Origin of the sequence: Pseudonocardia sp. Ae150A_Ps1, from assembly GCF_001932315.1 — a bacterium.
GTDB lineage: Bacteria > Actinomycetota > Actinomycetes > Mycobacteriales > Pseudonocardiaceae > Pseudonocardia.
In genome coordinates this window covers 808598-1035970 of the sequence record NZ_MCIJ01000001.1, presented here as the reverse complement: position 1 = coordinate 1035970, position 227373 = coordinate 808598, and the positions used below count along the sequence as shown (strand labels likewise).

206 protein-coding genes and 11 pseudogenes (2 of these 217 only partly in view) are annotated in these 227373 nt (G+C 74.1%); 116 read left to right on the top strand and 101 right to left on the bottom strand.

Annotated elements, in window-relative coordinates:
* Both efp and nusB read left to right on the top strand, forming a co-directional pair.
* Positions 1-355: the 3' portion of an elongation factor P gene (gene efp, locus Ae150APs1_RS04470; RefSeq protein WP_060576593.1), read on the top strand. Its footprint begins 206 nt before the window's first position; 355 of the gene's 561 nt are visible here — the last part of the coding sequence; its start codon lies off the left edge, out of view; it ends in the stop codon at positions 353-355.
* Between the two features lies 1 nt (position 356).
* Complete coding sequence (nusB, locus tag Ae150APs1_RS04465; RefSeq protein WP_075295978.1) at positions 357-776, top strand: transcription antitermination factor NusB; 420 nt, start codon at positions 357-359, stop codon at positions 774-776.
* Positions 777-942: 166 nt separating this feature from the next.
* Here the strand turns inward: nusB and Ae150APs1_RS04460 are convergent, their stop codons facing one another.
* Positions 943-1434: a transcriptional regulator gene (locus Ae150APs1_RS04460; RefSeq protein WP_010227097.1), complete on the bottom strand. Its 492-nt coding sequence runs from the start codon at positions 1432-1434 to the stop codon at positions 943-945.
* A gap of 555 nt (positions 1435-1989) precedes the next feature.
* Here Ae150APs1_RS04460 and pyrR point away from each other — a divergent pair.
* From pyrR to coaBC, 10 genes and pseudogenes are all read left to right on the top strand, one after another.
* A complete protein-coding gene (pyrR, locus tag Ae150APs1_RS04455; protein WP_075295976.1) occupies positions 1990-2580 on the top strand; it encodes a bifunctional pyr operon transcriptional regulator/uracil phosphoribosyltransferase PyrR in 591 nt (196 codons plus the stop codon).
* Positions 2577-3521, top strand: a complete 945-nt coding sequence (locus tag Ae150APs1_RS04450; protein ID WP_075295974.1) for an aspartate carbamoyltransferase catalytic subunit — start codon at positions 2577-2579, stop codon at positions 3519-3521. The genes pyrR and Ae150APs1_RS04450 overlap by 4 nt, the downstream gene beginning before the upstream one ends.
* Positions 3518-4810, top strand: a complete 1293-nt coding sequence (locus tag Ae150APs1_RS04445) for a dihydroorotase (protein ID WP_075295972.1) — start codon at positions 3518-3520, stop codon at positions 4808-4810. The genes Ae150APs1_RS04450 and Ae150APs1_RS04445 overlap by 4 nt, the downstream gene beginning before the upstream one ends.
* Positions 4807-5907: pseudogene (gene carA, locus Ae150APs1_RS33290) on the top strand (glutamine-hydrolyzing carbamoyl-phosphate synthase small subunit); the annotation flags it as partial. The gene Ae150APs1_RS04445 and the pseudogene carA, both read left to right, overlap by 4 nt.
* A 626-nt stretch (positions 5908-6533) precedes the next feature.
* Entirely contained in the window at positions 6534-9830 is a 3297-nt protein-coding gene (carB, locus tag Ae150APs1_RS04435; protein ID WP_075295970.1) for a carbamoyl-phosphate synthase large subunit, read from the top strand.
* Positions 9827-10669, top strand: coding sequence for an orotidine-5'-phosphate decarboxylase (pyrF, locus tag Ae150APs1_RS04430; protein WP_075295968.1), 843 nt, complete (start codon positions 9827-9829; stop codon positions 10667-10669). The genes carB and pyrF overlap by 4 nt, the downstream gene beginning before the upstream one ends.
* 569 nt (positions 10670-11238) lie before the next feature.
* On the top strand, positions 11239-11553 hold the full coding sequence (gene mihF / locus Ae150APs1_RS04425) for an integration host factor, actinobacterial type (protein WP_075295966.1): 315 nt from the start codon (positions 11239-11241) through the stop codon (positions 11551-11553).
* A gap of 34 nt (positions 11554-11587) precedes the next feature.
* On the top strand, positions 11588-12190 hold the full coding sequence (gmk, locus tag Ae150APs1_RS04420) for a guanylate kinase (RefSeq protein ID WP_010234606.1): 603 nt from the start codon (positions 11588-11590) through the stop codon (positions 12188-12190).
* 49 nt (positions 12191-12239) lie between these two features.
* Positions 12240-12509 (top strand): DNA-directed RNA polymerase subunit omega, encoded by a 270-nt coding sequence (gene rpoZ / locus Ae150APs1_RS04415; protein ID WP_010234608.1) that lies wholly within the window; start codon positions 12240-12242, stop codon positions 12507-12509.
* 9 nt (positions 12510-12518) lie between these two features.
* The gene (gene coaBC / locus Ae150APs1_RS04410) at positions 12519-13742 is read left to right on the top strand and encodes a bifunctional phosphopantothenoylcysteine decarboxylase/phosphopantothenate--cysteine ligase CoaBC (protein WP_075295964.1); all 1224 of its coding nucleotides are present in this window, start codon (positions 12519-12521) and stop codon (positions 13740-13742) included.
* A gap of 88 nt (positions 13743-13830) precedes the next feature.
* Here coaBC and Ae150APs1_RS04405 read toward each other — a convergent pair whose 3' ends face one another.
* Positions 13831-14361 (bottom strand): SH3 domain-containing protein, encoded by a 531-nt coding sequence (locus Ae150APs1_RS04405; protein WP_075295962.1) that lies wholly within the window; start codon positions 14359-14361, stop codon positions 13831-13833.
* A 349-nt stretch (positions 14362-14710) separates the two neighbouring features.
* Here Ae150APs1_RS04405 and metK point away from each other — a divergent pair, with 349 nt between their 5' ends.
* From metK to Ae150APs1_RS04350, 11 genes and pseudogenes are all read left to right on the top strand, one after another.
* Positions 14711-15913: a methionine adenosyltransferase gene (metK, locus tag Ae150APs1_RS04400; RefSeq protein WP_010234615.1), complete on the top strand. Its 1203-nt coding sequence runs from the start codon at positions 14711-14713 to the stop codon at positions 15911-15913.
* A gap of 190 nt (positions 15914-16103) precedes the next feature.
* On the top strand, positions 16104-18125 hold the full coding sequence (locus Ae150APs1_RS04395; protein WP_170918040.1) for a primosomal protein N': 2022 nt from the start codon (positions 16104-16106) through the stop codon (positions 18123-18125).
* 264 nt (positions 18126-18389) lie between these two features.
* Positions 18390-18938 (top strand): peptide deformylase, encoded by a 549-nt coding sequence (def, locus tag Ae150APs1_RS04390; protein WP_075295958.1) that lies wholly within the window; start codon positions 18390-18392, stop codon positions 18936-18938.
* Complete coding sequence (locus Ae150APs1_RS04385) at positions 18935-19867, top strand: methionyl-tRNA formyltransferase (RefSeq protein WP_075295956.1); 933 nt, start codon at positions 18935-18937, stop codon at positions 19865-19867. The genes def and Ae150APs1_RS04385 overlap by 4 nt, the downstream gene beginning before the upstream one ends.
* Positions 19868-20534: 667 nt before the next feature.
* Positions 20535-21935 (top strand): annotated as a pseudogene (locus Ae150APs1_RS04380) (RsmB/NOP family class I SAM-dependent RNA methyltransferase); the annotation flags it as partial.
* Positions 21936-22027: 92 nt separating this feature from the next.
* Positions 22028-22726: a ribulose-phosphate 3-epimerase gene (rpe, locus tag Ae150APs1_RS04375; protein WP_075301673.1), complete on the top strand. Its 699-nt coding sequence runs from the start codon at positions 22028-22030 to the stop codon at positions 22724-22726.
* Between the two features lie 106 nt (positions 22727-22832).
* Positions 22833-23860, top strand: a pseudogene (ribD, locus tag Ae150APs1_RS04370) (bifunctional diaminohydroxyphosphoribosylaminopyrimidine deaminase/5-amino-6-(5-phosphoribosylamino)uracil reductase RibD).
* A gap of 15 nt (positions 23861-23875) precedes the next feature.
* Positions 23876-24511, top strand: coding sequence for a riboflavin synthase (locus Ae150APs1_RS04365; RefSeq protein WP_075295954.1), 636 nt, complete (start codon positions 23876-23878; stop codon positions 24509-24511).
* Between the two features lie 77 nt (positions 24512-24588).
* The gene (locus tag Ae150APs1_RS04360) at positions 24589-25857 is read left to right on the top strand and encodes a bifunctional 3,4-dihydroxy-2-butanone-4-phosphate synthase/GTP cyclohydrolase II (protein ID WP_033199365.1); all 1269 of its coding nucleotides are present in this window, start codon (positions 24589-24591) and stop codon (positions 25855-25857) included.
* Between the two features lie 82 nt (positions 25858-25939).
* Entirely contained in the window at positions 25940-26431 is a 492-nt protein-coding gene (ribH, locus tag Ae150APs1_RS04355; protein WP_029239460.1) for a 6,7-dimethyl-8-ribityllumazine synthase, read from the top strand.
* Positions 26432-26532: 101 nt separating this feature from the next.
* On the top strand, positions 26533-26961 hold the full coding sequence (locus tag Ae150APs1_RS04350; RefSeq protein ID WP_075301671.1) for a PH domain-containing protein: 429 nt from the start codon (positions 26533-26535) through the stop codon (positions 26959-26961).
* 31 nt (positions 26962-26992) lie between these two features.
* On the opposite strand, the gene Ae150APs1_RS04345 is transcribed toward Ae150APs1_RS04350, so the two are convergent.
* A complete protein-coding gene (locus tag Ae150APs1_RS04345; protein WP_060575720.1) occupies positions 26993-27790 on the bottom strand; it encodes a DUF2786 domain-containing protein in 798 nt (265 codons plus the stop codon).
* Positions 27791-28005: 215 nt separating this feature from the next.
* Here Ae150APs1_RS04345 and uvrC point away from each other — a divergent pair, with 215 nt between their 5' ends.
* The 12 genes from uvrC (at position 28006) to Ae150APs1_RS04285 (ending at position 39975) form a co-directional block, all read left to right on the top strand.
* Positions 28006-30003: an excinuclease ABC subunit UvrC gene (gene uvrC / locus Ae150APs1_RS04340; RefSeq protein ID WP_075295952.1), complete on the top strand. Its 1998-nt coding sequence runs from the start codon at positions 28006-28008 to the stop codon at positions 30001-30003.
* Positions 30000-30902 (top strand): RNase adapter RapZ, encoded by a 903-nt coding sequence (rapZ, locus tag Ae150APs1_RS04335; protein ID WP_075295950.1) that lies wholly within the window; start codon positions 30000-30002, stop codon positions 30900-30902. The genes uvrC and rapZ overlap by 4 nt, the downstream gene beginning before the upstream one ends.
* A gap of 14 nt (positions 30903-30916) precedes the next feature.
* Positions 30917-31942, top strand: a complete 1026-nt coding sequence (gene yvcK, locus Ae150APs1_RS04330) for a uridine diphosphate-N-acetylglucosamine-binding protein YvcK (RefSeq protein WP_083680386.1) — start codon at positions 30917-30919, stop codon at positions 31940-31942.
* A complete protein-coding gene (gene whiA / locus Ae150APs1_RS04325) occupies positions 31933-32922 on the top strand; it encodes a DNA-binding protein WhiA (RefSeq protein WP_075295946.1) in 990 nt (329 codons plus the stop codon). Before yvcK ends, whiA begins: the two co-directional genes overlap by 10 nt.
* 91 nt (positions 32923-33013) lie before the next feature.
* Positions 33014-33832, top strand: a complete 819-nt coding sequence (locus Ae150APs1_RS04320) for a hypothetical protein (protein ID WP_139316800.1) — start codon at positions 33014-33016, stop codon at positions 33830-33832.
* Positions 33833-34079: 247 nt separating this feature from the next.
* Positions 34080-35093 carry a type I glyceraldehyde-3-phosphate dehydrogenase gene (gap, locus tag Ae150APs1_RS04315; RefSeq protein ID WP_075295942.1) on the top strand — a complete coding sequence of 338 codons (1014 nt, stop codon included), beginning with the start codon at positions 34080-34082 and terminating at the stop codon, positions 35091-35093.
* Entirely contained in the window at positions 35090-36271 is a 1182-nt protein-coding gene (locus Ae150APs1_RS04310; RefSeq protein ID WP_010232089.1) for a phosphoglycerate kinase, read from the top strand. Before gap ends, Ae150APs1_RS04310 begins: the two co-directional genes overlap by 4 nt.
* Positions 36271-37059 (top strand): triose-phosphate isomerase, encoded by a 789-nt coding sequence (gene tpiA, locus Ae150APs1_RS04305; protein WP_075295940.1) that lies wholly within the window; start codon positions 36271-36273, stop codon positions 37057-37059. The genes Ae150APs1_RS04310 and tpiA overlap by 1 nt, the downstream gene beginning before the upstream one ends.
* Before the next feature lie 160 nt (positions 37060-37219).
* A complete protein-coding gene (gene secG / locus Ae150APs1_RS04300) occupies positions 37220-37456 on the top strand; it encodes a preprotein translocase subunit SecG (RefSeq protein ID WP_075301669.1) in 237 nt (78 codons plus the stop codon).
* A 39-nt stretch (positions 37457-37495) separates the two neighbouring features.
* Positions 37496-37837 (top strand): RNA polymerase-binding protein RbpA, encoded by a 342-nt coding sequence (locus Ae150APs1_RS04295; protein ID WP_010232080.1) that lies wholly within the window; start codon positions 37496-37498, stop codon positions 37835-37837.
* A gap of 120 nt (positions 37838-37957) precedes the next feature.
* Positions 37958-38683 (top strand): class I SAM-dependent methyltransferase, encoded by a 726-nt coding sequence (locus Ae150APs1_RS04290; RefSeq protein WP_083679927.1) that lies wholly within the window; start codon positions 37958-37960, stop codon positions 38681-38683.
* Between the two features lie 32 nt (positions 38684-38715).
* Positions 38716-39975, top strand: a complete 1260-nt coding sequence (locus Ae150APs1_RS04285) for a TrpB-like pyridoxal phosphate-dependent enzyme (RefSeq protein WP_075301667.1) — start codon at positions 38716-38718, stop codon at positions 39973-39975.
* A 50-nt stretch (positions 39976-40025) separates the two neighbouring features.
* On the opposite strand, the gene Ae150APs1_RS04280 is transcribed toward Ae150APs1_RS04285, so the two are convergent.
* The gene (locus Ae150APs1_RS04280) at positions 40026-40439 is read right to left on the bottom strand and encodes a DoxX family protein (protein WP_075295936.1); all 414 of its coding nucleotides are present in this window, start codon (positions 40437-40439) and stop codon (positions 40026-40028) included.
* A 230-nt stretch (positions 40440-40669) separates the two neighbouring features.
* Between Ae150APs1_RS04280 and Ae150APs1_RS32610 the strand changes: the two are divergent.
* Positions 40670-40756, top strand: a pseudogene (locus Ae150APs1_RS32610) (P-II family nitrogen regulator); the annotation flags it as partial.
* Positions 40757-40793: 37 nt separating this feature from the next.
* Here the strand turns inward: Ae150APs1_RS32610 and Ae150APs1_RS04270 are convergent.
* The 8 genes from Ae150APs1_RS04270 to tkt form a co-directional block, all read right to left on the bottom strand.
* Entirely contained in the window at positions 40794-42005 is a 1212-nt protein-coding gene (locus Ae150APs1_RS04270; RefSeq protein WP_075295934.1) for a patatin-like phospholipase family protein, read from the bottom strand.
* A gap of 90 nt (positions 42006-42095) precedes the next feature.
* Positions 42096-43277, bottom strand: a complete 1182-nt coding sequence (gene purT, locus Ae150APs1_RS04265; protein ID WP_075295932.1) for a formate-dependent phosphoribosylglycinamide formyltransferase — start codon at positions 43275-43277, stop codon at positions 42096-42098.
* Positions 43278-43351: 74 nt separating this feature from the next.
* Positions 43352-44137 carry a 6-phosphogluconolactonase gene (gene pgl, locus Ae150APs1_RS04260; RefSeq protein WP_075295930.1) on the bottom strand — a complete coding sequence of 262 codons (786 nt, stop codon included), beginning with the start codon at positions 44135-44137 and terminating at the stop codon, positions 43352-43354.
* Positions 44138-44139: 2 nt separating this feature from the next.
* Positions 44140-45084 (bottom strand): glucose-6-phosphate dehydrogenase assembly protein OpcA, encoded by a 945-nt coding sequence (opcA, locus tag Ae150APs1_RS04255; RefSeq protein WP_010224759.1) that lies wholly within the window; start codon positions 45082-45084, stop codon positions 44140-44142.
* A 20-nt stretch (positions 45085-45104) separates the two neighbouring features.
* Positions 45105-46649 carry a glucose-6-phosphate dehydrogenase gene (gene zwf / locus Ae150APs1_RS04250; protein WP_010224760.1) on the bottom strand — a complete coding sequence of 515 codons (1545 nt, stop codon included), beginning with the start codon at positions 46647-46649 and terminating at the stop codon, positions 45105-45107.
* 32 nt (positions 46650-46681) lie between these two features.
* Positions 46682-48394, bottom strand: a complete 1713-nt coding sequence (locus tag Ae150APs1_RS04245; protein WP_075295928.1) for a hypothetical protein — start codon at positions 48392-48394, stop codon at positions 46682-46684.
* A complete protein-coding gene (gene tal / locus Ae150APs1_RS04240; RefSeq protein WP_075295926.1) occupies positions 48395-49504 on the bottom strand; it encodes a transaldolase in 1110 nt (369 codons plus the stop codon). It abuts the gene before it with no gap.
* 35 nt (positions 49505-49539) lie between these two features.
* Positions 49540-51666: a transketolase gene (tkt, locus tag Ae150APs1_RS04235; RefSeq protein WP_075295924.1), complete on the bottom strand. Its 2127-nt coding sequence runs from the start codon at positions 51664-51666 to the stop codon at positions 49540-49542.
* A 546-nt stretch (positions 51667-52212) separates the two neighbouring features.
* Between tkt and Ae150APs1_RS04230 the strand changes: the two genes are divergently transcribed.
* Positions 52213-53094 carry a heme o synthase gene (locus tag Ae150APs1_RS04230; protein ID WP_050802551.1) on the top strand — a complete coding sequence of 294 codons (882 nt, stop codon included), beginning with the start codon at positions 52213-52215 and terminating at the stop codon, positions 53092-53094.
* 30 nt (positions 53095-53124) lie between these two features.
* Here Ae150APs1_RS04230 and Ae150APs1_RS04225 read toward each other — a convergent pair whose 3' ends face one another.
* From Ae150APs1_RS04225 to mptB, 12 genes are all read right to left on the bottom strand, one after another.
* On the bottom strand, positions 53125-54096 hold the full coding sequence (locus Ae150APs1_RS04225) for an amidase family protein (protein ID WP_075295922.1): 972 nt from the start codon (positions 54094-54096) through the stop codon (positions 53125-53127).
* Between the two features lie 195 nt (positions 54097-54291).
* Entirely contained in the window at positions 54292-56319 is a 2028-nt protein-coding gene (locus Ae150APs1_RS04220; protein ID WP_249266211.1) for a prolyl oligopeptidase family serine peptidase, read from the bottom strand.
* Between the two features lie 23 nt (positions 56320-56342).
* Positions 56343-57317: a quinone oxidoreductase gene (locus Ae150APs1_RS04215; protein WP_075295918.1), complete on the bottom strand. Its 975-nt coding sequence runs from the start codon at positions 57315-57317 to the stop codon at positions 56343-56345.
* 43 nt (positions 57318-57360) lie between these two features.
* Positions 57361-58215, bottom strand: a complete 855-nt coding sequence (locus Ae150APs1_RS04210; RefSeq protein WP_075295916.1) for an ABC transporter permease subunit — start codon at positions 58213-58215, stop codon at positions 57361-57363.
* Entirely contained in the window at positions 58212-59168 is a 957-nt protein-coding gene (locus Ae150APs1_RS04205) for an ABC transporter ATP-binding protein (RefSeq protein WP_075295914.1), read from the bottom strand. The genes Ae150APs1_RS04210 and Ae150APs1_RS04205 overlap by 4 nt, the downstream gene beginning before the upstream one ends.
* A complete protein-coding gene (locus Ae150APs1_RS04200; RefSeq protein WP_075295912.1) occupies positions 59165-60199 on the bottom strand; it encodes a hypothetical protein in 1035 nt (344 codons plus the stop codon). Before Ae150APs1_RS04200 ends, Ae150APs1_RS04205 begins: the two co-directional genes overlap by 4 nt.
* Positions 60200-60256: 57 nt before the next feature.
* Positions 60257-61246, bottom strand: coding sequence for a COX15/CtaA family protein (locus Ae150APs1_RS04195; RefSeq protein WP_249266210.1), 990 nt, complete (start codon positions 61244-61246; stop codon positions 60257-60259).
* Positions 61247-61345: 99 nt separating this feature from the next.
* A complete protein-coding gene (locus tag Ae150APs1_RS32605; RefSeq protein WP_212567154.1) occupies positions 61346-61951 on the bottom strand; it encodes a DUF418 domain-containing protein in 606 nt (201 codons plus the stop codon).
* Positions 61952-62503: a hypothetical protein gene (locus Ae150APs1_RS32600; protein WP_212567153.1), complete on the bottom strand. Its 552-nt coding sequence runs from the start codon at positions 62501-62503 to the stop codon at positions 61952-61954. It lies immediately after the preceding gene.
* Between the two features lie 177 nt (positions 62504-62680).
* Complete coding sequence (locus tag Ae150APs1_RS04185; RefSeq protein ID WP_075295910.1) at positions 62681-63460, bottom strand: ABC transporter permease; 780 nt, start codon at positions 63458-63460, stop codon at positions 62681-62683.
* Positions 63457-64368: an ABC transporter ATP-binding protein gene (locus Ae150APs1_RS32595; protein ID WP_029240031.1), complete on the bottom strand. Its 912-nt coding sequence runs from the start codon at positions 64366-64368 to the stop codon at positions 63457-63459. The genes Ae150APs1_RS04185 and Ae150APs1_RS32595 overlap by 4 nt, the downstream gene beginning before the upstream one ends.
* The gene (mptB, locus tag Ae150APs1_RS32590; RefSeq protein WP_075295908.1) at positions 64365-65981 is read right to left on the bottom strand and encodes a polyprenol phosphomannose-dependent alpha 1,6 mannosyltransferase MptB; all 1617 of its coding nucleotides are present in this window, start codon (positions 65979-65981) and stop codon (positions 64365-64367) included. Before mptB ends, Ae150APs1_RS32595 begins: the two co-directional genes overlap by 4 nt.
* Before the next feature lie 253 nt (positions 65982-66234).
* On the opposite strand from mptB, the pseudogene Ae150APs1_RS04170 reads away from it, so the two are divergent.
* The 7 genes and pseudogenes from Ae150APs1_RS04170 to Ae150APs1_RS04140 form a co-directional block, all read left to right on the top strand.
* Positions 66235-66822, top strand: a pseudogene (locus tag Ae150APs1_RS04170) (metalloregulator ArsR/SmtB family transcription factor); the annotation flags it as partial.
* 370 nt (positions 66823-67192) lie between these two features.
* A complete protein-coding gene (sufB, locus tag Ae150APs1_RS04165; RefSeq protein ID WP_029240032.1) occupies positions 67193-68629 on the top strand; it encodes a Fe-S cluster assembly protein SufB in 1437 nt (478 codons plus the stop codon).
* Complete coding sequence (gene sufD, locus Ae150APs1_RS04160) at positions 68626-69813, top strand: Fe-S cluster assembly protein SufD (protein ID WP_075295906.1); 1188 nt, start codon at positions 68626-68628, stop codon at positions 69811-69813. Before sufB ends, sufD begins: the two co-directional genes overlap by 4 nt.
* Before the next feature lie 52 nt (positions 69814-69865).
* Positions 69866-70630 carry a Fe-S cluster assembly ATPase SufC gene (gene sufC, locus Ae150APs1_RS04155; RefSeq protein ID WP_075295904.1) on the top strand — a complete coding sequence of 255 codons (765 nt, stop codon included), beginning with the start codon at positions 69866-69868 and terminating at the stop codon, positions 70628-70630.
* A 1-nt stretch (position 70631) separates the two neighbouring features.
* A complete protein-coding gene (locus Ae150APs1_RS04150; RefSeq protein WP_075295902.1) occupies positions 70632-71936 on the top strand; it encodes a cysteine desulfurase in 1305 nt (434 codons plus the stop codon).
* Between the two features lie 2 nt (positions 71937-71938).
* Positions 71939-72415 (top strand): Fe-S cluster assembly sulfur transfer protein SufU, encoded by a 477-nt coding sequence (sufU, locus tag Ae150APs1_RS04145; protein ID WP_050802560.1) that lies wholly within the window; start codon positions 71939-71941, stop codon positions 72413-72415.
* The gene (locus Ae150APs1_RS04140; protein WP_010242198.1) at positions 72412-72822 is read left to right on the top strand and encodes a metal-sulfur cluster assembly factor; all 411 of its coding nucleotides are present in this window, start codon (positions 72412-72414) and stop codon (positions 72820-72822) included. The genes sufU and Ae150APs1_RS04140 overlap by 4 nt, the downstream gene beginning before the upstream one ends.
* A 78-nt stretch (positions 72823-72900) precedes the next feature.
* Here Ae150APs1_RS04140 and Ae150APs1_RS04135 read toward each other — a convergent pair whose 3' ends face one another.
* The 5 genes from Ae150APs1_RS04135 to Ae150APs1_RS04115 all read right to left on the bottom strand — a co-directional run bounded on the left by Ae150APs1_RS04135 (position 72901) and on the right by Ae150APs1_RS04115 (position 77436).
* Positions 72901-73731: an arylamine N-acetyltransferase gene (locus Ae150APs1_RS04135; protein WP_075295900.1), complete on the bottom strand. Its 831-nt coding sequence runs from the start codon at positions 73729-73731 to the stop codon at positions 72901-72903.
* Between the two features lie 41 nt (positions 73732-73772).
* Positions 73773-74825, bottom strand: a complete 1053-nt coding sequence (locus Ae150APs1_RS04130) for an adenylate/guanylate cyclase domain-containing protein (protein ID WP_083679926.1) — start codon at positions 74823-74825, stop codon at positions 73773-73775.
* A gap of 3 nt (positions 74826-74828) precedes the next feature.
* Entirely contained in the window at positions 74829-75278 is a 450-nt protein-coding gene (locus tag Ae150APs1_RS04125; protein ID WP_075295898.1) for a universal stress protein, read from the bottom strand.
* Positions 75279-75394: 116 nt separating this feature from the next.
* Positions 75395-76660 (bottom strand): lycopene cyclase family protein, encoded by a 1266-nt coding sequence (locus Ae150APs1_RS04120; RefSeq protein ID WP_075295896.1) that lies wholly within the window; start codon positions 76658-76660, stop codon positions 75395-75397.
* On the bottom strand, positions 76657-77436 hold the full coding sequence (locus tag Ae150APs1_RS04115) for an SDR family oxidoreductase (protein ID WP_075295894.1): 780 nt from the start codon (positions 77434-77436) through the stop codon (positions 76657-76659). Before Ae150APs1_RS04115 ends, Ae150APs1_RS04120 begins: the two co-directional genes overlap by 4 nt.
* 149 nt (positions 77437-77585) lie before the next feature.
* On the opposite strand from Ae150APs1_RS04115, the gene Ae150APs1_RS04110 reads away from it, so the two are divergent.
* The 3 genes from Ae150APs1_RS04110 (at position 77586) to Ae150APs1_RS04100 (ending at position 81821) form a co-directional block, all read left to right on the top strand.
* A complete protein-coding gene (locus Ae150APs1_RS04110; protein WP_010240449.1) occupies positions 77586-79208 on the top strand; it encodes an ABC-F family ATP-binding cassette domain-containing protein in 1623 nt (540 codons plus the stop codon).
* Positions 79209-79533: 325 nt separating this feature from the next.
* Positions 79534-79743, top strand: coding sequence for a helix-turn-helix domain-containing protein (locus tag Ae150APs1_RS04105; RefSeq protein WP_010240451.1), 210 nt, complete (start codon positions 79534-79536; stop codon positions 79741-79743).
* Positions 79744-79952: 209 nt separating this feature from the next.
* Positions 79953-81821 (top strand): ABC transporter ATP-binding protein, encoded by a 1869-nt coding sequence (locus Ae150APs1_RS04100; protein ID WP_249266209.1) that lies wholly within the window; start codon positions 79953-79955, stop codon positions 81819-81821.
* Between the two features lie 3 nt (positions 81822-81824).
* Here the strand turns inward: Ae150APs1_RS04100 and Ae150APs1_RS04095 are convergent, their stop codons facing one another.
* The 3 genes from Ae150APs1_RS04095 to Ae150APs1_RS04085 are packed head-to-tail and all read right to left on the bottom strand — an operon-like array spanning position 81825 to position 84087.
* Positions 81825-82451, bottom strand: a complete 627-nt coding sequence (locus Ae150APs1_RS04095; RefSeq protein ID WP_075295890.1) for a DAK2 domain-containing protein — start codon at positions 82449-82451, stop codon at positions 81825-81827.
* The gene (locus tag Ae150APs1_RS04090; protein ID WP_075295888.1) at positions 82448-83476 is read right to left on the bottom strand and encodes a dihydroxyacetone kinase subunit DhaK; all 1029 of its coding nucleotides are present in this window, start codon (positions 83474-83476) and stop codon (positions 82448-82450) included. The genes Ae150APs1_RS04095 and Ae150APs1_RS04090 overlap by 4 nt, the downstream gene beginning before the upstream one ends.
* A gap of 35 nt (positions 83477-83511) precedes the next feature.
* Positions 83512-84087 (bottom strand): TetR/AcrR family transcriptional regulator, encoded by a 576-nt coding sequence (locus Ae150APs1_RS04085; RefSeq protein WP_010240459.1) that lies wholly within the window; start codon positions 84085-84087, stop codon positions 83512-83514.
* 122 nt (positions 84088-84209) lie between these two features.
* Between Ae150APs1_RS04085 and egtA the strand changes: the two genes are divergently transcribed.
* Genes egtA through Ae150APs1_RS04060 form a run of 5 tightly spaced genes read left to right on the top strand, consistent with a single transcriptional unit; the run spans position 84210 to position 90248 of the window.
* Positions 84210-85604, top strand: a complete 1395-nt coding sequence (egtA, locus tag Ae150APs1_RS04080) for an ergothioneine biosynthesis glutamate--cysteine ligase EgtA (RefSeq protein ID WP_249266208.1) — start codon at positions 84210-84212, stop codon at positions 85602-85604.
* Complete coding sequence (gene egtB / locus Ae150APs1_RS04075; protein ID WP_075295884.1) at positions 85601-86962, top strand: ergothioneine biosynthesis protein EgtB; 1362 nt, start codon at positions 85601-85603, stop codon at positions 86960-86962. The genes egtA and egtB overlap by 4 nt, the downstream gene beginning before the upstream one ends.
* Before the next feature lie 2 nt (positions 86963-86964).
* On the top strand, positions 86965-87717 hold the full coding sequence (egtC, locus tag Ae150APs1_RS04070) for an ergothioneine biosynthesis protein EgtC (RefSeq protein WP_075295883.1): 753 nt from the start codon (positions 86965-86967) through the stop codon (positions 87715-87717).
* Between the two features lie 13 nt (positions 87718-87730).
* Positions 87731-88720, top strand: a complete 990-nt coding sequence (egtD, locus tag Ae150APs1_RS04065) for an L-histidine N(alpha)-methyltransferase (protein WP_075295882.1) — start codon at positions 87731-87733, stop codon at positions 88718-88720.
* A 37-nt stretch (positions 88721-88757) separates the two neighbouring features.
* The gene (locus Ae150APs1_RS04060; RefSeq protein ID WP_075295881.1) at positions 88758-90248 is read left to right on the top strand and encodes a serine hydrolase domain-containing protein; all 1491 of its coding nucleotides are present in this window, start codon (positions 88758-88760) and stop codon (positions 90246-90248) included.
* Positions 90249-90263: 15 nt separating this feature from the next.
* Here Ae150APs1_RS04060 and Ae150APs1_RS04055 read toward each other — a convergent pair whose 3' ends face one another.
* On the bottom strand, positions 90264-91052 hold the full coding sequence (locus Ae150APs1_RS04055; RefSeq protein ID WP_075295880.1) for a helix-turn-helix transcriptional regulator: 789 nt from the start codon (positions 91050-91052) through the stop codon (positions 90264-90266).
* A gap of 55 nt (positions 91053-91107) precedes the next feature.
* Here Ae150APs1_RS04055 and Ae150APs1_RS04050 point away from each other — a divergent pair, with 55 nt between their 5' ends.
* Together Ae150APs1_RS04050 and Ae150APs1_RS33285 are read left to right on the top strand one after the other, a co-directional pair.
* Entirely contained in the window at positions 91108-91683 is a 576-nt protein-coding gene (locus Ae150APs1_RS04050) for a class I SAM-dependent methyltransferase (RefSeq protein ID WP_010226950.1), read from the top strand.
* A 227-nt stretch (positions 91684-91910) separates the two neighbouring features.
* Positions 91911-92168, top strand: a complete 258-nt coding sequence (locus Ae150APs1_RS33285) for a hypothetical protein (RefSeq protein WP_249266207.1) — start codon at positions 91911-91913, stop codon at positions 92166-92168.
* 95 nt (positions 92169-92263) lie between these two features.
* Here the strand turns inward: Ae150APs1_RS33285 and Ae150APs1_RS04040 are convergent, their stop codons facing one another.
* From Ae150APs1_RS04040 to Ae150APs1_RS04030, 3 genes are all read right to left on the bottom strand, one after another.
* On the bottom strand, positions 92264-92977 hold the full coding sequence (locus Ae150APs1_RS04040; protein WP_083679925.1) for a CoA pyrophosphatase: 714 nt from the start codon (positions 92975-92977) through the stop codon (positions 92264-92266).
* A gap of 33 nt (positions 92978-93010) precedes the next feature.
* On the bottom strand, positions 93011-93397 hold the full coding sequence (locus Ae150APs1_RS34525) for a VOC family protein (RefSeq protein WP_060575746.1): 387 nt from the start codon (positions 93395-93397) through the stop codon (positions 93011-93013).
* 185 nt (positions 93398-93582) lie between these two features.
* On the bottom strand, positions 93583-94149 hold the full coding sequence (locus tag Ae150APs1_RS04030; protein WP_075295878.1) for a TetR/AcrR family transcriptional regulator: 567 nt from the start codon (positions 94147-94149) through the stop codon (positions 93583-93585).
* Positions 94150-94232: 83 nt separating this feature from the next.
* On the opposite strand from Ae150APs1_RS04030, the gene Ae150APs1_RS04025 reads away from it, so the two are divergent.
* Complete coding sequence (locus tag Ae150APs1_RS04025; RefSeq protein ID WP_139316798.1) at positions 94233-95060, top strand: oxygenase MpaB family protein; 828 nt, start codon at positions 94233-94235, stop codon at positions 95058-95060.
* A gap of 23 nt (positions 95061-95083) precedes the next feature.
* The gene (locus Ae150APs1_RS04020; protein ID WP_075295876.1) at positions 95084-96250 is read left to right on the top strand and encodes an acyl-CoA dehydrogenase family protein; all 1167 of its coding nucleotides are present in this window, start codon (positions 95084-95086) and stop codon (positions 96248-96250) included.
* On the opposite strand, the gene Ae150APs1_RS04015 is transcribed toward Ae150APs1_RS04020, so the two are convergent.
* Both Ae150APs1_RS04015 and Ae150APs1_RS04010 read right to left on the bottom strand, forming a co-directional pair.
* The gene (locus Ae150APs1_RS04015; RefSeq protein WP_075295874.1) at positions 96244-97626 is read right to left on the bottom strand and encodes an acyl-CoA synthetase; all 1383 of its coding nucleotides are present in this window, start codon (positions 97624-97626) and stop codon (positions 96244-96246) included. The genes Ae150APs1_RS04020 and Ae150APs1_RS04015 overlap by 7 nt on opposite strands.
* A 22-nt stretch (positions 97627-97648) precedes the next feature.
* The gene (locus Ae150APs1_RS04010) at positions 97649-98938 is read right to left on the bottom strand and encodes an SLC13 family permease (RefSeq protein WP_075295872.1); all 1290 of its coding nucleotides are present in this window, start codon (positions 98936-98938) and stop codon (positions 97649-97651) included.
* A 114-nt stretch (positions 98939-99052) separates the two neighbouring features.
* Between Ae150APs1_RS04010 and Ae150APs1_RS04005 the strand changes: the two genes are divergently transcribed.
* Positions 99053-99802, top strand: coding sequence for an IclR family transcriptional regulator (locus Ae150APs1_RS04005; protein WP_083679924.1), 750 nt, complete (start codon positions 99053-99055; stop codon positions 99800-99802).
* A 69-nt stretch (positions 99803-99871) separates the two neighbouring features.
* On the opposite strand, the gene Ae150APs1_RS04000 is transcribed toward Ae150APs1_RS04005, so the two are convergent.
* Positions 99872-102679, bottom strand: coding sequence for an aconitate hydratase (locus tag Ae150APs1_RS04000; protein ID WP_075295868.1), 2808 nt, complete (start codon positions 102677-102679; stop codon positions 99872-99874).
* 333 nt (positions 102680-103012) lie between these two features.
* On the opposite strand from Ae150APs1_RS04000, the gene Ae150APs1_RS31885 reads away from it, so the two are divergent.
* The 3 genes from Ae150APs1_RS31885 to Ae150APs1_RS03985 all read left to right on the top strand — a co-directional run bounded on the left by Ae150APs1_RS31885 (position 103013) and on the right by Ae150APs1_RS03985 (position 105807).
* Complete coding sequence (locus Ae150APs1_RS31885) at positions 103013-104389, top strand: NlpC/P60 family protein (protein WP_060575752.1); 1377 nt, start codon at positions 103013-103015, stop codon at positions 104387-104389.
* Between the two features lie 77 nt (positions 104390-104466).
* On the top strand, positions 104467-104979 hold the full coding sequence (gene msrA / locus Ae150APs1_RS03990; protein ID WP_075295866.1) for a peptide-methionine (S)-S-oxide reductase MsrA: 513 nt from the start codon (positions 104467-104469) through the stop codon (positions 104977-104979).
* Positions 104980-105174: 195 nt separating this feature from the next.
* The gene (locus Ae150APs1_RS03985; protein WP_249266206.1) at positions 105175-105807 is read left to right on the top strand and encodes a DUF4234 domain-containing protein; all 633 of its coding nucleotides are present in this window, start codon (positions 105175-105177) and stop codon (positions 105805-105807) included.
* A 19-nt stretch (positions 105808-105826) separates the two neighbouring features.
* Here Ae150APs1_RS03985 and Ae150APs1_RS03980 read toward each other — a convergent pair whose 3' ends face one another.
* Entirely contained in the window at positions 105827-106396 is a 570-nt protein-coding gene (locus Ae150APs1_RS03980; RefSeq protein WP_060576602.1) for a L,D-transpeptidase, read from the bottom strand.
* A gap of 334 nt (positions 106397-106730) precedes the next feature.
* On the opposite strand from Ae150APs1_RS03980, the gene Ae150APs1_RS03975 reads away from it, so the two are divergent.
* The gene (locus Ae150APs1_RS03975) at positions 106731-107324 is read left to right on the top strand and encodes a hypothetical protein (RefSeq protein ID WP_075295864.1); all 594 of its coding nucleotides are present in this window, start codon (positions 106731-106733) and stop codon (positions 107322-107324) included.
* Positions 107325-107338: 14 nt separating this feature from the next.
* On the opposite strand, the gene Ae150APs1_RS03970 is transcribed toward Ae150APs1_RS03975, so the two are convergent.
* The 5 genes from Ae150APs1_RS03970 to Ae150APs1_RS03945 form a co-directional block, all read right to left on the bottom strand.
* A complete protein-coding gene (locus Ae150APs1_RS03970) occupies positions 107339-108169 on the bottom strand; it encodes an alpha/beta fold hydrolase (RefSeq protein ID WP_139316797.1) in 831 nt (276 codons plus the stop codon).
* Between the two features lie 31 nt (positions 108170-108200).
* The gene (locus Ae150APs1_RS03965; protein ID WP_075295862.1) at positions 108201-108830 is read right to left on the bottom strand and encodes a TetR family transcriptional regulator; all 630 of its coding nucleotides are present in this window, start codon (positions 108828-108830) and stop codon (positions 108201-108203) included.
* The gene (locus Ae150APs1_RS03960; RefSeq protein WP_249266205.1) at positions 108823-110751 is read right to left on the bottom strand and encodes an MFS transporter; all 1929 of its coding nucleotides are present in this window, start codon (positions 110749-110751) and stop codon (positions 108823-108825) included. The genes Ae150APs1_RS03965 and Ae150APs1_RS03960 overlap by 8 nt, the downstream gene beginning before the upstream one ends.
* Before the next feature lie 101 nt (positions 110752-110852).
* A complete protein-coding gene (locus tag Ae150APs1_RS03955; RefSeq protein WP_083679922.1) occupies positions 110853-112121 on the bottom strand; it encodes an ATP-binding protein in 1269 nt (422 codons plus the stop codon).
* Positions 112118-112735 carry a response regulator transcription factor gene (locus Ae150APs1_RS03945; protein ID WP_075295856.1) on the bottom strand — a complete coding sequence of 206 codons (618 nt, stop codon included), beginning with the start codon at positions 112733-112735 and terminating at the stop codon, positions 112118-112120. Before Ae150APs1_RS03945 ends, Ae150APs1_RS03955 begins: the two co-directional genes overlap by 4 nt.
* A 129-nt stretch (positions 112736-112864) precedes the next feature.
* Here Ae150APs1_RS03945 and Ae150APs1_RS03940 point away from each other — a divergent pair, with 129 nt between their 5' ends.
* From Ae150APs1_RS03940 to Ae150APs1_RS03915, 5 genes are all read left to right on the top strand, one after another.
* Positions 112865-113056: a hypothetical protein gene (locus tag Ae150APs1_RS03940; protein WP_075295854.1), complete on the top strand. Its 192-nt coding sequence runs from the start codon at positions 112865-112867 to the stop codon at positions 113054-113056.
* Between the two features lie 43 nt (positions 113057-113099).
* Entirely contained in the window at positions 113100-114278 is a 1179-nt protein-coding gene (locus Ae150APs1_RS03930; protein WP_083679920.1) for an IS3 family transposase, read from the top strand.
* Positions 114269-115186, top strand: a complete 918-nt coding sequence (locus tag Ae150APs1_RS03925; protein WP_075295852.1) for an iron ABC transporter substrate-binding protein — start codon at positions 114269-114271, stop codon at positions 115184-115186. The genes Ae150APs1_RS03930 and Ae150APs1_RS03925 overlap by 10 nt, the downstream gene beginning before the upstream one ends.
* Positions 115187-115332: 146 nt before the next feature.
* Positions 115333-116772, top strand: coding sequence for an ABC transporter permease subunit (locus tag Ae150APs1_RS03920; protein WP_249266204.1), 1440 nt, complete (start codon positions 115333-115335; stop codon positions 116770-116772).
* A complete protein-coding gene (locus Ae150APs1_RS03915; protein ID WP_075295850.1) occupies positions 116769-117869 on the top strand; it encodes an ABC transporter ATP-binding protein in 1101 nt (366 codons plus the stop codon). The genes Ae150APs1_RS03920 and Ae150APs1_RS03915 overlap by 4 nt, the downstream gene beginning before the upstream one ends.
* Before the next feature lie 22 nt (positions 117870-117891).
* Here the strand turns inward: Ae150APs1_RS03915 and Ae150APs1_RS03910 are convergent, their stop codons facing one another.
* Positions 117892-118773 carry a fatty acid desaturase gene (locus Ae150APs1_RS03910; RefSeq protein WP_238592030.1) on the bottom strand — a complete coding sequence of 294 codons (882 nt, stop codon included), beginning with the start codon at positions 118771-118773 and terminating at the stop codon, positions 117892-117894.
* A gap of 221 nt (positions 118774-118994) precedes the next feature.
* On the opposite strand from Ae150APs1_RS03910, the gene Ae150APs1_RS03905 reads away from it, so the two are divergent.
* From Ae150APs1_RS03905 to Ae150APs1_RS03900, 3 genes are all read left to right on the top strand, one after another.
* Positions 118995-119903, top strand: coding sequence for an oxaloacetate decarboxylase (locus tag Ae150APs1_RS03905; protein WP_075295848.1), 909 nt, complete (start codon positions 118995-118997; stop codon positions 119901-119903).
* 257 nt (positions 119904-120160) lie between these two features.
* Positions 120161-120310: a hypothetical protein gene (locus tag Ae150APs1_RS32585; RefSeq protein WP_170918900.1), complete on the top strand. Its 150-nt coding sequence runs from the start codon at positions 120161-120163 to the stop codon at positions 120308-120310.
* Between the two features lie 813 nt (positions 120311-121123).
* Complete coding sequence (locus tag Ae150APs1_RS03900) at positions 121124-121612, top strand: hypothetical protein (RefSeq protein ID WP_139316796.1); 489 nt, start codon at positions 121124-121126, stop codon at positions 121610-121612.
* Between the two features lie 13 nt (positions 121613-121625).
* Here the strand turns inward: Ae150APs1_RS03900 and Ae150APs1_RS03895 are convergent, their stop codons facing one another.
* The 5 genes and pseudogenes from Ae150APs1_RS03895 to Ae150APs1_RS03870 all read right to left on the bottom strand — a co-directional run bounded on the left by Ae150APs1_RS03895 (position 121626) and on the right by Ae150APs1_RS03870 (position 126663).
* On the bottom strand, positions 121626-122750 hold the full coding sequence (locus Ae150APs1_RS03895) for a glycerate kinase (RefSeq protein WP_075295844.1): 1125 nt from the start codon (positions 122748-122750) through the stop codon (positions 121626-121628).
* The gene (gene gcl / locus Ae150APs1_RS03890; protein WP_075301647.1) at positions 122747-124561 is read right to left on the bottom strand and encodes a glyoxylate carboligase; all 1815 of its coding nucleotides are present in this window, start codon (positions 124559-124561) and stop codon (positions 122747-122749) included. The genes Ae150APs1_RS03895 and gcl overlap by 4 nt, the downstream gene beginning before the upstream one ends.
* Positions 124562-124570: 9 nt before the next feature.
* Positions 124571-125437 (bottom strand): annotated as a pseudogene (locus Ae150APs1_RS31880) (2-hydroxy-3-oxopropionate reductase); the annotation flags it as partial.
* On the bottom strand, positions 125434-126249 hold the full coding sequence (locus Ae150APs1_RS03875) for a TIM barrel protein (RefSeq protein WP_083679918.1): 816 nt from the start codon (positions 126247-126249) through the stop codon (positions 125434-125436). The pseudogene Ae150APs1_RS31880 and the gene Ae150APs1_RS03875, both read right to left, overlap by 4 nt.
* A gap of 21 nt (positions 126250-126270) precedes the next feature.
* Positions 126271-126663: a gamma-glutamylcyclotransferase gene (locus Ae150APs1_RS03870; RefSeq protein WP_010228201.1), complete on the bottom strand. Its 393-nt coding sequence runs from the start codon at positions 126661-126663 to the stop codon at positions 126271-126273.
* A gap of 196 nt (positions 126664-126859) precedes the next feature.
* Between Ae150APs1_RS03870 and Ae150APs1_RS03865 the strand changes: the two genes are divergently transcribed.
* The 5 genes from Ae150APs1_RS03865 (at position 126860) to Ae150APs1_RS03845 (ending at position 132331) form a co-directional block, all read left to right on the top strand.
* On the top strand, positions 126860-128359 hold the full coding sequence (locus Ae150APs1_RS03865) for an NCS1 family nucleobase:cation symporter-1 (protein WP_075295842.1): 1500 nt from the start codon (positions 126860-126862) through the stop codon (positions 128357-128359).
* Positions 128360-128407: 48 nt separating this feature from the next.
* Entirely contained in the window at positions 128408-129133 is a 726-nt protein-coding gene (locus Ae150APs1_RS03860; protein WP_010228205.1) for an aspartate/glutamate racemase family protein, read from the top strand.
* Positions 129130-130530 carry an allantoinase AllB gene (allB, locus tag Ae150APs1_RS03855; protein ID WP_083679917.1) on the top strand — a complete coding sequence of 467 codons (1401 nt, stop codon included), beginning with the start codon at positions 129130-129132 and terminating at the stop codon, positions 130528-130530. The genes Ae150APs1_RS03860 and allB overlap by 4 nt, the downstream gene beginning before the upstream one ends.
* Positions 130531-130539: 9 nt before the next feature.
* Positions 130540-131355, top strand: a complete 816-nt coding sequence (locus tag Ae150APs1_RS03850; protein ID WP_010228210.1) for an IclR family transcriptional regulator — start codon at positions 130540-130542, stop codon at positions 131353-131355.
* 76 nt (positions 131356-131431) lie between these two features.
* Positions 131432-132331: a DedA family protein gene (locus Ae150APs1_RS03845; protein ID WP_249266203.1), complete on the top strand. Its 900-nt coding sequence runs from the start codon at positions 131432-131434 to the stop codon at positions 132329-132331.
* 28 nt (positions 132332-132359) lie between these two features.
* Here Ae150APs1_RS03845 and Ae150APs1_RS03840 read toward each other — a convergent pair whose 3' ends face one another.
* Genes Ae150APs1_RS03840 through Ae150APs1_RS03815 form a run of 6 tightly spaced genes read right to left on the bottom strand, consistent with a single transcriptional unit; the run spans position 132360 to position 138226 of the window.
* Complete coding sequence (locus tag Ae150APs1_RS03840; protein WP_249266202.1) at positions 132360-132977, bottom strand: bifunctional 4-hydroxy-2-oxoglutarate aldolase/2-dehydro-3-deoxy-phosphogluconate aldolase; 618 nt, start codon at positions 132975-132977, stop codon at positions 132360-132362.
* A complete protein-coding gene (locus Ae150APs1_RS03835; RefSeq protein WP_249266201.1) occupies positions 132974-133978 on the bottom strand; it encodes a sugar kinase in 1005 nt (334 codons plus the stop codon). The genes Ae150APs1_RS03840 and Ae150APs1_RS03835 overlap by 4 nt, the downstream gene beginning before the upstream one ends.
* Positions 133968-135122 (bottom strand): ABC transporter ATP-binding protein, encoded by a 1155-nt coding sequence (locus Ae150APs1_RS03830; RefSeq protein ID WP_075295836.1) that lies wholly within the window; start codon positions 135120-135122, stop codon positions 133968-133970. The genes Ae150APs1_RS03835 and Ae150APs1_RS03830 overlap by 11 nt, the downstream gene beginning before the upstream one ends.
* A gap of 4 nt (positions 135123-135126) precedes the next feature.
* Positions 135127-135963, bottom strand: coding sequence for a carbohydrate ABC transporter permease (locus Ae150APs1_RS03825; RefSeq protein ID WP_075295834.1), 837 nt, complete (start codon positions 135961-135963; stop codon positions 135127-135129).
* On the bottom strand, positions 135960-136922 hold the full coding sequence (locus Ae150APs1_RS03820; RefSeq protein WP_083679916.1) for a sugar ABC transporter permease: 963 nt from the start codon (positions 136920-136922) through the stop codon (positions 135960-135962). Before Ae150APs1_RS03820 ends, Ae150APs1_RS03825 begins: the two co-directional genes overlap by 4 nt.
* A 32-nt stretch (positions 136923-136954) precedes the next feature.
* Complete coding sequence (locus tag Ae150APs1_RS03815) at positions 136955-138226, bottom strand: extracellular solute-binding protein (RefSeq protein WP_212567152.1); 1272 nt, start codon at positions 138224-138226, stop codon at positions 136955-136957.
* Positions 138227-138377: 151 nt separating this feature from the next.
* Between Ae150APs1_RS03815 and dgoD the strand changes: the two genes are divergently transcribed.
* Positions 138378-139523: a galactonate dehydratase gene (dgoD, locus tag Ae150APs1_RS03810; protein ID WP_075295830.1), complete on the top strand. Its 1146-nt coding sequence runs from the start codon at positions 138378-138380 to the stop codon at positions 139521-139523.
* A 53-nt stretch (positions 139524-139576) separates the two neighbouring features.
* On the opposite strand, the gene Ae150APs1_RS03805 is transcribed toward dgoD, so the two are convergent.
* A complete protein-coding gene (locus tag Ae150APs1_RS03805; protein WP_075295828.1) occupies positions 139577-141007 on the bottom strand; it encodes a sulfatase-like hydrolase/transferase in 1431 nt (476 codons plus the stop codon).
* A 106-nt stretch (positions 141008-141113) separates the two neighbouring features.
* On the opposite strand from Ae150APs1_RS03805, the gene Ae150APs1_RS03800 reads away from it, so the two are divergent.
* Positions 141114-141845: an IclR family transcriptional regulator gene (locus Ae150APs1_RS03800; RefSeq protein WP_075295826.1), complete on the top strand. Its 732-nt coding sequence runs from the start codon at positions 141114-141116 to the stop codon at positions 141843-141845.
* Between the two features lie 96 nt (positions 141846-141941).
* Here the strand turns inward: Ae150APs1_RS03800 and Ae150APs1_RS03795 are convergent, their stop codons facing one another.
* Genes Ae150APs1_RS03795 through Ae150APs1_RS03785 form a run of 3 tightly spaced genes read right to left on the bottom strand, consistent with a single transcriptional unit; the run spans position 141942 to position 145520 of the window.
* Positions 141942-144122: a xanthine dehydrogenase family protein molybdopterin-binding subunit gene (locus Ae150APs1_RS03795; RefSeq protein WP_075295824.1), complete on the bottom strand. Its 2181-nt coding sequence runs from the start codon at positions 144120-144122 to the stop codon at positions 141942-141944.
* Positions 144119-145081, bottom strand: coding sequence for a xanthine dehydrogenase family protein subunit M (locus Ae150APs1_RS03790; RefSeq protein WP_075295822.1), 963 nt, complete (start codon positions 145079-145081; stop codon positions 144119-144121). The genes Ae150APs1_RS03795 and Ae150APs1_RS03790 overlap by 4 nt, the downstream gene beginning before the upstream one ends.
* A complete protein-coding gene (locus Ae150APs1_RS03785) occupies positions 145068-145520 on the bottom strand; it encodes a (2Fe-2S)-binding protein (RefSeq protein WP_075295820.1) in 453 nt (150 codons plus the stop codon). Before Ae150APs1_RS03785 ends, Ae150APs1_RS03790 begins: the two co-directional genes overlap by 14 nt.
* 192 nt (positions 145521-145712) lie before the next feature.
* Here Ae150APs1_RS03785 and Ae150APs1_RS03780 point away from each other — a divergent pair, with 192 nt between their 5' ends.
* Positions 145713-146285 (top strand): TetR/AcrR family transcriptional regulator, encoded by a 573-nt coding sequence (locus Ae150APs1_RS03780; protein ID WP_075295818.1) that lies wholly within the window; start codon positions 145713-145715, stop codon positions 146283-146285.
* A gap of 7 nt (positions 146286-146292) precedes the next feature.
* Here the strand turns inward: Ae150APs1_RS03780 and Ae150APs1_RS03775 are convergent, their stop codons facing one another.
* Positions 146293-146739, bottom strand: a complete 447-nt coding sequence (locus Ae150APs1_RS03775) for an Rrf2 family transcriptional regulator (RefSeq protein WP_075295816.1) — start codon at positions 146737-146739, stop codon at positions 146293-146295.
* Positions 146740-146927: 188 nt separating this feature from the next.
* Between Ae150APs1_RS03775 and Ae150APs1_RS03770 the strand changes: the two genes are divergently transcribed.
* Both Ae150APs1_RS03770 and Ae150APs1_RS03765 read left to right on the top strand, forming a co-directional pair.
* A complete protein-coding gene (locus tag Ae150APs1_RS03770) occupies positions 146928-148052 on the top strand; it encodes an NADH:flavin oxidoreductase (protein ID WP_075295814.1) in 1125 nt (374 codons plus the stop codon).
* A 41-nt stretch (positions 148053-148093) separates the two neighbouring features.
* Positions 148094-148930, top strand: a complete 837-nt coding sequence (locus tag Ae150APs1_RS03765) for an SAM-dependent methyltransferase (protein ID WP_249266200.1) — start codon at positions 148094-148096, stop codon at positions 148928-148930.
* Positions 148931-148943: 13 nt separating this feature from the next.
* Here the strand turns inward: Ae150APs1_RS03765 and Ae150APs1_RS03760 are convergent, their stop codons facing one another.
* A complete protein-coding gene (locus Ae150APs1_RS03760) occupies positions 148944-149651 on the bottom strand; it encodes a CPBP family glutamic-type intramembrane protease (RefSeq protein ID WP_060575772.1) in 708 nt (235 codons plus the stop codon).
* Between the two features lie 129 nt (positions 149652-149780).
* On the opposite strand from Ae150APs1_RS03760, the gene Ae150APs1_RS03755 reads away from it, so the two are divergent.
* Together Ae150APs1_RS03755 and Ae150APs1_RS03750 are read left to right on the top strand one after the other, a co-directional pair.
* Positions 149781-150953 (top strand): histidine kinase, encoded by a 1173-nt coding sequence (locus Ae150APs1_RS03755; RefSeq protein WP_010226143.1) that lies wholly within the window; start codon positions 149781-149783, stop codon positions 150951-150953.
* Entirely contained in the window at positions 150941-151630 is a 690-nt protein-coding gene (locus Ae150APs1_RS03750) for a response regulator transcription factor (protein WP_075295812.1), read from the top strand. Before Ae150APs1_RS03755 ends, Ae150APs1_RS03750 begins: the two co-directional genes overlap by 13 nt.
* Positions 151631-151639: 9 nt before the next feature.
* Here Ae150APs1_RS03750 and Ae150APs1_RS03745 read toward each other — a convergent pair whose 3' ends face one another.
* Both Ae150APs1_RS03745 and Ae150APs1_RS03740 read right to left on the bottom strand, forming a co-directional pair.
* Positions 151640-153706, bottom strand: a complete 2067-nt coding sequence (locus Ae150APs1_RS03745) for a DEAD/DEAH box helicase (protein WP_139316795.1) — start codon at positions 153704-153706, stop codon at positions 151640-151642.
* A gap of 367 nt (positions 153707-154073) precedes the next feature.
* Complete coding sequence (locus Ae150APs1_RS03740) at positions 154074-155996, bottom strand: S9 family peptidase (protein WP_170918038.1); 1923 nt, start codon at positions 155994-155996, stop codon at positions 154074-154076.
* A 170-nt stretch (positions 155997-156166) separates the two neighbouring features.
* Here Ae150APs1_RS03740 and Ae150APs1_RS03735 point away from each other — a divergent pair, with 170 nt between their 5' ends.
* Complete coding sequence (locus tag Ae150APs1_RS03735; protein ID WP_060575775.1) at positions 156167-156880, top strand: GntR family transcriptional regulator; 714 nt, start codon at positions 156167-156169, stop codon at positions 156878-156880.
* 15 nt (positions 156881-156895) lie between these two features.
* Here the strand turns inward: Ae150APs1_RS03735 and Ae150APs1_RS03730 are convergent.
* From Ae150APs1_RS03730 to Ae150APs1_RS03700, 7 genes and pseudogenes are all read right to left on the bottom strand, one after another.
* Positions 156896-157842 (bottom strand): annotated as a pseudogene (locus Ae150APs1_RS03730) (PDR/VanB family oxidoreductase).
* Entirely contained in the window at positions 157839-158876 is a 1038-nt protein-coding gene (locus Ae150APs1_RS03725; RefSeq protein WP_075295810.1) for a phosphotriesterase, read from the bottom strand. Before Ae150APs1_RS03725 ends, Ae150APs1_RS03730 begins: the two are co-directional and overlap by 4 nt.
* Positions 158873-159658, bottom strand: a complete 786-nt coding sequence (locus Ae150APs1_RS03720; RefSeq protein WP_075295808.1) for an aldolase/citrate lyase family protein — start codon at positions 159656-159658, stop codon at positions 158873-158875. Before Ae150APs1_RS03720 ends, Ae150APs1_RS03725 begins: the two co-directional genes overlap by 4 nt.
* Positions 159655-160758, bottom strand: coding sequence for an amidohydrolase family protein (locus tag Ae150APs1_RS03715; protein ID WP_075295806.1), 1104 nt, complete (start codon positions 160756-160758; stop codon positions 159655-159657). The genes Ae150APs1_RS03720 and Ae150APs1_RS03715 overlap by 4 nt, the downstream gene beginning before the upstream one ends.
* Positions 160755-161255 carry a Rieske (2Fe-2S) protein gene (locus tag Ae150APs1_RS03710; RefSeq protein WP_075295804.1) on the bottom strand — a complete coding sequence of 167 codons (501 nt, stop codon included), beginning with the start codon at positions 161253-161255 and terminating at the stop codon, positions 160755-160757. The genes Ae150APs1_RS03715 and Ae150APs1_RS03710 overlap by 4 nt, the downstream gene beginning before the upstream one ends.
* On the bottom strand, positions 161252-161422 hold the full coding sequence (locus Ae150APs1_RS32580; RefSeq protein ID WP_283160265.1) for an alpha-hydroxy-acid oxidizing protein: 171 nt from the start codon (positions 161420-161422) through the stop codon (positions 161252-161254). The genes Ae150APs1_RS03710 and Ae150APs1_RS32580 overlap by 4 nt, the downstream gene beginning before the upstream one ends.
* A gap of 1207 nt (positions 161423-162629) precedes the next feature.
* Positions 162630-163709: an amidohydrolase family protein gene (locus Ae150APs1_RS03700; RefSeq protein ID WP_075295800.1), complete on the bottom strand. Its 1080-nt coding sequence runs from the start codon at positions 163707-163709 to the stop codon at positions 162630-162632.
* A gap of 13 nt (positions 163710-163722) precedes the next feature.
* Between Ae150APs1_RS03700 and Ae150APs1_RS31875 the strand changes: the two genes are divergently transcribed.
* Both Ae150APs1_RS31875 and Ae150APs1_RS31870 read left to right on the top strand, forming a co-directional pair.
* Complete coding sequence (locus Ae150APs1_RS31875) at positions 163723-163959, top strand: hypothetical protein (protein WP_170918017.1); 237 nt, start codon at positions 163723-163725, stop codon at positions 163957-163959.
* Positions 163960-164037: 78 nt separating this feature from the next.
* Positions 164038-165066: a hypothetical protein gene (locus Ae150APs1_RS31870; RefSeq protein WP_170918016.1), complete on the top strand. Its 1029-nt coding sequence runs from the start codon at positions 164038-164040 to the stop codon at positions 165064-165066.
* Between the two features lie 398 nt (positions 165067-165464).
* Here Ae150APs1_RS31870 and Ae150APs1_RS03690 read toward each other — a convergent pair whose 3' ends face one another.
* Positions 165465-165851, bottom strand: coding sequence for a nuclear transport factor 2 family protein (locus tag Ae150APs1_RS03690; protein ID WP_075295798.1), 387 nt, complete (start codon positions 165849-165851; stop codon positions 165465-165467).
* Positions 165852-165883: 32 nt separating this feature from the next.
* On the bottom strand, positions 165884-166507 hold the full coding sequence (locus Ae150APs1_RS03685; RefSeq protein WP_075295796.1) for a TetR/AcrR family transcriptional regulator: 624 nt from the start codon (positions 166505-166507) through the stop codon (positions 165884-165886).
* A gap of 158 nt (positions 166508-166665) precedes the next feature.
* Here Ae150APs1_RS03685 and Ae150APs1_RS03680 point away from each other — a divergent pair, with 158 nt between their 5' ends.
* From Ae150APs1_RS03680 to Ae150APs1_RS03660, 5 genes and pseudogenes are all read left to right on the top strand, one after another.
* Positions 166666-167460 carry an SDR family oxidoreductase gene (locus tag Ae150APs1_RS03680; RefSeq protein WP_075295794.1) on the top strand — a complete coding sequence of 265 codons (795 nt, stop codon included), beginning with the start codon at positions 166666-166668 and terminating at the stop codon, positions 167458-167460.
* On the top strand, positions 167460-169010 hold the full coding sequence (locus tag Ae150APs1_RS03675) for a long-chain fatty acid--CoA ligase (RefSeq protein ID WP_075295792.1): 1551 nt from the start codon (positions 167460-167462) through the stop codon (positions 169008-169010). The genes Ae150APs1_RS03680 and Ae150APs1_RS03675 overlap by 1 nt, the downstream gene beginning before the upstream one ends.
* Positions 169011-169060: 50 nt before the next feature.
* The gene (locus Ae150APs1_RS03670; protein ID WP_075295790.1) at positions 169061-170053 is read left to right on the top strand and encodes an LLM class flavin-dependent oxidoreductase; all 993 of its coding nucleotides are present in this window, start codon (positions 169061-169063) and stop codon (positions 170051-170053) included.
* 16 nt (positions 170054-170069) lie between these two features.
* Positions 170070-170921 (top strand): class I SAM-dependent methyltransferase, encoded by an 852-nt coding sequence (locus Ae150APs1_RS03665; RefSeq protein ID WP_212567151.1) that lies wholly within the window; start codon positions 170070-170072, stop codon positions 170919-170921.
* A gap of 102 nt (positions 170922-171023) precedes the next feature.
* Positions 171024-171686, top strand: a pseudogene (locus Ae150APs1_RS03660) (DUF4389 domain-containing protein); the annotation flags it as partial.
* A 366-nt stretch (positions 171687-172052) separates the two neighbouring features.
* On the opposite strand, the gene Ae150APs1_RS03655 reads toward Ae150APs1_RS03660, so the two are convergent.
* Positions 172053-172562, bottom strand: coding sequence for a hypothetical protein (locus tag Ae150APs1_RS03655; RefSeq protein ID WP_060575787.1), 510 nt, complete (start codon positions 172560-172562; stop codon positions 172053-172055).
* A 189-nt stretch (positions 172563-172751) separates the two neighbouring features.
* On the opposite strand from Ae150APs1_RS03655, the gene Ae150APs1_RS03650 reads away from it, so the two are divergent.
* Positions 172752-173255, top strand: coding sequence for a universal stress protein (locus tag Ae150APs1_RS03650; protein ID WP_010231373.1), 504 nt, complete (start codon positions 172752-172754; stop codon positions 173253-173255).
* 12 nt (positions 173256-173267) lie between these two features.
* Here the strand turns inward: Ae150APs1_RS03650 and Ae150APs1_RS03645 are convergent, their stop codons facing one another.
* Both Ae150APs1_RS03645 and Ae150APs1_RS31865 read right to left on the bottom strand, forming a co-directional pair.
* A complete protein-coding gene (locus Ae150APs1_RS03645) occupies positions 173268-174278 on the bottom strand; it encodes a nitroreductase (RefSeq protein WP_139316793.1) in 1011 nt (336 codons plus the stop codon).
* A 16-nt stretch (positions 174279-174294) separates the two neighbouring features.
* Positions 174295-175053 (bottom strand): STAS/SEC14 domain-containing protein, encoded by a 759-nt coding sequence (locus Ae150APs1_RS31865; RefSeq protein WP_075295786.1) that lies wholly within the window; start codon positions 175051-175053, stop codon positions 174295-174297.
* 247 nt (positions 175054-175300) lie between these two features.
* On the opposite strand from Ae150APs1_RS31865, the gene Ae150APs1_RS31860 reads away from it, so the two are divergent.
* The 3 genes from Ae150APs1_RS31860 to Ae150APs1_RS34515 all read left to right on the top strand — a co-directional run bounded on the left by Ae150APs1_RS31860 (position 175301) and on the right by Ae150APs1_RS34515 (position 177399).
* A complete protein-coding gene (locus tag Ae150APs1_RS31860) occupies positions 175301-175873 on the top strand; it encodes a hypothetical protein (RefSeq protein WP_075295784.1) in 573 nt (190 codons plus the stop codon).
* Positions 175874-176068: 195 nt separating this feature from the next.
* Complete coding sequence (locus Ae150APs1_RS34520; RefSeq protein WP_349289871.1) at positions 176069-176902, top strand: FAD-dependent oxidoreductase; 834 nt, start codon at positions 176069-176071, stop codon at positions 176900-176902.
* A gap of 5 nt (positions 176903-176907) precedes the next feature.
* Positions 176908-177399 carry a BBE domain-containing protein gene (locus tag Ae150APs1_RS34515; protein ID WP_349289870.1) on the top strand — a complete coding sequence of 164 codons (492 nt, stop codon included), beginning with the start codon at positions 176908-176910 and terminating at the stop codon, positions 177397-177399.
* Between the two features lie 6 nt (positions 177400-177405).
* Here Ae150APs1_RS34515 and Ae150APs1_RS03625 read toward each other — a convergent pair whose 3' ends face one another.
* Positions 177406-177948, bottom strand: a complete 543-nt coding sequence (locus Ae150APs1_RS03625; protein ID WP_010231381.1) for an ester cyclase — start codon at positions 177946-177948, stop codon at positions 177406-177408.
* Positions 177949-178073: 125 nt separating this feature from the next.
* The gene (locus tag Ae150APs1_RS03620) at positions 178074-178403 is read right to left on the bottom strand and encodes a DUF1330 domain-containing protein (RefSeq protein WP_075295782.1); all 330 of its coding nucleotides are present in this window, start codon (positions 178401-178403) and stop codon (positions 178074-178076) included.
* A gap of 179 nt (positions 178404-178582) precedes the next feature.
* Here Ae150APs1_RS03620 and Ae150APs1_RS03615 point away from each other — a divergent pair, with 179 nt between their 5' ends.
* Positions 178583-179206, top strand: a complete 624-nt coding sequence (locus tag Ae150APs1_RS03615) for a TetR/AcrR family transcriptional regulator (RefSeq protein WP_249266199.1) — start codon at positions 178583-178585, stop codon at positions 179204-179206.
* A 207-nt stretch (positions 179207-179413) separates the two neighbouring features.
* Positions 179414-180913, top strand: coding sequence for an AMP-binding protein (locus tag Ae150APs1_RS03610; protein ID WP_075295777.1), 1500 nt, complete (start codon positions 179414-179416; stop codon positions 180911-180913).
* Positions 180914-181738: 825 nt separating this feature from the next.
* Here Ae150APs1_RS03610 and Ae150APs1_RS03605 read toward each other — a convergent pair.
* The 5 genes from Ae150APs1_RS03605 to Ae150APs1_RS34165 are packed head-to-tail and all read right to left on the bottom strand — an operon-like array spanning position 181739 to position 186438.
* Positions 181739-182761, bottom strand: a complete 1023-nt coding sequence (locus Ae150APs1_RS03605) for an LLM class F420-dependent oxidoreductase (protein WP_060576612.1) — start codon at positions 182759-182761, stop codon at positions 181739-181741.
* Between the two features lie 23 nt (positions 182762-182784).
* Positions 182785-183948, bottom strand: a complete 1164-nt coding sequence (locus Ae150APs1_RS03600) for an acyl-CoA dehydrogenase family protein (RefSeq protein ID WP_075295775.1) — start codon at positions 183946-183948, stop codon at positions 182785-182787.
* A gap of 44 nt (positions 183949-183992) precedes the next feature.
* Entirely contained in the window at positions 183993-184757 is a 765-nt protein-coding gene (locus Ae150APs1_RS03595; protein ID WP_075295773.1) for an enoyl-CoA hydratase/isomerase family protein, read from the bottom strand.
* Positions 184688-185857 carry an AMP-binding protein gene (locus tag Ae150APs1_RS34170; RefSeq protein ID WP_254849442.1) on the bottom strand — a complete coding sequence of 390 codons (1170 nt, stop codon included), beginning with the start codon at positions 185855-185857 and terminating at the stop codon, positions 184688-184690. The genes Ae150APs1_RS03595 and Ae150APs1_RS34170 overlap by 70 nt, the downstream gene beginning before the upstream one ends.
* A complete protein-coding gene (locus Ae150APs1_RS34165) occupies positions 185815-186438 on the bottom strand; it encodes an AMP-binding protein (protein ID WP_254849420.1) in 624 nt (207 codons plus the stop codon). The genes Ae150APs1_RS34170 and Ae150APs1_RS34165 overlap by 43 nt, the downstream gene beginning before the upstream one ends.
* A 273-nt stretch (positions 186439-186711) precedes the next feature.
* Between Ae150APs1_RS34165 and Ae150APs1_RS03585 the strand changes: the two genes are divergently transcribed.
* From Ae150APs1_RS03585 to Ae150APs1_RS03560, 6 genes are read left to right on the top strand one after another with little or no spacing between them, the layout of a single operon-like run.
* Positions 186712-187866, top strand: a complete 1155-nt coding sequence (locus Ae150APs1_RS03585) for an acyl-CoA dehydrogenase family protein (protein WP_075295771.1) — start codon at positions 186712-186714, stop codon at positions 187864-187866.
* A gap of 31 nt (positions 187867-187897) precedes the next feature.
* Positions 187898-189499, top strand: a complete 1602-nt coding sequence (locus Ae150APs1_RS03580; protein ID WP_075295769.1) for a carboxyl transferase domain-containing protein — start codon at positions 187898-187900, stop codon at positions 189497-189499.
* Positions 189500-189507: 8 nt separating this feature from the next.
* Positions 189508-191502 (top strand): biotin carboxylase N-terminal domain-containing protein, encoded by a 1995-nt coding sequence (locus Ae150APs1_RS03575; protein ID WP_075295767.1) that lies wholly within the window; start codon positions 189508-189510, stop codon positions 191500-191502.
* The gene (locus Ae150APs1_RS03570) at positions 191502-192263 is read left to right on the top strand and encodes an enoyl-CoA hydratase-related protein (protein ID WP_010243012.1); all 762 of its coding nucleotides are present in this window, start codon (positions 191502-191504) and stop codon (positions 192261-192263) included. The genes Ae150APs1_RS03575 and Ae150APs1_RS03570 overlap by 1 nt, the downstream gene beginning before the upstream one ends.
* 2 nt (positions 192264-192265) lie before the next feature.
* Positions 192266-193087, top strand: coding sequence for a TIGR03084 family metal-binding protein (locus Ae150APs1_RS03565; RefSeq protein WP_075295765.1), 822 nt, complete (start codon positions 192266-192268; stop codon positions 193085-193087).
* On the top strand, positions 193084-194865 hold the full coding sequence (locus Ae150APs1_RS03560) for an acyclic terpene utilization AtuA family protein (protein WP_075295763.1): 1782 nt from the start codon (positions 193084-193086) through the stop codon (positions 194863-194865). Before Ae150APs1_RS03565 ends, Ae150APs1_RS03560 begins: the two co-directional genes overlap by 4 nt.
* Here Ae150APs1_RS03560 and Ae150APs1_RS03555 read toward each other — a convergent pair.
* The 3 genes from Ae150APs1_RS03555 to Ae150APs1_RS03545 all read right to left on the bottom strand — a co-directional run bounded on the left by Ae150APs1_RS03555 (position 194862) and on the right by Ae150APs1_RS03545 (position 197706).
* The gene (locus Ae150APs1_RS03555) at positions 194862-195548 is read right to left on the bottom strand and encodes a GPP34 family phosphoprotein (RefSeq protein WP_075301626.1); all 687 of its coding nucleotides are present in this window, start codon (positions 195546-195548) and stop codon (positions 194862-194864) included. The genes Ae150APs1_RS03560 and Ae150APs1_RS03555 overlap by 4 nt on opposite strands.
* 105 nt (positions 195549-195653) lie before the next feature.
* Positions 195654-196040: a cupin domain-containing protein gene (locus Ae150APs1_RS03550; RefSeq protein ID WP_010242145.1), complete on the bottom strand. Its 387-nt coding sequence runs from the start codon at positions 196038-196040 to the stop codon at positions 195654-195656.
* 49 nt (positions 196041-196089) lie between these two features.
* The gene (locus Ae150APs1_RS03545; RefSeq protein WP_075295761.1) at positions 196090-197706 is read right to left on the bottom strand and encodes a BCCT family transporter; all 1617 of its coding nucleotides are present in this window, start codon (positions 197704-197706) and stop codon (positions 196090-196092) included.
* A 236-nt stretch (positions 197707-197942) separates the two neighbouring features.
* On the opposite strand from Ae150APs1_RS03545, the gene Ae150APs1_RS03540 reads away from it, so the two are divergent.
* From Ae150APs1_RS03540 to Ae150APs1_RS03490, 12 genes and pseudogenes are all read left to right on the top strand, one after another.
* Entirely contained in the window at positions 197943-198641 is a 699-nt protein-coding gene (locus Ae150APs1_RS03540; protein ID WP_075295759.1) for a GntR family transcriptional regulator, read from the top strand.
* 1 nt (position 198642) lies between these two features.
* Entirely contained in the window at positions 198643-199767 is a 1125-nt protein-coding gene (locus tag Ae150APs1_RS03535) for an LLM class flavin-dependent oxidoreductase (RefSeq protein WP_075295757.1), read from the top strand.
* On the top strand, positions 199764-200399 hold the full coding sequence (locus tag Ae150APs1_RS03530; protein WP_060575800.1) for an amino acid synthesis family protein: 636 nt from the start codon (positions 199764-199766) through the stop codon (positions 200397-200399). Before Ae150APs1_RS03535 ends, Ae150APs1_RS03530 begins: the two co-directional genes overlap by 4 nt.
* Positions 200396-200953 (top strand): amino acid synthesis family protein, encoded by a 558-nt coding sequence (locus Ae150APs1_RS03525; RefSeq protein WP_010242156.1) that lies wholly within the window; start codon positions 200396-200398, stop codon positions 200951-200953. Before Ae150APs1_RS03530 ends, Ae150APs1_RS03525 begins: the two co-directional genes overlap by 4 nt.
* A complete protein-coding gene (locus Ae150APs1_RS03520) occupies positions 200950-201711 on the top strand; it encodes an alpha/beta hydrolase (protein ID WP_075295755.1) in 762 nt (253 codons plus the stop codon). Before Ae150APs1_RS03525 ends, Ae150APs1_RS03520 begins: the two co-directional genes overlap by 4 nt.
* A 14-nt stretch (positions 201712-201725) precedes the next feature.
* Positions 201726-202784: pseudogene (locus Ae150APs1_RS03515) on the top strand (aldehyde dehydrogenase family protein); the annotation flags it as partial.
* A 127-nt stretch (positions 202785-202911) separates the two neighbouring features.
* Positions 202912-203256, top strand: a pseudogene (locus Ae150APs1_RS34510) (aldehyde dehydrogenase family protein).
* 13 nt (positions 203257-203269) lie between these two features.
* The gene (locus tag Ae150APs1_RS03510; protein WP_010242162.1) at positions 203270-203794 is read left to right on the top strand and encodes a flavin reductase family protein; all 525 of its coding nucleotides are present in this window, start codon (positions 203270-203272) and stop codon (positions 203792-203794) included.
* The gene (gene ribB, locus Ae150APs1_RS03505; protein ID WP_075295753.1) at positions 203791-204924 is read left to right on the top strand and encodes a 3,4-dihydroxy-2-butanone-4-phosphate synthase; all 1134 of its coding nucleotides are present in this window, start codon (positions 203791-203793) and stop codon (positions 204922-204924) included. Before Ae150APs1_RS03510 ends, ribB begins: the two co-directional genes overlap by 4 nt.
* Positions 204921-206360 (top strand): aldehyde dehydrogenase family protein, encoded by a 1440-nt coding sequence (locus Ae150APs1_RS03500; protein ID WP_083679910.1) that lies wholly within the window; start codon positions 204921-204923, stop codon positions 206358-206360. Before ribB ends, Ae150APs1_RS03500 begins: the two co-directional genes overlap by 4 nt.
* 33 nt (positions 206361-206393) lie before the next feature.
* The gene (locus Ae150APs1_RS03495; protein WP_075295751.1) at positions 206394-207107 is read left to right on the top strand and encodes a GntR family transcriptional regulator; all 714 of its coding nucleotides are present in this window, start codon (positions 206394-206396) and stop codon (positions 207105-207107) included.
* Positions 207108-207195: 88 nt separating this feature from the next.
* Complete coding sequence (locus Ae150APs1_RS03490; RefSeq protein WP_010228175.1) at positions 207196-207492, top strand: YciI family protein; 297 nt, start codon at positions 207196-207198, stop codon at positions 207490-207492.
* A 55-nt stretch (positions 207493-207547) separates the two neighbouring features.
* Here Ae150APs1_RS03490 and Ae150APs1_RS03485 read toward each other — a convergent pair whose 3' ends face one another.
* The 6 genes from Ae150APs1_RS03485 to otnK all read right to left on the bottom strand — a co-directional run bounded on the left by Ae150APs1_RS03485 (position 207548) and on the right by otnK (position 212369).
* Positions 207548-208723 (bottom strand): CoA transferase, encoded by a 1176-nt coding sequence (locus Ae150APs1_RS03485; protein WP_249266198.1) that lies wholly within the window; start codon positions 208721-208723, stop codon positions 207548-207550.
* Between the two features lie 147 nt (positions 208724-208870).
* Complete coding sequence (locus Ae150APs1_RS03480) at positions 208871-209215, bottom strand: DUF202 domain-containing protein (RefSeq protein ID WP_010228170.1); 345 nt, start codon at positions 209213-209215, stop codon at positions 208871-208873.
* Complete coding sequence (locus tag Ae150APs1_RS03475; RefSeq protein WP_075301622.1) at positions 209212-209622, bottom strand: DUF202 domain-containing protein; 411 nt, start codon at positions 209620-209622, stop codon at positions 209212-209214. The genes Ae150APs1_RS03480 and Ae150APs1_RS03475 overlap by 4 nt, the downstream gene beginning before the upstream one ends.
* A gap of 55 nt (positions 209623-209677) precedes the next feature.
* On the bottom strand, positions 209678-210469 hold the full coding sequence (locus Ae150APs1_RS03470) for a DeoR/GlpR family DNA-binding transcription regulator (RefSeq protein ID WP_010228166.1): 792 nt from the start codon (positions 210467-210469) through the stop codon (positions 209678-209680).
* Between the two features lie 5 nt (positions 210470-210474).
* Positions 210475-211137: a class II aldolase/adducin family protein gene (locus Ae150APs1_RS03465; protein ID WP_075295747.1), complete on the bottom strand. Its 663-nt coding sequence runs from the start codon at positions 211135-211137 to the stop codon at positions 210475-210477.
* Positions 211134-212369, bottom strand: coding sequence for a 3-oxo-tetronate kinase (gene otnK / locus Ae150APs1_RS03460; protein ID WP_075295745.1), 1236 nt, complete (start codon positions 212367-212369; stop codon positions 211134-211136). Before otnK ends, Ae150APs1_RS03465 begins: the two co-directional genes overlap by 4 nt.
* Positions 212370-212488: 119 nt before the next feature.
* Between otnK and Ae150APs1_RS03455 the strand changes: the two genes are divergently transcribed.
* Both Ae150APs1_RS03455 and Ae150APs1_RS03450 read left to right on the top strand, forming a co-directional pair.
* The gene (locus Ae150APs1_RS03455) at positions 212489-213811 is read left to right on the top strand and encodes a homoserine dehydrogenase (RefSeq protein ID WP_075295743.1); all 1323 of its coding nucleotides are present in this window, start codon (positions 212489-212491) and stop codon (positions 213809-213811) included.
* Entirely contained in the window at positions 213808-215160 is a 1353-nt protein-coding gene (locus Ae150APs1_RS03450) for an SLC13 family permease (protein ID WP_075295741.1), read from the top strand. The genes Ae150APs1_RS03455 and Ae150APs1_RS03450 overlap by 4 nt, the downstream gene beginning before the upstream one ends.
* A gap of 335 nt (positions 215161-215495) precedes the next feature.
* Here Ae150APs1_RS03450 and Ae150APs1_RS03445 read toward each other — a convergent pair.
* Positions 215496-216412, bottom strand: a pseudogene (locus Ae150APs1_RS03445) (LysR substrate-binding domain-containing protein).
* 83 nt (positions 216413-216495) lie between these two features.
* Between Ae150APs1_RS03445 and Ae150APs1_RS03440 the strand changes: the two are divergent.
* Complete coding sequence (locus Ae150APs1_RS03440; RefSeq protein ID WP_075295739.1) at positions 216496-217827, top strand: aspartate aminotransferase family protein; 1332 nt, start codon at positions 216496-216498, stop codon at positions 217825-217827.
* A 70-nt stretch (positions 217828-217897) separates the two neighbouring features.
* Here the strand turns inward: Ae150APs1_RS03440 and Ae150APs1_RS03435 are convergent, their stop codons facing one another.
* From Ae150APs1_RS03435 to Ae150APs1_RS03405, 7 genes are all read right to left on the bottom strand, one after another.
* On the bottom strand, positions 217898-219433 hold the full coding sequence (locus tag Ae150APs1_RS03435) for an APC family permease (RefSeq protein WP_075295737.1): 1536 nt from the start codon (positions 219431-219433) through the stop codon (positions 217898-217900).
* 137 nt (positions 219434-219570) lie between these two features.
* A complete protein-coding gene (locus Ae150APs1_RS03430) occupies positions 219571-221352 on the bottom strand; it encodes a CocE/NonD family hydrolase (RefSeq protein ID WP_075295735.1) in 1782 nt (593 codons plus the stop codon).
* A 60-nt stretch (positions 221353-221412) separates the two neighbouring features.
* The gene (locus tag Ae150APs1_RS03425) at positions 221413-222942 is read right to left on the bottom strand and encodes an MFS transporter (protein ID WP_075295733.1); all 1530 of its coding nucleotides are present in this window, start codon (positions 222940-222942) and stop codon (positions 221413-221415) included.
* Positions 222935-224206: a 2-hydroxyacyl-CoA dehydratase family protein gene (locus Ae150APs1_RS03420; protein ID WP_010228231.1), complete on the bottom strand. Its 1272-nt coding sequence runs from the start codon at positions 224204-224206 to the stop codon at positions 222935-222937. The genes Ae150APs1_RS03425 and Ae150APs1_RS03420 overlap by 8 nt, the downstream gene beginning before the upstream one ends.
* Complete coding sequence (locus tag Ae150APs1_RS03415) at positions 224203-225312, bottom strand: 2-hydroxyacyl-CoA dehydratase family protein (RefSeq protein WP_075295731.1); 1110 nt, start codon at positions 225310-225312, stop codon at positions 224203-224205. The genes Ae150APs1_RS03420 and Ae150APs1_RS03415 overlap by 4 nt, the downstream gene beginning before the upstream one ends.
* 35 nt (positions 225313-225347) lie before the next feature.
* Entirely contained in the window at positions 225348-226586 is a 1239-nt protein-coding gene (locus tag Ae150APs1_RS03410; protein ID WP_075295729.1) for a CoA transferase, read from the bottom strand.
* Positions 226583-227373 carry the 3' portion of a CapA family protein gene (locus tag Ae150APs1_RS03405; protein WP_249266197.1) on the bottom strand. The gene runs 211 nt beyond the window's last position, so 791 of the gene's 1002 nt are visible here — the last part of the coding sequence; the start codon falls outside the window, past its right edge; the stop codon is at positions 226583-226585. Before Ae150APs1_RS03405 ends, Ae150APs1_RS03410 begins: the two co-directional genes overlap by 4 nt.

Sequence of the window (227373 nt, the reverse complement as noted above, 5' to 3'; positions counted from 1 at the left end):
CATGACCTACCTGTACCGCGACGGCTCCGACTTCGTCTTCATGGACGGCGACACCTTCGACCAGATCCCGATCTCGGCGAAGGCCGTCGGTGACGCCGCGAAGTACCTGCTGGAGAACGCGTCGGCCCAGGTGTCGCTGCACGAGGGCGAGCCGCTGTTCGTCGAGCTGCCGACCTCGGTCGAGCTGATCATCGAGCACACCGACCCGGGCCTGCAGGGCGACCGCTCCACCGGCGGCACCAAGCCGGCCACCCTGGAGACCGGCGCCGAGATCCAGGTCCCGCTGTTCCTCGAGACCGGCACCAAGGTGAAGGTCGACACCCGGGACGGCCGGTACCTCGGCCGCACGAGCTGAGATGCGGGCACGGACCAAGGCCCGTAAGCGGGCCCTGGACATCCTCTTCGAGGCCGAGGCGCGCGGTGAGGCACCCTTGGAGGTGCTCACCGCCCGCCGCGAGACCGACGACGCCCCGCCGGTCCAGGAGTACGCCGCCCGGCTCGTCGAGGGCGTCGCGACGCACCGCGAGCGGATCGACCAGCTGCTCGCCGAGCACGCCGAGGGCTGGACCGTCGACCGGATGCCGGCGGTCGACCGCGGCCTGCTGCGGATCGGCGTCTACGAGCTCCTGTGGGTGGACAACGTCGACGACCCGGTCGCCATCACCGAGGCGGTCGAGCTGGCGCGGACGCTGTCGACCGACGACTCACCGCGCTACGTCAACGGCGTCCTCGGGCAGATCTCCGACATCGCCGAGCACCTGCGCGCCACGCTGTAGCGACACCCCGACGACGAGAGCCCGCACCCCGGACCGGGATGCGGGCTCTCGCGTCGTACGGGCCGGTCGGCGGCGGCCGGGAGACTGTGCAGATCACCGGCCGCCACCGCCGGTGGAGGCGCCGGGCGCGTCACCCTTCCCCTGGGACGCGCCGGGCGCAGACCCATCATCCCACCGGGTTCCCGGGGCGTGCCTCGGGAGGCAGGACACCCCAGTCGATGAGCTGGTCGGTCAGCTCACCCGGGGACATGTCGTAGATGATCGCGAGCGAGCGCAGGTCCTCGGCACGGATGGAGAGCACCTTGCCGTTGTAGTCGCCGCGCTGGCTCTGGATGGCCGCGGCGTAGCGGGCCAGCGGGCCCACCTTGTCCGCGGGGAGCTGTTGCAGCCGCTCCAGGTTGATCACGATCTTGGTGGCGGGCTCGCTCCCGGACGGGATCCGGCCCTCCGGCAGCAGCTCGGCCACCGGCACGCCGTAGAAGTCGGCGAGCTCGGCGAGCTTCTGCACGGTCACGGCACGGTCGCCGCGCTCGTAGGAGCCCACGACCACGGCCTTCCAGCGGCCGCCCGACTTCTGCTCGACGCCGTGCAGCGACAGCCCCTGCTGCTGCCTGATCGCCCGGAGCTTTCCCCCGAGCGCCTTGGCGTAGTCGCCCATCGATCCCCTCGTTCCTACGGTCCGTGCGGCCCCACCGGTCGTCACCGCCGGTGCACCGGCAGGTGGCCCTGCCGTCGCCCCTGTGGGTGGTTCCCGGTCGGGGCGGCTGCTCGCGCGTCCGGTTCCCCGTCCGTCGCGCTCGCCGCGGCGCCGTGCACGATGCCCGCTGCACGTTCCCTGATTGATACGGAGAGTAATCTTCCGGGTCCGGTCCGGCGCGGTCAAGTTCGACCCCCTGCTCGGGGGGTTGACGAGCGGTTTCCCACACGAACGGGGCAGTCCGCATCCCTCGTCAGCGGTAGCGCTGGGTGTGGGCGGGCGTGTGCACCACCCGCCCCTGTGGGTGCGCAAGGGCAGAACCGGGTATCGCAGTGACAGGAGCGACAGCGGGTGTGACCGATGCGGATCGTCACCGGACCGTGACCTCCGACGGGTGACGGACACCGCTGTGACGCCGATCGGCCGGAGCCGCGTCACACCGGTGCGGTTGCTAGGTTGGCCGTGCAACACCGTCCTTTAAGACCCGTCCGGTGAGGCGGGGAAGGAGAAGCTCTCGTGGCGCAGAACCGCCGCGGGGACATCGGCGCGCAGGACCCGGGCAGGGAACTGCTCTCGGCCGCCGACGTCACCCGCACCGTCGCGGGCATCGCGCACCAGATCATCGAGAAGACCGCGTTCGGCACCGACCGGCCGGACGACCTCGTCCTGCTCGGCGTCCCGACCCGCGGGGTCCATCTCGCCCACCGGCTGGCCGCCGCCATCACCGACTTCGCCGGCGTCGCCCCGGCCGTCGGCTCGGTCGACGCCACCCTCTACCGCGACGACCTGCGGCGCGGCCCGGCCCGCGCACTGGAGTCCACCGCGATGCCCGAGGGCGGTGTGGACGACAAGCTGGTCGTGCTCGTCGACGACGTCCTGATGTCCGGGCGCACCACCCGCGCCGGGCTGGACGCCCTGCGCGACGAGGGCCGTCCGCGGATCGTCCAGCTGGCCGTGCTCGTCGACCGCGGGCACCGCGAGCTGCCGATCCGCGCCGACTACGTCGGCAAGAACGTCCCGACCTCGCGCTCGGAGCAGATCCTGCTGTCGCTCACCGAGATCGACGGCAGCGACGGTGTGTGGATCGGTCAGGGGGAGTCCGCGTGAGGCACCTGCTCTCGGCCGCCGACCTCGACGCGAGCGAGGCCACGGCGTTGCTTGACACCGCGGACCGGCTGCGGCAGGCCCTGCTGGGCCGCGAGGTCCGCAAGCTGCCGACGCTGCGCGGCCGCACGGTCATCACGATGTTCTACGAGAACTCCACCCGCACCCGGGTGTCGTTCGAGATCGCCGGCAAGTGGATGAGCGCGGACACCGTGAACGTGTCGGCGTCCGGCTCGTCGGTCTCGAAGGGCGAGTCGTTGCGCGACACCGCCCTCACGCTGTCGTCGATGGGCGCCGACTGCGTGGTGGCCCGGCACCCGGCGTCGGGCGCGGCGCACCGTCTCGCGCACTGGATCGACGCCGACCGCGAGGTCACCGGGACGCCCACCGCGATCGTCAACGCCGGCGACGGCACCCACGAGCACCCCACCCAGGCGCTGCTCGACGCCGCGACGCTGCGGGACCGGCTGGGCGGCATCGCCGGGCGCCGGGTCGCGATCGTCGGCGACGTCCTGCACTCCCGGGTCGCGCGGTCCAACGTGCTGCTGCTCGCCACCCTCGGCGCCGAGGTCGTGCTGGTGGCGCCGCCGACGCTGCTGCCGGCCGGCGTCGAGTCCTGGCCGTGCCGGGTCTCGCACGAGCTGGACGCGGAGCTGCCCGCGCTGGACGCGGTGATGATGCTGCGCGTGCAGGCCGAGCGGATGCACGGCGGGTTCTTCCCGTCCTCGCGGGAGTACGCGGTGCGCTACGGGCTCTCCGAGGACCGCGCGAGGCTCCTGCGCGACGACGCCGTGGTCCTGCACCCCGGCCCGATGATCCGCGGCATGGAGATCGCCCCCGCGGTCGCCGACGCCCCGTCCTCCGCGGTGCTGCACCAGGTGCGCAACGGCGTGCACGTGCGGATGGCCGTCCTCTACCACCTTCTCGCCGGAGCTCCCGAATGACCGACCTGCTGATCACCAACGCCCGGCCCTACGGCGAGGACCCGGTCGACGTGCTCGTCGCCGACGGTGTCGTCTCGGCCGTCGGGACCGGCCTGACCGCCCCCGACGGCGTCGAGGTGCTCGACGCGAAGGGCGCCGTCCTGCTGCCGGGGCTCGTCGACCTGCACGTCCACCTGCGCGAGCCCGGTGGCGAGGAGTCCGAGACGATCGAGACCGGCAGCCGCGCCGCGGCACTGGGCGGGTTCACCGCGCTGTTCGCGATGCCGAACACCGACCCGGTCGCCGACTCCGACGTCGTCGTCGAGCACGTGTGGCGGCGCGGCGCCGAGATCGGGCTGGTCGACGTCCACCCGGTCGGCGCCGTCACCGTCGGGCTGGGCGGCGAGAAGCTCGCCGAGCTGGGCACGATGACCGACTCGCGGGCCGGCGTCCGGATGTTCTCCGACGACGGCCGCTGCGTGAACGACCCGCTGATCATGCGCCGGGCACTGGAGTACGCCTCCGCGCTCGACGTCGTGATCGCCCAGCACGCCGAGGACCACCGGCTCACCGGCGGCGCGCAGGCGCACGAGGGTGCGGCCGCGGCCCGGCTCGGCCTGACTGGCTGGCCCGCCACCGCCGAGGAGACGATCGTCGCCCGGGACTGCGCGCTGGCCCGCGAGGCCGGCGCCCGGCTGCACGTCTGCCACATCTCGACCGCCCGCACCATCGAGGTGCTGCGCGCGGCGAAGGCGCAGGGGGTGCAGGTGTCCGCCGAGGTCACCCCGCACCACCTGCTGCTCACCGACAGCCGGCTGTCGAGCTACGACCCGGTCAACAAGGTGAACCCGCCGCTGCGCACCGCGGACGACACCCGTGCGATGCGGGAGGCGCTGGCCGAGGGCGTGGTCGACGTCGTCGCCACCGACCACGCCCCGCACGCGCAGCAGTACAAGGACACCGAGTGGCAGGCCGCGAAGCCGGGCATGCTGGGCCTGCAGACGGCGCTGTCGGTGCTGATCGAGACCATGGTCGAGCCGGGTCTGCTGGACTGGCACGGCGTGGCGCGGGTGCTCTCCGAGCGCCCCGCGGAGATCGGGAGACTGCCCGACCAGGGCCGTCCGATCGCGGAGGGGGAGCCGGCGTCGTTCGCGCTCGTCGACCCGGACGCGGTGTGGACGGTCCGGGGGGCGAACCTGGCGAGCAAGGCGGCGAACACGCCGTACGAGGGAATGCGGCTGCCCGGAGCGGTGGTCGCGACGGTTCTGCGTGGCCGGATCACGGCGCAGGACGGGAAGGTTCGGGAATGACCGCGCTACTGGTGCTCGAGGACGGGCGGATCTTCCGCGGGGAGGCGTACGGCGCCACCGGGGAGACGCTCGGCGAGGCCGTCTTCACCACCGGGATGACCGGCTACCAGGAGACCCTGACCGATCCGTCGTACCACCGTCAGATCGTGCTGCAGACCGCACCGCAGATCGGCAACACCGGCTGGAACGACGACGACGACGAGTCGTCCGGCATCCAGGTCGCCGGCTACGTCGTGCGCGACCCCGCCCGGCGGGCGTCGAACTGGCGGTCCACCGGCTCGCTGGAGGACGCGCTGCGCGGGCAGGGGATCGTCGGGGTCGCGGGGATCGACACCCGCGCCGCGGTCCGGCACCTGCGCGAGCGGGGCGCGATGCGCGCCGGGATCTTCTCCGGTGACGCCCTGGCGCCCGACGACGAGCTCGTCGAGCGGGTGAAGGGGAGCCCGCAGATGGAGGGCGCCGACCTCTACGGCGCCGTCACCACCGCCGAGACCTGCGTGGTCCCCGCGGTCGGGGAGAAGCGGTTCGTCGTGGCCGCGCTCGACGTCGGGATCAAGTTCAACACCCCGCGGATGATGGCGGCGCGCGGCATCGAGGTGCACGTGCTGCCCGCCTCCAGCACCATCGAGACCGTCGAGTCGCTGCGCCCGGACGGATTCTTCCTGGCCAACGGCCCGGGTGACCCCGCCACCGCCGACGGCCCGGTCGAGCTGGCGAAGCAGGTGCTGGAGCGCCGGATCCCGCTGTTCGGGATCTGCTTCGGCAACCAGATCCTCGGCCGCGCGCTGGGCCGCTCCACCTACAAGCTGCGCTACGGCCACCGCGGCATCAACATCCCGGTCGTCGAGCACGCCACCGGGCGGGTCGCGATCACCTCGCAGAACCACGGCTTCGCCGTCGCCGGCGAGGCGGGCGAGGAGTTCGACACCCCGTACGGCCGCGCGCAGATCACCCACACCTGCCCGAACGACGGCTGCGTCGAGGGCATGGCCGGGCTGGACTTCCCGGCGTTCTCGGTGCAGTACCACCCGGAGGCCGCAGCCGGCCCGCACGACGCCGCGGACCTGTTCGACCGGTTCGTGCAGCTGATGGCGGAGTACCCGGTCGGCTACGCCGGCGTCGCCGGGCAGCGGCCCGAGGGCGTCGAGCCCGCGCCGTACCCGGAGGTCGAGGTGCTGCCCGAGGACAAGGCCGAGGCGGACGCCCGGGCCGGCGCCGGAGGCGCAGCGGCCCCCGCACCCGGGCAGACCGCGCAGCCCTCGCCTGCCGCGCCGCCGTCGGCGACGGCGGGCCCGTCGGTGGAGCTGAACCCGGACCGTCCGGCCGCCACCGCGGTGCCGGCCGCGCCGATCGAGCCCGGCAGCCCCGAGGGCCCGCACACCGGGACCGCGGACGGGTCCGACCACACCACCCGGCTCCCGGTCACCCCGCCCGCCGGTGCGCGGGCCGTGCCGGACCGGGCCGGGGATCCCGAGCCGGAGACCGGCCGGATGCCCGCCGTGGGGCGGCCCGGCACCCCGGACCCCCTCACCGCACCGTTCTCCGACGTCGAGAACGCCCTGCGCCACGACGCCGACCCGCCCGCCGGCGGGTCGTCCGAGGACGCCGACCCGGTGACCGGCCGGTCCGGCCCCGTCGACGACCGACCCTGGCCACCACCCCCGGCCGACCCGACCACCTCGTCCGACCAGGACGACCAGCAGGCCCGGCAGGAGGACCGCTGATGCCCCGCCGCGACGACATCCAGCACGTGATGGTGATCGGCTCCGGTCCGATCGTCATCGGCCAGGCCTGCGAGTTCGACTACTCCGGCACCCAGGCGTGCCGGGTCCTGCAGGCCGAGGGGATCCGCGTCTCGCTGGTCAACTCCAACCCGGCGACGATCATGACCGACCCGGAGTTCGCCGACGCCACCTACGTCGAGCCGATCACCCCCGAGTTCGTCGAGAAGGTCATCGCCACCGAGCGCCCGGACGCGATCCTCGCGACCCTGGGCGGGCAGACCGCGCTGAACACCGCGATCGCCCTGCACGAGAACGGTGTCCTGGAGCGCTACGGCGTCGAGCTGATCGGCGCCGACGTCGAGGCCATCGAGCGCGGCGAGGACCGGCTGAAGTTCAAGGACATCGTCACCCAGGTCGGCGGCGACGTGCCGCGGTCCCGGGTCTGCCACTCGATGGACGAGGTCCGGGCCGCCGCGGGCGAGCTCGGGCTGCCGGTGGTCATCCGGCCGTCGTTCACCATGGGCGGGCTCGGCTCGGGCATGGCGCACTCGTCGGACGAGCTGGACCGCCTGGCCGGTGCCGGGCTCGACGCCTCCCCGGTCACCGAGGTCCTCATCGAGGAGTCGGTGCTCGGCTGGAAGGAGTACGAGCTCGAGCTCATGCGCGACCACCACGACAACGTGGTCGTCGTCTGCTCGATCGAGAACCTCGACCCGATGGGCGTGCACACCGGTGACTCGATCACCGTCGCGCCCGCGATGACGCTGACCGACCGCGAGTACCAGCACATGCGCGACGTCGGCATCGCCGTGCTGCGCGCGGTCGGGGTCGACACCGGCGGCTGCAACATCCAGTTCGCGATCCACCCGGAGACCGGGCGCCTGGTCGTGATCGAGATGAACCCGCGGGTGTCCCGGTCGTCGGCGCTGGCGTCGAAGGCCACCGGGTTCCCGATCGCGAAGATCGCCGCCCGGCTGGCCGTCGGCTACACGCTCGACGAGATCCGCAACGACATCACCGGTGAGACCCTCGCGGCGTTCGAGCCCGCGCTGGACTACGTCGCGGTGAAGATCCCGCGGTTCGCGTTCGAGAAGTTTCCCGGCGCCGACCCCGAGCTGACCACGACCATGAAGTCGGTCGGCGAGGCCATGTCGCTCGGCCGCTCGTTCCCCGAGGCGCTGGGCAAGGCGCTGCGCTCGATGGAGCGGGACCGCGCCGGGTTCTGGACGACGCCCGACCCGGAGGGGGAGCCCTCCTACACGACCCCGGTCGACGGCCGCATCTACGAGGTCGAGCGGGCGCTGCGCTCGGGCCAGTCGGTCGACGACGTCGCCAAGGCGTCCGGGATCGACCCGTGGTTCGTCGACCAGATCGCGCTGCTCGGCGAGATCCGCGCCGAGCTGGAGGCGGCCCCGGTGCTCGACGCCGGGCTGCTGCGCCGGGCGAAGCGGTACGGCCTGTCCGACCGGCAGCTCGCCGCCGCCCGGCCCGAGTTCGCCGGCGAGGACGGCGTGCGGAGCCTGCGGCACCGGCTCGGGATCCGGCCGGTCTACAAGACCGTGGACACCTGCGCCGCCGAGTTCGCCGCGAAGACCCCGTACCACTACTCGGCCTACGAGACCGATCCCGCGGCCGAGTCGGAGATCGCCCCGCAGACCGAGCGGCCGAAGGTGCTCATCCTCGGTTCCGGGCCGAACCGGATCGGGCAGGGCATCGAGTTCGACTACTCGTGCGTGCACGCGGTGATGGCGCTGCGCGAGGCCGGGTTCGAGACCGTGATGGTCAACTGCAACCCGGAGACGGTGTCGACCGACTACGACACCGCCGACCGTCTCTACTTCGAGCCGCTGACCTTCGAGGACGTCCTCGAGGTCGTGCACGCCGAGCAGGAGTCCGGCACGGTCGCGGGTGTGATCGTCCAGCTCGGCGGCCAGACGCCGCTCGGGCTGGCGCAGCGGCTCACCGAGGCCGGGGTGCCGGTCGTCGGGACGTCGGCCGCGGCGATCGACCTGGCCGAGGACCGCGGCGAGTTCGGCGAGGCGCTCCGGAAGGCGGGCCTGCCCGCGCCGGAGTTCGGGATGGCCACCAGCTTCGACGGTGCCCGGGAGATCGCGTCCCGGATCGGTTATCCGGTGCTGGTGCGGCCGTCCTACGTCCTCGGCGGGCGCGGCATGGAGATCGTCTACGACGAGTCGTCGCTGGCCGGCTACATCGCCCGCGCCACCACGATCTCGTCGAACCGCCCGGTGCTGGTCGACAAGTTCCTCGACGACGCCATCGAGATCGACGTCGACGCCCTGTGCGACGGCGAGGACGTCTACCTCGGCGGCGTCATGGAGCACATCGAGGAGGCCGGGGTGCACTCCGGCGACTCGTCGTGCACGCTCCCGCCGATCACCCTGGGCTCCTCGGTGATGGTGAAGGTGCGGGAGGCGACCGCGGCGATCGCGCACGGCGTCGGCGTCCGGGGCCTGCTCAACGTGCAGTACGCGCTGCACGGTGACGTGCTCTACGTGCTGGAGGCCAACCCGCGGGCGTCGCGGACCGTGCCGTTCGTGTCCAAGGCGACCTCGGTGCCGCTGGCCAAGGCCGCGGCCCGGATCATGCTCGGCGCGACGATCGCCGAGCTGCGCACGGAGGGGCTGCTCCCGGCGGACGGCGACGGCGGGGCCCTCCCGGCCGACTCGCCGGTGGCGGTCAAGGAGGCGGTGCTGCCCTTCAACCGGTTCCGCAACACCGCGGGCCAGGGTGTCGACCCGCTGCTCGGCCCGGAGATGAAGTCCACCGGTGAGGTCATGGGCTTCGACTCGGCGTTCGGCCGGGCGTTCGCGAAGTCGCAGGCCGCCGCCTACGGCTCGCTGCCCACCTCGGGCAAGGTGTTCGTCTCGATCGCCGACCGCGACAAGCGGGCCATGGTGTTCCCGGTGCGTCGCCTCGCCGACATCGGCTTCGAGGTGCTCGCCACCGAGGGTACGGCGGAGATGCTGCGCCGCAACGGGATCGAGGTCACCGTGGTGCGCAAGCACTCGGAGGGGTCGAGCAAGGAGAACCCGACGATCGTCGACACGATCCTCGCGGGCGACGTCGACCTGATCGTCAACACCCCGGTCGGGAACCCGGGCCCGCGCGTCGACGGCTACGAGATCCGGGCCGCCGCGGTGTCCCGCGGTGTCCCGTGCGTCACCACCGTGCAGGGGGCCGCTGCGGCGGTGCAGGGCATCGAGGCGCTCGCCTCCGGCGGGCTCGGCGTGCGGTCGCTGCAGCAGGCGCACGCCGCCCTGCGGACCGGCGAGTGACCGGGTTCGGGCAGCGGCTCGTCGACGCCGTCGCGTCGCACGGGCCGCTGTGCGCGGGGATCGACCCGCACCCGGCGCTGCTCGCGCAGTGGGGCCTGACCGACGACGCCGACGGGCTGGCGTCCTTCGCCGACGCCTGCCTGGCCGGGTTCGCCGGGACGGTCGCGGTCGTGAAGCCGCAGGCGGCGTTCTTCGAGCGGCACGGCGCGGCGGGTGTCGCGGTCCTGGAACGGCTGCTGGCGGGGTTCGCCGGGACACCGACACTCACCCTGCTCGACGCCAAGCGCGGTGACATCGGGTCCACGATGGACGGCTACGCGGACGCCTACCTGCGGGTCGGCGCCCCGCTCGGCGCGGACGCGCTCACCCTGTCGCCCTACCTCGGGTTCGACTCGCTGGAGCCGGCGTTCGTCGCGGCGGCGGAGGCCGGGCGCGGCGTGTTCGTGCTGGCGCGCACCTCCAACCCGGAGGGGGCGCCGGTGCAGCTGGCGACCGCTCCCGGGGGCGGCACGGTCGCCCAGGCCGTCGTCGACGCGGCCGGTGTCCGCAACTCCAGGGCCGGGGCCGGGGCGTGCGGGGACGTCGGCGTCGTCGTCGGCGGGACCCGGGAGCACGGCCTGGACCTGTCCGGGGTGAACGGGCCGGTGCTGGTGCCCGGGCTCGGCGCGCAGGGCGCGAGCCCCGCCGACGTCGTCGCCCGGTTCGCCGGGACCGCCGGTCCGGTCCTGCCGGTCGCCGCACGGTCGGTCCTGCGGGCCGGTCCGGATCCGGTGGCGCTGCAGGACGCGGCACGGACGCTGGGGGAGGAGCTGGCCTCGGCGCGCGCCGGATCGCACTGAGCGGGCCGGGGGCGCGCCGGATCGCGCTGAGCCGCCGGAGGCGCGCCGAATCGCGCTGAGCGGCCCACCGGCGCTCCCGGCACCGTGCAGGGCGTCCGGGGCCCGAGCACAGGCCGTCGCGGGCCCCACGGCCCGTACCGGGCCCGGGACCCGGGCGCTCCCGAGCCGGACGACACCTCCGCGTCGGTGGGCGACCCGGCGCGGTGCCGACCGGCCGGGCGCCGTGGGTGTCCCGCGCCCGGCCGGCGTCCTGGGCGCACCCGGCGGGCGTTCGGGCGCAGCCCCGCGGGCCGGGTTCGGCCGGCCGGGGGAGTGCGTTGCGCCGACCCGTCGTCCGGGGGAGCCGGACGGCACCGCGAGAAGCGTCACAGAGCGTGCCGATGATCACCCCGGGGACGGCGAAACCGGTGGTGGGACCCCCATTGACGGTGCTGTGGAGGGCGTGGGTACGTTCGATTCGGATCCGGGGGTGTCCCCCGGACGGGTCGGTGTCCCACCGCCCGGTCGCCGCCCCGCGGCGGCGACGAGAACACAGCACGACACGGAAAACGTACGTACGGAGGAACACCGTGGCCTTTCCCCAGCTGACCGAGGAACAGCGCGCCGCAGCGCTGGAGAAGGCCGCGGCCGCCCGCCGGGCCCGGGCCGAGCTGAAGGACCGCCTGAAGCGCGGGGGCACCACCCTGGAGGAGGTGCTCAAGAAGGCCGAGACCGACGAGGTCCTCGGCAAGATGAAGGTCTCCGCGCTCCTCGAGGCCCTGCCGAACGTGGGCAAGGTCCGCGCGCAGCAGATCATGGAGGAGCTGGAGATCGCGAGCAGCCGTCGCCTGCGTGGCCTCGGCGACCGCCAGCGCAAGGCGCTCCTCGAGCGCTACCCGAGCTGATCCGGCGCATCCCGTGACCGGACCTTCCTCCGACGTGCCGACCGCGCCCCCCGGTGAGGACGACCGGCCGGCCCGTGGCCGCCTGCTCGTGCTGGCCGGGCCGTCCGGCGTGGGGAAGAGCAGCGTGGTCGCGGGCCTGCGCGAGGCGCTGCCGGAGCTGCTGTTCAGCGTGTCCGCGACGACCCGCCCGGCCCGGCCGGGTGAGGTCGACGGCCGTGACTACCACTTCGTCACCCGCGAGACGTTCGACGCGCTGATCGAGCGCGGTGACCTGCTCGAGTGGGCCGAGGTGCACGGCGGGCTGCAGCGCTCCGGCACGCCACGGGTGCCGGTCGAGCAGGCACTCGGCGGCGGGCGCCCGGTGCTGGTCGAGGTCGACCTGCAGGGCGCCCGCTCGGTGAAGCGGGTGCTGCCCGAGTGCGTCACCGTGTTCGTCGCGCCGCCGTCGATGGAGGAGCTGGCCCGCCGGCTCACCGACCGCGGCACCGACACCACCGAGCAACGGGAACGCCGGCTGCGGACCGCCATCGAGGAGATGGACGCGCAGGACGAGTTCGACGAGGTCGTCGTGAACGACGACCTGCAGGCCGTGATCCGCCGGTTGGTAGCATTGGCGGTCGACCGAGACGCGGCGTGAGCACGTCCCACGGCGTCACCGGACCACTCTCTTCTCCAGGAGCTTCTCTGTGAGCACGCCGACCGCCGGCATCACCGCCCCCGAGGGCATCACCAACCCGCCGATCGACGACCTGCTGGGCCAGGTCAGCTCGAAGTACGCGCTGGTCATCTACGCGGCCAAGCGCGCCCGGCAGATCAACGAGTATTACTCCCAGCTCGGCGAGGGCCTGCTGGAGTACGTCGGCCCGCTCGTCGAGCCGGGTGCCCGCGAGAAGCCGCTGTCCATCGCCATGCGCGAGATCCAGGCCGGCATGCTCGAGCACACCGAGGGCGAGTAAGAGCCACCCATGCCCGAGACGGCACCGGAGGTCCTGCTCGGCGTCTCGGGCGGCATCGCCGCCTACAAGAGCGCGGAGCTGCTGCGCCGGCTGACCGAGTCCGGTCACGCCGTGCGCGTGGTCCCCACCGAGTCGGCGCTGGAGTTCGTCGGCGCGGCCACGTTCGAGGCGCTGTCCGGGCGCCCGGTCGCGACCGGTGTGTTCACCGACGTGCACGAGGTCCCGCACGTCGCGCTGGGGCAGCGGGCCGATCTCGTCGTCGTCGCGCCTGCCACCGCGGACCTGATGGCCCGCCTCGCGCACGGCCGGTCCGACGACCTGCTCACCGCGTCACTGCTCACCGCACGATGTCCGGTGCTGCTCGCCCCGGCCATGCACACGGAGATGTGGGAGCACCCCGCCACCCGGGACAACGTGGCCCTGCTGCGGTCCCGGGGCACCGTCGTCCTGGAGCCCGAGTCCGGCAGGCTGACCGGTGCCGACACCGGCAAGGGGCGGCTCCCCGACCCGGCGGAGATCTTCGATCTCGCCCGGCTGCTGCTCGAGCGCCCCGACGCGCTGCCCCGTGATCTCGCGGGTAGGCACGTCGTCGTGAGCGCCGGTGGCACCCGCGAGAACCTCGATCCGGTCCGCTACCTGGGCAACCGGTCGTCCGGGCGGCAGGGCTGGGCCCTGGCCCGGGTGGCGGCCCAGCGTGGCGCGCGGGTCACCCTCGTCGCCGGGCACACCGCCGATCTCGTCGCGCCGGCCGGCGTCGAGGTCGTGCCCGCCGGGTCCGCCGGGGCCATGGAGGCCGCCGTGCGGTCGGCCGCAGCCGACGCCGACGCGGTCGTGATGGCGGCCGCCGTCGCCGACTTCCGGCCGGTCGACACCGCCGCCGACAAGATCAAGCGCGGGAGCGCCGAGCCGCCGCCGCTGCGTCTGGTGCAGAACCCCGACATCCTCGCTGGCCTGGTGCACGACACCCCGCGGCCCGGCCAGGTGATCGTCGGGTTCGCCGCCGAGACCGGCGACGCCGACGGCGACGTCCTGCACCACGGCCGCGCGAAGCTCGCCCGCAAGGGCTGCGACCTGCTGGTGGTCAACGCGGTCGGTGAGGGCAAGGCCTTCGAGACCCCGGACAACGCGGGCTGGCTGCTCGCCCGCGACGGCGGCGAGGAGGAGCTCCCGATGGGCTCCAAGGCGTTGCTGGCCTCCCGCATCTGGGACGCGGTCACCCCGCGCCTGCTCTGAGCCACCGCCCCGCACCGCACCGCTCCGACGACGACGGCCCCGCACCCGGATCGCTCCGGGGCGGGGCCGTCGTCGCTGGTGGGTCGACTCAGTCGTCGTCGTCCGAGAAGAACGACTCGGCCGGCGTCGCGCTGCGCTCCGAGGACGGCGACGCCGACCGCTCGGAGGTGCGCGAGGACCCGGTGGAGTCCGAGGACTCCGACGGCGAGCCGCTCCGGTCGGCCGACCCCTCGTCGTCGGAGGACGACGAGCGCGGGCTGCTGCTGGTCGTCGGCGAGGCCGACCGCTCCGAGCTGCTCGGCGTGAGCGAGTCCTCGGAGGTGCCGGTCCGCGGGGACGACGAGCCCGAGGTCGAGACGTAGTCCGCGACGGCCCACCCGCCGAACTCGGGGAGCTCGACGAAGCCGTCCTCCGTCTCACCGATCGAGGTGCTCTTGCCGCGCTCGCAGACACCGACGATCGGTGCGGTCTCCGAGGGCTCCGAGCGCACGTTGACGCTCGACGTGCAGGTGCCGGTGCCGGCCGCGGTCGCGGTGCCGGCGATCACACCGACCGCGGTGACGCCGGTCACCGCAAGGGCGCCGACGACGGCGGCGATCCGTCGCGAGTTCGGCTTCATCGTGGTTCAACCTCCGTGCCGACGGCGGACGGCGGACCCGCCGTTCCGTCTGGTCCCGTGCCGCTCCCGCCGGTGTGCGGGTGCCTCGACACGACCAACGAGCCGACGCCCGATCGATTCGTGACGGCGACGGTCAATCACCCCATCCGGCGACAGCGGGTAGTTGGCGACCCGCTGTCGAACACGCTCCGTATGTGAGGTCCCCCTCCGCTACCCCGTGGGGAGCCGAAATCTGGACTAGGGTTACCGGTCGGAGGGCGTTCCGATCATGGACGCGTCCCTGGCGTGCGCGGCGTCTTCGCCGCGCCGGAGTGAACGCAGTACCCCCAACGGGATGGAGATACAGCGCGTGTCGAACACGAGCCGCCGTCTGTTCACGAGTGAGTCGGTCACCGAGGGCCACCCCGACAAGATCTGTGACGCGATCAGCGACACAGTTCTCGACGCGATGCTCGCGCAGGACCCGAGCAGCCGCGTGGCCGTCGAGACCATGGTCACGACCGGACAGGTGCACGTCGCCGGTGAGGTCACGACCAACGCCTACGTCGAGATCCCGCAGCTGGTGCGGGACCGGATCCTCGAGATCGGCTACGACTCGTCGGCGAAGGGCTTCGACGGCGCGTCCTGTGGCGTGAACATCGCCATCGGTGCGCAGTCCCCGGACATCGCGCAGGGCGTGGACACCGCCTACGAGAAGCGCGTCGAGTCCGCCGAGGACGAGATCGCCAAGCAGGGCGCTGGCGACCAGGGCCTGATGTTCGGGTACGCCTGCGAGGACACCCCCGAGCTGATGCCGCTGCCGATCGCGCTGGCGCACCGGCTGTCCCGCCGACTGACCGAGGTCCGCAAGAACGGCACGCTGCCCTACCTGCGTGCCGACGGGAAGACCCAGGTCACCATCGACTACGAGGGTGACAAGCCGGCCCGCCTCGACACGGTCGTGCTGTCCTCGCAGCACGCCGCGGACGTCGACCTCGACGGCATGCTGGCCCCCGACATCCGCAAGCACGTCGTGAACCCCGAGGTCGAGGCCCTGGGCTGGGACCCGGCCGAGCCGAAGCTGCTCGTCAACCCGACCGGCCGGTTCGTCCTGGGCGGCCCGATGGGTGACGCGGGCCTCACCGGCCGGAAGATCATCGTCGACACCTACGGCGGCATGGCCCGCCACGGTGGTGGCGCCTTCTCCGGCAAGGACCCGTCGAAGGTCGACCGCTCCGCCGCGTACGCGATGCGCTGGGTGGCGAAGAACGCCGTCGCCGCCGGTCTCGCCGGCCGCATCGAGGTGCAGGTCGCCTACGCGATCGGCAAGGCCGCCCCGGTCGGGCTGTTCGTCGAGACGTTCGGCACCGAGAACGTCGACCCGGCGAAGATCCAGAAGGCGATCGAGGAGGTCTTCGACCTCCGTCCGGCCGCGATCATCCGCGACCTCAAGCTGCTGCGGCCGATCTACACGCCGACCGCCGCGTACGGCCACTTCGGCCGGACCGACGTCGAGCTGCCGTGGGAGGACACCTCCCGCGCCGACGCGCTCAAGTCGGCCGTCGGGGCCTGAGCACCCCGCACCACCCCGTGGCCGGGTCCGCATCGCGCGGGCCCGGCCACGGGCGTGTCCGGGGCCGGTCGGTGCCGCGTGGTAGACCCACCGCGTGAGTTCTCCCGCGACGCCCCGCACCGCCCGCACGGGTGGGTCGCCGGCCCGGCGCCCCGCGAGGAACCGCGGCGAGTGGACAGCGGCTGCCGCGATGCCGGTCGCGCGGGTCGCCGTCGACGTCCCGCTGCCGCACCTGGACCGCCCCTTCGACTACCGGGTCCCGTCACACCTCGACGACGCCGCGGTACCCGGCGTGCGGGTGCGTGTGCGTTTCGCGGGCCGGATGCTCGACGGGTACCTGCTGGAACGGGTCGAGGACTCCGCGCACGGCGGGAAGCTCGCCTGGGTGGACAAGGTGGTGTCCGCCGAGCCGGTGCTGACACCGGAGGTGGCCGGCCTGGCCCGCGCCGTCGCCGACCGCTACGCGGGGGTGTTCGCCGACGTCCTGCGGCTCGCGATCCCCGCCCGGCACGCGCGCGTGGAGTCGGAGACGCCGCGGGAGCGGACCGTGCCCGAGCCCGCCGCGCCCGGCCGGGCCGGCTGGGAGACCTACCCCCGCGGCGGGGCCCTGCTCGACGCGCTGGCCGGCGGCCGGGCCGCGCACGCCGTCTGGCAGGCGCTGCCCGGCGAGGACTGGGCCGCCCGGCTCGCCGAGGCCGCCGCGGCGTGCCGCACGGCCGGCCGCTCGGCGCTGCTGGTGGTGCCCGACCAGCGCGACGTCGACCGGCTGCACGCCGCCTGCGCGGCGCAGCTCGGTGACGACGCCGTCGTCGCGCTCTCGGCGGACCTCGGCCCTGCCGAGCGCTACCGCCGGTGGCTGGCGGTGCGCCGGGGGAGCGTCCGGGTGGTCGTCGGGACGCGGTCGGCGGCGTTCGCGCCGCTCGGTGAGCTCGGCCTGCTGGCGGTCTGGGACGACGGCGACGACTCCCACTCCGAGCCCCGCGCGCCGTACCCGCAGGTCCGGGACGTTCTCGTGCTGCGCGCCCACCGGGAGGGCGCGGCGGTGCTGGTCGCCGGGTTCGCCCGCACCGCGGAGGCCCAGCTGCTCGTCGAGTCCGGGTGGGCACAGGCCGTCGTCGCCGACCGGGCCACCGTCCGTGCCCGGGCGCCGCGGGTCACCGCGATCGGCGAGTCCGACACCCAGCTCGTGCGCGACCCGGCGGCCCGGGCGGCGCGGGTCCCGGGGGTGGCGTTCGAGGCCGCCCGGACCGCGCTGGCCGCCGGGCGCCCGGTGCTGGTCCAGGTGCCGCGCTCGGGCTACCTGCCGTTCCTGGCCTGCGCGTCCTGCCGGGAGGCGGCACGGTGCCGGCACTGCGCGGGGCCGCTGGGACTCCCGCGGCCCGGCCCGGGCGGCGCCCGTGGCGACGACGGCTCGTCCGGGCTGCCGTCCTGCCGCTGGTGTGGGCGGGTCGAGACCTCCTTCCGGTGCGGCAACTGCGCGTCCCGGCGGCTGCGGGCCGGGGTGATCGGCGCGGGCCGGACCGCCGAGGAGCTGGGCCGTGCTTTCCCGGGTGTGCCCGTGCGGACGTCCGGTGGTGGCGTGGCGGTGCTCGACGACGTCGAGGCCGGCCCCGCGCTCGTCGTCGCCACGCCCGGCGCGGAGCCGGTCGCCGAGGGCGGCTACGGCGCCGCGCTGCTGCTGGACGGGTGGGCGATGCTCGCCCGCCCGGACCTGCGGGTCGCGGAGGAGACCCTGCGCCGCTGGTTCGCCGCGGCCGCCGGGGTCGTCCCGCACGGCGACGGCGGCCGGGTCGTGGTCGTCGCCGACTCGTCGATCCCGACCGTGCAGGCACTCGTCCGGTGGGACCCGGCCTGGCACGCCGAGGGCGAGCTGGCCGAGCGTGCCGAGGTCGGGTTCCCGCCCGCGGTGCGGATGGCGGCGGTCGAGGGACCGGCCGCCGCGGTCGCGGAGATCTGCGACGCCGTCCTCGACCCGGACCGGGACCCGCCGGAGGGGGTGGAGCTGCTCGGGCCGGTGGAGATCGACCCGGTCGAGCGGCCCGGTGGAACCGGCCCGGACCGCGACGACGTCCGGGAACGGGGGCTGCTTCGGGTTCCGCGGCGGTCGGGGCGCCGGCTCGCCGCCGCCCTGCACGACGCCCAGGCGTTGCGGACCGCGCGGAAGGCACCGGAGACCGTGCGGGTCCGCCTGGACCCGGACGAGATCGACTGAGCCCGGCCCGGCCCGGCACGGCACGGCCCGGCACGGCACGGCCCGGCACGGCCGGCCCGGCCCGGCACGCCCGGCCCGGGTCCTGCCGGTGCGCCGGTCCACCGGACGCCGCCGGCAGGCGCCATCGGGGTCCGCCGCGCCGCGGCCGCGGGGCCCGGCCCGGCGCGGACGTGCAGTGGCACAATGGAGCGCCGACCACTCCCGGCCGCCGCCCGCCGCCGCGGCCCGCCCGCACGTCCGTCCGCACCGTCCGCGAGGAGAACCGTGTCCATCCAGCCCGTCCGGCTGTTCGGCGACCCCGTGCTCCGCACCCGCGCCACCGAGGTCACCGACTTCGACGCGGAGCTGCGCAAGCTGGTCGCCGACCTCACCGACACGATGCACGCCGAGGGCGGGGCCGGCCTCGCCGCGCCGCAGATCGGCGTGAGCAGACGGGTGTTCGTCTACGAGTGCGACGGGTTCGCCGGTCACCTGATCAACCCCACGTGGGAGGCGGTCGGCGAGGAGGAGCAGGTCGGCCCGGAGGGCTGTCTCTCCATCCCCGGTCTGGGCTTCGACTGCCGGCGGAAGCTGACCGTCGTCGGCCGCGGCTGGGACATGCACGGCGAGCCGCAGGTCGTCGAGGGGTCGGAGCTCCTGGCGCGCTGCATCCAGCACGAGACCGACCACCTCGACGGTGTCCTCTTCGTCGACCGCCTCGACGCCGAGACCCGGAAGCGGGCGATGCGCGAGATCCGGGAGGCATCGTGGTTCGGTGAGCCCGAGCCCGTCGTGCGGATCAGCCCGCACCCGATGTTCGGCAGGGCGCGATGAGGCTGCTGTTCGCCGGCACCCCCGAGCCGGCCGTCCCCGCGTTGCGGGCGTTGCTCGACTCCCCGCGGCACGACGTCGTCGCCGTCCTCACCCGGCCGGACGCGCCGTCCGGGCGCGGACGCCGGCTGACCCGCTCGCCCGTGGGCGCGCTCGCCGACGAGGCCGGGATCCCGGTGCTCACGCCTGCGAAGCCCGCCGGACCGGAGTTCGTGGAGGTGCTGCGCGAGCTCGCGCCGGACTGCGCACCGGTCGTCGCCTACGGGGCGCTGCTGCCCCGCGCGGTGCTGGACGTGCCGGCGCACGGCTGGGTCAACCTGCACTTCTCGCTCCTGCCCGCCTGGCGCGGCGCGGCGCCGGTACAGGCCGCGCTCCGGCACGGCGACGACGTGACCGGCGCGACGACCTTCCGGCTGGAGGAGGGCATGGACACCGGCCCGACCTTCGGCGTCGTGACCGAGACGGTCGGCGGCGGCGACACCGCGGGAGCGCTGCTCGGCCGGCTCGCCGAGTCCGGTGCGAAGCTGCTCACCGCGACGCTGGACGGCATCGAGGACGGCACCGTCGAGGCGGTGCCGCAGCCGGCCGAAGGGGTGTCCCTCGCCCCGAAGGTCACCCCTGCCGATGCGCGCGTGGACCTCGCGTCGCCGGCCACCGCGATCGACCGCCTGGTCCGTTCGGTGACCCCCGAGCCCGGGGCGTGGTGCGAGTTCCGTGACGACCGGCTGGGTCTCGGCCCGGTGCGGCCGCTGCGGACCGGTGAGGTCGAGCTCGCGCCGGGGGAGCTGCGCGTGGAGCGACGCCGGGTGCTGGCCGGGACGTCGACCGTCCCGGTGGAGCTCGGTGAGGTGAAGCCGAAGGGCAAACGCCTGATGCCCGCCCCGGACTGGGCCCGCGGGGCCCGGATCGAACCGGGCGAGTACCTGAGGTGATCCCGCGGGGCCGGGGAGACCGGGCCCGCGGAGGGACAGCGAGACGAGCGAGGACGGCCGGGAAACGCTCCCGGCCGCGGCGGACGACCGCCGAGGAGACGACGTGAGCGAGCAGGACCCCGGACCGCGTGGCGACGATCGCCGCCGCGACGACCGCGGCGCACCCCGTGGCGACCGGCGTGGGCCGGGTGGTGACCGGGGCGGGCGCCCCCGTGACGCCCGCGACCGGGACCGGCGCGACGACCGTCCCCGGGGTGGTGACCGGGACCGCCGCGACGACCGCCCGCGGCGCGACGACCGGGACCGGGACCGGGGCGGCCGTACCGGCTCCGGCTGGGGCGGGGACCGGGGCCGCGACGAGCAGCGTGGCGACCGTGGCGACCGCCGCCCCCGTGATGACCGTGCCCGCGGCGACCGCCCCGACCGCGGTGGCCGGGACGACCGTCGCCCCAGCCACTCCCGGTCCGGCGGCGACGTCGCCCGGCGGCGCGACACCGGAGCCCCGCGCGACGGTGGCTTCCGCGGGCGGGACCAGCGGGACGGCGGGGACGGCCGTCCACGCCGGGACCGCGACACCGGCCGGTCGCCCCGCCGCGACGACGACCGGCGCGACGGTGGACGGCGCGAGCGCACCGCGGGCCCGCGGAACGCGGGGCCGCCCCGTGGCCGCGTCGGGCCCGGCCGCCCACCGGCCGTCGACCCGGCCCGGCAGGCCGCGTACGACCTGCTGACCGCCGTCCGGGAGCGGGAGGCCTACGCCAACCTCGCGCTGCCCGGGATCCTGCGCCGGTACCGGCTCCGGGACCGCGACGCCGCGCTCGCCACCGAGCTCGGCTACGGCACCCTGCGTGCCCAGGGACTGCTCGACACCGTCATCGACGCCTGCACCGACCGGCCGCTGTCGAAGATTGAGCACCCGTTGCTGGACGCGCTGCGGCTGGGCGCCTACCAGCTGCTCCGGACCCGGGTTCCCGCGCACGCCGCGGTCTCGACCTGCGTCGAGCTCGTCCGGGGCGACCACGGCTCGCAGTCGGCCGGGTTCGTCAACGCCGTGCTGCGCCGGATCGGGGAGCACGACGAGGCGGAGTGGCTCGACCGGCTCGCCCCGGACCCGGCGGAGGACCCGGTCGGCAACGCCGCGCTCCGGCACGCCCACCCGCGCTGGATCGCCCAGGCGTTCGCGGACTCCCTCGGCGACACCGGTGAGGAACTGACCGCCGCGCTGGCGGCCGACGACGCCCGGCCCCGCGTCCACCTGCTCGCCCGCCCCGGGGAGATCTCCGCCGAGGAGCTCGCCCTGGCGACCGGCGGGGAAGAGGCGCCCTGGTCGCCCTACGGGGTGCACCTCGAGCCGGGTAGCGGGGACATCGGCGAACTCGATGCCGTCGCCGAGGGGCTCGCGCTCGTCCAGGACGAGGGCAGCCAGCTCGTCGCCGCCGCGCTCGCCCGCGCCGAGCTGCTCGGCGAGGACACCGGTCGCTGGCTCGACCTCTGCGCCGGCCCCGGTGGCAAGGCGTCGCTGCTCGGCGGTCTGGTCGCGGCTCACGGCGGGACGCTCGACGCCGTCGAGAGCAGCGAGCGGCGCGCCGGGCTCGTCCGCGAGGCCACCGCCGACCTCCCCGTCACCGTGCACGTCGCCGACGGCCGTGAGGCGCCGCTGCCCGAGGGCGGCTTCGACCGCGTGCTCGTCGACGCCCCCTGCACCGGCCTCGGTGCGCTGCGCCGGCGGCCGGAGGCACGCTGGCGCCGCCGCCCCGAGGACACCGCCGCGCTCACCCGGTTGCAGCGCGAGCTGCTCGTCGCCGCGCTCGGGCACGTGCGGCCCGGCGGCGTCGTCGCGTACGTGACCTGCTCGCCGCACGTGTCGGAGACCGCCGGAGTGGTCGGGCGGATCGTCGGTCGCGAGGACCGTCCCGGCCCGGCGGGCCCGGTCGAGCAGCTCGACGCCCGCGCCTGCCTCCCCGCGGACCTGCCCGGTCTCGGCGACGGGCCTGCGGTGCAGCTCTGGCCGCACCGGCACGGCACCGACGCCATGTTCCTCGCCCTGATCCGCAAGCCGCTCGGCTGAGCCCCGTCACCCTCGTGCGCGGTGTGATTCCTCCCTCGCACGGGGGTGCCGGAGGCCGTGGGTGGCAGGGATAGCCTGCCGTCGTGCACCCGATGATCGCGCCCAGCATCCTCTCGGCGGACTTCGCCCGGCTCGCGGACGAGGCCGCCGCCGTGGGGGCGTCGGCCGGCGACACCGGGGTCGACCCCGGTGCGGACTGGCTGCACGTCGACGTGATGGACGCCCACTTCGTGCCGAACCTGACCCTCGGGCTCCCGGTCGTGCAGAGCCTGCGCGCGGCCACCGACATCCCGCTCGACTGCCACCTCATGATCGAGGACCCGGACCGCTGGGCCCCCGGCTACGCCGAGGCCGGCGCGAAGAACGTTACCGTGCACGTCGAGGCCGCCCGCGACCCGCTGATGCTCGCCCGCGACCTGCGGGCCGCCGGCGCCCTCGCCGGCCTGTCGATCAAGCCGGGGACCCCGCTCGACCCGTACGTCGAGGTGCTCAAGCACTACGACACCCTTCTGGTGATGAGCGTCGAGCCCGGTTTCGGCGGCCAGAGCTTCATGCCCGAGGTGCTGGAGAAGGTCCGCGCGGCGCGCCGGCTCGTCGACACCGGGCACCTGAAGCTGATCGTCGAGATCGACGGCGGTATCAACGCCGAGACCATCGAGCAGGCCGCCGAGGCCGGCGTCGACTGCTTCGTCGCCGGGTCCGCCGTCTACAACGCCGAGGACCCCGGGCGCGCCGTCGCCGCCCTGCGCGACAGCGTGCGCCGCAGCAACCCGCACCGCTGGGCCGGCTGACCGGACCGGGCGGGTGACCCCACGCGACGACGCGGCGCCGGACTCCGCGCACACCGCACGGCGGGACGCTGCGCGGACGACCGCGCGGGACGCCGTGCCGGCCGCGATGCGCCGCGCCCTCGCCGCGTCCGATCTCGTGCACGGCACGACCAGCCCGAACCCCGCCGTCGGCTGTGTCGTCCTCGACCGGGCCGGCGCCGTCGTCGGGACCGGGGCCACCACGCCGCCCGGCGGGCCGCACACGGAGCGGGTCGCGCTGGCCGAGGCGGGGGACCGCGCCGCCGGCGGGACCGCCGTGGTGACCCTGGAGCCCTGCAACCACAGCGGGCGGACCCCGCCGTGCGTCGACGGTCTCCTCGAGGCCGGGATCGCCCGGGTGTACGCCGCGCTCGCCGACCCGAACCCGGTCGCCGCGGGCGGCCTGGACCGGCTCCGCGCGGCCGGGGTCGAGGTGACGCTCGGCACACTCGCCGGTGAGGTCGGGCGCGGGCCGCTGCGGGGCTGGCTGCACCGCCAGCACACCGGACGCCCGCACGTGACCTGGAAGGTGGCGACCACGCTCGACGGGCGGGTCGCCGCCGCCGACGGGACCAGCCGCTGGATCACCGGCCCCGAGGCCCGCGGCGAGGTGCATGACCTGCGCCGCAGGATGGACGCGATCGTCGCCGGCACGGGTACCGTCGCACGGGTACCGTCCTGGACGACGACCCGGCGCTGACCGCTCGCCGGCCCGACGGCACCCTGTTCGACCACCAGCCGCTGCGCGTGGTGGTCGGGCACCGCGACGTCCCGCCCGGCGCGCGGCTCTCGAACCGGGCCGCAGGGGAGGCCGAGGTGGTCCACCTCCGAACCCGCGATCCGGGTGAGGTGCTCGCCGAACTCGTCCGCCGCGACACGGTGGACGTGCTGCTCGAGGGCGGGCCGACCCTGGCCGGAGCGTTCGTCGCCGCAGGCGCCGTCGACCGGGTGCTGGTGCACCTGGCCCCGGCCCTGCTCGGTGCGGGCCCGCACGCCCTCGGTGACGCGGGGGTGGGAACGATCGCGGACATCGTGCGGTTGCAGGTGGACGAGGTCCGCCGCAGCGGCGGGGACGTGGTCATCGACGGACGACCGGCGCTCGCGCCGATCGGATAGCAGGAGGGAACACCGATGTTCACCGGCATCGTGGAGGAGGTCGGCGAGGTCGTCGACGTCCGGACCGACGGCGACGTCGTCGTCCTGACCGTGCGGGCGGCACTGGCGGCCGAGGTCGGGCACGGCGAGTCGGTGGCGGTGAACGGGTGCTGCCTCACCGCCGTCGTGGACGGGACGGGTGCGGAGGTGCTCACCCTCGAGCTCGTCCCGGAGACCCTGAAGCGCACCTCGATCGGCGTCGTCGGCGCCGGTTCCGGCGTCAACCTCGAGCGGGCGGTCCCCGCCGGCGGGCGCCTCGACGGGCACATCGTGCAGGGCCACGTCGACGGTGTCGGTACCGTCGTCTCGCGCACCCCCGGTGACCGCAGCGAGGAGGTCCGCTTCTCGCTGCCCGCCGAGCTCGCGCGGTACGTCGTCGAGAAGGGCTCGGTCGCCGTCGACGGCGTGTCGCTGACCGTCGCCACGGTGTACCCGGACGGGTTCGGTGTGGCGTTGATCCCGACGACCCTGGCCGACACCACCCTGGGCTCGCGCGCCCCCGGTGACCCGGTCAACCTGGAGGTCGACGTGATCGCCAAGTACGTGGAACGCATGACCGCGGGGTACCTGCAGGGCAGCCCCGGGTCCGGACAGGAAGGGGCCGCGCGGTGAGCGAGCCGTCGACCACCCCGGGCAGCGCTCCGGAGGCGGACGCCTCCGGCAAGCTGCCGGAGCACCCGCACACCGTGATGGGCCCGAGCGAGCGGGCGGAGCGCTTCGCCCAGATCGAGAAGGCGATCGCCGACATCGCCGAGGGCAAGCCCGTCGTCGTGATGGACGACGAGGACCGCGAGAACGAGGGCGACCTCATCTTCGCCGCGGCCAAGGCGACCCCGGAGCTGCTGGCCTTCACCGTGCGTTACACCTCGGGCTACGTCTGCGTGGCGATCACCGAGGACACCTGCGAGCGGCTCGACCTGCCGCCCATGCACCACACGAACCGGGACTCCTTCCGGACCGCGTACACGGTCACCGTGGACGCGAAGGAGGGCGTCACCACCGGTATCTCGGCGCAGGACCGCTGCCGCACCATCCAGCTGCTCGCCGACCCGGCGACCGAGTCCGCGGACCTCGTCCGCCCGGGGCACGTGCTGCCGCTCCAGGCCCGCGAGGGCGGCGTGCTGCGCCGCCCCGGCCACACCGAGGCCGCCGTCGACCTGGCCCGGATGGCAGGCCTCCCGCCGGCCGGTGCGCTCTGCGAGATCGTGTCGGAGAAGAACGCGGGCGACATGGCCCGTGGTGAGGAGCTCGGCGTCTTCGCCGCCGACCACGACCTCACGCTGATCACGATCGCGGACCTGATCGCCTACCGGCGCCGGTTCGAGAAGCACATCGAGCGGATCGCCACCGCCCGGATCCCCACCGGGCACGGTGACTTCCTCGCCTACGGCTACGACTCGCTGCTCGACGGCGTCGAGCACATCGCGATGGTCATGGGCCCCGTGGGCACCCCCGCCGACGACGGGGAGGAGGTGCTCGTGCGGGTGCACTCCGAGTGCCTCACCGGCGACGTCCTCGGCTCGCTGCGCTGCGACTGCGGCCCCCAGCTCGACGCCGCCCTGGAGGCCGTGGCGAACGAGGGCCGCGGCGTGGTGCTCTACATGCGCGGGCACGAGGGCAGGGGGATCGGCCTGCTGCACAAGCTGCAGGCCTACCAGCTGCAGGAGGCCGGCGCCGACACCGTCGACGCCAACCTGGCGATGGGGCTGCCCGCCGACGCCCGCGACTACGGCATCGGCGCCCAGATCCTCGCCGACCTCGGCGTGCGCTCGATGCGGCTGCTCACCAACAACCCGGACAAGCGGGCGGGCCTGGAGGGCTACGGCCTGCGCGTGGTCGGCCGCGAGGCGATGCCGGTCCGGGCGACCCCGCAGAACCTGCGCTACCTGCGGACCAAGCGCGACCGGATGGGCCACGACCTGCCCGACCTGGGTGGCGTCGCGGACCCCGGCCGCTGACCGGAGCGGCACCGGTGGAGCGCACCGGGCCCGGGAACACCCCGGTGCCCCGGTGCGCCGCCGGACCGGCGAGAATCGAGCCATGAGCGGTGAGGGCAGGCCCGCCGGGGCCACGCAGCTGGACGCGACCGGGCTCCGGGTCGGTGTGGTCGCCGCCCGCTGGCACGCCGAGATCGTCGACGCCCTGCTGGAGCGGGCCGTCGCGACCGCGCGCGAATCCGGCACCGAGCCGACCGTCGTCCGGGTGCCCGGCACCGTGGAGCTCCCGGTGGTGGCCCAGGAGCTCGCCCGCACCCACGACGCGGTCGTCGCCCTCGGCGTCGTCGTGCGCGGGGGCACCCCGCACTTCGAGTACGTCTGCGACGCCGTGACGTCCGGCCTGACCCGGGTGGCCCTCGACGAGGCCACCCCGGTCGGGAACGGTGTCCTCACCACCGAGACCGTCCAGCAGGCGGTGGACCGGTCCGGTGCCCCGGGCTCGGCCGAGGACAAGGGCACCGAGGCCTGTCTGGCCGCCCTCGAGTCGGCGCTGGTGCTGCGCGACCTGCGCGCCGGCGTCGCGACCAGCACGTGAGCCGTGGCCCCGACCGGGCCCCGCAGGGAGGACACACCGTGACCGAGCAGCCGCAGCAGGACACCCCGCGGGCCGACGCGACCGGGCCCGGGCCGGACGCGGTGACGCTGCGCCCCCGCGCGCTGCTGGTCACCGCCTGGGTCTGTGCCGCCGCGATCATGGTCTTCTTCGTGGTCGTCGCGTACCTGATGCCCGCGGAGGACACCGGCGTGATCTTCCGCCCGGCCGACCAGGTCGCGATGGTGGTGATCGGGGCGTTCGTCGCCGGTGGGCTGTTGCTGATGGCCCGGCCGCGGGCCCGCGCCGACCGCAACGGCATCGAGGTCCGCAACGTGCTGAGCACCCGCTGGTTCCCCTGGACCGAGGTGCTCGGCGTCTCCTTCCCGGACGGTGCCTCCGCGGCCCGCCTGGAGCTGCCCGACGACGAGTACCACCCGGTCCTCGCCGTCCAGGCCGTCGACCGCGGTCTCGCCGTGCGCGGCGTGCAGAACCTGCGCGAGCTGCACCGCGCCGCCGTCCTGGGGGAGTGACCCGCCCCGGGCCGGACCGGCCCCCGGCCGGTCAGCGGTCCAGCGCGCGCACACGGCCCCGGCCCTGCACCGCGGGACCGCCGAGATCGGCCCGGTCGGCCGCGGCGGCGCCCCGCCGGTGGCCCGAGCCCGACACCTGCGGCCTGCGGGCCCGCGGCAACGTCCCGAACTCCGCGGCGTACGCCTCGTCGACGCGGTCGCCCCGGTCGGCCAGCACCAGCTCGACCGACGGGCCGGTGGACCCGCCGGGCCCGGCCCCGCCCGCCTCCGCGACCTCGGACACGATCTCCTGCTCGGCCTCGAGCAGCCGCTGGTGGATCCGCGCCGCGAACCCGTAGATCCAGGACCGGCGGTAGGCCACGACCGACTCGCCCGGGTGCGGCGGGCGCAGCGCGCTCACCTGGGCCGAGCTCTGCAGCAGCAGCGAGGTGTAGAGCAGCTCGACCCGCTCCCGGTCCGACGCGTGGCCGAACACGGTCACCGCGGCGACCCGGCCGTTGCGGTGGTCGTGCATCACCCACCGGCAGCGCAGCGCCGCCGCTGTCCAGCCCAGCAACCGGGCCTTCGCCCCGCTGTACGGGTCGTCGATGTCGATCGTCGCCCGGCCGATCGGGTCCGTGCGCGGGGGGCCGGTGGCCGCGAGCAGCGCCTCGTCGACCCCGTGCCGGGCCATCATCTCGACGGCCTTCCCGGTGTAGATCTCGGCCTCGTCCGGCGTGCCGGCGCGCTCGGCCTTGGCCAGCAGCTTCCGGATGGTGTCGAGCCGCGCCTCCGGGACGGGGACCTCGCCCGGCGCGGTGCCGAACTCGATGTCGTGCGCGGTGCTCATGGGCTCTCCTCGGGCCGGGCGGGTCGAACTCGTGTTCGAGGGCGGTTCTACCGGAGGGCCCCGACAGTCTCCGACGGCGGCCCCGCCACGGTGGCCGCGGCGCGCCGGTGCGCGGGGATGCCGGCACCGGTCCGTCCCTACACCCCGCTCGGGGCGCCCGGCGGAGCCGGGGGCCGGACCGCGTGTCGGTCCCCGGAACTACCCTGGGAAGCACCATGGCCGACCCGAGCACGTACCGTCCGGCGACCGGGACGATCCCGGAGTCGCCGGGCGTCTACCGGTTCTCCGACCCGCGCGGCCGGGTGATCTACGTCGGCAAGGCGAAGAGCCTGCGGCAGCGGCTCAACTCCTACTTCGCGGACCTGTCCGGGCTGCACCCGCGCACCCGGCAGATGGTCACGACCGCGTCGAAGGTCGAGTGGATCGTCGTCGGGACCGAGGTCGAGGCGCTCCAGCTCGAGTACAACTGGATCAAGGAGTACGACCCCCGGTTCAACGTCCGCTACCGCGACGACAAGACCTACCCGGTCCTCGCGGTGACGATGAACGAGGAGTACCCGCGGCTGCACGTCTACCGCGGGCCGCGGCGCAAGGGGGTCCGCTACTTCGGGCCCTACGCGCACGCCTGGGCCATCCGGGAGACCCTCGACCTGCTGCTGCGGGTGTTCCCGGCCCGCACCTGCTCGGCCGGGGTGTTCAAGCGGCACGGCCAGATCGGCCGTCCCTGTCTGCTCGGCTACATCGACAAGTGCTCGGCGCCGTGCGTCGGCAAGGTCAGCGCCGACGAGCACCGCGACATCGTCGAGGGCTTCTCCGACTTCCTCTCCGGCCGGACCGACCGGATGGTCAGGCGGCTCGAGCAGGAGATGGCAGAGGCGTCGGAGAACCTGGAGTTCGAGCGGGCCGCCCGGATGCGCGACGACCTGGGCGCGCTGCGCCGCGCGATGGAGAAACAGGCCGTCGTCCTCGGCGACGGGACCGACGCGGACGTCGTCGCCTTCGCCGAGGACGAGCTGGAGGCGGCCGTCCAGGTCTTCCACGTCCGCGGCGGCCGGGTCCGCGGCCAGCACGGCTGGGTGATCGACAAGGTCGAGCCGACCGACACCGAGCAGCTCGTCGAGCGGTTCGTGTCGCAGTTCTACGGCGAGCAGCACGCGCTCGCCGGCGCCGCCGACGACGCGATGCAGCCCGTCCCGAAGGAGATCCTCGTCCCGGTGCTGCCCGCCGAGGGGGCCGCCCTGGAACGGTGGCTGAGCGGGCTGCGCGGCTCGAAGGTGTCGCTGCGGGTGGCCCAGCGCGGCGACAAGAAGGACCTCGCCGAGACCGTCGCCCGCAACGCCAAGGAGGCCTTCGCCCAGCACAAGCTGCGCCGGGCCGGCGACCTCACCGCCCGCTCGGCGGCGCTGCAGGAGATCCAGGAGAACCTGGAGCTGGACCAGGCCCCGCTGCGGATCGAGTGCATCGACGTCAGCCACGTGCAGGGCACGAACGTCGTCGCCTCGCTGGTCGTGTTCGAGGACGGGCTGGCCCGCAAGTCGGAGTACCGCCGGTTCGAGATCAAGGACGCGAGCGACCAGGGCGACGTCGCGTCCATCGCCGAGGTCGTCCGGCGCCGGTTCAAGCGTTTCCTGGCCGAGACCGCCGACGAGCCCGAGCCCACCGCCGGGTCCGACGAGGTGGTCCCGGGCGACACCGTCCGGACCGGCATCGACCCGGAGACCGGCCGGCCGAAGAAGTTCGCCTACCCGCCGAACCTGCTCGTCGTCGACGGGGCGAAACCACAGGTCGACGCGGCGGCCGCCGAGCTCGCCGAGCTGGGGATCACCGACGTCGCCGTGTGCGGTCTCGCCAAGCGCCTCGAGGAGGTCTGGCTCCCGGACGACGACGATCCTGTCATCCTCTCCCGGACGAGTGAAGGTCTGTACCTCCTCCAGCGGGTGCGCGACGAGGCGCACCGTTTCGCCATCACCTATCACCGCCAGCGTCGTTCCCAGGGCATGACGGCCTCCGCGCTGGACGGCGTCCCCGGGCTCGGCCCGGCCCGCCGGCAGGCGCTGCTGAAGCACTTCGGATCGGTGCGCAAGCTGCGCGCGGCCGGGGTGGAGGAGATCGCGGGGGTGCCCGGGTTCGGCCGGCGCACCGCGGAGACCGTCGTTGCCGCACTGCACGGCGGTAACGGGACCGGAGCGTCGACCGAGGGGGAACAGCGATGACGGGCACAGGGGAGCAGGTTCCGGACGGTGGCCCGGGTATCGAGGTCGCCGTCGTCAGCGGCCTGTCCGGGGCCGGGCGCAGCACCGCGGCGAAGGTGCTGGAGGACCTCGGCTGGTTCGTCGTCGACAACCTGCCCCCGGAGCTGATCGCGACGATGGTGGAGCTCGGCTCGCGGGCGCGCGGCGAGGTGGCGCGCATCGCCGTCGTGATGGACGTGCGGTCCCGTGCCTTCACCGACGACCTGGGCGCGGTCATCAAGGACCTGGACGGACGGGGCTACCGGCCGCGGCTGCTGTTCCTGGAGGCGTCCGACGCCGTCCTGGTGCGGCGGTTCGAGCAGAACCGGCGCTCGCACCCGCTGCAGGGCGACGGCCGGATCACCGACGGGCTGAACGCCGAGCGCGAGGTGCTGCGCCCGCTCCGCGAGGACGCCGATCTCGTCGTGGACACCTCGAACCTGTCCGTGCACGACCTGCGGTCGCGGATCGAGGGGTCGTTCGCGGGGGAGAGCGCGCACGCCGCCACGCGGATCACGGTGCTGTCGTTCGGGTACAAGTACGGGCTCCCGCTCGACTCCGACCTCGTCGTCGACGTGCGTTTCCTGCCCAACCCGCACTGGATCCCCGAGCTGCGCGAGCACACCGGGCGCGACCACGAGGTCAGCGACTACGTGCTGTCCCAGGAGGGCGCCGAGGAGTTCGTCGACCGCTACCTGGAGCTGCTCGACCTGGTCGGCGCCGGTTACCGCCGCGAGGGCAAGCGGTACCTGACCGTCGCCGTCGGCTGCACCGGCGGCAAGCACCGCTCGGTCGCGATCTCCGAGGAGATCGGCAGGCGGCTGTCCGCGCAGGACGGCGTCCAGGTCAACGTCGAGCACCGCGACATGGGGCGCGAGTGACCGGACCGGACGGGATGCGGGTGGTGGCGCTGGGGGGCGGCCACGGCCTGCACGCCACCCTGACCGCCCTGCGCCGCTGCCCGGCGGTCGCCGGGATCACCGCCGTCGTCACCGTCGCCGACGACGGCGGGTCCTCGGGCAGGCTGCGCCGCGAGCTCGGGCTGCTGCCGCCCGGCGACCTGCGGATGGCGCTGTCCGCGCTGGCCGCCGACGACGCCGACGGCCGGTTCTGGTCCGGTCTCGTGCAGCACCGTTTCGGCGGCAACGGTGCGCTGGCCGGGCACGCCGTCGGGAACCTGCTGCTCGCCGGCCTGCTGGAGCGCGACGGCGATCCCGTCCGGGCGCTGGAGACCCTCGGCGGGCTGCTCGGCTGCGCCGGCCGGGTGCTGCCGATGGCCCGGGTGCCGCTGGACATCGAGGCGGAGGTCGCACTGGACGGCCGGGACCGTGCGCACCGCATCCGCGGGCAGGTCGCGGTCGCCTCCACCCCCGGCCGCGTCAGGCGCGTGTGGCTCCGGCCGGAGGATCCGCCGGCCTGCGACGAGGCCGTACGCGCCGTCCTGGAGGCCGATGCCGTCCTGCTGGGGCCCGGCTCGTGGTTCACCAGCGTGCTGCCGCACCTGCTCGTGCCCGGCCTGCGCGACGCGCTGCTGGAGACCTCCGCGGCCCGCGTCGTGCTGCTCAACCTCACACCGGAGCCGGGGGAGACCGCCGGTTTCTCGCCGGAGCAGCACCTTGAAGTACTGTCCGGTCACGCGCCCGACCTGCGGGCGCACGCCGTCCTGGCCGACAGCGGGTCGGTACCACTGCCGGACAGGCTGCACGCGGCGGCGGCCGACCTGCTGGTCCCCGGCGGTCGGGTGTGGCTGGCCGACGTCGCCGACGCCGACGCAGCGACCCCACGGCACGATCCGGACGCCTTCGCGGGCGCCCTGCTCGAGGTGCTCGACGTCCTGGCCCCGGTGGGCCGGCGCGAGGCCGGAACGACAGGGAACGACGACCACGGCCCGCAGCGCGGAAGGAGCCCCGAATGGCCATGACCGCCACGGTGAAGGACGAGCTGAGCCGGCTCACCGTCACCAAGCAGTCGTCGCGGCGCGCCGAGGTGGCCTCGCTGTTGCGCTTCGCCGGCGGATTGCACATCGTGGGCGGCCGCGTCGTCATCGAGGCCGAGGTGGACACCGGATCGGTGGCCCGCAGGCTCCGCCGCGAGATCCACGAGCTGTACGGCCACACCGCCGACGCCCACGTGATCACGGCGGGCGGGCTGCGCCGCAGCGCCCGCTACGTGATCCGGGTGATCCGCGACGGCGAGGGGCTGGCCCGGCAGACCGGCCTGCTCGACAACCGGGGGCGTCCGGTCCGCGGGCTGCCGCCGCCCGTCGTGTCCGGGGACCTGTCCGACGCCGAGGCCGCCTGGCGGGGCGCGTTCCTGGCACACGGCTCGCTGACCGAGCCCGGCCGCAGCTCCGCGCTCGAGGTCACCTGTCCCGGCCCGGAGGCCGCGCTCGCGCTGGTCGGCGCGGCCCGCAGGCTCGGGGTGGCGGCCAAGGCCCGTGAGGTCCGCGGGGCGGACCGGGTGGTCGTCCGCGACGGCGACGCGATCGGTGCGCTCCTGACCCGGATGGGCGCGCACCAGAGCGTGCTGTCCTGGGAGGAGTGGCGGATGCGGCGCGAGGTCCGGGCGACCGCTAACCGCCTGGCGAACTTCGACGACGCCAACCTCCGCCGGTCCGCACGGGCCGCGGTCGCTGCGGCCGCCCGGGTCTCGCGCGCCCTGGACATCCTCGGCGACGAGGTGCCCGAGCACCTGCGTGCGGCCGGGACGCTGCGTGCCCAGCACACCCAGGCGTCGCTGGAGGAGCTCGGCCAGCTCGCCGACCCGCCGATGACCAAGGACGCGGTCGCCGGCCGGATCCGGCGGCTGCTGCAGACCGCCGACAAGAAGGCGGCCGAGCTGGGCATCCCGGACACCGAGTCTGCCGTCACGGCCGAGATGCTGGAGGAGGAGGGGCGCTGACGCACGGCGTCGGCGGACCCCTCCGGCCCGCCCTCCGCGGTGATCACACCCCGTCACCGGGCCGCTGCGGCGGGTCCGGCATGATGCCGCCGTGACGAACCCGGGCTCCACCCTTCTCGCCGTGCATCTCGATCGATCCAGCATGCTGCGACCGCTGCTCCCCGCCCTCCGCGCCGGCCTCGTCGACCTGCTCGACGCCCAGGCCGCGGAGCCGGGGTCGCTGCAGGTCGTGCTGTCCACCGGTGACGACCTGACGCGTTCGCTGGCCGACGGCTCGCACCCGCCCGCGACCCCGGTGGACGCCGGCGGCGCGCGCACCGCGCTCGCCACGAAGCTCCGTCCGGTCGACGGCCCTGACCTGAGGATCGGCGCCGCCCGCCTGCTCGACGCGGTCGGGGACGAGCTCGCCGCCCGTGCGGAGGACGACCGGCCGGAGCGCGTCGTCGTGCTGCTGGTCGGCGAGGCGGCGGTCGGCGACCCGTCCCACGTGCGGGAGCGGATCGCCCACCAGCGCTCGACCTACGCCTGGGAGGTCGCGCTGGTCGACGTCACCAGTGGTGGCATCCCGGCCGCGAAGCGCCCGGAGCCGGCGGGTCCGGCCGAGGCCGCCACGGAGCAGGCCGAGGGTGCCACCGACGACGGGCAGGGCACCGCCGCCGTCGCACTGGCCGAGCGGATGGACGGGCCGGCCGCCGCCGCGCGCTTCGGCGTCCCCGCCCCGGCGACGATCACCGCCGGGCCCGGCGCCGCCGGCGTCACCGCCGCGCTGTCCGCCGCGACGGCGTTCGTGTCCCGCGCCCGGGCGGTCCAGCCGCACGAGCCGGTCGACGGTTTCTCCGACGACGAGCGCGCCGCGGCCGCCGTCGCCGACACCCGTCCCGCCTGGCGGAGGTTCCTGCGCATCGCCTGAGCGGTCGCCGGTGGTCCGTGCCGGGCGTCCGGCACGGGCCACGGCCGGGTGCGAGGAGCGGATCGCGGCGCAGGTCACGGGGTACGCGGGATCCGCGCGCGCCGATGCGCCGATAGGGTGGCGGCCGAGCACGGCACGTGGCCTCCGCCCGACGGGGCGGAGTGCGGCGATCGACCTGCCACCCCCGCCGCCGGGACCCGGCGTGCCGGGGCGAAGACGACACGCACGACGAGCCCATGGAGGCACTGTGACGGTCCGCGTAGGAGTCAACGGCTTCGGCCGCATCGGCCGGAACTTCTGGCGGGCGGTGGACGCCCAGCGCGCCGCCGGGACGACGGACATCGAGATCGTCGCGGTGAACGACATCACCGACAACGCGACGCTCGCGCACCTGCTGAAGTACGACTCGATCCTCGGCCGCCTGCCCTACGAGGTCACCACCTCGGGCGACGAGATCGTGGTCGACGGCAAGGGCTTCAAGGGCCTGGCCGTCCGCGACCCCGCCGAGCTGCCCTGGAAGGACCTCGGCGTCGACGTCGTGGTCGAGTCCACCGGGCTGTTCACCAAGCGCGACGCCGCGTCGAAGCACCTCGACGCCGGCGCGAAGAAGGTCGTCATCTCGGCCCCCGCGTCCGACGAGGACATCACCATCGTCAAGGGCGTCAACGACGGTGACTACGACGGTTCGCAGAACATCGTCTCGAACGCGTCCTGCACCACGAACTGCCTGGCGCCGATGACCAAGGTGCTCGACGACCTGGTCGGGATCGAGAAGGGTCTGATGACCACGATCCACGCCTACACCGCCGACCAGAACCTGCAGGACGGCCCGCACAAGGACCTGCGCCGCGCCCGGGGCGCCGCGCTGAACATCGTCCCCACCTCGACCGGTGCCGCCAAGGCGATCTCGCTGGTCATGCCGCACCTCAAGGGCAAGCTCGACGGCTACGCGCTGCGGGTGCCGATTCCCACCGGCTCGGCCACCGACCTGACCGTCGAGGTCAAGGGCGAGACCACCGTCGAGGCCGTCAACGCCGCGATGAAGGCCGCCGCCGAGGGCCCGCTGAAGGGCGTCCTCAAGTACACCGAGGACCCGATCGTGTCCTCGGACATCGTGACCGACCCGCACTCCTGCATCCTCGACGCGGGCCTGACCAAGGTCATCGGCAACCAGGTCAAGATCGTCGGCTGGTACGACAACGAGTGGGGCTACTCGAACCGTCTGGTCGACATCGCCGGGCTGGTGGCGTCGAAGCTGTGAAGAACGTCGACGACCTCGTCGCCGAGGGCGTTCAGGGCCGGACCGTCCTGGTCCGTTCCGATCTCAACGTTCCCCTCGACGACGACCGGAACATCACCGACGACGGCCGCATCCGCGCCTCGGTGCCGACCATCCAGGCGCTGTCCGGTGCGGGCGCGCAGGTCGTCGTCACTGCGCACCTGGGCCGTCCGAAGAACGGCCCGGAGGCCCGGTTCTCGCTGGCCCCGGCAGCCGGGCGGCTCGGTGAGCTGCTCGGCGCCCCGGTCCGGCTGGTGGAGCACGGCAGGCCGCTCCCGAGCATGGCGGCGGGCGACGTCGTCATGCTGGAGAACATCCGGTTCGACGCCCGCGAGACCAGCAAGGACGACGCCGAGCGCGGCGCGTTCGCCGACGAGCTGGTCTCGCTCGTGGGCGACGACGCGGCGTTCGTGTCCGACGGCTTCGGGGTGGTGCACCGCAAGCAGGCGTCGGTCTACGACGTCGCGCAGCGGCTCGACCCCTACGCCGGCGGGCTCGTCCTCTCCGAGGTCGAGGTGCTGCGGACCCTGACCGGGGACCCGCAGCGGCCCTACGCCGTCGTGCTCGGCGGGTCGAAGGTCTCGGACAAGCTGGCCGTGATCGAGGCGCTGCTGCCGACCGTCGACACGCTGCTCGTCGGCGGCGGGATGTGCTTCACCTTCCTCGCCGCCCAGGGGCACGGCGTCGGCTCCTCGCTGCTGGAGTCCGACCAGGTCGGCACCTGCCGGACCCTGCTGGAGTCCGGCAAGATCGTCCTGCCGACCGACGTCGTGGTCGCCGACGCGTTCTCCGCGGACGCGAACACGAAGACGGTGCCGGTGGACGCGATCGAGGACGGCTGGCTGGGCCTGGACATCGGTCCGGACTCGGTGCGCGCGTTCGCCGCGCGGATCGCCGAGGCGAGGACGATCTTCTGGAACGGCCCGATGGGCGTGTTCGAGATGGCGCCGTTCGCCGACGGCACCCGCGGGGTCGCGCAGGCGATCGCCGACGGGGCCGCGTTCTCCGTCGTCGGCGGGGGTGACTCGGCGGCCGCGGTGCGGGCGCTGGGCATCGCCGAGGACGGCTTCTCGCACATCTCCACCGGCGGTGGCGCCTCGCTCGAGTTCCTCGAGGGCGCGACCCTGCCGGGCGTCGCGGTCCTGGAGGGTGAGGCCTGATGGCATCCCGTACCCCGCTCATCGCGGGCAACTGGAAGATGAACCTCAACCACCTCGAGGCCATCGCGGTCGTGCAGAAGCTCGCCTTCGCACTGCCCGACCGGTACTTCGACAAGGTCGAGGTCGCGGTCCTGCCGCCGTTCACCGACATCCGCAGCGTCCAGACGCTGATCGACGGTGACAAGCTCAGGGTCGTGCACGGGGCGCAGGACCTGTCCCCGCACGACTCGGGTGCCTACACCGGTGACGTGTCCGGGGTGATGCTCGCGAAGCTGGGCTGCCGGTACGTCGTCGTCGGGCACTCGGAGCGCCGGGAGATCCACGCCGAGGACGACGCGGTCGTGAACTCCAAGGTGCTCGCCGCGCTCAAGCACGGGATCACCCCGATCCTGTGCGTCGGCGAGGGCCTGGAGGTCCGCGAGGCCGGCACGCACGTGCAGCACTGCACCGACCAGCTGCGCGGCGCCCTGAAGAAGGTGTCCGCCGAGCAGGCGGCCGGGATCGTGCTGGCCTACGAGCCGGTCTGGGCGATCGGCACCGGCAAGGTGGCGGGTCCCCCGGACGCCCAGGAGGTCTGTGCCGCGCTGCGGGAGACCCTCCAGGCGCTCTACGGCGACGACGTCGCCGCTGGCGCCCGGATCCTCTACGGCGGCTCGGTGAAGTCGTCGAACGTGGGGGAGATCGTCGCCCAGACCGACGTCGACGGCGCGCTGGTCGGCGGGGCGAGCCTGGACGCCGAGGAGTTCGCGAAGCTCTCGGCGATCGCCGCGGGCGGCCCTCTGCCGTAGCCCGGCGGTCCCGCCACGTCCACGACTCGGGGAGCTCCGGCCCAGGCCGGAGCTCCCCGAGCCGCATGTGGGGGAGGGTGTTCGACCCGGCCGGACACGGTCCCGGGGTGTCGGAGTATCCTGGACCACTCCACGAGCGACCGCAGATTGGGAAGTGCACGTGATCCTGACCCTGCAGATCATCCTCATCGTGACCAGCGTGATGCTGATCGCGCTGGTCCTGCTGCAGCGCAGCAAGGGCGGTGGTCTGACCAGCCTCTTCGGCGGTGGCGTCCAGTCGAGCCTGTCCGGCTCCGCGGCCGCCGACCGGAACATCGCTCGTTACACGATCTTCGTCGGGCTGATCTGGTTCATCGCGGTGGTCGGCAACGGCCTCCTGCTGGCCGGCAACGCCTGACACCGTAATCGCGCCAGTGCGAGCGAGAGGGACGACACGATGGCTGGTGGCAACGCGATCCGCGGTACCCGGGTCGGGGCCGGTCCGATGGGCGAGTCCGAGCGCGGCGAGACCGCGGCACGCGAACGGATCCCGTTCTACTGCGTGAACGGGCACGTCAACAACACCTGGTTCGCCGCCGAGGCCGAGGTCCCGGAGACGTGGGACTGTCCGCGCTGTGGCCTGCCCGGCGGGCGTGACTCCGAGAACCCGCCGGCCGCGCCGCGCACCGAGCCGTACAAGACGCACTTGGCCTACGTGAAGGAGCGGCGCAGCGACGCCGACGGCGAGGCCATCCTGGAGGAGGCCCTCGGCCGGCTCCGGGCGTCCCGGGAGCTGTAGATCCGCGGCCCCCGCACACTGCTGCACGGTGCCCGCCGCCGCGCCGGCCGGCTGGTCGACGCCGCGCTGGCCCGGCACACCGCCGCCCAGACGGCGACGCTGCGGGCCGAGCTGGCCGCGTTGCGCGAGGAGCTGGACGGGCGCGTCCGCGCCGAGGCCGACCGCGTGCTCTCCGAGCTGCGGGTCACCGAGATCCGGGACCGGCGCGACGTCTTCGCCGCCGGCGAGCGGGAGGCCGTCGCGAGCAGTGCCCGGTTCGCCCGCGACCACCTGGCCGGGGCGGTCGCGCTGCCGGACCCGGACGCGACGCTGGCGCACGCGCTCTCGCTGGCCCCCTCCGGTGGCATGGCGTGCGAGTTCGGCGTCTACCGCGGCAGGACCCTCCGCATGATCGCCGCGCACCGCGCCGACGGCCGTGTCCACGGTTTCGACACCTTCACCGGCCTGCCCGAGACGTGGCGGGCGGGGTTCCCCGCCGGCGCGTTCGACGACGTCGGAGCGCTGCCCGAGATCCCGGGCGCCGAGCTGGTCCCCGGTCTGTTCGACGACACCCTCGACGGGTTCCTGGCCGAGCACCCAGGCCCGGTGGACTTCCTGCACGTCGACTCGGACCTGTACTCGTCGGCGGTGACCGTGCTGGCCGCCGTCGGCCCGCGGCTGCGTGTGGGCAGCATCGTGCTGTTCGACGAGTTCCTCAACTTCCCGGGCTGGGAGCGCGACGAGGCCCGCGCCTGGTGGGAGTACGCCGAGAAGCACGGCGTCCGCTACTCCTACGTCTGCTGGACCCACGACAACGAACAGGTCGCGGTGCGGATCGACGATCCCGGAGACGCGCCCCTCTCGTGACCCACGGCACCTCCGGGATAGGTTCCGAGGTCATGACCCGCTGGACGCTGCCACCGGAACGGATCCCCGAGGCCTGGTTCAACGTCGTGCCGCACCTGCCGGCCCCGCTGCAGCCGCCGCTGCACCCGGGGACGCGGGAGCCGGTCGGCCCCGACGACCTGGCGCCGCTCTTCCCCGCGGCGCTGATCGAGCAGGAGGTGAGTGCCGCACCGTGGATCGACGTCCCCGGTGAGGTGCTCGACATCCTCCGGCTGTGGCGCCCGACCCCGCTGGTGCGGGCCGCCCGGCTCGAACGGGAGCTCGGGACACCGGCCCGGATCTACTACAAGGACGAGTCGGTCTCGCCGTCCGGCAGCCACAAGACCAACACGGCGGTGGCGCAGGCGTTCTACAACGCCCAGGACGGCACCACCCGGCTCACCACCGAGACCGGCGCCGGGCAGTGGGGCACCGCGCTGGCGTTCGCGTCCGCGCAGTTCGGCCTGGACCTGAAGGTCTACATGGTGCGGGTCTCGTACGGGCAGAAGCTCTACCGGCGGATCGCGATCGAGACCTGGGGCGGCGAGGTCGTCGCGTCCCCGGTCGACGAGCCGGACCAGCCCGGATCGCTCGGCTCGGCGATCTCCGACGCGGTCCGCGACTGCGTCGGCCGCGACGACACCCACTACGCGCTCGGCTCCGTGCTGAACCACGTCGTGCTGCACCAGACCATGATCGGGCTGGAGGCGAAGGAACAGCTCGAGCTCGCCGGGGAGCGGCTGCCCGACGTCGTCGTGGGGTCCTGCGGGGGTGGCTCGAACCTGGGCGGCATCGCCTTCCCTTTCGTCCCCGACGCGGGTGTGCGGCTGCTCGCCGTCGAGCCGCTGTCCTGCCCGACGCTGACCCAGGGCCGCTACGACTACGACTTCGGCGACACCGCGGGGCTCACCCCGCTCATGCCGATGTACACCCTGGGGCACGACTTCGTGCCGCCGTCGATCCATGCGGGCGGCCTGCGGTACCACGGCGACTCGCCGCTGGTGTCGGCCCTGGTGCGGGACGAGCGCATGGAGGCGGCCGCCTACCCGCAGGGCAAGGTGTTCGAGGCGGCCAAGCAGTTCGCCCGGACCGAGGGGAGGATCCCCGCACCGGAGACCGGACACGCAATCGCCGCGGCGATCGACGAGGCGCTGGCCGCGAAGGAGACCGGTCAGGAGAAGGTCGTCCTGTTCAACTACTCCGGGCACGGCTTCCTCGATCTCGCCGCCTACGACGACCACAACCACGGACGGCTCACCGACGAGACCGTCTGACCCCGCGACTGCCCGCCGCCCCGGAGGTCGTCTCCGGGGCGGCGGGGCGTTCAGCGGCGCACCATCCGCAGCAGCGCCGCGGTGTCGTGCCGGCGGAACCAGGCGACGACACACACCAGCACCAGCACCACCGCCGGGAAGGCGATCATCCCCGGCATCAGGATCGCGGTGACGACGGTCGCGCCGACCATGAGGGCGACCTGGCAGGTCGCCGCGAGCCCGCACAGCCGCGGGACCAGCAACGCAACCGCCCCGGCGAGCTCCAGCCAGCCGACGACGACCATGCCGGGCACGCCCAGCCCCAGCAGGTCGAACCCGGCGACGGCGACCGGATCGAAACTGATCTTCGGTAGTGCCGCCATCACGAAGACGCCGGCGAGCACGACCTGCAGCACCCAGAGGGCGATCGTCCCGGCGAGCGGGCGGGCCGAGCCGGTCGTGGCGGTGGTGGACCTGGTGGTCATGGCGGTGTCCCTTCCCCGGGCGGTCCGGTGTGGGCCGCTGTCCGCAGTACCGACCGGGGGTGTCGTGCGGACTCATCGGCCACGGCGGGAACCGCCCGGATCACGCCGATGGTCCGTTTTCGGAGTGCTGCGACACCGATGTCCGGTCCGGTGCGCCGGGTCCGGTCGGTCCCGATGCGTGCTCAACATGTCGAGCTCGTCGACAAGGTCGTCGACGGTATCGCCGCCCCGGCACGATCGGCGACGGCAAGATCTGGGTGCAGCCGGTCGAGGCGGTCGCCCGGGTCCGGACGGGCGAACGCGGCAGCGACGCCGTCCGACCCCGCCCGGTGCGGTGGCGGTGGCGGTCCCGGGTCACGCGCGGGCGCGCCGGGCCGGCTCCGGCCCGTCGGGAGCAGCCGCCGACGTCGCGTGCGCCGCCCCCAGCGCCGCCGCCGCGGACGCGAACGCCGGATCGAAGAACAGGAAGCTCAGCAGCTCCGCCCCGTGCGTCGGGTCGACGTCCGGCACCCCGCCGCCGACCAGTCGTTCCAGCACGAACAGCGACGGGTTGCGCAGCGCGCACAGGCCGCCGTACTCGGTCCGGCGGACCTCGGCGGCGAGGTCGGCGAGCTCGGTCCCGCGGTCCGGTGGCGGTCCGGTGAACCAGCTCCCGATCCGGCGGTGCCGCCCGTCCACACCGCGCTCGACGAGCTCGTTCACCGCCCGCAGCGTCCGCAGGTCCTCGGTGACGCCCGCGCCGAGCACGATCCGCAGCGCGAGCGCGGCGACCGCGTAGACGTCGGGGACGTCCGCGGGCGGGTCGGCCGCCTCCGGCACCGGCACCGCCGGCGTCGTCGCGACGACGCCGATCCGGTCCGCCTCGAGCCGCAGTGCCGGCTTGAGCGGGGTGTTCAGGCGGACACCGCCGTCCAGGTACCAGCCGGGGTCGGGGCCCTCGATCCGGCGGGGTGCGAACAGCACCGGCACCGCGGCCGAGGCCAGCAGGTGGTCCGGGGTCAGCACGGCGTCGACGTAGCGGATGTCGCGGCCCGGGTCGTACGGCGGGAGCCCGACATCGGGTCCGCGCTCGACGAACACGACCGTCCCACCGGTGCCCGCCGACGTGCACGCCACCCCGACCGCGTCGACCGGGCCGCGGGCGATCGCGTGGTGCAGCCGGTCCCAGTCGACGACCCTCTCGACGACCGGGCGCAGGCGCTCGGCGTCGAGCAGCCGGGTCACGCGATCGGGCAGCCCCAGCAGCCGTCGGAGGGCGGACGGGACACCGGCGAGGTCGCCCAGGTAGGCCGCGCCCGCCTCGAAGGCCGACGACGGGAGCGCGACGACCTCACTGGTCCGCACCGACTCCCAGCGGGTCACCAGCTCGGCAGCGGCCTCCTCGGGATCGGTGCCGGTCAGGCCCGCGAGCGCGGCCACGTTCAGGGCGCCGGCACTCGTCCCGACCAGCACCGACGGCGCCGACCAGGTACGGGTCAGCCGGGGGAGCAGCTCCGTGAGCGCCCCCGCCTCGTACGCGCCGCGGGCTCCGGCGCCCGCCACCACCAGTCCGGTGCGACCCGCCATCGCTCCACCTTCGACGTCGAGGTTACCCGCGGTAGGTCCCGTCCGGCCCGCCGTGGGCGGCGTGGCGGACCGGCCCACCGCAGGCGGGACTCAGCTCCGGGCGACCGGCCGGACGTACCCGGCGGCCTGGCGGGCCCGCTCCCGCGCGGTGTCGACGTCGTCGGCGTACGCCACCGCGACCCCCATCCGCCTGCGCTCGCTCGCCGACGGCTTGCCGAACAGCCGCAGGTCGGCGCCCTCGACGGCGAGCGCCTCCGCGACGCCCTCGTAGTCGGGCGCGTCGAGGTCGTCACCGCGGTACACCACCGCGGACGCGCCGGGGGCGCGCAACGCGGTGTCGACCGGAAGGCCGAGGACGGCGCGGGCGTGCAGCTCGAACTCGTTCAGCCGCTGGGTGGCGAGCGTGACCAGCCCGGTGTCGTGCGGGCGGGGGCTGACCTCGGAGAACAGCACCTCGTCGCCGCGGACGAACAGCTCCACGCCGAAGATCCCGCGCCCGCCGAGGGCCTCGGTGATCCGGCCGGCGACGTCGCGGGACGCGGCGAGCGCCGCGTCCGACATCGGCTGCGGCTGCCAGGACTCGACGTAGTCGCCGTTCTCCTGGCGGTGGCCGATCGGGTCGCAGAAGGCGGTCCCGCCGGCGTGCCGCACGGTGAGCTGGGTGATCTCGTAGTCGAACTCGACGAAGCCCTCGACGATCACGCGCGGCGCGGACACCCGGCCCGACGTGCGGGCGTACTCCCACGCGGCCTCGGCGTCGTCGGCCGACTTCAGGACCGACTGTCCCTTGCCCGACGACGACATGACCGGCTTGAGCACGCACGGCAGCCCGACCCGGTCGACGGCCGCGCGGACCTCGTCGAGGGTGTCGGCGAAGGCGTAGGGCGACGTGGGCAGCCCCAGCTCCTCCGCGGCGAGCCGCCGGATGCCCTCACGGTCCATCGTCAGCTGCGCGGCGCGGGCGGTCGGCACGACGGTCGTGCCCGCGGCCTCGATCGCCGCCAGCGCGGTGGTCGCGATCGCCTCGATCTCCGGGATGATCAGGTCCGGGGACTCCTGCTCGACGATCGTGGCGAGCGTGACGGGGTCGGTCATGTCGATCGCGTGCCAGCGGTGCGCCACCTGGTGCGCGGGTGCGTGCGGGTAGCGGTCGACCGCGACCACCTCGACGCCGAGGCGCTGGAAGGCGATCGCGACCTCCTTGCCCAGCTCACCCGAGCCGAGGAGCAGCACGCGGGTGGGGGCCGGGCCGAGCGGGGTGCCGATGCGCATGCGGCGGACCCTAACCGGAGCGCCGCGCCCGGCACCCGCCGGACGGGCGCGATCTCACAGTCCCGGTCGTGGGCTCAGGAGGGCCGCGGGTGCAGCGACCCGGGCAGCTCGGCGGCGGACGCGGTGTCGAGCAGCCAGCGGGTCCGTTCGGTCCCCCGCGCCCCGCCGACCGGCAGCTCGGTCTCCGGGACACCGGTCAGGGCACCCGCGACGGCCGGTGCCTTGCCGGCCCCGGCGGCGACGACCCACACCTCACGCGAGCGCCGGGCGGCGGCCAGCGTGAGCGAGATGCGGGTGGGCGGCGGCTTCGGGCAGTCGAACACCGCGACGACGGACGGCGCCTGCTCGTGCACGGCGGGGGAGTCCGGGAAGACCGAGAGCGTGTGCCCCTCCTCGCCCATGCCGACCAGCGTCACGTCGAAGGCGGGGATGCCGTCGCCGTCCGGCCCGGCCAGGTCGCGCAGCACCCGGGCGTAGTCCCGGGCGGCCTCCTCGGCCTCCTCCCGGGTGCCGCCGTCGGCGGGGGCGGCCGGCATCGGGTGCACCCGCGCCGGGTCGAGCGGCAGCTGGTCGAGCAGAGCCTCGCGGGCCTGCCTCTCGTTGCGCTCGGCGTCGTCGGCCGGGACGAAGCGCTCGTCGCCCCAGAACAGGTCCACCGACCCCCAGTCGACGACGTCGCGGGCCGGGGAGGCGGCCACGTCACGCAGCAGCTGGATCCCGACCCCGCCACCGGTGAGCACGACCCGGGGGACGGCACCGCCGGCCTGGATGTCGACCAGCGCGGTGATCAGCCGCGCCGCGGTGGCGGCGGCCAGGGCGTCGGCGTCGGGGTGGACGGCGACCTGCACGTTCTCGCTCATGCTCACACCTTCACCGGGGTACGGCCGCGGGTCACCCGGGACACTCCCTCGAGCGCCTCGGCGTAGACCTCGTCCGGGTCGAGCCGGCGCAGCTCCTCGGCGAGGCAGTCGGACACGTGCCGCCGTGCCAGCGCGATCAGCCGCTCCGGCTGCCCGGGCTGGGTGAGCCGGGCCGTCTTGCCGTCCGGACGGGCCAGCTCGACGTCGCCCGACGCGCGGACGAGCCGGACCATCGACAGCCCGTTGGCCTTCTCCGACGGCGACCGCTTCACCTTCACCCCGAGCGCGGACGCCAGCCAGCCGGCGACCAGCTCGGTGGAGGGCGACACGACCTCGCCCGCGACGACGGCCGAGGTCACCTCCTCGTGGGGCGGCACGTCCAGCGCGGCCGCCAGCTGGGCCCGCCAGTGCGTGAGCCGGGTCCAGGTGAGGTCGGTGTCGCCGGGGGCGTAGTCCTTGCGCCGCTGCTCGAACGCCTTCGTCGGGTTCTTCGACGACAGCGCGTCGGTGATCCGGCGCTGCGCGAGCCGCCCGACGGCGTCCTCCGACGGTGCGGCCGGGGCCTCGCCCGGCCACCAGGCGACGACCGGTGCGTCGGGCAGCAGGAGCGGCATGACCATGCCGGCACCGGCCTCCTCGGCGGCGAGCGGGCCGTAGCCGCGCAGCACGATGACCTCGCTGGCGCCGGCGTCACCGCCGACCCGGATCTGCGCGTCGAGCCGCGGCGAGGCCCGGCGCTGCCCGCGGGCCAGCACGATCACCCGGCACGGGTGCTCGCGGCTGGCGGCGTTGGCGGCGTCGATCGAGCGCTCCAGCTCGGGCCCGTCGTCGGTGACGACGACCAGGGTCAGCACCCGGCCCAGCGCGAACACGCCGCCGGACTCGCGCAGCTCGACGAGCTTGCGGTTGACCGCCGAGGTGTTGCTCGACGGCAGATCGATGATCATGTGTGTCGGCTCCTCGGAGGTCAGGGCCGGCGCCAGTGGCGACCGGTGCGGGCGAGCATCTCGGCGGACGAGTCGGGACCCCAGGATCCGGCCGGGTAGCCGTCGGGCCCGTCGGGCAACCCCGACCAGTGCTCGATGACCGGGTCGAGGATCTCCCAGGACCGCTCGACCTCCTCGTTCACCGGGAACAGCGACGGCTCCCCGAGCAGGACGTCGAGGATGAGCCGCTCGTAGGCCTCGGGGGAGGACTCGGTGAAGGCGTTGCCGTAGCCGAAGTCCATCGTGACGTCGCGGACCTCCATCTGGTTGCCGGGCACCTTGGAGCCGAACCGCATCGTCACCCCCTCGTCCGGCTGGACCCGGATGACCAGGGCGTTCTGCCCCAGCTCCTCGGTCATCGTCTCGTCGAAGGGCAGGTGCGGGGCACGCTTGAAGACGACGGCGATCTCGGTGACCCGCCGGCCGAGCCGCTTGCCGGTGCGCAGGTAGAACGGCACCCCGGCCCAGCGGCGGTTCTCGACCTCGCAGGTGATCGCGGCGAAGGTCTCGGTCGTGGAGTCGGGGTTGAACCCCTCCTCCTCCTTGAGCCCGGGGACCTCCTCGCCGCCCTGCCAGCCGCCGTCGTACTGACCGCGGGCGGTGGTCTCGTCCAGCGGCAGCGGGAGCTTGACCGCCTTCAGCACCTTGATCTTCTCGGCGCGCAGCTCGTCCGACGAGAACGACGTCGGCTCCTCCATCGCGGTGAAGGCGAGGAGCTGCAGCAGGTGGTTCTGGATGACGTCCCGGGCGGCGCCGATGCCGTCGTAGTAGCCGGCACGCCCGCCCAGCCCGATGTCCTCGGCCATCGTGATCTGCACGTGGTCGACGTAGTTCGCGTTCCAGATCGGCTCGAACAGCTGGTTCGCGAACCGGAGGGCGAGGACGTTCTGGACGGTCTCCTTGCCGAGGTAGTGGTCGATGCGGAACACCGAGTCCTCGGGGAAGACCTCGTTGACGATCGCGTTCAGCTCCTTGGCCGAGGCCAGGTCGTGCCCGAACGGCTTCTCGATCACCACCCGGCGCCAGACGTCCGGGTCCTCCTGGGCGGACAGCCCCGACCGGGCGAGCTGCTTGCAGACGACCGGGAACGCGCTGGGCGGGATCGACAGGTAGAACGCGTGGTTCCCGCCGGTGCCGCGCTTCTCGTCCAGCTCGCGGACGGTGCGCTCGAGCTCGTCGAACGCGGCGTCGTCGTCGAAGGCACCCTGGACGAACCGCAGGCCCTCGGCCAGCCGGTCCCAGACCTCCTGGCGGAACGGGGTCCGCGCGTGCTCCCGGACGGCCTCGTACACGACCTGTCCGAAGTCCTCGGAGTCCCAGTCGCGGCGGGCGAACCCGGTGAGCGCGAAGCCCGGCGGGAGCAGGCCACGGTTGGCGAGGTCGTAGATCGCCGGCATCAGCTTCTTGCGGGAGAGATCACCGGTGACCCCGAAGATCACCAGTCCGCACGGGCCGGCGATGCGGGGGAGCCGCTTGTCGCGGGGATCGCGCAGCGGGTTGGTCCGGCCGCCGTTCGCGGTGGGCATCGCTCCTCGGCCTTCCTGTGTGTGTGACCGTGTCAGTTCTGGACGGCTCGCGCCAGCGTGACCAGGCCGGTCAGCCGATCGGCCAGGTGCAGCCGCAGCACCGGCCGTCCCCGGCGCCGCTGGTCCTCGACGACCGCGCGGGCCTGCGCCGCATGAAGGCTAGCCAGTCCGGACGGTTCCGGCGCGGTTCCCGCGCCGAACGGATCATCAGCACCCGGGCCGGGTGACCCCATGGTGCCGCCGGACACCGGATCACCGGCCGGGTCGCCTGCCGGGTCGCCGCCGTCGAGGCCGCCGCCGGTGAGGTGGCAGTGGACGGCGCGGTCGGGCACGCCGGTGTCGCCGGCCCGGCAGCCGGGAGCCCAGCCGAACGCGACCGGGAGCCCGGCGCGCTCGGCGAGCGGGCCCCGCAGCACACCGACCGAGGCGTCCGACTCGGGATCGAGCCAGGCGGAGACCGCCAGGTGACCACCGTCGCCCGCGGCGGCGGCGAGCGCGTCGAGGGCACCGGCGACGGTGTCCACCCCGGACGGCAGCCAGTCCCCGGCGTGCACGGCGATCCCGCCGTCGGTGAAGGACGGCTCCGGGTCGGGCCCGCCGGGATCGGCGGTGGGGACCGCGGGGGCGAACGGGTCGGCGTCGAGCACCCGCGCGGCGAGTGCGGCCGCGACCTGCCAGAGCACGATCGCGGCGCCGGGCCCCGCGTCGGTGCGGACGGCGCCGCCACCCGGCCCGGGAACCGCCCCGGTGCCGTCGGCGTGCACCTCCACGGCGCCGGGTGGTCCGGCCTCCGCGCTGGCCCGGGCTGGCACCGGCTCGCAGGGGCCGGCGGGCACCGCGACCAGGCCGGCCGCGGTCAGCAGCGGCCCGAGCCAGGCCGTCACAGCCGGGGACCGGACCTCGTCGCGCAGCACGAGCACCGAACCGCGGGCGGCCGCCAGCGCCCCGGCGAGCAGCAGGGCCGGGTTGTCGGGGTCGTCGGCGGCGAGGGCCTGCTCGGTGGGGACGGCGTCGGCGAGCAGCCCGGCGACGTCGGCACCGGCCAGCCCGGCGGGCACCAGGCCCAGCGGGCCGAGCGCGCCGAACCGGCCGGGGACGTCGGCGTCGAGGGTGACGACGACGGTGCCGTCCGGGTCCGGTGTGTCCAGTGGGGAACCGGGCTCGGTGACGTGCACGGTGCGGGCGGCGAACGAGGCCGGGCCGATCTCGTCGGCGAGGACCGCCGCGACGGTGTGCCGGACGGCGCCGACCACCGGGTCGTCACCGGCCGGGTCCGCGACGACCAGCACGGTCTCGTCGAGCGCGCCGGACAGCGCCTCGGCGACCTGCACCGGGTCCGCACTGTCGAGCGCGGTGAGCCGGGTGGTGTCGGGGGAGTGGGCCGCGACCAGCCGCGCGGCGGAGACGGCGTCGGGGGTGCCGACCAGCAGCACCCGGTGCGCGCCGGCGACGGCGAACCGCTCGCGCAGCGCGGCGACCTGCCCGGCCAGCGGCCGGGACCTGCGGGCGAGGGCGGTCCAGCCGGTCCGGCCCGCCGCGGCGGACCCCCAGACACTGGGGTCGCCGTCGGCGACCCGGGACGCGACGGTCTCGCCGGCCAGCTCGGCCGCGATCCGCCGCGCCGCCCCCGCGAAGGGTTCTCCGGCGAGGAGCACCCGGACGGGTGCGGGGGAGTGCCCGGTGGGACCGCCGGCGGCGGCGGAGCCGAGATCGGCCCCGTCGCCGCCGGGAGTGTCGTCCGCCAACTACTTCGCAGCCTCGAGCTGCTGCCGGACGGTGTCCTGCAGCTCCGTCCAGGACTTCTCGAACTTCTCGACGCCCTCGTTCTCGAGGACCGTGTAGACGTCGTCGAGGTCGATGCCGACGCCCTCGAGGTCGGTGAAGACCTGCTGGGCCGCACCCGCGGTGTCGGTGACCTTGTCGCCCTCGACCTCGCCATGGTCGGCGAACGCCTCGAGCGTCTTCTCCGGCATCGTGTTGACGGTGTTGCCGACGACGAGCTCGGTGACGTAGAGGGTGTCCGGGTAGTCCGGGTTCTTGACCCCGGTCGACGCCCACAGCGGCCGCTGGGCGTTCGCGCCCTCGGCCGCCAGGGCGTCCCAGCGGGCGCCGGAGAACGCGCTCCGGTAGGCCGCGAAGGCCAGCCGGGAGTTGGCCACCGCCGCCCGGCCCCGCAGGCCGAGCGCCTCGTCGCCGCCGATCTTCTCCAGCCGACCGTCGATCTCGCTGTCCACGCGGGACACGAAGAACGAGCCGACGGAGTGGATCCGGGCCAGGTCCTGGCCGTTCTCCAGGGCCCGCTCCAGGCCGGTGAGGTAGGCGTCCATGACGGCCTTGTACCGCTCCACCGAGAAGATCAGCGTGACGTTGACGCTGATGCCCTCCGCGGTGGCCCGGGTGATGGCGGGCAGGCCCGCCTCGGTCGCCGGGATCTTGACCAGCAGGTTCGGCCGGTCGACGGCCTTGAACAGGTCCTGGGCCTGGGCCACGGTCTGCTCGGTGTCGTGCGCCAGGCGCGGGTCGACCTCGAGCGAGACCCGCCCGTCGACGCCGCGGGTCTGCTCCCAGGTGCCGGAGAAGACGTCACAGGCCTGCTGGACGTCGGCGACGGTGATCTCGCGGATCGCGTCGTCCACGCCGGCGTCGCGGGCGGCGAGCTCACGGACCTGCTCGTCGTAGGCGGCGCCGTCGGACAGCGCCCCGGCGAAGATCGTCGGGTTGGTGGTGACCCCGACGACGTTCTTCTGCTCGATCAGCTGCGCGAGGTTGCCGCTGTTCAGGCGCTCGCGGGACAGGTCGTCGAGCCAGATGGACACCCCGGCCGCCGACAGTGCGGCCAGACGATCGTTGCTCATGGGTTGCTCTCCTTTGCGATCGGGTGCCGTCGGGTTCAGGAGCTCTTCTCGGCCGCGGCGAGGGTCTCCCGCGCGGCCTCGGCGACGGTGTCGGCGGTGAAGCCGAACTTCTCGAACAGGGTGGCCTGGTCGGCGCTGGCGCCGAAGTGCTCGATGGACACCGAGCGGCCGGCGTCGCCGACGTAGCCGCGCCACGGCATCGCGATGCCCGCCTCGACGGACACCCGGGCCCGCACCGCGGGCGGCAGCACCGAGTCGCGGTAGTCCTGGTCCTGCGCCTCGAACCACTCGACGCACGGCATCGACACCACCCGGGTACCGAAGCCCTCGGCCTCGAGGGTCTTGCGCGCCTGCACCGCGAGGTGCAGCTCCGAGCCGGTCGCGACGATCACGAGCTGCGGGACGCCGGACGAGGCCTCCTCCAGGACGTAGCCGCCACGGGCGACGCCCTCGGCGGTCGTACCGGTCAGCGTCGGGACGTTCTGCCGGGTGAGCGCGAACCCGACCGGGCCGCCGTCGACCGCCTCGAGGGCGGCCTTCCAGGCGTAGGTGGTCTCGTTGGCGTCGCCGGGGCGGACGACCGAGAGGCCCGGGATGGCGCGCAGCGCCGCGAGGTGCTCGATCGGCTGGTGGGTCGGGCCGTCCTCGCCGAGACCGATCGAGTCGTGCGTCCAGACGTAGATCGGGTTGGTCTTCATCAGCGCGGCCAGCCGGACGGCCGGGCGCATGTAGTCGGAGAAGACCAGGAACGTGCCGCCGTAGGCGCGGGTCGGGCCGTGCAGCGCGATGCCGTTGAGGACCGCGCCCATGGCGTGCTCGCGGACACCGAAGTGCAGCGTGCGGCCGTACGGGCTGGTGGTCCACATGCCGGTCGACGCCGACTTGGGGCCGAACGAGTCGACGCCCTTCATCGAGGTGTTGTTCGACTCCGCGAGGTCGGCCGAGCCGCCCCACAGCTCCGGCAGGACGTCGGCGAGGGCGGCCAGCACGGAACCGGACGCCTTCCGGGTCGCGAGGCCCTTCTCGTCGGCCTCGAAGGTCGGGAGTGCCTCGGCCCAGCCCTCGGGCAGGCGGCCCGCGACCAGCCGGTCGAGCAGCTGCTTGCGGTGCGGCTCGCGGCCGGCCCACTCGTCGAAGGCGCCCTGCCACGCGTCGTGCGCGGCGCGGGAGCGCTCGCCGACCGCGCGGGTGTGCGCGAGCACGTCGTCGTCGACCTCGAAGTCGCGGTCCGGGTCGAAGCCCAGGACCTCCTTGACGGCGCGCACCTCGTCGTCGCCCAGCGCGGCGCCGTGCGCGGCCCCGGTGTTCATCTTGTTGGGCGCCGGGTAGCCGATCACCGTGCGCAGCACGATCATCGACGGCCGTGCGGTCTCGGCGCGGGCCGCCTCGAGCGCGTCGAGGATGCCGGTGAGGTTCTCGCCGCCCTCGACGGTCTGGACGTGCCAGCCGTAGGCCTCGTAGCGCTTCGCGGTGTCCTCGTTGAGGGCGATCGCGGTGTCGTCCTCGATCGAGATCTCGTTGGCGTCGTAGATCACCGTGAGGTTGCCGAGCTCCTGGCGGCCGGCCAGCGACGACGCCTCGGAGGTGACGCCCTCCTCGATGTCGCCGTCCGAGGCGATCACGTAGATCTGGTGGTCGAACGGCGAGGCGCCCTCGGGGGCGTCCGGGTCGAACAGGCCGCGCTCACGGCGCGACGCGATCGCCATGCCGACCGCGGAGGAGAGGCCCTGGCCCAGCGGGCCGGTGGTCATCTCGACGCCGCGGGTGTGGCCGTACTCCGGGTGACCCGGGGTCAGCGAGCCCCACTTCCGGAGCTGCTCCAGGTCCTCCCGCTCCAGGCCGTAGCCGGCCAGGTACAGCTGGATGTAGAGGGTGAGGCTGGAGTGCCCGGCGGAGAGCACGAACCGGTCGCGGCCCATCCAGTCCGGGTCGGCCGGGTCGTGCCGCATGACGCGCTGGAACAGCGTGTACGCCAGCGGGGCCAGGCTCATCGCGGTGCCCGGGTGGCCGCTGCCGCACTTCTGCACCGCGTCCGCGGCGAGTACGCGGATCGTGTCCACGGCCCTGCGGTCCAGGTCGGTCCAGTCGGCGGGCACGTGCGCGCGGGTGAGCGCGGCGACGGCGGCGTCCCCGGCGTGGGGGGACGTGGCGGTCTCGGACAAGACGGTGGCTCCTGTACTCGCGTCGGCATGTGACGGTCGTGCCGCGGGCGGTCTGCGTGTACTCCGCAGGCTCCTCGGACACGCGGCGGCGCTCCGGAGGACCCGGCGGCACCGCTGCCGCCCCCGGCGGCGCCCACCCTACTGCGCGGGCCCGGGGCCTGCGGCTTTGCCGCCGGTCACGGCGCCCGTTCCGGACACCCGGGACGGGCGTACCCCGCGGGGCCCTCCGGCATGCGAAGGGTTAGCATCGACGCGCTGTAGAACTAGAGCGTCGGCGGGACTCCGGCGACCTCCGCTCTCAGTCCCGGACCGTGCGGTCGACCACCGCGCAGGGACGGAGTCGAAGAACTGCCGAGCCGAGCGAGGTACGAACAGGTGAGCGCACCCGCCTCCCGGCGGAACCGGGCCGTCGAGACCTCGACCGCCGGATTCGCGCCCGCCGAGGTCACGCCGGACTCCCCGGAGCCCGCACAGCCCCCGCCGGCCGGGTCCGGGGCGGCGACCGAGGCGCCCGCGCCTGTTGCACCGGCGGGCCGGTGGGCCCGGGTGCGCGCCACCGTGGCGGCCTACCTCGGCCTCACCAAGACCCGGATCATCGAGCAGCTGCTCGTGGTCACCGTGCCCGCGATGTTCCTCGCGCAGCGCGGCGTCCCGTCGCTGTGGCTGATCGTCGCCACGTTGTTCGGCGGGGCGATGGCCGCGGCCGCGGCGCACGCGCTGAACTGTGTCGCCGACGCCGACATCGACCAGAAGATGAAGCGCACCGCCCGGCGGCCGCTGGCGAAGGGCCAGGTCCCCACCCGGCACGCGCTGATCTTCGGTCTGGTGCTCGCGGCGCTCAGCTCGGTCTGGCTCGGGTTCACCACGAACTGGCTCGCCGCCGCGCTGTCGCTGGCCGCGATCGCCTTCTACGTGCTCGTCTACACGCTGCTGCTGAAGCGGCGGACCTCGCAGAACATCGTCTGGGGCGGTGCCGCGGGCTGCATGCCGGTGGTGATCGGCTGGGCCGCCGTCACCGGCTCGGTCGAGTGGCCGGCCCTGGTCATGTTCGGCGTGATCTTCTTCTGGACGCCGCCGCACTTCTGGGCGCTCGCGATGCGTTATCGCGAGGACTACGCCGCGGCCGGTGTGCCGATGCTCCCGGTGATCGCCCCCGCTCCCGCGGTCACGGTCCGGATCGTCGTCTACAGCTGGGTGATGGTGGCGTGGAGCCTGCTCCTGCTGCCGGCGACGTCGTGGGTGTACCTCGCCGTCGCGGCGCTCGGCGGGATCTACTTCGTCGTCCGGGCGCACAAGCTGCACGCCGAGGTGAAGGCGGGCGGCGAGGTGTCGCCGATGCCGCTGTTCCACCTCTCGAACATCTACCTGTGCGTGCTGTTCGCGGCGATCGCCGTCGACGCGGCGCTCGGGCTCCCGCTGCTGTTCTGATCCGCCGCCCGTGCAGGGTCGTGCGTGCGGTCAGAACGGTGCCGCACGGGCCACCGGCACGTGTGCCGCGACCAGATCGAGCAGCGCTTCGTCGGCGCCGTGGCGGGCCACCAGCTGCAGGCCGACCGGACAGCCGTCCGGGCCGAATCCCGCCGGGACGCTCACCGCGGGATGCCCGGACAGGTTGAACGCCCAGGTCAGGGCCACGTTCATCCGCCCGCCTGGTCCGTCGTGACCGTGCGGCCCCGCAGGGGTGGTCGGGGTGAGGAGCAGGTCGGCCCGCACGAAGAACGCCCGTAGCGCACGGTCGTTCGCGGCGCGCAGCTCGTGGGTGGCCCGGACCGCGGCGGGACCGGCGTCCGGGTGGCGCAGGGCGGTCCAGGCCGGGGCGGGATCGTGGAGCCGCAGCGGGACGTCGACGGCGGCCGCCCCCGCAGCGCGGAGCAGGTCGGCCGCCGCGGCCCGGGCGATCGCGACGACGTCCGGATCGAGTTCCCGGGCGGCGAACCCGAGATCGTCGGACCACGCGGCCGTGGCGAACCCCGCGTCGCTCCCGGCCCCGGAACCGGACCCGGCGTGCACGGGTCCCGTGGTGACCGCGTCCAGCCAGGGCCGCAGCAGCGCGGGATCCCGGACCAGCACACCAGGGGTCGCGAGCCCGGTCGGGTCCGTCGACGGCACCAGCCCGGACGTCGGCCGGTACCCGATGATCCCGCACCAGGCGGCCGGGATGCGGACGGAGCCGGCGCCGTCCGACCCGGTCGCGAGCGGCACGATGCCCGCTCCGACGGCCGCTGCCGACCCGGCCGACGACCCGCCGGGCGACCGGTCGCCGCGCCACGGGTTGCGGGTCGGGCCGCGGTCGGTCGCACCCCACGTCTGGTACCCGGGACCGCGGGGCACCGACGTCGTCCCGATCGGGACGGCCCCCGCCGCGAGCAGCCGCCGCACCGCCGGCGCCCCGCCCCCGAGCCGCCACCGTCCCTTCACGGCGACCGGCATCCCGTCGAGCGCCCCCCCGCGGAGCCTCCCGCCCGTGTTCGCACGGCTTCGGTCCGCCCGCACGGGATCCGATCCCGTGCGAGCGACCTGATCCCGTGCGAACCGGGGCCGGGACGGGGCCCGTGAACGCCCGGAGCCAGGGGTCGGTCCTGGTACGGCGGGTGTGGGCCTCCGCGACCGCCTCGGGGCCGGTGCTCACCGGAGCAGCTCGGGGGTCTCCCACTCCTCGCCGAGCACGTGCGCCGCCAGGAACGCGTGGACGGTCTCGTACCAGAGCTTGGCGTGGTTCGGCGCGAGGACCCAGTGGTTCTCGTCCGGGAAGTACAGGAACCGGTGCGGGTTCGCCTCCGGGTCCGCCTGCCGGGACACCAGGTCCCACCACAGCCGCAGGCCCTCGCCGATCGGGACCCGGTGGTCGCGGTCGCCGTGGATCACCAGCATCGGCGTGGTGACCGCGTCGGCGTGGAGGTGCGGGCTGTTCTCCCGCGCCATGTCCGGCGTCATCTCGGTCAGCCAGTACTCGGCGTGGTCGGTCGTCGGGCCGAACTGGTCGAGCGCCCAGAGGCTGGCGTGGGTGACGATCGCCGCGAACCGGTCGGTGTGCCCGGCGGTCCAGTTCGCCATGTAGCCGCCGAAGGAGCCGCCCATCGCGGCCGTACGGGTCGCGTCGACGTCCGGGCGGGCGACGGCGGCGTCGGTCACGGCCATGAGGTCGTCGAACGGTGGACCGCCCCAGTGACCCCAGCCGCGTTGCACGAAGTCCTGGCCGTAGCCGGTGGACAGTGCCGGGTCGGGGAGCAGCACGGCGTAGCCGCGGGCCGCCATCAGCCACGGGTTCCACCGCCACGACCAGGCGTTCCAGCTGTTCAGCGGCCCGCCGTGGATCCACAGCAGCAGCGGGGCCGGGGCGTCCGGGCCGGCACCGGTGGGCAGCACCAGCCAGCCGCGGACCCGGGTGCCGTCCCCGGTGACGGTCTCGACCTCGGTGAGCGTGCCGGGCAGCTCCGGGGTGTCGGCCGGGCCGGCCAGGGGGAGGGGTGTCGCGCCGGGGGTGCGGGCGTCCACCCGGACCGGGGCGGGCGGGGCGTCGTAGGCGGTGCGCAGCGCGTAGACCCAGCGGCCGTCCGGGCTCGGCACCGGATCGGTGTAGCAGCCGTGGTCACCGGTGAGCCGGGTGACGACGTCGTCGGACGGGCCGGCGCCGAGATCGATGCGGAACAGCGGGCCGCGGCCGTCCTCGTCGGCGGTGACGACCAGCGCGGACGCGTCGGGGACCCACCGCACGGCCGACGGCCAGCGGTCCCAGCCGGGCGCGACCGGGCGCGGTGTGCCCCCGGCGAGCGGGACCAGCACCAGATCGGTGCGCGGGGCGGTGTCCGGTGTGGACACCGACTCGCGGAGGACGGCGACGGTGCGGCCGTCCGGGGAGACCCGCGGCCCGGAGTACTCGTGGTCGTCGCCGCCGAGCAGGTCGCGGTGCCCGCCGCCGTCGGTGCCGATCGCGACGATCCGGCTGCGCCGCCGCCCGTTCCCGCGGGGCGTGTTCCAGGCGGTCACGACGGTCGTCCCGTCGGGGGAGACGTCGAAGCCGGCCTCGTCCAGCGCGCGGCCCGGGGCCGGTGTCAGGTCGGTCCAGTCCGCGCCGTCGTGGCGGAGCAGCCGGACCTCGGCTGGCCCGAGGTCGTGGTCCCAGTGCCGCACCGGGTGGCCGGTGTGCAGGATCGCCGAGACCTTCGCCTCGCTGCGGGCGGTACGCCGTCGCTCGTCGTCCGCGCCCGTCACCGCCCCGGGCAGGGTCGGCGACGACGCGACGACGGTCCCCGCCTCCCGCGCGACGACGACGTCGTCGATCCCGCCGGGACGCGTCCCGGCCGGGCGTGCCTCACCCCCGCCCGCGGGCAGCAGCCACAGCCCCGACGGCGTCTCGCCGTCGCCGGACGCGTCCGGATCGGACCGCGCCGACCGGAACAGCAGGTCCCCGCCGGGGGTGAAGACCGGGCCGGACTCGCCGGCCGCCCCACGGGTGAGGCGGCGCGGCGGGTCCTCCCCGGCCGGATCGATCTCCCACAGCGCGGTGCGGTACCGCGTGCCGTCCGACTCGAGCTCCGCGACGCCGGTCACCAGGCGGGTGCCGTCGGGCGACAGCGCCAGCCCGGCGAGGCGGGGGAGGGCGAGGTAGGCGTCGAGATCGTGGAAGGGCGTCTCCGCGGGCTGGGTCGGCACAGGACCGTTCATAGCATCCCGGGTCAGGACGGCAGGAGCAGCAGCTTCCCGGTCGTGCGCCGCGCCTGGAGGTCCTCGTGCGCGGTCCGTGCCTGCTCCAGCGGGTAGGTGTGCCCGATCCGGACGTCGAGCCGGCCGGCCGCGACCTCGCCGTAGACGGCGCCGGCCTTCGCCCGCAGCGACTCGGTGGTGTCGACGAAGTCGAACAGCTTGGGCCGGGTCAGGAAGACCGATCCCGCTGCGTTGAGCTGCTGCGGGTCGACCGGCGGGACCGGCCCGGACGCGGCACCGAACAGCACCAGCATCCCGCGCTTGCGCAGCGACGCGAGGCTCGCGTCGAAGGTGGTCTTCCCGACGCTGTCGAACGCGGCGTGCACCCCCTCGCCGCCGGTCAGCTCGCGCACGGCGGCCGCGAGGTCGTCCACCCGGGTGTAGTCGATCACCTCGGCCGCACCGGCGGCGCGGGCGAGCGCCGCCTTCTCCTCGCTGGAGGTCGTCGCGATCACCCGGGCACCCCTGGCGGTCGCCAGCTGGGTGAGGAGGAGCCCGACCCCGCCGGCCGCGGCGTGCACCAGCACGGTCTCACCACCCGCGAGCGGGAAGGTGTCGTTCACCAGGAAGTGCGCCGTCATCCCCTGCAGCAGCGCGCCGACGGCCACGTCGTCGGCGACGCCGTCGGGCACGGGCACGGCCTGGTCCCACGGCACGACGACCTGCTCGGCGTAGCTGCCCAGCGTCGCGGCCCATGCGATCCGGTCCCCGACGGCGACGCCGTCGACGCCCTCGCCGAGCGCGACGACCCGTCCGGCGCCCTCCAGCCCCGGGACGTAGGGCGTCTCCATGGGGTAGATGCCCTCGCGCTGATAGGTGTCGATGTAGTTCACGCCGGCCGCGGCGACCCCGACGAGCACCTCACCGGCACCCGGGGCCGGGGTGTCGATCTCGGCGACCTCCAGCACATCGGGCCCGCCGGCCTTCGTCACCCGTACCGCACGCATGTGTCCTCCTCGATCGACTCCGGTGCCGTGGGCGATCATGCCCTCATGCGTCGCGGCGCAGCATCCGGACCACCAGTGTGGCCGCTCCGGCCGCGAGATATCCCACGGCCACCAGCGAGCTGCGGCCGAGCTGCGACCAGGGCAGCGGGTCACGCAGGACGTCCGTGGCGGCGCCCCAGCCGGTCGTGATCAGCCACGGGCGGAGGGGCTCCAGCGCCGGGATCGCGCCCAGCACGCCGAACAGGATCAGGCCGCCCAGCACCGAGGACAGCACGACGAGCGGGCGCTCGGTGAACGACGAGACCGCCAGCGCGACGGCGCCGACCGCGGCCAGCTGCACCAGCGTCCATCCGGCGGCGACGCCGACCCGGAACAGGGCGTCCGGCAGGGTCAGGACGGAACCGGACAGGGTGAGCAGCGCGCCGCCGTCGCCGGTGCCGGCGAGCACCACCGGCGGGCCGATCATCGCCCACCCGGCGACCAGCCCGGTGACGGTCACCAGCGTGACCGCGACGGCGGCCACCACGAGCACCCCGAACGCCTTCATCGCGACCAGCCGCAGCCGCCCGACCGGGGCGAGCAGCAGCCCGCGCAGGGTGCCGTGCTGGCCCTCCCCGGCGATCGCGTCCGCGGCGGCCACGGCGACGACGAGCGGCAGGAGGAGCGCCAGGAGCAGCGAGAGCGCGGCGACCGGGAGGGTCAGGCCGTTGCCGACGACCTCGCCGACCAGGCCACGGCGGGGCCCGTCGGCGAGCACGATCCCCAGCCCCATCAGCACCGGGACGGCGGCCAGGAGCAGGAACATGATCCAGGTGCGCGGGCGGCGCAGCACCCAGCGGAGCTCGGCGCCGAGCAGGCGTCGCCAGGAGACCGGGCGGGCGTCGGCGGTGACGGTCACTCGGTGATCCTCGTGAACAGGGTCTCCAGGTCCGGGCGCTGCCGGCGGAGTCCGTGCACCGGCACCCCGGCGCGGACGAGCGCGGCGAACAGCACGGGGCCGTCCGGTCCGTCCTCGGCCAGCACCCCGGCGCCGTCGGCGTGGGCGGTGGCGCCGGCGTCGCGCAGCGCCCGCAGCGCGCCCGGGACGTCGGCGGTGGCGATCTCCCAGCCCCCGGCGCCGGCGTCGAGCAGGCGGCCGAGCTCGCCGGACGCGAGCAGCGTGCCCTGCTTGAGCACGGCGACGTGCGTGCACACCGCCTCCACCTCCGAGAGCAGGTGCGACGACAGCAGCACCGTGGCGCCGGAGGCCCGCAGCTCCGCGACGACGGTGCGGATCTCCCGGGTGCCGGCCGGGTCCAGGCCGTTGGTGGGCTCGTCCAGCACGACGAGGCGCCGCGGCACGAGCAGCGCCGCGGCGAGGCCCAGCCGCTGCTTCATACCCAGCGAGTAGCCGCGGAACCGGCGGTCCGCCGCTCCCGCGAGCCCGACCCGCTCCAGCGCGGCGTCGGCGGCCGGCCGGACCTCGCGGTCGGACAGCTGGGGCTCGGTGGCGGCGACCCGCCGCAGGTTCTCCCGGCCGGACAGGAACGGGTGGAAGCCGGGGCCCTCGACGAGCGCGCCGACGTCCGGGAGAGCGGCGGCCAGGCCGCCCGGGACGGGGTGGCCGAGCAGCTCCACGGTGCCCGAGGTCGGCCGGGTCAGCCCGAGCAGCATGCGGATCAGGGTCGTCTTCCCCGACCCGTTGGGGCCGAGCATGCCGAACACCGAACCGGCCGGGACGTCGAGATCGACGCCGTCGACCGCGGTGACGGAGCCGAAGACCTTCCGCAACTCCCGTACCCGCGCGGCGGGTGGCGCGGGCCGGAGCCCGGTGTCCGTGCCGGTGGTGGTGCCGAGTCCGGATCCGCTCACCGGGCGAGAGCCGCGCCGAGCACGTCGGTGCCGACCGCACCGGCGGCGAACCGGCCGTCGTCGGTGAGGATCGCCGAGCCCGCGGTCGTGGTGATCTCGCGGCCGCTGCCCCAGGCACCGGAGACGGGTGTGCCGAGGGCGGACAGGTCGGGCCGGTCCGGCTGCCCGCCCGTGCCGTCCGGGCTACGTTGAGGGACGGTGCCGACGACGACCGTGTCCCAGCCCTCACCGACCACCCGGGGCCGCTCGGCCCCGGTGGGCGGGCCACCCCGGCCGCGCTCGTGGGCGGGCGCGTTCTCCACGGTGGCACCCGGTGGCGGGGTGAAGGTGAACAGCGCCGGGTCCTGCGGACCGACGGTGAGGTCGTCGAACCCGATCTGCAGGACGGGCTCCGCGCCGGCCCCGAGGACGGTCAGCTCGAGCGGCATCCGGGTCTCGGCGTCGACGGCTGCGCGGACCTCTCGCAGCACCGTGCGCTCGCCGGCCGCGGGGGTCAGCACGAGGGTGTACGCCGGACGTCCCGCGACCTCGGTGGTGCCGTCGACGGCGACCGTGCTCGTGCCGCGCAGCGCGCCGACGATCTCCGTCGCGGCGGCCTGCGGGTCGCGGTCGGGCCGGGCCGGGCCGTCGCCGGTCCGGGCGGGGATGCGGGTGGCGGTCCGGTCGGCGGAGTCGTAGGCCCAGGTGCCCTCGCCGTCACGGACGTAGGTGCGCTCGCCGTCCGGACGGGGGAGTGCGAGGCGGCCGTGGCCCGCACCGTCGGACCAGACGCGCGCGGTGGAGGTGCCGTCGGCGAGCGTGTCCTCGGCGACGCCCGGGACCGACGGCAGCCCCAGCCGGTTGTCGACGGCGACGGTGCCGGCCAGCGCGACGGGCTTCGCCGACAGCACCGAGGCCACCAGCTCCTCCGGGCTCACCGGCGGCAGCTCGGGGGCGGCCGACGCGGCCCGTGCGGTGACGAGGCCGGCGGCCAGCGCGGCCGCGAGCGCCGCGGCGACACCACCGCGCCGTAGCCGGGATCCGGAGGTCATGGCACCAGAGTGCCGTACTACAGGCGTCCCGTGCAGATCCGTCCGGCCGTTCCCGGCTCAGCCCCGGTCGGCGCCGCTGCCTGCGAGCGGGCGGTCCGCGCCGGACCCGGGCAGGTTCGCGGCCGGTCCGGGGACCGCGGCGTCGGGCCGGGTGGCCGTCCCCGCCCACACCGCGGCGGCGGCGGCCGTGACGAGCCCCGCCCCGAGCACGTGCAGCGACACGAGCAGCTCCGGCACACCCAGCGCGTACTGCACGCCCCCGAGCGCGCCCTGGGCGAGCACGACGAGCACCAGCACCCGGAACCGCCGGACCAGGACCTGGGACGCCCCGGTGGCGTGCAGCAGGAAGCCGAGGCCCACGAGCGTGCCGAGGTAGCCGAACAGCAGGTCGGCGTGCAGCTGTGCGAGGAACGGGATGTCGACGTCGAGGCGCGGGGTGTCCGGGTCGCCGCCGTGCGGGCCCGCCGCGGTGACCAGCGTCCCGGCGACCAGCAGCGCGCCGAGCACGGCCGTCGAGACCGCGACCAGGCCCCGCCCGGCCGCCGGGATCGTGCGGGTGACGGGACCGTCGGCCTCGGTCGCCGCCGACACCAGCAGCACCGCGAACCACACCAGCACCATCGACGCGAGGAAGTGCAGCATCACCGTCCACCAGGCCAGCCCGGCGAGCACCGTGATGCCGCCGATGACCGTCTGCGCCACGACGCCGAGCGGCATCGCCAGCGCGAGCCCCCGGAGCCGCCGGCGGCGGGGACGGGTGAAGTAGGCGCCGAGGAGCGCTGCCCCGGCGGTGAGGACGACGAGCACACCGAGCAGCCGGTTCCCGAACTCGATCCACATGTGCAGCGGCGCGATCTCGGCGTGCGAGACCGGGACCATGCTGCCGGGCTCGCACTGCGGCCAGGTCGAGCAGCCCAGGCCGGAACCGGTCACCCGCACCACCGACCCGGTCACGCCGATCCCGATCTGGGCGACCAGGTTCGCGATCGCCAGGCGGCGCATCTGCACCGGCGGGGTGGACGGCACGCGGGCGAGGAGGCGGGACACACTACGAATGGTAGAAGAACGGCCGCCCGGGCCCGGCCGGTGGTCACGGATCCGGAAGCGTCGCGGCCGTTTCCGGCCGGTTCCCTTCCCGATCCGTGATCAGCGGGGTTCGGGGAGCGGGCGGCGGTGCACCAGGCGGTGGAGGAGGGCGTCGGCCGGGCCGGGGCGGCCGGCCCGCTCCAGGCGGTCGGCCAGCAATACCGTCGCCGTCCAGACGAAGGCGGCGACCAGCAGCGCACCCGCCGTGCCGGCGGACGGGCCGAGCCCGACGAGATCGGGCTGCAGGAGCAGTGCGACCAGCGCCGAGTTCAGCAGGTAGCAGGTCAGCGAGCGGCGCCCGGCCGACGCGACCGCGCGCACGATCCGCCCCGGTGCCGCCTCGGCGCGCAGCCCCCGCAGGGCGAACAGCGCCGCGTACCCCGCTCCGCCCGCGACCCCGGTGAGGACCTGCAGCGCGAGGAGCAGGCCACCCGTCACCGGCGGGACGGCGAGCACGCCGACGGCGGTCAGCGCCGCCGGTACGGCCCCGGCGACGGAGACGGCGACACCGCCGGCGGCGATCCGGCGCAGGAGTGGGCGGTGCGCTCCCGGGTCGTCGAGCAGACCGGCCCGTCCGGCGAGGTAGCCGAGTACGACCAGCAGGAACAGGGGGTAGCCGAGCGCGACGACCAGGGGTGACGCCGGGAGCGACCACAGCCGGACCACCTAGTCCTCCGGGGAGGCGTAACCCGGTACCGCCTGCATCTCCGATCCGCCGAGGCGCAGCCCGATCATGAAGATCGGGACGGTGACCAGGGACAGCGCGACGAACCAGCCCGCGGCGCGGGCGATCGAGCGGGTGGGCCGCAGCAGGAGCCATCCGGTCAGCAGGGTCGCCAGGCCGTAGGACGCGAGGATCTCACCGGGGAACACGAGGAACGCGTGCACGGCGCCGAACAGCAGCAGCCAGCCGCCGCGGCGGCGCAGGACCCGGCGGACGGAGACGTCGTCGGTGCCGCGGGCGCGTTGCCGGGCCACCGTCCAGGCCAGCCCGCCACCGAAGAGGATCGCGAACATCGGGAACGCGCGGTTGTCCAGGAACAGCGTCGTGAGGACGGCGGCGATCCGGTCCCGGAGCGGGTCGCCCGCGACGTCGGTGCCGAACGCGCTGCCGGCGTGGACCCCGGCGTACGCCATGGCGATGAGCAGGAGCATCGCCCCGCGGGCGAGGTCGGGGGCGAGCCGCCGGGTCGGCGGGGCGGGGTGCGCGACGGTCACGGGCGCTCCGTACAGGAGGTGGCGGGCTGGCCCCGTCGAGCGTGGCAGCGCCCGATTCGTCACGTCTGTGCCAGAAGTCAGGGTCGCCCGAGCCCGGCCGGTGGTCACGGATCCGGAAGCGTCGCGGCCGTTTCTGGCCGGTTCCCTTCCCGATCCGTGATCAGCGGGGTGGTCGGGTCAGCGCCAGCGCACGGTGCGGGCCGCCACCAGCCCGGCCACGACGGCCCACCCGGCGAGGACGAGCAGCGGCCCGGCGGGCGGGAACTCACCCGCCCCGAGAGCGGCACGCAGCGCCTCGGCCAGTGCCCCGGACGGCAGCCAGGCGGCCACCACCGACAGCGGCCCTGGCAGGTCCGCCACCGGTACCACGATCCCGCCGGCCAGCAGCAGTACGAACCACACGACGTTGGCGACGGCGAGCACGATCTCGGCCCGCAGCGTGCCGCCCACCAGGATCCCGAGCGCCCCGAACGCGGCCGCACCGAGGAGCACGGCCAGCACGACGCCGTCGAGCCGGGCGCCGGCCGGGGACCAGCCGAGCGCGAGGGCCAGGATCCCGAGCAGCACCATCTGGACGACGACGACCGCGGCGACCGCCGCCAGCCGGCCGCAGACCAGCAGCCAGCGCGGCAGCGCGGTCGCGGCGAGCCGGCGCAGCGCGCCGTAGCGCCGGTCGAAACCGAGCGCGATCGCCTGGCTGGTGAACGCCGAGCTCATCACGGCCAGCGCGAGCATCGACGCGAGGACCCAGTCCACCCGCGGCTCCGGCGCCGGGATCGCGGGTACCAGTGTCAGCGCGGCGAGCAGCGCGGCCGGGATGAGCAGGGTGAGCAGCACCTGCTCGGCGTTGCGCAGGGCCAGCCGGGTCTCCAGCCCGCCCTGGGCCCGCAGCATCGTCAGGGTGCTGCCGCGCCCCGGGTCGGGGGCGAAGGTGCCTGCGGGGAACCGTTCGGTCACGAGCGCAGCTCCCGTCCGGTCAGGTCGAGGAAGACGTCCTCGAGGCTGCGGCGCACCACCTGGACGTCGTCGGCCATCACGCCCTGGTCGGCACACCACGAGGTGATCGCGGCGAGCGCGCGGGGGTCGATCCGGCCGCGGACCCGGTACCGGCCGGGCGCGGTCTCGGTGGTCGCGTACCCGGCGGGCAGCCGGGCGTCGAGCCCCCGGGTGTACATCCCGGGCCGGGCCCGGAAACGCAGCTCGGTCTGGTCGCCCGCGGTGAGCTGGGCGGGGGAGCCGTGTGCGACGACGGTGCCCCGGTCGAGGATCACCACGTCGTCGGCGAGCTGCTCGGCCTCGTCCATCAGGTGTGTCGTGAGCAGGACGCCGACCCCGTCGCGGCGCAGCGCCCGCACCAGGTCCCACACGAGGTGCCGGGCCTGCGGGTCCAGCCCCGCGGTCGGCTCGTCGAGGAACACGAGCTCCGGGCGCCCGACGACGGCGCAGGCCAGCGCGAGCCGCTGCTGCTCGCCACCGGAGAGCCGCTTGAACGGGGTCGCGGCCCGCGGTCGCAGGCCGAGGACGTCGAGCAGGTAGTTCGCGTCGATCGGGTGTGCCGCGCAGGCCTCGACCAGGTGCAGCATCTCGCCGGTGCGCACGGCCGGATAGGCGCCGCCCCCCTGGGGCATCGCGCCCACCCGGGGGCGGACCGCGTCGTCGTCGGGCGCGTGGCCGAACACCGTGACCTGCCCGGCGGAGGGGCGCCGGAAACCGGTGCACACCTCGACGGTGCTCGACTTCCCGGCACCGTTCGGGCCGAGCAGGGCGAGCACCTCCCCGCGGGCGAGATCGAGGTCGATCCCGGCCACCGCCGTCGTCGTGCCGTAGCGGACCACCAGCCCGCGGACCTCCAGCGCGGCGTTCACGGGACCGGCACCGGGGTCGGGTCCGGCTCCGCGGGCGCCCGCAGCCACCGCCGGACGACGAGGAGGGACAGCGCGAACATCACCAGCGACGCGACGATGGCCAGCGGCAGCTGGAACGCGCGGAAGATGAAGTCGGCACCGGTCGGCGGCACGACGAGCGCGAGGAACGCCGAGAGCACCAGCATCGCCCGCCGGTAGCGGGGCATCGCCCGGGTCGCGACCAGCGGCAGGAGCGCCCAGAACAGGTACCACGGGTGCACGACGGGCCCGAGGAGCACCACGGCGCCGAGCCCGGCACCGGTCCCGGTGACCGGGTCGAGGCGCCCGCGCAGGCAGGCGAGCAGCAGCACCACGACGACGATCACCATCGGCACCACGAACAGGCCGCGTGCGATGGCGAGGGTGGCGTCGGTGTGGTCGCCGAGCCCGAGCACCCGCCCGATCTGCCCGGAGAGCAGGCCGACGTCGGTGCTGACCGACATCCAGCTGAGGATCTCGCTGGGCGCGGACAGGCCGCGCAGCCAGTTGAAGCCGAGCGTGGTGATCGCGCTGAAGAACGTGAAGACCACCGCGGCGACGGCGGTGAGCCAGCTGATCATCACGGCCCAGTCGACCACCCGTCCGCCACGTTGCCGGACCAGGTACACACCGACGAAGCCGAGCGCGAGCAGCGCGGGCAGCTTCACCGACGCCGCGGCCACGATCAGCGCCGCTCCGAGTGTGATCCGCCATGGCGACCGGACGCCCTCGTCCTTGCCGAGCATCACGTGCAGGCCGACCAGCATGAGCGGGATCATGATCGACTCGTTGTGGATGCCGCTGACCATGTGGAACAGCACCAGCGGGTTCGCCGCGCCGAGCCAGAGCACGAGACTGGCGTCGAGGTCGAACCGCTTCGCCAGCCGCGGCAGCACCCAGACCAGCATCGCGACGCCGGCCAGCGCCAGGATCCGGTGCTGGAAGATCCCGAGGACGACGTCGTCGCCGCTGAACGCGGTGATCACCCGGCCGAGCCCGAGGAACAGCGGGCCGTACGGCGCCGGGGTGTCCCGCCAGATCGTCGGGATGCCTCGGGTCAGCGGGTCGTCGACGCCGAGTGCCTGCGCCGGGCCGATCGTGTACGGGTCGATCCCGCGGGCGAGCGTCGCGCTCTGTGCCAGGTAGCTGTAGATGTCCTTCGAGAACATCGGCGGGGCGAGCGCGAGCGGGATCCCCCAGAGCAGCGCCGTGCGGGTGAGCTCACGCCGCTCGGGTGCCGGGTGCTTCGCGCCGCGGGCCGTCAGCATCCGGGCGATCCACAGCCATGCCGTGACGACCATCAGCAGCCCGGCGTAGGTCACGGCGATCGCCAGGGTCACGTTGCGGGCGGGCAGCCCGATCAGCCGCAGGCCGTTCATCGGGTGCGGTGCCGGGAAGGCGCCGGACCCCAGCGCGCTGATCCCCATCAGGATCGCGCCCGTCAGCCCCATGATCCGCGCGATGCGTGCCTGCTCGCGCAGCCCGCGCCGGGCGGTCCGCGGCGGGTCGGCGCCGGGTCCGGACGAGCCGGGCGCCGGCGCCGCTCGCGTGGAGGAGTCGTCGCGCCCGGGTGGGGCGACCTCGGGCGTCACCATGACCCAGCAGGTTAGTGGGGCGGCTTCCGGGCCCGGGGCCCCGGTCCTCACCGGCCGCGACCGTCCGGACGGGTGAGCCGCGTCACGACGAACGGGGGCCGGTTTTGCCCCCCGCCGGGATATCCGCAACACTGGTGTTGTGAAAACGAACCGGACGGCGCAGACGCGCACGGACCCCGCCTGCGGGCACGGGTCCGACGCGGTGCTGCCCGCGTCCGGTAGCGGGACCCGGGCCGCGGTGGCCCGGGTGCTCATGGAGCAGGGGCCGGTCACGGCCGCCGTCGTGGCGGCCGAGCTGGAGCTCACCGAGGCCGCCGTGCGGCGGCACCTGGACGCGCTCATCGCCGACGGCGAGGCCGAGGTCCGGGCACCGGCACGGTCCGCCCGCCCCCGCGGGCGCGGCCGTCCGGCGAAGGAGTACCTGCTGACCGACGCGGGCCGGGTCCGGTTCGGGCACGGTTACGACGACCTGGCCACGTCGGCCCTGCGCTTCCTCGCCGAGGCGGCGGGGGACGACGCGGTGGACGCGTTCGCGCGCCGCCGCGTGCACGACCTGCTGGGCACCGAGATCACCGAGGTGGTCTCCGCCGGTGACCCGCAGGACCGCGCCGAGGTGCTGGCCCGGGTGCTGAGCGCCCGTGGCTACGCTGCGCAGACGCGCCGGGGCGGGTTCGGGGTGCAGCTGTGCCAGCACCACTGCCCGGTGGCGCACGTCGCCGCCGAGTTCCCGGAGCTCTGCGAGGCCGAGACGAAGGCCTTCGCCGAGCTGCTGGGGACCCACGTGCAGCGGCTGGCGACGATCGCACGCGGCGACGCCGCGTGCACCACACACGTCCCGCTCGAGGATCCCGAACTCCGCGCGCGGGCACGGCAGGGGGAGCGGGAGAAGGTGCCGACCCCCCGCGCCGCAGCTCCACGACCAGCAGATTGGTCGCGGAACGTGCAGGAGAACTCGGCGCTACCGCCCCGCGCCGTAGATCCGCAACCGGCAGGTTGGTCGCGGAGCGTGAAAGAGAACTCGGTGTCGGAGTCCCGCGCCGTAGATCCGCAACCAGCAGGTTGGTCGCGGAGCGTGAAAGAGAACTCGGCGCCGCCGTCCCGCGCCGTAGATCCGCAACCAGCTGCTTGGCTGCGGAAGATGCAAGAAGAAGAAGGCCCCGCCGAAGGCGGGACCATCTCCCACCACGGTCTCCGAAAGGGAGGCAGTCCGTATGACGACCACTCCTGAAGTGCGCACCGAGCTCACCCAGGAGGAGACGATCGCGGCGCTCGGCCGGTACGACTTCGGCTGGGCCGACTCCGACGAGGCGGGTGCCATCGCGAAGCGTGGCCTCTCCTCGGAGGTCGTCGCCGACATCTCCCGCCTCAAGGACGAGCCCGAGTGGATGCTCGAGTTCCGGCAGAAGGCGCTCGACATCTTCGGCAAGAAGCCGATGCCGCGCTGGGGCTCGGACCTGTCCGGGATCGACTTCGACAACATCAAGTACTTCGTGCGGTCCACGGAGAAGCAGGCCACCTCCTGGGAGGACCTGCCCGAGGACATCAAGAACACCTACGACAAGCTGGGCATCCCCGAGGCGGAGAAGGCCCGCCTGGTCGCCGGTGTCGCCGCGCAGTACGAGTCCGAGGTCGTCTACCACCAGATCCGCGAGGACCTGGAGGAGCAGGGCGTGGTGTTCCTGGACACCGACACCGCCCTCAAGGAGCACCCGGAGCTGTTCAAGGAGTACTTCGGCTCGGTGATCCCGAGCGGGGACAACAAGTTCTCCGCGCTGAACTCGGCCGTCTGGTCGGGTGGCTCCTTCATCTACGTGCCGCCGGGCGTGCACGTCGACATCCCGCTGCAGGCCTACTTCCGGATCAACACCGAGAACATGGGTCAGTTCGAGCGGACGCTGATCATCGTCGACGAGGGCGCCTACGTGCACTACGTCGAGGGCTGCACCGCGCCGATCTACAAGACGGACTCGCTGCACTCGGCCGTGGTGGAGATCGTGGTGAAGAAGGGCGGCCGCTGCCGCTACACCACGATCCAGAACTGGTCGAACAACGTCTACAACCTGGTCACCAAGCGCGCCAAGGCCGAGGAGGGCGCGACCATGGAGTGGGTCGACGGCAACCTCGGCTCCAAGGTGACCATGAAGTACCCGGCCGTGTGGCTGATGGGCGAGCACGCCAAGGGCGAGGTCCTCTCGATCGCGTTCGCGGGCGAGGGCCAGCACCAGGACGCCGGCGCGAAGATGGTCCACCTGGCGCCGAACACGTCGTCGTCGATCATCTCGAAGTCGGTGGCGCGCGGCGGCGGCCGGACGTCCTACCGTGGCCTGATCCAGGTCAACCCGCGTGCGAAGAACTCCCGTTCGACGGTGAAGTGCGACGCGCTGCTGGTGGACACGATCTCGCGGTCGGACACGTACCCCTACGTCGACATCCGCAACGACGACGTGTCGATGGGGCACGAGGCCACCGTCTCGAAGGTCTCGGACGACCAGCTCTTCTACCTGATGAGCCGCGGTCTGACCGAGGACGAGGCGATGGCGATGGTGGTGCGCGGGTTCGTCGAGCCGATCGCACGCGAGCTGCCCATGGAGTACGCGCTGGAGCTGAACCGGCTGATCGAGCTGCAGATGGAGGGTTCCGTCGGATGACGTCGGATGTTGCTGGCCTCGCCCCCGAGCTGAAGGGGGCCAAGGAGGGCCAGGGTGAGGTGCCGATCGCCTCGGCCGGCGAGCGGTTCCAGTCCTTCGACGTCGAGGCCTTCGAGGTTCCCGGCGGTCGCGAGGAGAACTGGCGGTTCACCCCGATGCGCAGGCTCAAGGGCCTGCACGACGGGTCGGCCGACCTGCAGGGCTCGGCGAAGGTCTCGGTGACCGAGACCGCCGGGGTCACCACGGAGACGGTCGGCCGCGGCGACGCACGGCTCGGCGAGGGCGGCGTGCCCTTCGACCGGGTCGCCGCCGCGGCGTGGTCCGGCTTCACCGAGGCCACGGTGGTGACGCTGGACGGCGAGAAGCTCGACCCGGTGACGATCACCGTCGAGGGCCCCGGTGCGGGCGCGACGGCGGCCGGCCACCTGCACATCCGCACCACCCCGCACACGCAGGCGACGGTCGTCGTCGAGTACCGGGGTTCGGGTGTGCTGGCCGACAACACCGAGGTCGTCCTCGGTGACGGCTCCCGGCTGACCCTGGTGGTCACCGAGGAGTGGGCCGACGACGCCGTGCACGTCGGCGCCGAGCACTACAACGTCGGCCGTGACGCCACGCTGCGCGCGACCGCCGTCCAGCTCGGCGGCGACCTGGTCCGGGTGTCGTCGACGATCCGGTACGCGGGTCCCGGCGGGGACGCCGAGCTGCTCGGTCTGGGCTTCACCGACGCCGGGCAGCACCTCGAGCAGCGGCTGCTCGTGGACCACGCGGTCCCGAACTGCAAGTCGAACGTGCTGTACAAGAACGCGCTGCAGAGCGACTCGAAGGACTCCGCGCACGTGGTGTGGATCGGCGACGTGCTGATCCGGGCCGCGGCGGAGAACACCGAGACGTTCGAGTTCAACCGGAACCTGGTGCTCACCGAGCACGCCCGTGCCGACTCGGTCCCGAACCTCGAGATCGAGACCGGCGAGATCGTGAGCGCCGGTCACGCGAGCGCGACCGGCCGGTTCGACGACGAGCAGCTGTTCTACCTGCGCAGCCGCGGCATCCCCGAGGACCAGGCCCGGCGACTCGTCGTCCGGGGCTTCTTCGGCGAGATCCTGAACAAGATCACCCTCCCCGAGCTGCGCGAGCGCCTCGAGGCGGCCGTCGAGGCCGAGCTGGCCATCACGGGCGCCTGAGCGCAACCGGCGAAGCGACCATCGGGCACTGCGACCACCACGGAAAGAGAAGATGTCCACTCTGGAGATCAAGGACCTGCACGCCTCGGTCGAGACCGAGGACGGTCCCAAGGAGATCCTGCGCGGGGTGAACCTCACCGTCCGCGCGGGCGAGACGCACGCGATCATGGGTCCGAACGGCTCGGGCAAGTCGACGCTGGCCTACGCCGTCGCCGGCCACCCGAAGTACACGATCACCTCCGGCGAGGTGCTCCTGGACGGCGAGAACGTCCTGGACATGGCGGTCGACGAGCGGGCCCGTGCCGGCCTGTTCCTCGCCATGCAGTACCCGGTCGAGGTCCCGGGCGTGTCGATGGCGAACTTCCTGCGCTCGGCCGCCACCGCGGTCCGCGGCGAGGCGCCGAAGCTGCGCACCTGGGTCAAGGAGGTCAAGGAGGCGATGTCCGACCTGGACATCTCCGCCGAGTTCGCCGACCGCTCGGTGAACGAGGGCTTCTCCGGCGGTGAGAAGAAGCGCCACGAGGTGCTGCAGCTCGGCCTGCTGAACCCGAAGATCGCCGTCCTGGACGAGACCGACTCCGGCCTCGACGTCGACGCCCTGCGCGTCGTCTCCGAGGGTGTGAACCGGTACCGCGAGGGTGGCGAGACCGGCGTGCTGCTGATCACGCACTACACGCGGATCCTGAACCACATCAAGCCCGACCGGGTGCACGTGTTCGCCGGTGGCCGCATCGTCGAGTCCGGCGGTCCGGAGCTGGCCGACGAGCTCGAGAAGAACGGCTACGTCCGGTTCACCCAGGCTGCCGCGGTGGTCTGACATGACCTTCACCCACGGAACCGGGACCACGGCCGGCCTCGACGCCGACGCCGTGGCCCGGATCCGGGCGGACTTCCCGATCCTCGGGCGCACCGTGCGCGAGGACAAGCCGCTGGTCTACCTCGACTCCGCCGCGACGTCGCAGCGTCCGCGCCAGGTGCTCGACGCCGAGCGCACGTTCCTGGAGCGGCACAACGCCGCCGTCCACCGGGGCGCGCACCAGCTCGCCGAGGAAGCCACCGACGCCTACGAGTCCGCCCGGGCACGTATCGCGGCGTTCGTCGGCGCGAGCGTCGACGAGGTCGTGTTCGTCAAGAACGCCACCGAGGGTGTCAACCTGGTCGCCTACGGGATCGGCAACGCGTCGGTCCGGGACGGCCTCGGTCCGGAGTCCGAGCGGTTCGCGCTCGGTCCCGGCGACGAGGTCGTGATCACCGAGCTGGAGCACCACGCGAACCTGGTGCCCTGGCAGGAGCTGTGCCGGCGGACCGGGGCGACCCTGCGCTGGTACTCCGTCACCGACGAGGGCCGGATCGACCTCGACTCGCTCGAGCTCTCGGACCGCACCAAGGTCGTCGCCTTCACCCACCAGTCCAACGTGACCGGCGCCGTCGCGCCGGTGGCGCAGCTGGTGGAGCGGGCGAAGGCGGTCGGCGCGCTGACGGTGCTCGACGCGTGCCAGTCCGTCCCGCACATGCCGGTGGACCTGCACGCGCTCGGCGTCGACTTCGCGGTGTTCTCCGGGCACAAGATGCTCGGACCGTCCGGGGTCGGTGTCCTCTGGGGCCGCCGGGAGCTGCTGGAGGAGCTGCCGCCGTTCCTCACCGGCGGGTCGATGATCGAGCTGGTGCGGATGGAGGGCTCCACCTACGCCCCGCCGCCGCAGAAGTTCGAGGCGGGCGTGCCGATGACGTCGCAGGCCGTCGGCCTCGGTGCGGCCGTCGACTACCTCGAGGCGATCGGGATGGACGCGGTGGCGGCGCACGAGGCGTCGCTCACGGCGGCCGCCCTGGAGCAGCTGCCGGCGATCGACGGGCTGCGGATCATCGGTCCGCCCGGGGCGGAGCTGCGCGGGGGAGCGGTGTCGTTCCTGGTGGACGGCATCCACGCGCACGACCTGTCCCAGGTGCTCGACGACCGCGGCGTCGCGATCCGGGTCGGCCACCACTGCGCGTGGCCGCTGCACCGGCGGTTCGGGATCGTCGCGTCCGCGCGGGCGTCGTTCGCGGTGTACAACACGGTGGACGAGGTCGAGGCGCTGGCCGACGGCATCCGGGCCGCCCAGAAGTTCTTCGGGACGGTGTGATCGTGCAGCTCCAGCAGATGTACCAGGAGATCATCCTGGACCACTACCGCGACCCGCACGGGTCCGGCCTGCGCGAGCCGTACGACGCCGAGACCCACCACGTGAACCCCACCTGCGGGGACGAGGTCACGTTGCGGGTCAAGGTCGACGGCGGGACGGTCACCGACGTGTCCTACGAGACGCTCGGCTGCTCGATCAGCCAGGCGTCGGTGTCGGTGCTGCACGATCTCGTCGCCGGACGCCCGGTGGGCGAGGCGTGGAAGATGATGGCCGCGTTCCAGGAGATGGCGCAGGGGCGGGGCCAGGTCGAGCCCGACGAGGACGTGATCGGCGACGGTGTCGCCTTCGCCGGCGTCGCGAAGTACCCGGCACGGGTGAAGTGCGCTCTACTGGGGTGGATGGCGTTCAAGGACGCCGTGTCCCGCACCGACGCAGTGTTGCCCGATCCGACCAGCGAGACGGAGGGTTCTCCGGCATGAGCGAGACGACCGAACAGCAGAACACCGAGACCGAGGACGTCGTCCGCGGCGCGGCCGGGATGCCCGAGCCGCCGGCGAGCACCGAGGGTGCGTCCGTCGAGGAGCTCGAGGAGGCGATGAAGGACGTCGTCGACCCCGAGCTGGGCATCAACGTCGTCGACCTGGGTCTCGTCTACGGCATCGACCGGGACGGCGACACCGCGGTGGTCGACATGACGCTGACGTCGGCGGCGTGCCCGCTGACCGACGTCATCGAGGAGCAGACCCGCTCCGCGCTGACCGCCGGTCCGGACGGCGGCCTGGTGTCCGACATCCGCATCAACTGGGTCTGGATGCCGCCGTGGGGCCCGGAGAAGATCACCGAGGACGGCCGCGAGCAGCTGCGCGCCCTCGGGTTCCGGGTCTGACACCGGTACCGACCTGACACGACGATCGGGCCGGACCCCCGCGCGGGGGTCCGGCCCGACGTGTGTCCGGGCACGGGCTCAGGAGAAGTGCACCTCGCGGATCCGGTCCTCCAGGCGGGGCACGCCGGAGGTCTCGATCCCGAAGCGGTCCTCCAGGACGTCGACGACCTCGGCCGGTGAGGTCAGCTCGCGGCGCTCGGTGGGTCCGCCGACGTACCGGACGGTGTGGTGGGTCCCGTCGAGGGTCGCGCGGTGGTCGTCCGCGGAGCGGGCGGCGGTGAGCCCGTTGCGGAACCCCGAGTCCGGGTGGTGGACGAGGTACCAGGAGCCCATCGCGTAGTCGACGTCCGGCGTCGGGACGAGGTCGAAGTCGTACTGGGTGACCCAGTCGCCGGACCCGCGCCGTTGCAGCCGCCACCCGCCGTCGTCGCCGCGGAGGTAGCGGTGGTCGGCGTGCGGGGTGGGCTGCACGGTGCCGCCGACGAGCCGCAGCGGCGTGGTCGGCACGGTCCCGCCGAAGCCGGCGTCGGCGACGAACGTGCCCTCGCCGGTCGCGACCAGCGTCAGCCGGTGCGTGCGTGAGGTGGCGGGGGCGTCGTCGCCGAGCCCGAGGCGGACCCGGCCGACCAGCGGGGTGACCTGGTACCCGAGGTCGCGCAGGACGTCGTGCAGGAGGCGGTTGTGCTCGAAGCACCAGCCCCCACGACGGCCGTGAACCAGTTTCGCGGCGACGCCGTCGCCGTCGACGGGCGGTTCGACCCCGGTGAAGGGGTCGAGGTTCTCGAACGGGATGGCCGCGACGTGGGCGCGCACGATCCGGGTGAGCAGCGCCAGGTCCGGCGGTCCCGGTACGACGCCGATGCGGTCGAGGTAGGCCCTAACCGTGGGCGGGGCGCTGGTCGTCGTCATGGCCGTGAGCCTGCCGCCTGAACCGGGCTGCAGGTCAAGCCTCAGCGTTCCCGGGCACCGCGCAGGGCCCAGGCCCGCAGGTGGGTGTAGCCGCGGGTGTGGAGGGTCGCGATCCGCCGCAGGTCGAACCGCGGGTCGTCGCGCAGGGCCTCGTGCATCTCCCGGTCCACCAGCACGGTGTCCGGCCGGGCCTCGGAGGTGAGCCGGGCGGCGACGTTGACGACCTCGCCGTAGACGTCGCCGTAGCGGGACAGGACCATGCCGTGCGCGATCCCGATCCGCAGCTGCGGCAGCGACGGCTCGGTCCGCACCCGGTCCCGGAGACCGAGCGCGATCGCGGCGGCGTCGGCCGGGTGCTCGGTCACGTAGAGGACCTCGTCGCCGACGGTCTTCACGATGCGCCCGCGCCCGTTGGCGATCACCTCGTTGGTGGCCGCGCCGAACCGCTCCACCATCTCGCCGAGCTCGTCCATGGTGCGGCGCCGGGTGGTGCGGGTGAAGCCCACCATGTCGGCGAACCCCACCGACAACGGCCAGGTGTCCGCGACCATGGTCTCAGCGTCGGAGCGCTGCGCGCCGGCCGTCCACCGCGAGGCCGTCGCCGCCAGGTGCCGCCGCCACACGTACGCCTGCAGGTGCTCCAGCTCCGGCAGGACGTCCGCCGCGACCTGGGCGGCCGCGCGCGGGGTCAGCTCACCGGTGTAGGTGGCGGCGATCTGCGCGAGCATCCCGATCTGCCACTCGGCGAGCCGGGACAGCGACTGCGCGACCGCGCGGGCCACGGCCTCCCGGGCGCCGGGATCGGGCAGCCAGTCCCGGCTCAGCGCTCGGACCTTGCGTGCCGCGTCGAGATCGGCGCGGGTGAACATCCGCTCGTCCGGGGCGGAGTCCGGGAAGCCCATCGCGCGCCACAGGCGCCCGGACTCCTCCGGGTCGAGACCCGTCATCTCGACGAGCTCGTCCCGGGTGAACTCCCGGGGCGCACCGAGGATGAGCTCGTCGAGGACGGCGTCCGGGAGCTCGCTCCAGTCGATCGACGCAGGATCCGGCAGCTCCGTGCGTTCCCGGTCGTCGCCGGGCGAGGTGTCCGACACCGCTCAGGTGGTGTGCACGACCAGGACGTCGACACCGGCCCGGCGGGTCGCGTCGGCCGGGACCGAGCCGAGCAGGCGCCCGGAGAAGGTGTTCAGGCCACGGTTGCCGATGACGAGCAGGTCCGCGTGGTGGTCCTTGACCGCCTTGCGCAGCATGTCGACCGGAGCACCGTCCTCGGCGTGCGTGCTGACGTTCGCCGCCCCCACCTTCGCGGCCCGGTCGGCGGCCTCGCGGAGCGCCTCCTCGGCAGGTGTCCAGCCGGTGACGAGGTAGGCCTCGTCCTTCAGGGCGTCCCCCGCCGCGGCGGTGTCCTCGCGGCTCGCCGGGGTGTAGGCCGACACGATGACGAGGGTGGCGCCGCTGTCGGCGGCGACCCCGGCGGCACGCTCGACGGCGGCGAACGAGGTGGACGAGCCGTCGGTGCCGACGACGATGGTCTGGTAAGCGGGCATGGGCCACCTCCGGGTGGGGAGCGGACCACCCCGGTTCCGCGCCGCAGGCGGTCCTCTGCACTGAGTCGTTCGACGCTACTGCTGGTACCCGTTCAACTGATCATGAGGGCGGCGGGTCACCGTCCTTTCGGGTGCAACGGTGCCGCGGAGCGGAGCATGTGCCACCTGACCGGTGCGGTGGCGGCCCCGAACACCCCCGCCATCCCGGCGAGGGTCCCGGGCAGGTCGTCGCGGCCGGTGAGGAACGCCCGCCCGCGGGGCCCGGTGAAGAAGGCGTCGAAGAACGCCGGCACCAGACCGGCCGGCAGGTCGAGCACGGTCCGCAGCCCGTGCCGTCGCAGCCGGTGCACCAGGCGTGCCGACCGCGACCAGAGCAGCCGGTGCGCGGCCGTCGTGGCGCGGGCCGGGTCGTCCGGGAGGTGCCGGGCGAGGACGTCGGCGAGCGCCGGGGCGAGCCGCAGCGCGGGGGCGACGCTGAACCCGGTGGCCGGGTGCACCAGCGGTGTCGCGGCGCCGAACGGCAGCGGGTGGCGCGGCCCGCGCGGGGTGTCGACGGGGAAGCGCACCCGCTCGACCGGCGCGTCCCCGGGCACGACGACGCCGAGCGCGTCCAGCCGTGCGGCCAGCCGGTCCCGCAGTTCCGGCAGCGGCAGCCCGGGCCGCCGCGCCAGCGAGGTCTCCTCCAGGAGGACGGAGCCGTCGCCGTAGGGGACGGCGTAGAGGAACGTCGGCCAGTCGGTCCATCCCGCGGGGGGCTCGGTGGCGGGGGAGCGCCAGTCCATGAACACGGCCTCGCCCGGCGCGACGACCGGCGCGGCTGCCGCCTCCGGGACGACGACGCCGTAGGCGGTCTGCTCGGCCCGGGTCCCGGCCGCCGGGCGGAGCCGGGACGGCGCGCCCGTCGCGTCGGCGACGAGCGCGGAGGTGACCTGCCCGGTGCCGGTGCCGGTGCCGGTGCCGGTGCCTGCGCCGGTGCCCCGGAGCCGGACCCGGTACCCGTCCGGCCCGGGGCGGACGTCGCCGTCGTCGGCGCGGCCGGACAGCACGGTGACGCCGGTCAGTCCTGCGTCCAGGTGCGCGCGCAGCCCCCCGGTGTCCAGCACCAGGTACGGACCGAGATCGCGGGTGCCACCGTCCCCCGGGACGACGACGCGCGCCGGCGGCCGGGCGGCGACCGCGGACTCCGGGAGACCGGGGGGAAGCTCCTCCGGCCAGGCGCAGTAGGTCGCCGTCCAGGGCCGGTCCGGCGCGGGGTCGGCGAGCGCGGTGCGCAGGCCGCGGGCCGCGCAGGCGCCCGCCAGCGCCCGACCGGCCGGACCGCCGCCGAGCACGAGGACGTCGACCTCGCACCCGCTCGGCGGACGGTCGCCGGGTGAGGTCACGCGTGGCGGCCCGTGGCGAGGCTGCCGCCGTCGATCCGCAGGGTCTCCCCGGTGATCCAGGAGGCGGCGTCGGACACCAGGAACGCGACGGCCTCGGCGACGTCGGCGGGCACCCCGAGCCGCTTGAGCGGGTAGGTCGCGGCGACCCCCTCCTCGTCGTGCGCGTACAGCGCCTCGGCGAAGCGGGTCTTCACCACCGCGGGCGCGACGGCGTTGACCCGGATCCCGGGGCCGAGCTGCCCGGCAAGATCCTCGGTGATCTTGATCAGGGCGGCCTTCGACGCCCCGTACGCCGCGATCGCGCCGGCCGGCCGCAGCCCGCCGACGGAGGCGACGTTCACCACCGAGCCGCCGTGGGTGCCCAGCCAGGCCCGGTGTGCCTCCTGGACGAAGCCGAGCGCGGCGACGACGTTGACGTCGAAGACCTTCCGGACGGCGTCGAGGTCGGCCTCGACCAGCGGCCCGTAGTGCGGGTTGGTCCCGGCGTTGTTGACCAGGACGTCGAGGGAGCCGAACGCCGCGACCGTCCGGTCGACGGCGTCGGTGCGGTGCGCGGCGTCGCCCGCGTTGCCCGCCACCGCGAGGACCCGGTCCGGGCCGGCCCCGGTCTCCGCCGCGAGGGAGGCGGCCGACGCCTCCAGCTCGGGGACCTTGCGACCGGTGACCGTGACGGACGCGCCACGGGCGAGCAGGCCGGCCGCGATGCCGTAACCGATGCCGCGCGAGGCGCCGGTGACCAGCGCCGCACGGCCGGACAGGGAGGTGAGATCGGTCATGGCGACCGACCCTACGTGGGGAAACCGTTCGACCGGGCCGGTAGCCTTGGCGCGTGGTCCTGATCGAGTAGCCGGCGCACCGGGCACCGCCGTGCCCGCAGCCCGTCCTCTCAGCGCCGCCCTCCGCACTCCGTCTGGAGCTTCTTCACGTGATCACCGCGACCGACCTCGAACTGCGTGCCGGGTCCCGAATCCTGCTCTCCGGGGCGAACCTGCGCATCCAGCCCGGCGACCGGATCGGCCTCGTCGGCCGCAACGGCGCAGGCAAGACCACCTCGATGCGCGTCCTGGCGGGGGAGGGTGAGCCCTACTCGGGCGACATCGCGTCGAACTCGCCGGTCGGCTACCTCCCGCAGGACCCGCGCGAGGGTGACCTGTCGGTCACCGCGAAGGACCGGGTGCTGTCGGCCCGCGGCCTGGACACGCTGCTGGCCAAGATGGAGAAGGCCCAGACGGCGATGGCCGAGCTGGTCGACGGCCCGGAGAACGAGAAGGTCGTCCGCGAGTACGGCCGCCTCGAGGAGCGGTTCTCCGCACTCGGCGGCTACGCGGCGGAGTCCGAGGCCGCGCGGATCTGCACCCACCTCGGCCTGCCGGACCGGGTGCTCGCCCAGCCGATGCGCACCCTGTCCGGTGGCCAGCGCCGCCGGGTGGAGCTGGCCCGGATCCTGTTCGCGGCCTCCGACGGCGGCTCCCAGTCGGCGACGACGCTGCTGCTCGACGAGCCGACGAACCACCTCGACGCCGACTCGATCACCTGGCTGCGCGGGTTCCTGCAGAACCACGAGGGCGGGCTCGTCGTGATCAGCCACGACACCGACCTGCTGGCCGCGGTCGTCAACAAGGTCTGGTTCCTCGACGCCACCCGCGGCGAGGCCGACCAGTACAACATGGACTGGAAGCGGTACCTCGAGGCGCGCGCGACCGACGAGAAGCGCCGCCGCCGGGAGCGTGCGAACGCCGAGAAGAAGGCGTCCGCGCTGCACACCCAGGCCGCGAAGATGGGTGCGAAGGCCACCAAGGCCGTCGCCGCGAAGAACATGGCCCGCCGGGCCGACCAGCTGCTCGCCGGGCTCGACGAGGAGCGCCAGGACGACCGGGTCGCGAAGATCCGGTTCCCCACCCCGGCGCCCTGCGGCCGGACCCCGATGACGGCCGAGGGGCTGTCCAAGGCGTACGGCTCGCTGGAGGTGTTCACCGGCGTCGACCTCGCGGTGGACCGCGGGTCGAAGGTCGTCGTGCTGGGCCTCAACGGCGCGGGCAAGACGACGCTGCTGCGCCTGCTCGCCGGCACCGAGACGCCGGACGCGGGTGACGTCGTCCCCGGGCACGGGCTGCGGACCGGCTACTTCGCCCAGGAGCACGACACGCTCGACATGGACGCCAGCGTCTGGGACAACATCCGGCACGCCTCGCCGCACGCCCACGAGCAGCAGCTGCGCACGCTGCTGGGGTCGTTCATGTTCTCCGGCGAGCAGCTCGACCAGCCTGCCGGGACGCTGTCCGGCGGCGAGCGCACCCGGCTCGCGCTGGCCGGGCTGGTGTCGTCCGCGGCGAACGTGCTGCTGCTCGACGAGCCGACGAACAACCTGGACCCGGCCAGCCGGGAGCAGGTGCTCGACGCACTGCGCCGGTTCGAGGGCTCCGTGGTGCTGGTGACGCACGACCCGGGCGCGGTCGAGGCGCTGGAGCCGGACCGGGTGATCGTGCTCCCGGACGGCACCGAGGACCACTGGTCGGCGGAGTACCTGGAGCTCGTCCAGCTCGCGTGACGGCCGGACCGGTGATCACCCACCGGTCGTCGCACGGCGTCGTGATCACCCGACCGGAGCATCGCGATCATGGATGGTGACCGCTCCTGTGATGATCGGGTTCTACCCATTGTCCGCTACAGATTCTATCGGGTGACGTGGTTCTGCTGATCGATCTACCCGTGTTCGACCGGTCACTGATCGGTATGCGCCGTTTGGGGTAACCGCTCACCGATCTCGTTTTCCGCGTTCTGGCCAGAAATCATCATCTGGATCATCATGGCCTGATCGTCGCGCCGGATGCGGCGGTCCGCGGGGGCATCCGCGGTGGGGATGAGGAGGGCCCATGGCCGAGTTGAAGAAGGGCGCCCGGATCACCGGGACGCAGCGGGGGAAACTCGCCGCGGATCTGAAGAAGAAGTACGAGAAGGGCGCCAGCATCCGCTCGCTCGCCGAGCAGACCGGTCGCTCGTACGGATTCGTGCACCGCGTTCTCTCCGAGACCGGAGTGACGCTCCGCGGGCGCGGAGGCGCCACGCGCACCAAGAAGAAGTAGCACCCGCGGCGGCGCGCGCCGGGCACGGCGCGCGCCCAGGAACGACCTCCGGCGACGCCGTCGACCGGGCCCGCGACACGGGCCCGGGGCGGCGTCGTCGTCCGTCCGGCACCGGTCGCCGCGCCGGGCGTCCCGCGTCGTCGTAACGTGGACCTTCGCCGTCCACCACCGGCGAAAGGGACACACCGTTGGATCGCCCGCTCACCCTGATGCGCGGAGTCGTCCGGGGAGCGGACTCGACGTCCATCCGCCGTGGCTCCATCGCCGAGGGCACCTGGCCCCGCATCTGGGCCTTCGTCCGCCCGTACAAGCGCTGGCTGCTGGCCTACCTGGCGCTGACCACCGTCACCGCGGTGATCGGTGTCGTCACGCCGCTGCTGGCCGGCCGGGTGGTCAACACCATCGTCGACGCGAACCGTCTCCCGGACGCCGCCCGGGTGATCATCGTGATCGCCGCGGGCATCGCCGGGATGGCGGTGCTGGAGGCGGTCGTCGGGCTCGCCGGCCGCTGGTTCTCCTCCCGGCTCGGCGAGGGACTGATCGAGGACCTGCGGGTCGCGGTGTTCTCGCACGTGCAGGCGATGCCGCTGGCGTTCTTCGCCTGCACCCGCACAGGCGCGCTGGTCAGCAGGCTGAACAACGACGTCATCGGCGCCCAGACCGCGATCACCGGCACGCTGTCGACGGTGCTGTCCAACAGCATCCAGCTGGTCCTGGCCGTCGCCGTGATGATCGGGCTCGCCTGGCAGGTCACCGTGCTGGCGATGCTGTTGCTGCCGATCTTCGTGCTCCCCGCCCGCCGGATGGGCATCTGGCTCGCGGAGCTGCGGCGGGAGGCCGCGGAGCTGAACGCGACCATGGGCAACCAGATGACCGAGCGGTTCTCCGCACCCGGCGCCACCCTGGTGAAGCTCTTCGGCGACCCCGGCGAGGAGGCGGCGGTCTTCCGCGGGCAGGTCGCCCGGGTCCGCGAGATCGGGGTCCGGTCGGCCATGGTCTCCCGGCTGTTCGTCACGGCCCTGCAGCTGGTGTCCGCGCTCGCCCAGGCCCTGATCTACGGGCTCGGCGGCTACCTGGCGGTGACCGGCGCGATCCCGCCCGGGACCGTCGTCGCGCTGGGGCTGCTGCTGACCCGGCTCTACACGCCGATGACGGCGCTGGCGAACGCCCGCGTCGACGTCATGACCGCGCTCGTCGCGTTCGAGCGCGTCTTCGAGGTGCTGGACCTCCGGCCGGCGATCACCGAGCGACCGCGGACCTCGCCGCTGCCCGCCGGCCCGGTCGACGTCCGGCTGCGCGACGTGCGGTTCACCTACCCGAGCGCCGAGGACGTCTCGCTGGCCTCGCTGGAGGAGGTGGCGGTGCTCGACCAGCGGACCAACACCGAGGTGCTGCACGGGGTGGACCTGCACATCCGCGGTGGCGGGCTGCTCGCGCTGGTCGGCACGTCCGGCGCCGGCAAGTCCACGCTGGCCTCGCTGGTCCCGCGGCTCTACGACGTCGGCTCCGGCGCCGTCGAGCTGGCCGGCGTCGACGTCCGCGACCTGAGCTTCGCCACCCTGCGCGGCGCGGTCGGCATGGTCACCCAGGACGGGCACCTGTTCCACGACACGATCGCCGGGAACCTGCGCTACGCCGCCCCGGACGCCACCGACGACGAGATGGTCGACGCGCTGCACCGGGCACGGCTGGGGGAGCTGCTCGCCCTGCTCCCCGACGGTCTCGCCACCGTCGTGGGGGAGCGCGGCTACCGGCTCTCCGGCGGTGAGCGCCAGCGGCTCACCATCGCCCGGCTGCTGCTCGCCCGGCCGCGGGTGGTGATCCTCGACGAGGCGACCGCGCACCTGGACTCCGAGTCCGAGGTCGCCGTCCAGGAAGCACTGACCGAGGCGCTCGCCGGGCGGACGGCGATCGTCATCGCGCACCGGCTGTCCACGGTGCGGGCGGCGGACCGGATCGCCGTCCTGGAGGCCGGGCAGGTCGTGGAGACCGGCACGCACGACGAGCTGCTGGCCGCCGGCGGCTGGTACGCCACCCTGCACCAGACCCAGTTCGCGCCGGAGGAGGCGCGGACGTAGCGCTCAGCCGAGGCCGGGCAGCGGCGGCGTGAGCGTGGCGTCCGGTTCGGCGACGCGCGCGATCGCCCAGAACAGCACGGCGACCCCGACCGCGGGCGGGTCGGGCTCGCCCTTGGCCCGCTCACCGACGTACGACGCCCGGCCGTGCCGTGCGGTGAGGTCGGCGGTCCCCTCGGCACCCTCGCGGGCGGCGGTGGCGGCCGCGGCGACCCCGTCCCGGCCCAAGGCCGTGACGGCCGGAGCGAGGGCGTCGACCAGAGTCCGGTCGCCGACCTCGGCCTCGCCGACCCGCTGGATCGCGGTCAGCCCGGCCCGGGCGCCGGCGGCCAGCGCGGCGACGTCGTGGGTGCCGGGGGCGTGCGACGAGGTCAGGGACCGTGCGATCTCGGTGAACAGCAGCCCGAGCAGCGGGCCGCTCGTGCCCCCGACCTCGTCGAGGAACACCTCGCCGAGCGCGGAGAACCCGCGCCGCGGGCCCCGTTCGGCGAGCCGCACCGCGTGCCGGACCCCGGCCCGCAGGTTGTCGCCGAAGTCGCCGTCACCGGAGTGCTGGTCGAGGTCGGTGAGCGCCCCGTGGCCGTCCTCGACGGCGCGGGCGAACCGGTCCAGCACGGCGTCCTGGTCGATCACCGGGCCACCTCCTCGTGCTGCCGCGGGAACGCGGCGGTCTCGGCGGGTGCGGCCCAGTGGTCCTTCCACGCGGGCTGCATCCGGGTCAGGGTCAGCGAGAACCCGGCCATGTCGAGGGCCGGGACGAACGTGCCCACCAGGAGCCCGGCGAGGTTCAGCCCGCGCTCCGCGAGCTCGGTGGCGGCGAGCTCGGCGAGCACGTACAGCTCGAGCAGCGCGGTGCCGCCCATGCCGTTGACGACGAGGACGACGTCGCTGCTCGGCGGTCCGCCCACCTCGTCGGGCAGCCCGGCCACGATCTCGTCGAGCATCCGGGCGACGAGCTCCCCGGTGGGCGGGCGCGGGATCGAGCGCTGCGCCCGCTCGCCGTGGATGCCGACGCCGTAGTCGAGCTCGCCGTCGAGGGCGAACGCCGGTTCACCGGTCCGGGCGGAGGTCTGCGCCCGGGACGCGACGGCGAGGCTCCGCGAGGCGGCCGCGACGTCGGACCCGAGCGCTGCCAGCTCAGCCGCTCCGGCGCCGGCATCGGCGGCCGCACCGAGGATCTTCTCCACGACGACGGTCGCACCGGTGCCGCGCCGCCCGGTGGCGGTGTCGAGGCCGTCGGTGGCGAGGTCGTCGTCGACGAGGACCCGGTGGACGTCGATCCCCTCCATGCGCAACCGCTCGGCGGCGATGCCGAAGTTGATCCGGTCGCCGGTGTAGTTCTTGACGACGTGGATCACGCCCCCGGGGCCCGCGGCGGCGCGGGAGGCGTGCAGCACGGCCTTGTTGTGCGGTGAGGTGAACACCGGGCCGGGGGCGACGGCGTCGAGCATCCCGCGGCCGAGGAAGCCCGCGTGCAGCGGCTCGTGCCCGGAGCCGCCGCCGGAGACGAGGCCGACCCGCCTGCCGGGCGCGCGGTGCCGGGCGACCAGGTGGATCGGGTCCTCGCGCAGCTCGACGAGATCGGCGTGCACCCGGGCGAACCCGCGGACGGCCACCGGTACCGGGTCGTCACCGGCCGGGTGGAAGGGGAACGGCATGCGCCCGATCATCCTGCCGCGCAGGCCGCGACGCATCAGGGGGTGTGGGCGGCGGCCCGGACCCCGTTCTCCACGACGTCCAGCACGGCGTCGAGGTCGTCGGCGGGCAGGCCCATCGCCAGGTGCGACACCAGGCCCTCCAGCACCAGCTCCAGGTACTGGGCGAGCACCGGCACCGGGACGTCGTCGCGCAGCGCGCCGGCCGCGGCCTGGCGTTCCAGCCGGGCTCGGGTCGCCGCGGTGAGCGCACCGGAGTGCTCCTGCCAGCGGGCCCGGAACTCCGGGTCGGTGCGCAGCCGCCGGGACACCTCCAGCCGGGTGCCCAGCCAGCTGCGGTCCGACCGGTCGTCGAGCAGTTCGCGCATCACCTGCACCAGGCCCTGCTCGGCGACGACACCGGCCATCCGGCCGGCGTCGTCCTCGGCGAGCGCGAGGAACAGCGCCTCCTTGTCCCGGAAGTAGTGGAAGATCGCGCCGCGGGACAGCCCGGTGTACTGCTCCAGCCGGCGGACGGTCGCGCCCTCGTAGCCGTGGTCGGCGAAACAGGTGCGCGCGCCGTCCAGGATCTGCCGCCGTCGGGCGGCGAGCTGGTCCGTGCTGACGCGGGGCATGGCACCAGTATTCCGTACGGTTGTCCGGCTTGCCGGGGGCCGTGACGGGCGCGTCCCGGATGTGGCGATCCGGACCCGCCGACGACCTGCGATCGTCACACGGCAGGGGTAGCGTTTTCGTGGTGACCACGCACGAGGAGAGCACCGGCCGGGGCGACGGTGTGCTCCGGAGCCGGGCTGCGGCCGAGGCCTACGTCGCCTCGGTCTGCTTCAAGCACGGGCCCCCCGCCCTGGTGGGCGTCGAGATCGAGTGGATGCTCCACCACCCCGACCGTCCGGCCGACCCCGTCGCCCCGGACCTCCTGCGCACCGCGCTCGGTGCACACACCCCACCCGCCCTGGATCCCGCCTCGCACGGGCTGCCGCTGCCCGCCGGGGGAGTCGTCACCGTCGAGCCCGGTGGCCAGATCGAGATCTCCAGTGCCCCGTCGGACGGCCTCACCCCGCTGATCGGTGACGTGACCGCCGACGCCGCACACCTCCACGAACTCCTCGCCCGGTACGGGCTGCACCCGCACGCGCGCGCCGCGGATCCGGTCCGCCCCGCGCAGCGTCTCCTCGACCTCCCGCGCTACGCCGCGATGGAGTGCGTGTTCGACCAGGTCGGACCGCACGGCCGGAGCGGCATGTGCTCCACCTCCGCCGTCCAGGTCAGCCTCGACGCCGGTCCCGCCGACACGGTCGCCGACCGCTGGGCGGTGCTGCACGAGCTGGGCCCGGTGCTCCTCGCCGCGTTCGCGAACTCGCCGGTGCAGCACGGCCGCCGGACCGGCTGGAAGTCGTCCCGGCAGGCGTGCTGGCTCAGCCTGGACCCGTCCCGCACCGCGCCGCCGGAGCTCCTGGCCGCGGGGGAGGACCCGGCCGCCGCCTGGGCGCGGCGGGTCGTCGACACCCCGCTGCTCTGCGTCCGCGGGACGGGGTCCTGGGCGGTGCCGTCCGGGGTGACGTTCGCCGACTGGGCCTCCGGCGCGGTCCGCGACGGCATCCTCGCCCGGCCGCCGACGCTCGCCGATCTCGACTACCACGTCTCGACCCTGTTCCCGCCGGTCCGTCCGCAGGGCCATCTCGAGGTCCGCTACGTCGACGGCCAGCCCGGCGACGACTGGGCGGTCCCGGCGGCGGTGCTGCTCGCGCTGACGTCGTCGGACGGGGTCGTCGACCGGGTCCGGGAGATCTGCGAGCCGGTGCGCGACGGGTGGGTGCCCGCGGCCCGCGACGCGCTCGCCGACCCGGCACTGGCCGCTGCCGCGGCCGCGCTGTTCCCGCTCGCCCACGAGGTCCTCGCCGCCGGCGGGCACCCCCTGACCACCGCGCCGGGGCCGCTGCTCGCCCGGTTGCGGGAGATCACCGAGCACCGGGTGCTGCGCGGCCGGTGCCCCGCCGACGACGTGTTCCCGCTGGAGGACGGCACCGCGGCGGCCGCCGCCGTCCCGTTCCCGGCCGGGCTCCACCTGGGCGACGTCCCGGGACCCCGCGAGACCGCCGAGCGCCACCGCATCGAGGAGGGTGTGCGATGACCGTCCAGCCGACCACCGGACCCGCCGTGCCCGGCGAGTCCCCGGAGGCGATGCGCAACCGCGTGGCCGCGCTGCTCGCCCGCTCCCGCGACCGCAGCACCGGCCTCACCGCACTCGACGACGCCGAGCTGCAGGCCCAGCACTCCCCGCTGATGTCTCTGCTGGTCTGGGACCTCGCCCACATCGGCTCCCAGGAGGAGCTGTGGCTGGTCCGCGACGTCGGCGGCCGTGAACCGCTGCGCCCCGAGATCGACGGCCTGTACGACGCCTTCCAGCACACCCGCTCGTCCCGGGTGGAGCTGCCGCTGCTCACCCCGGCCGAGGCCCGGCAGTACGTCGGGGAGGTCCGGGACAAGGCGCTCGACGCGCTGCACCGCAGCCCGCTGCGCGGCCGTCCGCTGGAGACCGACGGCTTCGCCTTCGGCATGATCGTCCAGCACGAGCAGCAGCACGACGAGACGATGCTCGCCACCCACCAGCTGCGCGACGGCACCCCGGTGCTCGACGCGCCGCCCCCGCCCCGCCCGGCGACACCGGCGACCCCGGGCGCCGAGGTGCTCGTCCCGGCGGGACCGTTCGAGATGGGCACCTCCGCGGAGCCGTGGGCGCTGGACAACGAGCGTCCTGCGCACACCGTCGACGTGCCGGCGTTCCTCATCGACGCCTACCCCGTCACGAACGGGCAGTACCTCGCGTTCGTCGATGCCGGTGGCTACGACGACCAGCGGCTCTGGACGGACACCGGCTGGGCGCACCGGCTCGCCGAGGACCTGACCGCGCCGCGGTTCTGGTCCCGCGACGCCGACGGCACCTGGTGGCGGCGCCGGTTCGGCGTCGTCGAGCGTGTCCCGCACGACGAGCCCGTCGTCCACGTGACCTTCCACGAGGCCCAGGCCTACGCCCGGTGGGCGGGCAGGAGGCTGCCCACCGAGGCGGAGTGGGAGAAGGCCGCCCGGTTCGACCCGGCGACCGGCCGCTCTCGGCGCTTCCCCTGGGGCGACGACGAGCCGGCCGCGCGGCACGCCAACCTCGGGCAGCGGCACCTGCGGCCCGCGCCGGTCGGCGCCTACCCGGACGGCGCCTCCGCGCTGGGCGTGCACCAGCTGCTCGGCGACGTCTGGGAGTGGTGCGACTCCGGCTGGCACCCTTACCCGGGCTACCGGATGTACCCGTACCCCGAGTACTCCGAGGTGTTCTTCGGCAAGGACTACAAGGTCCTGCGCGGGGGATCGTTTGGCACCGACCCGGCCGCGGTGCGGGCCACGTTCCGCAACTGGGACCACCCGATCCGCCGGCAGATCTTCTCCGGGTTCCGGCTGGCGCGCGACGCCCGCCCGGCCGTCGACACCGCCCGCTGACGGTGTGCCGGCACCTGGCCCACCTCGGTCCGCCGCGCACGCTGGCCTCGATCCTGCTCGAACCGGAGCACGGGCTGCTCGCGCAGTCCTACGCCCCGGCCGACATGCGGGGCGGCGGCACGATCAACGCCGACGGCTACGGCGCCGGCTGGTACCCGGCGTCCGGCGCCGCGCCCGTCCGGGTCCGCTCGGCGAGCCCGCTGTGGGCCGACCCGTCGTTCGCGGCGCTGGCCGGGGCGACGTCGTCGGGCGCGGTGCTGGCGGCGATCCGGTCCGCGACGGTCGGGATGCCCGTCGTGGAGACGGCCGCCGCCCCCTTCACCGACGGCCGGTGGCTGTTCAGCCACAACGGCGTCGTCCGGGGGTGGCCGGGGTCGCTGGTGAAGGCCGCGTCCGGGCTCCCGGCCGAGGACCTCATGCCCCTCGACGCCCCGACCGACTCCGCCGTGCTGTGGGCGCTCGTCCGCCGCAGGCTCGCCGCCGGCGACGATCCCGGCACGGTGCTCGCGGAGACCTGCGAGCTCGTCGAGCGTGACGCCCCGGACTCCCGGCTGAACCTGCTGCTCACGGACGGCGGGACGGTCTGGGCGACGGCCTGGCGGCACGCGCTCGCCGTCCGTTCCACCCCGGACGCGACGACCGTCGCCTCCGAACCCACCCACGCGTTCCCCGACTGGACCCAGGTGCCCGACCGGCACCTGGTGGTGGCCCGCCCGGGTCACCACGAGCTGCACCCGGTGACACCCGACCGGTAACCCAAGGAGCACCGTGACCTCACCTGGCACGATCCAGCTGGACGTCCACCTGACCGGCGCCGACGCCGGCGCCGCGCTGCGCGCCGACGTCACCCGCGGCCTCACCGCGTGGCCCAAGGAGCTCCCGCCGAAGTGGTTCTACGACGCCCGCGGGTCCGAGCTCTTCGAGCGGATCACCGAGCTGCCCGAGTACTACCCGTTCCGCACCGAGCGGGCCCTGCTCACCGACTCCGTCGCCGACATCGCGCGCTCGTCGGGCGCGGACACCGTCGTCGAGCTGGGGTCGGGATCGTCGACGAAGACCCGGCTGCTGCTCGACGCGTTCGCCGAGGCCGGGACACTGCACCGCTACGTCCCGCAGGACGTCAGCGAGTCCGCCCTGCGCGGCGCGATCGACGAGCTGCACCGCGACTACCCGGCGCTCGCGCTGCACGGGGTCGTCGGTGACTTCACGAAGGACCTGGACCGGCTCCCGGGGGCCGAGCCGGGCGGGAAGCGGATGATCGCCTTCCTCGGCGGCACGATCGGCAACCTGCTGCCCGGGCCGCGGCACGAGTTCCTCGCGCACGTCCGCAGCGTGCTCGCGCCGGGGGAGCAGCTGCTGCTGGGGACCGGTCTGGCGACCGACCCGGGCGTCATGGTGCCCGCCTACGACGACGCGCAGGGCGTCACCGCCGACTTCAACCGCAACGTGCTGCGGGTGCTGAACCGGGAGCTCGGCGCGGACTTCGACGTCGAGGCGTTCTCGCACGTCGCGCTCTGGGACGCGGAGAACTCGTGGATCGAGATGCGGCTGCGGGCGGGCCGGGACATGCGGGTCCGGATCGCCGCCCTGGATCTCGACGTGGCGTTCGCCGAGGGGGAGGAGCTGGTCACCGAGATCTCGGCCAAGTTCCGTCCCGAGGCGCTCGACGAGGTCGTCGCGTCGGCCGGGTTCGCGCCGACGCGCCGGTGGACCGACCCCGACGGGCGGTTCGCGCTGAGCCTGCTCACCGCCTCCTGAGTTGCTCTATGACGTAATTCCGGAATAACGTAGGCGCATGACCTCCGCCGAGCCCACGACCGGTCGACGCCTGCTGGGTGCCGCGCTGGCCGGTGCCCTGGTGTGCGGGGCGCTCGGTGCCCTGCTCGCGCCCGCCCCCGCCACGATCGGGCCGGAGTCCACCGGGGACCCGGTGCTCGCCGAGCGCCTGCGGGCACTCGCGGGCGACGACGGCGCCCACGGCCTGGTCGCCGCGGTGACCGGGGACGGGACGACCGTCACGGCCGGGGTCGGCGACGACGGCCGCGGCACCCCGCTGGACGCCTCGACGCCGTTCGAGATCGGGTCGGTCACCAAGACCGTGACCGGCGCGGTGCTCGCCGACCTCGAGCTCGGCGGTGTCGTGCGCGGCACCGACCGGGTGCGTGACGTGCTCCCGCAGCGCCCGTGGGGCCCGGTCGGCGACGTGACCCTCGCCGAGCTGGCGTCGCACCGGTCGGGGCTGCCGGTCGACGCCGGCGGCGCCCCGCTGCTGCTGCACAACATGGCGAACGGGTTCCTCGGCACGCCACCGGTGGAGCGCACCCCGGAGGAGGTGTTCGCCGCCGCCGACGGCGCGACACTCGGCCCCCGCGGCGAGGACGTCTACTCCAACCTGGGCTTCGCGCTGCTCGGCCAGGTGCTCGCCGAGCGGACCGGGACCCCCTACCCGCAGCTGGTCGAGCAGGTGGTGACGGGACCGCTCGGCATGGCCTCCACGGGCCTCCCCGGCGCGCCGCCGACCGGCGCCGCGGTCGGGCACGACCTGCGCGACCGCCCGCTGCACCCCTGGATCAGCGCGGGCGACGCGCCGGCCGGGATCGGGGTCTGGTCCACGGTCGACGACCTCGTCCGGTACGTCGGTGCACTCGACGACCCCGGATCCGTGGTCTCGGCGGCCGCACAGCCGCGCTTCCCGTCCGACCTGGGCCGGATCGGCTACGGCTGGGAGACCCTCGAGGAGGGCGGCCGCACGTTCCTCTGGAAGAACGGCGGCTCCGGCGGCATCCGGACGTCGGTGCTCGTCGAGCCCGCCGCGGACCGGGCCGTGGTGGTGTTCGGCAACGCCGACCGCGGCGTCGACCGGATCGCGGTCGGTCTGCTCGACGCCCCGGCGCTGTTCGGCGACGACTCGGACGGGCCGGGCCTCGTCGGCTGGATCCAGATCCTGCTGGCGACGGTGTTCCCCGTCTACGCGGGGATCTCGGTGCTCGTGGCGGCGCGCGGCGGATGGTGGGCGACGGGCCCGTTCCGGCGGCCGGAGCTCGTCGGCGCCGCGGGCTGGGCGCTGTTCTTCCTGGTCCTGTCCTGGGCACGGGGGGACGTGGCCTGGGCGCTCCTGCCGTTCTGGGTGCTGGGGTGCGCCCTGGCCGGTGCCGGCCTCGGCATCGCGACGGTCCGGTGGCGCGAGGCGGTCCCCGCGCCGCGGGCGTGGTGGAGCGCGGCACTCGGGGTGCTGGTCGGGGCCGGGGCGCTGGTCGCCGTCGTCGTCTCGGCGGCGCTGGTCTGACCGTCCGGCCGGTGGCTACCGGCCGGAGCGGCCGAACACACCGGCGGGCGTCGTGCCGGTCGCGCGCCGGAACGCCGCGACGAACGCGCTCGGCGTCGCGTAGCCGACCCGTCGCGCGACCGTGCCGACCGGCAGCCCCGAGCCCAGCAGCTCCAGCGCCGTCCGGACCCGCAGCAGGGTCCGCCACCGGCCGGGGCCGACACCGGTCTCGGCCAGGAAGATCCGCGACAGGGTCCGTTCCCCGGCCCCGGTGAGCCGTCCCCAGGCGGCGAGGTCGCGCAGGTCGGCGGGATCGGCGGCGAGTGCGTCGGCGACCCGGCGGGCGCGCGGGTCGCGGGGCCACACCAGCCGGACGGCGGTTCCGGGCCCGCCGGCGTCGCGGGCCGGGCCGAGGCGGTCGAACAGCACCATCTCGGCGCGGTGCCGCTCGCCGTCGTCGAGACCGAGGTCGGCGAGGTGGTCGATGAGCGCGGCGAGCAGCGGGTCGACCGCCAGCACCGCGGGTGCGTCCCAGGCGGCGGGGCAGCGGTCCGGCCACAGGTAGACCCCGCGCATCGCGGACGCCTCGGTCGCGGCCGTGGTGTGCGCCGCGCCGGCCGGGATCCAGAGCGCGCGGCCCGGCGTGAGCACCCAGCCGGTCGCACCGAGGGTCACCCGCAGCACACCCCGCCCGGCCCAGGCGAGCTGGTGCGCGGGGTGCGCGTGCTCACCGAACACGTGCCCGCGGTCCAGCGGGATCCGGGAGACCAGGACGGCGGCGCCCGGGACGTCCGGCACGTGCGCCGGGAGGCCGGAACGCGACACGATCCGGTAGCCTAGCGACTCCCGGCCGCCGGGCGGGCGCCCTAGCGTCGCCTGCATGGCGATGAACGTTCTCCATCAGCGGATCTGCCGCTCCGACTCGTGGGCGGACCGGATGCACGGCACGACGCTGCCGTGGGCGACCCGGGGTGTCGACCTCGCCGGTGAGGTGCTGGAGATCGGGCCCGGCTACGGCGTCACCACCCGGTGGCTGGCCCCGCGCAGCGGTGCGCTCACCGCGCTCGAGGTGGACCCGGTGATGGCCGCCGACCTGCGCGACGGGCTGGGGCGGGAGCTGGGCGTCGACGTCCGGCACGGCGACGGTGCGGCCCTGCCGTTCCCGGACGGGAGCTTCGACGCCGTCGTCTGCTTCACGATGCTGCACCACGTACCGACGCCCGCCGAGCAGGACCGGCTCTTCGCCGAGGCCACCCGGGTGCTGCGCCCCGGCGGGACGTTCGCGGGCATCGACTCGCGGCTCAGCCTGCGGTTCCGGCTGATCCACGTCGGCGACACGATGACCGTCGTCGACCCGGACGGGCTGCCCGCCCGGCTGGCCGCGGCCGGGCTGGCGGAACCCGGCACCGAGCTGGGCGGGCGGTCGTTCCGCTTCCGGGCCACCCGTCCGTCCTGACGGTTACGGTGGCCGCATGACCACCGACTGGCGCGACGACGGCGTCCGCGTGATCCCCGGGGACGCGCTCGACACGAACACCCCGCAGACGCCGGGGATGAACCGGGCCGCGGCGGTCACCCACGACCGCGTCGGGTCGGGTCGGGTCGGAGAAGCTGTGGGCCGGGACGGTCACGATCCACCCCGGTGCCCGCACCGGTGCGCACCACCACGGCGAGCTGGAGAGCGTGATCTACGTGGTCCGCGGGCGGGCCCGGATGAAGTGGGGCGAGAACCTGGAGTTCACCGCGGAGGCCGGGCCGGGCGGGTTCATCTTCGTGCCGCCGTACGTCCCGCACCAGGAGATCAACGCGCTCGACGACGAGCCCCTGGAGTGCGTGCTGACCCGCTCCGGGCAGGAGCCGGTCGTGGTGAACCTCGACATCGACGGCGTCGCCGATCCCGAGCACGTGCCGTGGGTCGATCCGGGACACCCGCACCCCTGACCCGACTCGTCCGCACCCGGACCGTCCCCGCCGAGATGCGGCTCAGCGCTCTCCGCCGGTCTTTCCGGCGACGCTGAGCTGCATCTCGGCGGGAGTCAGTCGGGGCGGCGGGCGAGCTCCTCCCAGACCTGTTCCGGGCCGGGCGTCCAGGGACGGTGCCACCCGCCGAACCGGAGCACGGCGTCGAGCACCTCGCCGGTGTAGCCCCACACGACGTCGTCGCCGACCCGGAAGCCCGGGCCCCGCCACCGCCCGCCACCGGCGCGCAGCGCGAACCGGTGCGCCGGGTCGGCGAGCGAGGCCAGCGGCACCCGCAGCACCGCTTCGGTCTCCCGGGGGTCGACGGCGGCCAGCGGCCCGGGGGTGTGCCCGTGCGCGAGCACCGCGGTCACGTGGAAGCCGGTGAGCAGGACGAGCCGGGGGAACAGCGCGACCGCGTCCACCCCGGACGGACGCAGGCCCGTCTCCTCGACGGCCTCGCGGACCGCGGTCGCGACCGGGTCGGCGTCGCCCTCGTCGCGGCGCCCGCCCGGGAACGACATCTCCCCGGAGTGGTGACGCAACCGGCGGGCCCGGCGTTCCAGCACGACCTCCGGCCCGTCGTCGCCGAGGGCCAGCAGGACGAGCACCGCCGACTGCCGGGGCCCGACGTGGTCGGCCGGATGGTCGTTGCGGCTGATGTCGCCGGGCTGCGCGGTGCCGAGCCCGGCGAGCAGCGGATCCATCCAGGACGGAGCCCGGCCGGGGTGTACCCGTGCTGCGTCGAGCCAGCGGCGGGCCCGGGCGACGGTCGCGTCGTCGTCGATCACGACGACAGTCTGGCCGCCCGGGCGCGCGCCGTCCTACAGATAGGGCTGCGTGATCATCTCCAGGTGATGACCGGCCGGGTCCCGGAAGTACACCCCGCGGCCGCCGTGCCCGTGATTGATCTCCCCGGGCAGCGTCTGCTGCGGATCGGCCCAGTGCTCGACGCCGTCGGCGACGAGCCGGCCGTAGGCCCGGTCGAACAGCTCGTCGTCGACGAGGAACGCGTAGTGCTGCGGCTGGACCTCCGGGAACCGGTCCTCGGGCAGGTCGGCGAACTGGATCAGCACTCCGCCGTCGAGCAGCAGGTTGGTGAAGGGCCCCCAGGACGGGGCCTCGGCCGCCTCGAACACGTGGCGGAAGAACGCTGCCGAGACCGAGCGGTCCCGTGCGGCGACGATGGTGTGGTTGAACGTGCAGGTCATGGATCTCCTCCGGGTCGGTGCGGGACCGCGCGCGGAGACACGTGGAAGGAGAGCTGCGCCCACGGGCCCGTGCGGGAACGCCGACGACGCATGGCGTCGGCGGGTGCGGGGACTCCTTCCGGCTGGGCCCATCGGGGGCGCACCGCCGACGCTAGCAGCGCGCCGGCCGCGCGTGCGAGCGTGAGTCAGCCGCGCTGCACCGCCACCAGCAGCGCCGTGCACCGGTCGACGAGATGCGCACGGTCCACGGGGAGGTCACCGGCGGTCCACGAGCCGAGCACCCGGGCGAGCCCGCCCACCGCGAACGCCCCGAGCAGGTCGTCGGGGTCCGGCCGGCGCTCGACGAACAGCCGCACGAACAGCCTCGCGGTCTCGGCGTGCCGGGCCGCCTGGGCGGGGCCGAACAGCACGCGTCCCTTGCGGGGGTCGTCCACCACCACCCCGACGATCGCCTCGACCCCGGCCCGCACCCGTGCCTCGTGCGGGCCCGGGGCGCCGTCGACGGCCCCGGCCGCGGCGCGGGCCACCTCGTCGACGACGGCGTCGTAGACCGCGGCGGCGAGTGCGTCCCGGTCGGTGAAGCTCTCGTAGAAGTAGCGGGTCGCGAGCCCGGCCCCGCGGCAGGCGGCGCGCACGGTCAGGTCGCCGCCGGGCGTGCCGAGCAGCTCCAGCCCGGCACCGACCAGCTGCGCCCGCCGGTCCGCGCGGCGCCGGTCGCCGTCCACGCCGCCGTAGGTCCGCAGGTCGCTCACCGTGCCGATGGTGCCCGCTTGCCGACCGCCCGGCAATCTGAGTACGGTCGTTCTCAGATCCCGCACCGCTGCAGGAGGTCCCGATGACGGTCGTCGCACCCGCCCGGATGCCGCGGACGGCCCGCGATCTCGTGCTCGGGCCTGTCCTGCTCTCGGCGACCGCCAACGTGATCATGGAGCTGTCCCTGCCGCCGGTCGGCCACGGCGTCCGGGAGAGCCGGGTGACCAGCGGCAACCTGTTCGAGCACCCGGTCCACCGGTTCCGGACGACGAACACGTATCTCGGCGTCGCGCTGCTCGGCACCGACGACGACAGGCGCGCCTACCGCCGGGCCGTCGGCCGCTCGCACGCCCGGGTCGTCTCCACCGCGGAGAGCCCGGTGGCCTACCGGGCCACCGACCGGGACCTGCAGCTCTGGGTTGCGGCCTGCCTGTACCGGGCGTTCGAGGACACCTGGGGGCTGCTGGTGGGGGAGCCCGGCATGCGGCTGCCCGACGACGTCTACCGCGAGTGCGCCGCCCTCGGCACGACACTGCAGGTCCGGCCCGAGCAGTGGCCGGCCGACCGCGACGCGTTCGACGAGTACTGGGCGGCCGGGCTCGCCGACGTCGCGATCGACGACCGGATGCGTGCGTACTTCGGTCGCCTGCTCGACCGCGAGTACCTCGGCCCGGCCGGCCGGATCGGCGCCGCGCGCCACCGCTGGTACACCACCGGCTTCCTGCACGAGCCGTTCCGGAGCATGCTCGGCCTGCCCTGGTCCGACGACGACCGGCGCGCGTTCGAGCAGCGGATGCGGCGGACCGGCGCGATGCTGTTCCGGCTCCCGCCCGCCGTGCGCCGGCTGCCCTACAACGCCTGCCTGACCGACATGCGCGTGCGCCGCCGGCTCGGCCGGCCGCTCGTCTGAGACCGATCCCGAGAGGACGCCCGATGGACTTCGCGCTGCCCGAGACCGCCCTCGCCGTGCAGGAGGGCGTCCGCGCGATCGGCGCCCGGCACGACCACGCCTACTGGTCCCGGCTGGAGGACGAGCACCGGTTCCCGTGGGAGGTGTGGGAGGAGCTCGCCGCGGGCGGCTGGCTCGGGCTGACCGTCCCGGAGGAGTACGGCGGCGGCGGCCAGGGGATGCTGGAGCTCGCCGTCGCCTGCGAGACCCTCGCGGCGTCCGGCGGCACCGCGGGCACCTTCCTCTACATCCTCACCCCGGGCTTCGGCGCGACCACCCTCGCCCGGCACGGCACCGCCGAGCAGAAGGCCCGGCTGCTGCCCGGCCTGGCGTCCGGCGAGCTGCACTTCTGCATGGCGCTGACCGAGCCCGACGCGCTGAGCATCCGCACCCGGGCGGTCCGCGACGGCTCCGACTTCGTGATCGACGGCCAGAAGATCTGGATCTCCGGCCTGGAGAACGCCGACTGGATGGTCGCGATCACCCGCACCACCCCCGCCGCCGACGCCCGTCCCCGGACCAGCGGGTTCACCCTGCTGCTGGTCGACGTGAAGGAGGCCGTCGCCGCCGGGACGTTGCGGTACACGCCGATCCCGAAGATGGGCTCGAACGTCGTGACCTCCAGCCAGGTCTTCCTCGACGGCGTCCGCGTCCCGGAGAGCCACGTGATCGGCGAGGTCGACGCCGGTTTCGCGGTGCTGTGGGACGTGCTCAACCCGGAGCGGATCCTCGCCGCCGCGGGCGGGGTCGGGTCCGCCGACGCCGCGCTCGACGTCGCCGTCCGCTACGCCCGCGACCGCGAGGTGTTCGGCCGCCCGATCGGCGCCAACCAGGCCGTGCAGTTCCCGCTGGCCCAGATCAAGGCGAAGACCGAGCTGGGCAGGCTGATGACCTACAAGGCCGCGTGGCTCTACGACCAGGGACAGCCCTGCCACGCGGAGACCAGCATCGCGAAGCTGACCGGCGCCCAGGTCGGCTGGGAGGCGGCCGAGCGGGCGTTCCAGACGTTCGGCGGGATGGCCTACTCCAAGGAGTACCCGGTGGAACGGTTGTTCCGGGACGCCCGCATCGCGCGGAACATCCCGGTGTCCGAGGAGCTGGTGCTCGCCCACATCGGGACCCAGGTCCTCGGACTCCCGCGGAGCTACTGACCGAGCAGCTTCTTCTGCACCTTGCCCATCGGGTTGCGGGGCAGCGCGTCGACGAACACGACCTCGCGCGGCCGCTTGTGCCAGGACAGCTGCGACGCGACGTGGTCGATGAGCGCCTCCGCCGTGCCCTCACCGACGACGAAGGCGACTATCCGCTGGCCCAGGTCCGGGTCCGGGGCCCCGACGACGGCGACCTCGGCGACCCCGGGGTGGTCCATCAGCACGGCCTCGATCTCGCCGGACCCGATCCGGTACCCGCCGGACTTGATCAGGTCGGTGGACTCGCGGCCGACGATGCGGTGGAACCCGCCCGGCTCGCGTACGGCGAGGTCGCCGGTGCGGAACCAGCCGTCGCCCGCCCAGCACTCGTCGTTCGCGTCGGGGCGGTTGAGGTAGCCGCCGAACAGCATCGGGCCACGGACCTCGAGCCGCCCGACCGTCTCGCCGTCGTCGGGGACCTCGCCGGTCTCGCCGTCGGCCGCGGGCAGCAGCCGGGTCTCCGCGCCGGGGACCGGCATGCCGACCCAGCCCGCGCGCCGCTCGCCGGACGCCCGTGCGCTCAGGGTGATCATGGTCTCGGTCATGCCGTACCGCTCGACCGGCGCCTGCCCGGTCAGACCGGCGATCCGCTCGAACAGCGTCGCCGGCAGCGGCGCGCTGCCCGAGACCAGCAGCCGGGCCCGGCCGAGCGCCCGCGCCGACTCCGGGTCCTCCACGATCCGGTTCCAGACCGTCGGGACGCCGAAGTACATCGTCCCGCCGGCCGCGGCGTAGCGGGCCGGCTGCGGCTTCACCGTGTGCACCACCCGCGAGCCGCGGCGCAGCGCCCCGAGCACGCCGAGGATCAGGCCGTGCACGTGGAACAGGGGGAGGCCGTGCACGACCGTGTCGTCCGGGGTCCAGTCCCAGACGTCGAACAGGCCGTCCAGGCCGGACGCGATGGCCCGGCCGGAGAGCTGCGCGCCCTTCGGGGCGCCGGTGGTCCCCGAGGTGTAGAGCAGCATCGCCGTGTGCTCGGGGTCGATCTCGCGGAGGGAGACCGCGGCGCCGCCCGGGACGACCGCGGGCAGGTCGACGCCGTCGGGGCGGTCCCCGGCCCACGCCGTCGCACCGGAGTCGCGCAGCACGTGGCCGCGCTCGGCCGGCCCGGAGTCCGGGGGGACCGGCACCACGGGGACGCCGGCCAGGATGCAGCCCGTGACCGCGACGACGGTGTCGAGCGACGCCGTCGCGTGCACCGCGACCGGGCCGTCACCGGGGATGCCCGCGGCGAACCGGCCGGCGCGGTCGACCAGCTCCGCGCGGGACACCGCCTCGTCGCCGACGACGACGGCACGGTCGAGGTCGTGACCCGAGGTGAGCGAGGTGAGGAACAACTGCGAACTCCTGACGTGACGGTTAGACGGCCATCGCGGGCAGCACGAGCGCACCGACCAGCGCGAGCGGGCCGATCACGACCATGGACAGGCCCCAGCGGGTCAGCAGCGCGGTCATCCGCGGCCGCTCGTCGGGGTCGACGGTGGTCGCGACCAGCGTCGCACCCACCGTGGAGAACGGCGACACGTCCACGATGGACGAGCAGACGCCGAGCGCGCAGATCAGGGCCCAGCCCGGGAGCCCACCCTGCTGGACCAGCGGGATCGCGAGCGGGACGAGCGCGGCGAGGATGCCGGTCGTCGACGCGAACGCCGACACCAGCCCGCAGACCGCGCAGATCACGAACGCGGCGAGCAGCGGCACGGTGAGCTGCGCAGCGAGGTCGCCGAGCAGGTCGACCGCGCCGATCTCCTGCAGCACGCCGACGTAGGTGATGATCCCGCCGACGAGCAGCACGGTCGACCAGTCGATCTCCTTCAGCGCGCCGCGACCGTGGTCGGGGTCGATGAGGGTGAGGGCCGCGCCGAAGGCGAAGGCGAGGACACCGACGTCGGGCTCGTTGCCGAGCACCGCGAGCACGACGACGGCCGCGACCAGGCCCAGCATCGCCGTCACCGTGATCAGGTGGATCGCCCGGAACGGCTCGCGAGCGACCGGCGGCTCGTCGTCCCCGAGCTCCGGACCGGCGCCCCCACCGGTGGTGACGGCAGTCCGGGACCGGCTGCGGGAGCCGAACATCAGGTACGACACGGCCAGCAGCACCAGGTTCGCGACGATCGCGACCGCGAACAGGGCCAGCGGGTTCAGCGGGATCCCTGCCGTGTTCGCGGTGCCCCAGGTGACGATGCCGAACAGCGACGTCGGCGCGAAACCGCCCGTGGAGAGCCCGGTGCCGATCGCGAGCGCCATCAGCATCGGGTCGATCCCGCGGCGGTGCGCGACCGACATGCCGATCGGGGCCATGACCAGACCGCCCAGCGGCGAGCCCATCGCCGAGACGACGCCGGTGAGCACGAAGAACGTCAGCGGCAGCGCGCCGCTGCGGTCGCCCACCACGACCAGTGCCCGGTCCACGAGACGGCCGATCGTGCCGTTGGCCTTGGCGATCCCGAAGAAGAACGTGACGCCGACCAGCAGGATCAGGATGTCGACCGGGAACCCCGAGACGATGTCGTCGAGGGCCAGGCCGGCGACGAGCAGGCCCATCCCGGCGGCGGCCGCGAACATCACGATGCCGATGTGCGAGCGCCGAACCTCGGCGATCACGAACACCGCCGCGAACACCGCCAGCGCGATGATCTGTACCGCCACGTGCCTACCCCCGTTGGTATGCGTCCTTGTCGTATCGGTCTATCAGGTGGCACAGTGGTTCGCTGAATGGACCGACGACGGGACCGTAATCACTCGTCCGTGAGGGGTCAAGCAGTGGCGGCGACGAACAGCGTGGTCTCGGCGGTGCGGGTGATCGAGGCCGTCGGCCAGCGGCAGCCGATCGGCCTGTCCGATCTCGCCCGGGCCGTCGGGCTGCCGAAGTCCACGGTGCAGCGGACGCTGCTGACGCTGGCCGAGGTCGGCTGGTGCACCACCGACGACGTGTCGCGCTGGCGGCTGACCTACCGCGCGTTCGCCGTCGGGAACCAGGCCCGCGACGCCGGCGGCCTGCGCGACCGCGCGCTGCCCGTGCTGCACGAGCTGCAGCTCGTCACGGGGGAGACGATCCACCTGGCGGCACCGGACGGCCGGGACCTCGTCCTCATCGAGCGGCTCGACACCGCGCACCGGCTGCGTGCGTTCCTGCCGCTGGGCCACCGGATCCCGCTGCACGCCTCGGCGACCGGGCAGGCGTACCTCGCCGCGTGCCCCGACGCCGAGATCGACGTCTACCTGCACGGGCCGCTGCCGCCCTCCACCCGGTTCACGGTCACCGACCCGGACACGCTGCGGGACCGGCTGGCCGGTGTCCGTGAGCGCGGGTGGTCGGTGAACCCGGAAGGGCTCTCCGACGGCATCGCGGCGGTGGGGGCGGCGATCGTCGGGACCGACGGCCGTCCGGTCGGCTCGCTGTCGGTGTCCGGCCCGACCGTCCGGATGACCGCCGACGTGTTCGACGACCACGGCCGCGCCGCCGTCGACGCGGCCCGGCGGATCTCCCGCGAGCTCGGTGCCCCGGGCTGACCCGCCCGACGCGACGGAGCCCGCCACCCCGGGACGGGATGACGGGCTCCGCGTGTGGTGGTGTGCGCGTCAGCTCTTCAGCATGCCCCGGAGGACGTACTGCAGGATGCCGCCGTTGCGGTAGTAGTCCGCCTCACCGGGGGTGTCGATGCGGACCTTGGCGTCGAACTCGACGGTCTCGCCCGACGTCTTCGTGGCGGTCACGTGCACCGACTTCGGGGTCTTCCCGTCGTTCAGCTCGGTGATGCCCGCGACGTCGAAGGTCTCGGTGCCGTCCAGCCCGAGGCTCCGGGCCGACTCGCCCTCCGGGAACTGCAGCGGGATGACACCCATGCCGATCAGGTTCGACCGGTGGATCCGCTCGAAGGACTCGACGATCACGGCCTTGACGCCCAGGAGCGCGGTGCCCTTGGCCGCCCAGTCGCGCGACGACCCGGAGCCGTACTCCTTGCCGCCGAGCACGACCAGCGGGGTGTCCTGGGCGGCGTAGTTCTGCGCGGCATCGTAGATGAACGCCTGCGGCGCGCCGTCCTGGGTGAAGTCCCGCGTGTAGCCACCGGAGACGTCGTCCAGGAGCAGGTTGCGCAGCCGGATGTTCGCGAACGTGCCGCGGATCATCACCTCGTGGTTGCCGCGCCGCGAGCCGAAGGAGTTGTAGTCCTTCTTCTCGATGCCGTTCTCGTCGAGGTACTGCGCGGCCGGGGTGCCCGGCTTGATCGCGCCGGCCGGCGAGATATGGTCGGTGGTGACCGAGTCGCCGAGCAGGGCGAGCACCCGGGCACCGGCGATGTCGGAGACCGGCGACGGCTCGGAGGCCATGCCCTCGAAGTACGGGGGCTTCCGGACGTAGGTGGACTGCTGGTCCCACTCGAAGGTCTGCCCCTCCGGGGTGGGCAGCGCGCGCCAGCGCTCGTCGCCGCGGAAGACGTCGGAGTAGTTCTTGGTGAACATGTCCGAGTCGATCGCGGAGTCGACGACCGAGGTGATGTCCTCGCTCGACGGCCAGATGTCGCGCAGGAAGACGTCCGTGCCGTCCGAGCCCTGCCCGAGGGGCTGGGCCTCGAAGTCGAAGTCCATCGTCCCGGCCAGCGCGTAGGCGATGACCAGCGGCGGGGACGCCAGGTAGTTCATCTTGACGTCCGGGTTGATCCGGCCCTCGAAGTTCCGGTTGCCCGACAGCACCGACACGACGGTGAGGTCGTTGTCGTTGACCGCCTGCGAGATCTCCTCCGGCAGCGGGCCGGAGTTGCCGATGCAGGTGGTGCAGCCGTAGCCGACCAGGTTGTAGCCGAGCTTGTCGAGGTAGGGCCAGAGGCCGGCCTTCTCGTAGTAGTCGGTCACGACCTGCGAGCCCGGGGCCATCGAGGTCTTGACCCACGGCTTGGTGGTCAGGCCCTTGTCGACCGCGTTCTTGGCCAGCAGCGCGGCGCCGAGCATGACGCTCGGGTTCGAGGTGTTGGTGCAGGAGGTGATCGAGGCGATCACGACCGCGCCGTGGTCGAGCACGAACTCGCCGCGCGAGGAGGACCTCACTGTGACCGGCTTGGACGGGCGGCCCTCGCCACCGTTCGCGGCGGAGTGCACGACCGGCGCGGCGTCGTCGTCGGCGAAGCTCAGCGCCGGGGCGTCGCTGGCGGGGAACGACTCGTCGCCCGACTCGTCGACCCCACTGAGGGTGCCCTCGGCGGCCTCGTCGTCGGTGTAGTCGTGGACCGACTTGCGGAACGCGGGCTTCGCCTCGGACAGCTCGATGCGGTCCTGCGGGCGCTTCGGGCCGGCGATCGACGGCTTCACCGTCGACAGGTCCAGCTCCAGGGTCTGCGAGTAGACCGGCTCGTGCACCGGGTCGTGCCAGAGCCCCTGCTCCTTGGCGTAGGCCTCGACGAGCGCGATCTGCTCGGCGGAGCGGCCGGTCAGCTTCAGGTAGCGGACGGTCTCGTCGTCGATCGGGAAGATCGCGGCGGTGGAGCCGAACTCCGGGCTCATGTTGCCGATGGTCGCGCGGTTGGCCAGTGGCACCGCGCCGACGCCCGCACCGTAGAACTCGACGAACTTGCCGACGACACCCTCGCGGCGGAGCATCTCGGTGATCGTCAGGACCACGTCGGTGGCGGTCACGCCGGTCGGGATCTCACCGGTCAGCTTGAAGCCGAGCACCTTCGGGATGAGCATCGAGACGGGCTGGCCGAGCATGGCGGCCTCGGCCTCGATGCCGCCGACGCCCCAGCCCAGCACACCGATGCCGTTGACCATCGTGGTGTGCGAGTCGGTCCCGACCAGGGTGTCGGGGTACGCCTGCCCGTTGCGGGGCATGACCACGCGGGCCAGGTTCTCGATGTTGACCTGGTGCACGATGCCGGTGCCGGGCGGGACGACCTTGAACTCGTCGAAGGCGCTCTGGCCCCAGCGCAGGAACTGGTAGCGCTCCTTGTTGCGGCCGTACTCGAACTCGATGTTCTTCTCGAACGCGTCGGCGGTGCCGAAGAAGTCGATCATCACCGAGTGGTCGATGACCAGCTCGGCCGGCGCGAGCGGGTTGACCTTGGCGGGGTCGCCGCCCATCTCGGTCACGGCCTCGCGCATGGTCGCGAGGTCGACCACGCAGGGGACACCGGTGAAGTCCTGCATGATCACGCGGGCGGGGGTGAACTGGATCTCGGTGTCCGGCTCGGCCTGCGGGTCCCAGTTCGCCAGGGCGTTGATGTGGTCCGCCGTGACGTTGGCCCCGTCCTCGGTGCGGAGCAGGTTCTCGAGCAGGACCTTCAGGCTGAACGGCAGGCGCTGCGAGCCCTCCACCGCGGAGAGCCGGAAGATCTCGTAACCGGTGCCCCCGACGTCGAGCTGTCCTCTGGCGCCGAAGCTGTCGGTGCTGGCCACTTGGTGGTCCCTCCCGTGGTGGTGGGCGTGCTGCGTCCGGTTTCGGTGAGCGGCAGGCCGTTCGCGACCGGGCTGCTCACCGGCGTCGTGTCGGAGTCTCGCGCACCGCCTCTGACGCGGCAGCGCGGACCCTGGTGACCCAAATAGTACGCCTGTCCTATAAGCCGCGCGAGGCGGGTGTGGTGCCCGTCGCGTCGCCCGAGCGGCGGACGGGAGCGCTGCGCCCGGTGTGTCGCACGTGGTCGGCGGGGCAGGAGTGGCACCCTTCGTCGCGATCAACGGGCCCTCGCACCCCGAGCGCGGCCCGTACCCGCTCCGAGGGGAGGACGACGCGTGACGCGCAAGCGTGTGCCGACGGCCGTCGGCGTGCTGGCGCTGCTCGGCGCCGTGCTCCTCGCGACGCCGTCGGTCGGTGCGGCGGGTGTCGTCACCACCGCGGCGACGACCGTTCCCGGAGCGCCGGCACAGCCGCCGCCCCCGCCGCCCAACCCGGGCGACGACGAGCTGGAGCAGAGCCGGCAGGGCGTGCAGGAGCGGACCGCGGAGGTCGGCAGGCTCACCGCCCGGCTCGCCGAGCTCGACGGGCAGCTCGAACAGCTGCAGATCCAGGTCGCCGCCCGCAACGAGGAGGCGCTCGAGGCCCGCGACACCGCGGACACCGCGGGCCGGGAGGCCGAGTCGGCCGCGGCCCGCGCGCTCGACGCCCGCCGGGCCACCGAGGAGGCGGGTCGCGCGGTCGACGACGCCCGGACCCGGCTCGACTCGTTCGTCGGCGACGTCTACACCCACGGTCTCGACCTCGGCCCGCTCGGACTGCTGTCCCGGGCGACCGACCCGCAGGACCTCGTGGACCGCGCGCGGCTGACCGACGCGCTCAGCGAGGACCAGGCCGCCGTGCTGGAACAGCTGCAGCAGGCCCGGATCGCCCAGGCCAACGCGGACTCGCTCGCGCGGGCCGCGCAGGAGGAGGCCGACCGGCGGCGCGCCGCCGCCGAGGAGGCGTCGGCCGCCGCCGACGACGCGCTGGCCTCCGCCGCCGCGTCCGCCGACGAGCAGCAGGGCCGCCTCGACGGCGTGCGGGCCGAGCGGGCAGGCGTCCAGGCACGTCTGGACGCGGCCGAGAACGCCGACGCCGGGCTGCGTGCCCAGCGGCAGCGGTTCGACGCCTGGCAGGCCGAGCAGGCGCGGCTGCAGGCCGAGGCCGACCGGCGTGCCCGGCAGGAGGCCCGCAGCCGGGTCGCGCGGGAGGAGGCGCCGTCGGACTCCGGGCCGGCACCGCGCCGCACCGGGTCGTCCGCGGTCGAGATGGTGATCGACCGCGCGATGGCGCAGATCGGCACGATCTACGCCTGGGGCGGTGGCAACTCCCGCGGCCCGACCACCGGCATCCGCGACGGCGGCGTCGCCGACTCCTACGGCGACTACAACAAGGTCGGCTTCGACTGCTCGGGGCTGATGCTCTACGCGTTCGCCGGCGCCGGCATCGACCTGCCGCGCTACAGCGGGAACCAGGCGGACGCCGGCGAGCAGGTGTCGATCTCGGACATGCAGCGCGGCGACATGCTCTCCTGGGCGGAGAACGGCCGGACCCACCACATCGCGATGTACCTGGGCGACGGCAAGATGATCGAGGCGCCGTACTCCGGGGCGCGGGTGAAGATCTCGCCGGTGCGCTACGACGGGCTGAACAAGGTCACCCGGCTGCTCTGAGGGCCGCGGTCCCCGCGGAACATCGGGGACGCGGTCGTCGTTGGACCGGGCGGAACCGACACAGGGAGGTCAGATCGATGACCGAGACCGGGATCCTCGCCGGCGGCTGCTTCTGGGGCGTGCAGGAACTCCTCCGTGTGCGCCCGGGCATCGTCTCCACCAGGGTCGGGTACTCCGGCGACCCGAACACCCCGAACGCGACCTACCGCGACCACGGCGACCACGCCGAGGCCGTCGAGATCGTGTTCGACCCCGAGCGGATCGGCTACCGGGAGATCCTGGAGTTCTTCTTCCAGATCCACGACCCGTCGACGAAGGACCGGCAGGGCAACGACGTCGGGCGCAGCTACCGCTCCGCGATCTACTACACGACCGAGGAGCAGAAGGCGGTCGCGCTCGACACGATCGCCGACGTGGACGCCTCGAAGCTGTGGCCGGGGCCCGCGACCACCGACGTGGTCGCGGCCGGTGACTTCTGGGAGGCCGAGCCGGAGCACCAGGACTACCTGCAGAAGTACCCCTACGGCTACACCTGCCACTTCCCGCGCCCGGACTGGGTGCTGCCGAAGCGGGCGGCCAGCACGAGCTGACCCGCCACACCGCACGGGGCCGGTCCGCGACGACGTCGCGGGTCGGCCCTGGCCGTGTGCAGAGCCCGATTCGTCACTTCTGATGAGATGCGGCCGGCACCCTGGCCGCCCGGTTAACGACACCGCCGCAACCCTCGAACCTGCAGTGACGAGCGCGGTCGCCGACACCACGCTCCCTGCAGATCGGAAGCGTCGATGACCCGGCCGCAGTACCCGTCCGACCCGCACCTTCCCCCGTCCGGGGTGCGCCCGCCCATGGACCCGCGGCACCAGCCGGACCCGCGGTACCAGCCGGACCGGCGGTACCAGGCGGGACAGCGAACCGGTGCAGGGTCGTACGGCGGGACGGCCGCACCGGTGGCCGGAGGACACCCCGGCACGGGAATCGAGCCGTGGCGTCCCGGCGAGCTCGCCGCCCCCCAGCGCGCTGCGACCGGTCTCGCCATGAAGCGTCGGCACCCCGTGGCCGCCTGGCTCGGACTTCCGCTGATCACCCTCGGGATCTACAGCCTGGTCTGGTATTACAAGATCCACCGGGAGATGGCCGAGTTCGACCCCCGCCGTCAGGTCCCGGTCGCCGGCCCGATGCTCGTCCTCCTCCTTCTGGGGTGGACGGTGATCGCTCCGCTGATCTCCTTCTACAACACCGGTCGACGCATCGCCGACGCGCAGCGGTCCGCCGGTCTGGCCGTGACCTGCAACCCGGTCGTCGGGCTGCTCCTCTGCTTCGTGTTCGGGCTGCAGACGCTGTACTACCAGGCCGAGCTGAACCGCATCGTCGACGCCTACCGCGTCCCGGAGCGCACCCAGGTCGTGCTCGCCCGCTGACCCCGCCCGAGGCCGGGTGTCAGGCCCGCCCGCGGGCCTCCGCGCGGTGCCCGTTCTCGACGGACCCCCGCACGACCTGGACCTTGTCGCCGATCTGCAGGGTGTCGAAGAACCGCTTCGCGTCGGCCCGCTGCAGCTTCACGCAGCCGGCCGACTCGCGGGACAGGTCACCGCCGTGGAAGGCGACGCCGCCGTCGGCGAAGAACACCGAGTACGGCATCCGCGCGGGCCGGCCGTCGGGGCCCGGGTACTCGCCGCTGCGGTGGTCGGCCTCCTTGCGGTAGACGCGGAAGGAGTGCCCGACCGGGGTCTCCTTGCCGGCCTCTCCCGTCGTGACCCGGAACGGGCCCCGCTCGACCGTCCCGCCGGACACGAGCCACGCCTGCCGCGTCTCGAGATCGACGCACGCCCGCACCGACGCCGAGCAGGGCGTGCCGGGCGCCGCGGGCTCCGCGTGCGCGGCCGCGGCGACCCGGCTCTGCTCGGGATCGGCCGTCGCGACCGCCGTGCCGCCGAGCCCGACACCGGTCACCAGGACCAGGCCGGTCACCACCGCCGCCCGGCGTCGCCGCCGCTCACGGTCACCCATCGCGCACCGTCCCTCCGCCGTCGCGTCCCCCCCCTCACCCGGACGGGTGGTGTCGCGGACCGACCTCCGGTGGACGCCCCCGGTGCGGCGGCGGTTGTCGCGGAACCCGGTCCCGCGACGAGAGGGAGGTCAGGGGCGGCGAGCGGGCGGCCCGGAGCGACGACGGTGCGCCGACCTGCGTCCTGACCCGGTGTGACGTGCGCCGGTCGTGGACCGCGTCACGCGTGATCCTCGTCGCGAGACGATGTCTCGAAGCAATAACGGGGGTACTTCTCGGTGATCGGGTCCTCACCGGCGGTCGTGGGACCCGACGACCTGATCTCGAGGAGGAACGATGCGCACAGCCGACGGCCCGGGACGCACCGGCCCACGGCCCGCCCCGGGCAGCGCCGACCGGATGCGCCGCTCGGCGGCCCGCTGGGAGGACGTGCTGGCGGTCGGGCTCGGCCTGCTCGTCGCCGTCGGCCTGCTCGTCGCCTGGATGGCGGGGACCTCAGCGCACGGCACCGTCGTCGAGCGTGGCGCCACCGAGTCCGCGGAACGCACCGCGGTGCCGGCGCAGGTCACCGACCGGACGACCGCGGTGAGCGACATGCAGACCGGTCAGCAGGCCGTCACCGTCGGCTGGACCGCTCCCGACGGAGCGGCGCGCAGCGGGGAGACCTCGGTCCCCGGGCTCTACCAGGTGGGGGACCGGATCACGGTCTGGGTGGGGCCCGACGGTGAGCTGACGCCGCCGCCGTCGACCCCCTCGGACGCCGTGACGGTCGGCGCGGCGGCCGCGTTCATGACGCTCGTCGCCTGGGGCGTGGTGCTGGCGGGTGCGGGCCATCTCGGCTTCCGCTGGACCGCGCGCCGGTTCGCGCACGCGTGGCAGGTCGACTGGGCCGACCACGAGCCGCACTGGTCGGGCCGCCGCCGCGCCTGACCCCTCCCCGGCGCTCAGCCCCCGGTGGCCCGGCGTGCCCAGGACACCAGCTCCGGCACGGTCGCGCCGGGCTCGCGGGCCCAGCCGAAGTGCGGGCGCCTGCCGCCGGCCGGGAGCCGGCGGCGCGTGACGTCGGCGGAGCGGAACATCCCGATCAGCGCCTCCGCCGACGCGGGCGGGGCGAGCCGGTCGCCCTCGAAGGTCACTCCCAGGACGGGCAGGTGGACGGCCGCGATCGACGGTCCGTGGTCGACCCGCGGGGTCCCGAACGCCAGCCGCCCCGTCCGGGCCCACCGGCCCCAGTCGGCCATCTGGCCGCGCGCCTCACGCCCGGCGAAGCCGACCCGGGCGCCGGGGAAGTGCCCCAGCAACCGCGACGTGGCGACGGCCGCCTGGGTCCGCAGCAGGTGCACCGGCCCCCACGCCCGCCAGTGCACGCTGCCCGACGCGACGAGCGCGAGGCCCTCGACCCGGTCCGGGTGCCGGGCGGCGTACGCGGCCGCCAGGTGCCCGCCGAGGCTGTGCCCGACGAGCAGCACCGGCGCGCCGGGCAGCTGCTCCCGCACCGTGTCGACGGCGGCGGAGAGGTCGCCGACGAGGTCGTCGTAGCCGTGGTCGTTCCGGCGTGACGGCGGGGGAGCGGGCCGGGCCTGGTGCCCGCGCAGCTCGGTGACCGCGGCGGACGTCCCGGCCTCCCGCAGCGCGGTGAGCAGCGGCGTGTAGAACGACGCCCGCATCCCCATGGCCGGCACGACCAGCAGGACGGGCGCCGCCGGGTCGTCGGCGGCGTGCACGGTCAGCTCGAGCGGCGCCGGTGTGGGCAGCGCCAGGGTCGTGACGGTCACGCCCGTGATGATCCCCGGCGGCCCGGCCGGATCAGGCCGGGGCCCCGGCGACGGCGCGCAGGCCACCGTCGAACACGGCCATCGCCTCGTCGACCAGCTCGGTGAGCTCGGGCCCGCGCGGATCGGGGCCGTGGTCGCCGAGCCAGTGCTGCACCGCCACCCGCAGCCCGGTGACGGCCGCGGCCGCGGCGAGCGTCGGGAACAGGTCCCGGGCCGGGTCGGTCCCGGTCCGGGTGACGACGGCGGCGGCGAGCGCCTGCTCCTGCGCCGCGAACGCCGCCATGTGGTGCGCCACGACGGTCGGGTACTCGCGCAGCGCCCGCATCTGCCGGACCCGGCCGAGATAGCCGGGATCGGTGACGACGGCGCGCAGCGCGTGCCGGAGCGCCACGACGACCGGCTCGTCGTCGGGCCGGGTGGTGAACGCGGCCACCAGGGTGTCGGCGGTCGCCGCGTTCCCCGCGACGATCGCCTCCTCCTTCGAGGTGAAGTAGTTGAAGAAGGTGCGCGGGGCGACGTCGGCGGCGTCGGCGATCTGCTTGACGGTCACCTGGTCGAGACCGCGTTCGCTGCACAGCTGCAACGCCGCGGCGGCCAGCGCCGCCCGGGTCGCGGCCTTCTTCCGTTCCCGGCGCCCGGGCGGCGCCTGCTGCTCAGACACGGTCGGCCCGCGCGTTCTCCCGTGCCGGCCGGTCGATCACCGAGACGACCTCGGGCCGGACCGGCCCTGCCGAGGGGGCCAGGTCGACGTCGAACCGCAGGCCGGTCGCGGGGACGGTCAGCCGGTGCGCGGCGGGCCGGCCGTCCCACCGGTAGACCGTGGAGACGGTGCCGGTCGCGACGCAGACGCGGTACCGGCCGTCGTCGTCGGCGCGGGTGCGGCCGACCTCGGTCCCGTTGCGGTCGAGGACGGTGAGGACCGCCCCCGGTGCGGGGACCCCGTCGGCGCGGACGACGCCGTGCAGCACCGGGCCGGGCGCCGCGCCGTGCGTGTCGTCGCGGCGGACCGCCGGTGCCGCGGCTGTGCCCTCGGCCGGGGTCTCCGGCTCCAGGTCGATGGTGTCGCGCAGCGGCTGCTCGCGCAGGAACAGGATCGCGATCAGCGCGAGCAGACCCAGCGGCGCGGCGACCAGGAAGATCTCCGCGATCGCGTGGCCGTAGGAGTCCATGACGATCGAGCGGACCGGCTCGGGCAGCTCCGCGATGTTCGGGACCTGACCGCCCTGCGTGGCCCCGCCGCCGTCGACACCGGCTGCGGCGAGCCCCGACGACGTCCGCGTCGCGACCACCGAGGCGAGCAGCGCGCCGAGACCGGCGACGCCCGCCGAGCCACCGAGGGACCGGAAGAAGGTCACCGTCGAGCTGGCGGCGCCCATGTTCCGCAGCGCCACGGTGTTCTGCACGGCCAGCACGAGGTTCTGCTGGGTCATGCCGACGCCGAGGCCGACCAGCAGCATGGCGAGCCCGACCTGCCAGTAGGGCACGGTCGAGGAGATGACCGTGGCGCCGAGGGTGAGGCCGGCGGTGAGGAACACGCCGCCCATCACGAGGCAGCGCTTCCAGCGCCCGTAGCGGCTGATCAGCTGTCCCGCGACGTTCGAGGCCAGGAACATGCCGACGATCATCGGCAGGGTGAGCACGCCGGCCTCGGTCGCCGTGGCGCCCCGGGCGAGCTGGAAGTACTGCGACAGGAAGATCGTCGAGCCGAACATCGCGACGCCGACGAAGAGGCTGGCGACGGTGGCGAGCACGAACGTCCGGTCCCGGAACAGGAACGGCGGGACGACCGGGTCCTTGGCGCGGCGCTCGACGAGGACCGCCAGCGCCAGCAGCACCACACCGCCGCCGACCAGGCCGAACGACAGCGGCGACGACCACTCGAACTGCTTGCCGCCGAGCGAGGTCCACAGCAGCATCGCGGAGACGCCCGCCGCGATGAGCAGGGCGCCGACGTAGTCGATCGAGACGTCGTCGCGGCGCTCGGTCGGGACGTTCAGCGTGCGCTGCAGCACGACCAGCGAGATCGCGGCCAGCGGGACGCCCACGAAGAAGCACCAGCGCCAGCCGAGCGGGGAGTCGACGATGACGCCGCCGAGCAGCGGGCCGCCGACCACCGCGAGCGACATGATCGCCGACAGGTAGCCCATGTACCGGCCGCGCTCGCGCGGGGTGATGATCGCCGCGATGACGACCTGGGTCAGCGCCTGCAGCCCGCCCATGCCCAGGCCCTGGAGCACCCGGAAGCCGATGAGCTGCGAGGTCTCGGTGGCCAGGCCGCACAGCAGCGAGCCGATCAGGAAGATCCCGATCGCGGCCTGGACGAGCAGCTTCTTGGAGTAGAGGTCGGCGAGCTTGCCCCAGATCGGGGTGGACGCCGTCATCGCGAGGAGCGAGGCCGAGACGACCCAGGTGTACTCGGCCTGGGTACCACCCAGGTCGCCGAGGATCCGCGGCAGCGCGTTGGACACGATCGTGCTGGAGAGCACGCCCACGAACAGGGCCATGAGCAGACCGCTGAGCGGGAGCAGCACGGCGCGGCGGTGGGCGGCGGCCTCCTCCGGAGAGCGAGTAGTTGACGTCACGCAACTATCGTACGCGGCGAACGTGCACGATGCGCAAGTTTGCCGAGAGTGCGACGGCGCACATCACGCACACATCGGTCGCGCGCCCCGCCCGTGCGGGGTCAGCGGCCGTCCGGGAGGTCGACGGTCACCGTGGTCCCGCTGCCCGGGGCGCTGCGGACGGTGACCTCCCCACCGGCGTCGCGGGCGGCGTCGCGCACGAGCAGCAGGCCGATGTGCCCCGGCTCGGGGCCACGGCCCGGGTCGAACCCGGTGCCGTCGTCGGTGACGGTGAGCCGGGCCCGGCCATCCCCGACCGCGAGGTCCACCCCCACGGTCGACGCCGCCGCGTGCGCGCGGACGTTGCGCAGCAGCTCGCCGGCGATCCGGTGCAGCAGGACCGCGGTGGCGTCCGGGAGGCCCGCCGCGCCGGGGACGGCGACGCTCGCGCGCGGCTCCCCGCCGGCGGCCAGCCGGTGCAGCGCGTCCGGGAGACCCGCCGCGTCGACGTCGGCGGGGAGCAGGTCGTCGAGAACCGAGCGGATCCGGAGCACGCCGTCGCCGACGGTCTTCCGTGCCCGGCTCACCAGCTCCGGCCGGGCCGGGGCGAGATCCAGCATCAGCCCGGCCGAGGCCAGGCCGGGGAGGACGTCGTCGTGCAGGCGGCGGGCCAGGTCGCGGCGTGCGAGCTCCCCGGCGGCGAGCCCGTAGCGGGCCGCGTCCCGGCGCTCGATCCGTTCCCGCTCCCGGCGCCGCGCCAGCGCGACCGACAGCGGCAGCACCGCGAGTGCGACGGCCAGCAGCCCGCCCACCACGGGTGGCACCAGCAGGCCCACGGCGCGAGCCGTCGAGCCCTCGACGTCGACCGGGACGTAGACCTCCACCCGGGCCGGCCGACCCGCCGCGTCGGTGAACCCCAGGAACACCTCGCGCAGCCCGCCGCCCTGCTCGAAGCGGTGCTCGGGGTCGTCGGGCACCGCGAGGACGACGGCAGCGCCACCGTCGAGCCGGGCGGCCAGGTCGGGATCGAACCGCCGGGTGAACCCCTCCAGCCGCGGCTCGTCGGAGAACACCACCCGCGCCGACGGGCCCTCCACCAGCCAGATCTTCACCCGGCTCACCATGCCGACCGTCCGGAACGGGGCGAGGTCCGCCAGCAGCCGGTCCCGTGCCGCCGGGCCGGCGGCGGCCAGGTCGCGGTCCGCCAGCGGCACGACGACGGCCGCGGCGACCCGGCGTGAGACCTGCTCCGCCCGTCGCTCCGCCTCGTCGTGGGCCAGCCACCAGACCCCGGCGGTGACGAGCGCGCACACCAGGGCCGCTGCCGCGACGGTGCCCAGGACGTGCCCGAGCAACGCCCGCCGGACCGGGTGCGGGCCGGTCCGGCTCATCGGCCGCCGGCCAGGGGCTCGCCCTCCGGATCGAGCGCGACCAGGCCGAGACGTTCGGCCGTGACCACCGCCTCCAGCTGTGAGCGGGCGTCGAGCTTGCCGAGCAGCGCCCGGACGTGGTCGCGCACCGTGTGCACGGACAGTGCGAGCTCGTGGGCGATGCGGGTCGCGTCGCGGCCGCGGGCCAGCGAACCGAGGACGTCACGCTCGCGCGGGGTCAGGTGCGGGAGCTCGAGGACGGCCGTCCCGTGCACGGTCCTGCCGGCCGCGACGGTGCGGACCGCGGCGACGATGCCGGCCAGTGGCGTCTCCTTACCCAGGAAGCCCGCGGCCCCCGCCGCGCGCGCCCGGCGGGCGGGCTCGGGGCGCGGGTGCGCGGTGAGGACGAGTGCCCGGGCACCCGCCGCGTGCGCGACCGGGAGCAGGCTGAGACCGCCACCGGGGAGGCGGACGTCGAGCACGACGACGTCGCAGCCGTCGAGCAGGGCGCGCGCCGCGTCGACCGTGTGCGCCACACCGGTGACGCCGATCCCGGGTTCGGCCCCCAGGCCGAGGACGAGCAGGTCGGTGAAGGACCGGTGGTCGTCGACCAGCAGCACCCGCAGCACGGCCACGCACCCCCTCAATTCTCGGGAGATCCCCCCGCCGTCGACCGAGGTTAGCCTGCCCTCGCCCGGAACGGGAGTGATCGGACACCCGACGCGTTCCGGACACCCCGTCATGAGAATCCGGAGGACTCCGACGTGATCCGATCCCCGAAGCGCGGCCTGGCGGCGGGCGCGCTGCTCGCCGTCTCGCTGCTGGTCACCGCGTGCGGTGGCGGCGCCCCCGCTCCGGCCGAGCCGGCGGCGAGCCCGGCCGCCGAGGGGCCACGCACCCTGACCCTCTACTCCGGACGGGATGATGTTGACCCCGCTCGGCGGACGCAGAAGTGAGGAGACGTAGGGTCCGACGATCTTGTGAAGGAGATCGTCCGTCGTGCCGAAGCCCTACCAGCCGGAGTTCCGGCGACGCGCCCTTGATTTGCTGGCCTCGGGACGCTCAGTGCGTGATGTGGCGACGTCGTTGGGCATCGCGGAGTCGTGCCTGCATCGCTGGAAGTCCCGGGATCTGCTCGAGCGCGGACTCAAGACCCCGATCCCGGAGCAGGTCGAGTCCGCCGCGCTCACCGCGGCCGAGGCGCGGATCGCCGAGCTGGAGACCGAGGTCAAGATCCTGCGTAAGGCGGCGGTCGCAGTGGAGAAGGTGGTGCCCCCAAAAGCCCGGTTCGCCCTCGTCGCGGAACTGGCCGCTGAGGGCGTACCGGTGAAGCAGGCCTGTCTGTCCCTCGGGGTGTCCCGGGCGGGCTTCTACGAAGCTCGTAGTCGCCCACCCTCGGCACGCACGATCCGACAGGCCTGGCTGGTCGATCAGATCACCGCGGTCCACGAGGCCTCCCGGCAGACCTACGGGGCACCGAGGATCCGCGCCGAACTCGTCCTGGGCCAGGGCGTGGTCGTGTCCCGCAAGACCGTCGCAGCGTTGATGCGCCGCGCCGGCCTTGCCGGGCTCCCATTGCGGCGCAGAGCGAAACGGGTCCCTCCCGCGAAGACCGTGACCGACCTGGTCAAGCGGAACTTCCGGCGCGACGGCCCGAACCAGCTCTGGGTCACCGACATAACCGAGCACCCCACCCGCGAGGGTAAGCTCTACTGCTGCGTGGTCCTCGACGCCTTCTCCCGGCGGGTCGTCGGATGGGCCATCGACTCCCGTCAACGAGCGGACCTGGCCACCTCCGCGCTCGGGATGGCAATCGACTCGCGCGGCACCAGCGGGCAGGTGCCCGGCGGGATCATCCACGGCGATCACGGCACCCAATTCACCTCATGGACCTTCACCGAACGGGCCCGCAGAGCGGGCCTGCTGCCCTCGCTGGGCAGCGTCGGCGACCCCTACGACAACGCCGTCGCCGAGGCCTTCTGGGGCCGAATGCAGACCGAGCTGCTCGACCGGCAGCGCTGGCGCACTCGCATCGAGCTCGCGAACGCGATCTTCGAGTACATCGAGGGCTTCTACAACCGTCGCCGCCGACACTCCGCACTGGACTGGATGAGCCCCGAACAGTTCGAGACCATTAGCCGCCCGCCGGGTCTGATCTCCTCACCGGCGTGTCCGTGAACCGGGGTCAACATCAGGACGAGGAGCTGATCGCCCCGCTGATCCAGCAGTTCCAGCAGCAGAGCGGGATCACCGTCGACACCCGCTACGGCTCCACCACCGAGCTGGCCGCGCAGATCCAGGAGGAGGGCGACGGCACCCTGGCGCAGGTCTACCTGTCCCAGGACGCGGGCGCCCTCGGCGTCCTCGCCGGGGCCGGGCGGTTCGCGCCGCTGCCCGCCGACGTCGCCGGTGCCGTGCCCGCCGGGTTCACCTCCACCGACGGGACGTGGGTCGGGCTGACCGGCCGGGCCCGCGTCGTCGCCTACGACAGCCAGGACGTCCCCGAGGCGGAGGCGCCGGGTGACGTGCGGGAGCTGACCGACCCGAAGTGGCGTGGGCGGGTCGGGTACGCACCGACCAACGCGTCGTTCCAGGCGTTCGTCACGGCCATGCGGGTCACCGACGGCGAGGAGGCCACCCGGCAGTGGCTGACCGCGCTGGCGGCGAACGAGCCGCAGGTCTTCGAGCGCAACGGTGCCGTGCTGGAGGCGGTGGAGGCGGGCACCGTCGACGCCGGGCTGATCAACCACTACTACTGGACCAGCGCGGAGACCCCGATGCAGCGCGCGAAGCTCCGGTTCGGGGATCCGGGCACCGCGAGCGCGCTGGTCAACGTCACCGGCGCCGGCATCCTCACCGGGGCGGCGCAGTCGGCCGAGGCGCAGGAGCTCGTCCGGTTCCTGGTGTCCGAGCCCGCGCAGCGGTACTTCGCCGAGGAGACCACCGAGTACCCGCTGGTCGCGGGCGTGCCGGGACCCCAGGGCGTGCCGGCGCTCGCCGAGCTCGCGGGTCCCGAGCTCGACCTGTCCGATCTCGCCTCGCTGGACGAGACCACCCGGATGATGACCGAGGCCGGGCTGCTCTGAGCACACCCGTCACCGTCCGCCCGGCCGGGGCCCCGGAGCACACCGCTCCGGGCGTCCCGGCCGCGCGGCGCTCCCGGACCCCGCGGACGCTGGCGGCCGCCGGGGCGTCCGTCGCCGCACTCGCCGCGCTGCCGCTCGTCTGGCTGGTGGTCCGCGTCGGGGAGGCCGCACCCGAGCGGGTCCGGTCGCTGCTCGTCCGCGAGCGCACCCTCCAGCTCGCGGTGAACTCCGGTGTCCTCGTGCTCGGCGTGTCCGCCGGCTGCCTCGTCCTCGGCCTCGGGACGGCGGCGCTGCTGGTCCGCCTCCGGCTGCCCTGGCCGCGGCTGTGGTGGGTGCTCGCCGCGTTGCCGCTGGCCGTGCCGTCCTACCTGCTCGCGTTCGCCGTGCTCGCCGTGCTCGCCGTGCGGCCGGCGGCGAGCGGGCTGGTTCCGCTCACCCTGGTGCTGGTGGCCGCCTGCACCCCGTACGTGACGCTGCCCGCGGCCGCCGCGCTGCGGGCCGCCGACACCGGCCCCGAGGACGTCGCACGCACCCTCGGCCGGGGCCCGGTCGCCGCGTTCTGCGCGGTGACGCTGCCGCAGGCGCTGCCTGCGGCACTCGCCGGGACACTGCTCGCCGCGCTGTACACGCTGTCGGACTTCGGGGCGCCCGCACTGCTGCGCTACGAGTCCTTCACCTGGGCGGTCCGCGCCGCCTACGAGGGCGCGATCGACCGCACCGGCGCCGCGGTCACCGCCCTGGTGCTGGCGGTGCTGACGCTGCTGCTGGTCGTCGCGGAGCGCGCGGCCCGGCGCCGGTTCACCCGGGCCCGCGCGACGACGGCGACCCATCGGGTGCCCCCGCACCGGCCCGGTGCCACCGTGCGGGCGCTCTGCGTGGCCGGGCTCGGCACGGTCGCCGCACTGACCCTGCTCGTGCCACCCGCGGTGCTGGTGGGACGGATCGTGGCGGCCGGTGGTGTCGGTGTCGACCTGCCCCGGCTGCTGACGGCGGCGGGCTGGACGCTGCTGCTGTCCGGCGCCGCTGCGGTGCTCGCGGTGCTCCTGGCCCTGCCGGTCGGGGTGCTGGCCGCGCGCCACCGCTCGCGCGTCGTGGCCGCCGTGGAGTCGGTGGCCTACCTGGGGCAGGGGCTGCCGGGCGTCGTTGTCGGGTTGTCGCTGGTGTTCCTGTCGCTGGCCGTCGTGCCCGGGCTCTACCAGACGGCGCCGGTGCTGGTGTTCGGCTACGCCCTGCTGTTCCTGCCGAAGGCGCTGGGGGCGGTGCGGTCGTCGGTGGAGCGGGTGCCGGTGGAGGTCGAGGAGGTGGCCCGCACGCTGGGGCGCAGCGCGTCCGGCACGTGGTGGACGGTGACGGCGCGCCAGGCGTGGCCGGGGGTCGCCGCGGGCGGGCTGCTGGTGACGGTGACGGCGATGAAGGAGCTGCCCGCGACGCTGATGCTGCGCCCGACCGGGGTGGACACGCTGGCGACCGAGCTGTGGGCGCAGACCGCCCGCGGTGCCTACGGGGCGGCCGCCCCCGCGGCGCTGGCCCTGCTGCTGCTGGCGTGCGTGCCCGCGGCACTGCTGGTCCGGGGGGACCGGGCATGACAGCGGGGGTGACAGCGGGGACGACGCTGTCGGTGCGGGGGATCGTCGCGGGGTACGGCGGCGCGCCCGTCCTGCACGGGGTCGACCTCGACGCCGGTCCCGGCGAGCTGGTGTCGGTGCTCGGGGCGAGTGGCAGCGGGAAGACCACCCTGTTGCGGGTGGTCGCGGGGCTGCACCGGCCGGACGCCGGGACCGTCGGCCTCCTCGGGACCGACGTCACGGGCACGCCCGCCGAGCGGCGCCGGGTCGGCCTCGTCCCGCAGGACGGCGCCCTGTTCTCCCACCTCGACGTGGCCGGCAACGTCGGGTTCGGGCTGCGGGCCGGTGGCCCCGGGCGGTGGCGGCAGGTGGCCGCGGTGCGTGCGGTGCGGCGCCGCCGGGTCGGTGACCTGCTGGAACTGGTCGGGCTGGCGGACAAGGGGGCCCGGATGCCGCACGAGCTCTCCGGCGGGGAGCGGCGGCGCGTCGCGCTGGCCCGCGCGCTCGCACCGGAGCCGGCGGTCGTCCTGCTCGACGAACCGTTCTCCGCGCTCGACGCCGGCCTCCGCGACCAGGTCAGGGCCGACGCCGTCGCGGCGCTGCGTGCGGCGGGGAGCACCGCCGTCCTGATCACCCACGACCACCGCGAGGCGCTCTCGGTGAGCGACCGGGTCGCCGTCCTCGACGGCGGCGTGCTGGTCCAGACCGCGAGCCCTCGCGAGCTCTACATCGCCCCGGTGACCGCGCGGGTCGCCGGGTTCGTCGGCGAGGCGTCCCTGCTCCCGGCCCACCGCACCGGCGGCGTGGCGACGACGGTCCTGGGTCGCGCGCCGATCCGTCCCGGAACGGCGCCGGGCCCGGACGGCGCGGTCGTCGTGGTGCTCCGCCCGGAGCAGGTGCTCATCGACGGGCCGTCCGCGCCGGGGACATCGGCCGTGGTGGAGCGCGTCGAGTTCGGCGGGGAGGCACTGCTGGTCTCGGCACGTCCGGACGGACCGGCAGGACCGCCGGTACGGGTACGGACGGCCCCGGGGGAGCGGTGGGCACCCGGCGACCGGTGCCGGCTGCGGATCGACGGCGCGGTGCACGCCGTCCCGCCGGCGGCGACCGAGGGGTGACCCCGGGTGCCGCCCGGAGCGGTCAGGCCGTGGCGTCCTCGGTCCGGTTCGCCGCGAGCCGCGCGAGCCGCTTCTCGGTCGGCCACCGGACGTCGTGCGCCCAGCCGAGCCGCTCGAACAGCCGGATCGTCCCGGCGGAGATGTCGATCTCGCCGCGGCCTGCGCCGTGCCGCGCCGACGTCGGGTCCGCGTGGTGCATGTTGTGCCACGACTCGCCCATGCTCGGGATGGCGAGCAGCCAGACGTTGGTCGACCTGTCCCGGGCCCGGTAGGGGCGCTCGCCGATCATGTGGCAGATCGAGTTCGTCGACCAGGCCACGTGGTGCGAGACCGCGACGCGCACCAGCCCGGCCCAGAAGAACGCGGTGAACGCGCCCCACCAGGACCAGGTCACCAGGCCGCCGACCACACCCGGGCCGAACACGGACAGGATCGTGAGCAGGGTGAAGCCGCGGTGCACGCGGTCGATGTCGGGGTCGGCCAGCAGGTCCGGGGTGAACCGGCGCTGGTCGGTCAGCGAGCGGTCGAAGATCCACCCCATGTGGGCGTGCCAGAACCCGCGGACCAGCGCGGAGGGGGAGGTGCCGTACCGCCACGGCGAGTGCGGGTCGCCCTCGGCGTCGGCGTAGGCGTGGTGCCTGCGGTGGTCGGCGACCCAGTGCCGGACCGGTCCCTGCACCGAGAGGCTGCCGGCGACCGCCAGCGCGATCCGCAGCGCCCGGGTCGCCTTGAACGAGCCGTGCGTGAAGTAGCGGTGGAAACCGACCGTCACGCCGAGCATCGACACGACGTACATGCCGATCGCGAGCCCGGCGTCCAGCCAGGTCAGGCCCCATCCCCAGGCGAGCGGGACGGCGGCGACGAGCGCGATCGCCGGGACGATCGCGAAGGCGTAGACGAACAGGTGGGGGACGGGATGGCGGAGACGGTCGGAGAGGTCGCGCGGGGCGACGGGCCGGGGGGCGGTCACGACGTCCGATCATTCCGGGCCGCACCACCGCGGACAGTGGGGAGAACCCCCGTCCCCGGGACGTCGCGACGAGGGTGTCACCCGGCCGGATCCCTGCGTGCGTCCGTGCGGTGCACAGGGTTCACTCACCCCTACGACGACGGAAGGAGCCACCTGTGGCCGACCTGATCAGCCACCCCGCCCCCGGCGACCGGCGTGCCCGGCTGCGCGCCCTGCTCGACGAGGGCGGGCCCGTGCTCGCCCCGGGCGCCTACGACGCGCTGTCCGCCCGGCTCGTCGAGCAGGCGGGTTTCGACGCGGTCTACATGACCGGTTTCGGGACGACGGCGGGCCTGCTCGGCCGTCCGGACGTCGGGCTGCTGGGCGGGGCCGAGATGGCCGCGCACGCGGCCCGGCTGGCCGACGCCGTCGACCTGCCGCTGATCGCCGACGCCGACACCGGCTACGGCAACGCGATCAACGTCATCCGGACGGTCCGTGACTACGAGCGGGCCGGGGTGGCCGCACTGCACCTCGAGGACCAGGTGATGCCGAAGCGGTGCGGGCACCTCGCCGGCAAGCAGGTGGTCCCGGCCGGGGAGATGGCGGCCAAGATCCGGGCCGCGGCCGACGCCCGCACCGATCCGGACCTGCTGATCATCGCCCGGACCGACGCCGCCGCCGTCGACGGACTCGACGCGGCGATCGACCGGGGGCGCCGGTTCGCCGACGCCGGTGCCGACCTGCTGTTCGTGGAGGCGCCGACGTCGGAGGCCGACATCGAGACGGTCGCCACAGCGCTGCAGGGGCACAGGCTGGTGTTCAACTGGGCCGAGGGCGGACGGACCCCGCCGCTCTCCCGCGACCGGCTCGCCGAGCTCGGTTTCGCCCTGGTGCTGTTCCCCGTCGGCACGTTGCTGGCGGCGACCGCGGGCATGACCGAGCTGCTCGCACGCCTGAAGGCGGACGGGACCCCGGCCGGGATGCTCGACCGGCTCGGCGGGCTGGACGCGTTCGCCGAGCTCGCCGGCATCGGCGAGATCCGCGATCTGGAGCAGACCTACCGGGCCGGCGACGGGGGCTGACCCGTACCCCGGCAGGCGGGAGTCCGAACACGGACCGTTCCGGAAATCGGGACCGGTTGCGTCCCGGCGGGTGGCACCGGACGCCACGAGTGGCACCCGGGGTGTGTCATCACCCACACTCGGACGGTCCGGCACGCCGGTCCGCCGACCTTCCCGAGGCGGCCCTGCGGCAGGACGTGTCCAGTCCCGGCCCTGGCGGTGAACCCATGCCTCAGAACACTCCCCGACTACGAATATGCGAGCGGTGCTGGTCGACCGTGGCGGAAGGATCCGTGTGCCGGATCTTCCGCCACGCCGACCCCGCCGCACCCACCGAGATGCCGACCTTCAGCTACCGGCACCTCGACGGTGACCCCGAGTGCACCGGCGCCCAGCAGCTCGACCTCGGGACGGGGGAGGTCGCGTGAACGGGCCCGCCCGCCGGCGCCGGCTGCCGCTGCCGGCGCCGGTCCCGCCGCCCCCGCTCCCGCCGCCGGCCCCGCCGCACGTCGAGCACCTGCGCGAGAACCTGCGACGTGTCCTGGCCGGCCTGCAGTGGCCCGCCTGTCGCTGGCAGGTCATCGCCGAGGCCGAGGCGTGGGGAGTCAGCGGAGTGCTGCGCAACCAGCTCGCGCCCCTTCCCGACGGGCGCTACCCGTCGCTCGAGTCGATCCTCGAGATGCTGGCCGCGGTGGCGCGCGGCCGTCTCCGGACCGGGCCCCCCGCCCATGCCGGGGGCCGAGCACCGGCACCGCGGCGACCACGGCGTCGCGCACGTCGTCGCGCACCGGCGGATCGCACCGCGCCCGCCCGTCGTGCCGCGCTCCGGCCGCACGCCCGCCTGACCCCTGTCCGGCCGACCGCCGCGCGGTGCGTCCCGGCCCCGTGCGCGGTCTGCGGCCTCTCACGACGGTGGCCGGGGCCGGCGGTCCCGAGCGCGCCGACCCCGACCGGGGTACCACCCGCCCGCTCCCCAGCGGCAGGTGGCGGGTCCGTCGTCGGCCGGTGCGACCGACCCGACGAGAGTGCGCCCGTGCTCCGGTGCTCGTCAGGGCCGAAAGTCCTCCCGGCACCGGTTCCGAAGCCCGGTGATGTGTATCACACTCGTTCCGGTGGGTCGCGGCCGGCCCGTCGTGCGGACGACCGGACCGGTCGTCCGCCCGTGGGTGTGGACGCTCCGGCGCCGGGTAGGTCCCCCCGGCGGGCCGTCCGTGCCCGCGACGACGGCGAGGGAGGACGACGTGCAGGTGGATCCGGGGATCGGGCTGGCGGTCGAGACGGCGGCACCCGGGGTGCGGCTGGTCCGGGTCAGCGGACGGCTGGACGGCCCGGGTGTCGCCGCGCTCGGGCGTCTCCTCGACGCCCAGCGCGCGTGCGGCCGGGTCCCGGCGCACCTGGTGGTGGACGTGACCGGGGTGACCGAGTTCGACGGCACCGCGGTCGAGACGCTCGGCTCGCTCGTCGGCGGCACCCGCGGCGGGGCCGTGCACACCCACCTCGCCGGGTGCGGCGGCCGGGCCGAGCTGCTCCCGCTCCCGGCCCGCAGGGTCCTGCTGCGGTGCAGCGCGTACCCGTCCGCGGAGGTCGCGGTCCGCGAGCTCGCGGGGTCCCGCGAACCCGGCGGGACCGCCGGCGTCCCCGCGCCGCGGCGCGCGGACACCCACCGGGTCGACGGGCCGGGCTCCGGCGCCCTGGCCGCCCGGGACCGGGTGGTGGCGACGGGCGGGTGACCCGCCCGCCCTCCTACACAAGGCGGGCGATCGTGGCGCCGACCCGGCGCAGCAGCCGGGCGGCGTCGGTCATCGCCTCCGACCGGTCGGAGGCGAGGTCGACGAGGGCGTGCGCGGCACGGAACCCGGCCGCGCGCACGGCCGCCGGATCGAGCGCGACCTCCCCGGCTACGGCGACGACCGGGACCCCGGCCGCCCGTGCCGCGGCGGCGACACCGGCCGGTGCCTTGCCGTGCAGGGGCTGGCCGTCGAGCCGGCCCTCGCCGGTGACGACGAGCCCGGCGCCGCCGAGCGCGTCGTGGAAGCCGGTCAGGTCCAGCACGGTGCCGAGGCCGGGCCGCAGCGTGGCGCCGCACAGTGCGGTCAGCCCGAGCCCGGCCCCGCCCGCGGCGCCCGCGCCGGTCCCGCCCGCGAGCGCTGCCGGGTCGCGGCCTGCCGCTCCGGCGACGACGTCCGCCCACCGGGAGAGCGCCGCGTCGAGCGCGGTGACCTGTGCCGGGTCGGCGCCCTTCTGCGGGCCGTAGACCGCGGCGGCGCCGTCCGGCCCGAGCAGCGGGTTGTCGACGTCCGCGGCGAGGACGATCCGGGTGCCGCGCAGCCGCGGGTGCAGCCCGGTGAGGTCGATCCGGTCGGCCCGCGCGAGCGCGGCGCCGCCCGGCGGGAGGTCCCGGCCGTCGCAGTCCAGGACGCGCGCACCGAGCCCCCGCAGGACCCCGGCGCCGCCGTCGGTCGTCGCGCTGCCGCCGAGCCCGACGACCAGCTCCGTCGCCCCCGCCCCGAGGGCGTGCGCGAGCACCGTGCCCAGCCCCTCGGTCCCCGCCCCGAGCGGGTCCGGGACGCCGCCGGGCAGCACCGCGAGCCCCGAGGTGGCGGCCAGCTCGACGAGCGCCACCGCACCGCGACGGGCGTAGGTCGCGGGGAGCGGGGCACCGGTGGGCCCGGTCGAGGGCACCGTGACCGGTGTCCAGCCCGCGGCCAGCGCCGCAGCCACGGTGCCCTCGCCGCCGTCGGCGACCGGGCAGCGCCGGACCTCCCGGTCCGGCGCCACCCCGGCGATGCCGTCGGCGAGCGCGGCGGCGACCCCGGCCGCGTCGAGCGAGCCCTTGAACTTGTCCGGTGCCAGCAGGATCGCGCTCACCGGCGGTGGCCGACGGCGGTCGGCGCGTCCTCCGGTGTGTGCGCGAGGTCCTCGAACTCGGTCACCGCGTCGATCTCGGCGGCGCCCATCGCGATGTTCGTGACCCGCTCCAGGACGACCTCGACGACCACCGGCACCTTGTGCTCGCGGGCCAGCTGCGACGCCCGGTGCAGGGTGGGCTCCAGCAGCTCCGGGTCGGCGACCCGGAGCGCGACGCAGCCGAGCCCCTCGGCGACCCGGACGTGGTCGACGCCGTAGCCCTTCGGCAGCGCGCTCTCGGGATCGGCGTTGATGTTGTCGAAGCCGAGCTGCACCTCGAAGTCCATGTCGAACGCCCGCTGCGCCTGCCGGATCAGCCCCAGGTAGGAGTTGTTGACCACGACGTGGACGTAGGGGACGCCGAACTGGGCGCCGACCGCCAGCTCCTCGAGCATGAACTGGAAGTCGTAGTCGCCGGACAGCGCGACCACCGGCGTCGACGGGTCGGCCACGGCGGCACCGATCGCGGCCGGGATCGTCCAGCCCAGCGGGCCGGCCTGGCCGCAGTTGACCCAGTGCCGCGGCCGGTAGACGTGTAGGAACTGGGCGGCGGCGATCTGCGAGAGCCCGATCGTCGTGACGTAGCGGGTCTCCGGGCCGAACACCCGGTTCATCTCCTCGTACACCCGCTGCGGCTTGATCGGGATCTCGGTGAAGTGGGTGCGCCGCAGCAGGGTCGCCCGCCGCTCCCGGCACTGTGCCGCCCACTCCGAGCGGTCGGGCAGCGTGCCCGCGTCGCGCCGGCGGCGGGCCTCGTCGAGCAGCACCCGCAGCGCGGCGCCGGCGTCGGAGACGACGCCGTAGTCGGGGGCGAACACCCGGCCGATCTGGGTCGGCTCGATGTCGACGTGCACGAACCGGCGCCCGCGCCGGTAGGTGTCGAGCCCGCCGGTGTGCCGGTTCGCCCACCGGTTGCCGATGCCGAGCACGACGTCGGACTCCAGGAAGGTGGCGTTGCCGTAGCGGTGCGCGGTCTGCAGCCCGACCATGCCGGCGGCCAACGGGTGGCCGTCGGGGATCGTGCCCCAGCCCATCAGCGTCGGCACCACCGGCACGCCGAGCACCTCGGCCAGCTCGACGAGCTCGGCGCTCGCGTCGGCGTTGACGATCCCGCCGCCCGCGACGATCACCGGCCGCTCCCCGGAGCAGAGCAGGTCCAGCATCCTCGACGCCTGCGCCGGGGTGGCAGCGGGCCGGTGCACCGGCAGCGGCGTGTAGGTGTCCGGGTCGAACTCGATCTCGGTCTGCTGCACGTCGACCGGTAGGTCGATCAGGACCGGGCCGGGCCGCCCGGACCGCATCAGGTGGAACGCCTGCGCGAACGCGCCCGGCACCTGCGCGGCCTCCAGCACCGTCATGGCCATCTTCGTGACGGGTGCGGCGATGGCCGTGATGTCGACGGCCTGGAAGTCCTCCTTGTGCAGCCGCGCGACCGGCGCCTGCCCGGTGATCGCCAGGATCGGGATCGAGTCGGCGGCCGCCGAGTACAGGCCGGTGATCATGTCGGTGCCCGCGGGGCCGGACGTCCCGATGCAGACGCCGATGTTCCCCGGGCCCGACCGCGTGTAGCCCTCGGCCATGTGCGCGGCGCCCTCGACGTGCCGGGCCAGCACGTGGCCGATGCCGCCCGCGCGGTCGCCGAGCTCGGCGCGGCGGCGGCGCATCGCCGCGTAGAACGGGTTGATCGCCGCCCCCGGGACGCCGAAGGCCTGCGTCGCACCCTCGATCTCCAGGATCCGCACGGCCGCGTCGACGGCCCGCATGCGCGTCACTATCTCCGCCCCGTTCAGGCGCGCGACCGTGCGGAACAGGGCCGAGTGGTCGAGGTCGCCGTCGCCCGCCGCGCGGGTCGCGGCGACGAGCTGGGCGACCAGGGCCGCCACCGGCGTGACGACCCCGGCGCTGCGTGACGCCTCTGACACGATGCCCATGTCCTTGTGGTGCAGGTCGATCCGGAAACCGGGACCGAAGTCGCGGTCCAGCATCTTCGGCGCCTTCGGGTTCAGCACCGCCGATCCGGCGAGCCCGCCGCCGAGCACCTCGACCGCCGCCGGGAGGTCCGCGCCGTGCGCCTCCAGGAACACCAGCGCCTCCGCGAGCAGCGCGATGTTGCCCGCGACGATCAGCTGGTTCGCGGCCTTCACCGTCTGCCCGGCGCCGCTCGGCCCGACGTGCACGACGGTCTTCCCGACGACGTCGAGCAGGGGGCGCGCGTCGGCGACGTCGGCCTCCGCGCCGCCGACCATGATCGAGAGAGCGGCGTTCTCGGCGCCGGCCTGCCCGCCGGACACCGGCGCGTCGATCATCCGCAGCCCCCGGTCCGACGCCTGCGCGGCCAGGTCGCGGGCGACGTCCGGCCGGATCGTCGAGAAGTCCACGATCAGCGTGCCGGGCTTCGCGGCGTCGAACACCCCGTCGGTGAGGACGGAGGTGACGTCCGGCGAGTCCGGCAGCATCAGCGCGACGACGTCGGCACCGTCGACGGCCTCCGCGACCGACCCCGCCGCCCGCCCGCCTGCCTCGACCAGCGCGCGGGTCTTCTCCGGGCTGCGGTTGAACCCGACGACGTCGTGCCCGGCCGCGGCCAGGTGGCGGGCCATCGGACCGCCCATGATCCCGAGTCCGACGAACGCAACGGTCCTGCTCATGCGCGTGCTCCTTCCGGGCGGGCGAGCCAGGCGAACGGCTCGGAGGTGGTGGGCTTGTACTCTAGCGAGATCCGGCCGCGGTAGCCGGCGGCGTGCACCCGGTCGACGAGGCCGGCGATCGGCAGACCGCCGGTGCCGGGCTCGCCGCGTCCCGGGGCGTCGGCGATCTGGACGTGGCCGATCCGGCCGGCGTACCGGTCGATCGCGGCTGCGGGGTCGTCGCCGTTCACGGCCAGGTGGTAGACGTCGAGCAGCAGCCGGACGTCGTCGGACCCGACCCGGTCGAGTACCGCGACGGCGTCGGCCGCGGTCCGCACCGGGTAGGCGTCGACCCCGCTGACCGGCTCCAGCAGCGCGACCGCGCCGATCCGGCCGGCCGCGCGCCCGGCGAGGGCGAGGTGCTCGGCGGCGAGCTCGTCCTGCGCCTCCGGGGCGACGCCGGGGATCCGGTTGCCGTAGAGGGCGTTGAAGCCGGTGGTCCCGAGCCGGGACCCGATCCCGACCGCGACCTCGACGTTGTCGGCGAACGCGGTCGCGCGGTCCGGGTCGGACAGGATCCCGCGCTCGCCGGCGGGCATGTCACCGGCGGCGAAGTTGAGCCCGGTGAGGACGACACCGGCGTCGGACACCGCGGTCACGAACGCGTCGACCTCGTGGTCGGACGGGACGGGCCGGTCGAACGGCCACCAGAACTCGACGGCGTCGAACCCGGCCGCCGCGGCGGCCGCGGGCCGTTCGAGCAGCGGGACGTCGCCGAAGACGATGGAACAGTTGACGGTCAGGGGGAGGGGCGTGGACGGGAACGTGGACACAGTGCCTCCTCGTCGAGGGCGTCAGGCGGGGTCGGGCAGGCCCTTGTAGGCCCGCCACCCGCCGTGCGCGGTGATGTCGGTGAGCTCGTCGGCCTGCCGCTCCAGCACGCCGGGCCGCAGGCCGACGGCGAGGACGTCGCGGCCGTCGTCGAGCTCGACGACGGTCAGCTCCAGCTCCGGCGGCTCGTCCGGAAGGAAGTCGGTGCGGATCGCCGAGAGCGGGACGTCGTAGATCTCCCCGGCCAGCGGGACCCCGCCGGACGGGTCCTCGAGCAGTGCCGGGAACCCGTCGCGCACGGAGTACATCCGGTAGTGCGGGGCGGTGCGCACGGCCCCGAGGAAGGGGTGCGCGGACACGTTGTGGTGCAGCCGTCCGCCACGCATCGCGTCGCCGGAACAGAAGAGAGCGGTCACCGAAGCCTCCGAGTAGATTTCACAATGCGGAAAGTTGTTTCCGTAGTGCGGTGAGAATCGCAACACGGCCGGTCAAGGCTGTCAAGCGCCGCCGGTCGGCGGCGACCCCTTGACGGCGTCGTGACCGCCGCCATAGCGTGATTCCGCCAGACAAGAGAACGGTTCCGTATCGCGGAACCGGCGGAGAGGTGGCCCGATGACGCGCCCCGGTACGACCGGCACCTCCGCCGAGCAGGACGCCGTCCCCGGTGATCTCAGCTCGCGGCTGTACAACCACGACCTCGCCCCGACCCGCGTCGATGGCCGGTCGTGGAAGGCCTACAACATCTTCACGCTCTGGGCCGTCGACGTGCACAGCCTGGGCAACTACGGCTTCGCGCTCGGCCTGTTCGCGCTCGGTCTCGGCGCCTGGCAGATCATGGTGTCGCTGGGCATCGGGGCGCTGCTGCTGTTCGTCCTGCTGACGGTCGCCGGGTACATGGGCTGGCGGACCGGGCTGCCGTTCCCGGTGATGAGCCGGATCTCGTTCGGCGTCCGGGGCGCGCAGCTGCCGGCGATGGTCCGGGGCGTGGTCGCGATCGCCTGGTTCGGCATCCAGACCTATCTCGCCACCCAGGTGCTCACCGTGATGGTGCTGGCCGTCGCGCCCGGCGCCGGGGCGCTGGAGGAGGTCTCGTTCCTCGGCCTGTCCGCGCTCGGCTGGATCTGTTTCCTGGCGCTGTGGGTGATCCAGGTGGGGATCCTGCTGTACGGCATGGACGGCATCCGCCGCTACGAGGCGTTCGCCGGGCCGGTCGTGCTGGTCACCCTGGCCGCGCTGGCCGGCTGGATGCTCTGGCAGACCGGCGGCGACATCGCCTGGTCGGTGCCCGAGCCCCTCACCGGGGGCACCATGTGGGTGCAGATCCTCGCCGGTGCCGCACTCTGGACGGCGATCTACGGGACGTTCGTCCTCACCTTCTGCGACTTCACCCGCAACTCCACCAGCACGTCGGCGATCCGCCGGGGCAGCTTCTGGGGGATCCTGCCGAACACGCTGTTCTTCGGGTTCGTGGTCGTCGTGCTGGCCGGTGGCCAGTTCCGGATCGACGGGCAGGTGATCTCCAGCCCGAGCGACGTCGTCGACACGATCCCGAACACGCCGCTGCTGCTGCTCGCCTCGGCCGCGCTGCTGGTCCTGACGGTCGCGGTGAACCTCATGGCCAACTTCGTCGCGCCCTGCTACGCGCAGTCCAACCTGATGCCGACGGTCCTGGACTTCCGCCGGGCCGGGATCGTCAGCGCCGTGCTCGGCCTGGTGATCCTGCCGTGGAACCTCTACGACAACCCGGTCGTGATCGTCTACTTCCTCGGCGTACTGGGCGCGCTGCTCGGGCCGCTGTTCGGGATCGTGATGGCCGACTACTGGCTGGTGCGGCGCGGCCGGGTCGACGTGCCCGCGCTCTACTCGGAGGACCCGGACGGCGCCTACCACTACCGAAGCGGGGTCAACCTGCGCGCGGTCGCGGTCTTCGTCCCCTCGGCGGCCCTGGCCGTCGTGGCCGGGTTCGTCCCCGCGATGGAGGCCGTCGCACCGTTCTCCTGGTTCCTCGGCGCCGCGGTCGCCGCGATCGGAACGGTCCTGGTCGCCCCGCGCGGCGCGGACTACCGTGCCGTGTCCGGCGAGCACATCGCGGTGCGGTCCTCCGAGCACTGACCACACCGACCCCCGCCCTCCCGAGTCGCAACGGAAGGACTGTGCGACATGCGGATCCTCGTCGTCAACGTCAACACCACCGAGTCGGTCACCGAGGCGATCGCGGCGTCGGCGCGTGCTGTCGCCGCGCCCGGGACGGAGATCGTCGGGCTCACGCCGCGGTTCGGCGCCGAGTCCGTCGAGGGCAACCTGGAGAGCTACCTCGCCGCCGTCGGCGTCGCCGACGCCGTCGCCCGCTACCGCGAGCCGTTCGACGCGGTGATCCAGGCCGGCTACGGCGAGCACGGCCGCGAGGGTCTGCAGGAGATGCTCGACGTACCCGTCGTCGACATCACCGAGGCGGCTGCCGCCACCGCGATGTACCTGGGGCACCGCTACTCGGTGGTGACCACCCTGGACCGCACGGTCCCGCTCATCTCCGACCGCCTGCTGCTGGCCGGGCTGGACCGGCGGTGCGCGTCGGTCCGCGCGTCCGGGCTGGCGGTGCTCGAGCTGGAGGAGGACCCGGCCCGGGCGGTCGCGGCGATCGTCGCGCAGGCCCGCCGGGCGGTCGCCGAGGACGGCGCCGAGGTGATCTGCCTCGGGTGCGGCGGGATGGCCGGCCTGGAGGAGAAGGTCCGTGCCGAGACCGGCGTGCCGGTCGTCGACGGTGTCCCCGCCGCCGTCACCGTGGCGGAGTCGCTGGTCCGGCTCGGTCTGTCCACCTCGAAGTCCCGCACCTACGCGGCCCCGCGCACCAAGAAGATCACCGGATTCCCCCTGGAGGCATCGTGACGAGCTACGACCTGGTGGTCCGCGGGCGGCGGATCATGACGACGGCGGGGGAGCAGCCCCGGGAGGTCGGAGTCACCGGGGGGCGGATCGTCGCGATCGAGCCGCTGGGCAACGGCCTCGACGGCACCCGGGTGATCGAGCTCGCCGACGACGAGGTGCTGCTGCCCGGGCTCGTCGACACCCACGTGCACGTCAACGAGCCCGGCCGCACCGAGTGGGAGGGCTTCGCCTCGGCGACCCGGGCCGCCGCGGCCGGCGGGGTCACCACGATCGTCGACATGCCGCTGAACTCCATCCCGCCGACGGTCGACGTCGCGGCGCTGGAGGTGAAGCGCAAGGTCGCCGCCGACCAGGCCTTCGTCGACGTCGGGTTCTGGGGCGGCGCGGTGCCGGGCAACGCCGGTGACCTGCGCGGCCTGCACGACGAGGGCGTCTTCGGCTTCAAGTGCTTCCTGCTGCACTCCGGCGTCGACGAGTTCCCGCCGCTCGACGCGGACGAGATGGAGCGGGACATGGCCGAACTGGCCACGTTCGACGCCGTCATGATCGTCCACGCCGAGGACTCGCGGGCGATCGAGAAGGCGCCCACCCCGCACGGTTCGGCGTACGCGTCGTTCCTGGCCTCGCGGCCCCGTGGCGCGGAGAACCTCGCCATCGCCGAGGTGATCGAGCGGGCCCGATGGACCGGGGCGCGGGCGCACGTGCTGCACGTGTCGTCGTCGGACGCGCTGCCGATGCTCGCGACCGCGCGCCGCGACGGCGTCCGGATCACCGCGGAGACCTGCCCGCACTACCTGACGCTGTTCGCCGAGGAGATCGCCGACGGCGCCACCACACACAAGTGCTGCCCGCCGATCCGGGAGGCGTCGAACCGGGAGCTGCTCTGGGAGGGGCTGCTGGAGGGGACGATCGACTGCATCGTCTCCGACCACTCGCCCTCCACGGCGGAGCTGAAGCTGCTCGACTCCGGGGACTTCGGGCTGGCCTGGGGCGGGGTGTCGTCGTTGCAGCTGGGGCTGTCCCTGGTGTGGAGCGAGGCCCGGCGGCGCGGCATCGGGCTGGAGCAGGTCGTGCGGTGGATGGCGGCCAAGCCCGCCGAGCTGGTCGGGCTCACCTCCAAGGGGAAGGTCGCACTGGGCTACGACGCCGACCTCACCGTCTTCGCCCCGGACGCCGCGTTCGTCGTGGACCCGGCCCGGCTGCACCACAAGAACAAGGTCAGCGCCTACGCCGGCCGGTCGCTCGCCGGCGTGGTCCGCCGGACGATCCTGGCCGGTCACGACGTGGACACCGGAGCGGGCGCGGTGCCCCGGGGCCGGCTGCTGCGCCGCGGGTCGGTGGAGCAGGTCGTGGAGCGGGCCGCCGAGGTCCACGCCCCGGCGCCGGACGAGGGCTAGACTTCCGTCATGCGGAAGAACGTGTCCGACGACGACGTGGCGGCCGAGGTGGCCGGTGGCGTCCCCGCGCGCTCCGGGACCGTCCAGGCCGTCGAACGGGCCGTCGACCTGCTCGAGGCGATGGCCGACGCAGGCGGCACCGTGAGCCTGTCCCACCTCGCCGCCAGCTCCGGGCTGCCGCTGCCCACGATCCACCGGCTCGTCCGGACCCTGGCCGGGCGCGGCTACGTCCGGCAGCAGTCGTCGCGGGAGTACGCGCTCGGCCCCCGCCTCGTGCGGCTTGGGGACACCGCGGGCCGGCTGGTCGGCGTCTGGGCCCAGCCGCGGCTGGCGAGCCTGGTCGACGAGCTGGGGGAGAGCGCCAACCTGGCGATGCTCGAGGGCAACCAGGTCGTCTACGTGGCCCAGGAGCCCGGCCGGCACTCGATGCGGATGTTCACCGAGGTCGGGCGCCGCGTGTCGCCGCACTGCACCGCCGTCGGGAAGGCGCTGCTCGCCCGCATGCCGGCCGACCGGGCGCGGGAGATCCTGCGGCACACCGACTTCGTCCGGCACACCGACAACACCGTCACCGACATCGACCAGTTCGGCGCCGAGCTGGAGAAGGTCCGTGCGACCGGGTACGCGATCGACGAGGGCGAGCAGGAGCTCGGGGTGCGGTGCGTCGCCGTCGCGCTGGACGGGCCGTTGCCGGCCGCCGTCTCCATCTCGGGGCCGACGACCCGGATGACCGACACCCTGGTCGACTCCGCCGTCCCGAGGCTGAAGGCGGCCGCCGACGCACTGGTCGCCGAGCTCGCCCGGCAGGACGCCGCCGGCGCCTGACTTGACCGTGCCGTAACGGCATCGTGTCGACTGCTCCCACCGACGACGAGCGACGGGAGCAGGAGCGATGACCAGGATGGACGAGCACACGGACGGCCGGGCACCGGGGACGAGCTGGCCGCGGCGCAGCGAGCGGGATGCCGCGCGGAGCACGACGGAGCCGATCCCGGTGGTCCCCGCGGCGGGTGCCGCCGCCCCGGCTCCGCCGGCCCCGCGGAAGCGTTTCCGGTGGCGTAGCAAGGACTACTCGCCGGAGGAGCTGGCCGAGGCGAAGCAGGCGTGGCGGGACGCCGTGCCGTGGGACCACCCGATGTCGCGGGGCGACAAGTTCCTGGTGTTCGCGACCTTCGGTGTCGTGCTGTTGATGATGGCGTCGATGCCGGTGCGGCCGTTCCTCCTGGCGTCGCACCCGATCGCCCTCAGCGCGGTCACCGGCAGCCTGTCGGCGATCGGTGCCGGTGCCGCGTTCGCCCGGATCGGTGAGGGCGCACTCTGGCTGGTGGTCGCCGCCGGCGTGTTCGGGATGATCAAGTTCGACTGGCTGTTCTGGCTGGCCGGCCGCCGGTGGGGCGAGAAGATCATCGAGTTGTGGGCGCCGGGCGACGTCGCGAAGCGGTTCGTGGCGCGGGTCCGGTCCTGGCCCGCGTGGGCGATGCCGCTGGTCGTGATGGCAGCGGCGCTGCCGGGGATCCCGGCACCCGCCGTGTTCGCGGTCGCCGGGCTGAGCGGCATGGGGCTGGTCCGGTTCCTGGTCTTCGACGCGATCGGCGCCGCGATGATCACCGGCCTGGTGGCGGGGCTGGGCTACGGGGTCGGACAGCACGCGGTCGACGTGGTCCTGATGATCGACGACTACGCCCTGTGGATCACCCTGGGACTGGTGGCCGTGGTGTCGGTGCGCGCGGGCTACCGCGGCTACAAGGAGGACCGGGAGAAGAAGGCCGCCCGCGCCGCGGCCGCTCCGGGTGAGGGCTGACCGGGCCCCGGCCGGCGGCGCCCGTCCGTCACCCCGTGCCCCCGACGACGGCCGCGAGCCGGCCCAGCTGGTCCGGGTCGTCCAGCGCCGACCCGACGGCGACCATCGACGCCCCGGCCGCGAGGTAGTCCGGCGCGCACCGGGCGTCCATCCCGCCGGTGGCGACGAACGAGACCTCGGGGAACGGCCCGCGGGCCATCCCCGTGAACCAGCGCAGGCCCAGCGCGTCGGCCGGGAACGCCTTCACCCACGTGCAGCCGAGCGCCACCGCGGCCTGGATCTCCGAGGCGGTGGCGACCCCGGGCAGGTGCGCGATGCCCCGCTCGGCACAGCCCGTCACGATCCGGGCGTCCAGGCCCGGGGCGACGCAGAACGGCACACCGAGCCGCTCGCACACGTCGACCTGCTCGGGGCGGGTGACGGTGCCCGCCCCCACCGGCAGGCCCCGCTCACGCCCCTCCGCCAGCACCGCCTCCAGCACGGGGACGGCGTCCGCCGACCCGATCGGGACCTCGACCAGCTCGATGCCGAGGTCCCAGGCGGTGCGGGACAGACGCAGGGTCTCGGTGACGGGCAGGTTCCGCAGGATCGCCATCACCCGGTGGCCGGCGAACAGCTCCTCGGCAGGGTTCACAGCAGGGTTCACAGCAGCGCCTCCAGCTCGTGCAGCCCGGTGCCGCGGCGGGCCGCCCAGTCGTCGGTGGTGCCCTCGGCGAGACGGCGGATGCGGTCCGCCTCCGGCAGCGGGGGCAGGTCGCCGATGTGCCGCAACGCGAGCGCCGCCATGAGGTGGCCGAGCCGGGCCCGGTGGGCGGCGTCGTACCCGGCCAGGAGCCCGGCGAGGTACCCGGCCGCGAACGCGTCCCCGGCTCCGACCGGCTCGATCACGTCGACCTGCAGGGCCGGGACGAAGACCTCCGCGGTCCCGGTGAACACGGTCGCGCCCCGGTCGTCGTCCTTCACGACGACCTCGGGGACGCCCGGCAGCAGCGCGCGGACCGCTGCGGCGTCGGGGGTGTCCCACAGCCGCTCCGCCTCGTCCCGGCCGACGATCACGACGTCGGACGCGCGGGCGAGCTCCAGCAGCCGGGGCGCGGCCGAGGCCGCGGACCAGAGCCCCGGACGATGGTTGACGTCGAAGCTGACCAGCGGGCCTGCGCCCTTCCGCCCCCGCACGATCCGCTCGAGGAGCGCGTCGCAGGACGCGGACAGGGCCGGGGTGATGCCGCTGAGATGGCACAGCCTGCGGTCGGGCAGCCGCAGTGCGGGCAGGTCGTCGGTGGACAGCGCCGAGGCGGCCGACCCGCGCCGGTAGTAGTAGACCGGGCTGCCGGGCACGGCGACGTCCTTGACGTAGAGCCCGGTGGGCAGCGCCGGGTCCGCCGGCGCCCGGTCCACCTGCACGCCGCGCTCCCGGAGCAGGTCGAGCACCCGCGTCCCGAACGGGTCCGCACCGATCCGGCCGAACCACTCGACGTCGGCGCCGAGGTGGGCCATGCCGACGGCGACGTTGGCCTCGGCACCGGCGACCCGCACGTCCAGGTCGGGGGCGCTCGTCAACGGCCGGCCGCTGGACGTGGCCAGCTGGATCATCGTCTCGCCCACGCACAGCGTGGACGCGACCGGTGCGGCGTGCTCAGAGCTCAACCCGCACTCCCGTCTCCGGGGCGAACCAGCCGGCCCCGGTGGTGTCGAGGTGGACGTGGCACGGCGCGCCCGGGTCCAGCCGGACGTCGCCGGGCATCCGGGCCAGCAGCGGCTCCTCGGGCGCGGTGTCCCCGTCCAGCCGGAACCCGACGATCGTCTCCGCCCCCAGGTGCTCGACCGTGGTGACCCGCGCCGCGAGGCCGTCACCGGTGGCCCGCTCGGCGGGGTCCACCCGGATCCGCTCGGCCCGCACGCCCATCCGGATCGTCGTGCGGCCCTGCGCGGTGAGCGCGGCGGCCGCCCCGGTGGTGCCGGGGACGGCGACACCGCCCACCCGGAGCCGGCCGTCGTCCACCTTGGCGTCGACCAGGTTCATCGGCGGCGACCCGATGAACCGGGCCACGAACTCGTTGGCCGGGCGCTCGTAGATCTCGCGGGGCTCGCCGTACTGCTGGACGACGCCGTCGTTCAGCACGACGATCCGCGTGCCCATGGTCATCGCCTCGACCTGGTCGTGCGTGACGTAGACGAAGGTCTTCCCGACCCGCGCGTGCAGGGCGGAGATCTCGGCCCGCATCTGGGTGCGGAGCTTCGCGTCCAGGTTGCTCAGCGGCTCGTCGAGCAGGTACACGTCCGGCTCGCGGACCAGCGAGCGGGCCAGCGCGACCCGTTGCCGCTGCCCGCCGGACAGCGCCTTGGGCCTGCGGTCGAGGTATCCGGTCAGCTCCAGGGTCGCCGCGACCTCCTCGATGCGGGCGCTGACCTCGGGGCTGCGCAGGATCGCGCGCCGGGCCAGCCCGCCGAGCACGGGGACGTGGTGCCACCAGCGGGCCCGGTCCATGACGAGCGGGAACCCGATGTTGGCGCGCACCGTCATGTGCGGGTAGAGCGCGTAGCTCTGGAAGACGAAGGCGATGTTGCGCTGGCGCGGGGTCAGGTCGTTGACCACCCGGTCGTCGAACCGGATCTCGCCGGAGCTCAGCTCGGTGATCCCGGCGATCATCCGGAGCATCGTCGACTTCCCGCAGCCGGACGGGCCGAGCAGGACGAGGAAGTCCCGGTCCGGCACCTCGGCGTGGAAGTCCGCGATCACCGGGGTGTCCCCGAAGCTCTTCGAGACCTGGTCGAACACGATGGACGGCATCGGCTTATCCCTTCACCGACCCGGCCGTGAGGCCGGAGACGATCCTGCGCTGCATGAGCAGGAAGAACACGATCGCGGGCAGGGTGAACACCAGCGCCGCGCTGAACACGGTGTCGAGCGGGGTGAGGTACTCCCCGATGAAGGACGCGAGCCCGGTGGAGGCGGTCCAGCTGTCCCGCTCGGACATGAACGTCGTGGCGAACAGGTACTCGTTCCACCCGTCGAAGAACACGATCACCGCGGCGGCCGCCATCGACGGCGCGACCAGCGGGACGAGCATGATCTGCAGGATCCCCAGCGAGCCCGCGCCGTCGACCCTGGCCGACTCCTCGATCTCGTAGGGCACGCCGTCCATCGCGGCCTTGAGCAGGAAGGTCGCCACCGGCATCGCGAACGCCGTGTTCGCCAGCACGAGCCCGAACAGCTCGTTGAGCAGCCCGAGCGCGGCGAACATCGAGTACAGCGGCACCACCAGCAGCGCCTCGGGCAGCATCTGGGTCGCGAAGAACCCGCAGCCCAGCAGCCCCTTGCCGGTGAACCGGTAGCGGGACAGCGCGTACGCGGTGAGCGTGGCCATCAGCAGGCTGAACAGCGTGGTGCCGAACGCGACGACGGCCGAGTTGCCCATCCACCGCAGGAACGGGGTGTCGGAGGTGAGGACCGAGAAGACCTCGAGCGAGCGGGTGAAGTCCGGGAGGAGGGTCTGCCCGCCGCCGTAGAGCTGGTCGGTCGGGGTCATCGCGGTGTTGACGATCCAGTACAGCGGGAAGCCGGCGAGCACGGCCAGCGCCACGGCCAGCAGCGTCCGCGCCCCGGCCCCGAGGTTGCGACGGCCGATCACGAGCCCGCCTCCTGCCGCGCGTTGCGCCGCTCGATCGCGAAGTAGACGGCGGTGACGACGACCGACAGGCTCAGGCCGACGACGCCGATCGCGGCGCCGAGGCCGAGCCGGCTGTTGTTGAACGCCTCCCGGTACAGCGAGACGACGACGGTGTTCGTGGCGTCCACCGGCCCGCCGCCGGTCAGCAGCCAGATGATCTCGAACCGCCGGAACGACCAGATCGTCATCAGCAGCCCGGCGATCTTCAGGGTGGGGGCCAGGAACGGCAGGACGACGAGGCGGAACGTGGCCAGCGCGTCGGCGCCGTCCACCCGGGTGGCCTTGTACAGCTCCTCCGGGACCGACTGCAGCGCGGCCAGCACCACGAGCATCACGAAGGGCGTGACCTTCCAGACGGTGGCGACGAGGACCGAGACCATCCCGAAGTCTGGGTCGGTCAGCCAGCCGGCCTCGCCGATCCCGAGCGCCCGCAGGCCGGTGTTGGCGACACCGGCCGAGTCGTTGTAGATCCACCGGAAGACGAGCGCGACGGCCACCGTCGGGACGGCCCACGGCATCACGATCACGGCGCGGGCGAGCAGCCGGCCGGGGAACGCCCGGTTCAGCACGACCGCCGAGACGGTGCCGAGCACCAGCGCACCGGCCACGGTGGCGGCGGAGTAGACGAGGGTGGTGAGCACCGAGCGGAGCAGCGCGCTGCCGGAGAACAGCTGCGCGTAGTTCTCCAGGCCGACGAACGAGCCGCCGTTCGGGCGCAGCAGCCGGGTGTCGGTGACGCTCAGGCCGATGCCCCACAGCAGCGGGATCCCGGCGAAGACCAGCAGGAAGACCGCGCCGAGGCCGGCGTAGGCGTACGGCGCGAGGGTGCGGCGCGGCCGGCGCCGCGCCGGGGCGGCCGTCGCCGGTGGGGCCGGGCGGGACGCGGTGGCCGCGCCCGGCGGAGCTGCGGGACCGGGCATCGTTGCTCCAGACGTGTCGGGCTGGGTGGGGCTCACCGCAGCTGCTCGGCGTCCTGCTGGGCCTCGGCCAGGGCCTCGGCGGCGCTCACGTCGGAGGTGAGCACCTGCTGGACACGGGTCAGGACGATGTTGCGGATCTGCGGGGTCTCGGTCTCGAACCCGGGGACGACGAGGCTCTGCGAGTCCTCGAGCTGGGTGTAGAACGAGTCCACCCACCGGTTCGCGGCGACCTTCGCGGCGGGCGGCGCGACGGTCGTGCCGTTGCCGGCCGGGAACTGGGCGTCGGCGAGGCCGCGCTGCGGGCCCTCGGTGTACATCCAGTGCAGGAAGTCCTTGGCCAGCGCCTGGTTCGGTGAGTTCGCGTTGATCGCGATCACGTTGGACTGGGCGCCGGACGATCCGCTGGGGAAGGGGAGGACCGCGGAGCCGACGTCGGCCGGGGTCAGCGCGGAGCTGTTGGCCAGCGCGCTGCTCACCACGGTCGCGTTGTCCAGCACGAATGCGACCTCACCGGCGCCGAACTTGCTCCGGAACGTGGAGGCGTCGTCGCCGACGGCGAAGGCCCCGGAGGAGTAGATCCGGGCGAACGCCTCCACGGCGGCGACGTTCTGCGGGCTGTCGATCGTGAGGCGGCCGTCGGTGGACCAGCCGCCGCCGTACCCGTAGACCCAGCTGGCGAAGTCGTCCCACCAGGCGTCCTCCTCGTTGAGCTGGTGCCGGGTGGCGAAGCCGATCTTCCCGGTGCGCTCGTGCACCCGGGTCGCCGCGGCGAGCAGCTCGTCGAACGTGCGCGGCGGCTCGGTGACACCGGCCTCGTCGAGGAGGCGCTGGTTCCAGAACAGCGCGTACGGGGCGACACCCCAGACGAGGCCGAGCCGGGACCCGTCGACGCGCAGCTCGGCGTTGTTCGGCCGGAGCGTGGCCTCCTGCCCGGGATCGAGGACGTCGTCGAGCGGGACCAGCACGTCGGCGTCGGCCATCGTGTGGAAGAACGGCGCCGGGCTGGCCAGGAGGTCCGGCCCGCCGCCGGAGCCGATCTGGGTGCTGATCGTCTTCTCGTAGTCGGCGCGCGTGATCGCGACCGGTTCGATCCGGGCGGCGGGATTGGCCTCGTTGTAGGCCTCGACGGCCTCGAGGATCTTCTCGCCGCGGCCGGGTTCGTTCCACTGCCAGTTGGCGAACGTCAGCGTCCCGCCCGCCTCCGGTGGGGCACCGGGCCCACCTGCGGGTGCGGAGCCGCACCCGGCGAGCAGGAACGACGCCACCGCCATCGCGACGAGGGCCACCCCGTGTCGACGCACCACTACCCCTCCTTGGGTTCCGTGCCGGGACACGCCGGTGTGCATCGAGCGATTGCAAATAATGCAATCATTTGTGCAATATCCGGAGTGCGACTTACCCTAACTAGGCCCGGCGGCGTGTCAACCCGCATCCACAGGCGACGAAGGAGTCCTGGTGAAGATCGCTCGTGTCGAGACGTTCCTGGTCCCGCCGCGCTGGCTGTTCCTGCGCATCGAGACCGACGACGGCCTCGTCGGCTGGGGCGAGCCGGTCGTCGAGGGGAGCGCGGAGACCGTGCGTGCCGCGGTCGGCCAGCTGGCAGAGCTGCTGCACGGGGCCGACCCGTCACGCATCGAGGACCTGTGGCAGACGATGACCCGCGGCACCTTCTACCGGGGCGGTCCGGTGTTCGCCAGTGCCGTGGCGGGGGTCGACCAGGCGCTGTGGGACATCGCGGGCAAGCGGTTCGGGGTGCCGGTGCACACGCTGCTCGGCGGGCACGTCCGTGACCGGATCCGGATCTACGGCTGGATCGGCGGTGACGAGCCCACCGAGGTGGCCGACGCTGTCGCGGCCCGTGTGGAGTCCGGCCTGACGGCGGTGAAGATGAACGCGAGCGGCCGGATCGGGCCGCTCGCGACGCACCGGGAGCTGGACGGTGTGACCGAGCGGGTCGCCGCGGCCCGCGAGGTCCTCGGGCCGGACCGCGACGTCGCCGTCGACTTCCACGGCCGGGTCGGTGCGGCCGACGCGCGACGGCTGCTCGCCGCACTGGAGCCGCTGCGGCCGCTGTTCGTCGAGGAGCCGGTCGTCCCGGAGAACGGGCACCTGCTGCCGCGGATCGTCGAGTCCAGCTCGGTGCCGATCGCCACCGGCGAGCGGTTGTACTCCCGGCAGGACTTCCTCCCCGTGCTCGACGCGGGGGTCGCGGTACTGCGGCCGGACCTCTCGCACGCCGGCGGCATCTCGGAGGTGCGCCGGATCGCCGCGCTCGCCGAGGCCCACGGTGCGCACATCGCCCCGCACTGCCCGCTCGGGCCGATCGCGCTGGCCGCCAGCCTGCAGGTGGGCTTCGCCGCGCCGAACCACCTGATCCAGGAACAGAGCATCGGCATCCACTACAACGACGACGGCGAGGTGCTCGACTACGTGACCGACCCGTCGGTCCTGGAGTTCGGCTCGGGCTGGATCGAGCGGCTCACCGGGCCCGGGCTCGGGGTGGAGATCGACGAGGCCGCCGTCCGGGACGCGGACCGGCGCGGGCACGCCTGGCGCAGCCCGACCTGGCGCTACCCGGACGGCTCGCTCGCCGAGTGGTGACCGCCCCCGGCGGGGCCCGGGTGCGGCCGGGACCCGCCGGGGTGTCCACGTCGTCAGCGGAAGGCGGCCTTCCACGGGGCCGTGGTGAGCGCGCTCTGTGCGCGCCACCGCGAGATCACCCCGAGCAGCTCGCGGCGGACCTCGTCGTACGCGGGGTCGTACCAGAGGTCGTGCTCCTCCTGCGGGTCGCGCTCGAGGTCGAAGAGCTGCCCACGGTCGTCGTCGACGAGCTCGACCAGCTTGTACCGGTCGTCGCGGACCATCGTCATCAGTGCGGTCCCGGTGAGCACCTTGTCCCGGGCGTGCTCGGAGAACGCGTGCTCGCGGCCCGGCCACTCCTCGCCCTGCAGCGCCGGCAGCAGCGACCGGGCCTCCATCCACTCCGGCGGCTGAACGCCCGCCAGCTCCAGCACCGTCGGGCCGACGTCCATCAGCGAGGTCAGTCCGTCGATCCGCCGGTCCGCGGCGACCCGTCCCGGGCCCCAGACGATCAGCGGCACCCGGACGCTGGGCTCGTACATCGTCCACTTCTGGATGTGCCCGTGGTCGTTCAGGCAGTCGCCGTGGTCCGAGGCGAACACGATGACCGTGTCGTCGAGCACCCCGCGCCGGCGCAGCGCCTCCACGATGCCCGCGACCTGGTCGTCGATCATGGACACGTTGGCCATGTAGTGCCGGCGCTGGCGGTCGATCTGCTCGTCGTCCGGGTCGGCCAGGTGGACGACCGAGTCGTGGTCGGTCTCCTCGTTGTGCCGGCGCAGCTCCTGCAGCGCGACCGGCTGCGCGGCGAGGTCGTCCGCGGTGCGGACGGCGGGCGGCATGGGCACGCCGTCGTAGCGCTCCAGTGCCTCCGCGGTCGGGTCGTACGGCGGGTGCGGTCCCGGGAACCCCACCTGCAGGAAGAACGGTCCGTCGCCGGTCCAGCGGTCCAGCCACATCTCGGCGAGCCCGCCGACGAACGTGTCGGAGTGCAGGTCGTCGGGGGCCTCCCAGACGAAGGCACCCATCCGCTGCCGGTAGTCGGGCCGCTCGCGGTAGACGCCGCGGCCCGGCTTGGTCACCCCGCGGGTCCAGAACGCCTTGTCCCACTGGTCGAGGTAGTGCGGGTTGGTGAGCGGGAAGCGGTCCTTGTTCTCGACGACGTGCCGCTCGTGGAACCCGGCGGACGTCTCGTAGGGGTAGGTGTGCATCTTGCCGACGTTCACGCACCGGTACCCGGCGCCGGCCAGCTGTTCGACCCAGCTGTGGTGCCAGGGGTCCTCGTTGCGCAGCACCCCGGTGGAGTGCGGGTACATGCCCATGAACAGGCTCGCCCGCGACGGGGCGCACGACGGCGCCGTCACGTAGGTGCGTGTGAAGGCCGTGCCCTCGGCGACCAGCCGGTCCAGGGTGGGGGTCCGCGCGTGCTCGTGGCCGAGCGCGCCCACCGTGTCGAACCGCTGCTGGTCGGTGATGACGAAGACGATGTTGGGTGGGCCGGCCACGACACTCCTCCGGGTGGTTGCAATAATTGCAATCGCTGTTGAGAATGATGCAGCCGGAGCCTAGCCGCTCCCGTCAAGCCGCTCCGCAGACCGAGAAGGGCCCCCGATGTCGTCGACCGTCCACCGGGCCACCCAGATCATCGAGCTGATCGCCGAGGGACCCCGCAGCACCGCACAGGTGGCCGAGCACTTCCAGGTCCACCCGTCGACGATCTTCCGCCAGCTCCAGACGCTCGAGCGTGCGAGCTTCCTGATCCGCTACTCGGACGGCACCTTCGCGATCGGGCCGCGCATAATCGCGATCGCCCAGCAGGCCCTGGAGAAGCTGGACCTGCGCCGGATCGCGCACGACGCCGTCCGGCGGCTGCACGAGCAGACCGGACACACCCTGCACCTGGCGCAGCTCATCGAGGGGCAGGTGCTCTACATCGACAAGGTCGAGGACGCCTCGGGCATCCGGATGTACTCGCGGATCGGGCTCCCGGTGCGGCTCAACTGCACAGGGGGCGGCAAGGTCGTGCTCGCCCAGCTCCCGGCGGCCCGGCGGGCGGAGCTGCTGGCCGACGCGGACTGGACGCGGCACACCCCCGCCACCCTGGGTCCCGACGAGCTCGACCGGGAGCTCGACCGGATCGCCGAGCGCGGCTGGGGGGTGGACGACGGCGAGCACGAGGAGTTCGTGAACTGCCTGGCCGCGCCGATCGCCGATTCCACCGGGACCGTCGTCGGCGCGCTGTCGATCACCTCGATCCGGATGGTCGCCGATCTCGGGGCGCTCCGTGAGCACCTCGACCGCCTGCTGGACACCACCCGGACGATCTCGGCCGCGCTGGGGTGAGCGGGGCGCACCGGGCCTTTCGTGATCACCCGGTCCGGCCGGACCCGGCCACCCGGCGCCGTGTCGGCGGGCGGGTGGCCGGGGGCCGGTGGACGGTCAACCGTCCTCCCCGAGGAGGTCCTCGAGCATGATCGGGATGTTCCGGACCCGGACGCCGGTCGCGTCGTGGACCGCGTTGGCCACCGCCGCGGCCATGCCGACCACCCCGATCTCGCCGAGCCCGCGGGCCCCGACGGGGTTGTGGAAGGTGTCGGGGTGCTGCACGAACTCGACGTCGATCTCCGGGATGTCGGCGTTCACCGGGATCAGGTAGCCCGCGAGGTCGCCGTTGGCGAGCCGGCCGTCGCCCTCGATCTCCAGTCCCTCGTGGAGCGCGGCCGACACGCCCCAGATCATGCCGCCGAGGATCTGGCTGCGGGCCGCCCGGTCGTTGACGATCCGGCCGGCGTCGAAGACGCCGAGCATCCGCGAGACGCGGATCTCGCGGGTCCACCGGTGCACCCGGACCTCGCAGAACTGGGCGCCGAACGAGCTGAACGAGTGCTTGGTCAGCTCCTCGCCCGGGGCGGACGAGCCGACGGCGGCGACCGACGCGTGGCCGGTCGCGCGCAGCACCTCGCCGAACGTCATGCTCGCGCCGTCGCGGGTGAGCACCCGGCCCTCGGCGTAGGTGACCTCGGCGCCCTCGAACGGCCCTCCCGGTCCGGCGGCCAGCCCGAGCAGCCGGTCGAGGACCTGCGGGGCGGCGACCATGATCGCCGAGCCGACGCTGGCCGTCCCCGTCGAGCCACCGGACATCCCGCCCGCCGGCAGCTCCGAGTCGCCCAGCCGGGGTGTCACCCGGGAGGCGTCGACGTCGAGGTTCTCGGCGCCGACCAGGGACATCACGGTCAGCAGGCCGGTACCCGGGTCCGCGCCGCTGGTGGCGACCTCGGCGGTGTCGTCGTCGTGCAGAGTCACCCGGACCGACGCCGGGAACCGCAGCGCCGGGAACATCGCGGTCGCGGTGCCGACCCCGACCTGCCAGTCGCCGTCGGTCCGGTCCCGCCGCCGGCTCTCCGACCAGCCGAACCGGGCGGCACCCAGCGCGAAGCACTCGTCGAGGTACTTGCTCGACCACTGGAGGTCCTTGCCGGGCGGTGCGAGCGAGCTGTTCCGCAGACGGAGCTCGATCGGGTCCATGCCCAGCGCGACCGCCAGCTCGTCGATCGCGCTCTCCAGCGCGAAGGAGCCGGGCGCCTCGCCCGGTGCGCGCATGAACGTCGTCGGCGGGACGTTGAGCGGCACCATCTTCTGGCTGATGGCCAGGTTCGGCGTGGCGTACCACTCGCGCGAGGTGCCGTGCGAGGTCGGCTCGACGAACGAGCGGTCCATCGGGGTGCTGGACCACGAATCGTGGCGCAGGGCGACCAGCGAGCCGTCCTTCCCGGCGCCGACCGTCAGCCGCTGCACCGTCGCCGGCCGGGTCGCGGTGGCGGTGAACACCTGCTCGCGGGTGAGCGCGGCCTTGACCGGCCTGCCCAGGTCGCGGGCGGCGGCCGCGGCGAGGAAGGCGGGCACCGACGTGTGCCCCTTCCCGCCGAAGGCACCTCCGACGTACGGGTTCACCGCGTGCACCGCCGCGTGGTCGAGGCCCAGCGCGTCGGCGACCGACGCCGCCTGCAGATCCGAACCCTGGTTCCCGCTGTGGAGGGTCAGCCTGCCGTCCTCCCACACCGCGACGGCGGAGTGCGGCTCCATCGCGGCGTGGTTCTGCGTCGCGGTGGTGTAGGTGGCGTCGACGACGACCGGGCTCGCGGCGATCGCGTCCTCGATGGACCCGACGCCGGACGCGAGGACGGCGAGCGACGGCGGCGACCCGTCCATGGCGGGCGGTGCGTCCTCGGCGGTCGCGAGGCCGTCCTGCATCGAGGTCGACGCCGGCCGGGGCCGGTAGGTGACGTCGACGGTCGCCGCCGCGTCCCGTGCCTGCTCGAACGTCTCGGCGACCACGAACCCGACCGGCTGGCCGTAGTACGTGACCTCCGTGTCCTGCAGGGGGACCCAGGTCCGGCCCAGCATCGTCTCGGGCGTGCGCAGGGTCAGCGGCTCGAACGGCGTGTAGACGGCGACGACGCCGGGTGCTCCCCGGGCCGCGGTGACGTCCATGGCCGTGATCTCGCCGTGCGGGATCGTGCTGAGGACGACGTACCCGAACACGGTGCCGGGCGGCGTGTGGTCCGCCCCGTACCGCGCCCGGCCGGTGACCTTCAGCGGTGCCTCGAGCCTGGCGCTCATGCGGGGTCCTCCTGCATCGCCTCGGGCAGTGCGCGGACCACGGTCCGGCGCACCAGGGGGAGTTTGAACGCGTTCCCGGACAGCGGGCGGGCGCCGTCCGACGCCACCGCGGCCGCCTCCTCGAAGGACGCCTGTGTCGCGGGGGCACCGCGCAGCGCGTCCTCCACCGCGGGCAGCCGCCAGGGGACGGTGGCGACGCCACCGACCGCGACCCGTACGTCGTCGACCCGGCCGTCGCGGACGTCGAGCGCGACCGCCGCCGAGCAGAGTGCGAACTCGTAGGACTGCCGGTCGCGCACCTTCACGTAGGTGGACCGGGTGAGGTGGTCGTGCCGCGGGACGAGCACCTCGCCGATCAGCTCTCCGGTGCGCAGGTCGTTCTCGACCTCCGGGGTGTCCCCGGGCGTGCGGTAGAAGTCGGTCAGCGCGACGGTGCGGTCACCGTCGGGCCCGGCCAGCCGGAGCCGGGCGTCGAGGGCGACGAGGGCGACCGCGAGGTCGCTCGCGTGGGTCGCCACGCACGCGTCGCTGGTGCCCAGGACCGCGTGCATCCGGTTCGCACCGCCGATCGCCGGGCAACCGCTGCCGGGATCGCGGCGGTTGCAGGGCACGGCGACGTCGCGGAAGTACCCGCAGCGCGTGCGCTGCATCAGGTTGCCGCCGATCGAGGCCATGTTGCGGAGCTGCTGGGAGGCGCTCAGCAGCAGGGCCCGTGCGATCACCGGGGGAGTTCCGGGGTGCGCCGCGACGTCGCTCATCCGCTCCAGTGCGCCGATCCGGAGACCGTCGGTGGTGTCGATGCCGCGCAGCGGCAGCGCGTTGATGTCCACGACCCGCTCCGGGGTGAGGACGTCCAGCTTCATCAGGTCGACGAGCGTCGTCCCGCCGGCGAGGAACGCACCGGGGGAGTCGAGGGCGTCGTCGACGGTGCCGGGTGCGGTCAGCTCAAACGGTCGCATCGGCCCGCCTCGCCTGCTCGACCGCCGCGACGATGTTCGGGTAGGCCGCGCACCGGCAGAGGTTGCCGGACATGAACTCCCGGACGTCGGCCACGTCCTGCTCGACCGCGGCGACGGCCGACATGACCTGCCCCGAGGTGCAGAAGCCGCACTGGAGGGCGTCCTGGTCGGCGAAGGCCTGCTGCACCGGGTGCAGCTCGTCCCCGGTGGCGAGGCCCTCCACGGTGGTCACCGGTTCCTGGACCGTCGCGGCCAGGGTGAGGCAGGAGAGCACCGGCCTGCCGCCGACGTGCACGGTGCAGGCACCGCACTGGCCCCGGTCGCAGCCCTTCTTCGGGCCGGTCACGTCGAGCCGCTCGCGCAACGCGTCGAGCAGGGTCACGCCCGGCTCGATGTCCAGTCGTTCGCTCGTACCATTGATGTCGAGGGAGATGTCCACTGTCTCTCTTTCCCGCGGGCCCCGGCCGGTCGCGGCCGTCGCAGGGGCCCGATGGTGGTCGGGTGGGTGAGTGTCGCCGTGTCCCACGCTAGCGGATAGTTATCCGCTCGGCAAAGCGTGCGTGTCCTCGCACGTCCGCGGTTCTGGACTACGGTGACCCGACCAGGACGAGGAACGACCGGGCGAGGAGCGATGACGAGCGGATCGGTCAGTCACCGCCGTGCGGACACGCGTCGCAACCACGACCGGATCCTCGCCGTCGCCGCCGAGTCGATCACCTGCGGCGAGACCTCGTTCAACGCCATCGCGAAGAAGGCGGGCGTCGGTGTCGGCACCGTCTACCGGCACTTCCCCACGCGGGACGCGCTGGTCCTCGCGGTGTACCGGCGCGAGGTCCGGCACCTCGCCGAGGTGGTCCCCGGCCTGCTCGAGTCGCTCAGCCCGGAGCAGGCGTTCCGCACCTGGGCGACCGACCACCTGGCCCGCTACATGATGACCAAGCGTGGCCTCGCCGGTGCGCTGCAGGCCGCGGGCCCGTCCGGCGAGGGCGTGGCCGCCGACGCGTACGCCGCGATGGTGGAGGCGGCGTCGACGCTGGTCCGGGCGAACGTCCGGGCCGGGACCGTGCGTGCCGACCTGGACCCCGAGACGGTGCTGCGCGGCCTCGGGGGCCTGCTCTACCTCGATCCGGACGGCGAGTGGCAGCGTCACGCCGCGGAGCTCACCGACCTGCTGTGGCGGGGGATGGCGGCCGGCGCGGGCTGAGGCGCGCTCAGGTCGTCGCGGGCTCCCGGTCGAGCCGCCGCATCTCGGCGACGGCGCCGGCGAGGGTGCGGTGCTCGAGCGACTCCAGCACCGCCCGCTCCGTCTCGGCGGTCAGCTCGGCGAAGTACCGGGCCGCGTTCCCGGTGTCCAGGCGGACGTGCTCGCTCTCCGGCCGGCAGGCCCACAGCGGCTTCTCGCCCACGGCGCAGCGGTAGATCTCGGCGAGGGTGATCCGCTCCGCCGGCCGGCTCAGCCGGGTGCCGCCGGTGCGCCCCTTGGTCGACACGATCAGCCCGCCCGCGCCGAGCGGCACCAGCAGCTTGCGGACGAGGCTCGGGTTGGTGCCGAGCGCCTCCGCCAGCTGTGCGGAGCTCGTCGTGGGCTCGTCGCGCTCGGCGGCGATCGCGAGGTACAGCATCGCCTGCAGGGCACTGGAGAACCGGATGTCCAGCACGGCGGGCCTCCCCTCCACGGTCGTGGCCACAGCGTACCGGCCGGACCGGCCACGTGAGAAACTGTAATGGTCACTGTTGCACTTCGGGCGCTCATATATATCTTTGATCAGAACACTTCGATCCGTTCCCGTCCGGACCCGCCGACGTGCCCGTGGACGGCCCCGTCATCCAGGAGCAGTGAACCGACATGTCCACGCGCGCAGCACAGATCCTCGCCCGGCCGCTCACCCTCGGCTCCGCCGAGCTGCCGAACCGGATCGTCATGGCCCCGATGACCCGGGCCTTCTCGCCCGGCGGCGTCCCCGGTGACGACGTCGCGGCCTACTACCGGCGCCGCGCCGCGGCGGGCACCGGACTGATCATCACCGAGGGCACCTACGTGGACGATCCGTCCGCGGGCGACGTGCCGACCGTGCCGTTCTTCCACGGCGAGGCGGCGCTGGCCGGCTGGGGCGAGGTCGTCTCGGGCGTGCACGAGGCCGGCGGCCGGATCATGCCGCAGCTCTGGCACGTCGGCATCACCCGCGCCCCCGGCAGCGAGCCGTTCCCGGAGGCCCCGACCGTCGGCCCGTCCGGCATCGGGCTGGACGGGACCGAGGACGCCGGTGAGGCGCTGACGGTGGCAGGCCTCGAGCGGATCATCGGCGCGTTCGCCGAGGCCGCACGGCAGGCGGAGCGGGTCGGCTTCGACGGCGTCGAGCTGCACGGCGCCCACGGCTACCTGATCGACGAGTTCCTGTGGGAGCGCACCAACCGGCGCACCGACTCCTACGCCGGCGGCCCGGCCGAGCGGGCGCGGTTCGCCGCCGAGATCGTCGCGGCGGTCCGCGGGGCCGTCTCGCCGGACTTCCCGATCGTCTTCCGGTTCTCCCAGTGGAAGGCGGGTGACTACGCCGCGAAGCTCGCGCGGACCCCCGACGAGCTGGCCACCGTGCTCACGCCGCTCGCCGACGCCGGTGTGACCGCGTTCCACGCGTCGGGGCGGCGCTACTGGGAGCCGGAGTTCCCGGAGTCCGGTTCGGACCTGAACGTGGCCGGATGGGCCCGCAAGGTCACCGGCAGGCCGACCATCACGGTCGGTTCCGTCGGCCTGGACCAGGTCTTCGCGCCGGAGATGTTCGCCGGCGGCACCGCCCGGGCCGGGGTGGAGAGCGTCGAGCGCCTGCTGGACCGCCTGGAGGACGACGAGTTCGACCTCGTGGCGGTGGGGCGCGCCCTGCTGGCCGACCCGGAGTGGGCGCAGAAGGTGCTGGAGGGCCGGGAGTCCGAGCTCGTCCCGTTCACCAAGGACGCGCTGCAGACCCTGCACTAGTCGTGCTGCCCGGGCACCCGGGGGTCGGTACCGTCCACGTCGTGGACACAGTGGGCAGCGAGGGTGATGCGCCGGTCCCGAACCTGGACGTGCCGAACCTGGCCCGGATGTACGACTACTACCTCGGCGGGTCCCACAACTTCGCCATCGACCGCGAGGCCGCGGACCGGGCCCTGCGGGCGGCGCCGCACGCCCGCACGTTCGCCCTGGCCAACCGCGCGTTCCTGGGCCGGGTCGTCCGCGGCCTGGTCGCGGCCGGGATCGACCAGTTCCTCGATCTGGGATCAGGGGTGCCGACGGTCGGGAACGTCCACGAGATCGCCCAGGCGGCGAACCCGTGGGCGCGGGTGGCCTACGTGGACATCGAGCCGGTCGCGGTCACGGCCGCCCGCCGGCTGCTGGCCGGCAACCCCCGCGCGACGATGACCCACGCCGACGTCCGTGACCCGCAGCAGGTGCTCGCGGCGCCCGGGGTCGCGGACCTGCTGGACTTCGGGCGTCCGGTCGCGGTGCTGGCCATCGCGATCCTGCACGCCCTGCCCGATGCCGACGACCCCGCCGGGATGGTCGCCGCGTACCGGGAGGCCTGCGCCCCGGGCAGCTACCTGGCCGTCTCCCATCTCGCGGCGACGAGCTTCTCCGCCGAGCAGCAGACCGTCGTCAACGAGGTGCTCGACACCACGCCCACGCCCGTCACGATGCGCACCCGGGAGCAGGTCATCGACATGCTCGCCGGGTACACGGTGCTCGATCCGGGCGTGGTGCTGCTTCCCCGCTGGCGCCCCGAACCCGGCGGGTCCGGTGACCCGCGCGAGGACGGGGACGCCAACGGCTACGGCGCGCTGGCCCGGCTGCCGGGCCCGTCGCCGGACCGCTGACCGGCGGCGCCGCTCACGACAGCATCACCAGGGTCAGGGCGAGCGTCGTGCAGACGACGTGCGCGGCGACCCCCGGCCAGACGGACCCGGTGCGCCGCAGGAGCTCCGCGGCGACGAGTCCGACGACGGCCGCGGACACCACACCGATGGACGCGGTGGGCAGCAGCGCGAGGACGAGCACCGCGGCGGCGGCCGACACGACCGCGCTGCCCAGCACCCCGACGACCGCACCGTGCCGCAGCAGCGCCGAGGTCACGACCCCGCGCAGCAGCAGCTCCTGCGCCACGGGTGTGACGAGGCCGAGGACCAGCAGGCCCACGACCGTCGTGTCCGGCCGGGCCCCGCCGAGCGGGACCCCGGCGGCGCCGAGCACCGCGGTGACCGCCACGGTCAGCGCCAGCGCGGCGACCCCGGCGCCGGCGCCGGCGAGCACGGCCCGCGCGGAGGCCCGGCGGACACCGACGGCGCTCCAGGACCGGACGCGCGCCCGGGCCGAGGTGGTGAACCCGCCGAGGGCGGCGACGGCGGGCAGGGCGAGCAGCGCGATGCCGTACCAGGGCCCCAGCGCCGCGGCGTGGTCGCCGAGGATCGGTGGGATCCGGTACACCGCGATCCCCATGAGGACCAGGCCGGCGACGATCTCGCCCCAGCCGGGCCGGACGGTGGTGGTTGCCGGTGGAGGCGCGGCCGTCGCACCGGTCTGTCGGGTCCGTGTGGACATGGGACGGACGCTAGGAAGGCCGCCCGGCCGCCCGGATCGGCCGACGGGCGCCGATCCTCCGACCGAAGTCGGAGAGGACGGGCCACGAGGGGGAGGAGCGGCCCCGGCCGCGGCCCTAGGCTCGGCGCCATGGGCTGGGTATCAGGCGAGGAGCGGGCGGCGTGGCGCTCCCGCGGGACCGACGCCACGCTGTTCGTGATCGCCGTCGTGGTCACGCTCCAGACCGCCGACCGGCGCCTCGGGATGCCCGGCCCGCTGCCGGAGTGGTTCGTCCACCTCGATCTCGTCGTCGGACTGCTCTGCTGCCTCGGGCTGTGGTGGCGGCGCCGGTACCCGGTCGCACTCGCGGCGACCCTCGTCGCGGTCTGCACGTTCTCCGAGTCGGCGAGCACGGCGGCACTCGTCGCGCTGTTCACCGTGGCGGTCCACTGCTCGACGCGGGTCACGCTGACGCTCACCGTGGCGAGCCTGGCGGCGTTCGGGGTGTTCTTCGGGTTCCGGCCCGAGCCCGGGATCCCGGCCTGGGTCATGGTCGTGCTGCTGGTCACCGGGCACGCCGCCGTCGTCGCGTGGGGCATGCTCGTGCGCAGCCGCCGCGAGCTCGTCGCGTCCCTGCGGGAACGGGCCTCGGTCGCCGAGGTCGAGGCGCGCCTGCGCGCCGAACGCTCCCAGCACGAGGCCCGGGAGACGCTCGCCCGCGAGATGCACGACGTCCTCGGCCACCGGTTGTCGCTGCTCAGCGTCCACGCGGGTGCGCTGGCCTTCCACCGGACGGCGTCGGCGGAGGAGACCGCACGGGCCGCTGAGGTGATCCGGGAGAACGCCCACCGCGCCCTGCAGGACCTCCGCGAGGTCATCGGTGTGCTCCGGGCACCGGTGGGAGAGCTCCCGCTGCCCGGCGTCGCCGACATCACCGAGCTGATCGACGAGACGGACCGGGCCGGGACCCCGGTCGAGCTGCGCGACGCCCACGCGGTGACGACCGGCGGGCGGGAGGTCCCCGAGACGGTGGGGCGGACCCTCTACCGGTTCGTGCAGGAGAGCCTGACGAACGCCCGCAAGCACGCTCCCGGCGCCCCCGTCGTCGTCCGGATCGAGGGCGAGCCCGGCGACCACCTGTCCGCGGAGGTCGAGAACCGGACACCGCCGGCGCCACCGGACGTCCCCGCCGCCCCGGCCGGGTCGGGGGAGGGTCTGCGCGGGCTGGCCGAGCGGGCGACGCTCGTCGGCGGAGGGCTGGACTACGGCCCGACGGCGTCGGGTGGGTGGCGGGTCGGGATGCGGCTACCGTGGCCGGCGTGAGCACCGAGCCCGCCCCGACCGTCGACGTGCTGGTCGTGGACGACGACCCGGTCGTCCGATTCGGACTGACGATGATGCTGCGTGGTGCCCCCGACATCCGGGTGGTCGCCGAGGCCGGTGACGGCGCCGAGGCGATCGAGCTCGCCGAACGGCACGCACCGGACGTGGTGCTCATGGACATCCGGATGCCCGGCACCGACGGGCTGACAGCGACCAAGACGCTGCGCCGGCGTCCCCGGTCCCCGCAGGTCGTCGTGCTCACGACGTTCGACGCCGACGCGCACGTCCTGCGGGCGCTGCGGGCCGGAGCGGCCGGGTTCCTGCTCAAGGACACCCCGCCCGACGAGCTCGTCCTCGCCATCCGGCACGCGGCGGCGGGGCGCCCGGTGCTCTCGCCCGAGGTCACCCGGCGGCTCATCGACCGCGTGGCCGGCGGAGGGGAGGACTCGGCCCGCGACGTGGCGCGCCGCAGGCTGGCGGTGCTCGCCGAGCGGGAACGCGCGGTCGCGATCGAGCTCGGCGCCGGACGGTCGAACGCCGAGATCGCCGCCCTGCACCACGTCAGCATCGCCACGGTCAAGACCCACGTCTCGGCCATCCTGACCAAGCTCGACCTGAACAACCGGGTCCAGGTGGCGCTGCTCGTCCACGACGCGGGTCTCGACCGGACGGGCTGAACCGCCCGGTCAGGTGCCGTGGTGCGCCGGGGTCTCCGACAACGCCGTCGTCAGCAGGGACACCATCGCCTCGAGCTGGATGTCGCCCGACGAGTCACTGTCGTCCTCGATGCCGTCGAGGGCCTGGTCGGCCAGCCCGGCCTTGCCGTCGATCAGCTCGGCGATCCGCGCGTCGATCGTCTGCGCGGCGATGACCCGCCAGGCGGTGACCGGCGCGGTCTGGCCGATGCGGTGGCAGCGGTCGATGGCCTGGGTCTGCTCGGCGGCGGTCCAGGACAGCTCCGCGAGCACGATGTCCGACGCGACCTGCAGGTTGATCCCCACCCCGGCCGCGGTGAGCGAGCAGACCGCGACGGCGACGTCCGGGTCGTTCGTGAACGCGTCGATGTTGCGCTGGCGCGCGGCGGCCGTCTGGTCACCGCGGATCGAGGCGAACCGCATCCCCTGCCGGACGAACATCTCCTCGGCCGTGTCCATCACCTCGACGTGCTTGGCGAAGAAGACGACCTTGCCGGCGCTGCGGGCGAGCTGGGCCGCGTAGTCGGCCGCGAGCCCGCCCTTGGCCCGGCCGATGCGGCGCATCGTGCCGAACACGTTGTCACCGCTCGGGGACGACAGCGCGTCCTTCTGCTCCCAGCGCGCGACCTGGCGCACCAGGTCGTGGTCGATGCCGTCGACGACCGCGCCGGACCGCCGGTTCGCGAGGGCGTCGGAGTAGCGCTCGACCATGCGCCGGGCGAGATCGCGTTCGGCCGCGCGGATCGACCGGCCGGCGGGGCCGTCGAGCTCGACGGGCAGGTCGGCGATGCGCCGCGCCGGGATGTCGGCGGCGACGTCGATCTTGCGCCTGCGGACGATGCCGAGATCGACGACGCACTGCCGGGCCGCGGCGTAGAAGCGCGGGTCGGCCGGCGTCAGCCCGGTCGCGGTCAGGGCGTTCATCAGGTCGGGCAGCGGCTTCTTCCCGTCGATCCAGCCCAGGAACTGCCAGATGGCGAGGAAGTCCTCGATGTCGTTGATCAGCGGGGTGCCGGTGAGGGCCATCAGCAGCGGGCGCGGGGTGAAGGCCCGGATCCGCTCGGACAGCTCCAGGACGTGCTGCGAACGCTGCGAGGTCTTGTTCTTGATGAAGTGCGCCTCGTCGATGACCATCCCGCGGAACCCGAAGCCGCCGAGCCACCCGACGTGCCGGTCGAGCACGTCGTAGTTCACGACGACGACGTCGGCGAAGCCGTCGATCGAGTCGCCGTCGCCGTAGATCACGGTGGCGGGGTGCCGCGGCGTCCAGCGCTCCGCCTCACGCACCCAGTTCGTCTTCACGACGTTGGGGACGACGACGAGCAACGGGTAGGCGTCCGCGGCCTCCGCGGCCAGCAGCGCCTGCGCGGTCTTGCCGAGCCCCGGCTCGTCGGCGAGCAGGAAGGTCCGGTGCCCGTCCGCGGCCGCCGCGACCAGCCCGGCCTGGTGGGGCATGAGGTCCGCGCGGCTCCGCGCGGGCCGGTCGTCCGGCTCGGGGAGGGACATGCAGGCCGAGGCTCCCGTCCCGGCGCGCTCGAACGACCGCAGCAGCGGGTCGAGCAGCTCCCAGCCGGTGAGCGGGGTGGGGCGGGTCGTGCTGGGCCGGGCGGCCGACAGGTCGGGTGCGAGGAAGGGGTTGGCCATCTGCCGCGACACGACCGACTGCGGCACCACCCCGGGCCTGCTCGCCGTGACCGTGGGCTCCGGGGGCGGGACGACCTCGGTGACCGTGCTGTCGGCCGGTTCGACGCCGGCCTCGCGCAGCACGTCGCGGGTGAGCGCCCGCGCCTCGTCGGAGACGACGGCGTCCTCGCTGAGCAGGGCCAGGAGCCCCGCGTCGCGGACGGCGGTCGACGCCAGCGTCCGCGCCAGCTCGTCGAGCCGCTTGAGCTGCTCGGACCGGCGCGCCTCGGTGGTCTGCCCGTCGGCGAGGATCCGCGCGCGCCCGTCACGCAGCAGCAGGGTCACCGCCTGGAACTTCGTGCGGGTCGCGGGGGTCACCCGGCTGTTCCGCAGCGCGGCCTGGACCTCGCGGACGGACCGGGCGAGCACGGTCATGACGTCGCTGCGCTCACCGCCGTGGTCGCGCCCACGCCTGCGGGACTTCGGGGACTTCGGTGTGTCCTGGCGAGCCCTGGTCTGGGGCCTGCCTCGTCGAGCCAACAACTTCTCCTTCGCCGAGCCGGCAGGGCGGCCGAACCGGCCCCACCGCGCAGGGTGCTGCGATCGGGTCACGAGCATCGGGGAATGCCGAGCGCGCCCCGAGACGTGTCCGGGACCTGCTGGGCGATCACGTCCGTGGATTCGTGCCTGCCGGAGCGCGTCGTCGTGCCTCCGGCCGGATGCGCCAGGTGTCCCGTGACCCGATGATATCCCGGTCCGCCGCGGAGCGCGATCGGCACGGCCCTGCGGCGGGTCGCGGGGGTCAGCCGGCCGCGGCCCGGCGGCCCCCGAGGTGCTCGGCGAGGTGCCGTTCGATCGCCCGGTGCAGCATGACCTGGTTCTCCGGGTTCTCGAAGCCGTGGCCTTCGTCGCCTGCCACGAGGTACTCGACCGGGACGCCGCGCTCGCGCAGCGGGGCCACGATGTTGTCGGACTCGGCCTGCACGACGCGCACGTCGTTCGCGCCCTGCGCGACGAGCAGCGGGGTGCGGATCCGGTCGACCATGGTGATGGGGGAGCGGCGCCGCATGTCCGCCAGCTGGTCGGGGTCGTCGGGGTCGCCGACGTAGCGGATCCAGTTGTTGGTCATGTTCGCGCGGACGAACGGGGGCAGCGTGGCCAGGAAGTTGGCCAGGTCGGAGATGCCGACGTAGTCGACGGCGGCGGCGAACCGGTCCGGGGTCACGGTGACGCCGACGAGTGCGGCGTAGCCGCCGTAGGAGCCGCCGGCGATCGCGATCCGGGCGGGGTCCGCGTACCCCTGCGCGACGGCCCAGTCGGCGGCGTCGATCAGGTCGTCGTGCATGGCGCCGGCGAACTCGCCGACCGCCGCGGTGAGGTGCCGGCGCCCGTATCCGGTGGAGCCGCGGAAGTTGACCTGGAGCACGGCGTAGCCGCGGTTGGCCAGGAGCTGGACGGTCCGGTTGTAGCCCCAGGTGTCGTGCATCCACGGTCCGCCGTGGACCAGGAGCACCAGCGGCAGGCCCTCCGGTGCGACGCCGACGGGCAGGGTGAGGAACGCGTGGAGCGGGAGGCCGTCGCGGGCCGGGAACCGGACCGCTGCCATCGGCGCCAGCCCGGCCGGGTCGAGAGCGGGGGCGCCGCCGTCGAGCCGCCGGGCGTCGCCGGTGGTGTGGTCGTAGAACCAGGTGGTCTGCGGCTCCCGGTCGTGCAGGAAGGTGACCAGCCAGCGCTGCTCGTCCAGGTCGGAGTGGACCCAGCCGAGCACGCCGTCGGACAGCGTCTCCAGCGCGGCCTGGATCTCGGCGAAGTGGGGGTCGACCGGCACGATCCGGGGCCGGTCCCCGGTGAACCGGGCGGCGACGACCTCGCCGGTGCGACGGCTGACGAACACCGTCGGCGGCAGGGCGTCCGACGCCGCGCTCAGGGTGTCGAGGCTGTGCCCCTCGACGGCGGCGAGCACGGTCTGCTCGCCGGTCGTGCGGTCGACCCGGAGCAGCCGGAGGTCGTCGGAGTCCTGGTAGTCGCCCACCAGGGCGGCGCTGCCGTCCGGCGTCGGGACGGCGAAGAGGCCCATCGGGTGCTCCGGCCCGCCGGCCCGGTGGACGACGTGCCTGCTGCCGGTCTCCGGGTCGGCGGCGGCGAGCTCGTAGGTGCCGTCGGCGTCCTGCGACACGAACCACGACGCCCGGCCGGTCCGGTCGACGAGGAAGGTCTCGGCCGGATCGGTCCGCTCCACCAGCGGGGTCCGCTCGCCGGTCGCGACGTCGATCCGGAACACGTCGACGTAGAGCGGGCGCGGGTTCATCCACGCGATGACGGTGCCGGGCACCGTGGTCTCCGGGTCGGCGGCGAACACCCGCGACCCGGGTTCCATCGGGGTCAGGTCGACGGCCGGCTCGTCGGGGGCGTCGAGGTCGACGCGGTGCAGGTGCCAGTCCTCGTTCCCGTCGGTGTCCTGGAGGTAGAGCAGCCAGCGGGGGTCGTCGGTCCACAGGTGGGTGGTGATCCCGCGGCGGGTGTCGTGGGTGACGCAGACGGCGTCGTCGTGGGTCTCGTCGATGCCTCGGACCCAGACGTTGCGGCGTCCGTGCGCCGGGGCGAGATAGGCGATCCGGGTGCCGTCGGGGGAGAGCGACGGGCTGCCGAACTCCGGGTCGGCGAAGAAGGTCTCGATGTCGATCAGTGCCGGTTGCTGCCCGGTCGGGCGTCCGGTCACGGTCATGGTGTGCTCCCCGGGTGTCGGTGTCGGGATCCATCGGACACCGTGCCGCTACGGCACACTCAAGTCCCGCTCCCCGTAGTCGCCCGATCTCGTCACACCACGGCGGGCCGGGCGATCCCGGGCTGCGTCGTGCGGCGCCGCGGCCACCCCTCGCCGGTAGGATCGTCGCCGTGGCACGAGCAGGGAAGGAGCAGCTCCGCGGGAACGTCGCGAGCGCGATCCGGGACCAGATCATGGCGCGGACCGTGCACCCCGGTGACACGCTCCGGCTCGGGCAGCTGGCCGAGCAGCTCGGCGTCAGCGTGACCCCGGTGCGTGAGGCCCTGCTGCTGCTGTCCCAGGACGGGTGGGTGCGCCACGAGCCGAACCGGGGGTTCCGGGTCGCGGCCATCCGGCGCAAGGACGTCGAGGACACCTACCTGATGTGGTCGACAGCGGAGGGCGAGATCGCGGCGCGCGCCGCCTCCCGCGCGACCGCGCGGGACGTGGACTACCTGCGTGAGATCGACCGGCGGATCCGCGGTGCGGACCCGGACGACGGGCACCTCGCCACCGAGCTCAACTCCACGCTGCACCACTACGTGTCGGTGATCGCCGACGCCCCGAAGCTGGACTGGTTCGCGCGGGCGGCGAGCAGGTTGGTGCCGTTGCAGTTCCCCGAGAACTTCCACGTGGTGCCCGGCTGGTCCGAGGTCAACCGCACCCAGCACGCCCCGTTGATCGACGCCCTCGCCGCCGGCGACGTCGACGCCTCTCGGGAGCGGACGGCTGCGCACTTCGCCGGGACCGGTGAGCTGCTCATGCGGTGGCTGGACTCGCTGGAGTTCTGGGGCGAGCCGGACATGCCGCAGGCGCCCCGGAGCCCGGGGCGCCTGGCGGGCTGAGCCGGCCCGGGCTCGTCAGAGGTCCAGCACGAGCCGGGCCGAGCGGGAGCGGGAGCAGCACGGCATGATCACCTCGCCGGAGGCCTGTTCCTCCGCCGTGAGGTAGGAGTCGCGGTGGTCCGGTTCCCCCTCGAGGACGTAGGTCTCGCAGGTCCCGCAGGTCCCCTCCCGGCACGAGGTCGGCAGGTCCACCCCCGCGTCCTCGATCGCCTCGGCGAGGGTCTGGCCGGCCCCCACGGTGAGGGTGATGCCGGACGCGTCGAGCTCGACCTCGAACGCCGTGTTCCCGCCGTCGAGCGCCCCGTCCCTGGGCCGGAACCGTTCGAGGTGCAACGAACCGGCCGGCCAGGCGGCGCACCGCTGCTCGACGGCGTCGAGCAGGGCGCCCGGCCCGCAGCAGTAGATCGCGGTGCCGGCCGTGGGGGAGCCCAGCACGGTGTCCAGGTCGAGGACACCGTGGGACTCCTGTGGACCCGGTCCCCGTGGTGTGCGAGCTCCTCCCGGAACGCCATGGTGGGCTCGGCCCGCCCGCCGTAGAACAGGCGCCACGGCTTTCCCGCCACCTCGCACGCCCTGACCATCGGCAGGATCGGGGTGATGCCGATCCCGCCCGCGACGAACAGGTACCGGTCGGCGTCGACCGGGGAGAAGTTGTTCCGCGGTCCCCGGCAGACCACTTCGTCGCCGACCGCCAGCCGCTCGTGGACGTGGGCCGAGCCGCCCCGGCTCTCCGGCTCCCGGAGAACCCCGAGCCGCCAGCGGGTCAGGTCGGCCGGGTCCCCGCAGAGCGAGTACTGCCGTTCGAGGCCCGGGCCGAGGACGAGATCGACGTGCGCACCCGCCTCCCAGGCGGGCAGCTTGTCCCCGGCAGCGGGCGCGAGGTGCAGCGAGACGATCCCGTCGGCCTCCGGCTTAATCGCGGTGACGGTCGCGGTGACCTCGGTCGGCTGCTCGACCGTCACGAGACCCCCGCGCCGAGCGCCGTCGCGGCGACCGCCTGCGCGGCCGCGGTGTCGCCGGTGAGCACCTGGACGGGATTGACGACCATCATCTGCGTGATCTGGTCCTCGGTGACCCCACGCCTGCGCAGCTCCGGCAGCACGTGGTCGGAGATGCGGTGGTGGTGCCAGTTCGGCGTGTGCTCCGCGCGCCAGGACGGCGGTGTGTTGATCGAGAAGAACCCGGCGTCGTGCGAGATCGTGATCTTCTCCGCGTACCCCTGTCCCAGCAGCGTCACGAGCGTGTCGATGCGGCTCGCGTCGTCGAGCACGAACTCCATGCCGAAGCGGTCCATGCCGATGAAGGAACCGTTGTCCATGAGCTCCTTGAGGTAGTCCAGGTCCGTGGAGTCGCCGCTGTGGCCGATGACCGTGCGTTCGAGGTCAACACCGTTGGCGGCGAACCACTTCTGCTGGTCGCGGCCGTTGGCGTGGGCGACATTGGTGTGCGTGGAGATCGGGACCCCGGTCTCGGCCTGGGCGCGGGCGGCGGTCCGGTAGACCCGGTCGAGGTCCGGCGTGATCCCGTGCTCGTCGGTGACGATCTTGATGATCCCGGCACGGACGCCGTCGGTGCGCGGAATGCCGGTCGTGATGTCCTGGGTGAACATCGTCTCCAGCACGTCCGGCCCGCCGAGGGTCCTCCCGACGAGCCCGTCCGGCGCGTGGGTGTGGAAGTAGGTCGGCAGGTCCTTGGCCGTGTAGTAGCCGGTGGCCACGACGATGTTGAGCGGCACCCCCTCGGCGAGCCGCTGGACGGTCGGGATGTCGCGGCCCAGACCCAGCACGGTGAGGTCGACGAAGGTGTCGATGCCCTTGTCCTCGTGCAGCGAGGTCAGGCTCGTCCGGGCGCGCTCGACGATAGCGGCCTCGTCGTACTCCGGGTGCTCGATGTTCTGCTCGAGCTCGGGATTGCGGGCCATGATGTGCTCGTGCATCAGGGTGGTGCCGATCCGCGTGGCGTCGATCGGGCCCCGCAGGGTGTTCACGGTGCTCATGAGTCTCCTTCGATCAGTGCGTCGCGGGCGTCGCGCGCGGCACCCAGACCCGCCTTGAGGAAGCCGACGTCGGAGCCGGCGGTGACCATGCGGAAGCCGCGGCGGGACTCGGTGACCGGGTCGCCGGTGATCCCGGCGGCGATCCCGGCCGCGGCACAGGCCGAGACGATCCCGGCGACGGCGGCCCGGTGCGGCTCCTCGCGCGGCCCGGTGACCGGGTCGAGGCCGAGGCTCACCGCGAGGTCACCGGGCCCGAGGTACACCCCGTGCACGCCGGGGACCGTGGTGATCTCCTTGGCGTTCGCCACGCCCACCGCGGTCTCGATCATGACCAGGCACAGGACCTGCCCGTTGACGGTCGCGGGGTCCGGGCCCAGGCCGTAGGCCGAGCGGGTCGGGCCCCAGCTGCGCACCCCCGTCGGTGGGTAGTGCACGGCCGCCGCGGCCCGGCGGGCCTCCTCCGCCGACTCGATGCCGGGCACGATCACGCCCTCGGCGCCGGCGTCGAGCGCCCGCCCGACGAGCACGGGGTCGTTCGCGGCGACCCGGACCAGCGCGGTGGTGCCCGTCCGGGCGGTGGCGCGCAGCATGTCGACGGGCGTGGCCAGCCCGCCGACGCTGTGCTGCTGGTCGAGGTAGAGGTAGTCGAACCCGGCCACGGCCAGGGTCTCCGCGACGTGCGGGTCGCCGGTGTGGCAGGCCAGCCCGACGGCGGTGCCGCCCGCCTCCAGGATCCCGCGGAGGCGGTTGGGGTGGGCCTCGGTGGTGACGGCGTAGCTCATCCGAGCGCCCTGTCCAGCCGGTACCAGTGCCTCGCCGAGGCGTGCATCACCTGGGGCCGCATGGACTCCGGCATGAGGTCCAGCACCCGGGAGAGATCGTCGGTGTGCAGGTGCGGGTAGTCCGTGGCGAACAGCAGGAGGTCCTCGGACCCCAGCCACTCGATGATCTTCCGGGCGTGCTCGTCCGGGCCGAGGTCGGCCGGGGCGATGGAGAACCGGAAGTGGTCCCGGATGATCTCGGTGGGCAGCCGGTCGACCCACGGTATCTCCCGGTGCAGGCCCTTCCACTTCTTGTTGATGCTCCAGCTCCAGGTGGGCACCCACCCGAAACCGCTCTCCAGCATGGTGACCCGCATGCCGGGGAACTTCTGGAAGATCCCCTCGTAGATCATGCTGGTCATCTGCGCGCCGTAGACCTGGATCTCCGCCGCGTACTCCTCGGCGTACCAGGAGGCGTACCCGGTCGGGGACGGTGCGTCCTCGGAGGTGCCGCCCCAGCTCAGCCCCATGACCAGGTCGTGCCGGGTCATCGCCTCGTAGACCGGCCAGAACGCCCGCTGTCCGTAGAGCCGTTCCGAGCGCACTGGCATGGTGACCTGCACGATCCGCGGGTGCCCACCGACGCGCTCGATCTCGGCGGCGGCCGCGGCGGGATCGCGGGCGGGGACCACCATGGAACCGACCAGCCGCGGGTCGCGGTCGAGCCACTCGGCGATCAGCCAGTCGTTGACGGCGCGGGCCAGCGCCGCCGCCCAGTCGGGGTGCCGGAGCGAGTCGACGCCGTAGGCGGTGTTGACGAGCGCGACCTCGGTCCGCCATGGGTCGAGGACGTGGTCCTGCAGATCCGCCAGCCGGGACGCGGGCGGGCGGTCCTCGGGCCGCCACTCGTCCCGTGCCGTGGTCGGGGCGTTCGGCGGGTAGGCGAGAGCCTGCCCGTTGGGGCCCCGCCACCCGCGTTCCCGCGCGCCCTGCACCCACACCGGGTCGGTGTAGGGGAAGAGCGCCTCGAGCGAGGGCGGGGTGGCGTGCACGTCGCAGTCGATCACCGGGCCGGACCACACGGCGTCGCGCGTGGTGCCCTGCAGCAGAGGGGCGGTCATGAGGTTCCTCCTCGTGCGGGGCGCAGCGACAGCACGACGTAGTCGGACTCGACCGCCACATCGACGGTCTCGACGGTGTAGGGGCCGGGGATACGGCCCATCTCGCCCTGGTCGAGGGCGGCCCGGACCTCGGCCGCGCCCTCGAGGGCGACGCCGAACGCGCGTGCCCGCAGCGCCGGGTTCCAGGCGGACCGGCCGGTCTCGACGTCGAACTCCCAGTTGTGGAAGGGGCAGGTCACGAACGTCCGGCCCTCGTCGAGGCGGACGTCGCCGGGGACGCTCGACTCGATCTGGTTGACGACCCCGCCCTCGCACAGCGGCGCCCCCAGATGGGGGCAGCGGTTGAGCATCGCGTAGTAGCGGCCGCCGATGTTGAACACACCGATCTCGCGGCCACCGGCCTCGACGATCCGGCGCTCTCCCGGCGGGATCTCGTCGACCCGGCCGACGACGAACCGGGTCGTGCGGCCCGGGCGCCGCGTGGGTGAGGTCGTCACGGGACCTCCACCTCCTTCATGGGACGGCCGGGAACCGTGTGCGGGTCCAGCCAGGTCGGGTCGAGGTCGGCGACGCTGCGGCAGCCCATCAGCCGCATGGTCCGGACCATCTCGCTGCGCAGGATCTCCAGCACCTGCTCGACGCCTGCGGTGCCGGCGGCGGCCAGNNTCATGGGACGGCCGGGAACCGTGTGCGGGTCCAGCCAGGTCGGGTCGAGGTCGGCGACGCTGCGGCAGCCCATCAGCCGCATGGTCCGGACCATCTCGCTGCGCAGGATCTCCAGCACCTGCTCGACGCCTGCGGTGCCGGCGGCGGCCAGGCCCCAGGCGGGCAGCCGGCCGGCGAGCACCGCGCGGGCCCCCAGCGACAGCGCCTTGAGCACGTCGCTGCCGCGGCGGATCCCGCTGTCCAGCAGCACCTCCGTCTGGTCACCGACGGCGTCGACGATCCGCGGCAGGGCGCCGAGGGTGGCGGGCGATCCGTGGAGCTGGCGCCCTCCGTGGTTGGAGACGATCACCGCGTCCGCACCCGCCGCGACGGCACGGCGGGCGTCGTCGGGGGTGATGACGCCCTTGACCACGAGCGGCCCGTTCCAGTGCGCGCGCAGCCAGTCGACGTCGGTCCAGGTGGGGGAGTGCGAGCCCGCGCCACCCTTGGTCATCTCGGTGAGCACCATCGGCTTGCCGTCGACCGTCACCTCGGCGGTGTTCGGGATCTCGAACGGCAGCCCGTCGGCGAGGTACCGGGCCAGCCACGCCGGCTTCGGCAGCAGCTGGGGCGCGAGCTTGACCGCGTTGCGGGCGTTGACCCGCATCGAGTAGCTGAACCCGTTCTTGTAGTCGCGCGGGCGGAAGCCCGCCACCGCGGTGTCGACCGTGGCGACGAGTGCGGTGTAGCCCGCCGACTGCGCCCGGCCGACCAGGTTCTCCATCGTGGCCTGCGACGAGAAGCGGTAGAGCTGGAACCACTGCGGACCAGCGACGGCGGCGATCTCCTCCAGCGTGTACCCGGCGGCGGAGCTGGCGACGTGGATCGTGCCCGCCCGCGCGGCGCCCGTCGCCAGCCCGATGTCGCCGTCCGGGTGCACCAGGCGCATCCCCCCGCACGGGGCGGTCAGCACGGGAAGGTCCACCGGGGTGCCGAGCACCGTCGTGGAGAGGCCGGGCTCGTCGACCCAGGTGGCCATCCGCGGGGCGAACGCCACGTCCTGGAAAGCCCGGGCGTTGCGCCGCAGCGTCACCTCGCCCTCGGAGCCGCCGTCGACGTACTCCCGGATGCCTCGGGGCAGGGCCCGCGCCGCAGCGCGCCGGGGGTCGGTGTGGTCGAGGAGCCGGGCGGCCCTCCGGCGGCGGGATCTCTCGACGATCGCCATGTCAGGCACCCACCGCCGGGACACCGTGCCCCGGCCGCAGCGGGATCCCGTACAGAGCGCTCGCGTTCGTGCCGAGGATCCGGCGGCGCCGCTCCAGCGGGAACGACTGCGGCACGGACTCGTAGGGTGAGTCGAAGTCCCAGTGCGGATAGTCGGAGGAGAACATCAGCCGGTCCGCGAAGCCGGACTCCTCGAACATCGTGTAGACGTCGGGCGTCCACGCCGGGTCCTCCGGTTCCTCGACGGGCTGGGTGGAGAACCAGAAGTGCTCGCGCAGGTAGTCCGACGGTCTGCGGGTCAGGTGCGGGAGCTCGTCGCGCAGCTTGTCGAAGGTCGCGTCGAGGCGCCAGGAGAACGGCACGACCCAGTCCCAGCCCAGCTCGAGCAGTGCGATCTTCAGCCTCGGGAAGCGTTCGAAGACACCCTCGAAGACCAGGCTGGACACCATCGAGATCGGCAGCACCGCGAACGCGGCGTGCATCTCGGCGTAGAAGTTCTGGCGGCCGGATCCGGTCGGCTGGCGTCCCATCCCCGGGACGTGGAAGCCCAGCGGGATGTCGTACTGCTCGCACGCCTCGAAGATCGGCCAGTAGCGCTGCTTGCCGAGCGGGTCCTGCCCGGCGGGGGACATCAGGACCTGGACGTAGGAGTCGCCGTGCGGGCCCTCCTTGCAGCGCACGATCTCGTCGGCGGCACCGGCGAGGTCGCGCGGCAGGGTGATGCTGGCCTTGAACCGGTCATCGGCGCCGGCCCAGGTGTGGGCCAGCGCGTCGTTGTAGGCGCGATAGATCGCGACGGCGCACTCGTGGGGCATGTTCGCCCCGCCGTGGGTGATGATGTAGGTCTGCGGGCAGGTCAGCACGACGGCGGACATGTCGTACCGGTCGACGACCTGCTCCACGGCCAGGTGCGGATCGACGCCGACCCGCCCGTGCTCGTCCACCGCGTCGAGGCGGTGGGTGAACTCGCGCTGCGAGGGGGACACCCCACCGCCGAAACTGCCCGTGCCGTAGCGGGCGATGTAGTCGCGCCAGCGCTGCGGCAGGTGCTCGGCGACCTGTGGGTCGGTCGGCAGCGGCATCGGGTGGAAGTCGGTGTCGATGATGCCGAGCTTCTCCTCGACGGGCGCGTCGGCCGGACGGGCGGGTCGGCGCGGTTACCGGAGCGTGCTGCGGCTGGTCTCGGCGGCGAAGAACACGGCGATCACCGTCAGCAGGCAGGTCGCGCCGATGAACAGGGAGATGCCGGTGGTGCCGCCGCCCGAGGCGGCGAGCAGCGAGGCACAGATCAGCGGGGTGAAGCCGCCGCCGATGGTGCCCGCGATCTGGTAGCCGAGTGAGGCCCCGGTGTACCGCTGTGGTCGGGAACAGCTCGCCGAGCCAGGCGCCGAGTGGGCTGTAGACGATGGCGTGGGCGAACGCGGCGAGGGAGATCCCGAGGTACATCGCGCCGGTGCCGCCGCCGTCCATGAGGGCGAACATGACCGGGATGCTGAGCGCCTGCAGGACCGCGCCGACACCGACGACGACGCGCCGGCCCCACAGGTCGGACAGGTACGCGAACACCGGCTGGAACACGAGGCCGATCGCCGCCGCCACGAGGACGGCGTTGAGGATGTCCGCGCGCGGGAAGCCCTCCGTGATGCCGTAGCTGACGATCCAGGTGCCGTAGAGCGCGCTCGCCGCGAACGCACCGAGGACGAGCGCGACGGACAGGAGCAGGTTCTTCGGGTGGCGGAGCACCTCGACGAGCGGCACCTGCGGCTTCTCGGCGGTGGCCAGATCCGCCTGCTCGCGGGCCTGGGTGAACACCGGGCTCTCCTCGACCCCGAGCTTGATCCACAGACCGATCAGGACGAGCACGGCCGAGAGCAGGAACGGGATGCGCCAGCCCCACTCGAGGAACGCGTCGCCGGTCAGCGCGGCCGCCGCCGCGAAGACCCCGTTGGCCAGCAGGATCCCGCCGTAGAGCCCCATCTGTGCGACCGAGCTGGACAGGCCGCGGCGCTTCGGTGCGTGCTCCATGGACATGAGCACGGCCCCGCCCCACTCGCCGCCGGCCGACACGCCCTGGACCAGGCGCATCAGCACCAGGATCAGCGGCGCCCAGATGCCGATCGTCGCGTAGGTGGGCAGCAGTCCCACGACGGTCGTCGCCACGCCCATCAGCACGATGGACAGCACGAGCATCCCCTTGCGGCCGACCCGGTCGCCGAAGTGGCCCCAGACGATCCCGCCGAGGGGCCGGGCGATGAAGCCTGCGGCCAGGGTGGCGAACGCGGCGAGGGTGCCGGCCGTGGAGCTGAACTCGGGGAAGTACAGCTGCCCGAACACGGCGGCCGAGGCGATGCCGAAGAGGTAGAAGTCGTACCACTCGATGACCGATCCGACGAAGCTCGACAGGAGCACCCGGTTCCGCATCCGGCGGTTCGGCTGTGATGAGGGATCCCCGCCGGGGACGCCGTCGGCGCTCCGGGCAGCGATCTGCGAGTCGGTCACCCTTGACCTCCGTGGTGGAAGACGATCATCGCCAGATGATCGTATATTCTGATGCTGAAGAATATACGTTTGCATGCCGACTGCTGTCCAGACGCGGATCCCGCAGGGGCCGGGGACGCGTGTGTGCGTCATCGTCGGAGCCGTGACGGACGGCCCGGGTCCTGCCGGTCCTGGCCGGTCGGATGGGCCGCTGCGGACGGCAGAAGTGCTCGACGACGGCGACGGGGCTGGTCCCGGCCACCGGCGTCCCGGGTGCGGCGTGGCGCCGCCCGGATCACGTCATGTTCGCGAGCGGGGTGCCGGTCCGGTCCGGCCGCCCCGTGCGGATCGCCTTCTGACTACCCGTCGTCGTCCCGGCGTGCGGCGGTGACCTGCGACAGCACGCACTCCCACCGGCCGGCACGCCGGACGAAGACGTCGGTGGTCCACTCGTCGGCGTGGTGCTCCCGGCCCTCGACGAGCGCGGTGTTGAGGACCCGGGCCGTCACGTACCCGAGGTCTCCGTGCACCCGGACGCGTTCGCTGCGCGGAACCGGCTTCATGAGGCTGTGGCGCAGCCGGCCGGTGGCGACGAGGGACAGGAAGTTCTCGCGGGTGCCCACGCCGTCGTGGTCGACGAGCACCCAGTCCGGCGCCATGAACGCCGCGATGGCGTCCGCGTCGTTCCGGGCGATCGCGCGGTGCCAGGCGTGGGTGAGGTCGAGCAGCGTCGTGGTGTCGTCCACGCCGGGGATGCTCCCACCGGCGGCGCGCCCCGTCAGGCCGCGTCGGCCCGGGGTGTGCGGAGGGTGAGCGGCATGAGGTCGTGCACCTCGGCCCGGAGCACGTCGAGCGCCTCCTGCTCGTGCCCGGCGAGGTAGCCCAGCACGGCCTGCTGGAACACGCCGTCGAACATCCCGTACGCGGTGTGCGGGGTGAGCGCGGTGCGGGAGCCGGCCAGCTCGGCGTAGCGGGTCACGACCCGCCAGACCATGTCCTCGAGCGTCCGGTCGATCTGCTGGACGGCCTCCCGCAGGCCCTCCTCGAACATGCTCTGGGAACGCAGGTCGTACCAGAGGCGGTGCATGGGTGCCTCGTCGACGATCGTCTGGCGCAGCGTGTCGGCGAACGCGGCGACCAGGCCGTCGGCGGTGGTCGAGCCGGCGACCGCGCCGTCGTAGCGGGTCACGCAGACGGCTTTGTACTGCCGGACGCAGTACACGATCAGGTCCAGCTTGTCGCCGAAGTAGTAGTGCACGACGCCGTGGCTGAAGGGGGAGTTGTTCGCGATCTCCCGCAGCGACGACCGGGCGAAACCCAGCTCGCCGAGCGTGCGCAGCGCCGAGTCCGCGAGCGCCCTGCGGCGTGCGTCGTGCTTGTCGATCGGATTGGCCCGCGCCATGCCACCGCCCCTCGTCCCCGGTCGTCCGGATCGCCACCCTAACCGATCCTCGTGACGGATGGTCACCAAAATCTGGACGACTGGTCAGCGATATCTTGACAGTCGGTCAGAGTTTCCACGAGGGTGTGGCTCCCATCACCGCCGATGAAGGAGTGCCAGTGACTCAGATCGACCTGACCGGACGCACCGTGCTCGTGACCGGGGGCGCGCAGGGCCTCGGTGAGGGGATGGCCCGCGCACTGGCCGACTCCGGGGCCTCGGTCGTCGTCGCCGACATCCAGGACGATCTCGCGACCAAGCTCGCCGAGTCGCTCGGCGAGCGCCACGGTTCCGTGCACCTGGACGTCACCGACGATGGCTCGTGGTCCACCGCGGTCGCCTCCACCGTGGACCGGTTCGGCGGGCTGGACGTGGTCGTCAACAACGCCGGTCTCGAGGTCACCCAGCTCCTGGTCGACACCGACCCCGGCGACGTGCGGGCCATGCTCGAGGTCAACCTCCTCGGCACGATGCTGGGGATCAAGCACGCGTTCCGCGCGATGCGCCCGGGCGGTGCGGCCGGGCAGGGCGGCTCGGTGGTCAACATCGCCTCGGTCGCCGCGACCATCGCCTTCCCCTCGATCGGCGGGTACTCGGCCACGAAGTCGGGGATCGACCGGCTCACCCGGGTCGCGGCCATGGAGTCGGGCAAGCTCGGCTACGGGGTCCGGGTCAACTGCGTCTACCCGGGGCTCGTGCCGACGGCCATGGGCCAGAAGCTCGCCGTCGAGACCGCCGGGCTCGGGCTGTTCGAGAGCCCGGAGGCCGCCGTCGGCGCCGTCGTCGAGCTCACGCCGTCGGGCCGGCTCGGCGAGGTCACCGACATCGCCGACGCGGTCGCGTTCCTGGCGTCGGACGCGTCCCGCTTCGTCAACGGCGCCGGCCTGCCCGTCGACGGCGGCATGGGCATGTGATGCGCCTCGTCGACCATCTCGACAAGGGGGCGTCCCTGGATTCGGGTGCGCCCTGCCTGGTCTGCGACGGCGAGGTCGCGACCTACGGCGACGTGCGGGAGCTGGGCGACCGGGTCGCCGCCGCACTCGTCGGGCACGGTGTCGAGCCGGGGGACACGGTCGCGATCCTCTCGGCGAACGACCCGACGTCGTTCACCTGCGTGTTCGGGATCAGCCGCGCCGGTGCCGTGTGGTGCCCGATCAACCCGCGCAACGAGGCGGGCGAGAACCGCGAGCTCCTCGAGCTCTTCGAGTGCTCGGTCCTGATCTTCCAGTCGTCGTTCGCGCCGCTCGTGGACGCGATCCGCGGTGACCTGCCGCGGCTGCGGACCCTCGTCTGCCTCGACGCCGATCCGGAGTGGGCCACCGGCTGGGCGGAGTTCCTGGCCGCGGGGGCCGACGCCGGGCCGGTCGACCGGCAGTGCCCGGACGACGTCGCGATGGTCGTCGGCACGGGCGGCACCACCGGCCGTCCCAAGGGGGTGGTGCTCACCGGGACGACCATCGAGACGATGACGGCGATCACGCTCATGAGCTACCCGTGGCCGCCGGACGGCGGGCGGCCCACCTACCTGGCGCTGGCACCGCTCACCCACGCTGCGGGCGTGCTGTGCTTCCCGGTGCTGTGCCGCGGCGGCTCGATCGTCGTCATGCGCGCCCCCGACGTGGGCGGCTTCCTCGACCACGTCGAACGGCACCGGGTGACGCACACGTTCCTGCCGCCGACGCTGATCTACATGGTCCTCGACCACCCGTCGCTCGACGGGCGGGACCTGTCGTCGTTGCAGTGCTTCTGGTACGGCGCCGCGCCGATGTCGGTGACCCGGCTGGAGGAGGCCCTCTCCCGGATCGGCCCGGTGATGGCGCAGCTCTTCGGCCAGACCGAGGCCCCGATGATGATCTCCACGATGGCGCCGGAGGACCACTTCGGGCCGGACGGGACGGTCGCCCGTGAGCGGCTGTCCTCGGCGGGACGGCCGTCCCCGCTGGTCACCGTCGGGATCATGGCCGACGACGGCCGGCTGCTCGCCCGGGGCGAACGGGGCGAGATCGTCGTCCGCGGTTCGCTCGTCATGCGTGGCTACCTCCGGAACGAGAAGGCCACCGCGGAGGTCTCGGCGCACGGCTGGCACCACACCGGCGACATCGGCTACCTCGACGACGACGGCTTCCTGTTCATCGTCGACCGGGCGAAGGACATGGTCATCACCGGTGGGTTCAACGTCTACTCCTCCGAGGTGGAGCAGGTGCTGATGGCCCATCCCGCCGTCGCCGACTGCGCCGTCATCGGCCTTCCCGACGACAAGTGGGGCGAGCGGCTCACCGCCGTCCTCCAGATCCGGCCCGGCAGCACGCTGGACCCGGCGGAGCTGACGTCGTTCGTGAAGACCCGCATCGGCAGCGTGAAGACGCCGAAACAGATCGAGGTCTGGGAGGACCTGCCCCGGTCGAAGATCGGGAAGGTGCTCAAGGCCGACATCAGGAAGACGTTCCTGGACGTCGCGACCTGATCCCGCACCACCCCGGAACATCACCCCCGAACGGCGAGGAGGCCGTCTGCATGAAGCTCGCTCTCTATCTTCCCAACTTCCGCGACAAGGTGACGGTCACGGAGCTGGAGGACCTGACCGCCCTCGCCGAGGACCTGGACTTCGACTCCGTCTGGACGCTCGACCGCATCGTCGTGCCGGAGGCGTCGGACCGCGGGGAGCTGCAGTACTCGTTCGGCATGATCCCCGAGATGCCCAAGGGGCTCCCGGTGTCCTCGCGCGGCGAGTGGCTGCAGGGCATGCCGCTCATCCCGTGGCTCGCGGCGAAGACGTCGACGGTGCGGATCGGGATGAGCATCATCGACACCCCGTTCCGGTCCCCGGGTGTCCTGGCGGCCGAGATGGCCACCATCGACCACCTGTCGGGCGGACGGCTGAACGTCGGCGTCGGTGCCGGGTGGATGCCCGAGGAGTTCGCGGCCTCCAGCGCGTCGCACATCTTCCCGAAGCGCAACAAGCACGTGCGCGAGACGATCGAGATCATGCAGGGCGTCTGGGGCGACGACGTCTTCGAGTACCACGGCGAGTTCGCCGACTTCGACCGTTGCGGGTTCGGGGCGAAGCCGCTGCAGAAGCCCGGCCCGCCGATCTTCTTCAGCGGCCTGAAGGACCCGCGGCGCGCGGCCACGCGGATCAGCAGGTACGGCCTCGCGGGCTGGATCGGGATCCAGGACTCCCCGGAGGACATCACCCGCTGGCGGACCGAGATCGCTCGCGAGCTCGGCGAGATCGGCAGCGAGCGCACGGTCGACGACCTCGAGATCAGCAGCATGCTGTGGACCGTCATCACCGACACCGACGTCGACCAGTCTCCCGGCGGTAAGCTCACCAACCTCCTCGTCGGGTCCGCACGGCAGATCACGGACCGGCTCAAGGCCTACAAGGAGGCCGGGATGACGATGCCGATGTTCTGGCCGCCGTTCGCGGACGTGCCGGTCGCGAAGACGCTCGACGACCTCAAGCGGATCAAGGAGGAGATCATGCCCGAGGTCGAGGCCGCCTAGCAGGCAGGACGACACCGTGAGCACCGGTCCCGGCCCCCACCCGCGTACGCAGGACGACGCGGTGTGGGTGGAGGCCATGACCGAGGCCTACGCGCGGTGCCTGGAGGGGCCGGTGTTCGCACCGTTCGCGGCCGAGCTGGCCCGGCGGGTGGCGGAGCACCGGCCCTCCCGCGTGCTGGAGGTCGCCGCCGGCACCGGCGTTCTCACCCGGGCCCTGCTCGACGCCCTGCCCGGCGTCGAGGTGCTGGCGACCGACCTGAACCCGGCGATGGTCGCCCACGGCCGCCGGCACGAGCCCCGCGCGCGCTGGGTGGCCGCGGCGGCCGACCGGCTGCCCGCCGCCGACGGCACGGTCGACGTGGTGTGCTGCGGGTTCGGGGTGATGTTCTTCCCGGACCGCGTGGCCGCGCACGCCGAGTCCCTGCGGGTGCTGGCCCCCGGTGGCCGCACGGTGCTGAGCACGTGGGACACGATCGACACCCACACCTGGGCGAGCGCGCTGGTCGCGGGCCTCCAGGGGGTGTTCGGGCCGGAGGTCCCGTCGTTCCTGACGACGGTCCCGCACGGCTACCACGATCCCGCCCGGATCCGGGCCGACCTGCAGGACGCCCGCGGGCCGGCCGGGGACCGCCCCCGCCGGTTCGACGGGATCCGGATCGACCGCGTCGTCCTGGACGGGCACGCCCGCTCGGCCGCCGTCGTCGCCGAGGGCTTCTGCACCGGCACCCCGCTGCGCGCCCGGATCGCCGGCCGCGCCGACCCGGCGACCACCGTGCGGACCGTCGCCGCGGCGATGACCCGCATCCTCGGCCCCGGCCCGGTCACCGCGCCGATGGCCGCCCACCTCGTCGAGGCCACGAGCACCTGACGGCGGCAGGGCCGACCGGCCCGCCGCGCCCGTGACCTCCGGCCCCCGGAACGGGACGGTCGTCACTGGTCCCGGTTCCGCGGACGGGCGAACCGTCTGTGCATGACGAACTCGACGGATCCGGCCACCTCGGACCCGGGGTCACCGGTGCGCCTGCAGGCCCGGCTCGATCCCGTCCTGTCGCGGTGGCTCTGGCTGGTGAAATGGCTGCTGCTGGTCCCGCACATCGTGGTGCTCGCGGTGCTCGGGGCGGCGGTGTGGGTGCTGACGATCGCGGCGTTCCTCGCGATCCTGGTGACCGGCCGCTACCCGCGCGTGCTGTTCGGGTTCAACCTCGGCGTGATCCGGTGGTGGTGGCGGGTGGCCTGGTACGGCTACGGCGGCCTCGGCACGGACCGCTACCCGCGGTTCGCCCTCGACGACTCCCCGGACGACCCGGCCCGGCTCGACGTCGCCTACCCCGGCTCCCTGTCCCGCGGGCTGGTGCTGGTCAAGTGGTGGCTGCTCGCGCTGCCACACTACGCGGTGCTGGCGTTCCTGGTGGGCGCAGGCGGGACCGGCCTGGCCCGGGCCGGGGGTGGGCTGCTGTCGCTGCTCGTGCTGTTCGTCGCGGTGCTGCTGCTGTTCACCGGGGGCTACCCTGCAGGACTGTTCGGCCTGGTCACCGGCATCGACCGGTGGGTGCTGCGGGTGGTCGCCTACGCCGGTCTGATGACCGACGCCTACCCTCCCCCGATGCGGATGGACCAGGGCGGGACGGATCCCGCGGGCCCGCTGCCCGGCCCGGGCACCACGGCCCGCGCCGCCGCACCCGCGGCGACCGAGGCTGCCGCGGGCTCGACGGCCCTGCGCACCCGGCCCGGGACGACGACCGTCGCGCCGGCGGCCGTGGTCCAGCCTCCCCCGACGGGCCGGTCGGTCCTGCTCGGGATCGGGGCGTGGCTGGTGCTGCTGGGCGCCGGGCTCGGCATCGGCGGCGGCACCGGGGCCACCGGTCTCGCCGCCGTGGTGGCGGCGGTCGTCGCCGGGTCCGTGGTGCTGCTCGTGGGCGTGGCACTGATCGTCGTCGGCGCGCGCCCGCTGCCCGACGGCGACCAGCGGTGAGCCCCGGCGGCGTGGCCCGGCCCGCCGTCAGGGCGTGCCGGTCGTCGTCGGGGCGGGGACGAGGGTGCGCGCCCACGCCCGGGCCCGGTCAGGCTCGCCGGGACGCAGCGGGCCGTTGCCGGTGACCACGAACGACTCCGGCGGTGCCGCCGGCCGGTACCCGCGGTGGCGGAGCGCGCGGTGCGCCGACCGTGCGGCGGACCCGGGGATCCACGGCGAGACCCGCGTGTCGGCGCAGGCGAACCGGGCGTCGCCCGGGGACGCGGGCGGCAACCGGTCGATCCACTCGCGGATGCCGTCGGCGCCGGACCCGCCCGCGCCCTGCCGCACGGCGTCGGCGCGGGTGGAGGGCCGGCTCATCCCGAGCGCGTGCGTGGGGCCGAGCACGACCAGCAGGTCGCCCGGGCGCAGCGGGGTGCCGGGGGAGGGCGGGTCGACGACGACGTCGCAGCCCCGCCCGCGCAGGCCGTCGGCCACCGCGTCGGCGACGGTCCGGGTGTTGCCGAACAGGGACTCGACCACGATCTGCGCGTGCACGGGATGCTCCTCCCGGAGTCGGGACGGGCCCCGACGGTCGCCCCCGCCCGTCGCCGTTCCCAGTCGCGAAGGCCCTGTCGCCCGCGGGGCGATGGTCCCCACCGGGGCGGGTGGGAGTGCCGGTCACAGGACACGGCCGGAGAGCGCAGCCTGCGGACACCCCCTGCACCGACCCACCGAGGAGACACCATGGACGCCACCGGACGGACCGGCCCGCGCCCCGACGAGATCGTCGTCGGCGTCGACGGGTCACCGACCTCCCGCACCGCCCTGACCTGGGCGCTCGCCGAGGCTGCACGGAGCAGGAGGTGGGTGCGCGCGGTGCGGGTCTGGGACCCGACGGCGCTGTTCGCCCCGCCCGCCCCGGTCGTCGAGATGCGGTCGACCGTCCGCCACGAGGAGCAGCTCGCGCTGGAGGCCGACCTCGCGGCGGTGCTACCGCGTGCCGGGATCCGGGTGGAGGGCGAGCTGCGGGAGGAACCCGTCGTCGACGGGCTCGTGGCCGCGTCCGCCGGAGCGGCAATGCTGGTACTCGGCAGCCACGGGCACGGGCCGGTCAGCCGGATGCTGCTCGGCTCGGTGAGCGCCGCGTGCTCCCGGCGGGCGCGGTGCCCGGTCGTGATCGTCCCCGCCCGGGCGGAGACCCCGGCCGACGCCGACGTCACCGCTGCGGGCCCGGCCGCCGAGGTGTGAGGCCGGGCCCGGTCACACGGGGGGCAGTGGCTCCGAGTCCTCGGTGAGGACGTCCTCGACCGGCCGCCGGGGCGTGGGCGGGCTCGCGGTGGCCACACCCAGCCGGATCGCCGCCTGGATCCGGCGGGGCCGCCCCAGCAGGCGGTGCACGTCGGTGCGGACCGGCTCGACGTCGATCAGCTCGGACAGGAACGCCGCGGACAGGCCGTGCGCGGCCGCGGCGAGCAGCACGGACTGCAGGCCCTCACCGGCGCGGACCTCCTCGGCGGGCCCGTCGGCGTGGGTGCTGACGAACCCGAGCAGCGGCGACGACGGTGACAGGCCCTGCCCGTCGGCCGGCCGCGCGCCACCGGGCAGCCACACCGCCGACGGGGACACCGCCGGACCGCCGAGATCGGCTGCCACCCCGTCGTGCCGGTCGTCGGCCCACGACGTCCAGCGGGCCACCTCCGCCCGGAACGCGGGATCGTCCATCCGGGTCCGGTAGGCCCGCCGGGCCATCGCCCCGAGCCGGTCGGCGACCTCGGGGGCGGCGACGAGATCGAGCCAGACCCCCGCGTCGATCGCGGCCCGCCGCAGTGCGAGCCGGGCCTCGGGCGTGACCCCGCCCGGGCCGAAGTCGGTGCGCTGGGTCCGCCGGACGCCGATCGCGTCGAGCATCGCCTGCTCGGGCACGGTGGCCGGGCGTCCGCTCCCGCGGCGCACGGTGGCCATCAGCCACGGATCGGTCCGGTCCGGGTGGAGGGTCACGAACGGCCGGTGCCCGAGCCCGATCAACGCGAGCCGCAGCGTGCGCACCGCCGCCCCGCACGCGAGCCGCTGCTCGCGGCCGTCGGGATCGGCGACCCGCAACCACCGCTCGGGGTCGCGGAGCACGTCGATCGTCCCGGAGCGCAGCCGGAACCGCCACGGCTGCGTGTTGTGCACCGACGGCGCGCGGGTCGCCGCGCCCAGCACGGCGAGGATCTCCGCCCGGTCCAGCCGCAGACCGGTCACGTGGGTGCCCAGCGGCACGTCGTCCACCTCCCGGCCGGTCACCTCAGTGGTCGACCGCGGCCGGGCGGTCCGCGCCCGCCCAGGCGATCGCGGCCTCGACGTCGGCGTGCCGGAAGTGCCGGACGCCGGGGTGCAGCACGGTCCCGGCGACGGCCGGGGCGAGGGTGGGCAGGATCCCGTCGAGGGCGAGCGCGACCCGCCGCACCCGGCGGTGTTCCTGCATCACGAACTCGGCGTGCCGGACCAGGCCGCTCAGGTTCTCCCACCCCGGGAACGACGACGCGACGAGCACCAGCCCGGCCAGTTCGCCGTGCGCGGCGTACCAGGAGTCGACCTCCTGCCGGAGCCGGTCGAAGTCGGCGGCCCGCAACGCCCGGTCCACCCGGACGACGGCGACACCGTCGTCGGGCCGCAGCTCCACCGAGAACCCGGCGGCCGGGAGCCCCTCGAGCCAGGCGACCGCACGGTCCTGCTGCGACTCCGGGAACACGGCCAGCGAGTACGGCGTCAGCACGGCCGCGACCCGGCAGGCGACGCGGACCGCCTCCCGGTCGCTGACGACGGCGCACCCGTCGAACAGCGGGAGTGCACGCAGGCCCAGTGTGACGTCCTCCCACATCGCGTCGGGCGTGATGCCGTCGAACGCGTCGTCGAGGACCACCAGCACGCGCAGCCGGCGGCCCGCGGCCGCTGCGGAGTCCAGCAGCGGGACGACCGCGGCCTCGTAGTCGGCGCGGGAGATGGTGCCCGACGCACGGACGCCGTCGACGCCCTCCGGCAGACCGTCGATCCTGGTGATCATCGGATGGTCCCCTCCCACGTTGCGTGCCCTGACGGCGCCCGACGATCCCACCCGGTGCGCGCTCCGCGACAGGCGCGAACGACCCGTCGTGCCCGGGACCCAGGTCACCCGTCCTCGCTGGTCCGGTCGTCCCCGTGCCGTCCGGCCCGGTGCGGACGGGACCCCCGGCCCCTTGCATCCGTGCGTCCGGCCCTGTCCGGCCGCGGCGCCGGTGCCCACGATCGGCGGGGTCGATCGGAGGCCGGTCATGGGCCACAACACTGGCGGTACCGACGCGCCGTCCCGGCTCCGGCGGCGCACCGAACGCATCGAGGACGGTCTGTCGGTGTTCCTCGGCGTCCTGGCCGCCCTCGCCGCGGTGCTGTGCCTGACGCTCGCGTCCACGGTCCACACCGACGCCGTCGGGCGGGCGCGGGCCGAGGCCGCCGACCGCAGCCCGACGGCCGCGGTGCTGGTCACCGGCACCGTCACCGTCGGGCGCGAGGCCCCGGCCCTCCACCACCCGGCGACCGTGCGCTGGACCGGCCACGACGGGGAGATCCACACCGGACACACCGTCGTCCCGGTGACCGGCCCCGCCGGGTCCGCGGTCGAGGTGTGGACCACCGCCGACGACCGGCTGGTGCCGCCGCCGCCCGCCGCGGCCGACATCTGGGTCGCCACCCTCGCCGTCGGCACGATCGCGGCGGTCCTCGCCGGAGGCGCGTTGTGGCTGCTCGCCGCACTCCTGTTCCGGTGGACGGCGCGGTGCTACGCCCGCGCCTGGGCCCAGGACTGGGCCCGCGTGGAACCCCACTGGACCGGACGCTCCCGCCCCTGACCCTGACCCTGATCCGACGTGATCACGGATCGGGAAGCCACACGGACATCCGTGACCGCCTCGCCTCCCGATCCGTGATCACCGGTCGGCCGGGATTTCACCAGTCCGGTCGATGGGCGCCGGAGCGGGGTGCTGGACCATGGCCGGGCCCGCCCCGGCCTGTCGAGCGCCGGACGGCGGGTCCGTGGAAGAACCATGACCCGGACAGCCGACGCCCACGAGGCACTCCGCACCGCGCTGGACGGTCGCGTCGTCACCGCCGAGGACGGGGACTACGACGACGTCCGGCGGGTCTGGAACGCCGACATCGACCGCAGGCCCGCGGTGATCGCGCAGTGCGTGTCGACGGGGGACGTCGTCGCCGCCGTCGCGTACGCGCAGGCGGTGGAGCTGGAGATCTCGATCCGCTCCGGGGCGCACAACGTCGCGGGCCGGTGCACCGGCGACGACGGCCTCATGATCGACCTCAGCCGGATGCGCGGTGTCGTGGTCGACCCGGAGGCCCGGCGCGCCCGGGTGCGGGCGGGCGCCCTGCTCGCCGACGTCGACGCCGCCACCCAGGCGTACGGGCTCGCGGTCCCGCTCGGGGCGATCAGCCACACGGGCGTCGCCGGCCTGACGCTGGGCGGCGGGATGGGCTGGCTGAGCCGGCAGGCGGGCCTGACGATCGACAACCTCGAGTCCGCCGAGGTCGTCGTCGCCGACGGGCGGGTGCTGCGGGCCTCCGCCGACGAGAACCCGGACCTGTTCTGGGCCGTCCGGGGCGGGGGCGGCAACGTCGGTGTCGTCACGGAGTTCGAGTTCCGCCTCCACGAGGCCGGTCCGATGGTCGAGTTCGGGTTCTTCTTCTGGGAGGTCGAGCGGGGCGTCGAGGCGCTGCGGCTGATGCGCGACGTCGTCGGGGCGCTGCCGCGCTCGCTCAACGCGTTCATCGCGTTCACGAACGCGCCGCCCGCGCCGTTCGTCCCCGAGGAGCAGCACCACCGGCCCGGCTCCGGGCCGGGCTCCCACCGCTGTTCGACTTCGTGACGCCCATGCCCTACACCGACCTGCAGCAGCTGCTCGACGAGGCGACCGCCTGGGGCTTCCACTGCTATGAGAAGAGCATCGAGATCGACGACTTCACCGAGCCGGTCATCGAGGTCCTGACCGAACGCCTCCCGCAGAAGGTCTCGCCGCTCACGACCCTGATCGTCTACCGGCTCGACGAGGCCTACCTGGAGACCGGCGAGGACGACACCGCCTTCGGCGGGAGGCGGGTCCCGCGGTACGAGCTGTTCATCTTCCCCATCTGCACGGACGCGGTGCAGCTCGCGAGCGACCGGGCGTGGGCCCGCGGGATCTGGGAGGACCTGCGCCCACTCGGGCGCAGCGTCGGCGGGTACGTCAACTCGATGACCGAGGTGGACGACGAGCGCGTCCTGGCCGCCTACGGGCGGGAGAAGCTCGACCGGCTCGCCCGGATCAAGGCCGAGTACGACCCGGGCAACGTCTTCCACCGCAACGTCAACATCAAGCCGGTCTGAGCGTCGTCACGACGGGGCGGCGTCCCGGCGCGCGCGGCGGGACGCCAGGACCGTCCGCAGCACGTACCACGGTGACGGCGGGTTCCAGCCGAGCTGCGCGGCCTGGCCCAGGTCGTCCCGGTTGGCCCAGTGCTCGACGACCATGCCGTCGGCGAAGCGGAGCCAGTGGGTCTGGGTGGCGGCGAACCGCCGCCCGGTCGGTGGGAAGGCGTGCAGGGGCCGGGCGTCGTCGTCGAACACGACGAAGGTGCCGGTCTGCCGGCCGGACATGGTGGTGTGCAGGACGACGAGATCCCCGTCCGCCACGACGTCGTGGATCTCCCAGGCCAGCTCGCCGTAGGCCGCGCGCAGCCACTGCGCGGTCGCGTGGAAGGCGGCCGGGCCGCGCCCCCGCGCCGCCGCCGGCTCGCGGTCGGCCTCGCGGTTGAGCGCCTCCGGGTGCACGACGGCCTCGAAGTCGGCGGGCGTGCCGTCGGCCATGATCCGGATGGCGCGCGCGGCCAGTTCCTTCCGGTCGAGGGCGGTGCCTGCGGGGTCGGTGTCGGTCACGGGTGCCTCCGCGTGTCCGGGACGGGTGTCCGAGCGTCGGGCCGGGACCGCTCCCCGGCCAACCCCAGAATTGGCGACCCTGCGGGACAGGTCCCGGCACGGGGCCGTCCGCCGGCCCGTCCAGGTCACCGGTCCGTCGGTGTCATCCCCTCCACACCGACCATGTGGGCCGTGCTCGTCTCGTCGCGGATCGTCCTGATGCCCTCGTACGCGTCGCCGTAGTAGAACGACTCCCACGCCGTCTTCGAGGGGAACTCCAGCAGCACCAGCCGAGCCGGGGCCCACTCGCCCTCGTAGCGGGTCTGGGCGCCGCCCCGGACGAGGTAGCGACCGCCGGCCTCCTCCAGCGCGGGCCGCACCCGCTCCATGTACGTGGCGTAGCGGGACACGTCGTGGATGTCGACGTCGACGATGACGTAGTACGGGCCGTCGCCGCCGGGTGGTTCGGTGGACATGGGCGCCTCCGGGCCTGCCGACGGCGGGAGGCCCGGCACCGGCCGGGGGCCCCACCAGGGTCGCCGGAACTCGGTGCCCTGCCCCGGTCCGTTACGGCTCCGGCACGCGTCGCGGCGGCCCGATCGGTGAACGACTGATAACATCCGCCCGTGACCCGCTCAGGTGTGAGGTAGCCGTGGTGCAGCGCACCCGCGATCCCGCGCGCAAGCAGAAGATCCTTCGTGCTGCCGCCGAGCTGCTCGCCCACAACGGTTTCCACGCCGTCTCCATGGCGGACATCGGCGCGCGCGCGGGCATCACCGGTTCCGCGATCTACCGCCACTTCGACAGCAAGTCCGCGATACTGGTGGCGCTCTTCGAGCGGATCATCGACGACCTGCTCGAGGACGGCCGCCGCAGTGTGGAGGGCGCGACCGACCTGGAGCACGCGCTCGAGGACCTCATCGCGGGCCAGGTCGACTTCGCGGTGGGCAAGCGGGTCCTGGCGCAGGTGTACCACAACGAGATCCAGAACCTCCCGGCCGACGACCAGGTCCGGCTGCGCCGCAAGCAGCGCCTCTACATCGAGGAGTGGGTGCACCTGCTCGGCGAGCTCGCCCCGGGCCGCGACGAGAACGTGGTCCGCACGCTCGCGCACACCGCGATCGGCGCGATCCAGTCCGTGCTGTTCCACCAGGTCCTGCTGCCCGAGGCCGCCCTCCGCGGCCTCCTGCGCGACGCGGCCCACGCGATCCTGCGGCTGGAGTCGCCGGACGGGTCGGGCACCGGCACCCGGCCGGCGACGGCGTCGGCCGGCCGCTGAGGGGTTCGCGACCGGGGCCGGCACGCCGCTCGGGCGGACACGCGCGTCCGTCTTAGTGAATGGCTATTGACAACCGCGGCGCGCCTGTGACTTGATGCACACGGTCCCGAGGGTGTGGCCGGCCGATCCGTCCACGACCCGGGCCCGGGGCGGGGCACCGTGCGCCGCCGGCCACACATGCGGTCAGGTCGGAAGGAACGAGCCGAGTTGAACATCGCCACCCTGCTGCGCCGCTCCGCGGCGGACCGGCCGGACGCCGTCGCACTGCGCCTGGACGACGTCGAGATCGACTACGCGGGGTTCGCCGAGCAGGGCGCCCGCTTCGCGGCGCACCTGCGGGCGTCCGGCGTACGGCCCGGCGACCGCGTCGGCTTCTTCCTGCCGAACTGCCTCGAGTACCTGGTCGGGTTGCTCGGCACCTGGCAGGCCGGGGCGGTCGGCGTCCCGCTGAACCACATGTTCCCGGACGACCCGCTGCGGTACGCGATCGAGGACTCCGGGGTGACGGTCCTCGTCCTGACCGCCGACGACCGGGACCGCGTCGGCGCCCTGCTCGACGGCGGCGGCCCCGAGCTCCTCACCACCGGCCCGGACGGCGGGTTCGCCGCCGCCGTCGCCGCGCACGAGCCGATGGGCACCGTCGTACCGCGGCTGGACCGCGACGACGCCTGCCTGATGTACACCTCCGGCTCCACCGGGAAACCCAAGGGCGTGCGGCAGACCCACCGCAACATCGCCGCCGAGGTCGACGGTGCGATCGACTTCTACGAGCTGACCGCGGACGACCACGTCCTCAACTGCATGCCGCTCTTCCACGTCGGGGGCCTGCAGCTGGCGAGCCTGCCGATCCTCGTCCGCGGCGGTCAGATCACCTTCATGCCGCGGTGGGACGTCGTCCGCTGGATCGAGCTGGCGCAGCGGCTGCGGCCCACCTACGGCGGCCTCATCTCCACGATGATGATCGACGTCGGCAACCGGACGGTGAAGGACCCGGTCGTGCTCGACTCGTTCCGGATCTGCATGTTCGGTGGCTCGCGGACGCCGTCGGCGGCGATCGCGCGCCTGGAGGCGGGCACCGGCATCGTCGGCGTCGAGATCTACGGGCAGACCGAGCAGAACGGGCTCGTCGTCTCCTACCGGGCCGGTGACACCCGCCGGCCGGACTCGATGGGCCGTCCGCTGGAGCAGATCGTCGACCCCCGTCTCGTGCCCGTCGACGGCGGTCCCGACCTGCACCCCGGCGACGACGGCGTCGGCGAGCTGTGGGTGCGCGGCGACGCCGTCACCCCCGGGTACTGGAACATCGACGCACCCGAGAAGTGGTCGGACGGCTGGTTCCGGACCGGTGACCTCGTGTCGACCGACGCCGACGGCTACCTCTACTACGTCGACCGGATCGACGACATGATCGTCTCCGGCGGGGAGAACGTCTTCCCGCAGATGGTCGAGGAACACCTCGCCGCGCGCCCCGACCTCGCCGAGGTCGCCGTGATCGGTACGGCGCACGAGCGGTGGGTCGAGCAGGTGACCGCGGTCGTCGTACCGAACCGGGACGGGGTGACCGCCGAGGCCGTCGCGGACTGGTGCGCGACGAACCCGAACCTGCGGGGGATGCACAAGCCCCGCCGCATCGAGGTCGTGGAGGCGCTGCCACGGACCGGCAGCGGCAAGCTGAACCGCCCGGACCTGCGCAGGATGTTTCCCTGAGCGGTCCCGACACCGCAGCCGCACACCTCGCGACGCGGCCCAACCCCGTGAGACAGCCGCGCTCCTCCTGAGGCAGCGGCACACGTCGTGAGGCAGCCGCCCTCTTCGTGAGGCAGCGGCGCGCTTCGTGAGGCAGCCGCACTCCTTGTGAGGCAGCAGCCGCCTTGTGGTGCAGCCGCACGCCTTCGAACCTGTGCGGATCGCCATCAACCTGTGCGGCCACGGCGTGGCGGGCGCGGCGGCGCGGGGCGCGGCGCGGCGGGCGGTGCGGGGCGCTGGGGTGCAGCCGCACGCCTCGTGGCGCAGCCGCGCACCGTATGGCGCAGCCGCACGAGTCTGGACCTGTGCGGGGTGCCCTCAGCCTGTGCGGGTGCCGGGCGCTGCGGGGCGGCACGGGACTGGGGCCGCGCGCCGCGTGGCGCGATCGCACACCGTGTGGCGATCGCACACCGCGTGGTGCAGCCGCACACCGTGTGGCGCGGCCGCACACTGTGTGATGCAGGCGCGGAGTCTGTGAGGCAGCCGCACGAGTTCGAAACTGTGCGGATTGCCCTCAACGTGTGCGGTCGCGGGGCGCGGTGCGGCCCCGGGTCGGGGTGCAGCCGCACACCTCGTGGTGCAGCCGCGCATCTTGTGGCGTAGCCGCATGCTTTGTGAGGCAGCCGCACGAGCCTGATCCTGTGCGGGCTGCCCCCAACCTGTGCGGGTCGCCCTCAACCTGTGCGGGAGCGGTCCGGCGCGGGTGCGCGGCGCGGGTCGTGCGAGCCCCGCGCGCGGCCCGTGCGGCGCAGCGCGGCGCGGTGCGGGCGCGGGCGCGGGCGCGGGTCAGGGGATCAGGGCTCGGGACACCGCGGCCAGATCCTCGGGCAGGCCCTGCACCGCGATCGAGTCGACGACCGTGTCCTCCCACCGGCCGAGGTCGTCGCGGATCTTCGCGGCCGGGCCGACGAGGGCGACCTGCTCGACGAGCGCGGTCGGGATCGCCGCGGCGGCCGCCGCCTTCTCCCCGCGCAGGTAGAGGTCCTGCACGCGGGCGGCGAGCTCGGCGTGGCCCATGCGGGCGAAGACGTCGTGGTGGAAGTTCGCGCCCCGCGCGCCCATCCCGCCCATGTAGAGGGCCAGGTCGGGGCGGACCCGGTCGGCGGCGCGGTCGACGTCGTCGTCGACGACCACCGGCAGGGTCGCGACGACCTCGAACCGGTCGGGCCGGCCGCCGCGGCGGGCGAACCCGGCGTCGAGCGCCTCGCGGTAGAAGCCGTCGAACGCGGGGGAGAAGAACATCGCGTGCCAGCCGTCGGCGATCTCGGCGGCGAGCGCGATGTTGCGGGGCCCCTCAGCCCCGAGCTGGATCGGCAGGCCGGGGCGCCGCACGTGCAACGACGACCGCAGCGGCTTGCCGAGCCCGGTGCCGCCGTCGAGGGGCAGCTCGTGGAACTCGCCGCGGTAGGTGAGCGGTCGCTCGCGTGCGAGCACCTGCCGGACGACGTCGACGTACTCGCGGGTGCGCGCGAGCGGGCGCGGGTAGGCGACCCCGTGCCAGCCCTCGGACACCTGCGGGCCGGAGGCGCCGAGCCCGAGCACCACCCGCCCGCCGGACAGGTGGTCGAGCGTGGCGGCCGTCGTCGCCGTGGCGGCGGGGGTGCGGGCGGGGATCTGGGCGACGGCGGTGCCGAGCCGGATCCGGCCGGTCAGCGCGGCGCAGAACGCGAGCGGGGTGAAGACGTCCGAGCCGTACGCCTCGGCGAACCAGATGCCGTCGAACCCGAGGTCCTCGATCTCGCGCACCCGGTCGGCGAAACCGTCCGGGATCCCGGTGGAGAAGTGTCCGGCGTTCACGCCGACGGGCAGGCTCATGGGTGGTGGTCTCCTGGTCAGTAGGACTTGGGCAGCCCGAGGACGTTCTGGGCGATGAAGGCGAGCGCGAGCTCCTGGCTGACCGGCGCGATGCGCATGAGCCGGGCCTCGCGGAAATAGCGGTTCACGTGGTACTCGTCGGCGTACCCCATCCCGCCGAAGGTCTGGAGCGCCTGGTCGGCGGCCCGGTACCCGGCGTCGGCCGCGAGGAACTTCGCGGTGTTGGCCTCGCGGGCGCAGCGCTCGCCCCGGTCGTAGAGCCAGGCCGCCTGCCGGCAGACGAGCTCGGCCGCGTCGAGGCGGGCGTTCGCCTCGGCGAGCGGGAACGCGATGCCCTGGTTCTGCCCGATCGGCCTGCCGAAGACCTCCCGCTCGCCGGCGTAGCGGACGGCGGCGTCGACCGAGGCCCGCCCGATGCCGAGCGCCTCGTGGGCGAGCAGGATGCGCTCCGGGTTGAGCCCGTCGAGCAGGACCCGGAAGCCCTCGTTCTCGGCGCCGACCAGCCGGCCGGCGGGGACGCGGACGTCGTCGAGGGTGACCTCGTAGGACGCGACGGCGTTGCGCCCCATCTTGGGGATCGCCCGGGTCTCGATCCCGGGGTCGTCCATGTCGACCAGGAAGATCGAGAGGCCCTCCATCGGCGCGGCGGGGTCGCGCTCGGCGGTCCGTGTGGCGAGCAGGATCCGGTCGCTCTCGGCCGCCTTGGAGATCCACACCTTGCGGCCGCTGATCCGGTAGCCGTCGCCGTCGCGGACGGCGACGGTGCGGATCCGCGAGGTGTCGGTGCCGGCGTCGGGCTCGGTGACGCCGAAGCAGACCTGCAGTTCCTCGGTCGCGACCCGGGGGAGGACCTCCCGGCGGAGTTCCTCGCTGCCGTGCCGGGTGACGACGTTGATGCCGAACACGCTCAGGTGCAGCGGGGTGCACCCGTTCATCGCCGCCCCGGACGCGGCGATCGTCTCCAGCAGCAGCCCGGCGGCGGCGACACCGAGGCCACCACCGCCGTACTCGGTGGGGATCCCGATGCCGAGCCAGCCGGCCTCGGCGAAGGCCCGGTAGAACTCGGTGGGGAACAGGTGCTCCCGGTCGTGCCGGGTCCAGTAGTCGCCGTCGAACCGGCCGGCGAGGTCGGCGACGGCGGCCCGGATGTCGCGGTGGTCGTCGGGGAGGGAGAAGTCCATGTCCGCCGATGATGTCGATCGGGGGCCCGCCGGTGAAGAGGGGATCACCCGCTCCGCTCGGCGAACCTGGTCAGCCCGGCCCGCAGCTCGTCCGAGCCGACGTAGCCCGCGAAGGCGTCGAACTCCAGCTCCAGGGCCTCGTCGGTCGGCAGGTCGCGGGCGGCGCGGGCCACCCGCTTGATCTCGGCGACCCCGCGGTCGTTCCGCGTGAGGACGCGGCGGGCGAGGCGCAGCGCCGCGGGCAGGAGGTCGTCGGCGGGGACGACCTCCTCGACCAGACCCCACCCGACGAACCGCTCGGCCGGCTCGAGGTCGCCGGTGAGCAGCAGCCGTGTCGCGACGTTGGCCGGGACCTTGCGCTGCAGCCGCACCGTGCCACCGCCGCCGGGGATCACCCCGAACCGCAGGTGCCCGTCGCCGAGCAGCGTCCCCTCGGCCGCGACGACCATGTCGGCGGCCAGGACCAGCTCGAAGCCACCGGCCACCGCGTAGCCGTGGACGGCCGCGACGACCGGCCGGGGCGAGGCCTCGACGCGGGCGAACAACTCCCCGGCGCGCCGCACGAAGGTCAGGATCGCGTCCTGTGCGCCGTCGAGGCGCGCACGCAGCCGGCGCAGGTCGGCGCCCGCACAGAACGCCCGCCCGCTGCCGGCGACGACGACCGCGCGCACGTCGGCGCGGGAATCGATGGTGTCCAGGGTGGACTCCAGGTCGTCGAGCAGCTCGTCGGACAGGGCGTTCAGGTGCTCCGGCCGTGCCAGCCGGACGACCGCGATCCCGTCGTCGACGTCGAGGGTGACCAGCGGCATCGTCGTCCCCCTCCGCCCTGGCCGAACAGCGTCGTGTGCTCGTGGCGCAGCTTGTACTTGAGGATCTTCCCGCCGACGGTCTCGGGCAGTGCGTCGGCGAACACGACCGCCTTGGGCGTCTCGTAGCCGCCGAGCCGGGCCCGGCAGTGCTCGATGATCGACTCCTGGTCGGCCTCGGCGCCGGCCCGGAGCACGACGACGGCGGTCACGGCCTCGCCCCAGTGCGCGTGCGGGAGTCCGATCACCGCCGCCTTCTCGACGGCCGGGTGGGAGTGCAGCACCGACTCGACGCGCAGGCTGGACACGTTCTCGCCGCCCGACTTCACGATGTCCTTGAAGCGGTCCACCATGATCCGGAGGCCGTCGTCGTCGACCGCGGCGCTGTCGCCGGAGTGGAACCAGCCGCCGCGGAACGCCTCGCGGGTGGCGTCCTCGTTCAGGTAGTAGCCGGCCGTGACGATCGGGCTGCGGTAGACGGCCTCGCCCGGCGTGTGCGGGGCGTCCCGCAGCGAGGCGCCGGTCTCGTCGACGACGTCGGAGGCGAGCAGCGGGCTGGGCACCCCGACGTAGTTGACGGCCGGTGCCGAGCGGTCGTAGACCTCGGGCCACTTCGCCGGCCAGAACCGGTGGCAGGCGATCGCCTCGGTCTGGCCGAAGATCCCCAGCACGGTCAGTCCCGGCGCCTCGCGCAGCAGCGTGGCGTAGACGTCGGGGGCGAGCGCGCCCCACCCGTAGACGAGCACGGTCAGGCTGGAGAGGTCGGCCCCGGTGCGGTCGGCCTCCGCGGCCAGCGCGGCCACGAACTGCGGGGACCCGGCCCAGACCGCCGTCGGCCGTTCCTCGGCGATCGCGGCCACGACCTGGTCGGGCACCGGCCGGCGGCCGAGCACCAGCGAGCCGCCGGACAAGAACGCGGAGAGCGTGAAGATCTGGTCGCCGACGTGGTAGATCATCGGCAGGTAGGTGAGGACCTTCAGCTCGGTCTCCACCCGGAGCCCACGGGTCAGCGAGACGGCGAAGTTCAGGCCGGCCAGGTGGCTGGCGGCGTGCGAGGTCATCACGCCCTTCGGCATCGCCGTGGTCCCCGACGTGTAGAGCAGCTGCCAGATGTCGTCGCCGTGGATCTCGACCTCGGGCTCGGTGGTGGGGTGGCCGTCGAGGAAGCCGCCGAAGGGGGGGACCCCGCCACCGGGCCGCCGCCGATGGTGACCGTCGCCCCGACCCGCAGGCCGGTCCCGGTGAACGCCTCCTCCGCGCGCGGCCACAGCTCGGCGTCGACGATCGCGAGGCCGGGCTCCGCCTGGGCGATCAGGTGTTCCAGCACGTCGGTGGCGAGGGAGGGGTTGATCGGCATCGCGACCATGCCCGCCTTCGCGATGCCGATCTTCGCGAGGTAGGCCTCCACCGAGTTCTCGCAGAACAGGACGACCCGGGCGCCCGGTTCGAGGCCCCGGCCGGCGAGCGCGTGCGCCACCTGGCAGGCGATCTCGTCGGCCTGCCGGTAGGTCACCGATGCGAATCTCTCTTCACCGTAGGCGCCGGGCCGTCCGGTGACGGCCGTCGCGTCCGGGTAGCTCCAGGTGAGCCGTTCGAAGACGTCCCCCACGGCCGTGCGTTCCCAGCGGTTCACCGCCCGCCTGCCCCGCAGCGTCGTGACGTCGATCTTCCCGAGCAGGTCCACACCAGCCTCCTTGCCGTTCACCGGACGGCGGTCAGCATCGCGGGCCCGGGTGACGAAGACAACCCTTGAGTCACACTCGATTCACATAAGCCCGAGATATGGCGGTGTGATCCCCGTCATGAGAGGGTGTCGAGGTGGGCGTCGGAACCGGGCATGAGCTGCCGACTTGCCGGGTCGAGCGGGCCGGTGCCGGGGCTTGCCAACGTCGACGAAAGTGAACGACGATGTACTCCGTGCCGGGGCGACCGGCCGAGGACGGCTGAAGGAGTCGAGGTGGACTTTCGGGAGAGCCCCGAGCACAGGGACCTCCGGGACACGGTGCGGGCGATCGCGGCGGAGTTCGGCCCGGAGTACTACGTCCCGCGGGCCGAGGCGGGCGAGCCCACCTCGGAACTCTGGGCCAAGCTGGGGAGCAGCGGTTTCCTCGGGATCAACCTCCCCGAGGAGTACGGCGGCGGGGGCGCCGGGCTCGTCGAGCTCGCGATGGTGTGCGAGGAGACCGCCGCGGCGGGCTGCCCGCAGCTGCTCCTGCTGGTGTCGGCGGCGATCTCCGGCGAGATGATCGCCGACTTCGGGACGCCCGAGCAGAAGGCGCACTACCTGCCCCGGATGGCCTCCGGTGAGGCGAAGGTGGTCTTCGCGATCACCGAGCCCGACGCCGGCTCCAACACCCACCGGCTCTCCACCGTCGCCCGCCGCGACGGCGCCGACTGGGTCGTCAACGGGACCAAGCACTACATCTCCGGTGTCGACGAGGCCGAGGCGATCCTGCTGGTCGCCCGCTCCGGGGTCGACGAGAACACCGGCAAGGGGAAGCTCTCGCTGTTCCTGGTGCCGACCGACGCACCGGGCCTGGTGCGGACCCCGCTGCCGGTGTCGGCGAAGCTGCCCGAGAAGCAGTTCGTCCTGCACTTCGACGACCTCCGCCTCCCCGCGGAGGCGCTCGTCGGCGAGGAGCACAAGGGCTTCCAGCAGGTGTTCCACGGGCTCAACCCGGAGCGGATCACCGGCGCCGCGGTGTGCGTCGGCGTCGCCCGGCACGTACTGGGCCGGGCCGCGGAGTACGCGACCACCCGCACGGTCTGGGACGTCCCGATCGGCAGCCACCAGGGCGTGGCGCACCCGCTGGCCAAGGCGAGGATCGAGACCGACCTGGCGGCGCTGATGACGTCGAAGGCCGCCTGGCTGCACGACGAGGGACTGCCGGCCGGGGAGGCGTCGAACGTCGCGAAGTACGCCGCCGCCGAGGCCGCCGGCGCCGCCGTCGAGGCCGCCATCCAGACCCACGGCGGCAACGGGCTGGCGACCGAGTACGGCCTGCTGCCGTACTGGGGGATCTCGCGCCTGCTGCGGATCGCCCCGGTCAGCCGGGAGATGGTGCTCAACTTCGTCGCCCAGCACAGCCTCGGGCTCACCCGCTCGTACTGATCTCCTCCGATCCGAAGGGGCCCGCAGAACCATGCCCACCGTCCTGCGTTCCGCGCTGAACACCGCGGACGAGACCTACCTCAGCAACCGCACGCAGTCCGAGAAGGTGCTCGCCGAGCTCGACGAGCAGCTGCAGACCGCCGTCGCCGGTGGTGGGGAGCGCTACCAGAAGCGCCACCACGACCGCGGACGGCTGCTCGCGCGGGAGCGGATCGAGCTGCTCCTCGACCGCGACGCGTCGTTCCTGGAGCTGTCGTCACTGGCCGCCTGGGGGACCCGGTTCACCGTCGGCGCGTCGATCGTGACCGGCATCGGCGTCGTCTCCGGGGTCGAGTGCGTGCTCATCGCGCACGACCCGACCGTCCGCGGCGGGGCGATGAACCCGTGGTCGCTGAAGAAGACGCTGCGCGCACTCGAGATCGCCCGCGTCAACCGGCTCCCGGTGATCAACCTGGTGGAGTCGGGCGGCGCCGACCTCCCCACCCAGTCGGACCTGTTCGTGCCCGCCGGCAAGATCTTCCACGATCTCACCGAGCTCTCCTCGATGGCGATCCCGACGATCGCGCTGGTGTTCGGCAACTCCACCGCGGGCGGCGCCTACGTGCCCGGCATGTGCGACTACGCCGTGATGGTCGACCAGCAGGCCAAGGTCTTCCTCGGCGGCCCGCCGCTGGTGAAGATGGCCACCGGCGAGGACGCCGACGACGAGGAGCTCGGCGGCGCGTCAATGCACGCCCGGGTGTCGGGGCTGTGCGACCACTTCGCCGTCGACGAGCACGACGCCATCCGGATCGGCCGCGAGATCGTCTCCGAGCTCGGCTGGCACAAGCTCGGCCCCGGCCCGACGCGGCCCGACGACGAGCCGGTCCACGACCCCGACGAGCTGCTGGGCATCGCGCCGTCGGACATCAAGGTCCCGTTCGACCCGCGCGAGGTGATCGCCCGCGTCGTCGACGGCTCCCGCTTCGGCGAGTACAAGCCGCTGTGGGGGACGAGCCTGGTCACCGGCTGGGCGTCGATCCACGGCTACCCGGTCGGGATCCTCGCCAACGCCCGCGGGGTGCTGTTCAGCGAGGAGGCGAAGAAGGCCGCGGAGTTCATCCAGCTGGCCAACCAGACCGACACGCCGCTGATCTTCCTGCAGAACACCACCGGCTACATGGTCGGGAAGTCCTACGAGCAGGGCGGGATCATCAAGGACGGCTCCAAGATGATCAACGCGGTGGCCAACAGCACGGTCCCGCACATCACGGTCAACCTGGCGGCCTCGTTCGGTGCCGGCAACTACGGCATGTCGGGACGCGCCTACGACCCGCGGATGATGTTCGCCTGGGCCGGTTCCCGGCTCGCCGTGATGGGGGCCGCCCAGCTCGCCGGCGTCATGTCGATCGTGGGGAAGCAGTCCGCGGAGTCGTCGGGCCGCGAGTTCGACGCCGAGGCCGACGAGCGGAACCGCGCGGCGATCGAGGAGCAGATCGAGTCCGAGTCGCACTCGTTCGCCGTCACCTCGAAGCTCTACGACGACGGCCTGATCGACCCCCGTGACACCCGCACCGTGCTCGGTATCGCCCTGTCGGCCGCGCACTCGAACACCGTCGAGGGCCGCCGCGGCTTCGGCGTCTTCCGGATGTGAGGCAGGAGATGACCATCCACAAGCTGCTGGTGGCGAACCGCGGTGAGATCGCCGAGCGGATCATCCGGTCGGCCCGTGCGCTCGACATCGCCACCGTCGCCGTCCACTCCGACCCGGACGCCGACGCACTGTTCGTCGAGGCCGCCGACGAGGCGGTGCTGCTCCCCGGCGCCGCACCGGCGGACACCTATCTGCGCGTCGAGAAGATCATCGAGGCGGCGCGGGCGACCGGGGCCGACGCGATCCACCCCGGCTACGGCTTCCTCTCCGAGAACGCCGGGTTCGCGCGCGCCTGCGCCGAGGAGGGCATCACCTTCGTCGGCCCGCCGGTCGAGGCGATGGGTTCCAAGATCGCGGCGAAGGAGCTGATGGAGAAGGCGGGCGTGCCGGTGCTGCCCGGCGCGACCGTCGACGACGCCGAGGAGATCGACGCCGCCACGGTCGCCGCGATGGCCGACGGCATCGGCTACCCGCTGCTGGTCAAGGCCGCGTGCGGCGGCGGCGGCCGGGGCATGCGCATCGTGCGCGCCGCCGACGAGGTCGTCGACGCCGTCACCGGTGCCCGGCGCGAGGCGACGTCCGCGTTCGGCAACGGCACCGTGTTCCTCGAGCGGTACGTCGAGGACCCCCGCCACGTCGAGGTGCAGATCTTCGGCGACACCCACGGCACCGTCGTCCACCTCTTCGAGCGGGAGTGCTCGATCCAGCGGCGCTACCAGAAGATCATCGAGGAGGCCCCGTCCCCGGCCGTCGACGACGCGCTGCGCGCGCAGCTCGGCGACGCGGCCGTGGCCGCCGGTGCCGCGATCGGCTACACCGGTGCCGGCACCGTCGAGTTCGTCATGGCCCCCGACGGCGAGTTCTTCTTCCTGGAGGTCAACACCCGGCTGCAGGTCGAGCACCCGGTCACCGAGGAGATCACCGGGCTGGACCTGGTCGCGCTGCAGCTGCGCGTCGCCGAGGGCGACCCCCTCCCGGCCGAGGTCCGCGGGGCGACGATCACCGGGCACGCGATCGAGGCCCGCCTCTACGCCGAGGACCCGGCCGCCGACTACCTGCCCGGCTCCGGCACCCTGCACCGGTTCCGGATCCCGGAGCTCCCGGGCGTCCGGGTCGACACCGGGGTGCGGGACGGCTCGCTGGTCGGGACGCACTACGACCCGATGCTGGCCAAGGTGATCGCGCACGGCCGCACCCGCGCGGAGGCGGCACGGAAGCTCGCGCGGGCGCTCTCCGAGGCGCAGCTCCACGGCCTGGTCACCAACCGCGACCTGCTCGTGGCGGTCCTGCGCGAGGACGAGTTCCTCGCCGGGCGCACCGACACCGGCTACCTCACCCGGCACGATCCGTCGGCCCTGGTCGGGACGGTGCCGCAGCACACGGTGGCGGTGCACGCGCTGGCGGCGGCGCTGGCCGCGCAGTCGGCCCGCCGCGCCGACGCCCCCGTGCAGCGCCCGGTCCCGACCGGGTGGCGCAACGTCGGCGGGGCGTCCCAGCACGCCTGGTACCGGATCGGCGAGACCGACGTCGACGTGCGCTACCGGATCACCCGGGACGGCCTCACGGCGTCGGTCGACGGAACCCCGCTGGACTCACCGGTGCTGATCGAGGCCCGGCCCGACCGGGTCGACCTGCGGGTGGCGGGCGTCCGCCGCACCGTCTCCGTGCACGTCGCCGGGGACGAGGTGTTCTGCGACAGCGTGCTCGGCGGCACGACCCTGACCGAGCGGCCGCGGCTGCCCGAGCCCGGTACCGAGGCCGCCCCGGGGTCGCTGCTCGCGCCCATGCCCGGCACCGTCGTCCGGGTCGCGGCCGAGGCCGGGCAGGAGGTTGGGGCCGGCGCGGTGATCGTCGTGTTCGAGGCCATGAAGATGGAGCACTCCGTGCGGGCACCGCTGGCCGGTGTGGTCGCGGAGGTCGCCGTCGAGGTCGGGCAGACCGTCGACACCGGAGCGGTCCTGGCCGTGATCGACGAGATCGCGGACGAGAAGGAGGATGCCTGATGTCCGAGGTGACCTACGAGGTCGTGAACGGCGTCGCCTGGCTGACCATCGACCGTCCCGAGGCACGGAACGCGCTGAGCAGGGCCGTGCGCGAGGGGCTGTTCGACGGGGTGCACCGGTTCAACGCCGACGACGGGGCCCGGGTGCTCGTGCTCACCGGTGCGGGGGAGAAGGCGTTCTGCGCCGGCGGCGACCTCAAGGAGATGAACGACACGGCGCTGACGGTGCCGCCGCCGGACTTCCTGCCCCAGCTGGGCCGCAACATCGACGTCGCCAAGCCGACGATCGCCGCGGTCAACGGCATCGCGTTCGGCGGCGGGTTCCTGCTCGCCCAGCAGTGCGACCTCGTCGTCGCCGCCGAGCACGCCCGGTTCGCCGTCTCCGAGGTGCGGATCGGCCGCGGGTCGCCGTGGGCGGCGCCGCTGTCGTGGCTGGTCCCGCCCCGGATCGCGATGGAGATCCTGCTGACCGGCGACCCGATCGACGCGGCGCGGGCCCAGGCGTACGGCCTGGTCAACGACGTCGTGCCCGCCGAGCGGCTGCGGGAGCGCACCCAGGAGCTCGCGGAACGGATCGCCGCCAACGCCCCGCTGTCGGTGCTCGCCGCGAAGCGGACGGCGTACCTGTCCGCGACCCACTCCCGCGCCGAGGCCTACGACCGTGCCGAGGAGATCTGGGAGCCGGTGTACCGCTCCCGTGACGCCCAGGAGGGCCCGCTCGCCTTCCGGGAGAAGCGCACGCCGGTCTGGCAGGGGGTCTGACGATGACGGTGACCCTGGACGGCGTCCTCGACGACCTCGTCGCCGAGACGCGCGTGCTGGCCGATCTGGTCGCCGCACTCGACGACGACGGCATCGCCACGCCCACCCCCGCCGCCGGCTGGGACGTCCGCGACCAGCTGACCCACCTGGCGTACTTCGACGAGACCGCGACGCAGGCCGCGGCCGACCCGGAGGGGTTCCGCCGCGACGCCGACGTGCTCGTCGCGGGCGGGACGGACTTCCCGGACCGGATCGCCGCCGAGCACGCCCACCTGGGGGCCGACGAGGTCCGGGCCTGGCTGGACCGCGCCCGCTCCGCGTTCGTCGGGACCTTCCGCGGCCTGGATCCGAGGACCAGGCTGCCCTGGTACGGCCCGGAGATGAGCGCGCTGTCCTCGGCGACGGCCCGGCTCATGGAGACCTGGGCGCACGGCCAGGACGTCGCCGACGCGCTCGGTGCGGTCCGCGAACCCAGCGACCGGCTCCGGCACGTCGCCCACCTCGGCGTCCGGACGTTCGGGTTCGTGTACACGCTCCACGAACGCCCGGTGCCCGCGACGCCCGTGCGCGTCGAGCTCGACGCACCGTCCGGTGCGCGATGGGAGTGGGGCCCGGCCGACGCCGCCGACCGGGTCACCGGCACCGCCCTGGACTTCTGCCTCACCGTCACCCAGCGCCGCCACGTGTCCGACACCGCGCTGGCCGTCGACGGCGCCGTCGCCACCGAGTGGATCTCGATCGCGCAGACCTTCGCCGGTGCACCCGGCCCCGGCCGTGCGCCCGGCGCCGTGCTCGTCCCGCACACCCCAGGAGGACGCCCGTGACCGCCGAACCCCGCCGCGCCGTCCGGATCGGCAACTGCTCCGGGTTCTACGGCGACCGGATCTCCGCCGCACGCGAGATGGTCGAGGGTGGCCCGGTCGACGTCGTGACCAGCGACTACCTCGCCGAGCTCACCATGCTGATCCTCTGGAAGGCCCGGCAGAAGGACCCGTCCACCGGCTACGCGAAGACCTTCCTCACCCAGGTCGAGCAGATCCTCGGCACCTGCCTGGACCGGGGGATCCGGATCGTCTCCAACGCCGGCGGGCTCAACCCGGCGGGCCTGGCCGCCGAGCTCGGTGCGCTGGCGGAGCGGCTCGGGCTCGCCCCGCGGATCGCCCACGTCGACGGCGACGACCTCGTCGGCAGGCTCGACGAGCTGCAGGCCGCCGGTCACCCGCTGGCCCACCTCGACACCGGTGCGAAGCTCGCCGACGCGGGGGTCGACCCGGTGACCGCCAACGCCTACCTGGGCGCCTGGGGGATCACCGAGGCGCTGCGGGCGGACGCCGACATCGTCGTGACCGGGCGGGTCACCGACGCCTCGGTCGTCGTCGGGCCGGCGGCCTGGTGGCACGGCTGGGAGCGGACCGATCTCGACGCGATCGCCGGTGCCATGGCGGCCGGGCACGTCATCGAGTGCGGGCCGCAGGCGACCGGCGGCAACTACGCGTTCTTCTCCGAGGTCACCGACCGCCGCTATCCCGGGTTCCCGATCGCCGAGGTCGAGGCGGACGGCTCCTCGGTGATCACCAAGCACGAGGGGACCGGCGGCCTGGTCTCGGTCGGCACCGTCACCGCGCAGCTGCTCTACGAGATCGGCCGGCCCGCCTACCTCGGCCCGGACGCCGTGGCGCACTTCGACACGTCGCAGCTGAGCCAGGAGGGTGAGCACCGGGTCCGGATCTCCGGCACCCGCGGCGGCGCCCCCACCGACGAGCTCAAGGTCGCGCTCAACCACGAGGGCGGCTACCGCAACACCATGACCCTGGTGCTGACCGGCACCCGTATCGAGGAGAAGGCGGAGTGGGCGATCGAGCAGCTCGCCGAGCTGCTCGGCGGGCGGGACCGGTTCGCCGAGTTCGACACGCAGCTGCTGCGCTTCGACCACCCCGACGCACAGGCCAACGCGGAGGCCACCGCGCACCTGCGGGTCACGGTGAAGGACCCGGACCGGCGGAAGGTCGGGCGGGCGTTCTCCAACACCACCATGGAGCTCGCGCTCGGCGGCTACCCGGGCTTCCACACGACCACCCCGCCCTCGGCGGAGAGCGCGTTCGGCGTGTACTGGCCCACGCTCGTGCCCGCGTCCGAGGTCGGGCACCGGGTCACCATGCCGGACGGTGCCGTGCGCACCGTCGGACACGCCCCGGTGACGGGTCCGGTCCCGGACCCCGCCCCGGAGGCCGCGCCGCCGGCCCCGGTCGGCGGGCCGACCCGGCGGCTTCCGCTCGGTGAGATCGCCGGGGCGCGGTCGGGGGACAAGGGCGGCAACGCCAACATCGGCGTCTGGGTCCGCACCGACGCCGAGTACGCCTGGCTGCGCGGGCTGCTGACGACCGCGACGGTCCGGGAGCTGCTGCCCGAGGCCGCGGACCTGGAGATCCACCGCTACGAGCTGCCGAACCTGCGGGCGGTCAACATCGTCGTCGTCGGGATCCTCGGGGCGGGCGTCGCGTCGGCCACCCGGCCGGATCCGCAGGCCAAGGGACTGGGGGAGTACCTACGCAGCCGCCTCGTCGACGTCCCGGTGGTGTTGCTGGAGGGCGGGGAGGTCTAGGACGACACCGTGGTGACGACGACGGCCGCGCTGGCGGCGGACAGCGCCGCCGCGGCCGCGATCACCGCGCTGCTCACCGCGGCGGCACCCCAGTTGCCCTGCTCCAGCTCCTTGGCCCGGGTCGCGACCCGGCCCGACCACTTCGGGACCGGGTCCAGGCTCGGCAGCGTCCCGCTGGCCGAGATCAGCGCGATGATCGCGGCGAGCCGGGCGTCGGGCTCCTCGCCGCGTTCGAGGACGGCCTGCATCCGTTCCCGCAGTGCGTACTCGTAGCCGGTGTCCGCCGCGGGGAGCCTGGTCGTCGGGACCAGGCCCAGGAAACGCCTGCGCTCGCGGCGCAGGAACCCGCGCTCGACGAGGCGCTCCGTCAGCGGCTTCCAGAGCGTGGATCCGATCGTGACCAGCTGGGACTGGACGTGCCGCGGCCGCGCGGCGACCGTGTCGTAGGCGTCCTGCAGCAGCGGGTCGGGGAGCGGGCCGTCGCCGGTGGCGACGATCGTCGTGCCCTTGTACCAGGCGTCTCCGTCCTCCGGGCGGATCCGGCCGAGCAGGGCGAGCTCGACCAGTACCGCTCCGCCCAGCGTCTGGTGCAGCGTCCCGGCCCCGGCCGGGACGCCGTACGTGTCGTCCATCAGCAGGAGGAGCACGTCCTCGACGATCAGGTTCTCGCTCTGCACGGTCATCGTCCCCTCGTCCCGGCGGTGCACCGGACCGGCCGGGCAGCTCGACACCCGTAGTCGACACCATGCCGCCACGGCACGGTCAACACCTGTCAGCCCTCCGTGGGCTCACGGGTCGAGGTGGGTGTCCCCGAGGGTGGTCACCGACAGGTGGGTCATGCCGTCGGCGCCGGCCAGGTGACGGTGCCGCTCGCCCGCGGCGACGGTGACGACGTCACCCGGCGAGAGCGCGAGCGCGCGGCCGTCGGCGTACTCGACCGCACCCCGGCCGGCGGACAGGACGAGGGTCTGGTCGGAGTCGTGGTGGTGCCAGGCCGTCCCGGCGCCGGCGGCGAACCGGGTCGCCATCACGGTGAGCCCGCCGGGGGCGTCCGCCCGGCGCGCGATCCTGGTCCACACCGGACCGTCGAACAGGGGCAGGTCGTCGCAGCGGACCTCGGCCGGGACCTCCCCGCCGGGGAAGCGGAGACCGGCGAGCGGCGGGCTGTCGGGCATGGCGGCTCCTCGGGGTCGGGTACCCGGCGGCCGGGCCGGGGTGCGTGGGTCAGCGGACGGCCGTCGTGGCCTCGTCGGGGACCTGCCGGACGGCCGCGTCCTCCCCGCCGGTCGTCTCCCGGTCGCCGGGGGCGGGTCCCGGCCCGGCGGGCGGGAGGACCGGGTCGGTCGAGAGGTCGCGCCAGAACGCGACGGCGACCCCGACGACGACCACGAGGAAGGGCGCGGAGCTGACGATGACCATCTGCTGGAGCGACTCCAGGCCGCCCGCGACGAGCAGCGCCATCGCGGCGGCCCCGGTGACCAGGCCCCACAGCGCGAGGATCCAGGCCGGCGGGTGCTCGGTGCCGCGGCTGGTCAGCATGCCGAGGACGTAGGTGTTGGCGTCCGCGCCGGACACGAAGAACAGCACGACGAGCACGATCGTCACCACCGAGGTGACGGCCGGCAGCGGCAGCGACTGCAGCATGGTGAAGAAGGCGGAGTTGGCGTCCGCCGCCGCGGCGGCGGCGACCCGGGTCGTCCCGGCGAGGTCGGTGTGGATGGCCGTCCCGCCGAACGCGGTGAACCAGATCGAGAACACCAGGCTCGGGACGAGCAGCACCCCGACGACGAACTCGCGCACCGTGCGGCCGCGGGAGATGCGGGCGAGGAAGACGCCGACGAACGCGGCCCAGGACAGCCACCAGGCCAGCATGAAGTAGGTCCAGGACTGCATGAAGTCGATGTCGCCGTTGGCCGGGGTGATCAGGCTGGTCGCGACCAGCTGGCTCAGGTAGCGGCCCACCGACTGCACGTACAGGTCGAGCAGGTACACGGTCGGCCCGGCGATCAGCACGAACACGAACAGGACCGCGCCGAGCCCCATGCTCGCCTCGGACAGGTAGCGGATGCCGCGCGCGACGCCGGTGAGTGCGGACGCGGTGAACAGCAGCGTGATCACCCCGATGATCACGAACTGGACGCCCGTCGAGTTCGGGATCCCGAACAGGGCAGTGAACCCGCCGTTGATCTGCATCGCGCCGAGTCCGAGCGACGTCGTCGTCCCGAACAGCGTGGCGACGACGGCGAAGACGTCGATCGCGCCACCCACCGGGCCGTCGGCGCGGCGCCCGAGCAGCGGCCGGAACAGCGCGCTGACGAGGCCGGTGCGGCCGCGCCGGAACATCGACCACGCCATGGCGAGCCCGACGACGGCGAAGATGCCCCAGGCGTGCAGGCCCCAGTCGAAGAACGAGAACTGCATCGCCGTGACCGCGGCGTCGGTGGTCATCGGTGCGGTGAGGCCGTGCGGCGGGGCCGCGAGGTGCGCGATCGGCTCGGCGACCCCGTAGGAGATCAGCCCGATACCCATCACGGCCGAGAGGATCATGGCGTACCAGGTGAGCCTGCGGAACGCGGGCCGCTCGTCGTCACGGCCGAGCCGGAGCCCGCCGAACCTGCTGCAGGCGAGGAAGAGCAGGAAGACGAGGAACCCGAGCGAGACCAGCAGGTAGGCCCATCCGAAGCCGCGGGTGATGCCGTCGAGCGCGGCGGACCCGGCGCGGGACAGCGACTCACCGGCGGCGGCTCCCCAGGCCACGATCGCGAGCGTCAGCCCGAGCGAGACGAACAGGACGGGGCCGGGTCGTCGTGTCCGCGACGACTCGGCTCTGGGCGTCGACATTGATGCCTCCGGTGCGTGGAGCGATGGAGCGGTGCAGCGAGAAGCCGGGCGAGTCCCGGGCTGCAATGAGCGGGACTGTGGCATGCAAGACGGGGGTGGTCAACCCTCGCCATGTCGTCGCGTCGCGACATGACTGCTCCCGTCGCCCTGGCAGTTATCAGGCGAAATGCACCAGAGGTGCAGAGATCGACCGCTCGCTCTTGACGGGAACCCCGCTATTTCTTAGCTTGTGATGCATGCAAGAGACCGCGGCGCTGGTCGCTCGGCGGGGTGCGCAGGAGCGCGTCCTGGACGGGGTGCGGCGCGCCATCATCGAGGGCCGGTACCTGCCCGGGCAGCCACTGTCCGAGGTCGTGCTGGCCGACGGGTACGACGTGTCCCGGACCCCGGTCCGGGAGGCGCTCAAGCAGCTGCAGATCGAGGGGCTGGTCGAGATCCGGCCCCGGGTGGGGACGTTCGTCCGCGCCCCGAGCCGCCGCGAGGTGGTCGAGCTGTTCGAGCTGAAGGAGATGCTCGAGGGCATGGGGGCCCGGCTGCTCGCCGCCCGCGGCCCGGTCCGGGAGCTCGACGGTCTTGACGAGAACATCGAGCGCTCCGACCGCGCGGTGGCCCGTGGCGATGCCGACGGGTACGCCGCACTGGTCCACGAGTTCCACGAGCTGCTCGTGACCGGCGCCGACAACACCCAGCTCGTCACGCACTACCGCACGCTGATGAACCAGCTCGCCTACCAGCGGCTGGTGTCGGCCTCGCTGACCAGGCCCGGCCGCCTCGGGGAGTCCCTCGCCGAGCACCGGCACGTGATCGAGCTCGTCCGCGGCAAGGACGGCATCGGGGCGGAGTTCGCGATGCGCGACCACGTCCGCTCCAGCGAGCGGGCCACCCTCACCGCCGACCACCGGATCGGCGGCCACTCATCGACGAAGGAGTCCTGAAATGCGTTTCTCCATCTTCCACAACGTCGGCGCCCCCGGCCGGCTTGACGACGTCGCGGGCGTGCTCGACGAGATCCGGGACGTCGCGACCTACGCCGACACCGCCGGCTACCACTCGATCTGGTACACCGAGCACCACTTCGGCCACGAGGGCTACGAGCTCGTCCCGAACCCGGTGCTGATGGGCACCGACATCGCGGCACGCACCTCGCGGATCCGCATCGGCCAGGCCGCCAACATCGTGACCTTCTGGAACCCGATGCGCCTCGCCGAGGACATCGCGATGCTGGACCAGCTCTCGCGGGGCCGGGCCGAGGTCGCCGTCGGGCGCGGGCTCTACGGCCGCGAGGCGATGAACCTCAACCCGTCCGCCGACCCCCGTGACCAGGAGCAGAACCGCGCCCTGTTCGAGGAGACCGTCGAGGTGCTGCGGAAGGCCTGGAGCGGCGACTTCTTCTCCCACCAGGGGGACTTCCACACCTACCCCGCGCCCGGGATCGGCTGGGACCACCCGCTGTCCCCGCCCTCGCCGGAGTTCGTCGGCGCCGACGGCACGCTCAAGGTCGTCCCGCAGCCGTTCCAGCGGCCGCACCCGCCGCTCTCCCAGGTCATCGACACCCCGCGATCGATCCAGGGCGCCGCCCGCGCCGGCATGAAGGGCATCTTCTGGATGCCGCCGATCTCCGAGCTGAAGGGCCGGTTCGAGCTCTACCGGGACACCCTGTCCGAGGCCACCGGCGTCGAGCAGGCACTCGGCACCGGTCTGTCGCTTGTCCGCGACGTCTACGTCGCCGACACCATGGAGCAGGCCCGCGCCGACTTCGAGGAGGCGCTGCTGACCTCCTACCGCTGGATCTGCCACTGGCGCGGACTGAACAACCTGCGCGAGGTCGGCGAGGACATCACCGGGCGGGACCTCGACTACGACTTCCTCGCCGAGCGCAACCTGCTGGTGGGCACCCCGGACCACGTCGCGGAGAAGGTGCACGAGCTGCAGTCCGAGCTGAACCTGCAGGACCTGCTGCTGTGGACGACCCACCCCGGTCTCGAGCACGGCAAGGCGATGCGCAGCTTCGAGCTGTTCACCGAGAAGGTCATGCCCCAGTTCGCCGAGGGCTCCGCGTGAGCGCGATCCGGCGGATAGTCACCGTCGTCGAGGAGAGCGTGCGGGAGCTCGGGGAGCCGGTGCGGACACCGGTCCGGCGGGCCGCTGTCGTCGCCGTCGTCGCGAACCCGTGGCGGGGCCGCGGGATCCAGGACGACCTCTCGCCGGAGGTCGCCGGGCTCGCTCCGGAGATCGCGCACGAGCTGTCGGACCGGCTGCTCACCGCGCTCGGCGGCGCGGCCGGGGTCGAGGCGTTCGGCAAGGCGGCGATCGTGGGCCTGGACGGCGAGCTCGAGCACGCCGGTGCGCTGATCCACACGCCGTTCTTCGGCAACGTGCTCCGGCACCGCACCGAGGGCGAGTCGATCATCGTGTTCTCCGACCAGCGCGCGGCCGCCGGCACCCCGCTCACGGTCCCGTTGTGGCACAAGGACCACGCCGCGACGCGCTCGCACTACCAGACCATCACCGTCCGGGTGCCCGACGGCCCGCGGCCCGGGGAGATCGCCGTCATCGCGGCCGCGGCCGACGGTCCCCGCCCGAACGCCCGCATCGGCGACCGGCGCTCCGACGCCGCGCTCGACCGGCACGTCCTGGACCGGGCGCCGGGCCCGTCCACCGACCACCGCAACCACATGGAGTCCGTCTCATGAGCGTCACCGTCCGCAGCATCCACACCGTCGTCGACGAGATCCACACCGAGGGTGGCCGGCCGGTCGAGCCCGCCGCCCGGGTCGCGGTCGTGCTGGCCGTGGTCGAGAACCCGTGGGCCGGCCACGGCTTCGTCGACGACCTCGGCCCGACGATCGACGAGGTCGCCCCCGAGCTCGGGAAGCTGCTGTCCGACCGGGTCGTGGCCGCGCTCGGCGCGCCGGTCGAGGCCTACGGCAAGGCCGCGATCGTCGGGCTCGACGGCGAGATCGAGCACGGCTCCGGGCTGATCCACACCCTGAAGTTCGGCAACCACTTCCGCGACGCCGCGCAGGCGACCACGCTGCTGCCGGCCGTCGAGAAGCGGGCCGCCGCCGGGACGGTGTTCGACATCCCGCTCAAGCACGTCACCGACGCGACGATCCGCTCGCACCACCAGACCGTCGAGGCGCGCGTCCCGGACGGCCCCCGCGCCGACGAGATCGTCGTCGGTCTCGCCGCCGCCGCGCAGGGCCGCCCGCAGGCCCGCCTCGCACCGCTGTCGAGCGAGAAGTGAGCCGCCCGGCCGACGTGGTCCTGCTGCACGGTGTGGGCCTGGACCACACCCTGTGGGACCGCGTCGCGCCGGAGCTGTCGGCCGCCGGGCACACCGTGCACGCCCCCGACCTGCTCGGGCACGGCTCCGCACCGGACGCCCCGGCCGGGACGACGCTGGCGGACCTGGCCGCGCCGGTCGCGGAGGTCGTCGCCGGCGCCGGCGGTCCGGTGCACCTCGTCGGCTTCTCGCTCGGCGCGCTCGTCGCCACCCGGGTCGCGCTCGACCACCCCGGCCGGGTCGCCCGGCTGACGCTGGTCAGTGGGGTCGCAGGCCGCTCGGACGACGAGCGGGCCGCGGTCGCCGCCCGGCTCGGCGCGGCAGGCACCGACCTGGCGGCGACCTTCGACGCGGCGGTGCGGCGCTGGTTCTCCCCGGAGTGGACCGCCGCGGAGCCGGAGCTCGCCGACCGGGTCCGGCGGACCCTCGCGGCGAACCGGCCGTCGTCCTACCTGGCCTGTTACGCGGTGTTCGCCCGGGCGGACGCCGAGCTCTGGCCGGAGCTGCCCCGGCTCGTCCCGCCGGTGACGGCCGTGACCGGGCCCGAGGACCCGGGCTCCACGCCGGCGATGACGCGGGCGCTGGCCGGCCGCATCCCGCACGGGCGGGCCGTGGTCGTCGACGGCGCCCGCCACCTGCTGCCGCTGGAGCGCCCGGACGCCGTCCTCGACCTGCTCGGCGACCCCGACCCGGTACCCACCCCGACCGACCCCTCGTGAGGAGCGCTGGCCCCATGACCACGACACCGGACGCCCCCGCCGCGCCGGAGCGGCGGACCACCCCGCTGCCGCGCCACGACCACCTCATCGGCGGCGAGCGGGTCCCGCCGGCCGACGGCGCCTACTTCGGCAGCGACAACCCGACCACCGGGCAGCCCTGGTATGAGGCCGCCCGCGGCACGGCGGCGGACGTCGGCCGCGCGGTCGAGGCGGCCCGCACGACGTTCGAGTCGCCCGGGTGGCGGCGGATGTCCCGGACCCGGCGCGGTGCCCTGCTGCGGCGGGTCGGGGAGCTCGTCGGCGAGCACGCCGAGGAGCTCGCCCGCACCGAGAGCACCGACAACGGCAAGCTGCTGCGCGAGATGAGGGCTCAGCTCGCCGGGCTGCCCGAGTGCTTCTTCTACTACGCCGGGCTCGCCGACAAGATCCAGGGCGAGACGATCCCGGCGAGCAGCGTCGACGTCCTCAACTACACGCTGCGCGAGCCGGTGGGCGTGGTCGGCGCGATCACCCCGTGGAACTCGCCGCTCACACTAACCGTCGCCAAGCTGGCGCCGCTGCTGGCCTGCGGCAACACCGCCGTGGTCAAGCCCTCGGAGTACACGAGCGCCTCGATGCTCGCGCTCGCCCCGCTGTTCGAGGAGGCGGGCTTCCCGGCGGGCGCCGTGAACGTCGTGACCGGGTTCGGCGGCGAGGCGGGTGCCCCGCTGGTCGACCACGACGACGTCGCCAAGCTGTCCTTCACCGGGAGCACCGCGACCGGGTCGTGGATCGCCGAGCGCGCCGGACGGCGCCTGGTGCGCGCCGGGCTCGAGCTCGGCGGCAAGTCCCCGCAGCTCGTCTTCGCCGACGCCGACGTCGCGAGCGCGGCCAACGGTGTCATCGCGGGGATCTTCGCCGCGGCCGGGCAGACCTGCATCGCCGGCAGCCGGGTGCTCGCCCATCGGTCGGTCTACGACGAGCTCGTCCAGCGTGTCGTCGAGCGGGCACGCACGATCCGGATCGGCGACCCCCTCGACGAGGGCACCGAGCTCGGGCCGCTCGCGATGGCCGCCCAGCTCGCCAAGGTCGAGGAGTACGTCACCGCGGGACGCGCCGAGGGCGGCGTCGTCGCCCACGGCGGCGGACGCCCGGACACCGGGCTCGGCGGCTGGGTTCCACGAGCCCACCGTGTTCACCGGCCTCGGCAACGACACCCGCATGTGCCGCGAGGAGATCTTCGGCCCGGTCGTCGCGATCATCCCGTTCGACGACGACGAGGAGGCACTGCGGATCGCGAACGACACCGACTAGGGCCTCGCCGCCGGCATCTGGACGCGCGACCTCGCCCGCGCCCACCGGGCCGCGGCCGCCCTGGACGCCGGCACGGTCTGGGTGAACATGTACCGCGCGATGTCCCCCCTGTCGCCGCGGTCTGGGTTCAAGGCCTCCGGTCTCGGTGTCGAGCACGGCACCGAGGTCGTCCGCGAGTACACGCGACTGAAGAGCGTGTGGATCAACACCAGCGACGAGCCCGCGGGCGACCCGTTCGTCCTGCGGTCCTAGGAGGAACGCACCGATGTCCGAGCTGATCCCCACCATCGCCGATGGGGCCGTCGACGCCACCGGGCTCCGGCGCGTCTTCGGGCGGTTCCCCAGCGGCGTCACCGCGGTGTGCGCGCTGGACGACGACGGCACCCCGGTCGGGATGGCCGCGAGCTCGTTCGTGGCCGTCTCGCTCGACCCGCCACTGGTCGGGCTCTGCGTCCAGCACACCTCCACGACCTGGCCGCGGCTGCGCGACCGGGCCCGGATCGGCCTGTCCGTGCTGGGCGACGGGCAGGACCGGGCCTGCCGCGCGCTCGCGTCGAAGCAGGGCGACCGGTTCGCCGGACTCGACCTGCACCCCACCGACGACGGCGCGCTGCTGCTCGGCGGGGCGTCGGCCTGGCTCGACTGCTCGGTCGAGCGCGCCGTGCCCGCCGGTGACCACGACCTGGTGCTCCTCCGGGTGCACCGGCAGTGCACCCACCCCGGCCGGGGCCCGCTGGTCTTCCACGAGAGCGGGTTCCACGCGCTGGCCGAGCTGGAGACGGCGTCGTGACCGCGGTCCTCGAACCCGCCGGGGCCGCCGCCGCGGCGCGGTGCGACGGGATCGCCGGCGCGCTCGCCGCCCTCCGGGCCGGGCGGCCCGTCCTCGTCGTCGACGACGCCGGCCGCGAGGGGGAGGGCGACGTCGTCCTCCCCGCCGCGCTCGCCGAGCCGTCGTGGGTGGCCTGGGCGGTCCGGCACACCTCCGGCCTCCTGCGCGTGCCGATGGAGGCCGCCCGGGCCGACGAGCTCGACCTGCCCCCGATGGTGCGGCACGACACCGGCCACCACGGCACCGCGTACACGGTCTCGGTGGACGCCGCCACCGGCGTCGGCACCGGGATCAGTGCCCGGGACCGGGCCCGCACCGCCCGGGTGCTGGCCGACCCGGCGAGCGTCGCACGCGACCTGACCCGGCCCGGGCACGTGCTGCCGCTGCGCGCCCGGCCGGGCGGCGTCCTCGAGCGGGCCGGGCACACCGAGGCCGCCGTGGACCTCTGCCGGCTGGCCGGCCTGCCGCCGGTCGGCCTGATCGCCGAGCTCGTGACCGGTCCCGGCGACCCCGGCGCCGGCCGCACCGCGGACCGGGCCGAGATCGACGCGCTCGCCGGCCGGCACGACGTCCCCGTGCTGGACGTCGCGAGCCTCGTCCGGCACCGCCACCGGCACGGCGTGCGGCTCCGCCGCAGCTCGCGGACGACGCTGCCCACCGACCACGGCCCGTTCGACGTCGTCGGCCTCCTCGACGAGCCGACCGGCGCCGAGCACCTCGCGCTGCTGAGCCCGCACGCCGCCACCGACCGTCCCACCCTCGCGGTCCACGCCGAGTGCGCGGCGGGCGAGGTGTTCGGCGGCCGGACCTGCCGGTGCCGCCGCGAGCTGGACGACTCGCTGGCCGCCGTCGCCCGCACCGGCGGCGCGGTGGTCCACCTCCGGGCACCGGCCGGCGGCCGGGTGTCCGGCGGATGCGGGGGAGGGGACTTCGCCGGCGCCGCGGGGATCGCCGCCGCGGTGGCCGCCGAGCTGCGTCTCACCGCGGTCCGGCTGCGCCCCGGCCCGCTGCACCCTGACGACCTGCGCGCCGGAGGGATCGACGCCGTCCCGGCCGCCCCACCCCACGACGCCCCGCGGAGACCACGATGACCACCACCCTGCCCGGGCACCCGCTGCTCGTCGGCGGCCGGCCGGTCGCGACCGAGCGCGAGCTGGCCGTCGCCGATCCCGCGACCGACGAGGAGATCGCGCGGGTCGCCGACGCCGATCCCGCCCACGCCGTCGCCGCCGCGGACACCGCCGCGGCGGCACTGCCCCGCTGGTCCGGCCTCCCGCCCCGGCGCCGGTCGGAGATCCTCGTCACCGCGCACCGGCTGATGGTCGGACGCACCACGACACTCGCCGACCTGATCAGCCGTGAGTCCGGCAAGTCCACGGCGGACGCCGTGGCCGAGGTCGGTTACGCGGCGGAGTTCTTCCGCTGGTTCGCCGAGGAGGCCGTGCGCTCCGACGGCAGTTTCGGCACGTCGCCCGACGGCCGTAGCCTCACCGTCGTCACGGCGCAGCCGGCGGGCGTCGCCCTGCTGATCACGCCGTGGAACTTCCCCGCCGCGATGGTCACCCGCAAGGTCGCGCCCGCGCTCGCCGCCGGCTGCACCGCGGTGCTCAAACCGGCCGCGGAGACGCCGCTGACGGCACTGGCGATCCGGGACCTGCTCGTCGAGGCGGGCGCCCCGGAGGACGTGCTGACCGTGCTCCCGACGACCCGCGCCGGGGACGTCGCGGCTGCCCTGCTGGAGCACGTCGCAGTCCGGAAGCTGTCCTTCACCGGGTCGACGCAGGTCGGGCTGCTGCTGCTGCTGCTGCGCCGGGCCGCCGACCGGGTCGTGAACTGCTCGATGGAGCTGGGTGGCGACGCGCCCTTCGTGGTCTGCGCCGACGCCGACGTGGAGGCCGCCGTCGCCGGCGCGATGACCGCCAAGCTCCGCAACGCCGGGCAGGCGTGCACGGCGGCGAACCGCTTCGTCGTGCACGCCGCCGTCGCCGACGAGTTCGTGGAGGCCTTCGCCCGGGCGGTGACCGGGCAGCGGGTCGGGCCCGCCTCCGAGGAGGGCACCACGATCGGCCCGCTCATCGACTACCGGGCGGTGCGCCGGGTGAACGCCCTGGTCGACGACGCGGTCCGGGCCGGCGCCGTTCCGGCACACGATCCCGCCGGGATCCCGGCGGCCGGCTCGTTCGTCGCCCCCCTCGTCCTCCGCGACGTCGCCCCCGGCTCGCCGCTCGCCGGGCAGGAGATCTTCGGCCCCGTCGCCACCGTGACCACCTGGACCGACCCGGCGGAGATGGTGCGGATCGCCAACGCCACCGAGTACGGGCTGGCCGGTTACGTGTTCACCCGGGACGTGCGGGCCGGGACGGACATCGCGCGCTCGCTGCAGTGCGGGATGGTCGGGCTGAACCGCGGGGTCGTCTCGGAGCCGAGCGCGCCGTTCGGCGGCATGAAGCAGAGCGGCCTGTCCCGCGAGGGGGCACGGGAGGGGATCCGGGCCTTCCTGGAGACGCAGTACCTGGCGATGGCCTGACGGGACCCCTGGCATGCAAGTTAGGGTCCCGGCATGGGTGTGGTCACGGAGCGCGGCGGGCCCTCGACCGGCAGTGGCCGGGGCGCGCAGGCCCGGGTGCTGGACGGGTTGCGCGAGGCCATCGTCAGCGGGGCCCGGCAGCCGGGGCAGCCGCTCTCCGAGCTCGCGCTCGCTACCGAGTACGACGTCAGCCGCACCCCGGTGCGCGAGGCGCTCAAGCAGCTGCAGATCGAGGGTCTCGTCGAGATCCGGCCGCGGGTCGGGACCTTCGTGCGCGTGCCGAGCCGGCGCGAGCTCGTCGAGCTGTTCGAGCTCAAGGAGATGCTCGAGGGCATGGCGGCACGGCTGCTCGCCGCACGGGGCGACACCCCGGTGCTGGACCGGCTGGAGGACAACCTCGAACGGTCCGGCGCGGCCGTCGACGCCGGTGACGCGGGCACCTACGCCGACCTCGTCCACGAGTTCCACGAGCTCGTCGTCACCGGGGCCGACAACACCCGGCTGACCGCCCACTACCGCACGCTGATGAACCAGCTCGCGTACCACCGGCTGGTGTCGGCATCGCTCACGCGGCCCGGCCGGCTCGGTGCGTCGCTGTCGGAGCACCAGCGGGTCCTGGACCTGGTGCGGGAGAAGGACGGCTTCGGCGCCGAGTTCGCGATGCGCGACCACGTCCGCTCCAGCGAGCGGGCGACCATGTCCCTCGACGACCCGCTGCGGACCGCCCCGCCCACGGACGGGGACTGATGCCCGGAGACGGGCGTGCGGTGCACCCGCACGTCGGACGACCGGCCTGACCGTCCCGCGGCCGCCGGTGATGTTGCAGGATGGTGCCGTGCCGACATTCGCCGTGATCTACACGTACACCGACGACCACGACCGCAGGCTCGCCACCCGCGACTCGCACCGCAGCTACCTGGCCGAGCGGCCCGAGCTGCTCGTCGCCGGTGCGTGGGCGCCGGACGAGCCCGCCGGCGGCCTGCTGGTCTTCAGCGCGCCCGGCCGCGACGCCGTGCAGGCCATCGTGGACGGTGACCCCTACACCGCCGCCGGCGTCATCGCCGACGTGCAGATCCGCGAGTGGGCCCCGCCGCTGGGCCCGGTCGCGGGGGCGCTCACCGGCTCGGGCTGACGGCGCAGGCGTCCCGCCGCGCGGGCCCGGAACGGTCCGGGCCCGCGCGGTGCGGTCAGCCGACGACGCCGCGGTCGTGCAGCGCGCCGATCTCGGCCTCGGACAGCCCGAGCTCACCGGCCAGCACGTCGTCGGTCTCCCGGCCGAGCTGCGGCGCGTTCCCGGGGTCGCCGTGTTCGCCGTCCCAGCGGATGGGGGAGCGGGCGGTGATGCCGCTCGCCCCGCCGGGCAGCGTGAGATCGGCCAGCAGCGGGTGCACGCCCGCCCGGTGCTCGCCGGCCACGTGCGTCATCCCCTGGTAGCGGCCCCACAGCACGCGCGCGTGGTTGAGCTCGGTCTCGACGGTCACCGAGTCCCGGGCGAGGAACCACGGCTTGAGCACGGCGGCGATCGTCTCGCGCAGCCGGTAGCGCTCGGTCTCGTCGGCGAGGTCGGCGTCGAGCGCCTTCTCCAGGGCGCTGAACACGGCCTCGGTGCCGGTGACCGTGACCAGCGCGTTCCACTGCCCCGGGGTGAGCGCGACGACCATGACGCGTTCCCCGTCGGAGCAGGCGAAGTCCACGCCGAAGCTGCCGTAGACGTGGTTGCCGTGCCGCGGAGGCTCGTGGCCGTGCTCCTCGGCCTCGGACAGCCAGCCGAGGTTCGCGACCCCGGCGAGCGCGACGTCGGACAGCGCGATCTCCGAGTACACCCCGCGCCCGGTCCGGGTCCGCTGGTGCAGCGCCGCCAGCACCGTGGTGGAGACGGTCAGGCCGGTCACCAGGTCCCAGGCCGGGAGCACGTGGTTGACCGGTGCCGCGCCCTCCTCGCTGCCGGTGATCTGCGGGATCCCGACCTCGGCGTTGACCGTGTAGTCGACCGCGGGGCGCCCGTCGGGGTAGCCCTGGACGCGGACGTGGATCAGGTCCGCACGGCGGGCGGTGAGGGCGTCGTTGGCCATCCAGCGGCGTCCGACGACGTTGTCCACCAGCACCCCGCGGTCCTCGCCGGGGGCGGTGGCGAGGGCGAGGACGAGCTCGCGGCTCTCGTCGGACCGCATGTCGACGGTGACCGAGCGCTTGCCCTTGTTGAGCGAGGCCCAGTAGTACGAGTCGCCGGTGCCGTGCCCGGCGGCCGGCCAGCGTCCGTGGTCGGGGCCGCCGCCGATCGGGTCGATCCGGATGACCGAGGCGCCGAGCTGGGCGAGGGTCATCCCGCCCGTCGGTCCGGCGACGAAGCTCGCGCACTCCACGACCCGCAGGCCGTCGCGGGCGCGGGAGCCCGGCGGCGGACGTGTCCTCGGGGGATGGTGTCGTCACGTCCGGTTGCACCTCTCGGGTCGTTCACGTGGGGTCGTGGGGGTCCACCGACATCCTGCACCGGTGCGACGCGGGTCGGGTCAGCCGGCGAGCACGAATCCGAGCGCGGCGACCGCGAACAGCACGCAGGCCAGGGCGGTGCACAGCATCGACACCCCGCCCCCGACGAGCGGTGTGTGGTCCGAGGCCAGGGTCCGGTGGACGTGCAGGTAGCGGCGTTCGGTCATGACCAGGAGTCCGACGGCGACGGCGAACCCGACGACCCCGGGCAGCAGCAGGAGCAGGTCCCCGGAGTCGCCCGGCAGGATGCGCATCGCGACGAGCGAGCCGGCCGCGAGGGAGATCGCCGTCCGCCGCCAGGCCAGGCCCGTGCGCTCGGGCTGCAGGCCGGCGTCGAACAGCGGCCCGGTGCGCTCGGAGCTCATCGGAGCAGCACGGCCAGCCCGACGAGGACACCGGCCGCGACCACCGCGATCCCGGTGGGGAGCGCCAGCGCGGGCGGCGGCAGCGGTCGTCGGAGACGCAGCGCCCGCTCGGTGGTGTACCAGCCGACCCACGCCTGCACCGGGGTGAGCAGCCCGGCGACGATCAGCAGGACCGACGCCGCGAGCCGCAGGGCCGGCTGCAGGTCGAGGCCGAGGGCCTCCAGTGCGACACCACCGGCGACGAGTGCCAGCGCGGTCCGGATCCAGGCGAGGAAGGTGCGCTCGTTGGCGAGGGTGAACCGCGGGTCGGGCTCGGTGCCCGCACGGAACAGCCGGGCCGGGAACCGCCGGTCGCGCCGTTCCGGCTCGACGGGCGTGCCGTCCGGTCCCGGTTCCGATCTTGCCACGTTCCCGAGGGTAGCTCCGGTCCCGGCGGGCAGCGGCCGGTGCCCACCGGCCGGCTCAGCGCGCCGCGGCCGGGACCCGGACGAGCTCCGCACCGGACCCCTCGATCTCGCCGGCCGCGGCGTCGCCGAGGCCGTCGTCGGTGATCACCGTGTCGACCTCGTCGAGCCGCAGCACCCGGTAGCGGGCGAACCGGCCGTACTTGCTGCTGCCCGCGACCAGCACCGTGGACCCGGCGGCGGCCAGCGCCGCGCGCTTCACGTCGACCTTGGCCTCGACCGGCGTGGTGACCCCGTGCCCGACGTCCCACGAGCTCGACGACAGGAACGCCACGTCCAGCGACAGCTCCTTGAGCGCGAGGGTCGCGAGCCGCCCCGCGGTGGACCGGTTCTCCCGCTCGACCCGCCCGCCCAGGCAGATGAGGTCCACTCCCGGGTGGTCGAGGAAGTCGGCGACGGTCGCGAGGTCGTTGCTGACCACCGTCAGCTCGCGCAGGTGCCCGAGGTGCGGGCGCATGGCCTGCACTGTGGTGCCCGCGTCGAGGTAGACGGTCATGCCGTCGGTGACCATGGCGGCCGCCGCGACGGCCATCGCCTCCTTCTCCGGCCGGTCGGCCACCGCCTTCTCGTCGCGGTCCGGCTCGCGCAGCAGCCGGCTCGCGAGCCGCGCACCGCCCGGTGTGGACTCCACGGCGCCCTGCTTCGCGAGCGCCTCGACGTCGCGCCGGACGGTCATGTGGCTGACGCCGAGCTGCTCGGTCAGCTGGTTGAAGCTGAGCACCTGCGACTGCCGGAGCAGCCGGAGGATCTCCTGCCTGCGTTGCTCGGGGATGAGCGGCGGGCTCGCCATGGCTGCTACCTCCTCGACGATCCGACTGTAGTGCGCCCGCCCCACGGGCTCGCCCACCGCCGGGCCAGCTCGCGGGTCGCGTCCGGGGTGAGCTCGCGGCGCGGCAGCCCGGTGGTGAGCAGGGCGATCCGGCACGCCTCCTCCAGCTCGACGGCCATCTCGCACGCCTGCGCCGCGTCCGCCGCGGCGACGACGGAGCCGTGGTTGGCGAGCAGCGCCGCGCGCAGCTCCCAGGGGCACCCGCGCAGGTCGTCGCCCAGGCCGGGATCGCCCGGCGGCCGGTAGGGCAGCAGCGGGGTCTGCCCGACCCGCATCACGTAGTACGGCGTCAGCGGCGGCACCGCGCTCGCGTCGGACCACGGTTCCAGACAGGACGCGGCGACGGCGTAGGGGGAGTGGACGTGCACGACGGCCCGGTGCTCCGGGTCGCGGGCGTAGAACGCCAGGTGCAGCGGCCACTCCTTCGACGGCCGGGCACCGTCGAGGTGCCTGCCGTCGAGGTCGAGCACGGCGACGTCGTCGGGGCCCAGCCGGCCCAGCGAGGTCCCCGACCCGCTGACCAGGACCCGGTCCCCGTCGCGGACGCTGATGTTGCCGCTGGTGCCGGGGCTCAGCCCGTCGGTGACCACCCGGACGCCCGCGGTCAGCAGCGCGTCGACGGCGTTCACGCGAGCACGTCCCAGGCCGAGGTGAACAGGTCGTCGGGACCGAAGTTCCCGCTCTTGAGGGCGAGGGTGACCGCCCGGCCGTCCGCGGTCGTCGCGGCCGTCCAGCAGATGCCCGGGGCGATCTCCGGCCCGATCCGCAGCAGGCCGGCGCCGAGCGACCGGACCACGGCACCGCTGGTCTCGCCGCCCGCGACCAGGAGCCGGGACACGGTGCCGTCGGCGACGAGCGCGTGCCCGGCGGCCGCGAGCACCGCCTCGACGGCCGGGGCGACGGCGGCGCCGTCCACCTCGGCGACGACGTCGCCCGGCTCCGCGGTCGCGTAGACGACGGGGGCGGAGCCCACCGGCTGCTCCCGCACCCAGGCCGTCAGCCGTGCGGTCTCGGCGTCCGGGTCCCGCACCGCCGTCACCGGGTCGATCCGGAGCGACGGTGCGGTGCGGGCGGCGTCGGCGACCTGGCGCCGGGTCGCGGCGGAGGCGCTGCCGCACAGGGTCAGGCGGACCCGTCCGGGGGCGGCGGGGCGCCAGTCGTCGGCCGGGGTCCCGGGATCGGGCAGCCCCAGGGCGAGCCCGGAGCCGCCACTGACGACGGGTGCGCCGGCGACGGCCGCGCCGAGGACCCGCAGGTCGTCGTCGTCCACCGTGTCGACGACGACGTAGCGGTCCGCCGCCTCCGCGAGCGCGGCGCGTACCGCGCCGGGGCCCCGGCGGACCGTGGCGAGGTGGATCTCGTCGACGGCGTGCGGGGTCTGCGGGGCGAGCAGCTCCGCGACCCGGGAGCGGGTCATCGGCGTGAGCGGGTGGTGCCGCATGGGGGAGCGTTCCAGCAGCTCGGCGCCGACGAACAGATGTCCCTGGTAGACGGTGCGGCCGTTGGCGGGCAGCGCCGGCGCGACGACGACGGTGCCGGCCCCGGCGCGGTCGGCGACGGCGTCGAGCACCGGGCCGATGTTGCCGCGGTCGGTCGAGTCGAACGTGGAGCAGTACTTCACGTAGAGCCGGTCGGCGCCCCAGCCGCGCAGCCGGTCCACCGCCCGTTCCGACGCGGCGACCGCCTCGGCGACGGGCGCGGTACGCGACTTCAACGCCACCACGACGGCGTCGAGCCCCTCGCGCACGGCGGGATCCGGGTCGTGCTCCTCGATCACCACGGCCACGCGGTGACCGTTGCGGCGGAGCATGATCGCAAGATCCGTGGCGCCGGTGAAGTCGTCGGCGACGGCTCCGAGCATCGGATGAGCCTCCTTGTGAAAATCTGGGGCATGTTTGTAGAAATCTAGATCCTGTGTCAGAGTCACGCCACCCCCGGTCCGGCCGGGGGACGAGAGTGCGGTGCCAGATTGGAGCAACGGTGATCCATCCCCATTCCGCACGGGCCCATGCGCCCGTCCGGATCGCGCTGACCGGGGCGAACGGCGGCTACGGCCGCACGTTGCTCGCCCAGCTGCGGCAGACACCGGAACTGGTGCCGGCCGTCCTGGTCGATCCCGACGTCGACGGCCTGGAGCGGACCCTCGCCGAGCTGGGCCCCGGCTCCGGCGGCCCCACGGTGCTCACCGACGCCGCGGACGTGCCCTGGGACGGTGTCGACGTCCTCGTGGAGGCCACCGGGCGGATCGACGTCGGGACCGCCTGCGCCGCGGCGGCCCTCGACCACGGCGTGCACGTCGTCATGGTCTCCAAGGAGGTCGACACCGTCGCGGGCGTCGCCCTCGCCGAGCGGGCCCGTGCCGCCGGTCGCGCCTACCTCCCCGCCGACGGCGACCAGCCCGCCAACCTGATCCGCCTCGTCGACTGGGTGTCGGCCACCGGGCTGGAGATCGTCGCGATCGGCAAGGCGGGGGAGTACGACCTCGTCCTCGACCCCGCGGCCGGGACTCTCGTCCAGAACGACGTGACCGTCGAGGTGTCGGCCCTGGCCGGGCTGCTGGAGCTGGGCACCGACGTGCGGGCGACCCTCGCGGCCCGCGCCGACGCCGTCGCCGGCCTGAAGCGGTCGGCCGCGGCCGACCTCTGCGAGATGACCGTGGTCGCCACCCGCACCGGCGCCGTCCCCGACCGGGAGGACCTGCACTACCCGGTCGCCCGGATCGCCGAGCTCGCCGACGTGTACGCCGCACGCGAGCACGGTGGCGTCCGCGAGCACGACGGCGTGGTCGACGTCTTCTCCGCGCTGCGCCTGCCCGGCGAGGCGAGCGTCGCCGGGGGCGTGTTCGCCGTCGTCCGCACCGGCGACCCGGTGACCTGGGAGATGTTGCGCGGCAAGGGGCACGTCGTCAGCCGCGACGGGCGCTACGCCTGCCTCTACTGGCCGTACCACGCGATGGGCGCGGAGACGCCGCTGACGATCCACGCCGCCGTCGACGGGTCCGGGCCCGCACCGCAGCCCCGGCCGACCACCCTGCTGGCCGCCCGGACCGCCGGTGACCTGGAGGCGGGCACGGAGTTCACCGTGACCGGCCACCACCACGAGATCGCCGGCGTCGCGCCGGTGATGGTGACCGCCGAGCCCGGTACCGCGCCGTACTACCTGCTCGCCGGGACCCGGCTGAACCGCGCGGTGCCGGCCGGTGAGCTGGTACGCGTCGACGACCTCGACGGCGCCGACCCGGGGGCGCTCGCCGCGCACCGGGTCGCCGAGTCCGCCATGACCGGGACGGGGGTGCCGGCATGAGCGCCGAGGTCATCGCGCTGGTCGTGTTCGCGGCGGTGTTCGCGATCTCGGCGATCCGCAACGTGCACATGGGAGCGCTCGCGCTGGTGGCGGCGTTCCTCGTCGGCATCGGGGTGGTCGGGGAGAGCCTCGACGACATCCTCGCCGACTTCCCCGTCGACGCCCTGCTGATCCTGCTGGGCATCACCTACCTGTTCGGCATGGCCCGGGAGACCGGCACCATCGACTGGCTGGTCGACCGCTCGGTGCGCGTGGTCGGCGACCGGGTCGCGCTGCTGCCGTGGGCGATGTGGCTGATCGGCACCGCCGTGGCCTGCCTGGGCACCTCGCACGCCGCGTTCGCGGTCGTGCCGATCGCGATGTCGCTGGCGACCACGCACCGGATCAGCCCCACGCTGATGGGCATCGCGATGAGCTCCGCGATCGTCGGCGGGGCGCTCGCGCCGACCAGCATCAACGGCATCACCGTCGGGACGGTGGCCCGCACGGCCGGGATCCCCTACGACGCCGGCCTGATGTTCTTCCTGTCGGTCGGGGTGAACGCCCTGGTCGTGCTCGTCGCGTTCCTGATGTTCGGCGGGCCGGAGCTGGTGCGGCGCTCGCGGGGTGCCGGGAACGGCGGTGCCGGGACCGGTGGTTCGGGGAGCGGCACGGCGTCGTCGACCGGGGGACCGGCCGGTGGCGGCGTCGCCACGGCGACGCGCGCGGAGACCGAACCGGCCCCGCCCCTGAACGGGCTGCAGATCGGCGTGCTCGCCACGCTCGTCCTGCTGGTGGTCGGGTTCTTCACCCTGACGATCCTCGACGTCGACGTGAACCTCGGCGTCGTCGCGCTCACCCTCGCGGTCGGACTCTCGCTCTGGAACCCCGAGGTCGGTCGCAAGGCCGTGTCGAAGGTCGACTGGGGCACGATCCTGCTGCTCGGCGGGATCCTCACCTACGTCGGCGTGCTCACCCGGATCGGTGCGATCGACCAGCTCGGGGAGCTCGCCCGTTCGGTGAACGTCCCGCTGGTCGCGGCGATCGTGCTCTGCGTCATCGCCGGTCTGGTGTCGGCGTTCGCGTCCACCATCGGGATCCTCGGCGCGCTCATCCCGCTCGCGGTGCCGCTCCTGGTGGTCGGCGGCGGGCTGGAGACGACGGGCTTCATCTACGCGCTCGCGATCTCGGCGTCGCTGGTGGACTGCGCGCCGTTCTCCACCACTGGCGCGACGATCGTCGCCTCGGCGTCGGAACCGGAGCGCAAGGTGCTCTCCAACCGGCTGACGGTGTGGGGCTTCGCGATGGTCCTCATCGGCCCGGCCTTCACCATCCTGACGATGGTGGTGCCCTTCCTGCTCGTGTCCTGAACCGCCCCGCCCCGTTGCCACGTTCCACGGAACGCGGCAAGGGCCGTGGCGCTCACCGAACCTGCCCGCGCTCACGCGATCCGATGAGCGCGGGCAGGTTCGGTGAGCGGGGCCGATCCGGTGAGCGTGCAGGTCGCGGCCCCGTGGCGGGTCCGGGCGTGGCGACCAGGTCCGGCTGTGTTCGCCGAGTCCGGCACGCTCGCCGAGTCCGGCCGCGCTCACGGAACCCGGCCGCGCTCACGCGATCCGGTGAGCGTCGGCGGATCCGGTGAGCGCGGTGGTCGGCGTCCCCGTTCCGCGGGACGCGCAACGGGGGCGGCGGGGCGTCGGGTGGGTCAGGGCGGGCCCGGGGCGGACAGGGCTGCCAGCTCGGGATGGTCGAGCAGTGCCTCGACGACGGCGTCGACCGCGGTGCGCAGCCCGCTCGCCCGCCGCCGGACGACGGCGACGTTGCGGTGCACCGGCGTCGTCAGCCCGCGGGTGACGACGGCGTGCCCCGGCGCGACGGCCAGCGCGGGCAGCAGCGCCACCGAGCGTCCCGCCTCGACGTGCTGCAGGAGGAGCAGGTAGTTGCCGAACCGGCACGCGGTGCGGGGCTCGAACCCGGACTCGTGGCACAGCCGCGCCGTCAGCTCCGCCATGTAGGACCGGGGCGGTCGAGGGCCCACGTCTCCGTCGCGCACGCGGCCAGGTCGACGACCCGGTGCCGGGTCAGCGGATGGTCCGGCGGCAGCACCAGCACCACCGGGTCCGTCCCGAGCGGGACGATCTCCAGGTCGCGGTCCCACGGGAACGCGACGTGGTCGGTGGTGGTGACGACGACGTCCAGCTCCCCGGTGCCCAGCGCCGGCCCGCTCTCGTGCGGCTCGGACTCGACGAGCTCGACGTGGAGGTGCGGGTGCGACGCCGCCAGCCGCTCCGCGGCGGGGACGGCGAGAGTGTGGATCGCGCTCTGGAACACCCCGAGTCGCACGTTCCCGATCGGCTCGTCGTGCAGGGCACGCAGCTCGGCCTCGGCGTCGGCCATCCGGTCGAGGATCTCCCGCCCGCGCCGGGCGAGTACCAGCCCGGCCGGGGTGAGCCGGACCCGGCGCCCGGTCCGTTCCAGCAGGCCACTGCGCGTCTCGGACTCGAGCACGCCGAGCTGCTGGGACACCGTCGACGGGCTGACGTGCATCGTCTCCGCCACCGCCCGGACGGTCCCGAGGCCGTCCAGCAGGGTCAGCATGCGCAGCCGGTAGGGGTTCAGCACCCACCCATTGTGCGGCCAGGTCGAACAGCAGCGTCGGCATCGTGCGATGGACGTGCACAGAATGGGTTCGTAGCGTCGGACCCATGACGGACACCGCGACCGCGCCCGCCGCCCCGACCGCCGGTGACGCCGCCGCCGACCGGCACCTCGTCCGCTACTTCGGCCACGGCACGTTCAGCCCCGGCGTGATCGACCGCGCCGAGGGCTGCTCGGTGTTCACCGAGGACGGCCGCGAGCTGCTCGACTTCACCTCCGGCCAGATGAGCGCGATCCTCGGGCACTCGCACCCGGAGATCGTGGCGACCGTCCGCGAGCAGGTCGGACGGCTGGATCACCTGTTCAGCGGAATGCTGTCCCGCCCGGTGATCGAGCTGGCGCGGCGCCTCGCGGAGAGCGTCCCGGCGCTCGACAAGGTGCAGCTGCTCAGCACCGGCGCCGAGTCCAACGAAGCCGCGATCCGGATGGCCAAGCTCGTCACCGGCGGGCACGAGATCGTGTCGTTCGCCCGGTCCTGGCACGGCATGACCGGCGCCGCGGCGAACGCGACCTACGTCGCCGGCCGGCACGGCTACGGGCCCGCGGCCCCGGGGAACTTCGCGCTGCCGGTGCCCGACCGGTTCCGCCCGGACGTCGTCGCCGCCGCGGGCGGGCTCGACTGGCGCCGCCAGCTGGACCTCGGCTTCTCGCTGATCGACGCACAGTCCACCGGTGCGCTCGCGGCCTGCATCGTCGAGCCGATCCTCAGCTCGGGCGGGGTGATCGACCTGCCGCCCGGCTACCTGGCGGCGCTGCGCGACAAGTGCCACGAGCGCGGCATGCTGCTGATCCTCGACGAGGCGCAGACCGGGCTGTGCCGCACCGGTGACCGCTACGCCTTCGAACGCGACGGCGTCGTCCCCGACATCCTCACGCTGTCCAAGACCCTCGGTGCCGGGCTCCCGCTCTCGGCCGTGCTGACCAGTGCGGAGATCGAGGAGCAGGCGCACGACCGCGGGTTCCTCTTCCTCACCACGCACGTGAACGACCCGCTGCCCGCCGCCGTCGGCAACACGGTGCTGGACGTCCTCGAACGCGACCGCCTGGACCTGCGCGCCCGCGAGCTCGGCGCCCGGCTGCGCACCGGGCTGGACGAGCTGGCGACGCGGCACCCCTCGATCGGCGACGTCCGCGGGCGGGGCCTGCTGGTCGGGCTGGAGCTGGTCGACGACGGCGAGGCCGGTGGCGCGGGTGCGGACCGGCTCGGTGCCGCCGTGACCCGGCGGTGCGCGGAGCTCGGCCTGCACATGAACATCGTCCAGCTGCCGGGGATGGGCGGGACCTTCCGGATCGCGCCGCCGCTGACCGCGACCGACGCCGAGATCGACCGCGGGCTCGCGATCCTGGACGACGCCCTGACCGGCCCCCTGGGCCGGTGATCACGGATCGGGAGGTGTGGCGGCCACATGTGGCCGGATCCCTTCCCGATCCGTGACCACCGGGGACGGGTCAGGAGCCGCCGTGGGGCGGGTCGCCGGATTCGGGGACCAGGACGGGGGTGCCGGCGTGCAGGAGCTCGCCGCGGAAGAACGCCCGCAGCCGTACCGCGCACGCCAGCATCAGGGGGACCCCGAGCACGATCATCCCGACGCCGATCACGAACACCCCGCCGACCGGGCCGAAGCTGGTCTCGCCGTACTCCGGGTCGAGCATGTCGATCGCGCTCTGCACGAACGCCCACACCATGACCAGCCCGCCGAGCAGCGGCAGCAGCCCGCGCAGCAGCAGGTGACGGGCCGAGGTCAGCAGCGAGTCCCGGAACCACCAGACGCAGGCGAACGCCGTGATGCCGTAGTAGAACGCCACGGCCAGGCCGAGCGAGGCGATCGTGTCCTGCAGCGCGTCGTCGCTGACGAGGCCGAGTACGAGGTAGAACGCGATCGCCGAGACGTCCATGACGAGCGTGGCGAAGTCGGGCGTCCGGTTCCGCGAGTGGGTGCGCCCGAACCGCGGCGGCACCGCCCCGTAGACGGCCATCGCCAGCGCCCCGCGGGCGGTCGGCAGGATCGTCGTCTGGGTGGAGGCGGCCGCGGAGATCGCGACCGTCAGCAGCAGGACCGTGGTGAGCACCGGGCCACCGATCGGCGCGCCGAGCACGGTGATGACGTCCTCGGCGTTGGCCGCGTTGCCCAGCCCGATCCCCTCGGCGCCGAGCCCCGCGTAGGACTGCACGGCGACCGCCACCAGCAGGTAGACGGCGAGCAGGATCGCGGTCGCGAGCAGCGCCGCCCGGCCGGGGGTGGAGTCCGACCCGCGGGTCTCCTCGCCGACGGCGAGGCACGCGTCCCACCCCCAGTAGATGAAGATGCACAGGATGACGGCCTCGGCCAGCGCGGAGCCGTCGACGCCGACGGGGTTGAACCACTCCCAGCTCGGCGCGACCGCCTGCGGGCCGGCGTCACCGGTCGCGACCAGCACCAGCGCACCGACGGCGAGCAGCGCGAGCACGGCGATCTGGGCGACGATCAGCACGTTCTGGAACCGCTCGGACAGCACGATCCCGCGGTGGCTGATCCAGGTCATGACCGCGATGAACGCGACGCCGAGACCGACCTTGACCAGGGTGTTCTCGGCGAGATCGTCGAGCCCGGCCGCCCGCAGCGTGTAGATCGCGGAGATCTCGGCGACGTTGGCCAGGACGATGATCGCCGAGACCGCGACGCCCCAGCCACCCATCCACCCGACCCAGGGCCCGAACGCCTTGGTGCCCCAGGTGAACGTCGTCCCGCAGTCCGGGACGGAGCGGTTCAGCTCGCGGTAGGCGACGGCGACGAACAGCATCGGCACGAACGCCACGAGGAACATCGCCGGCGCCTTGTCGTGCACGGCGAGCACGACGTAGCCGAGGGTGGCGGCGAGGCTGTACGCCGGTGCCGTCGCACCCAGACCGATCGCCGTGTTGCCCCACAGCCCGATCGCGCCCGTCCGCAGTCCCTTGCCCGGGGTTCCGGCGAGGTCGGTACCCGCCGGTCCGGGAGCGGTCAACCGGTCGCCCCGATGATCACGTGGTGGTTCTCGGTCACCGGGCGATGGTAGATGTCCCGGCCCGCCGGTGGCTGCCCGCTGTGACGGGGCCACCACCGGCGGCGGTCCTGATGGGATGTCCTCCGTGGTCCGGTGGGTCAGCCGGTGTGGTGCGGGAGCGTCACCGAGGACGCGGTGTCCGGACCGGACAGCACCTCGATGCGGGCGCCGTCGGCGTCGGGCAGCGGGCCGGTGGCGCGCGGGTCGTGCCCGGTCACCGTGACCCGGATGCGGTGCCCGGCCGGGACCTCGTACGACGTCGGCAGCATCGCGAACCGCAGCCGCACCGCCGCGCCGGGCGTGACCGGGGCGGCGTCGGCGGCGTAGGCGCGGTGCCACGGCACGCCCTCGGGCAGCGTGTAGGGCGCGGGGTGCTCGGCGCGCAGCGAGATCCGCTGCCGGCCCTCGGTGATCACGGTCGTCCGGCCGTCCGGGGCGACCTCCTCGAGGTAGGCGAACACGTCGCCGCCGCGACGGTCGGTCCGTACGGTCAGGTCGGCGACCGGGGTGCCGGTGAGCTCGGTGGCCGCGTCGAGCACGGGACCGGTCCAGCTCGTCCCGCTGCCGGGGATGTGGCAGGGCTGGATCGTGGAGCCGCTGCCCGGGTCGGTGGGGCACTCCGCCGCGGTGTCCACGGTGAACCCGCGGGCGCCGGGTGCGGCCGAGCCGAGGACGCCGTCGCCGCCGAGCGTCGTGGGCTGCGGGCCGGTCCCGGCCGGGGGCCAGCTCTGCGCCGCCGTCCACTCCAGGCCGGTGGCGTCGGCGGCGTCGGACCGCGGGGTGGCGTAGTGGATCGGCGGTTCGGCGTCGATTCCGGTGTCGATGCCCTTGAGGTGCTGGTCGAAGAACCGGTGCGCCTCCTCGACGAGCCCGAACCCCGCGTTCTCGCAGTGCTTCCACGGCCCGACGAGCAGCCGTGAGCCGGGCACGTTCAGCAGTGTCGCGATGCCTTGGCCGCGGAGCTCGTCGTGCCAGCCGCCGATCACGTAGACGGGGACGTCCGCCGCCCGGACCTGGTCGGCGTAGCTGCCGACGCTGCCCTCGGACCAGAACCGGGACTGCGTCGCGGAGGTCCAGCTGTCCCGGTACGGCATGCCGCGCCACATGTCGGCGAGCGGCGTCGCCCTCTGGTGCTCGACGGCGGCCTCCCGCAGGAGGGTCTTGTCCTCGTCGCCGTCGACCGGGGTGTTCGCGAGGTCCTGCTCGACGGTGCGCGACGGGCCGAAGCCCCACTGGGCGGAGATGCCGCCGACCCGCCACGCGTCGTACTTGTCCCAGGAGAAGCAGCCCGCGAGCACCGCCTTCAGGTGCGGCGGCCGGACGGTGAGGGTGTGCATCGCGGCGTCACCGGTGTTCGAGCAGCCGTAGACGCCGACGTTGCCGTCCGACCAGGGCTGCGCGGCGAGCCACTCGGTGACCTCGTAGGCGTCGCCGGCCTCGAGCCGGTCGTTGTAGCCGCGCCGCACCCCGAAGGACTGGCCGTTGCCGCGGCGGGCGACCTGGGCGACGACGTAGCCGTGGTCGGTGAGCGTCGGGATCGTCTGGATCCCGCCGGTCTTCGGGCCGGCGCCGTCCTCGGGTTTGCGCTCGGTCGAGAGGCTGTGCTGCCACAGCACCGGGAACGGCCCGGGCGCGGCCCGCCCGTCCACGGCGGGCCGGTCGAGCTTCACCGCGAGCCGGGTGCCGTCGCGCATCGGGAGGAGGAACGACTCGGTGATCCGCTCGGTGAACTGCTTCTCCGGTGCGTAGGACCCGAGTGCGGAGTCCGCGGTGGCGACCGCGGGGCGTGGCACCACGAGCAGTGCGATGCCGAGGGCGGCCACCAGGCCGAGGACGACGAGTGCGGACACGAGCAGTGTCCGGCGGCGGTTTCCGGGCATGGCGGAGCCTCCGTGCAGCGGTCGATGGTGCAGCGGTCGGGTCGGGCGTGGAGCGGTGGGTCAGGGGGCGGGCGCGCCCTCGTCGAGCGCGGTCTCGCGGATCAGCAGCACCGCGACGAGCGCGAGCACCGCGACCGGGAGGGTGGTGAGGAAGACGAGCTGGAGCCCGTGGGTGTAGGAGGCCCGCACGGCGTCGGCGAGCGGGCCGGGCAGCGCCGCGACCTGCGCGGGGGTGCCGAGCAGCCGCCGGACGCCGTCGTCGGTGGCGGGGAGCCCGGCCGCGCCCAGCGCGGCGGGCAGGTCGGCGCGCAGCCGGGCCGCGATGAGCGCGCCGAACACCGCGACCCCGACGGCGCCGCCGAGGGTGCGGGCGAAGGTCGCCGACGACCCGGCGACGCCGACGTCGCCGGGCCCGGCCGCGTTCTGCGCGGCGAGCACGAGCACCTGCTGGGTCAGTCCGGTCCCGGCGCCGAGCAGCGCCATCCCGGCGGCGACCTGCCAGGCCGGGGTGGCCGGGGTCAGCGGGGCGAGCACCGCCAGCCCGGCGACGAGCAGCGCGCAACCGACCGCGGGAAACCTCTTCCAGCGCCCGGTCCGCACGATCAGCCGGCCCGCCACCGCCGAGGCGACGATCATGGTGCCGATCTGGGGGAGCATCAGCAGCCCCGCGGTCATGGCGTCGTGACCGTGCACCACCTGCAGGAACTGCGGCAGGTAGATGATCCCGCCGAACATCACCGTGCCGACGAGCAGGCCGGCGGCGCAGGCGATGGTGACGGTGCGGCTGCGGAACAGCCGCGGCGGCAGGATCGGGTCCGGTGCGCGGCGCTCGCGCAGCACGGCGAGCACCGTCGTCACCACGACGGCGACGGCGAGCACCACCGTGACCGGCGACGACCACGGCCACGCCACCCCGCCCGCCGAGAGCAGGACGACCAGCCCACCGGAGGCGAGCGCCAGCAGCGCGGCACCGAGGTGGTCCAGCGGGGCGTCGCGGGACTCGGGGCGGTGGTCGGGGGCGAGCCGCACGAGCAGCGCGGCGGCCAGCGTCACCGGGACGACGCCGAGGAAGCACCAGCGCCAGCCCGGCGCGCCCGGGCTCACCAGCAGCCCGCCGATCAGCGGCCCGGCCACCGACGCGGTGCCGAACGACAGCCCGAACCAGCCGGTGTACCGGCCGCGCTCGCGGGCCGGGACGAGCACCGCGACGAGCGCGTTCGCGCAGGCCAGGATGCCGCCCGACGCCGCGCCCTGCAGGGCCCGGCCGGTGATCAGCCAGCCCATCGTGGGGGCGAGCCCGGCGACCAGGGACGCGACGACGAACAGCGCGATCGCCGCGAGCAGCATCGGCCGCGGGCCCCGGCGGTCGGCGAGCTTGCCCCACACCGGGGTCGCCGTCGTCATCGTGAGCAGTGCCGCGGCCGCCACCCACGCGACCCGGTCCTGCCCGCCGAGCTCACCGGCGATCGTCGGCAGCGCGATCCCGATGATCGTGTTGGTGAGGGAGCCGGTGAACAGCGCGACCAGCGTCCCGGCCAGCACCGCGGGCGTGGAGAGCCCGGTGCGGGGCCGGGGCGGGGCCTCAGTCATCGGCCCGGGGCAGCACCTCGGCCTCGATCCAGCTCCCGACGGTGCGGTCCAGGTGGTCAGGGTCGGAGCGGCGGGCGTCGACGTTGTCGGCGTGCAGCTCCAGCACCGGGATCCCGGCGGCCCGCAGCGCGCGGGTGGTCGCCCAGCTTCCGCGGGCGTCGTCGGACACCAGGTGGACGACACCCTGCACGCCGTGCGTGCGGGCCTCCTTCACGTACCACTCGGCGGACCACGGCGGGGTGTAGAGCTGGTCGGAGAACGCCGCGAACCGCGCGGCGAGGGTGCGGAGCGGGTCGTCGCCGTAGCGGACGTAGCCGTCGGCGGCGATCGCCAGGTACATCGACCACACGAACACGGCGCCGTAGCGCTCCTGGAACCGCTGGTAGAACTCGAGGTCGAACCACAGGCCGCGGCCGACCCACATCAGCCGGGCCCGCTCGCCGTCGCACACGGCGGCGCCCGCGGACACCCGGCCGGCGACCTCGTCGTGCAGCCGGTGGGCGGCGTCGCGCGCCCACGTGGTCCCGCGGTGCCACTGCGGGATCATCACCGCGGGGATGGAGTCGGTGACGGCGACCGGGCACGGCCGGGCGGCCGCGACGAGGTCGCGGGTGCGCCGGTTCCACTCCTCCTGCTCGTTGGTCAGGGCCAGCACCTCGGCGAAGCGCTGCTCGGAGAACCGGCGGCCGGTCGTCTGCTCCAGGAACCGGATGAGGCCCTCCAGCTCGCCGACCATGAGGTCGAGCCGGTCGGAGCCCACCGCGTCCTCCCAGTGGTGCGGCATCAGCTCCCACCAGCGCTCCGGGACGGTGTCCGCGGCCGCGCTCTCCAGCGGGTAGAAGGTGACGCCGGGCTGCTCGCCCCACACGTCGAAGATCTTGCGGGACGCGTCGCCGGTGGTCTCGGCGAGCACGATCGACGGCATCGGCAGCCCACCCCACGGGGCGCTCGCCGGGTCCGGGTCGAAGGCGCTGCCGAGCGCGGTGGAGCTGTACTGCTCGGTGTGGTCGGGGTAGCCGCGCTCGCGGAGCCGGGCGAGGTGGTCCTGGGTGCGGCGCTTGGCGGCGACGATCGAGGCCCACCACTGGTTGACGACGTAGGGGATGCCCATCGCGCGGAAGACCTCCTGCGGGGCGTCCGCGTTGACCAGGGCGAGCGGGGCGCCGGGAACGTGGTCGCGGTGCAGGTCGGCGAACCACTGCCGCTGGTACGCCGTCGCCGCGGCCGCGCTGGGCAGCCGTCCGGTGCGGGCCGGGGCGCTCACGCGGCCACCACCGGGGCCCGCAGCGTGCGCACCGCCCGGTCGAGGGCGTCCGGGTCGACGCGGCCGTAGGGCTGGTGTTCCAGCGACGCCGCCGGGACGCCCGCGGCGGCGCGTTGCGCGGCCCAGTCCCAGGGCGGGCCGTCGTCGTGGCGGCGGACGTACCCGAGCAGCCCGGCCGCGCCGCGGGCGTGGACCCGGGCCGCGGTGTGCGCGGCCCGCTCCGCGATCGACGCCCGCGGCGCCGCGGGCCCGTTGAACTGGTACCGCTCGGCCAGCGCGAGCTCCAGGCCCGCGGGGTCGCCGGGGTCGCCGACGTCGGTCGCGGCGAGGAGGTCGCCGCGGTCGTGGTCCTCCCCGACGACGAGCAGCCCGGCCGCCTCCACCACGGCGTACACGTCGGGGGAGTCGTGCGAGGAGCCGGTGAGGTGCACCGGGTGCCCGGGCCGCGGGCCCCGGTCCGGCAGCTCCGCGACCAGTGCGGTCAGCAGCTCCGCGGCCCGGTCCGGCAGGAGCGCGGTCGCGGCGTCGACGACGCCGAGGAACTCGGTCCCGGTGAGCCTGCGCTGCGCCCGCAGGTCGCCGGTGGCCCGCAGCAGGCCGCGGACCCGGTCGTGCGCAGCGACTGCGGCGGCGAGCGCGTCGTCACCGGCCGGGCGCCCGGACCGCCCGGCCAGCCAGGTGCGCAGACCGCGGACCTTCGCCAGCACGTAGCGGGTGGTCGTGCGGTGCGGGAGGTGGAGGACGTCGACGAGGTGGACGGGCGGCAGCGCCACCGACGGCTCCACCCGGGCGAGCTCGCGCAGCACGTAGAACAGACGCAGCGACGCCTCGCAGTCCCGCGAGACGACGAGCACGTCGAGCTGCCCGCACGCCCCGGCGAGCAGCCGGGTCAGCACCGAGCAGGCGACCGGGTCCAGGCCGCCGCCGAGGAGCCGGCGGCCGGGCGAGGCGTCCTCGTGCGGCGAGCCGGACAGCCGCAGCGGGTGGTACCCGGCCGCCGTCAGCAGCTCCACCGGGACGTCGGCGCCGACGTAGCCGGCGACCGGCCGGTCCGGCGTGCGGCCGGGCAGGGCAGGGTCGAGCAGCGCAGCCAGTGCTGCGGACATGGTGGTCCCCCGGGACGGTGTGTGGGTCGGCAGGATCAGATGACGGCGTCGGCGGTGAGCGCCGCGATCTCGTCGGCGTCGTAGCCGAGCAGCTCGCGGTAGACGCGGTCGTTGTGCTCGCCGAGCGCGGGTGCGGGCCCGTCGAGCCCGACGTCGGAGCCGGAGAAGACGATCGGCACGCCGGTCGCGGACAGGTCGGCGGTCGCGCCGTGCCGCGGGTGGGCGAGCGGGACGACCTCGCGCCGGTCGCGCACCAGCGGGTCGCGCACCGCTTCCCGCGGGTCGCGGACCTCGGCGGCGGGCACCCCCTCGGCGGTGAGCCGGTCGATGACCTCGGCCCGGGGCAGCCCGCGGCACCAGGCGCCGATCAGCGCGTGCAGCTCGTCCGCGCGCTCGACCCGCTGGTCGCGGGTGCGGTAGCGGTCGTCGTCGACGAGGTCGACGCGGCCCATCGCGCGCAGCACCCCGCGGGCGAACGCGTCGGTGGGGGCGCACAGCGCGATGTGCCCGTCGGCGGCCTCCAGGATCCCGAACGGGGCCAGCCGCGGCACCATCGCGCCGGTGCGCTGTTCCAGGCCGACGGCGTCGTAGGCGTCGAACGGCTCGCAGGCCACCAGTGAGGTCAGCGCCCCGAGCATGGAGACGTCGACGTGCTGGCCCTCCCCGGTGGTCTCGGACTGCAGCAGCGCCGACACCGTCCCGACGACCGCGTACAGCGGTGCCAGCAGGTCCCCGACCGGCAGGCCGAAGCGGACCGGGTCGCCGCCCGGCTCCCCGGCCGTCATCATCACCCCGGACAGCGCCTGGATGATCGCGTCCATCGCCTTGCCGGAGCCGGGCCCGCCCTGCGCGCCGAACCCGCTGATGGAGGTGTAGACGAGCTTCGGGTTGATCTCCCGCACGGCGGCGTAGTCGATGCCGAGCCGCGTGGTGACGCCCGGCGAGTAGTTCTCGACGAGCACGTCGGCGCCGCGGACCAGGTCGGTGAACACGGTCTTCGACCGCGGGTCCTTCAGGTTGAGCGTGACGCTGAGCTTGCCCCGGCCGCGGAGCAGCATGGAGACGGACATGTCGTCGTCGTGCGTGCGGCCCAGCGCCAGGCCGTCCCGGCCGAGGTACGGGGAGTTGTTGCGGGAGGTGTCCCCGCCGGTGGCGGGGTTCTCCACCTTGATCACGGTGGCGCCGAGACCGGCGAGCAGCAGGGTCGCGTAGGGCCCGGCGAGCGCGGTGGTCAGGTCGATCACGGTGCGGCCGGCGAGCGGCTGGTGGGTCATGCGGTCTCCTCGAACGTGCCCGCCCCGGCGACGAGCCAGTCGTCGCCGCGGCGGACCAGCCTGCCGCCCAGCCGGGCGCGGGTGGTGATGTCGCGGACGTAGCCGACGACCGGTGAGTCGGGTCCCTGCGGGACGGGGCGGCCGGCGTCGTCGATGCGGCAGGGAACGACGCCCGCCTCGACGAGGCCGCCGGACCCGTCGAACCGGCAGGTGGCGACGACGGTGTCCCGGCTCTCCGGGTGGAACGGGTAGAAGGGCATGTCCGGGTCGGGGGCGAAGCCGTAGAGCTCCTTCCGCTTCGCCGCCCACGCGTCGCGCTCGGCGCTGTCCCCGCCGGACGCCGGGGTCAGGGCGTGGGTGACGGTGACGAAGTTGCCGAGCCCGTGGAAGATCGGCTTCCCGCGCCAGACCTCGATGCCGCGCAGGATGTGCGCGTGGTGGCCGAACACGGCGTCGGCGCCGGCGTCGACGGCGGCCCGGGCCACCGGCGACTCGTACATCGCCACCGCGGCGGGGGTGTGCCCGACGCCCTTGTGCAGGCCGACCAGCACGACGTCGACCTCGGCGCGCAGCCGCGCGACGTCGTCGGCCATCGCCTCCAGCGAGTCCGGGTCGGCGAAGGTGTAGATCCGCGGCGGCCCGCCGGGGCTCGCGTGGTCGAGCTCGTAGTGGGTGAGCACGTGGACGTAGGCACAGCCCGCCTTGCGGGAGGTCGCCCAGGACTCGCGCGGCCCGACGCAGTTGTAGGACAGCACGCCGATCCGGAGCCCGCCCCGCTCGACGACGG

Coding starts and splice junctions, on each gene's coding strand:
- Ae150APs1_RS03985 (WP_249266206.1), top strand. CDS start 105,175: ATGACCCGGCCGCAGTACCCGTCCGACCCGCACCTTCCCCCGTCCGGG.
- Ae150APs1_RS04105 (WP_010240451.1), top strand. CDS start 79,534: ATGGCCGAGTTGAAGAAGGGCGCCCGGATCACCGGGACGCAGCGGGGG.
- Ae150APs1_RS03545 (WP_075295761.1), bottom strand. CDS start 197,706: ATGTCGACGCCCAGAGCCGAGTCGTCGCGGACACGACGACCCGGCCCC.
- Ae150APs1_RS03770 (WP_075295814.1), top strand. CDS start 146,928: ATGTCCACGCGCGCAGCACAGATCCTCGCCCGGCCGCTCACCCTCGGC.
- Ae150APs1_RS03715 (WP_075295806.1), bottom strand. CDS start 160,758: ATGACCGCCCCTCTGCTGCAGGGCACCACGCGCGACGCCGTGTGGTCC.
- Ae150APs1_RS03425 (WP_075295733.1), bottom strand. CDS start 222,942: ATGACTGAGGCCCCGCCCCGGCCCCGCACCGGGCTCTCCACGCCCGCG.
- Ae150APs1_RS03745 (WP_139316795.1), bottom strand. CDS start 153,706: ATGACCGTGCTCGCCCGGTCCGTCCGCGAGGTCCAGGCCGCGCTGCGG.
- Ae150APs1_RS04085 (WP_010240459.1), bottom strand. CDS start 84,087: ATGCCCCGCGTCAGCACGGACCAGCTCGCCGCCCGACGGCGGCAGATC.
- uvrC (WP_075295952.1), top strand. CDS start 28,006: ATGGCCGACCCGAGCACGTACCGTCCGGCGACCGGGACGATCCCGGAG.
- msrA (WP_075295866.1), top strand. CDS start 104,467: ATGACCGAGACCGGGATCCTCGCCGGCGGCTGCTTCTGGGGCGTGCAG.
- Ae150APs1_RS03450 (WP_075295741.1), top strand. CDS start 213,808: ATGAGCGCCGAGGTCATCGCGCTGGTCGTGTTCGCGGCGGTGTTCGCG.
- Ae150APs1_RS03575 (WP_075295767.1), top strand. CDS start 189,508: ATGACCATCCACAAGCTGCTGGTGGCGAACCGCGGTGAGATCGCCGAG.
- Ae150APs1_RS04405 (WP_075295962.1), bottom strand. CDS start 14,361: ATGAAGCCGAACTCGCGACGGATCGCCGCCGTCGTCGGCGCCCTTGCG.
- Ae150APs1_RS03525 (WP_010242156.1), top strand. CDS start 200,396: ATGAGCGTCACCGTCCGCAGCATCCACACCGTCGTCGACGAGATCCAC.
- Ae150APs1_RS04270 (WP_075295934.1), bottom strand. CDS start 42,005: ATGGCGGGTCGCACCGGACTGGTGGTGGCGGGCGCCGGAGCCCGCGGC.
- Ae150APs1_RS34525 (WP_060575746.1), bottom strand. CDS start 93,397: ATGACCTGCACGTTCAACCACACCATCGTCGCCGCACGGGACCGCTCG.
- sufB (WP_029240032.1), top strand. CDS start 67,193: ATGACGACCACTCCTGAAGTGCGCACCGAGCTCACCCAGGAGGAGACG.
- Ae150APs1_RS31865 (WP_075295786.1), bottom strand. CDS start 175,053: ATGATCACCAGGATCGACGGTCTGCCGGAGGGCGTCGACGGCGTCCGT.
- mptB (WP_075295908.1), bottom strand. CDS start 65,981: ATGGTGACGCCCGAGGTCGCCCCACCCGGGCGCGACGACTCCTCCACG.
- Ae150APs1_RS04135 (WP_075295900.1), bottom strand. CDS start 73,731: ATGACGACGACCAGCGCCCCGCCCACGGTTAGGGCCTACCTCGACCGC.
- Ae150APs1_RS03740 (WP_170918038.1), bottom strand. CDS start 155,996: ATGACCGTGACCGGACGCCCGACCGGGCAGCAACCGGCACTGATCGAC.
- Ae150APs1_RS03600 (WP_075295775.1), bottom strand. CDS start 183,948: ATGGACTTCTCCCTCCCCGACGACCACCGCGACATCCGGGCCGCCGTC.
- Ae150APs1_RS03555 (WP_075301626.1), bottom strand. CDS start 195,548: ATGACCGTGCAGAGCGAGAACCTGATCGTCGAGGACGTGCTCCTCCTG.
- Ae150APs1_RS03980 (WP_060576602.1), bottom strand. CDS start 106,396: ATGGGTGACCGTGAGCGGCGGCGACGCCGGGCGGCGGTGGTGACCGGC.
- Ae150APs1_RS03675 (WP_075295792.1), top strand. CDS start 167,460: ATGCGCCTCGTCGACCATCTCGACAAGGGGGCGTCCCTGGATTCGGGT.
- Ae150APs1_RS03440 (WP_075295739.1), top strand. CDS start 216,496: ATGACGGACACCGCGACCGCGCCCGCCGCCCCGACCGCCGGTGACGCC.
- Ae150APs1_RS04445 (WP_075295972.1), top strand. CDS start 3,518: ATGACCGACCTGCTGATCACCAACGCCCGGCCCTACGGCGAGGACCCG.
- ribH (WP_029239460.1), top strand. CDS start 25,940: ATGAGCGGTGAGGGCAGGCCCGCCGGGGCCACGCAGCTGGACGCGACC.
- Ae150APs1_RS03495 (WP_075295751.1), top strand. CDS start 206,394: ATGGGTGTGGTCACGGAGCGCGGCGGGCCCTCGACCGGCAGTGGCCGG.
- Ae150APs1_RS04125 (WP_075295898.1), bottom strand. CDS start 75,278: ATGCCCGCTTACCAGACCATCGTCGTCGGCACCGACGGCTCGTCCACC.
- Ae150APs1_RS31860 (WP_075295784.1), top strand. CDS start 175,301: ATGGGCCACAACACTGGCGGTACCGACGCGCCGTCCCGGCTCCGGCGG.
- Ae150APs1_RS04285 (WP_075301667.1), top strand. CDS start 38,716: ATGACCCGCTGGACGCTGCCACCGGAACGGATCCCCGAGGCCTGGTTC.
- Ae150APs1_RS03535 (WP_075295757.1), top strand. CDS start 198,643: ATGCGTTTCTCCATCTTCCACAACGTCGGCGCCCCCGGCCGGCTTGAC.
- Ae150APs1_RS03685 (WP_075295796.1), bottom strand. CDS start 166,507: ATGGCGCGGGCCAATCCGATCGACAAGCACGACGCACGCCGCAGGGCG.
- Ae150APs1_RS03755 (WP_010226143.1), top strand. CDS start 149,781: ATGGGCTGGGTATCAGGCGAGGAGCGGGCGGCGTGGCGCTCCCGCGGG.
- Ae150APs1_RS04345 (WP_060575720.1), bottom strand. CDS start 27,790: ATGAGCACCGCGCACGACATCGAGTTCGGCACCGCGCCGGGCGAGGTC.
- Ae150APs1_RS34520 (WP_349289871.1), top strand. CDS start 176,069: ATGACCCGGACAGCCGACGCCCACGAGGCACTCCGCACCGCGCTGGAC.
- pgl (WP_075295930.1), bottom strand. CDS start 44,137: ATGAGCGAGAACGTGCAGGTCGCCGTCCACCCCGACGCCGACGCCCTG.
- Ae150APs1_RS03470 (WP_010228166.1), bottom strand. CDS start 210,469: ATGGCGAGCCCGCCGCTCATCCCCGAGCAACGCAGGCAGGAGATCCTC.
- Ae150APs1_RS03415 (WP_075295731.1), bottom strand. CDS start 225,312: ATGTCCGCAGCACTGGCTGCGCTGCTCGACCCTGCCCTGCCCGGCCGC.
- Ae150APs1_RS03500 (WP_083679910.1), top strand. CDS start 204,921: ATGACCACCACCCTGCCCGGGCACCCGCTGCTCGTCGGCGGCCGGCCG.
- Ae150APs1_RS04295 (WP_010232080.1), top strand. CDS start 37,496: ATGGCTGGTGGCAACGCGATCCGCGGTACCCGGGTCGGGGCCGGTCCG.
- rpe (WP_075301673.1), top strand. CDS start 22,028: ATGATCGCGCCCAGCATCCTCTCGGCGGACTTCGCCCGGCTCGCGGAC.
- Ae150APs1_RS03670 (WP_075295790.1), top strand. CDS start 169,061: ATGAAGCTCGCTCTCTATCTTCCCAACTTCCGCGACAAGGTGACGGTC.
- Ae150APs1_RS03760 (WP_060575772.1), bottom strand. CDS start 149,651: ATGTCCACACGGACCCGACAGACCGGTGCGACGGCCGCGCCTCCACCG.
- Ae150APs1_RS03860 (WP_010228205.1), top strand. CDS start 128,408: ATGCGGATCCTCGTCGTCAACGTCAACACCACCGAGTCGGTCACCGAG.
- tal (WP_075295926.1), bottom strand. CDS start 49,504: ATGAGCAACGATCGTCTGGCCGCACTGTCGGCGGCCGGGGTGTCCATC.
- Ae150APs1_RS03795 (WP_075295824.1), bottom strand. CDS start 144,122: ATGAGCGCCAGGCTCGAGGCACCGCTGAAGGTCACCGGCCGGGCGCGG.
- Ae150APs1_RS03915 (WP_075295850.1), top strand. CDS start 116,769: ATGACAGCGGGGGTGACAGCGGGGACGACGCTGTCGGTGCGGGGGATC.
- carB (WP_075295970.1), top strand. CDS start 6,534: ATGCCCCGCCGCGACGACATCCAGCACGTGATGGTGATCGGCTCCGGT.
- Ae150APs1_RS04385 (WP_075295956.1), top strand. CDS start 18,935: ATGAGGCTGCTGTTCGCCGGCACCCCCGAGCCGGCCGTCCCCGCGTTG.
- Ae150APs1_RS04395 (WP_170918040.1), top strand. CDS start 16,104: ATGCCGGTCGCGCGGGTCGCCGTCGACGTCCCGCTGCCGCACCTGGAC.
- whiA (WP_075295946.1), top strand. CDS start 31,933: ATGGCCATGACCGCCACGGTGAAGGACGAGCTGAGCCGGCTCACCGTC.
- zwf (WP_010224760.1), bottom strand. CDS start 46,649: ATGCCCACCGCGAACGGCGGCCGGACCAACCCGCTGCGCGATCCCCGC.
- tpiA (WP_075295940.1), top strand. CDS start 36,271: ATGGCATCCCGTACCCCGCTCATCGCGGGCAACTGGAAGATGAACCTC.
- rapZ (WP_075295950.1), top strand. CDS start 30,000: ATGACGGGCACAGGGGAGCAGGTTCCGGACGGTGGCCCGGGTATCGAG.
- Ae150APs1_RS04090 (WP_075295888.1), bottom strand. CDS start 83,476: ATGCCGTTCCCCTTCCACCCGGCCGGTGACGACCCGGTACCGGTGGCC.
- Ae150APs1_RS03580 (WP_075295769.1), top strand. CDS start 187,898: ATGCCCACCGTCCTGCGTTCCGCGCTGAACACCGCGGACGAGACCTAC.
- Ae150APs1_RS03595 (WP_075295773.1), bottom strand. CDS start 184,757: ATGCCGCTGGTCACCCTCGACGTCGACGACGGGATCGCGGTCGTCCGG.
- otnK (WP_075295745.1), bottom strand. CDS start 212,369: ATGCTCGGAGCCGTCGCCGACGACTTCACCGGCGCCACGGATCTTGCG.
- Ae150APs1_RS04365 (WP_075295954.1), top strand. CDS start 23,876: ATGTTCACCGGCATCGTGGAGGAGGTCGGCGAGGTCGTCGACGTCCGG.
- Ae150APs1_RS03865 (WP_075295842.1), top strand. CDS start 126,860: ATGACGCGCCCCGGTACGACCGGCACCTCCGCCGAGCAGGACGCCGTC.
- Ae150APs1_RS04150 (WP_075295902.1), top strand. CDS start 70,632: ATGACCTTCACCCACGGAACCGGGACCACGGCCGGCCTCGACGCCGAC.
- Ae150APs1_RS03975 (WP_075295864.1), top strand. CDS start 106,731: ATGCGCACAGCCGACGGCCCGGGACGCACCGGCCCACGGCCCGCCCCG.
- Ae150APs1_RS03955 (WP_083679922.1), bottom strand. CDS start 112,121: ATGAGCCGGACCGGCCCGCACCCGGTCCGGCGGGCGTTGCTCGGGCAC.
- Ae150APs1_RS03845 (WP_249266203.1), top strand. CDS start 131,432: ATGGACGAGCACACGGACGGCCGGGCACCGGGGACGAGCTGGCCGCGG.
- Ae150APs1_RS04050 (WP_010226950.1), top strand. CDS start 91,108: ATGGCGATGAACGTTCTCCATCAGCGGATCTGCCGCTCCGACTCGTGG.
- Ae150APs1_RS03540 (WP_075295759.1), top strand. CDS start 197,943: ATGCAAGAGACCGCGGCGCTGGTCGCTCGGCGGGGTGCGCAGGAGCGC.
- Ae150APs1_RS03725 (WP_075295810.1), bottom strand. CDS start 158,876: ATGAGCACCGTGAACACCCTGCGGGGCCCGATCGACGCCACGCGGATC.
- Ae150APs1_RS04025 (WP_139316798.1), top strand. CDS start 94,233: ATGACGGTCGTCGCACCCGCCCGGATGCCGCGGACGGCCCGCGATCTC.
- Ae150APs1_RS04115 (WP_075295894.1), bottom strand. CDS start 77,436: ATGACCGATCTCACCTCCCTGTCCGGCCGTGCGGCGCTGGTCACCGGC.
- Ae150APs1_RS03570 (WP_010243012.1), top strand. CDS start 191,502: ATGTCCGAGGTGACCTACGAGGTCGTGAACGGCGTCGCCTGGCTGACC.
- Ae150APs1_RS03830 (WP_075295836.1), bottom strand. CDS start 135,122: ATGCCGTCCATCGTGTTCGACCAGGTCTCGAAGAGCTTCGGGGACACC.
- Ae150APs1_RS04020 (WP_075295876.1), top strand. CDS start 95,084: ATGGACTTCGCGCTGCCCGAGACCGCCCTCGCCGTGCAGGAGGGCGTC.
- Ae150APs1_RS03510 (WP_010242162.1), top strand. CDS start 203,270: ATGTCCGAGCTGATCCCCACCATCGCCGATGGGGCCGTCGACGCCACC.
- Ae150APs1_RS04280 (WP_075295936.1), bottom strand. CDS start 40,439: ATGACCACCAGGTCCACCACCGCCACGACCGGCTCGGCCCGCCCGCTC.
- Ae150APs1_RS03700 (WP_075295800.1), bottom strand. CDS start 163,709: ATGCCGCTGCCGACCGACCCACAGGTCGCCGAGCACCTGCCGCAGCGC.
- Ae150APs1_RS03780 (WP_075295818.1), top strand. CDS start 145,713: ATGACGAGCGGATCGGTCAGTCACCGCCGTGCGGACACGCGTCGCAAC.
- sufC (WP_075295904.1), top strand. CDS start 69,866: ATGTCCACTCTGGAGATCAAGGACCTGCACGCCTCGGTCGAGACCGAG.
- Ae150APs1_RS34515 (WP_349289870.1), top strand. CDS start 176,908: ATGCCCTACACCGACCTGCAGCAGCTGCTCGACGAGGCGACCGCCTGG.
- opcA (WP_010224759.1), bottom strand. CDS start 45,084: ATGATCATCGATCTGCCGTCGAGCAACACCTCGGCGGTCAACCGCAAG.
- Ae150APs1_RS03720 (WP_075295808.1), bottom strand. CDS start 159,658: ATGAGCTACGCCGTCACCACCGAGGCCCACCCCAACCGCCTCCGCGGG.
- purT (WP_075295932.1), bottom strand. CDS start 43,277: ATGCGCATCGGCACCCCGCTCGGCCCGGCCCCCACCCGCGTGCTGCTC.
- Ae150APs1_RS03820 (WP_083679916.1), bottom strand. CDS start 136,922: ATGCCCGGTCCCGCAGCTCCGCCGGGCGCGGCCACCGCGTCCCGCCCG.
- Ae150APs1_RS03650 (WP_010231373.1), top strand. CDS start 172,752: ATGGACGCCACCGGACGGACCGGCCCGCGCCCCGACGAGATCGTCGTC.
- Ae150APs1_RS03565 (WP_075295765.1), top strand. CDS start 192,266: ATGACGGTGACCCTGGACGGCGTCCTCGACGACCTCGTCGCCGAGACG.
- Ae150APs1_RS03800 (WP_075295826.1), top strand. CDS start 141,114: ATGTCGTCGACCGTCCACCGGGCCACCCAGATCATCGAGCTGATCGCC.
- Ae150APs1_RS04460 (WP_010227097.1), bottom strand. CDS start 1,434: ATGGGCGACTACGCCAAGGCGCTCGGGGGAAAGCTCCGGGCGATCAGG.
- Ae150APs1_RS03410 (WP_075295729.1), bottom strand. CDS start 226,586: ATGACCCACCAGCCGCTCGCCGGCCGCACCGTGATCGACCTGACCACC.
- Ae150APs1_RS04100 (WP_249266209.1), top strand. CDS start 79,953: ATGCGCGGAGTCGTCCGGGGAGCGGACTCGACGTCCATCCGCCGTGGC.
- Ae150APs1_RS04360 (WP_033199365.1), top strand. CDS start 24,589: ATGGGCCCGAGCGAGCGGGCGGAGCGCTTCGCCCAGATCGAGAAGGCG.
- sufD (WP_075295906.1), top strand. CDS start 68,626: ATGACGTCGGATGTTGCTGGCCTCGCCCCCGAGCTGAAGGGGGCCAAG.
- egtB (WP_075295884.1), top strand. CDS start 85,601: ATGACCGTCCAGCCGACCACCGGACCCGCCGTGCCCGGCGAGTCCCCG.
- yvcK (WP_083680386.1), top strand. CDS start 30,917: ATGCGGGTGGTGGCGCTGGGGGGCGGCCACGGCCTGCACGCCACCCTG.
- nusB (WP_075295978.1), top strand. CDS start 357: ATGCGGGCACGGACCAAGGCCCGTAAGCGGGCCCTGGACATCCTCTTC.
- Ae150APs1_RS04140 (WP_010242198.1), top strand. CDS start 72,412: ATGAGCGAGACGACCGAACAGCAGAACACCGAGACCGAGGACGTCGTC.
- Ae150APs1_RS04200 (WP_075295912.1), bottom strand. CDS start 60,199: ATGACCTCCGGATCCCGGCTACGGCGCGGTGGTGTCGCCGCGGCGCTC.
- Ae150APs1_RS03550 (WP_010242145.1), bottom strand. CDS start 196,040: ATGCCCGACAGCCCGCCGCTCGCCGGTCTCCGCTTCCCCGGCGGGGAG.
- Ae150APs1_RS03480 (WP_010228170.1), bottom strand. CDS start 209,215: ATGAGCTCCGAGCGCACCGGGCCGCTGTTCGACGCCGGCCTGCAGCCC.
- Ae150APs1_RS04060 (WP_075295881.1), top strand. CDS start 88,758: ATGACCTCCGCCGAGCCCACGACCGGTCGACGCCTGCTGGGTGCCGCG.
- Ae150APs1_RS03430 (WP_075295735.1), bottom strand. CDS start 221,352: ATGCCCGGAAACCGCCGCCGGACACTGCTCGTGTCCGCACTCGTCGTC.
- Ae150APs1_RS03790 (WP_075295822.1), bottom strand. CDS start 145,081: ATGCGACCGTTTGAGCTGACCGCACCCGGCACCGTCGACGACGCCCTC.
- Ae150APs1_RS04225 (WP_075295922.1), bottom strand. CDS start 54,096: ATGCCGGTCGCCGTGAAGGGACGGTGGCGGCTCGGGGGCGGGGCGCCG.
- Ae150APs1_RS03850 (WP_010228210.1), top strand. CDS start 130,540: ATGCGGAAGAACGTGTCCGACGACGACGTGGCGGCCGAGGTGGCCGGT.
- coaBC (WP_075295964.1), top strand. CDS start 12,519: ATGCCCGAGACGGCACCGGAGGTCCTGCTCGGCGTCTCGGGCGGCATC.
- Ae150APs1_RS04215 (WP_075295918.1), bottom strand. CDS start 57,317: ATGCGTGCGGTACGGGTGACGAAGGCCGGCGGGCCCGATGTGCTGGAG.
- Ae150APs1_RS03620 (WP_075295782.1), bottom strand. CDS start 178,403: ATGTCCACCGAACCACCCGGCGGCGACGGCCCGTACTACGTCATCGTC.